The 230,686-nt window shown below is 45.6% G+C and carries 190 protein-coding genes and 4 pseudogenes (2 of these 194 cut by a window edge); 92 read left to right on the forward strand and 102 right to left on the reverse strand.

Features of this window, described 5'->3' with window-relative positions; translation table 11 throughout:
- A protein-coding gene (locus AB6E85_RS00290; protein WP_372140955.1) for a MalY/PatB family protein crosses the window boundary here: on the forward strand, positions 1–335 show its 3' portion. 841 nt of this gene lie to the left of the window's left edge; the window shows 335 of its 1,176 coding nt (coding positions 842–1,176); its start codon lies beyond the left edge, outside the window; its stop codon occupies positions 333–335.
- Between the two features lie 94 nt (positions 336–429).
- Here AB6E85_RS00290 and AB6E85_RS00295 read toward each other — a convergent pair whose 3' ends face one another.
- The 6 genes from AB6E85_RS00295 to AB6E85_RS00320 all read right to left on the reverse strand — a co-directional run bounded on the left by AB6E85_RS00295 (position 430) and on the right by AB6E85_RS00320 (position 7,105).
- Positions 430–978 carry a carboxymuconolactone decarboxylase family protein gene (locus AB6E85_RS00295; RefSeq protein ID WP_017061666.1) on the reverse strand — a complete coding sequence of 183 codons (549 nt, stop codon included), beginning with the start codon at positions 976–978 and terminating at the stop codon, positions 430–432.
- A 237-nt stretch (positions 979–1,215) separates the two neighbouring features.
- Entirely contained in the window at positions 1,216–1,785 is a 570-nt protein-coding gene (locus AB6E85_RS00300; RefSeq protein WP_372140956.1) for a GNAT family N-acetyltransferase, read from the reverse strand.
- Positions 1,786–3,021, reverse strand: coding sequence for a MerR family transcriptional regulator (locus AB6E85_RS00305; RefSeq protein ID WP_372140957.1), 1,236 nt, complete (start codon positions 3,019–3,021; stop codon positions 1,786–1,788).
- Positions 3,022–3,168: 147 nt separating this feature from the next.
- Positions 3,169–4,389 carry an MFS transporter gene (locus tag AB6E85_RS00310; RefSeq protein ID WP_372140958.1) on the reverse strand — a complete coding sequence of 407 codons (1,221 nt, stop codon included), beginning with the start codon at positions 4,387–4,389 and terminating at the stop codon, positions 3,169–3,171.
- Positions 4,386–5,531, reverse strand: a complete 1,146-nt coding sequence (locus tag AB6E85_RS00315) for a D-alanyl-D-alanine carboxypeptidase family protein (protein ID WP_372141233.1) — start codon at positions 5,529–5,531, stop codon at positions 4,386–4,388. The genes AB6E85_RS00310 and AB6E85_RS00315 overlap by 4 nt, the downstream gene beginning before the upstream one ends.
- Before the next feature lie 137 nt (positions 5,532–5,668).
- Positions 5,669–7,105: a Mur ligase family protein gene (locus AB6E85_RS00320; protein WP_372140959.1), complete on the reverse strand. Its 1,437-nt coding sequence runs from the start codon at positions 7,103–7,105 to the stop codon at positions 5,669–5,671.
- A gap of 66 nt (positions 7,106–7,171) precedes the next feature.
- Here AB6E85_RS00320 and AB6E85_RS00325 point away from each other — a divergent pair, with 66 nt between their 5' ends.
- The 7 genes from AB6E85_RS00325 to AB6E85_RS00355 all read left to right on the forward strand — a co-directional run bounded on the left by AB6E85_RS00325 (position 7,172) and on the right by AB6E85_RS00355 (position 15,626).
- Complete coding sequence (locus AB6E85_RS00325) at positions 7,172–8,197, forward strand: LysR substrate-binding domain-containing protein (RefSeq protein WP_372140961.1); 1,026 nt, start codon at positions 7,172–7,174, stop codon at positions 8,195–8,197.
- Positions 8,198–8,539: 342 nt separating this feature from the next.
- Positions 8,540–9,703: an amino acid permease gene (locus tag AB6E85_RS00330; protein ID WP_372141235.1), complete on the forward strand. Its 1,164-nt coding sequence runs from the start codon at positions 8,540–8,542 to the stop codon at positions 9,701–9,703.
- 340 nt (positions 9,704–10,043) lie between these two features.
- Positions 10,044–11,342, forward strand: coding sequence for a nucleoside permease (locus AB6E85_RS00335; protein ID WP_372140962.1), 1,299 nt, complete (start codon positions 10,044–10,046; stop codon positions 11,340–11,342).
- A 74-nt stretch (positions 11,343–11,416) separates the two neighbouring features.
- Positions 11,417–12,439 carry an ADP-ribosylglycohydrolase family protein gene (locus AB6E85_RS00340; RefSeq protein ID WP_052880400.1) on the forward strand — a complete coding sequence of 341 codons (1,023 nt, stop codon included), beginning with the start codon at positions 11,417–11,419 and terminating at the stop codon, positions 12,437–12,439.
- The gene (locus tag AB6E85_RS00345) at positions 12,429–13,382 is read left to right on the forward strand and encodes a PfkB family carbohydrate kinase (protein WP_059018222.1); all 954 of its coding nucleotides are present in this window, start codon (positions 12,429–12,431) and stop codon (positions 13,380–13,382) included. The genes AB6E85_RS00340 and AB6E85_RS00345 overlap by 11 nt, the downstream gene beginning before the upstream one ends.
- Positions 13,383–13,476: 94 nt before the next feature.
- Positions 13,477–14,763, forward strand: a complete 1,287-nt coding sequence (locus tag AB6E85_RS00350; protein ID WP_372140963.1) for an OFA family MFS transporter — start codon at positions 13,477–13,479, stop codon at positions 14,761–14,763.
- A gap of 119 nt (positions 14,764–14,882) precedes the next feature.
- A complete protein-coding gene (locus tag AB6E85_RS00355) occupies positions 14,883–15,626 on the forward strand; it encodes a GntR family transcriptional regulator (protein ID WP_048613788.1) in 744 nt (247 codons plus the stop codon).
- Between the two features lie 100 nt (positions 15,627–15,726).
- Here AB6E85_RS00355 and AB6E85_RS00360 read toward each other — a convergent pair whose 3' ends face one another.
- The gene (locus AB6E85_RS00360; protein ID WP_372140965.1) at positions 15,727–17,697 is read right to left on the reverse strand and encodes a methyl-accepting chemotaxis protein; all 1,971 of its coding nucleotides are present in this window, start codon (positions 17,695–17,697) and stop codon (positions 15,727–15,729) included.
- Between the two features lie 494 nt (positions 17,698–18,191).
- On the opposite strand from AB6E85_RS00360, the gene AB6E85_RS00365 reads away from it, so the two are divergent.
- Together AB6E85_RS00365 and AB6E85_RS00370 are read left to right on the forward strand one after the other, a co-directional pair.
- Positions 18,192–18,365 (forward strand): hypothetical protein, encoded by a 174-nt coding sequence (locus AB6E85_RS00365; protein WP_017061661.1) that lies wholly within the window; start codon positions 18,192–18,194, stop codon positions 18,363–18,365.
- A 139-nt stretch (positions 18,366–18,504) separates the two neighbouring features.
- Positions 18,505–19,089: a TetR/AcrR family transcriptional regulator gene (locus tag AB6E85_RS00370; protein WP_017087226.1), complete on the forward strand. Its 585-nt coding sequence runs from the start codon at positions 18,505–18,507 to the stop codon at positions 19,087–19,089.
- Between the two features lie 122 nt (positions 19,090–19,211).
- On the opposite strand, the gene AB6E85_RS00375 is transcribed toward AB6E85_RS00370, so the two are convergent.
- Entirely contained in the window at positions 19,212–21,077 is a 1,866-nt protein-coding gene (locus tag AB6E85_RS00375; RefSeq protein ID WP_372140967.1) for a fructose-specific PTS transporter subunit EIIC, read from the reverse strand.
- Positions 21,078–21,405: 328 nt separating this feature from the next.
- Between AB6E85_RS00375 and AB6E85_RS00380 the strand changes: the two genes are divergently transcribed.
- Both AB6E85_RS00380 and AB6E85_RS00385 read left to right on the forward strand, forming a co-directional pair.
- Entirely contained in the window at positions 21,406–21,708 is a 303-nt protein-coding gene (locus AB6E85_RS00380) for a PTS fructose transporter subunit IIB (RefSeq protein ID WP_017070485.1), read from the forward strand.
- Positions 21,709–21,715: 7 nt separating this feature from the next.
- Positions 21,716–22,489 carry a PTS sugar transporter subunit IIA gene (locus tag AB6E85_RS00385; protein ID WP_017061657.1) on the forward strand — a complete coding sequence of 258 codons (774 nt, stop codon included), beginning with the start codon at positions 21,716–21,718 and terminating at the stop codon, positions 22,487–22,489.
- 126 nt (positions 22,490–22,615) lie between these two features.
- Here AB6E85_RS00385 and AB6E85_RS00390 read toward each other — a convergent pair whose 3' ends face one another.
- Positions 22,616–24,394, reverse strand: coding sequence for a sodium:solute symporter family transporter (locus AB6E85_RS00390; RefSeq protein WP_061037616.1), 1,779 nt, complete (start codon positions 24,392–24,394; stop codon positions 22,616–22,618).
- A gap of 563 nt (positions 24,395–24,957) precedes the next feature.
- Positions 24,958–25,797, reverse strand: a complete 840-nt coding sequence (locus tag AB6E85_RS00395) for a helix-turn-helix transcriptional regulator (RefSeq protein ID WP_048611710.1) — start codon at positions 25,795–25,797, stop codon at positions 24,958–24,960.
- 378 nt (positions 25,798–26,175) lie between these two features.
- Between AB6E85_RS00395 and AB6E85_RS00400 the strand changes: the two genes are divergently transcribed.
- The 4 genes from AB6E85_RS00400 (at position 26,176) to AB6E85_RS00415 (ending at position 31,541) form a co-directional block, all read left to right on the forward strand.
- Positions 26,176–28,080 carry a fructose-specific PTS transporter subunit EIIC gene (locus tag AB6E85_RS00400; RefSeq protein WP_372140969.1) on the forward strand — a complete coding sequence of 635 codons (1,905 nt, stop codon included), beginning with the start codon at positions 26,176–26,178 and terminating at the stop codon, positions 28,078–28,080.
- 110 nt (positions 28,081–28,190) lie between these two features.
- Complete coding sequence (manA, locus tag AB6E85_RS00405; RefSeq protein WP_372140970.1) at positions 28,191–29,408, forward strand: mannose-6-phosphate isomerase, class I; 1,218 nt, start codon at positions 28,191–28,193, stop codon at positions 29,406–29,408.
- A gap of 266 nt (positions 29,409–29,674) precedes the next feature.
- Positions 29,675–30,115, forward strand: coding sequence for a PTS sugar transporter subunit IIA (locus tag AB6E85_RS00410; RefSeq protein WP_372140972.1), 441 nt, complete (start codon positions 29,675–29,677; stop codon positions 30,113–30,115).
- Positions 30,116–30,128: 13 nt separating this feature from the next.
- Positions 30,129–31,541 carry a fructose-specific PTS transporter subunit EIIC gene (locus tag AB6E85_RS00415; RefSeq protein ID WP_372140974.1) on the forward strand — a complete coding sequence of 471 codons (1,413 nt, stop codon included), beginning with the start codon at positions 30,129–30,131 and terminating at the stop codon, positions 31,539–31,541.
- Positions 31,542–31,789: 248 nt separating this feature from the next.
- On the opposite strand, the gene AB6E85_RS00420 is transcribed toward AB6E85_RS00415, so the two are convergent.
- Positions 31,790–32,566 carry a transporter substrate-binding domain-containing protein gene (locus AB6E85_RS00420; protein WP_372140975.1) on the reverse strand — a complete coding sequence of 259 codons (777 nt, stop codon included), beginning with the start codon at positions 32,564–32,566 and terminating at the stop codon, positions 31,790–31,792.
- A gap of 124 nt (positions 32,567–32,690) precedes the next feature.
- On the opposite strand from AB6E85_RS00420, the gene AB6E85_RS00425 reads away from it, so the two are divergent.
- Positions 32,691–33,431, forward strand: coding sequence for an amino acid ABC transporter permease (locus tag AB6E85_RS00425; protein ID WP_372140976.1), 741 nt, complete (start codon positions 32,691–32,693; stop codon positions 33,429–33,431).
- 145 nt (positions 33,432–33,576) lie between these two features.
- Here AB6E85_RS00425 and AB6E85_RS00430 read toward each other — a convergent pair whose 3' ends face one another.
- The 8 genes from AB6E85_RS00430 to AB6E85_RS00465 all read right to left on the reverse strand — a co-directional run bounded on the left by AB6E85_RS00430 (position 33,577) and on the right by AB6E85_RS00465 (position 43,018).
- Entirely contained in the window at positions 33,577–34,707 is a 1,131-nt protein-coding gene (locus tag AB6E85_RS00430; protein WP_372140977.1) for an ABC transporter ATP-binding protein, read from the reverse strand.
- Between the two features lie 29 nt (positions 34,708–34,736).
- The gene (locus AB6E85_RS00435) at positions 34,737–35,498 is read right to left on the reverse strand and encodes an HAD family hydrolase (protein WP_372141237.1); all 762 of its coding nucleotides are present in this window, start codon (positions 35,496–35,498) and stop codon (positions 34,737–34,739) included.
- Positions 35,488–36,987 (reverse strand): CehA/McbA family metallohydrolase, encoded by a 1,500-nt coding sequence (locus tag AB6E85_RS00440; RefSeq protein WP_372140978.1) that lies wholly within the window; start codon positions 36,985–36,987, stop codon positions 35,488–35,490. The genes AB6E85_RS00435 and AB6E85_RS00440 overlap by 11 nt, the downstream gene beginning before the upstream one ends.
- Positions 36,988–37,090: 103 nt before the next feature.
- Positions 37,091–38,371: an extracellular solute-binding protein gene (locus AB6E85_RS00445; RefSeq protein WP_050653228.1), complete on the reverse strand. Its 1,281-nt coding sequence runs from the start codon at positions 38,369–38,371 to the stop codon at positions 37,091–37,093.
- Positions 38,372–38,377: 6 nt separating this feature from the next.
- Positions 38,378–39,325 (reverse strand): carbohydrate ABC transporter permease, encoded by a 948-nt coding sequence (locus tag AB6E85_RS00450; RefSeq protein WP_372140980.1) that lies wholly within the window; start codon positions 39,323–39,325, stop codon positions 38,378–38,380.
- A gap of 23 nt (positions 39,326–39,348) precedes the next feature.
- Entirely contained in the window at positions 39,349–40,233 is an 885-nt protein-coding gene (locus tag AB6E85_RS00455; RefSeq protein ID WP_017074494.1) for a carbohydrate ABC transporter permease, read from the reverse strand.
- A gap of 102 nt (positions 40,234–40,335) precedes the next feature.
- Complete coding sequence (locus AB6E85_RS00460) at positions 40,336–41,220, reverse strand: LysR substrate-binding domain-containing protein (RefSeq protein ID WP_046224776.1); 885 nt, start codon at positions 41,218–41,220, stop codon at positions 40,336–40,338.
- 172 nt (positions 41,221–41,392) lie between these two features.
- Positions 41,393–43,018: an ABC transporter substrate-binding protein gene (locus AB6E85_RS00465; protein ID WP_372140982.1), complete on the reverse strand. Its 1,626-nt coding sequence runs from the start codon at positions 43,016–43,018 to the stop codon at positions 41,393–41,395.
- Positions 43,019–43,191: 173 nt separating this feature from the next.
- On the opposite strand from AB6E85_RS00465, the gene mpaA reads away from it, so the two are divergent.
- Together mpaA and AB6E85_RS00475 are read left to right on the forward strand one after the other, a co-directional pair.
- Entirely contained in the window at positions 43,192–43,899 is a 708-nt protein-coding gene (gene mpaA, locus AB6E85_RS00470) for a murein tripeptide amidase MpaA (RefSeq protein ID WP_082153989.1), read from the forward strand.
- 91 nt (positions 43,900–43,990) lie between these two features.
- Positions 43,991–44,869, forward strand: a complete 879-nt coding sequence (locus AB6E85_RS00475; RefSeq protein WP_372140983.1) for a DMT family transporter — start codon at positions 43,991–43,993, stop codon at positions 44,867–44,869.
- Positions 44,870–45,021: 152 nt separating this feature from the next.
- Here AB6E85_RS00475 and folM read toward each other — a convergent pair whose 3' ends face one another.
- The 4 genes from folM to folK all read right to left on the reverse strand — a co-directional run bounded on the left by folM (position 45,022) and on the right by folK (position 47,357).
- Complete coding sequence (gene folM / locus AB6E85_RS00480) at positions 45,022–45,738, reverse strand: dihydromonapterin reductase (RefSeq protein ID WP_372140984.1); 717 nt, start codon at positions 45,736–45,738, stop codon at positions 45,022–45,024.
- Positions 45,735–46,373, reverse strand: coding sequence for a GTP cyclohydrolase I FolE (gene folE / locus AB6E85_RS00485; protein ID WP_372140985.1), 639 nt, complete (start codon positions 46,371–46,373; stop codon positions 45,735–45,737). The genes folM and folE overlap by 4 nt, the downstream gene beginning before the upstream one ends.
- Positions 46,374–46,390: 17 nt before the next feature.
- A complete protein-coding gene (folX, locus tag AB6E85_RS00490; protein ID WP_017067658.1) occupies positions 46,391–46,762 on the reverse strand; it encodes a dihydroneopterin triphosphate 2'-epimerase in 372 nt (123 codons plus the stop codon).
- Positions 46,763–46,859: 97 nt separating this feature from the next.
- Positions 46,860–47,357, reverse strand: a complete 498-nt coding sequence (folK, locus tag AB6E85_RS00495) for a 2-amino-4-hydroxy-6-hydroxymethyldihydropteridine diphosphokinase (RefSeq protein ID WP_372140986.1) — start codon at positions 47,355–47,357, stop codon at positions 46,860–46,862.
- 57 nt (positions 47,358–47,414) lie between these two features.
- On the opposite strand from folK, the gene AB6E85_RS00500 reads away from it, so the two are divergent.
- Entirely contained in the window at positions 47,415–47,600 is a 186-nt protein-coding gene (locus tag AB6E85_RS00500; protein WP_372140987.1) for a hypothetical protein, read from the forward strand.
- Positions 47,601–47,675: 75 nt separating this feature from the next.
- Here the strand turns inward: AB6E85_RS00500 and AB6E85_RS00505 are convergent, their stop codons facing one another.
- The 4 genes from AB6E85_RS00505 to AB6E85_RS00520 form a co-directional block, all read right to left on the reverse strand.
- Positions 47,676–48,098 (reverse strand): GFA family protein, encoded by a 423-nt coding sequence (locus tag AB6E85_RS00505; protein ID WP_048610866.1) that lies wholly within the window; start codon positions 48,096–48,098, stop codon positions 47,676–47,678.
- Between the two features lie 634 nt (positions 48,099–48,732).
- Positions 48,733–51,030, reverse strand: a complete 2,298-nt coding sequence (pflB, locus tag AB6E85_RS00510) for a formate C-acetyltransferase (protein ID WP_372140989.1) — start codon at positions 51,028–51,030, stop codon at positions 48,733–48,735.
- Positions 51,031–51,261: 231 nt separating this feature from the next.
- Complete coding sequence (locus AB6E85_RS00515; protein WP_017069768.1) at positions 51,262–51,606, reverse strand: multidrug efflux SMR transporter; 345 nt, start codon at positions 51,604–51,606, stop codon at positions 51,262–51,264.
- A gap of 219 nt (positions 51,607–51,825) precedes the next feature.
- Positions 51,826–53,997, reverse strand: a complete 2,172-nt coding sequence (locus tag AB6E85_RS00520; protein ID WP_050632485.1) for a metallophosphoesterase — start codon at positions 53,995–53,997, stop codon at positions 51,826–51,828.
- 510 nt (positions 53,998–54,507) lie between these two features.
- Here AB6E85_RS00520 and AB6E85_RS00525 point away from each other — a divergent pair.
- Both AB6E85_RS00525 and fghA read left to right on the forward strand, forming a co-directional pair.
- Positions 54,508–55,656 (forward strand): S-(hydroxymethyl)glutathione dehydrogenase/class III alcohol dehydrogenase, encoded by a 1,149-nt coding sequence (locus AB6E85_RS00525; RefSeq protein ID WP_017076927.1) that lies wholly within the window; start codon positions 54,508–54,510, stop codon positions 55,654–55,656.
- A gap of 157 nt (positions 55,657–55,813) precedes the next feature.
- Positions 55,814–56,653: an S-formylglutathione hydrolase gene (gene fghA, locus AB6E85_RS00530; RefSeq protein WP_050632486.1), complete on the forward strand. Its 840-nt coding sequence runs from the start codon at positions 55,814–55,816 to the stop codon at positions 56,651–56,653.
- Positions 56,654–56,730: 77 nt separating this feature from the next.
- Here fghA and AB6E85_RS00535 read toward each other — a convergent pair whose 3' ends face one another.
- Positions 56,731–57,813 carry an aminotransferase class I/II-fold pyridoxal phosphate-dependent enzyme gene (locus AB6E85_RS00535; RefSeq protein WP_372140991.1) on the reverse strand — a complete coding sequence of 361 codons (1,083 nt, stop codon included), beginning with the start codon at positions 57,811–57,813 and terminating at the stop codon, positions 56,731–56,733.
- Between the two features lie 306 nt (positions 57,814–58,119).
- Here AB6E85_RS00535 and AB6E85_RS00540 point away from each other — a divergent pair, with 306 nt between their 5' ends.
- Positions 58,120–58,521, forward strand: coding sequence for a hypothetical protein (locus AB6E85_RS00540; RefSeq protein WP_017061631.1), 402 nt, complete (start codon positions 58,120–58,122; stop codon positions 58,519–58,521).
- A 225-nt stretch (positions 58,522–58,746) separates the two neighbouring features.
- Positions 58,747–59,484 carry an NUDIX domain-containing protein gene (locus AB6E85_RS00545; RefSeq protein WP_050632488.1) on the forward strand — a complete coding sequence of 246 codons (738 nt, stop codon included), beginning with the start codon at positions 58,747–58,749 and terminating at the stop codon, positions 59,482–59,484.
- Positions 59,485–59,608: 124 nt separating this feature from the next.
- Here the strand turns inward: AB6E85_RS00545 and AB6E85_RS00550 are convergent, their stop codons facing one another.
- On the reverse strand, positions 59,609–61,129 hold the full coding sequence (locus AB6E85_RS00550) for an aldehyde dehydrogenase family protein (protein WP_050632489.1): 1,521 nt from the start codon (positions 61,127–61,129) through the stop codon (positions 59,609–59,611).
- A gap of 320 nt (positions 61,130–61,449) precedes the next feature.
- Here AB6E85_RS00550 and AB6E85_RS00555 point away from each other — a divergent pair, with 320 nt between their 5' ends.
- Complete coding sequence (locus AB6E85_RS00555) at positions 61,450–63,237, forward strand: sigma-54-dependent Fis family transcriptional regulator (RefSeq protein WP_372140992.1); 1,788 nt, start codon at positions 61,450–61,452, stop codon at positions 63,235–63,237.
- Between the two features lie 18 nt (positions 63,238–63,255).
- Here the strand turns inward: AB6E85_RS00555 and AB6E85_RS00560 are convergent, their stop codons facing one another.
- On the reverse strand, positions 63,256–64,107 hold the full coding sequence (locus AB6E85_RS00560; RefSeq protein ID WP_372140994.1) for a LysR family transcriptional regulator: 852 nt from the start codon (positions 64,105–64,107) through the stop codon (positions 63,256–63,258).
- Positions 64,108–64,224: 117 nt separating this feature from the next.
- Here AB6E85_RS00560 and AB6E85_RS00565 point away from each other — a divergent pair, with 117 nt between their 5' ends.
- Entirely contained in the window at positions 64,225–64,872 is a 648-nt protein-coding gene (locus AB6E85_RS00565) for a glutathione S-transferase family protein (protein WP_372140995.1), read from the forward strand.
- Between the two features lie 82 nt (positions 64,873–64,954).
- Here AB6E85_RS00565 and AB6E85_RS00570 read toward each other — a convergent pair whose 3' ends face one another.
- The 3 genes from AB6E85_RS00570 to AB6E85_RS00580 form a co-directional block, all read right to left on the reverse strand.
- Complete coding sequence (locus tag AB6E85_RS00570) at positions 64,955–65,893, reverse strand: LysR family transcriptional regulator (RefSeq protein ID WP_052880428.1); 939 nt, start codon at positions 65,891–65,893, stop codon at positions 64,955–64,957.
- Between the two features lie 104 nt (positions 65,894–65,997).
- Positions 65,998–67,488: a DUF1254 domain-containing protein gene (locus AB6E85_RS00575; protein WP_372140996.1), complete on the reverse strand. Its 1,491-nt coding sequence runs from the start codon at positions 67,486–67,488 to the stop codon at positions 65,998–66,000.
- Positions 67,489–67,606: 118 nt separating this feature from the next.
- Positions 67,607–69,085 (reverse strand): DUF1214 domain-containing protein, encoded by a 1,479-nt coding sequence (locus AB6E85_RS00580; RefSeq protein ID WP_372140997.1) that lies wholly within the window; start codon positions 69,083–69,085, stop codon positions 67,607–67,609.
- A gap of 287 nt (positions 69,086–69,372) precedes the next feature.
- Between AB6E85_RS00580 and AB6E85_RS00585 the strand changes: the two genes are divergently transcribed.
- On the forward strand, positions 69,373–70,815 hold the full coding sequence (locus AB6E85_RS00585; protein ID WP_372140998.1) for an N-acylglucosamine 2-epimerase: 1,443 nt from the start codon (positions 69,373–69,375) through the stop codon (positions 70,813–70,815).
- A gap of 69 nt (positions 70,816–70,884) precedes the next feature.
- Here the strand turns inward: AB6E85_RS00585 and AB6E85_RS00590 are convergent, their stop codons facing one another.
- Both AB6E85_RS00590 and AB6E85_RS00595 read right to left on the reverse strand, forming a co-directional pair.
- Positions 70,885–71,292, reverse strand: a complete 408-nt coding sequence (locus AB6E85_RS00590; RefSeq protein ID WP_017061620.1) for a hypothetical protein — start codon at positions 71,290–71,292, stop codon at positions 70,885–70,887.
- A gap of 139 nt (positions 71,293–71,431) precedes the next feature.
- On the reverse strand, positions 71,432–72,763 hold the full coding sequence (locus AB6E85_RS00595) for a ferric reductase-like transmembrane domain-containing protein (protein ID WP_372140999.1): 1,332 nt from the start codon (positions 72,761–72,763) through the stop codon (positions 71,432–71,434).
- 233 nt (positions 72,764–72,996) lie between these two features.
- Here AB6E85_RS00595 and AB6E85_RS00600 point away from each other — a divergent pair, with 233 nt between their 5' ends.
- The 3 genes from AB6E85_RS00600 to AB6E85_RS00610 all read left to right on the forward strand — a co-directional run bounded on the left by AB6E85_RS00600 (position 72,997) and on the right by AB6E85_RS00610 (position 75,005).
- Positions 72,997–73,686, forward strand: coding sequence for a flavin reductase family protein (locus tag AB6E85_RS00600; protein WP_372141001.1), 690 nt, complete (start codon positions 72,997–72,999; stop codon positions 73,684–73,686).
- 120 nt (positions 73,687–73,806) lie between these two features.
- Positions 73,807–74,598, forward strand: a complete 792-nt coding sequence (locus tag AB6E85_RS00605) for a CLCA_X family protein (protein ID WP_122082342.1) — start codon at positions 73,807–73,809, stop codon at positions 74,596–74,598.
- A gap of 83 nt (positions 74,599–74,681) precedes the next feature.
- Positions 74,682–75,005: a DUF4144 domain-containing protein gene (locus tag AB6E85_RS00610; protein WP_048613940.1), complete on the forward strand. Its 324-nt coding sequence runs from the start codon at positions 74,682–74,684 to the stop codon at positions 75,003–75,005.
- Positions 75,006–75,101: 96 nt separating this feature from the next.
- On the opposite strand, the gene AB6E85_RS00615 is transcribed toward AB6E85_RS00610, so the two are convergent.
- Positions 75,102–76,430 (reverse strand): anaerobic C4-dicarboxylate transporter, encoded by a 1,329-nt coding sequence (locus AB6E85_RS00615; protein WP_010432780.1) that lies wholly within the window; start codon positions 76,428–76,430, stop codon positions 75,102–75,104.
- 411 nt (positions 76,431–76,841) lie between these two features.
- Between AB6E85_RS00615 and AB6E85_RS00620 the strand changes: the two genes are divergently transcribed.
- The 10 genes from AB6E85_RS00620 (at position 76,842) to AB6E85_RS00665 (ending at position 88,306) form a co-directional block, all read left to right on the forward strand.
- Positions 76,842–77,501: an HAD family phosphatase gene (locus AB6E85_RS00620; RefSeq protein WP_122082341.1), complete on the forward strand. Its 660-nt coding sequence runs from the start codon at positions 76,842–76,844 to the stop codon at positions 77,499–77,501.
- Positions 77,502–77,665: 164 nt separating this feature from the next.
- A complete protein-coding gene (locus AB6E85_RS00625) occupies positions 77,666–78,292 on the forward strand; it encodes an HD domain-containing protein (RefSeq protein WP_372141002.1) in 627 nt (208 codons plus the stop codon).
- Between the two features lie 42 nt (positions 78,293–78,334).
- A complete protein-coding gene (locus tag AB6E85_RS00630; RefSeq protein ID WP_372141004.1) occupies positions 78,335–78,832 on the forward strand; it encodes a GNAT family N-acetyltransferase in 498 nt (165 codons plus the stop codon).
- 83 nt (positions 78,833–78,915) lie between these two features.
- The gene (locus AB6E85_RS00635; protein ID WP_019821260.1) at positions 78,916–79,602 is read left to right on the forward strand and encodes a DNA-3-methyladenine glycosylase I; all 687 of its coding nucleotides are present in this window, start codon (positions 78,916–78,918) and stop codon (positions 79,600–79,602) included.
- A 194-nt stretch (positions 79,603–79,796) separates the two neighbouring features.
- On the forward strand, positions 79,797–80,531 hold the full coding sequence (locus AB6E85_RS00640; protein WP_048611788.1) for a GntR family transcriptional regulator: 735 nt from the start codon (positions 79,797–79,799) through the stop codon (positions 80,529–80,531).
- Positions 80,532–80,983: 452 nt separating this feature from the next.
- The gene (gene xdhA, locus AB6E85_RS00645) at positions 80,984–82,429 is read left to right on the forward strand and encodes a xanthine dehydrogenase small subunit (protein ID WP_372141006.1); all 1,446 of its coding nucleotides are present in this window, start codon (positions 80,984–80,986) and stop codon (positions 82,427–82,429) included.
- Complete coding sequence (gene xdhB / locus AB6E85_RS00650; protein WP_372141008.1) at positions 82,422–84,812, forward strand: xanthine dehydrogenase molybdopterin binding subunit; 2,391 nt, start codon at positions 82,422–82,424, stop codon at positions 84,810–84,812. The genes xdhA and xdhB overlap by 8 nt, the downstream gene beginning before the upstream one ends.
- Before the next feature lie 49 nt (positions 84,813–84,861).
- Positions 84,862–85,743 carry a xanthine dehydrogenase accessory protein XdhC gene (xdhC, locus tag AB6E85_RS00655; protein ID WP_372141010.1) on the forward strand — a complete coding sequence of 294 codons (882 nt, stop codon included), beginning with the start codon at positions 84,862–84,864 and terminating at the stop codon, positions 85,741–85,743.
- A 59-nt stretch (positions 85,744–85,802) separates the two neighbouring features.
- Positions 85,803–87,137 carry a guanine deaminase gene (guaD, locus tag AB6E85_RS00660; RefSeq protein WP_372141011.1) on the forward strand — a complete coding sequence of 445 codons (1,335 nt, stop codon included), beginning with the start codon at positions 85,803–85,805 and terminating at the stop codon, positions 87,135–87,137.
- Between the two features lie 287 nt (positions 87,138–87,424).
- Entirely contained in the window at positions 87,425–88,306 is an 882-nt protein-coding gene (locus AB6E85_RS00665) for an AEC family transporter (protein ID WP_372141013.1), read from the forward strand.
- Here the strand turns inward: AB6E85_RS00665 and AB6E85_RS00670 are convergent.
- The 9 genes from AB6E85_RS00670 to puuE all read right to left on the reverse strand — a co-directional run bounded on the left by AB6E85_RS00670 (position 88,303) and on the right by puuE (position 95,715).
- The gene (locus AB6E85_RS00670) at positions 88,303–88,827 is read right to left on the reverse strand and encodes a hypothetical protein (RefSeq protein ID WP_048613707.1); all 525 of its coding nucleotides are present in this window, start codon (positions 88,825–88,827) and stop codon (positions 88,303–88,305) included. The two genes, AB6E85_RS00665 and AB6E85_RS00670, sit on opposite strands and share 4 nt — an antisense overlap.
- 267 nt (positions 88,828–89,094) lie before the next feature.
- Positions 89,095–89,568, reverse strand: coding sequence for a GrpB family protein (locus tag AB6E85_RS00675; RefSeq protein WP_372141015.1), 474 nt, complete (start codon positions 89,566–89,568; stop codon positions 89,095–89,097).
- A gap of 16 nt (positions 89,569–89,584) precedes the next feature.
- Entirely contained in the window at positions 89,585–89,824 is a 240-nt protein-coding gene (locus AB6E85_RS00680; RefSeq protein WP_017086627.1) for a hypothetical protein, read from the reverse strand.
- A 243-nt stretch (positions 89,825–90,067) separates the two neighbouring features.
- Positions 90,068–90,934, reverse strand: a complete 867-nt coding sequence (locus AB6E85_RS00685) for an HNH endonuclease (RefSeq protein WP_372141016.1) — start codon at positions 90,932–90,934, stop codon at positions 90,068–90,070.
- A gap of 288 nt (positions 90,935–91,222) precedes the next feature.
- Positions 91,223–92,539, reverse strand: a complete 1,317-nt coding sequence (locus AB6E85_RS00690; protein ID WP_372141018.1) for a urate hydroxylase PuuD — start codon at positions 92,537–92,539, stop codon at positions 91,223–91,225.
- A 14-nt stretch (positions 92,540–92,553) separates the two neighbouring features.
- Positions 92,554–93,114, reverse strand: a complete 561-nt coding sequence (locus AB6E85_RS00695) for an ureidoglycolate lyase (RefSeq protein WP_372141019.1) — start codon at positions 93,112–93,114, stop codon at positions 92,554–92,556.
- A 14-nt stretch (positions 93,115–93,128) separates the two neighbouring features.
- Positions 93,129–94,115, reverse strand: coding sequence for an allantoicase (gene alc / locus AB6E85_RS00700; RefSeq protein WP_017083065.1), 987 nt, complete (start codon positions 94,113–94,115; stop codon positions 93,129–93,131).
- A 123-nt stretch (positions 94,116–94,238) separates the two neighbouring features.
- A complete protein-coding gene (gene uraD, locus AB6E85_RS00705; RefSeq protein WP_048613965.1) occupies positions 94,239–94,754 on the reverse strand; it encodes a 2-oxo-4-hydroxy-4-carboxy-5-ureidoimidazoline decarboxylase in 516 nt (171 codons plus the stop codon).
- A 22-nt stretch (positions 94,755–94,776) separates the two neighbouring features.
- On the reverse strand, positions 94,777–95,715 hold the full coding sequence (puuE, locus tag AB6E85_RS00710) for an allantoinase PuuE (RefSeq protein ID WP_372141020.1): 939 nt from the start codon (positions 95,713–95,715) through the stop codon (positions 94,777–94,779).
- 411 nt (positions 95,716–96,126) lie between these two features.
- Here puuE and uraH point away from each other — a divergent pair, with 411 nt between their 5' ends.
- The 4 genes from uraH to AB6E85_RS00730 all read left to right on the forward strand — a co-directional run bounded on the left by uraH (position 96,127) and on the right by AB6E85_RS00730 (position 101,259).
- On the forward strand, positions 96,127–96,480 hold the full coding sequence (gene uraH / locus AB6E85_RS00715; protein WP_050651281.1) for a hydroxyisourate hydrolase: 354 nt from the start codon (positions 96,127–96,129) through the stop codon (positions 96,478–96,480).
- Positions 96,481–96,726: 246 nt separating this feature from the next.
- On the forward strand, positions 96,727–98,070 hold the full coding sequence (locus AB6E85_RS00720) for an NCS2 family permease (RefSeq protein WP_048611821.1): 1,344 nt from the start codon (positions 96,727–96,729) through the stop codon (positions 98,068–98,070).
- 217 nt (positions 98,071–98,287) lie between these two features.
- Positions 98,288–99,739 (forward strand): nucleobase:cation symporter-2 family protein, encoded by a 1,452-nt coding sequence (locus AB6E85_RS00725; protein ID WP_372141021.1) that lies wholly within the window; start codon positions 98,288–98,290, stop codon positions 99,737–99,739.
- A 158-nt stretch (positions 99,740–99,897) separates the two neighbouring features.
- A complete protein-coding gene (locus AB6E85_RS00730) occupies positions 99,898–101,259 on the forward strand; it encodes an 8-oxoguanine deaminase (protein ID WP_372141023.1) in 1,362 nt (453 codons plus the stop codon).
- A gap of 98 nt (positions 101,260–101,357) precedes the next feature.
- Here the strand turns inward: AB6E85_RS00730 and AB6E85_RS00735 are convergent, their stop codons facing one another.
- The 8 genes from AB6E85_RS00735 to gcl all read right to left on the reverse strand — a co-directional run bounded on the left by AB6E85_RS00735 (position 101,358) and on the right by gcl (position 113,082).
- Complete coding sequence (locus AB6E85_RS00735) at positions 101,358–102,794, reverse strand: amidohydrolase (protein ID WP_372141025.1); 1,437 nt, start codon at positions 102,792–102,794, stop codon at positions 101,358–101,360.
- Between the two features lie 181 nt (positions 102,795–102,975).
- Complete coding sequence (locus tag AB6E85_RS00740; protein WP_372141026.1) at positions 102,976–105,990, reverse strand: efflux RND transporter permease subunit; 3,015 nt, start codon at positions 105,988–105,990, stop codon at positions 102,976–102,978.
- Between the two features lie 2 nt (positions 105,991–105,992).
- Positions 105,993–106,817 (reverse strand): efflux RND transporter periplasmic adaptor subunit, encoded by an 825-nt coding sequence (locus AB6E85_RS00745; RefSeq protein ID WP_372141027.1) that lies wholly within the window; start codon positions 106,815–106,817, stop codon positions 105,993–105,995.
- Positions 106,818–107,167: 350 nt separating this feature from the next.
- Entirely contained in the window at positions 107,168–107,782 is a 615-nt protein-coding gene (locus AB6E85_RS00750; RefSeq protein WP_050647496.1) for a TetR/AcrR family transcriptional regulator, read from the reverse strand.
- Positions 107,783–107,929: 147 nt separating this feature from the next.
- Entirely contained in the window at positions 107,930–109,240 is a 1,311-nt protein-coding gene (locus tag AB6E85_RS00755) for a glycerate kinase (protein ID WP_372141028.1), read from the reverse strand.
- 242 nt (positions 109,241–109,482) lie between these two features.
- A complete protein-coding gene (locus AB6E85_RS00760; RefSeq protein WP_048611851.1) occupies positions 109,483–110,379 on the reverse strand; it encodes a 2-hydroxy-3-oxopropionate reductase in 897 nt (298 codons plus the stop codon).
- A gap of 37 nt (positions 110,380–110,416) precedes the next feature.
- Positions 110,417–111,193, reverse strand: coding sequence for a hydroxypyruvate isomerase (gene hyi / locus AB6E85_RS00765; protein WP_017075254.1), 777 nt, complete (start codon positions 111,191–111,193; stop codon positions 110,417–110,419).
- Between the two features lie 116 nt (positions 111,194–111,309).
- Entirely contained in the window at positions 111,310–113,082 is a 1,773-nt protein-coding gene (gene gcl, locus AB6E85_RS00770; protein WP_102297689.1) for a glyoxylate carboligase, read from the reverse strand.
- Between the two features lie 313 nt (positions 113,083–113,395).
- Here gcl and aceB point away from each other — a divergent pair, with 313 nt between their 5' ends.
- Together aceB and AB6E85_RS00780 are read left to right on the forward strand one after the other, a co-directional pair.
- Entirely contained in the window at positions 113,396–115,021 is a 1,626-nt protein-coding gene (gene aceB / locus AB6E85_RS00775) for a malate synthase A (RefSeq protein ID WP_048613675.1), read from the forward strand.
- Positions 115,022–115,122: 101 nt separating this feature from the next.
- Complete coding sequence (locus tag AB6E85_RS00780) at positions 115,123–115,563, forward strand: heme-binding protein (protein ID WP_008220964.1); 441 nt, start codon at positions 115,123–115,125, stop codon at positions 115,561–115,563.
- A 127-nt stretch (positions 115,564–115,690) separates the two neighbouring features.
- Here the strand turns inward: AB6E85_RS00780 and AB6E85_RS00785 are convergent.
- Positions 115,691–116,128, reverse strand: a pseudogene (locus AB6E85_RS00785) (DoxX family protein).
- A 333-nt stretch (positions 116,129–116,461) separates the two neighbouring features.
- On the reverse strand, positions 116,462–116,944 hold the full coding sequence (locus AB6E85_RS00790; RefSeq protein ID WP_017054932.1) for a MarR family winged helix-turn-helix transcriptional regulator: 483 nt from the start codon (positions 116,942–116,944) through the stop codon (positions 116,462–116,464).
- A 123-nt stretch (positions 116,945–117,067) separates the two neighbouring features.
- Here AB6E85_RS00790 and AB6E85_RS00795 point away from each other — a divergent pair, with 123 nt between their 5' ends.
- The 4 genes from AB6E85_RS00795 to AB6E85_RS00810 all read left to right on the forward strand — a co-directional run bounded on the left by AB6E85_RS00795 (position 117,068) and on the right by AB6E85_RS00810 (position 121,777).
- A complete protein-coding gene (locus AB6E85_RS00795) occupies positions 117,068–117,961 on the forward strand; it encodes a DMT family transporter (protein ID WP_136977858.1) in 894 nt (297 codons plus the stop codon).
- Between the two features lie 331 nt (positions 117,962–118,292).
- Positions 118,293–119,210 carry a DMT family transporter gene (locus AB6E85_RS00800; protein ID WP_372141030.1) on the forward strand — a complete coding sequence of 306 codons (918 nt, stop codon included), beginning with the start codon at positions 118,293–118,295 and terminating at the stop codon, positions 119,208–119,210.
- Positions 119,211–119,486: 276 nt separating this feature from the next.
- Positions 119,487–120,329: a helix-turn-helix domain-containing protein gene (locus AB6E85_RS00805; protein ID WP_050632533.1), complete on the forward strand. Its 843-nt coding sequence runs from the start codon at positions 119,487–119,489 to the stop codon at positions 120,327–120,329.
- Positions 120,330–120,430: 101 nt separating this feature from the next.
- On the forward strand, positions 120,431–121,777 hold the full coding sequence (locus tag AB6E85_RS00810; RefSeq protein WP_050632534.1) for an MATE family efflux transporter: 1,347 nt from the start codon (positions 120,431–120,433) through the stop codon (positions 121,775–121,777).
- Positions 121,778–121,878: 101 nt separating this feature from the next.
- Here AB6E85_RS00810 and AB6E85_RS00815 read toward each other — a convergent pair whose 3' ends face one another.
- From AB6E85_RS00815 to AB6E85_RS00825, 3 genes are read right to left on the reverse strand one after another with little or no spacing between them, the layout of a single operon-like run.
- A complete protein-coding gene (locus tag AB6E85_RS00815; RefSeq protein ID WP_372141032.1) occupies positions 121,879–123,060 on the reverse strand; it encodes an MFS transporter in 1,182 nt (393 codons plus the stop codon).
- Positions 123,050–124,198 (reverse strand): phosphotransferase, encoded by a 1,149-nt coding sequence (locus tag AB6E85_RS00820; RefSeq protein WP_372141033.1) that lies wholly within the window; start codon positions 124,196–124,198, stop codon positions 123,050–123,052. The genes AB6E85_RS00815 and AB6E85_RS00820 overlap by 11 nt, the downstream gene beginning before the upstream one ends.
- Before the next feature lie 11 nt (positions 124,199–124,209).
- A complete protein-coding gene (locus tag AB6E85_RS00825; RefSeq protein ID WP_372141035.1) occupies positions 124,210–124,494 on the reverse strand; it encodes a GNAT family N-acetyltransferase in 285 nt (94 codons plus the stop codon).
- A gap of 274 nt (positions 124,495–124,768) precedes the next feature.
- On the opposite strand from AB6E85_RS00825, the gene AB6E85_RS00830 reads away from it, so the two are divergent.
- Positions 124,769–125,515, forward strand: a complete 747-nt coding sequence (locus tag AB6E85_RS00830; RefSeq protein ID WP_017065025.1) for a flagellar brake protein — start codon at positions 124,769–124,771, stop codon at positions 125,513–125,515.
- A gap of 163 nt (positions 125,516–125,678) precedes the next feature.
- On the opposite strand, the gene AB6E85_RS00835 is transcribed toward AB6E85_RS00830, so the two are convergent.
- Positions 125,679–128,039 carry a Lon protease family protein gene (locus AB6E85_RS00835; RefSeq protein ID WP_017061577.1) on the reverse strand — a complete coding sequence of 787 codons (2,361 nt, stop codon included), beginning with the start codon at positions 128,037–128,039 and terminating at the stop codon, positions 125,679–125,681.
- Between the two features lie 240 nt (positions 128,040–128,279).
- Between AB6E85_RS00835 and AB6E85_RS00840 the strand changes: the two genes are divergently transcribed.
- Complete coding sequence (locus tag AB6E85_RS00840) at positions 128,280–128,774, forward strand: hypothetical protein (protein ID WP_017068585.1); 495 nt, start codon at positions 128,280–128,282, stop codon at positions 128,772–128,774.
- Between the two features lie 12 nt (positions 128,775–128,786).
- Positions 128,787–130,415, forward strand: a complete 1,629-nt coding sequence (locus tag AB6E85_RS00845) for an ABC transporter ATP-binding protein (protein WP_372141036.1) — start codon at positions 128,787–128,789, stop codon at positions 130,413–130,415.
- Positions 130,416–130,611: 196 nt separating this feature from the next.
- Here the strand turns inward: AB6E85_RS00845 and AB6E85_RS00850 are convergent, their stop codons facing one another.
- Together AB6E85_RS00850 and AB6E85_RS00855 are read right to left on the reverse strand one after the other, a co-directional pair.
- The gene (locus AB6E85_RS00850; protein ID WP_372141038.1) at positions 130,612–131,625 is read right to left on the reverse strand and encodes a LacI family DNA-binding transcriptional regulator; all 1,014 of its coding nucleotides are present in this window, start codon (positions 131,623–131,625) and stop codon (positions 130,612–130,614) included.
- 96 nt (positions 131,626–131,721) lie between these two features.
- The gene (locus AB6E85_RS00855) at positions 131,722–134,826 is read right to left on the reverse strand and encodes a GH116 family glycosyl hydrolase (protein WP_372141039.1); all 3,105 of its coding nucleotides are present in this window, start codon (positions 134,824–134,826) and stop codon (positions 131,722–131,724) included.
- A 64-nt stretch (positions 134,827–134,890) separates the two neighbouring features.
- Between AB6E85_RS00855 and AB6E85_RS00860 the strand changes: the two genes are divergently transcribed.
- On the forward strand, positions 134,891–135,838 hold the full coding sequence (locus AB6E85_RS00860; RefSeq protein WP_372141040.1) for an aldose 1-epimerase: 948 nt from the start codon (positions 134,891–134,893) through the stop codon (positions 135,836–135,838).
- A 124-nt stretch (positions 135,839–135,962) separates the two neighbouring features.
- Here the strand turns inward: AB6E85_RS00860 and AB6E85_RS00865 are convergent, their stop codons facing one another.
- The 11 genes and pseudogenes from AB6E85_RS00865 to AB6E85_RS00915 form a co-directional block, all read right to left on the reverse strand.
- A complete protein-coding gene (locus AB6E85_RS00865; RefSeq protein WP_372141041.1) occupies positions 135,963–138,377 on the reverse strand; it encodes a GH36-type glycosyl hydrolase domain-containing protein in 2,415 nt (804 codons plus the stop codon).
- 93 nt (positions 138,378–138,470) lie between these two features.
- Complete coding sequence (locus AB6E85_RS00870) at positions 138,471–139,562, reverse strand: ABC transporter ATP-binding protein (RefSeq protein ID WP_248641911.1); 1,092 nt, start codon at positions 139,560–139,562, stop codon at positions 138,471–138,473.
- A complete protein-coding gene (locus AB6E85_RS00875) occupies positions 139,562–140,911 on the reverse strand; it encodes a GH1 family beta-glucosidase (RefSeq protein WP_372141042.1) in 1,350 nt (449 codons plus the stop codon). The genes AB6E85_RS00870 and AB6E85_RS00875 overlap by 1 nt, the downstream gene beginning before the upstream one ends.
- 17 nt (positions 140,912–140,928) lie before the next feature.
- Positions 140,929–141,777 (reverse strand): carbohydrate ABC transporter permease, encoded by an 849-nt coding sequence (locus tag AB6E85_RS00880; RefSeq protein WP_170930191.1) that lies wholly within the window; start codon positions 141,775–141,777, stop codon positions 140,929–140,931.
- Positions 141,778–141,823: 46 nt separating this feature from the next.
- A complete protein-coding gene (locus AB6E85_RS00885) occupies positions 141,824–142,810 on the reverse strand; it encodes a carbohydrate ABC transporter permease (RefSeq protein ID WP_048614012.1) in 987 nt (328 codons plus the stop codon).
- Positions 142,811–142,877: 67 nt separating this feature from the next.
- On the reverse strand, positions 142,878–144,125 hold the full coding sequence (locus tag AB6E85_RS00890; protein WP_372141043.1) for an ABC transporter substrate-binding protein: 1,248 nt from the start codon (positions 144,123–144,125) through the stop codon (positions 142,878–142,880).
- An 18-nt stretch (positions 144,126–144,143) separates the two neighbouring features.
- Positions 144,144–145,151, reverse strand: coding sequence for a LacI family DNA-binding transcriptional regulator (locus AB6E85_RS00895; protein ID WP_017097774.1), 1,008 nt, complete (start codon positions 145,149–145,151; stop codon positions 144,144–144,146).
- 447 nt (positions 145,152–145,598) lie between these two features.
- Positions 145,599–147,617, reverse strand: a complete 2,019-nt coding sequence (locus AB6E85_RS00900) for a methyl-accepting chemotaxis protein (protein WP_372141044.1) — start codon at positions 147,615–147,617, stop codon at positions 145,599–145,601.
- 181 nt (positions 147,618–147,798) lie between these two features.
- The gene (locus AB6E85_RS00905) at positions 147,799–149,109 is read right to left on the reverse strand and encodes a carbohydrate porin (RefSeq protein ID WP_372141045.1); all 1,311 of its coding nucleotides are present in this window, start codon (positions 149,107–149,109) and stop codon (positions 147,799–147,801) included.
- A gap of 373 nt (positions 149,110–149,482) precedes the next feature.
- Positions 149,483–151,506 (reverse strand): annotated as a pseudogene (locus AB6E85_RS00910) (prolyl oligopeptidase family serine peptidase).
- 11 nt (positions 151,507–151,517) lie between these two features.
- On the reverse strand, positions 151,518–152,435 hold the full coding sequence (locus AB6E85_RS00915; protein WP_048611944.1) for a LysR family transcriptional regulator: 918 nt from the start codon (positions 152,433–152,435) through the stop codon (positions 151,518–151,520).
- A 234-nt stretch (positions 152,436–152,669) separates the two neighbouring features.
- On the opposite strand from AB6E85_RS00915, the gene AB6E85_RS00920 reads away from it, so the two are divergent.
- The 3 genes from AB6E85_RS00920 (at position 152,670) to AB6E85_RS00930 (ending at position 158,795) form a co-directional block, all read left to right on the forward strand.
- Positions 152,670–154,364, forward strand: coding sequence for an L-lactate permease (locus AB6E85_RS00920; RefSeq protein WP_050620157.1), 1,695 nt, complete (start codon positions 152,670–152,672; stop codon positions 154,362–154,364).
- Positions 154,365–154,637: 273 nt separating this feature from the next.
- Entirely contained in the window at positions 154,638–155,777 is a 1,140-nt protein-coding gene (lldD, locus tag AB6E85_RS00925) for an FMN-dependent L-lactate dehydrogenase LldD (RefSeq protein WP_050643634.1), read from the forward strand.
- 162 nt (positions 155,778–155,939) lie between these two features.
- Positions 155,940–158,795 (forward strand): FAD-binding and (Fe-S)-binding domain-containing protein, encoded by a 2,856-nt coding sequence (locus tag AB6E85_RS00930; RefSeq protein WP_372141047.1) that lies wholly within the window; start codon positions 155,940–155,942, stop codon positions 158,793–158,795.
- Between the two features lie 122 nt (positions 158,796–158,917).
- On the opposite strand, the gene AB6E85_RS00935 is transcribed toward AB6E85_RS00930, so the two are convergent.
- The 7 genes from AB6E85_RS00935 to AB6E85_RS00965 all read right to left on the reverse strand — a co-directional run bounded on the left by AB6E85_RS00935 (position 158,918) and on the right by AB6E85_RS00965 (position 166,962).
- Positions 158,918–159,160: a hypothetical protein gene (locus AB6E85_RS00935; protein WP_065676323.1), complete on the reverse strand. Its 243-nt coding sequence runs from the start codon at positions 159,158–159,160 to the stop codon at positions 158,918–158,920.
- A 171-nt stretch (positions 159,161–159,331) separates the two neighbouring features.
- Positions 159,332–161,068 (reverse strand): ABC transporter permease subunit, encoded by a 1,737-nt coding sequence (locus AB6E85_RS00940; protein WP_372141049.1) that lies wholly within the window; start codon positions 161,066–161,068, stop codon positions 159,332–159,334.
- Positions 161,069–161,072: 4 nt separating this feature from the next.
- On the reverse strand, positions 161,073–162,584 hold the full coding sequence (locus tag AB6E85_RS00945) for an ABC transporter substrate-binding protein (RefSeq protein WP_372141050.1): 1,512 nt from the start codon (positions 162,582–162,584) through the stop codon (positions 161,073–161,075).
- Between the two features lie 82 nt (positions 162,585–162,666).
- On the reverse strand, positions 162,667–163,518 hold the full coding sequence (locus AB6E85_RS00950; protein ID WP_372141051.1) for an ABC transporter ATP-binding protein: 852 nt from the start codon (positions 163,516–163,518) through the stop codon (positions 162,667–162,669).
- A complete protein-coding gene (locus AB6E85_RS00955) occupies positions 163,515–164,273 on the reverse strand; it encodes an ATP-binding cassette domain-containing protein (protein ID WP_048613312.1) in 759 nt (252 codons plus the stop codon). Before AB6E85_RS00955 ends, AB6E85_RS00950 begins: the two co-directional genes overlap by 4 nt.
- Positions 164,274–164,508: 235 nt before the next feature.
- Positions 164,509–165,846: an MATE family efflux transporter gene (locus AB6E85_RS00960; RefSeq protein WP_372141053.1), complete on the reverse strand. Its 1,338-nt coding sequence runs from the start codon at positions 165,844–165,846 to the stop codon at positions 164,509–164,511.
- A 246-nt stretch (positions 165,847–166,092) separates the two neighbouring features.
- Positions 166,093–166,962, reverse strand: a complete 870-nt coding sequence (locus AB6E85_RS00965; protein WP_372141054.1) for a GyrI-like domain-containing protein — start codon at positions 166,960–166,962, stop codon at positions 166,093–166,095.
- Positions 166,963–167,077: 115 nt separating this feature from the next.
- Between AB6E85_RS00965 and AB6E85_RS00970 the strand changes: the two genes are divergently transcribed.
- The 5 genes from AB6E85_RS00970 (at position 167,078) to AB6E85_RS00990 (ending at position 170,938) form a co-directional block, all read left to right on the forward strand.
- Positions 167,078–168,226, forward strand: a complete 1,149-nt coding sequence (locus tag AB6E85_RS00970) for a PLP-dependent aminotransferase family protein (RefSeq protein WP_268670438.1) — start codon at positions 167,078–167,080, stop codon at positions 168,224–168,226.
- A 154-nt stretch (positions 168,227–168,380) separates the two neighbouring features.
- Positions 168,381–168,716, forward strand: coding sequence for a 5-carboxymethyl-2-hydroxymuconate Delta-isomerase (locus AB6E85_RS00975; protein ID WP_372141055.1), 336 nt, complete (start codon positions 168,381–168,383; stop codon positions 168,714–168,716).
- A gap of 75 nt (positions 168,717–168,791) precedes the next feature.
- Entirely contained in the window at positions 168,792–169,223 is a 432-nt protein-coding gene (locus tag AB6E85_RS00980; protein WP_372141056.1) for a GNAT family N-acetyltransferase, read from the forward strand.
- Between the two features lie 266 nt (positions 169,224–169,489).
- Positions 169,490–170,479 carry a rhodanese-related sulfurtransferase gene (locus AB6E85_RS00985; protein ID WP_050643627.1) on the forward strand — a complete coding sequence of 330 codons (990 nt, stop codon included), beginning with the start codon at positions 169,490–169,492 and terminating at the stop codon, positions 170,477–170,479.
- A 201-nt stretch (positions 170,480–170,680) separates the two neighbouring features.
- Positions 170,681–170,938 (forward strand): YdcH family protein, encoded by a 258-nt coding sequence (locus AB6E85_RS00990; protein ID WP_009846137.1) that lies wholly within the window; start codon positions 170,681–170,683, stop codon positions 170,936–170,938.
- An 81-nt stretch (positions 170,939–171,019) separates the two neighbouring features.
- Here the strand turns inward: AB6E85_RS00990 and AB6E85_RS00995 are convergent, their stop codons facing one another.
- Together AB6E85_RS00995 and AB6E85_RS01000 are read right to left on the reverse strand one after the other, a co-directional pair.
- The gene (locus AB6E85_RS00995; protein WP_372141057.1) at positions 171,020–172,309 is read right to left on the reverse strand and encodes a sensor histidine kinase; all 1,290 of its coding nucleotides are present in this window, start codon (positions 172,307–172,309) and stop codon (positions 171,020–171,022) included.
- Positions 172,281–172,949, reverse strand: a complete 669-nt coding sequence (locus AB6E85_RS01000) for a response regulator transcription factor (RefSeq protein WP_372141058.1) — start codon at positions 172,947–172,949, stop codon at positions 172,281–172,283. The genes AB6E85_RS00995 and AB6E85_RS01000 overlap by 29 nt, the downstream gene beginning before the upstream one ends.
- Before the next feature lie 84 nt (positions 172,950–173,033).
- Between AB6E85_RS01000 and AB6E85_RS01005 the strand changes: the two genes are divergently transcribed.
- Positions 173,034–174,212, forward strand: coding sequence for a DUF5666 domain-containing protein (locus AB6E85_RS01005; protein WP_372141060.1), 1,179 nt, complete (start codon positions 173,034–173,036; stop codon positions 174,210–174,212).
- 102 nt (positions 174,213–174,314) lie between these two features.
- Positions 174,315–174,848 (forward strand): GNAT family N-acetyltransferase, encoded by a 534-nt coding sequence (locus tag AB6E85_RS01010; RefSeq protein ID WP_372141061.1) that lies wholly within the window; start codon positions 174,315–174,317, stop codon positions 174,846–174,848.
- A gap of 16 nt (positions 174,849–174,864) precedes the next feature.
- On the opposite strand, the gene AB6E85_RS01015 is transcribed toward AB6E85_RS01010, so the two are convergent.
- The 3 genes and pseudogenes from AB6E85_RS01015 to AB6E85_RS01025 all read right to left on the reverse strand — a co-directional run bounded on the left by AB6E85_RS01015 (position 174,865) and on the right by AB6E85_RS01025 (position 180,219).
- Complete coding sequence (locus tag AB6E85_RS01015; protein WP_372141062.1) at positions 174,865–177,780, reverse strand: alkaline phosphatase family protein; 2,916 nt, start codon at positions 177,778–177,780, stop codon at positions 174,865–174,867.
- 140 nt (positions 177,781–177,920) lie between these two features.
- Positions 177,921–178,835, reverse strand: a complete 915-nt coding sequence (locus AB6E85_RS01020; protein ID WP_048614380.1) for a LysR family transcriptional regulator — start codon at positions 178,833–178,835, stop codon at positions 177,921–177,923.
- A 9-nt stretch (positions 178,836–178,844) separates the two neighbouring features.
- Positions 178,845–180,219 (reverse strand): annotated as a pseudogene (locus AB6E85_RS01025) (MATE family efflux transporter).
- A 327-nt stretch (positions 180,220–180,546) separates the two neighbouring features.
- On the opposite strand from AB6E85_RS01025, the gene AB6E85_RS01030 reads away from it, so the two are divergent.
- The 3 genes from AB6E85_RS01030 to AB6E85_RS01040 all read left to right on the forward strand — a co-directional run bounded on the left by AB6E85_RS01030 (position 180,547) and on the right by AB6E85_RS01040 (position 183,505).
- Positions 180,547–181,392: an enoyl-CoA hydratase/isomerase family protein gene (locus tag AB6E85_RS01030; protein ID WP_048609935.1), complete on the forward strand. Its 846-nt coding sequence runs from the start codon at positions 180,547–180,549 to the stop codon at positions 181,390–181,392.
- A 210-nt stretch (positions 181,393–181,602) separates the two neighbouring features.
- Positions 181,603–182,424 (forward strand): SDR family NAD(P)-dependent oxidoreductase, encoded by an 822-nt coding sequence (locus AB6E85_RS01035; protein ID WP_372141063.1) that lies wholly within the window; start codon positions 181,603–181,605, stop codon positions 182,422–182,424.
- 205 nt (positions 182,425–182,629) lie between these two features.
- Positions 182,630–183,505, forward strand: a complete 876-nt coding sequence (locus AB6E85_RS01040) for a radical SAM protein (RefSeq protein ID WP_017087617.1) — start codon at positions 182,630–182,632, stop codon at positions 183,503–183,505.
- Between the two features lie 131 nt (positions 183,506–183,636).
- Here the strand turns inward: AB6E85_RS01040 and AB6E85_RS01045 are convergent, their stop codons facing one another.
- Entirely contained in the window at positions 183,637–184,221 is a 585-nt protein-coding gene (locus tag AB6E85_RS01045) for a TetR/AcrR family transcriptional regulator (RefSeq protein ID WP_017094853.1), read from the reverse strand.
- A gap of 119 nt (positions 184,222–184,340) precedes the next feature.
- Here AB6E85_RS01045 and AB6E85_RS01050 point away from each other — a divergent pair, with 119 nt between their 5' ends.
- Positions 184,341–185,231: a DMT family transporter gene (locus tag AB6E85_RS01050; RefSeq protein WP_372141064.1), complete on the forward strand. Its 891-nt coding sequence runs from the start codon at positions 184,341–184,343 to the stop codon at positions 185,229–185,231.
- Positions 185,232–185,264: 33 nt separating this feature from the next.
- On the forward strand, positions 185,265–185,711 hold the full coding sequence (gene tsaA, locus AB6E85_RS01055) for a tRNA (N6-threonylcarbamoyladenosine(37)-N6)-methyltransferase TrmO (RefSeq protein ID WP_372141066.1): 447 nt from the start codon (positions 185,265–185,267) through the stop codon (positions 185,709–185,711).
- Positions 185,712–185,724: 13 nt separating this feature from the next.
- Here the strand turns inward: tsaA and AB6E85_RS01060 are convergent, their stop codons facing one another.
- The 3 genes from AB6E85_RS01060 to AB6E85_RS01070 all read right to left on the reverse strand — a co-directional run bounded on the left by AB6E85_RS01060 (position 185,725) and on the right by AB6E85_RS01070 (position 187,736).
- Positions 185,725–186,426, reverse strand: coding sequence for a biotin/lipoate A/B protein ligase family protein (locus tag AB6E85_RS01060; RefSeq protein ID WP_372141068.1), 702 nt, complete (start codon positions 186,424–186,426; stop codon positions 185,725–185,727).
- Between the two features lie 72 nt (positions 186,427–186,498).
- Positions 186,499–186,846 (reverse strand): DUF3024 domain-containing protein, encoded by a 348-nt coding sequence (locus AB6E85_RS01065; protein ID WP_108192307.1) that lies wholly within the window; start codon positions 186,844–186,846, stop codon positions 186,499–186,501.
- Between the two features lie 62 nt (positions 186,847–186,908).
- Positions 186,909–187,736: a TIGR02391 family protein gene (locus AB6E85_RS01070; RefSeq protein WP_108192308.1), complete on the reverse strand. Its 828-nt coding sequence runs from the start codon at positions 187,734–187,736 to the stop codon at positions 186,909–186,911.
- A gap of 91 nt (positions 187,737–187,827) precedes the next feature.
- Between AB6E85_RS01070 and AB6E85_RS01075 the strand changes: the two are divergent.
- The 5 genes and pseudogenes from AB6E85_RS01075 to AB6E85_RS01095 form a co-directional block, all read left to right on the forward strand.
- Positions 187,828–188,012, forward strand: a pseudogene (locus AB6E85_RS01075) (IS110 family transposase); the annotation flags it as partial.
- A 142-nt stretch (positions 188,013–188,154) separates the two neighbouring features.
- Positions 188,155–189,054 (forward strand): homocysteine S-methyltransferase family protein, encoded by a 900-nt coding sequence (locus tag AB6E85_RS01080; RefSeq protein ID WP_372141070.1) that lies wholly within the window; start codon positions 188,155–188,157, stop codon positions 189,052–189,054.
- 113 nt (positions 189,055–189,167) lie between these two features.
- Positions 189,168–190,178 carry a Gfo/Idh/MocA family protein gene (locus tag AB6E85_RS01085; RefSeq protein ID WP_372141072.1) on the forward strand — a complete coding sequence of 337 codons (1,011 nt, stop codon included), beginning with the start codon at positions 189,168–189,170 and terminating at the stop codon, positions 190,176–190,178.
- Positions 190,179–190,188: 10 nt separating this feature from the next.
- Entirely contained in the window at positions 190,189–191,709 is a 1,521-nt protein-coding gene (locus AB6E85_RS01090) for an SgrR family transcriptional regulator (protein ID WP_372141074.1), read from the forward strand.
- 153 nt (positions 191,710–191,862) lie between these two features.
- Complete coding sequence (locus tag AB6E85_RS01095) at positions 191,863–192,261, forward strand: DUF1090 domain-containing protein (RefSeq protein ID WP_372141076.1); 399 nt, start codon at positions 191,863–191,865, stop codon at positions 192,259–192,261.
- A gap of 101 nt (positions 192,262–192,362) precedes the next feature.
- Here the strand turns inward: AB6E85_RS01095 and AB6E85_RS01100 are convergent, their stop codons facing one another.
- The 4 genes from AB6E85_RS01100 to AB6E85_RS01115 all read right to left on the reverse strand — a co-directional run bounded on the left by AB6E85_RS01100 (position 192,363) and on the right by AB6E85_RS01115 (position 196,585).
- Positions 192,363–193,457: an HDOD domain-containing protein gene (locus AB6E85_RS01100; protein WP_372141077.1), complete on the reverse strand. Its 1,095-nt coding sequence runs from the start codon at positions 193,455–193,457 to the stop codon at positions 192,363–192,365.
- Positions 193,458–193,691: 234 nt separating this feature from the next.
- Positions 193,692–194,747 carry an alcohol dehydrogenase family protein gene (locus tag AB6E85_RS01105; RefSeq protein WP_372141079.1) on the reverse strand — a complete coding sequence of 352 codons (1,056 nt, stop codon included), beginning with the start codon at positions 194,745–194,747 and terminating at the stop codon, positions 193,692–193,694.
- On the reverse strand, positions 194,744–195,262 hold the full coding sequence (locus AB6E85_RS01110; protein ID WP_017061096.1) for a TetR/AcrR family transcriptional regulator: 519 nt from the start codon (positions 195,260–195,262) through the stop codon (positions 194,744–194,746). The genes AB6E85_RS01105 and AB6E85_RS01110 overlap by 4 nt, the downstream gene beginning before the upstream one ends.
- 201 nt (positions 195,263–195,463) lie before the next feature.
- Entirely contained in the window at positions 195,464–196,585 is a 1,122-nt protein-coding gene (locus AB6E85_RS01115; RefSeq protein ID WP_372141081.1) for a multidrug effflux MFS transporter, read from the reverse strand.
- Positions 196,586–196,682: 97 nt separating this feature from the next.
- Here AB6E85_RS01115 and AB6E85_RS01120 point away from each other — a divergent pair, with 97 nt between their 5' ends.
- On the forward strand, positions 196,683–197,456 hold the full coding sequence (locus AB6E85_RS01120) for a helix-turn-helix domain-containing protein (RefSeq protein ID WP_050632714.1): 774 nt from the start codon (positions 196,683–196,685) through the stop codon (positions 197,454–197,456).
- A gap of 101 nt (positions 197,457–197,557) precedes the next feature.
- Here the strand turns inward: AB6E85_RS01120 and uxuA are convergent, their stop codons facing one another.
- The 3 genes from uxuA to AB6E85_RS01135 all read right to left on the reverse strand — a co-directional run bounded on the left by uxuA (position 197,558) and on the right by AB6E85_RS01135 (position 200,826).
- Positions 197,558–198,745, reverse strand: a complete 1,188-nt coding sequence (gene uxuA, locus AB6E85_RS01125) for a mannonate dehydratase (protein ID WP_017068145.1) — start codon at positions 198,743–198,745, stop codon at positions 197,558–197,560.
- Between the two features lie 207 nt (positions 198,746–198,952).
- Positions 198,953–199,735: an FCD domain-containing protein gene (locus AB6E85_RS01130; protein ID WP_048610343.1), complete on the reverse strand. Its 783-nt coding sequence runs from the start codon at positions 199,733–199,735 to the stop codon at positions 198,953–198,955.
- Between the two features lie 107 nt (positions 199,736–199,842).
- Positions 199,843–200,826, reverse strand: a complete 984-nt coding sequence (locus AB6E85_RS01135) for a TRAP transporter substrate-binding protein (RefSeq protein WP_048610341.1) — start codon at positions 200,824–200,826, stop codon at positions 199,843–199,845.
- Positions 200,827–201,125: 299 nt separating this feature from the next.
- Between AB6E85_RS01135 and AB6E85_RS01140 the strand changes: the two genes are divergently transcribed.
- The 9 genes from AB6E85_RS01140 to AB6E85_RS01180 all read left to right on the forward strand — a co-directional run bounded on the left by AB6E85_RS01140 (position 201,126) and on the right by AB6E85_RS01180 (position 210,977).
- Positions 201,126–201,638, forward strand: a complete 513-nt coding sequence (locus AB6E85_RS01140) for a TRAP transporter small permease (RefSeq protein ID WP_048609952.1) — start codon at positions 201,126–201,128, stop codon at positions 201,636–201,638.
- Positions 201,639–201,653: 15 nt separating this feature from the next.
- On the forward strand, positions 201,654–202,961 hold the full coding sequence (locus AB6E85_RS01145) for a TRAP transporter large permease (RefSeq protein WP_048609953.1): 1,308 nt from the start codon (positions 201,654–201,656) through the stop codon (positions 202,959–202,961).
- Positions 202,962–203,057: 96 nt separating this feature from the next.
- On the forward strand, positions 203,058–204,521 hold the full coding sequence (locus tag AB6E85_RS01150; RefSeq protein ID WP_372141083.1) for a fructuronate reductase: 1,464 nt from the start codon (positions 203,058–203,060) through the stop codon (positions 204,519–204,521).
- Positions 204,522–204,533: 12 nt separating this feature from the next.
- A complete protein-coding gene (uxaC, locus tag AB6E85_RS01155) occupies positions 204,534–205,946 on the forward strand; it encodes a glucuronate isomerase (RefSeq protein WP_116871196.1) in 1,413 nt (470 codons plus the stop codon).
- A 3-nt stretch (positions 205,947–205,949) separates the two neighbouring features.
- Entirely contained in the window at positions 205,950–206,942 is a 993-nt protein-coding gene (locus AB6E85_RS01160) for a sugar kinase (protein ID WP_372141084.1), read from the forward strand.
- A gap of 9 nt (positions 206,943–206,951) precedes the next feature.
- Positions 206,952–207,578, forward strand: coding sequence for a bifunctional 4-hydroxy-2-oxoglutarate aldolase/2-dehydro-3-deoxy-phosphogluconate aldolase (locus AB6E85_RS01165; RefSeq protein ID WP_372141086.1), 627 nt, complete (start codon positions 206,952–206,954; stop codon positions 207,576–207,578).
- A gap of 129 nt (positions 207,579–207,707) precedes the next feature.
- Positions 207,708–208,211, forward strand: a complete 504-nt coding sequence (locus tag AB6E85_RS01170; RefSeq protein WP_372141087.1) for a YgjV family protein — start codon at positions 207,708–207,710, stop codon at positions 208,209–208,211.
- A 272-nt stretch (positions 208,212–208,483) separates the two neighbouring features.
- Positions 208,484–210,532 carry a glycoside hydrolase family 3 N-terminal domain-containing protein gene (locus tag AB6E85_RS01175; protein WP_372141088.1) on the forward strand — a complete coding sequence of 683 codons (2,049 nt, stop codon included), beginning with the start codon at positions 208,484–208,486 and terminating at the stop codon, positions 210,530–210,532.
- Positions 210,533–210,596: 64 nt separating this feature from the next.
- Complete coding sequence (locus tag AB6E85_RS01180; protein WP_061032033.1) at positions 210,597–210,977, forward strand: hypothetical protein; 381 nt, start codon at positions 210,597–210,599, stop codon at positions 210,975–210,977.
- A 101-nt stretch (positions 210,978–211,078) separates the two neighbouring features.
- On the opposite strand, the gene AB6E85_RS01185 is transcribed toward AB6E85_RS01180, so the two are convergent.
- Positions 211,079–212,533 carry a glutathione synthase gene (locus AB6E85_RS01185; RefSeq protein WP_372141090.1) on the reverse strand — a complete coding sequence of 485 codons (1,455 nt, stop codon included), beginning with the start codon at positions 212,531–212,533 and terminating at the stop codon, positions 211,079–211,081.
- A gap of 118 nt (positions 212,534–212,651) precedes the next feature.
- On the reverse strand, positions 212,652–213,599 hold the full coding sequence (locus AB6E85_RS01190) for a LysR family transcriptional regulator (protein WP_017061092.1): 948 nt from the start codon (positions 213,597–213,599) through the stop codon (positions 212,652–212,654).
- A 127-nt stretch (positions 213,600–213,726) separates the two neighbouring features.
- On the opposite strand from AB6E85_RS01190, the gene add reads away from it, so the two are divergent.
- Positions 213,727–214,725: an adenosine deaminase gene (gene add, locus AB6E85_RS01195; RefSeq protein WP_372141091.1), complete on the forward strand. Its 999-nt coding sequence runs from the start codon at positions 213,727–213,729 to the stop codon at positions 214,723–214,725.
- Between the two features lie 118 nt (positions 214,726–214,843).
- Positions 214,844–215,410 carry a sugar O-acetyltransferase gene (locus AB6E85_RS01200; RefSeq protein ID WP_048610319.1) on the forward strand — a complete coding sequence of 189 codons (567 nt, stop codon included), beginning with the start codon at positions 214,844–214,846 and terminating at the stop codon, positions 215,408–215,410.
- Between the two features lie 114 nt (positions 215,411–215,524).
- Here AB6E85_RS01200 and AB6E85_RS01205 read toward each other — a convergent pair whose 3' ends face one another.
- The 3 genes from AB6E85_RS01205 to AB6E85_RS01215 form a co-directional block, all read right to left on the reverse strand.
- A complete protein-coding gene (locus AB6E85_RS01205) occupies positions 215,525–216,358 on the reverse strand; it encodes a hypothetical protein (protein WP_372141092.1) in 834 nt (277 codons plus the stop codon).
- A gap of 37 nt (positions 216,359–216,395) precedes the next feature.
- Positions 216,396–217,019: an HAD family hydrolase gene (locus tag AB6E85_RS01210; RefSeq protein ID WP_372141093.1), complete on the reverse strand. Its 624-nt coding sequence runs from the start codon at positions 217,017–217,019 to the stop codon at positions 216,396–216,398.
- A 214-nt stretch (positions 217,020–217,233) separates the two neighbouring features.
- On the reverse strand, positions 217,234–218,187 hold the full coding sequence (locus AB6E85_RS01215; RefSeq protein WP_372141095.1) for a helix-turn-helix domain-containing protein: 954 nt from the start codon (positions 218,185–218,187) through the stop codon (positions 217,234–217,236).
- A gap of 328 nt (positions 218,188–218,515) precedes the next feature.
- Between AB6E85_RS01215 and AB6E85_RS01220 the strand changes: the two genes are divergently transcribed.
- The 4 genes from AB6E85_RS01220 (at position 218,516) to AB6E85_RS01235 (ending at position 225,069) form a co-directional block, all read left to right on the forward strand.
- Entirely contained in the window at positions 218,516–219,760 is a 1,245-nt protein-coding gene (locus tag AB6E85_RS01220; RefSeq protein WP_248402194.1) for a membrane dipeptidase, read from the forward strand.
- Between the two features lie 630 nt (positions 219,761–220,390).
- Positions 220,391–221,158, forward strand: coding sequence for a transcriptional regulator (locus tag AB6E85_RS01225; protein WP_372141097.1), 768 nt, complete (start codon positions 220,391–220,393; stop codon positions 221,156–221,158).
- Positions 221,159–221,336: 178 nt separating this feature from the next.
- Positions 221,337–224,027: an alpha-glucosidase gene (gene ygjK, locus AB6E85_RS01230; protein ID WP_372141098.1), complete on the forward strand. Its 2,691-nt coding sequence runs from the start codon at positions 221,337–221,339 to the stop codon at positions 224,025–224,027.
- Between the two features lie 334 nt (positions 224,028–224,361).
- Positions 224,362–225,069: a GntR family transcriptional regulator gene (locus tag AB6E85_RS01235; protein WP_017078485.1), complete on the forward strand. Its 708-nt coding sequence runs from the start codon at positions 224,362–224,364 to the stop codon at positions 225,067–225,069.
- A gap of 120 nt (positions 225,070–225,189) precedes the next feature.
- Here the strand turns inward: AB6E85_RS01235 and AB6E85_RS01240 are convergent, their stop codons facing one another.
- Both AB6E85_RS01240 and AB6E85_RS01245 read right to left on the reverse strand, forming a co-directional pair.
- Positions 225,190–226,284, reverse strand: a complete 1,095-nt coding sequence (locus tag AB6E85_RS01240; protein ID WP_059017772.1) for a carbohydrate porin — start codon at positions 226,282–226,284, stop codon at positions 225,190–225,192.
- Positions 226,285–227,036: 752 nt separating this feature from the next.
- Positions 227,037–228,236 (reverse strand): enolase C-terminal domain-like protein, encoded by a 1,200-nt coding sequence (locus AB6E85_RS01245; RefSeq protein WP_017065858.1) that lies wholly within the window; start codon positions 228,234–228,236, stop codon positions 227,037–227,039.
- Positions 228,237–228,496: 260 nt separating this feature from the next.
- Between AB6E85_RS01245 and AB6E85_RS01250 the strand changes: the two genes are divergently transcribed.
- Both AB6E85_RS01250 and AB6E85_RS01255 read left to right on the forward strand, forming a co-directional pair.
- Positions 228,497–229,930, forward strand: a complete 1,434-nt coding sequence (locus tag AB6E85_RS01250) for a PTS transporter subunit EIIC (RefSeq protein WP_017065207.1) — start codon at positions 228,497–228,499, stop codon at positions 229,928–229,930.
- Between the two features lie 113 nt (positions 229,931–230,043).
- Positions 230,044–230,686, forward strand: partial view of a sugar kinase gene (locus AB6E85_RS01255; RefSeq protein ID WP_372141100.1) — the 5' portion only. 326 nt of this gene lie beyond the right edge of the window; only the first 643 of its 969 coding nucleotides appear in the window; its start codon is at positions 230,044–230,046; its stop codon lies beyond the right edge, outside the window.

Below are 230,686 nucleotides of genomic sequence, written 5' to 3' on the forward strand. Positions count from 1 at the left end.
CTGCATATCAAGAGTGTCAAGCTTGGTTAGCGGACTTAAAACAGTATCTGCAAGACAACATAGAAACGCTGAGCGGATTCCTAAAGACAGAGTTGCCTCATATTCGTTTCACTAAACCCGAAGCGACTTACCTTGCATGGCTTGATTGCCGTGCAATGAAACTAAGTGATACTGAGCTTGAGCAAAAACTCATTGCAGCCGGAATTGTACCGAGTATGGGGTGTGCCTTTGGCGAGGAAGGCTCAGGGTTTATTCGATTGAATCTAGGGTGTCCTGCAGAAGTATTAGCAGACGCTTTGGTGCGACTTAAAGTAGCATTTAGTGAAGATAGGTAAGCAATAAGAAAACGTAACCCAATCCAAACAACAAAGCCCCACTCAACTGAGCGGGGCTTTCTTCATTCTTACTCTTTACTTGGCTAAGGGTAAATTAACCTTGCCATGCAAACTGTTCGAAGACTTTGTCTACTGGTGTTTTAGCAACGTGGTTTACGTAGTTGCTGATCACTTTCTGAGACAGGCCAAGAATCACTTCTAACACTTGTTGCTGACCGTAGCCCGCTTCGAAAAATGCTGCCATTTCACTTTCAGGCACATTACCGCGGTTACGTACCATGCTCAGCGTAAAATCATGCAGTGCTTGCAGCTTTTCAGTGGGTAGAGCCGTGCGATTACGCAGTGCTTCGGTGATTGCAGGATCAACCTTCATTGAATGTGCAATGCCAGTGTGTGCAGGAACACAGTAGTGACATTCGTGTTCAACGTTGATGGTTTGCCAAACCACCGTTAGCTCTTCAGCATCGAAAGATGAGTCACTAAACGCCTGATGAAGCTGGGTGTAAGCCTTAAGTGTGTTTGGAGATTCAGCCAACACACCGAACAAGCCCGGCACTCTGCCCATCTGCTTTTTAGCGCCTTCAAGAATAGGTTGGCTTTGTTCAGGCGCGGATTCTACTGAGTGAATTTTGAAGTTGCTCATTGCTCTATCCCTATCAATTTACGGTTCTAAAGTTATTCAATCACGGAGCAATTAATGAATGTTCTCCGTTGGCGTGAAAACAATATAGATCAAACAAGAACGATCGTTCAAGTATTATTTTGAACACTCGTTCAGATTGTGCTTTGAAGCCTGACGGATATCTTTTGTTCATAACGAGAAAGCCCAACAGGCAACACCTGATGGGCTTTCTCTTTTTCTCAATTTTTTTGCAAGCGACTACCAATATTCGGGGTGAGCCAAAGCTTCAACACAGCTCGACTTTCCACTTGTTACTTTGACTTGACCACCAGTCAACGATTGAGCTAACCAACCGTGAGGGAAACTTAATTCAAATGGCGCTGGGATTTGTTCAACAGTGATTTGCTCAAAGCCCACTTTGGAATAATAGTCAGGATCACCGTAAGTCACTGCAAGCTCAACACCTTGTTCAGTCAGAACCTGCAAACCAAAGTTAATCAGTTTCTGGCCAATACCACACTTTTGCACCTGAGTGCTCACCGCGACTGGTGAAAGCAAATATGCCTTGGTTTCATCATCAAATGAAAGCGGCGTAAAGATAATCGCGCCTACAATAGTGCTATCCGCATCCGACTCACTAGAATCGTCTTCAGCAACAAAGCAAAGTAGCTCTGTCGGAGCTGTGGTCGTTAAAAGGTCGTAGGCAAGCTTACCCACGGTTTTACCTTCGTTCTCACCTTCTGAATCCGTAAAGGTCTGAGTGAAAACTTGAGTGATTTTTTCGATTTCGTTTGAATTATATTGCCTAAATTTCATGGTGTTACTCACTTACTTTAATTTCTTGAGCACAAAGAACTGATAATCAAAGTCACGTTGATTAGAAACTTTAGAAGGCTGTTGATCCAAACCGTTCTTTGATGTGCTGCTATCGAAAAATTGTTTAACTTCATTGTCGCAATCTACCAGCGCTTTTGAGTTCGGCATCGTTGCTTTAAGAGCTTCTACTCGCTTTTGAAAGGGCTGGTAATACGCAAGCCAACCAGCATCGCTCATTGCAAAGTGATCCAAAACTTCATAACCCGCAACTTGTGATTGTTTAATTCGCTCGGATACCATCGTCATGTCTGGGTACTCTTTTTGCCAGAACGCTTTGCTCGATTCGTTAGGTTGTTCGGTATTCCACACCAAATCATTGACGACCAATATGCCGTCATCACTGAGTAAATTTCGCCACTGCTTTAGTGCCTTTTCAACACCCATGATGTAAGCGCTGCCTTCTGACCAAATTAGGTCAAACGACTTAGCTTCAAACGGTAGATCCATCATGCTCGCGCACACGGTTTGGACGTTTCTTTCTAAGCCAAGAGCCTGTGCTTGCTGAGTCAGAATATCTAAACTCGGTTGATCATTATCTACCGCCGTTATGTGCACATCCGCTTGATGTTCTACTATGGCTTTCGCTAACACAGAGGTGGCAATACCTTTACCACAACCGATCTCAAGCACACGTTTGGGAGAAACTGGAACTCGAGCCAACGCCGCCAAAGTATCTTCCGCTGTTCCTGGCCCTAAACGCTGTAAACCCTCAAAGATCACTTCAAAATCCGCCATGTACTGGTCATGATCGTTCATGTCTTTTGAAAGCCATTTCAGTCGCAGTGCTTGCTTCTCATCAAAGCCTTGCTTAATTAGCCAATCGAGGTGTGCATCAGGCGCCACTTTGTCCATCGATTCATGCCAACCTTGCAAACCACTCTCCCCTAACAGAGCCGATAAAAGATCTCTCGAACGCTGTTTCTGAGCGATCTCTTCGTCCAATTGTTCGAGTCGGTTTTGTAACAAGGAGCGGTCAACCTTGGCATCTAAACACGCCTGACACTCTTTCAACGTCAGGCCACCCGCTTGTAACTGCTGCAACAATTTCACACGCTGCAAGTCGCGTTCGGAATAACTTCGATAACCATTACTGGTGCGTTGAGCTTCAATCAAACCCAACTTTCCATAATACAAAAGCGTTGAACGGCTCAGACCAACGAGCTCCGCTAATTCAGATATGCGATACATGCACTTCTCCCTCATTTCTATCTATAAGATAAACTATGAAGTTGTAGTCAGGTCAACACTCAATTAAGCATTTTTCTCATCTTGTTTAGCTTCAAACTGGTAACGCTCTTTGGCATGTCTTTTAGCGATAAGCTTTTCCTTTTATGACTAGCAATTATTCTCGCTGAACGTCTCTTTGATTGAGGCATACATTAAGCCGCTAATGACACAAAGAGCTCCCATAATTAAATAGCCGGCACTCATACCAAACAGCTTCACGCTTATCCCCGCGATCAAGTAAGTAAAAAACCACCAGAAATGCGTTAAAGAGAAGTGAGCAGCAAAATACGGGGCGGTATCTTCTCCCTCACACGCTTGGGTGATCAATAGGCCTGCGGAAGTTTGAATACAAGACATTCCAACGCCCATGGCTAAGCACATTACGCCAAAGCCAACCCAACCGGGTGTGAAACTGCCAACGGCAAAAGAGGCGCAAATCGTCAGCAATCCTATCCAATGAAAATGTTGCGGCGAGTGACTCTCTAACCACTTGGGTAAGCGCAGTGCCATAAGCATGGAACCCAAACCAACGACCATCATTGCTAATGCGGTTTGCGTTTCGTCACCGTGCAGCACTTCGTGTACGTAGATAACGGTATTGACCAGTACCATCGCAGAAGCACTGGCCGCGGCAAGGTATGCGAACCACAGAGCTCTCAACTTAGGTTTATTCAAGTAATTACGCAGCGCTTGCACAGCGCTGGTCTTTTTCGTTTTATGCGCTGATTCTGTCACTCGTTTCAAATTCGGTAATGTACACAGTAAGATCAACACACCAGACAGCAGAAAAGTGGCCGCATCGAGCATGAATAACTGTCTAAAACCAATCAGGCTCAACAATAGAGCCGTTAGCATTGGGCTAAAGATCTGCTCAAGATCGTAAGCCATTCGGCTGAACGACAATGCTTTCGCGTACTGCGTTTTATCCACCAAGACCAAAGGTAGCGTTGATTGAAACAAGGGAGTAAAACCCGCAGAACACGCATTGATGAGAAACATCAACACATAGACTTCCCACACTTCGGTGACAAACGGTAAACAGACAAACAACAGCGCCCTAATCAAATCCAGCGCGAACAAAGTCCTTCGTTTCGGTAACTTATGTGCAATTGCACCAAATACTGGCGCGAGTCCTATGTACGCCAACATCTTCAAAGCAAATGCAATACTCAGCACCATCCCTGCTTCATCACCCGACAGCTCATACGCGAGCAAAGCTAAGCAGATGGAGCTCATTCCTGTGCCGACTAACGATATGATTTGAGCAGACAGCAGGCGAATATAATCTCTATTGCGCCACATTGGAGTAATGTCCGTTCTAGTGCTCATTCGCTTACCTCAATCCGACCTACTAAGTCAGAGAATAGACCACGTAACCAAAGTTGAATGCTGTCCCAAAGTCGTACCATCCAAGATCCTTGTTCTACAGATTGCTCTGCCACTAAAGCGAAAGTTGCCACCGTATTACCGTTACTCTTCCAAACAACTCGTCCCACTTCAGCTCCTTGATCAATAGGCGCGAGCAGCGGTTCAGTCATGACCACAGATTTTTGCAGCGAATCGACTAACCCTCTTGGCATGGTGAGGTACGCATCTTCGGCGATCTTGGCACCGACTTGTTCTGTATTCCCCTTCCAAACTCGTACCTGAGACTCTATTCGATCCTCTTGCATCACTTGTTTGGTGTCGTAAAAACGAAACCCATAACTCAATAGATTCTTTGAGGCAGAGGTTCGCGCTTGTGGACTAGTAGTGCCCATAACGACCGATATCAGGCGCATCTTCCCTTCCGTCGCCGAGCTGACTAAGCTGTAACCCGCATTCTCGGTATAGCCCGTTTTTCCGCCATCGACATTAATTGACTTGTCCCAAAGCAGCTTGTTTCGGTTGTATTGAGTGATCTTATTCCAAGTAAACCGACGCTCTTGGTATAAAGCATAAACGTCAGGTACATCCTGAATAATCGACTTCATCAAAATCGCCATATCCAACGGAGAAGTTTGGATTCCTTCGCCATCTAAGCCATGCGCATTCACAAAGTTAGTATCTTGCAGCCCAAGCGACTTCGCCCAACCATTCATTAGGCTAACAAAGGCTTGTTCACTCCCCGCGATGTGCTCTGCCAGTGCGACAGAAGCATCGTTACCCGATTGAATGATCACCCCTTTCATGAGATTTAAAACTGAAATCTCGTCCCCGGGCTGAATAAACATCTTGGATGACTCTGAGAACTTTGCCGACCACGCGTTTTCACTGACCGAGACTTTATCCTGCCATGTCAATCGACCGGCCTTAACCTCTTGCCCAACGACGTAAGCCGTCATTAATTTGGTCAAACTGGCAGGGGCTAAAATGGCACGTGAGTTTTGCTCTGCAATGATGCTACCCGACTGAAAATCCATCAAAACATAACCTTTGGCAGCCAACTCAGGCGGGTTCGGGGTTACCACAGCGAAGCTTGGAGCACTCATTCCCGCTAACAATAAGTAAGTCAACGCTCTCGCCCAGCGAAGCTTTTCTTTCAGAAGCCTTTCTTTTAGTTTCTTTTTAACCTTTGCTGCCGCAGCTAATGACAAGGAGACATTGAGCTTCAATACCGAAATCTTACTCAAAGCACTTCCTCCAAAGTCAGTGCAGCAACATCGCCAATATAGCGTTGGCGGCCAACTTGATTGGTAGTGATGTACTGGTGCGTTTCTGAGCCTTTACCGCACACTAAGATAAGGTCACCACCGCGACTCAGTTGTTTGGCTAATTGAATGGCTTCATAGCGGTCGCTAATCTCATAGCAAAGCGTGGGGCTAACTTGCGAAGTTAACGCACGAAAAATATCCTCTTGCATCTCACCAAGTGGATTATCCGAAGTAAAAATAACAACATCAGAATGGGTAGCGCATAGTTTGCCGATATCAGCAGCATCTCGTATTCGGTCGCCAGTCACACCAACGACAGTAATCACTCGCTTAACCAACTGGGATTGGATGCCTTGATAGAGAGCCGATAGACCATCAAAGTTATGTGCGTAATCAACTAAGGCCAATGCGCCATTATCCAAAGACAGATATTTTGAACGTCCATCCGGCGCAACAACACTATTCAAGGCGTTAGCGATATCAGCTAGCGACCAATTCAGTGCCAACAATGTTGCCGCCATCGCTAAGGTATTTTCAACGTTAAACAGAAAAGGCAGTTGGCTGAAAACGCGCTCTTTGTTGCCTTGATTATTGAGGATGAAAGTGGCGCCAAATGGCTCAACGTTCAAATCTTCGACATAAAGATCCGCCTCTGAATTATTCATTGAGAACGTTAGGACATTCACTCGGCTGCTTGCTCGCTCTATCGCGACATTGGCGTGGGGATCGTCAAGGTTAATCACAGCGGTGCCATTGGGTTGAATGCGATCCAGGATCTGCAGCTTAGCCTGAACATAACCATCCAGTGTTTTATGATAATCAAGGTGGTCGCGGCCAATATTGGTAATCACTCCAACAGACAGCGGGACGAACCCTGCTCTATCTTGCACCAACGCATGGCTGCTCAGTTCCATAACATTATCAGTGACCTGCGCATCCGCCATATCTTTGAATAAGTTCAACAATGTCACGCTGTCTGGCGTGGTATTACTCAATTCTTGCTTGTTACCCGCATATTCAACGCCGAGCGTTCCAATATAAGCGCTCTGTCGATTGGTCTTTAGAACCTGATTCAAACCATGTGCAACGGTCGTTTTTCCGTTTGTGCCCGTAATACCAATATGGCGAATTTTCTTATGCGGATACTGATAAAAAGCCTTGATGAGCAGCAAGCTTTGGTAATAGCTTCCCGTTACGAATACTGGTACCGATGCCGATATAGGTTTTGTTGCAATGATGGCAACCGCACCATTCGTAACTGCACTTTCAATATAACGATGACTATCATGACTCGTCCCTTCACGACAAACGAATACATCCTGACACTGAACGTGTTCACTGTTTGTTGAGAAGCGCCTAATTGACAATGCGCCCAGTTGTTTTAAGAAGCTTTTCAATGTCTCGCTCAACATTCATTTATCCTTTCTGTTAGCTAGGAATTATTAATTGAGTCGAGTATATTTTCCTGTAGCACATCGATGAAATTGAACAAATCAATTCAAGTCATCAGCCATTTTGATAACCTATATTCTTTAGTGTTATCTCTACCAAATGAGAATATTGCTGTGAAAGATCTTAATTGGCGTGGAATCGACCTCAACCTACTGCTCACTTTTGACGCGCTTTTTCGCTTAAAGAGTGTATCGGCAGCTTCAAAGGAGCTGCACTTGGGACAGCCCGCCACCAGTTACAACCTAAAACGACTCCGGGAGTTATTGGGGGATCCTCTCTTCGAAAGGCAAGGCAACAAGATGCAACCGACGATAAGAGCCCATGAGATTGCCCCTAAGGTTCAGACGATTTTGTCGATTTTCACGCAAGATATTTTACCGGCGGAACAATTTGAGCCAGAGAGTTACGCAGGACAGTTCACCATTGGTGTCAGTGATTACGCAGAGCAGATTTTTGGTCCTGAGATTTTTGACACTCTTCAGCAACTTGCCCCGCTCAGCAAAGTCCTGCTCAAGCCGGTCGATAGTGCGAACTGCGTGACATTACTCGAAAACCAAAACACGGACCTCTGTATTGGTGTTTTTCAGGAGTTACCAAGCCATTTGGATACCACCTTTCTTTACCGAGAAAAGCACCTTTGTACCTTTGATAACAAGGTGTTGAAGACCACACTCCCAATACCGCTCGATACCTATTTGAAGACACCCCAAATGATAATTACGGCTAACCAAGAACTGACGAGCCAAGTCGATATCACGCTAGAAAATATCGGTGTAAAACGTAATGTGGTGCTTGGTACAACACGTTTCTTGACCATTCGAAGAATGCTTTCGGGAAGAAATGTATTAGCCGTAATGGCAGAGATGGTAGGCCGTTCTGAATTGATAGATGATGATTTAGTACTATGCGATCCACCCATTGAAATCCCAGATTTTAACGTCGATATGGTGACATTAAAACGCGACGCCAGTCATCCACGTATCCAGTTTCTTACCCAGCTAGTGCAGAACCTAATTCAAGAAAAAGTAAAAGAACTTCGACTCATCAAATGAGTTGAGGTTTACTAGCTAGGGGCAAGCAAGGATTCATGAAACAAGCAAGGTTTGCCCCTACTTCACTTAAGTTAAATCACCACTTAATCGACCGCAGATCCCAAAATTATTGAGTGCCCATCAATTTACAAAAGTTATCAAAACGCTAAAACAAACCAAAAGGTGAATGCTTAACCCAACCAAGCATACCCCTCGCAAATCACTTCTTAACTTTTTTAGAAAAATTCAAAATTTATTAGAAATTAACCCCTAACTTTACTGAGTATTTTGTTAGTCTTGGAAACAATTATTTACAATCCAAACAAAAATTAATTGGATCGCTTGAGGTTGTTTTTCTTGAATATGAAATTATTCGGCAGTTCCCTAATCCTTTCGGGAACGGCATTAGGGGCTGGCATGTTGGCTATCCCAATGGTGTTGGCTCAATTTGGCTTCATGATCAGCTCAGTGCTGATGCTACTTATCTTTATTGGCACCACATACTCTGCACTCCTACTGGCAGAAGCGTGTACTAAAACCAAAGACAACAGTGGCATGAGCAGTGTTGCTTACCTCACTCTGGGCAGCAAAGGTAAACACTTTATCAATGCACTCTTTTACCTGCTGCTAGTATGCATGTTGATCGCTTATATCTTGGGTGTCGGTGACATCATTCATAAGCTACTGCTCGATGTGGGTGTCGATGTATCGGCATCCGTTGCGTATACCATTTTTAGCCTATTAATGGGCGCTATCGTCGTCTCGGGCAAGTCTTATATCGACAAACTGAATCGCGGGCTATTCATCTTGATGGTCGTGATGTTGTTTATCGTTATCGCGTCATTGTTTAGCAACATTCGTCTTGATTACCTAACTCAAACCAGCCAATACACGGCCAACGACGTGGTGCAGTACAGCGCAGTTATCTTTACTAGCTTTGCCTCTATGGTAGTGATCCCATCACTGGTTATCTACAACCGTGAAGCGACTCAAAAGCAGATCCGCAATATGATTCTGCTTGGCTCAGTGATTCCATTAATTTGCTACCTAACTTGGTTACTCGCGATTATCGGCAACCTCGGCACTGACGCGATCAGCCAGTTCCACAATATCTCTGAGTTGATCTCTGCGTTCAGCGGCCAATCTGCTTGGTTGAAAGTGGTGATCGCTCTGTTCTCTGCTTTAGCCTTGGTGACTTCTTTCCTCGGCGTGTCGATGGCGCTTTACGACCAAAACAAAGACGCGGTGACCAACAACAAAGCGTTGGCTTATGCGTTGACCTTCATTTTACCTCTGGTATTAGCAGAGCTGTTCGCTAGCCAGTTTGTAAGCATGTTGGACTACGCAGGTATGGTGCTGGTGTTCCTAGCTATCTGGGGTCCACTCGCAATGGTGGTTAAGGTTCGTAGACCTGACTTCCCTCACCTACAAACCGAAGGCAGCTATACAGCAGCCGGCGGCGACACGGCACTAATGGCAACATTCGGTTTTGGCGCGTTGATTTTCGTGTCTTGGTTTATGGGGTAGATCATCACTCGGTCATAGACCTAAAAAGATACCAAGAAGAGCAGCTTTGGCTGCTCTTTTTTTATGCCTAATATTCTTATCTACAAACTCTGCCTTCATCGCCAAACCCAATTAACTAAGCCTGCAGGCAAAGTAATTAAAACAATCATTTAGATAAACCCTCTCTCAGTATTTCAAACTCCAGCCCTGCTCAAAACAGCATGTTCTATGATCATATAAAATAGATCGATTGCTGATACATCTGATAATTAGATCACAAAACAACCTCAATGGTATTGTATTGGTATTATCATTTGAAATACCATCATTTGCGTACCCTACAGTACTAAAGGACATAATAATGAAATCGAATAACTTCAAACTGTCTTCAATGATGTTCATTGAATGGTTTATCTGGGGAGCATGGTTTGTTCCCCTATGGCAAATACTCAATACCAATGGATTCACACCAACTGAAATCGCATGGTCTTACGCATGTACCGCGATCGCCGCGATCATTTCACCGATCTTAGTTGGATCAATCACCGACCGATTCTTCGCTGCACAGAAAGTACTTTCTGTAATGTTGATAGCAGGTGCAGGTTTGATGTACTTAGCGGCTCAGCAAACCGAGTTCGCCACCTTCTTCCCACTACTTTTGCTTTACTCGTTAACTTACATGCCGACGATTGCACTGACCAACAGCATTGCTTTCTCTAACGTAGAAGACGTAGAACGTGACTTCCCGCGCATTCGTGTAATGGGCACTATCGGTTGGATTGCTTCTGGTATCGCTATCGGCTTCCTACCAGGTTGGTTAGGCTATGGTGATATTTCATCAAGCAATATTCCACTTATTCTTACCGCTTTAGCATCTTTAGCTCTGGGTATCTTCGCGCTAACATTGCCAGATACACCACCGAAAAGTACCGGAAAACTCAGCCTTAAAGTGATGCTTGGCCTAGACGCTATCGTGCTGCTAAAAGACAAAAACTTCCTAGCATTCTTCGTTTGTTCTTTCATGTTCAGCATGCCTCTAGCGTTCTACTACATCTTCGCTAACGGCTACTTAACTGAAGTCGGAATGAGTAATGCGACAGGTTGGATGACGCTGGGTCAGTTCTCTGAAATCTTCTTTATGCTGGCACTACCATTCTTCACAAAACGATTTGGTATTAAGAAGGTATTACTTCTTGGTCTATTTACTGCCGCAGTTCGTTACGGATTCTTCGTTTACGGTAGCGCAGACACTTGGTACCTCTACTCACTGCTGTTCGCAGGCATCCTATTGCACGGTGTGAGCTACGACTTCTACTTCGTTACCGCCTACATCTATGTCGACAAAAAAGCACCGGCTCACATGCGTACCGCTGCGCAAGGCCTTATCACACTGGGTTGCCAAGGTATTGGTAGCTTGCTGGGTTACCGCTTAGGTGGCGTGTTGATGGAGAAGATGTTCGCTTATGACGAACCACAAAACGGACTAACGTTTGACTGGAGTGGTATGTGGGGCTTCGGCGCCATCATGATAGCCATCATCCTCGTTATCTTTATGTATTTCTTCCGTGAGCCAAACGGCGAGATCAAAGAGATCAAAATCGACAACAAATCAGATGGAACCCCATCAGAGCAGACTCAAGTAGAAAAAGCTCAAGCGTAATTTTATACCTGCTCAGTCTCTCTCCTAGTTTCTGACTGAGCAGCTTTTAGATAACCTATTTTTGGTGAAGTAAGATGAACATTTCGAAACAAGACAGAATTTTAGGCACTTTTTATGGTCAAGCACTGGGTGATTCCATGGGAATGCCATCAGAGCTTTGGCCAAGAAGCCGAGTAAAAGCACACTTTGGTTGGATTGACTCTTTCCTGCCGGGGCCAGCTGAAAACAACGCCGCTTGCTATTTCGATGCTTGCCAGTTCACAGATGACACCTCAATGGCGTTGGCTCTTGCAGACGCTATCATTGAATGCGATGGCGAAATCTCACCAGAGATTATTGCTCGTAACGTATTAAGTTGGGCTGAAGGTTTTGATGCATTCAATAAGAACATTTTTGGCCCGAGTTCAAAAGCCGCGATGCGCGCTATCAAGGAAGGGACATCAATTGATGAACTAGAAAACAACGGCGTGACCAATGGTGCGGCAATGCGCGTGTCTCCAATGGGCTGCCTAGTACCAACCACTAGCCTAGACACCTTCATCGACCAAGTCGCATTAGCTTCAAGCCCAACCCATAAATCAGACGTAGCGATTTCTGGTGCTGTAGCTATTGCATGGTCGATATCTAAAGCGATTGAAGGTCACAGTTGGAACGCAATCAAAGATCAACTACCCGCGATTGCGGTTGCAGCTCAAACTAAGAACATCACCACCTTCAGCGCTTCGATGGGGGCTCGCATTGAATTGGCTCTGATGGTTGCTTCAGAAAACAGCGGCGTTGAAGAGCGTATGGAAAAGATCTATAACCTTGTTGGCGCTGGTGTGAGCACAATTGAGTCTGTACCAGCAGCAATCGCCATGGTCGAACTAGCTCAAACCGATCCAAATCGCTGTGCCATTCTATGTGCAAACTTAGGTGGTGATACCGATACGATAGGCGCAATGGCTACAGCAATTTGTGGCGCATTGAATGGTATTCAAGCTATCGATGTCGAACTGAAAAAACAGCTCGATGACGAAAACCAACTCGACTTTACCGGTTACGCTGAAACCTTCGTACGCTTAAGAGAGATTAAGGAGCAAGGGTATGCCTCATAGTGCTTTGGTTACATTGATTCCAACCTTACAGAACCAACGACAGTTGTGCCTGATTGGCGCGGCTGTGGTCGATATCGTGACAGAAACACCTGCTCTCCCGAAACGTGGCACTGATGTCGAGCTCACAGAGAAAGGCATTCACGTTGGTGGTTGCGCTCTCAACATCGCGATTGCTTTAAAAAAGCTCGGCGTTGAATCTATTAATGCTCTACCGATTGGCCAAGGTAAATGGGCGGACATCATCACTGCCGCGATGGCAGAGAAAGGCCTAACTAGTAGCCTGCAAGATCCAAGTGGCGACAATGGTTGGTGCTTAGCGCTCGTTGAACCCGATGGCGAACGTACTTTCCTGTCCGTCAGTGGCGTTGAGAACAACTGGAATCAACAAGCGCTTGAACAACTCAAGCTTCAAGACAATGCGATCATCTACCTCTCTGGATACCAGTTGTCTTCAGCTTGTGGAGAACAAATCGTTACTTGGCTTGAAACACTGCCAAGCGGTATTGAACTATTCATCGATTTCGGTCCTCGTATTGGAGACATTCCAAAGCCATTATTTGATCGCCTAATCAAGCTGAAACCGACCATATCTTTAAATCGCCAAGAAGCCGAAGTGCTCGGCATGCAAGAGATAAACGCGTTTGTAGAACAATGGCATAACCAGTATGGCTGCCCACTGATTCTGCGTATCGACAGTGATGGTGCTCTGTTCGCTACTCAAGATGGCTACGGGAACGTTGCGCCATTTAAAGCGACCGTGGTTGATACTATTGGCGCAGGTGATACCCATGCGGGTGGCGTGTTAGCGGGTTTGGCTTCCGGCTGGGAACTGCCTGACGCGATCTTACTTGGCAATGCGGTTGCGTCTTATGTGGTGAGTCATGTGGGTGGCGACTGCGCGCCAAGCGTTGACGAGATAACTCACTACCTTAACCAATACTAATTCCTGTTAAGTCATGTAGACACAAGGCTCAGTATTACTGGGCCTTTTTGTTATGCCTGTCTTTCTTTTACCTAGCTTTTTTGGCCTTTCTAATATGAATCATTCTTCTGTTATGAACCGTTTTTCTAATGCAAATAACAAAGCCACAAGGATTCTGCTTGCGAGCTGTGGGATCAACCTTTGCATCGGTGTTCTCTATACCTGGAGCGTTTTTAAGAACTCGCTACTAGAACTCGGTTGGAACAACACTCAAGCCTCGATGCCCTACACCATCACTATAATCACCCTATCATTGGCGCTACTCATTGCTGGTCGTATTCAAGATAAAATCGGCCCACAAAAAGTATTAATGGTGGGTTCTTTGATGGCTGGCGCGGGAATGATCTTGGCGAGCCTCTCCCTAACGCCTTGGAACCTTAATGTGAGCTTTGGTCTAGTCACTGGTGCCGGTATTGGATTCGCTTATGCTTGTTTGAATCCAACCGCGATGAAGTGGTTTCACTCTTCTCAAAAAGGCATGGTCAATGGGTTACTCGCCACTGCATTCGGGCTGGCTGCTATTTACTTGGCACCGCTTACTAGCTATCTAATCTCAGAATTCGGTCTAGAGCAAAGCCTTCAAATACTTGGGGCAAGTTTGATTCTTATCGCCTTTCCACTGGCCTGTTCTATCAAAAATCCGCCAAAGGGCTATGAGCCTAAAGTCAGCTCATCACAGCCTGACGCATTAACGCCTGCATCAACGGTCAGCCGAAATTACATGTGGAGAGAGATGCTCGCCACCAAACAGTTCTATTTATTGTGGTTCACCTACGCATTCGGCGCGGCAGCTGGCTTGATGATCATCGCCAACATCACCTCTATCGCGGCAGAGCAAGCCAATATCTTAGAAGGCGCGTATTTAATCGTGACTTTATCGATATTCAATTCAGCAGGCCGATTGGTTTCTGGACTTCTCAGCGACAAGATTGGCGCATTGAAAACGTTAGCGATTGCACTGAGCCTGCAAACCATCAATATGCTGCTGTTCAGCCAGTTTGTCTCTAGCTCAGCACTAATGGTTGGCGCTGCGTTAGCGGGCATTGGGTACGGCACTTTATTAGCGGTATTCCCTTCAATTATGGCGGACTTATACGGCCTGAAAAACTTTGGTGCCAACTACGGTGTGCTTTATACCGCTTGGGGGATTGGCGGCTTTATCGGCCCTATCCTTGCGGCGATATCGGTGGATTGGTACGACAGTTACTCGATCGCCTATTTGATCTGTGCAGTATTGGTGAGCATCGCTACGATACTGACCTTCCGTGTCAAACCCATTTCTACAGAACCGTGCAGCGACAATGGGGAAGCCTCCAATTATCAGTTTGAACGTTCAAGCTAACTCAATGACTCTCTGAGTGGTGGAATCTTTGTTTCGCCCTCAGATTTCACATTTCTCTTAAGTGTGGACTCAGACTTCGGGTATACTTCGGTTAAATATAAAAGCTAAAACAGACCTTTATGAGCGCTTATCAACCACTGCTTACCTTGATTCAAGAGCGAATCGAACAGAAAGATAAATCACCTTTGTATCTGAAGATTGCCGATTCAGTAAAGCTCGCGACCGAGCAACAAATGTTGAAGGGCGGTGACTTTATCCCAACGGAACGTGAATTCAGCGACAAGCTTGGTGTCTCTCGAATTACGGTTCGTAAAGCATTGGATATTCTAGATAAGGAAGGCGTGATAGTGCGCTCTCGTGGCTTGGGTACTATGATCAGCGAGACTGTTGAATACTCAAGTAAAGAAGCGACAGGCTTCTCTCAACAAGTGGTTTTAAAAGGCAAAAAACCCGACACATTGTGGATAAAGAAAGACGTTGTTCCTTGCTCTTCAGAAATCGCCAAGATGCTCAAAATCGCCGAGAACGATCAAGTATTTTTGTTGAAGCGCGTTCGTTACATCGACGAACAAGCTGTCTCTATCGAAGAGTCTTACGTCCCTGCTCATTTGATCCATGACCCAGACGAGATTCAGTTGTCGCTTTACGACTACTTCCGTAGCCAAGATATCTCGCCAACCAAAACACAAAGTCGTGTATCCGCTAAGATGCCAACAGAAGAATTTCTAGAGAAGCTCAACATTGATGAAACAGTACCAGTGCTGCTTATCGAACAAACCGCTTATGATAAAAAAGGCGTTCCGATTGAATACAGCATCAACCGCTGTCGTGGTGATATGTATGTGTTCGTGAGCGAAGATTAAACCTCGCATCCAAAATACAGCAGTTACAAAAAGCCCGTTAGTCCTGCTATTGAGAGTAGAGACTAACGGGCTTTTTACTTCTTGTTGGAGTGCGTGCTAGTTAGCTCTTAAACGTACTCGCAATATCTTTCAATGAAGCTGCTAGCTGAGCTTGTTCTTTGGCTGTTGCAGCTATTTGCGTTGCACCTGTCGTAGATTCTGTCGACTTCTGCTCTACTGCCATCACGTTTTGCGCGATGTCTTGAGTCACTACCGCTTGCTCTTCGGTAGCGGTTGCGATCTGCTCAGTCATGCTAAAGATCTCGCTTACCGATGCTGAGATTCCTTGTAAAGTGTGCTCCACCTCTTTTGAATCCTCAACCGCTTTAGATGACATCTTCTGGCTGTTATCAATCACATTAAACGCGGTTTGCACATCAGACTGTAGCGAGCTGATGAAACCTTCAATTTCAGCTGTCGATTGCTGAGTACGCTGTGCTAGCGTGCGAACTTCATCGGCGACGACGGCGAAACCACGGCCTTGCTCACCCGCACGAGCCGCTTCAATTGCCGCGTTCAACGCAAGTAAGTTGGTTTGTTCTGCTACCGACTTAATCACATCAATCACACTGTTGATGTTGTTGCTGCTTTCGTGTAGGTGCGCGATCTTTTCAGCGAGGTCATTAATTTCAGATGCCAGTTTTTCAATCGAGTGATAAGAATCCTGAACTGTACTCAAACCTTCTTGTGACTGCTCATCGACCATTTTAGCGGAGCTAGCTGTCTGCTGTGTTTTCGCCGCGACTTCGTTCACCGTTGCCGATAGCTCTTCTGTCGCCGTTGCAACCAAGCCAATTTGGTCTTGTTGTTGCACTAGCGTGTTCGAGTTGTAGTGACAAGTTTGCGAGGTTTCTTCTGCGGCTGAAGCCAAAGTCAGACTCGACTGAGATAAGTTGTCGATAACGTTTGAAAACTTCTCTAAGGTTTCGTTCAGTGCCGAAGAGATCAGTCCAAGCTCACTGTTGCCAACGAACTTAGCGCGAACTGTTAAGTCGTTGTCATTACGAACCTTAGACAACATCACTGTAAGATCTTTTACTCTCATCGTCAGGTCGCTGATCGCCTTATAGCTCGCGAACAAGGTTATCAAAGCAAACAGACCAATACTCATCATCATCGCAGACTGCGCCTCTGACATTTTAGTCTCAGTCAGTGCGATAAGTGATTGTGCTAGGTGATTTTCAGTTTTCTTCAGCTGAACAATACGCGCGGTAGATTGCGAGAACCAGTACACAGGATCAACATCAAAACCGCTCATCTTAGATTCAGCCAAACCACGTAGCTTTTCTACTTCTGCCACCGAACGATCATTCAATTGCTGTTCAAAGAAACGAACGTTAGCTGGGTTACTCAATACCTCAAAGTTTGAGAAGTAGGTATTTTGCTCAGTCACCAAAGAGATGAATTTAACCAACATGCCTGGGCCAAATTCATTTTTAGAGAAGGTGTTGTTGAGAACCGCACGCTCGATACCCGCTCGCTCTTTACCTTGTAAAAAGTTGTAGTAAGCGATGGTTTCAGTGGTGATGGCAGCATCAGAGCTAAGCTCAGCAATTAACGCCGATACGCTTAGCAGCTTTGCATTCAGTTGGGTGTAGTAACCCAAAGCCTCAGACAGCGGAATCGATTGAGAATCGACTCGATTTCGAATAGAAGAAAGTTGATTAAGGCTTTGGCTGATCTCTGTATTCAAACGGTTGATCTGTGGCAGTTCGATGTTAGCAGACTGCCAGTAATCGTTCCTTTGATTGCGTCGGTTGTCAGCACTGGTTCTCTGCGAGGCTAATTCACTGACAAACTTGGTTCCTTGAGAACCAATAAAGCCAGCGGTCATACCTCGCTCTTTTTGTAACTCATGCACTAACTCACTGTACACAACCGAAAGGCGTGTCAGTTGGTTTAATGAAGACATTTCAGTCTTGGTTTCCACGCCCTTGGATATCGCAGAAACACTGAGCCAGAGAAACCCTAAGATCGGTAAAATAAGCAAAGCGATGATTTTTTGCTTAAAAGACATATCGGTTAATTTCATTTTTATTTCCTAGCAGCTAACAAATCTTTTCAGTCATCTAACTCGCACACCCTTAATAAGATGCGCCTCAATTGTGACTGTATAATTATTCAACTTGATCAATGTGCATCAATTAACGTACCACACAGATCGCGATGCGATGAAGGTAACATTTAACCTTACAAAATTCATTGATTTACCGATAAAACTGTTAGCTAAGCGACCTAACGATACCAAAAACACGTGCAACAACGTTTTATTGACGTAAGCGACTGAAATATGACACATTTTAATTACCCAAAAGGGGTAGACCTGCACCAATTATGTGCTCAGAGAAAACAATCTATTCAGAACTAACTATTGATTCAACGCTCACCAGCGATTGATTCACAACTAACCAACGCCCTATTCTGCGCTGATTAACTGTCTATTCCTCGTTAACTAAATATGTATAATGCCGAATTATTAAAGTAGAGATTCGCAATAAATATGCGACAATAACTGAGAGATATTTTATGGACTGTCCCGCTTGCGAAGAACACATTGGATGGGAATGGGTAGAAGAAGCAGCAATCGAACCCAATGAAGAATTCGATTGTCCAGAGTGCGAAGCAACATTGATGTACACCATCGATGAAGGCACCTACTACGGCGCTCAGCACAAGACCGTAGAAGTTATTGATGATTAAGATGATTTCCTGATGATCGGGGTGTTTTATTAACTCTTTGATATTCTTAGTCTGCGCAAATCAGCCAAACACACCTTTACTAGAACGGGCGTTCAGCATAAAATATTGAACATATGTTCAGATTAATAAAGTAGATGTTATGGCTAAGACCGCTAAGTTCGATAGACAAGACGTAGTAGATAAAGCAACGAACCTGTATTGGGAAAAGGGCTTTCATGCGACTTCTATGCGCAACCTGCAAGACGTGATTGATATGCGTCCGGGCAGCATCTACGCGACGTTCGGCAGCAAAGAAGGTCTGTTTAAAGAGACGCTTGCTCGCTATACCGAACTTGGCATCCTCAACCTGAACCGCTTCCGCAGTGAAACCGAATCGCCTATCAAAGCGCTGGAAAACTTCGTAAAACGTGCCGTTGTCGAATCGAAACAGAGCGCACCAAACGGCATGTGTATGTTGGCTAAAACGGTCGCAGAGCTAACTGATGAACACGCAGAGTTATTAGCAGAAGCAAAGAAATCACTCAAGATCATGGAAGGTGAGTTCGCTAAGCTGATTGCAGAATCACAAGAGTTGGGTGAGATAAGCAAAGAGCGCGAACCGACTCAACTTGCTCGTCATGTTCAGGTTCAAATCGCAGGCCTACGTACTTATGCTAAAACCTGTGACGACATCGATTTGCTTAACTCAATGGTTGAAGACGTATTTAAGTATCATCCTTTTTAAAAGCTGAACTTGTTTTAGAAGCCATGCAAAAAGACTCCACTTTCGCCTTAACAGGTCTGAGCGGAGTCTTTTTAGTTTTGATCTAGTTAACTTTATAGATGATAAACTTTGCGGTTTAAGGATTACACCTTTCTCATGATCAACGCTTGAGCATTAAGCATCGCCTCTTTGGTGCTGACATCTAACGTTTTCACGTTCGCAAAGCGTTCAACCTCTTTAATCGCCACATCGTGAGCAAAGATCACCAACTTCGCCCTTTCAATATCTTTCTGTGTAATTCGATTGCCTATCCCGTTGGCACCTTGTGTCTCGACTTTAATCCGAACCCCGAGATGATGCGCCGCCTTTTCTAACGATTTCGCAGCCAAGAAAGTATGGGCAACACCAGACGGACAAGAAGTGATCGCCAATACATCCGCTTGCCCCTCTTCCGTTACCGAACCACCGGTAAACTGATTAGAATTCACTTCGCCTTCGACCACGTTCTTCTTCAGAAGAATCACGATAAAAGCTGTCGTTAGAGCCCCCGCGAGTGTGCCGACGATATAGCCAATCTTGCCATCCACCACTGGCAACACTATCCATCCGCCCCATGGTGCATGGTTCACTACATGGAACATAAAGCCAACCACGTTACCGACAATGCCACCAGCAACAACAGCAGGCAGAACGCGAGCAGGGTCAGCGGCAGCAAATGGAATCGCGCCTTCACTGATACCAATCATGCCCATGATGCCCGCCGCTTTACCTGCTTCACGTTCGTCTCTTTTGAATTTCTTTGGCGATAAGAAAGTCGCCAGAGCCATGCCTAGAGGTGGCGTACAAATCGCAATGCCAACGCCACCCATCAACCATGGTTGAGTATTCACCTGAGTTTGGGCAAACAGCGTTGCTACTTTATTGATTGGACCGCCCATATCAAAGGCAGTCATCGCACCTAAAATACTGCCCAACACCACTTTTCCTGAGCCTGCCATGCCCGTGAGCATTTGATTCATCTCTAGCATCACTTGAGCTATCGGTGAGCCAATCACCCACATCACCGCCCCACAAGTCACGAAGGTGCCGACTAGTGGATAGATGAAGATCGAGCTCAGCGAGATCATGCTGTCTGGCAGTTTGATCTTCTTCAGTAGATTAACCACAAAGCCCGCGAAGAAGCCGACCACAATCGCGCCGAGGAAGCCGGTATTGTATTGATTGACCGCGACCCAAGAACCAATCATGCCGGGCGCTAAACCCGGTTTGTCAGCCATTGAATACGCGATGTAACCACCGAGCACCGCAGTAAACAGGGTTAACCCCGCAATGCCCATTTGTGCGATGTCTGCTAACACACCACTTTCAGGTACTGCGCCATGACCAGACATCATCACCGACAAAGACAAAAGCACACCACCTGCAACCACGAAAGGAATCATATGTGAGGTGCCGTATAATAAGTGTTCTTTGAGGCGATTAAGAGATTGTGCCCAAGGGCTTAGTGGCTCGACATACACTTCATGATGGCTAGAGGCGTAGCTATCAAACGATTCAGAATTGGCTTCAAGAAACAACTCTTGAGCTTCCTCGACTGACTCCACTGCCTTTAATTTTGTAACAAAGCCATCTTCGATAAGTCTGGTCGAAATCTGAGCCAGTACCTCGATATGGTGGTCGTCGTTGTTGTCTGGGGAAGCGAGCATAAAGAACACATCCGACAGTTCGCCGCCGTCTGCGCCATAATCGATGCCAGAGCGGCTGATACCTACCGCCACCGCAGGTTTAGCTACGGCAGTGCTTTTCGCGTGTGGAATCGCAATACCATCGTCAAAGCCAGTATTGCCGATGGCTTCACGCTTCCAGATATCGTCAAGGAATTCACGTTTATTGGAGAGCTTACCGGCACGGTCGAGCAGTTCAACAAGCTCTTCAAATACCGCCTGTTTTGAGTCGGCTTGTAAATCTAAGCAGATGATCTCGGGCTCGATAATGTTGGTGATATCCATATGCTGCTCTGCCTCGCCTGATTTCAGACTGAAGTAATTACGTAAGTGATAAGGTTAATAAGATGAAAAGATTAACGGTGTGAAGGCACTCAATATATAGGACGAAAGGTGCATTAACTGGATTATTGTAACCAAGAACTCAGAGTGTGACTTTCACCTTGGAATAAAAAACGCCAATCCATAAAATCCACAGAACCCATAACAATATCGTCCCTCCGCCATGCGAGCTTTCCATAATGGAGTTCCCATGCAAGATAGCTTGTGCAAGGTAGCCTCTGAAAGGTAGCTTATGTAACGTAACAGGGACGAGATTAAGCCGAGAATAATAATGAGAATTGTAGCGGTAACTGCGTGCCCTACAGGCATTGCGCATACTTATATGGCAGCTGATGCTCTAAATAAAACAGCCCCTAAGTTCAACGTTTCAATCAAGGTAGAGACGCAAGGCGCTATGGGTATTGAAAACTTACTGACCGCCCAAGATATTACCCTCGCAGACAAAGTGTTGATCGTCTCTGATATCGACATCGAACAACCAAGCCGATTTGACCCAGCTAAAACCGTATTTGTTCCAATGGAAGAGGTATTATTGAGTGTCGATAAAGTCTTTATTAAGCATTGTCGAACTTAAGCTTTTGATGAACGAATACCAGATCACCTTCTTCGTTAACGATCCCGCCGCGAACTCACATGTCGCGCAGCCGCTGACTCGCTTAGCGAAGAAGTTCAAAAGCAACATCCGCATTATCAACATCACTCAAAATCGAACCGCTGATCTCTCCAAATCCGTTGCGATGCTGCAAGTAGGTTTACTTCGTGGTGATTTGTGCCAGATAACCGCGGTTGGTATTGATGCTGAGCTGGCCTGCTTCGTTCTCAAAGACGTCATTGCCGAGCATTACGACATGGTTGGCTCACAAGTGAACCATGAGTTCTCTAGCGATCTAATTCAGCGAATGCCACAAATATGCCCGCCTTGTGACATAAAATGGCACCACGCTAAGGCGCAGACCCAACTGACCAAATTTGAGTGCTTAAAAGGGCTCGCTCACCTTGTTTATCCAGAAGACCCAGATGAACTAATTCTGGCATTCATTAAGCGAGAAGAACGCTCGTCTACATGTGTGTCACCAGGTATCGCACTGCCGCATGTGATGTTTGAATCTACCCAAGACCTCTCGATTGCGGTTATCGTCAGTGACGACCCGATTGACTGGGCATCACGTATCGGCGAAGTGCATGTAGCCATTGCTCTTGTTCTGCCAACCAAGCCACAGCGTGAGCACATTGTCGCGGCGACCAACCTAACTCGAAACCTGCTTCACGATCAGGTCAATGAGCGTCTGCAAAAGACCCGAAGTAGTGTCGACCTACAAGCCCTGTTGATGTACATATCATCTCGTCTTATCTAAATTCCTGTAGCTCAAACAGACTGTCTAACCTACCCTTTAAGCTCATTTTCTCATACAATAAAAAACGGCTGAGCATTAGAGCTCAGCCGTTTTATTTTTAATTACTTGTTTAATTGGTTAGCTAACTTAAGCTGTTTTTTTCGCTTGTTTCGCATCCTCAACCGAGTCGTCTACAGCTTTCACCAGCAGCAGACCAACTACGAATACGATACCGCCGCACAGTACGAACATCATTCTTCCCCAGAATGGGTTCGGTAGAGCAAACATCGCCATCACTGCCACACCAGACACTGCGATCAGTGAGCCCAGCATGTGACGTTGTTTGTTATCCAGTTTCTTCTGTGCTGTTGATTCCGAAACCAACGGTGTCGCTAGGTTGTTGAAGAAGGTATCAACATCTTTCTGACGAGACGCTTCCAGTGGTTTGTAGAACAGAGTCGATAGAATGAAGAAGCCAGCAGTAAATGTTAAGTGTGCAATCAGACCTACCGCTACTTTCAAGTCAGACCATTCACGGCCTGTTAGAGGCTCTAGGTTGAACCAGTTTTGTAGCATCTCAGCGGTAATCACGAAACCAACGATGTAAGACACAATCGCACCGACCACTAGCGTACCCCAACCAGCCCAGTCCGGAGTCTTCTTAAGGAAGAAGCCACAGAATGCTGGAATGGTCATTGGGAAGCCGATTAATGCGCCCACGTACATCATGGTGTCGAACAGGCTCAAGCCTTTTAGCGAGTTGATAAACAGCGCGATAAGGATGATAGCTAGACCGAAGAAGGTAGACATCAACTTAGACACAATCATCAGCTCTTTCTCTGTCGCGTTTGGACGAAGAATCGGTTGGTAGAAGTTGATGACAAAGATACCAGAGTTACGGTTTAAGCCTGAGTCCATAGAAGACATGGTTGCCGCAAACATCGCTGCGATTAGAAGCCCCACCATACCCGCTGGCATGTATTGCTCTACGAAGTAAAGGTAAGCGAAGTCGCCTGCTTTAGAACCTGCATCTGGGTAATGTGCTGCAAGATCAACGCCTTGTCCTGCTACAAACCAAGGTGGCATGAACCAAATGATTGGACCGATAGTCATCAGAATACACGCTAGCAGAGCGGCTTTCTTCGCGTTCTTTGAGTCTTTTGCCGCTAGGTAACGGTAAGAGTTCAACATGTTGTTGGTGATACTGAACTGCTTGAAGAAGATGAAGAATGCCCAGATTCCGAAGATGCTTACGTAGTTCAGGTTGTTACCAGAAACGAATGATGCGCCTTCTGCTACAGGGAAATCGTTGATGATTTCAGTAACGCCACCACCTTGTACGATAGCCACTGCGGCACACGTTACGGTTACCGCCATGATAATAACCATCTGCATGAAGTCAGACGCGATAACCGCCCAAGAGCCGCCTGTCACCGACATCACCAGTACCACAAGACCAGTCAGAACGATGGTTGTCGTCATGTCGAAGCCAAAGATGCCCGATGCGATGATCGCCAAACCGTTCAGCCAGATACCTGCAGAAACAATACTGTTCGGCATGCCAGACCAAGTAAATACTTGTTCGTTGAAGCTACCAAAACGCATACGAATCGCGTCAATTGGCGTTACCACACGCAGTTGACGGAATTTCGGAGCGAAGTACAGGTAGTTCATCAGGTAACCAAATGCGTTCGCTAAGAAGATAACCGCGACAGCCATACCATCGGCATACGCTTTGCCCGCTGCGCCAGTGAAGGTCCAAGCACTGAACTGAGTCATAAACGCAGTCGCGCCAACCATCCACCAAAGCATGTTACCGCCCCCGCGGAAATAGTCACTGGTTGTACTGGTGAACGTTCTAAACATCCAACCTATTGCGATAAGGAAAAGGAAATAAATTCCTACGATCAGAGTATTGAGTTCCATGTATAAGTCTTCTTTATGATGAATATCTGAAGAGCATATTATCTATAGAATTTTTAATTTGTAGTATTATAAGTCAAGGTTGTGATGGGGCGTATAAACCTGAATATTTGATTTCGAGGTATGAATTACACGTTAGTAAATAAAGAATAAGACGAATCGAAGTAAACATTTAAAATCAATAACTTATAAGCATTTCAATCAGTAAGCTGGACAACAATAACAAGATTTTGTCGTCTCGATAAGTTGTTTTTAATTTACTTAGCATTCATTAAATGCATCGCGTTAATACATCAAATCTCACACGTTTAATTCAATAAATAGGCAACGAAAAATAATAAGCAACTCGCAAAGCGAACCCTTAATGTTATTAATTGGACTTATTTAGTGAAACGGGATAAATAGAGAACGTGCCTAAAGATAGGTTTGGAAATAAGGTGTAGAAATAAACAGCAGAGGAAAACACAAAGCAAATTGATCACCACAACACAGAGCTCACTGTGGTGATCTAGTCATACAAATTTCGGTCGTATAAGCTCTGGTCAGAAAGGTAATTTGAAGGGATATTAAATTGAACCACGATATTCAGTCGGCGTTCTTCCTGTGCGATTCTTAAACACTCGACAGAAGTAGTTCACATCCTTAAAGCCGCAACGCAATGCTACTTCATTGAGCTTGAAGTTGTACTTTTTGAGCATGAACTTAGCGCGGTCGACTCGAACACGGGTGATGTATTCTGCCAGCGTCATGTGACCTTGTTGACGGAACATTCGCGACAAGTGATTGGATGAAATGCTAAAGCGTGAGGCAATGCTGTCTCGGGTGATTTGACGGTGGAAATTCTCTTGAATGTAGATACAGATCCCTTGATACACATCTTGCACGCGGCTGTGAGATTTCTCGACAGGCGCATCTAACATCGTCTTGCTGTATTGAAGCAGAGCTTGCAGCAATAACTCATCCATCGGCTGCTTGTTGCTCTCTCTCGCTAACGAGCTAAGCGCCTCCAAGATGTTATCAATCGCAAAACCTGATCGAGTCTGAATACTGTGCTTTTGGATATCGTAAAAGCTCTCTTCACCTTTGCGCTTGCTCACCAAGCTTAAACCAAGCTGACGACGACCAAACAACATGCTCAACACCGAACAGTCAGTATCCCAGTTCGGTTTGTTCCAACAGTTAGGTGGGATGAAAATCGCGTCTCCGGCTTTGGCAATCACGTTGGTGATCTTGCGATCATGACTCTCCATTTCATTAATATACTCTCCGTCTAACACCAACTCTAAGCGCGGAAAGTTCACCTGATAGCTGCACGCTGAAGGCGTGTGAAAATCTCCAGCAAACCAGATGTTATGAAACGGTTCTCGCTCATTTAACACCGACGAGATTAAGTCATGAAATATCATTATTCGAACTCTTATGGGCAGCAATAAGGCTACGGAAATAGATATACCTGTAACTGAAACATAGCGCTATTGAGCAAAATCACAATTTGAGATCTAGGTTACAAAAATCCAGTCGTAGAAATAAATCTCCAGTGCCGAAACCGATGAAGCACGTTATTCCCCAGATAACAAAACACGCCGAATCCCTTATAAATAAAAGCTTAAAAGCACGACAAACCTTGTCAACACAGACCTAAAAACGCCCGTTCGACCGATCAAAATCACACTCCACTTATAACGCAACAATCATCCAGTAAATGCATTTTTTCTTCACTACAGAAGGCAAGCCGTAGATTCCAGAATACCCCTAACAAAATAAAAACAGATTAGGGGTTCATTATGATCACGACATTGATCAATCAAGATTTGATTAAGCTTTCGCTTAGCGCTAATTCAAAAGAAGACGTATTTAAAGAGCTGATAGACGTGCTTTACGCACAAGGCAGAATCTCAGACAAAGCACAGTTTCTTGCCGATATTAAGGCTCGTGAAGAACAAGGTAATACCGGATTTGAAGAAGGTATTGCTCTACCACACGCGAAAAGCGCTGCGGTGATTAAACCCGCGGTTGTTATCGGTGTCCATCAACAGGGTATCGAGTACGGCGCCGATGACGGCCAGCCATCAAAACTATTCTTCATGATTGCCTCTCCTGATGGCGGCGATAATCACCACATCGAAGTACTGGCAGAACTTTCTTCAAAACTGATTGAAGAAGGCTTTATCGAAAGCTTCATGAATGCTCAATCTCAACAACAAGCATTAGAACTACTGCTTAGCAAACCTGAGCCATCAGAAACGGAAACCAACATTGAGAAACAAGGCTTCATCATTGGCGTGACAGGCTGCCCAGCTGGTGTTGCTCACACGTATTTAGCAGCCGAAGCACTAGAAAAAGGCGCGGCGGCTCTTGGCTACGATATCAAGGTCGAAACCAACGGTTCTATTGGCGTTAAAAACAGCCCGACTCAAGAAGAGATCGAACGTGCAGATGCGATTGTGGTGGCTTGTGACAAACAGGTCGACATGGCTCGCTTTGCCGGAAAACGCGTTATCAGCACCAACGTAAAAGCGCCAATCAAAGACGCTCAAGGCTTAATTCAACAAGCGCTCAGTGCACCTAGCTACCAAGCTGAACAGGCGCCGACCAACCAATCTGTTGCAGAGAAAGCCTCGCAAGCACGTTCAGACCTATACCGTTACTTAATGAATGGCGTATCTCACATGATCCCATTCGTGGTGACAGGCGGTCTTTTGATTGCCCTAGCACTAGCCATTGGCGGTGAGCCGAGTGAATCTGGCATGGCGATTCCTGCTGGCAGCATGTGGAACCAAATCCTCGAAGTGGGTGTGGTTGCCTTCACATTGATGATCCCAATCTTGGCCGGCTACATTGCTTACGCGATTGCTGACCGTCCTGCTCTAACCCCTGGCTTGATTGGCGGTTGGATTGCCAACAACGGTTCTTTCTATGGCGCTGACGCAGGTACTGGCTTCATTGGCGCAATCATCGCTGGTCTATTGGTGGGTTACTTCGTTAAGTGGATTACGTCATTTAACTACCACAAGTTCGTTCAACCGCTTGTGCCGATCATGATCGCTCCGATCACTGGTTCTCTATTCATCGCAGGCCTGTTCATTTTTGTTATCGGCGCACCTATCGCTGGGCTGATGGATGCTCTTACTGCACTGCTAACCAGCATGAGTACAGGCAACGTGGTTCTACTAGGTATCGTATTGGGTGGCATGGCTGGTTTCGATATGGGCGGCCCGTTCAACAAGGTGGCGTTCCTATTCTCAGTCGGCATGATCGCCAGCGGTCAAACTCAGTTCATGGGTGCGATGGCGTGTGCAATTCCTGTCGCTCCACTAGGCATGGCTATCGCGACCAGACTTGGACGTAAGTTCGACCTGTTTGAATCTTCTGAAATCGAAGCAGGCAAAGCAGCAGGTGCGATGGGCTTAGTGGGTATCTCTGAGGGTGCGATTCCTTTCGCAGCTCAAGATCCGATGTCGGTTATCCCAGCCAACGTGCTTGGTTCAATGACAGCTGCGGTAATGGCGTTTTCGTTTGGTATCACCAACAGCGTTGCTCACGGTGGCCCTGTTGTGGCTCTGCTCGGCGCAATGAACTACCCAATGCTGGCACTGCTGTGCATGGCATCTGGTGCGGGCGTGACTGCGGTTACTTGTATCGCGCTTAAAAATCTACGCAAAGCCAAGCTAACGACAGCAGCGGCTTAAGCCATTTCAACTCCAATGGCTTGAGCCCCTCTACCCTACTGTTTTTAGTAGCTAATAGTTTTTTAGGAACGAATAGAGCTCAAGCCATGTTTCCCTTCATGGTGATTTCGATGTCTGATTTTTCTTTAACGAACGACTCTTTCGTACAACGCTTTTTCTACCCTATGACTAACGTGATTCAGAACTACGCATGGGGTAGCCCTTCTTCGTTTAGCCAACTGTTTGGTATTGATAACCAATCAGGTGAGCCACAAGCGGAGATCTGGATGGGCGCTCACCCGAATGGTTGCTCAATGGTGACCGACAACGGGCAGCAGACCACGTTGTCGAACCTCATTTCCAAGAACCTAAACCTATTTCTAAGCGAGAAAGTCGCGAGCCGTTTTGGCGAACTACCGTATCTGTTTAAGGTGTTAGCGGCTGAGAAAGCGCTCTCTGTTCAAGTTCACCCGAACAAGCAGCAAGCGGAATCTGGATATGCTCTAGAAGAACAGCAAGGCATTCCGATGACAGCTGGCAACCGTAACTACAAGGATCCCAACCACAAGCCAGAACTGGTGTATGCCCTAACCGACTACACCGCAATGAATGGCTTTAGGTCGATAAGCGAGATCCTTGAGCACTTCCATTATCTCGACATTCCAGAGCTGCATTCGATGGTCAACGATCTCGCGGGTGATCAAACGCCTAATGGATTAGCCAGCTTTTTCGCGAGCTTATTGTCTTTGCAAGGTGAACAAAAAGGCATGGCGCTGACCATGTTGCTGATGAAGGCCAAGCTTTCTGATGAACCCGTGTTCCAGTTGATTTCAGAGCTGGAACAACAATATCCGGGTGATGTCGGCCTGTTTGCTCCACTGTTGTTAAACGTGATCACGCTAAAGCCGGGACAAGCCATGTATCTGGATGCCGAGACACCGCACGCTTACATTAAAGGTACGGGCTTAGAAGTGATGGCGAATTCAGACAATGTACTCCGCGCAGGGTTGACGCCTAAGTACATGGATATCAATGAATTAGTCTCTTGTACTCAATTCAATGAAAAGCCTGCGGATAGGCTACTGCTCAGCCCTATTGAGCAAGGTGATGTGATGGAATACCAAATTCCAGTCGAGGATTTTAAGTTCTCTATAGTGCAAAACTCACATCAGAGAAAGATCACCACCGAAGGTGCCGAGATCCTGCTGCCACTCGATGAATCCATGGTGCTAACCCATCAATGTGGTGAAACCTGCATAATTGAGAAAGGCCAATCGGTGTTCATTCCCGCTTACGCTGAGAGTTACAAACTGGATTGCGTTGGACGCGTGGCGCGTGCTTACAGCTAGCTCTATCGAGTAAATCTAGGTCTCCCGAGTAGATACAAACACTGATCATGCCCTGCTTTGCGGGGCATTTTTCTTCCTACAGAAAGTTATTTCAACACCGAAGTACACCATCAAATATGACTCATCTCACACTGGATGAATGATGCAAATCACACTTAATTTTGCTTGGTACAAATGTACAGTGAAGGGCTTTTATTTGCTATTTCGCGAATCGGGTTAATCCATTAATTTTAATTCAAGAACTTCAATAGTGAATGAGTTAATAAATGATCACACAGCTAACTAACGTCAACTTAATTAATAACAACCTTCAAGCGAATAATAAAAAAGAACTGTTTGAAGAATTGGCAGGCATGTTATTTGAGAGCAACCGAATCAGTAATAAAGAAGCCTTCTTGGCAGACATCGAAATTCGTGAATCTCAAAGCATTACCTCAATGGACGGCATCGCTTACCCACACTCAAAAAGCAAGGCGGTAACTGAGCCAGCAATCGCTGTCGGTGTTAAGCGTCAAGGTATTGAGTATGGCGATGAAGACGGCATCAATCCAACCGTGTTTTTTATGATTGCCTCACCCGATAACGGTGCTGACCATCATATTTATGTACTACAAGAACTATTTGGAAAATTCAGCGATGAATTTATTCAAGATATCCATAACGCAAAAGACGAACAACAAATCCTTAATATTTTAATTAATTCATAAGGCGTAGAAAATTATGAGCACCCTAACAACTCAAGCTACGAATACCAATAATAAAAATAGTAGTAGCGACTTTAAAAAAATCCTTAGTACCATGAAAGGCCACCTGCTTTTCGGAACCTCACACATGCTACCTTTCATCGTAGCCGGTGGTGTTCTGTTGGCGTTAGCGGTAATGGCATCAGGCAAAGGTGCTGTACCAGCAGACGGCTTGCTGGCAGACATCTCTAATATCGGTATCAAAGGCCTTGTTCTTTTCCCAATCATTCTTGGCGGCTTTATTGGTTACTCCATTGCAGATAAACCAGCACTAGCACCTGCGATGATCTCTTCTGGCATCATGGCTGACATGGGCGGCGGTTTCCTTGGTTGTATCGTGGCAGGCTTTATCGCCGGTGGTGTGGTCTTCCAACTTAAGAAGATCCCACTTTCTGCGAACATGACGGCACTAGGTGCTTACTTCATCTACCCGCTGCTAGGTACGTTAATCTCTGCAGGTATCGTACTGTGGGGTATCGGTGAGCCAATCAAACTGTTCATGTCTTCAATGAACGAGTTCCTAGCTTCAATGGCTGGCGCATCTAAGATGGTTCTGGGCACAATCCTTGGCGGTATGACGGCGTTTGATATGGGCGGCCCTATCAACAAAGTAGCGACCCTATTCGCTCAAACTCAAGTAGACACACAACCTTGGCTAATGGGCGGTGTTGGCATCGCGATTTGTACACCACCTCTAGGTATGGCTCTGGCGACTTTCCTATTCAAAAACAAGTTCTCTAAACAAGAGCAAGAAGCAGGTAAAGCAGCAGCAATCATGGGTTCTATCGGTATCTCTGAAGGTGCTATCCCATTCGCAGCGAATGACCCAATGCGCGTTCTTCCTTCAATCGTTGCCGGTGGTATCGTGGGCTGTGTATTCGGCTTCATGACAGACGTTCTACTGCACGCACCGTGGGGCGGCCTAATCACTGCGCCAGTATCAAGCAACATTCCAATGTACGTCGTCGGTATTGCGCTTGGCTCGCTAACCACAGCCGTTATCGTAGGCTTCTGGAAACCGGTAGCGGTAGAAACAGAAGAAGACATGGTTGAAGCGCCAGTACAAGCTCAAGCGGTGCCTGTAGCAGGTGAAGGCGAGTACGACATCGTCGCAGTAACATGTTGCCCTTCTGGTGTTGCACACACCTTCATGGCAGCGAAAGCACTAGAGAAAGCAGGCTTAGCCGCAGGCCTTAAGATTAAGGTAGAAACTCAAGGTCAAAACGGTATTCAGAACCGCATCACCGACCTAGATGTAGCGAACGCAAGACTGGTTATCTTGGCTCACGATATTCAAGTGAAAGACGCTCACCGCTTTGCTAACGCGAACGTGATTGAGTGTTCAACCAAGGAAGCAATGAAGAAAGCCGCGACGTTAGTGGTCGCGTAACCCAAATTAAAGCAAGCTCCTAACTCAAGAGCCCTTCCCCCTAAGGGCTCTATTTTCTTCTCAAATATCGCTTTGATGTTCTTTTCATCAATCTAGAATCAATTTAATCAGTCAGTATAGTTTCTGTTCAAACTGAATTTTCTCTCTATCTTCACCATAAAAATAATTCCGTGGCCGAAATATCTTAAGTGCTTGTTGATGAAAAAGAGCCGCTAATCGCGGCTCTGGTTGATGAGTGAATCATGGTGTTACATGCTTTTCAGTCCCCACTTCTCAGCTGTTTGCTTAAAGAAACCTTGCGTCTTTTTCAATTCAACCCAGTGGTTAATGTAGTTAATCCAAACCTGATCATCTTGTGGTAGTAGCATCGCAATTGGAGTTGGTTTACGTGGCTCTTTCACCGGAACAATCGCGAGTTGTTTAAACTTCTCTACTAAGGTTGCAGCCTCTACGTTTGAAGTCACGGAGACATCAGCGCGGCGAGCTAAAAGCTCTTGGAAATCCCGTGCCGGCGCTTCAATCACGATGTGTTGTGCCGATGGGAAGAAGTCCTTCACCATTTTTTCTTGTACTGTGCCGAGCGTGGCGGCAACTTTGATTTCTGTTTTGTCAAAGTCACTCCAATCGGAGAACTTCTCTATGTCTTTCTTTTGCACAACAGGGACAAAAGCCAGATAGAAGTAAGGTTGGCTGTACCCAGCGACTTTTGCTCGAGACATGTTGAGCGAAGCGCTGCCAGTCACGTCGTATTTGTTGGCCGTGATGCCATTCACCAAGGTTTTCCAGTCTGTTGCGACGTATTCCACTTTTACGCCTAGGTCTTTAGCCAACTCAGTCGTGACATCGATATCAAAGCCGCGGTAGCTGTTGGTTGCAGGATCCTTCATTGTCATTGGGTTCCAATCCCCCGTTGTACCAACGCGAAGAACTCCCGCATCTAGTATCTCTTGTAAACGACTTTGGGCATGTGCGATTTGTGTAAAAGCAAGCAGGCACATTCCTAATGCGATTAAGCTATTTTTCATTTTTTATTCCTTTAAAGAATGCTGATTTCTAAGTGATGAATGTAGATATTCTTCTTAATTATTAACCATTAAACAGATTTGGTTGTTAACATGGCAATAACAAATGGAGTTTTTGGGAGTAAATGTGAACTATCGTCACTTATCGCTAGTTTCTCTGCTGTTTCTGACAGGATGTTCAGATTATCAATGGGGATGGTATGTACTCGACCCGTCGACGGAGCAGGGGCGAACTAATATTCAGTTTTTGATGGCTGGTTTTAGCGAGACTATTCAGGTTTCGTTGTTGAGTATGGTTTTTGCCATGGCTCTCGGTCTATTGGTCGCCTTTCCTGCGCTTTCAAGCTCAGCAGTACTCAAGGGAATTAATCGACTTTACGTAGAGGTGATTCGTTCTATCCCTGTGCTGGTATTGCTATTGTGGGTGTATTACGGGATGCCGACATTACTCGATGTCTCTTTGAACCACTTCTGGGCAGGGGTAATCGCATTGACCATTGCCGAGAGCGCCTTTATGGCTGAAGTGTTCCGTGGGGGGATTCAAGCGATTAATCGTGGGCAACATGAAGCGGCCGAATCCTTGGGATTGACCTATTGGCAAAAAATGCGATTGGTTATCCTACCGCAGGCATTCCGTCAAATACTGCCGCCCTTGGGCAATCAGTTTATTTATATCCTCAAGATGAGCTCGCTAGTGAGTGTGATTGGTTTGAGTGATTTAACAAGGCGAGCAAATGAGCTGGTGGTGAACGAATATTTACCTTTAGAGATCTATACGTTTCTGGTTTTGGAGTACCTTGTTCTTATTTTGGTGGTATCGCAAGCGGTTCGTTGGCTAGAAAAAAGGATTGCGATTCCGAGCCATTAAATGGTTCTAACCCTCAAGATCGTTCAGCTATCTCCAACAAAAAAGCCTCGAGCACAGGCCCAAGATCCTGTTGATACTCCCCCTAAGAAAAATCCCCACTCATCTGAGCGGGGATTTCTTTATTTCGAATACGCGACACGTCGACTTAATCAGTCAATGCTTCTTCTGTCTCTAGGTCAAACAAATGACATTGTGAGGTATTGAAATGAAGCATTGTCTCTTGCCCACTTTCCGCCATTCGGTCAGCATCAAAAGGCACGCGAGCCACCAGCTTATCTACACCGAGTTTAAAGTAGAGATACAGCTCATTACCCATCGACTCGACCACATCAAGCTTGTGCGTTTGGGTATTCACCTCCGACAACGGCGCATCGTGATTAGCCAGTTGAATGTGCTCTGGACGAACACCAAACCATACCCACTCACCCATATTTTCACGAGCGATAATCTGCTTGTCTTGTGGCAGCGTCCAACGAGTCCCACTTTCAGAGACCACGTTCATCACGCCATCAATCTCATCCAATCTCACCTTGAGAAGATTCATCGCTGGCGAACCAATAAAGCCTGCGACAAACTTGTTTGCTGGGTACTGATAAAGGTTCATTGGCGTATCGACTTGCATAATCTCACCTTGATTCAACACACAGATACGATCACCAAGAGTCATGGCTTCCACCTGATCGTGTGTCACGTAGATCATGGTGGCGTTTTGCCCTTCTTGCTTAAGATTGTTGTGCAGCTGTGCAATACTGACTCGCGTAGAAACTCGCAGCTTCGCATCCAAGTTAGACAAAGGCTCGTCAAACAAGAATACATCTGGCTTACGCACCATTGCACGGCCAAGCGCCACACGCTGCCTTTGACCACCCGACATTTCACCCGGCTTATTATTTAGCAGGTGTTCGATATCCAGAGTCTTGGCTGCATCTTCAATTCGCTCATTGATTTCATGCTTTGGCAGCTTCTGTTGCTTCAGACCAAAAGCCATATTGTCGTATACCGACATGTGCGGATAAAGCGCGTAGTTCTGAAACACCATAGAGATGCCGCGATCTTTAGGTGGCAATTCGTTTACACGCTTATCGCCAATGTAGACATCGCCTTCTGAGATATCTTCAAGGCCTGCGATCATGCGAAGTGTCGTGGATTTTGCGCAGCCAGACGGCCCAACAAACACCATGAACTCACCTTCGCGAATATTCAGATCGACACCGTGCACAGCCTTAAAACCATTTGGGTAGGTTTTTTCTACCCCTCTCAGTGTGACTTCAGCCATAACCTGTCCTTAAATCAATTCGTTAAATACTATCTTTGCAATCTGTCGTGGACGTTTTGGCCACGTTCTTGCAGTTGGTTGAGCTCAAAATGGGCGACTGATGCGATAACCAGATCCGCCACTGGCTCTAACTCGCTGTGTTGTGCAGTCCCCGTCAGAACACCGACATTGCTTGCGCCTGCATTGCGGCCAAATTCCATATCCGAAACCGTGTCACCAAACATAATCACTTCGTGTGGCTCAATACCGCATTGTTCACAGAAGGCATTGAGCAGTGCTGGCGCAGGTTTAGGTTCGATATCACCATCGGAGTAACCGACATAATCGAACATCTCGCTCAAACCCGATTGCTCCAGTGTGTAGATCGTTGAGTCTTTGGTATCCGCAGTCGCGATGCCTAAAATCATGCCTTGCTGCTTAAACAGGCCAAGCTTTTCAGCCACACCCGGCAGGGCTTCAATCCAGCTTGGGTTCTCTTCCACTTCCTCATTGAAAGCGGCTTTGGTCACCTTGGTGAATTCAGCGAGCGAGACATTGGGTTGCAGCATGTTGAACCACGCTGTTGCGGTATCTTCCACTGGGTTTGAGGCTAATAGTCCATAGTTATCAACCACATCACCTTCAACACCGATGGCCAAGAGTAACTCAACAGGTGTGACAGTTTGATTACCTTGGTGTTGGTCACTGTAAGATTTCACACGCTCACAAGCACCACGAGAAACGTTAAGCCACATCTTGTGGAACTCTAACAATGTGCCGTCTTTATCAAATAACATCGCCTTAAACTTCATCACGGCTCATTCGCTCCATTAGTTCTCCCCAAGTACGCACTAGGGGTTGGTTAAATTCTGGTTGTTTGCCGTCGAATACGGCATTGATGCAGCCTTCAAATTCATTATTAATAGATGAAGATTGAGTGCTGTTCGATCCTGTTGAGAATAGAAGGTCTCCACGACGAATATCGACTCGGCACCAACGGTAGCCCTCATCAATATGGATACTTTGCAGCTCATCACTCAAAGCGATTCGATCTACAATCTCGCCGTCAACCACGCACTCCGCGTAGTAAGGGTTTTCTGAATCGGTGACTGCGATACGATAACTAAGCGCCTGCCCTTGAGAATCGTTGCCCGGCAGCAAATCACCTAAGTTGATGTCAAACTTCAAGCCGCAACGTCGCTCTAGGTAAACTTGCCCATTACGCAGACCACACAAGATCCCTTCGCCGCTCAAGCCATGGCTGTAAACGAAGGTCGATGGGTCGCCATAGATTGAAGGCTCATCCGATTTAGGATTACGTTCATGGGGCTCAAGGTGCGAATCACTGCCGCCAATCGCCGTAATGCGCTGCCCACAATTCCACATTTCATTGAGAACCAATAACGCCTCTTCGGTCGCTTTCGGCGAGGTCGACCAAGTTGGGTCACAACACACTTCAAACGTCGAAACTTGGCTGAGATCCACTTGATCGTAATGCCAATGCCACGGCTTCATCATCGGGTGATTAATGCCAAGGGAACTGTGTCCACTTTTAGCTAAACTCAATCCGGCTTCCATGGTCGCTTGGCTGTTGTGTTCAACGTCTCTAAGGTCTAATGACTTAACCGGGCCATGCACATTGAAGTGTCCGAGATCGGTCGTCACTTCTAACGCTGTCAAGAACAAACACTGGTTTGATACAGGTAGCTTAGGCTGACAAATGTTGTGCTCGGTGAAGAAGAAGAAATCGAGCCCTTGTGATTCCACAATATCTTTAGCCGCGGCCAAGGTATTGTGACCATCAGAAAGCTGAGTGTGGGCGTGTAAATCACCACGGTACCAGCGAGAATCAGAGCTCAACATGTGGCTGTAATCAAACTCGATATCGTGATTAGCGGTGACCGTTGGGTTCAGTTCTAGCTCACTCTCAATTCCGTCAGTACCTAGCTCATTAGAATGATTAACTAACGCATCAGAGCACAGCACATCGACTTGATACTGCATCGCACGCTCGGTACGAAACTCACCTTCAAGGTTATAAAGTTCTAAGAACCACTCGCCCGATGAAATCGCACCATCAATCGCGCCTAGGCCAGAGTTTTGCGGTTGAATAGTGAGTGACTTGTGCGCTTTTTCAAACAACACCTTGCCACGAAATGCTTGGTTGGCATCGTAGGCTGCCGCGTACAAGAATCCTTTTTTCACCGTCGTACCAGTAATGGTTACGCAGTGAGAACCTGCTGGCACATCAAAGGGGATACGTACTCTGCCAAACGGCAGCTCACCTTGAAATTGGGTCATTGTCTTCACCAAATTCGTCCTAATTGAAGGACTGGGTCAAAAGAGGCCCACCCGAATAGATGGGCCTTTATGCATGCAAAGATAGTTTTAACCACTTTACAGATTAAGAACGATTCGCTCGGTCTAGTGCACGTTGTGCTTTCTTCGCCGCTTGTTTTAGCGCTTGGTCAGCTGGCACGTTTTGGATTTGAATCTGATCCGCTGCCACTTTCAGAGCGTCCATGATCTTACCGTTAGTAGGGTCTAGGAAGTCTTTGGTCGCCGTGTTCGCTTGCTTCAAAGGAATCAGAGCTTGCGGGTTATCTTTAGTGAACGCTTGGTATTCTGGTACTTCAGAAACGCTGTTACGCACTGGGATGTAACCCGTGAACATTGACCATGCCGCCGTATTCTTCGCATTGGTGTAGAACTCAACGAACTCGAATGCGCCTTTTGCAGCAGCTTCGTCTGTACCTTTTGGCATCACGTAAACCAGTGCACCCGCTTGTGGCGCAGAAGGGTTTGAACCCCAGCCAGGTTGTGTGGTTGCTGAAAGCTTAGTGAAGTCCAAATCACCTTGGTCACCCGATGAACCTGTGTAACCCAACGCGTTGTCTTTCATTACGTCATCGATGGTTTTGTACCAGTATTCCCAACCTTGACCGCCGTAGTGAATACGCATGATTTGATCGTCGTGGATCCACTTACGGAAGCTGTCCCACACTTCAACCCATTCAGCCGAATCGATTAACACTGTTTTGCCATCATCACTGATGATCTTCGCGCCGTTAGAGAAAGCCGCATCAATCATATTGTCTTGGCCCCACATCGGCTCCCAGCCGTAAAAGGTCACGTTGCCTTTGTCATCACGTTGGGTAACTTTCTCCGCGACCTTAGCCACACCTTGCCATGTGTTTAGGTCTTGCTCGGTAAAGCCGTTATCTGCTAATACCTGCTTATTGTAGTAAAACACTTGAGTGGTACCGTAAGCAGGCAGGCCAATGATGGTGCCGTCGTCTGCCGTCACTTGGTCTTTAAACGCGCCAATGAAATCAGAGAAGTTAAACTCTTCATCCATGAACGGCGTTAGGTCACGGCTCAAACCACGTCCGTGCATCGCTTCCGCACGACCTGAATCTAGCAGCACAAGTTCAGGTGCCGTTCTAGACGCCAGACCTGCTTGCAGCTTCTGGTAGGTTTCCGTGTAGTTGCCTTGCAATGCTGGCTTCACCACATACTCATCTTGGCTCGCGTTGAACTCTTCGATGAGCTTAGTCATCATTTGCTGTGGCTTAGTACCACCGGAATACCAAAAGTTAACTTCGGTTGCGGCAAGAACACTGCTAGAGAACATAGACGCGCTTGCTGCGCCAGCACACACTAGTGCGAGAGTTTTTAATTTCATTTCCGTTTACTCTTTTACGCCGTTATCGGCGATACCTGAAAGAATCGTCTTTTGACAAATGACGAATAGAATTAACAAAGGCAATACTGCAATGGTGCTCGCCGCCATAATTTGCGACCAGTTCAATCCATAGTTACCTTCGGCAATAAAGTAGTGACGAATCCCGGTCGCAATCAGGTTAAGATCCTGAGTGGTGATAACCAAGCTTGGCCACATGTAGCTGTTGTAATTGGTAATAAAAGTGATGAGGAACAGTGTTGCGACTGCTGCTCGGCATTGCGGTAAGATGATTGCCCATAAGATTTTGAGCTCACCTGCACCATCAATTCGTGCCGCTTCAATCAGCGACGGATGCACCTTGATAAACACTTGGCGTAGATAAAAAACACCGAAAACCGACGCCGCGTTCGACGCCACCAATCCCATGTGTGAATCCAACAAACCCAGCCTTGCCAAGGTGATGTAAGACGGAATGTACGTCACTGCGCCCGGCAGCATGTAACAGCCCATCACGATAAAATAGAGCACCGTCTTCGAGCGAAACTTCAGCTGTGTTAATGCGTATGCAAACATTGCCGAATTCACAATCACCAACAGTGTCGTGAACAAGGCCACGCTAAAACTGTTGAAGATGTACAAGCCAAACGGCGCACTGTGAAAGGTTTCGACAAAGGTTTCCCAACGGAACTGCTCTGGAATCAAATTCAGCGGGCTTGCAAAAATCTCATCATTGGTTTTCAGCGAACCTGACAGCATCCATAAGAACGGAAACACCATAATGGTTCCGCAGGTTGCCAGGAATAGGTGCTTAGCCAGTGCGATAAACGAACGGCGACCCACTGAGCTTTTCTTTGACACAACCTTTGATTTGGTTGCTTTCGCTTGGGCTGTGACTTTAGATTCAGCCGCTCTTTGATTTAAGACTTGATTGGCATCCAATACTTGCGTGGTCATAATTCTGTCCTTTCAAAAATCGACTAGTAGTACACCCAGCGCTTGCCGATGTAGGTATTAATAAGTGCCAACAATCCAGTAATCAGGAATATCACTAACGATGTTGCGGCTGCAGGTCCCATTTCGTAACGCTCAAAGGCTTGTTGGTAGAATAAGTACAACAAGGTACGAGTCTCTCCGCCGGGACCACCTTGCGTTAAGATCTGGAACTGATCGAACGCCTGCATTGCCGTGATAATGTTGACCACCACCAAGAAGAACGTGGTTGGTGAAATCAGTGGCAGCGTTATCTTCAAAAAACGCGTTAAGCTGCTGCAACCATCAATCAAAGACGCTTCGTACAGAGACTCAGGAATCTTGTTGAGCGCACTGATGTAAAACAGCATCGTCCAACCAATCGCCTGCCAAACCGTCACGATAATCACCGCAATCAAGGCTGTGTTTCCGTTCTCTAACCATGGAATCGCGCTAAACCCAGCCGACTCCAATAAGTGGTTTGCCAAGCCTGATTTAGTTTCAAACACCCAAGACCAAACAATCGACACCGCGACCGTTGGCGTGATCCAAGGCGAGAAGATCACCGCACGATAGAACTGGCTACCCTTGAAGTTTTTGTGCAGCAACATGGCAAACACAAGACCAAGAATGATGGTTGGAATCACCACACCGACCGAGAACCAAAACGTGTTGAGCACCGCTTGGATGAACTCGTAGTCCTCAACCATGTACTCGTAATTTTCTAAACCGATGAACGAATAATCTGGCGAAATGTAATCCCAATCGGTGAAGCTGATATAAATTGAATAACCAAATGGTACGAGCCAAAAAGTAAACAGTGGCACCAACAACGGTGCGGTAAATAACAGTACCTTTAAGCGGTTTTTCATTGGTTGTGAGAAAGCACTCATGGTGACCTCGTCCTTATTTGTATGCGGTTAAACTAAGTGTTTTTTATGACAGGTTAGTAAGAGTGCCCTTCATTTTTTTTATGGCTATCCATAAGAAAATCTTTACTCCAGTTCACCGTCTTCCATCTGGTGATAAAGCCAATCACAGAAGAAATTCACCTTGGCGCTGCGACTGTGTTTAGTAATCAAATAGTGAGCAGATTCAGCTGGCATCGAGGATTCGCTTGCCAATACAAGGTCTTCTTTCTTGAGTAGTTCAGACACCGCGAGCGAACGCACTAGCAACATTCCAATACCATGTTTAACTGCTTCTAAGGCATGCAGAGAGTTACTCACTTCGAGCAGAACCTTAGGTAATGTCATCTCGAATTGGTTGTGGCCAAGCCATTGCAGCCAGTTCTCTCGGTAGCCTTTCACCTGAACCGTCGGCAGAGCAGCAAAGTCATGCTTACTGAGTAATTCTTGATGCTCAGATTTGAATTGAGGGCTGCACACCAACTGCCAGTGTTCTTGAAACAGTCGCTCACAATGGGTGTCTTCGCTTTCAACCTTGCCGTTAGTCAATTCGATATCGACATTCTGACAAGGGTTGGTTGACGGCCAGTCCACCAGCTGAATATCAAGCCTGATAAAAGGGTATTTTTTATAGAAGGATGGCAGGCGAGGTAGCAGCCAGTTATGACAAAAGGTGTGGTTTACGCGCAGGCTCAACACGTCGGTTTCTTTTTCCCCGAACAAGATCTGAGTCTGCAATTTGAGGTGAGCAAGTGAACCTGCCACAATCGGTTGATAATGCTGAGCCGCTGACGTCAGCTTTACGCCTTTAGAGCTGCGTTCAAACAAGGTGGTATCGAGGAAGGTTTCTAAACTTTTGAGCTGTTGGCTAACCGCCGCTTGCGTGACACAAAGCTCTCGGGCAGCCGCGCCAATGGAACCAAGACGAGCAACAGCTTCGAACGCAACAAGGGCGCGTAGAGGGGGTAACATAGCTTCACCTGATTGAAATAAAAGTGAAAAATACTTCAATCAGGTTTCAGTTTTTTGCGGTTACCGTTACAGATTAATGACGAAGGGACGTTGATCAGATATTTATGATCAACGTCCCTTTTCTTCTATTTCATATTATTATGCGAGATGCTAGAACTCGCATCCAGCCTATCTATTCTTGGATGTAGAGGTCTTTAGAATAGATGCGCCCTTCCACGTTGTTCTTCGCAAAGCCGCCAACACTTGGTCGAACTAGGCGAGCCTGCATGTAGTAATAAATGGGTGCGATAGGCATATCTTCAGCCAGTAACTGCTCCGCTTGATCATAGAAACCTTGGCGATCTTGCTCGTTAGTTGCTGACAGTGCGCTGTCCATTGCAGAGTCGTATTTATCGTTGTTGTAACGCGCAAAGTTACCCGAAGACTCAGAACGCAATAAGCTCAAGAAGGTCGATGCTTCATTATAATCACCACACCAAGAAGCGCGCATCACATCGAAATCACCTTGGCGACGAGACACCAAGTAAGACTTCCACTCTTGGTTTTCCAGCTCAACTTGCGCACCTAGGTTGCCTTTGAGCATGGAAGCAATCGCCACTGCAATCGACTTATTCGACTCACTGGTGTTATAGAGCAATTTGAAATCCAATGGGTTAGCTGCATCGTACCCCGCTTCTTTCAACAGCTCTTTTGCCTTTTGGTCACGCTCCTCTTGAGTCCATGTGCTGTATTCAGGCTGAGTCGCATCAAAACCAGCCGTGTACTCATGAGCAAAGGTATAAGCCGGTAGGTTACCCACCTGAGTGACACCATTAGTGATGACATCACGCATCATCGAATAAGACACCGCTTTACGTACTCGCGCGTCATCAAATGGAGGTCGCGTGGTATTGAACGCGTAGTAATAAGTACACAGCAGAGGCACCGCGGTAAACGCATCTTGGTATTTGCTTTTAAGCTGCTGCGCCATGTGTGTCGGCACATCAGACGTAATATCGACCTCGCCCACCGCATAACGGTTAATCGAAGCGTTTTGGTTCTCAAACGGGATGTAAGTCACTTGGGTTAAGTGCGTATCTGAACTGTCCCAGTAGTTAGGATTCTTCTCCAGTTCAATGCGTTCGTTCACCACCCACTCGCCTAAAACAAACGCACCATTGCCAACAAACTGCTTAGGGTCACTCCACGGCTTATCGCTGTTTTCTAGCGTTGCCTTATGAATGGGCATCATGGATGTGTGACCTGTCATCGCAACAAAGTATGGCACTTTGCTATCAAGCTCGAACTTCACCGTGTGCTTGTCGACAGCGGAAATACCGAGCTCTTCAACGGGCTTCTTACCTTCTGCTACATCAGCAATGTTGTTGATCTTGGTGAGCTTGAGATACCACACGTTTGGCGAAGCGAGTTTCGGGTCAACCGCACGTCTTAACGCATACACGAAGTCATCGGCCGTCACCGGATCGCCATTCGACCATTTCGCGTCTTTACGCAGGTGGAATACAAACGTTTGGTTGTCTTCGGTTTCCCAGGACTCCGCAACTCCTGGGGTGATATTGCCATCGCGATCTTGAATCACTAAACCCTCAAAGAGGTCACGTAGAATGTGCATTTCCGGCAGGCCTTCTGCTTTCGCAGGATCAAGCGTCGCCGCTTCTGCATCGTTAGCACGAACTAAATGCTGGTCTTTTGCCAGCGAAACACCAGCAGGTAAGGTTTCAGCAACGGCAGTCACTGATATAAAAGGGGTCAATAAAGATGAAATGAGTAAAGCCGTTGAATGTTTTTTAAAATCCATGTTTGTTTGCTCTCCTAGCCTATCTTTGAAGCAAGTAATAAAATTAACAATGCGACGGTTGACGAGTTTTGACGCTATGGTTTATTTAAAGGGGTTCATCTAATGGACTTAGTTAATGATTAATATAGCCAATAGTGAATACTTGATAGTACTTGATCAATCAGGAGATTAAGGTGAGTTTAATTCCAAGAACGGAAAGAGCTGCGTTTTCAATAAAGCCGCTGTCATATGGAAAATCAGTGTTGGGTGCGCCTTTGCTTTATTTCCCCGCGCAAATAGAAAGCGAATCTCGCGGGCTGATCTTAGCAGGCACACACGGTGATGAAACTGCTTCAATCGCGGGATTGTCTTGCGCCCTGAGAAGCTTGCCAGCCGCCAATTTACGACACGATGTGATTCTGTCGATGAACCCAGATGGCAATCAATTAGGTACTCGCGCCAACGCTAACCAAGTCGATCTGAACCGCGCCTTCCCGACTCAAAATTGGACAGCAAACGGCACCGTCTATCGCTGGAGTTCTCACACCCCAGTAAGAGATGTAAAAGTGAAAACAGGCCAAGCCGATCAACTAGAACTTGAAGTGCAATCGCTCATCAACCTCATTGAACAACGCCAACCTAAATGCGTCATTTCTTTCCACGAGCCGCTCGCCATGGTCGACGATCCCGATCAATCAGAACTCGCCATTTGGCTAGGCAAGCAATTCAACCTGCCGCTCGTTGAAGACGTGGATTACGAAACCCCAGGCTCATTCGGCACATGGTGCCAAGAAAGAAACTTACCGTGTATAACTGTGGAGCTACCACCCGTTTCTGCGGATTTAACTATAGAGCAGTATTTGGATGCATTTGTGGCGGTGTTGCAGCGTGAGGGAAATTAGTCTGGAGTAGGCTACATATACACATGCGAACAGTAATTCATCCTAATTACTAGTACACTGGCTACTTCTATCATTATTCGAACTTAAATAAATGTACACTGGCTACTTAATTTCATTTTTCACTGTTGCTATATGGGCAGGAAGCTACATTGTTAGCAAGATGGCTGTCGGTGTAATAGAACCTGCGACTCTTGCGTTCTACCGATGCGTGTTTGCATTCTTAGTCTTAACACCTATTTGTCTACCTCAAATCAAGCAGAATATTGATGTCATTAAGAAAAACCACCTCACTTTATTGTATTTAGGCTTTTTCGGGATGGGATTAAGTCAATCAATGACTTACTTCTCTGGTCACTATACATCTCCCATCAATATGTCATTAGTAAACTCTCTAATACCTGCTGTAACTTTGGCAATGAGCATTGTCATACTAAAAACCAGGCTCTCTATTGGTCAATATATTGGGGTGTTAGTATCACTACTCGGCGTCATATATGTACTCATTAAGGGGGACATGAAAGTTTTACAGGGCTTAGAGTTTAATTATGGGGATATCCTGATGCTAGTCGGAACATTTTCTTACTCCCTATATAGTATTATTCTCAACAAGAACCCCATAATAATGTCAGGTTGGACACTATTGTATTGCCAACTATTTGTTGCTTCAGTGCTATTATTTCCCCTTATGCTCGTTACTAGTGAATCATATATTCCTTCTACTGAGTCAATCCCACTCATCGTCTATGCCGTATTCTTCCTTTCTATCATTTCAACTTATCTTTGGAAAAAGGCAATCGACATGATTGGCGCGATGAAAACTTCACTATCAATGAATTTCATGCCTATGATTGCCGCCATGTTGAGTTACATAATCTTGGGTGAAGATATTGAGGGCTACCATGTAATTGGCACTGTCATTATAATTTCGGGGCTTGTCGCTATTAATCTAACTCGCTATAAAAAATCATGACAAGTGTCTGGACATTTTTATATTGGGAAACCAGCTTGATTCCGTTCACTCCGAGATGACATAAACTTTCTCCTTATGCAGGGCAGCACTCGTCATCAAGCAGGTTTAAGTCGCTACGTTGACTATGCTGCCTCAAGGTCCCAACACATGGGCTACTTCAAATGTCTGCCGCCATCAAGGTGTAAGGTTCGTCCTGTCATGTAGTGACTGGCCAACACAAACTTGATGCCATCTATTATTTCCTCAAAGCCCGCTTCTGTGGGGATCAGAGCTTTCTGCAGCGCTTTGGTTTTGTATGCCTCATCGTCATGTTCATTGAACTTAATCATGGCTGGAGAGAGGGTATTTACTTTTACCTTGGGAGCCAGCATTGCTGAAAACGATAGCGTAAGGTTGTTGAGTGCAGCTTTACTGGCCGCGTAAGCAATGTGTTTTTTACTGCCTTTTTCCGCAACGTAATCACTGATGTGGATGATGTCCGACGTTTTATCGCCAGACATTAATCGGTCTTTGAGCGTTAAATTAACTAGATATGGCACGGTAGCGTGAACCGTCATCATCTGGTTCATGATTTGTAATGCGTTTTCACTAGGATTTTCTTTGTTCTCCGGTTGCCAGTCGGAAGCATTATGAATGATGGCTCGAAGTGTCTTATATTCTTGACCAACGTAATGAAGAAAGCCCTCTAGGCTGCTTTGCTGATAAAAGTCTACTTGTTGTAAGTCGGCTCCACTGTCGCGCAACAGTTGCAGTTGAGGATAGTCGCTGCGGTAAGTGCCAACTACTTTGTATCCATCCGCTAAAAGTTGCTGCGCCAGTGCGAATCCGAGTCGCTTTCCCACGCCGGTTATTAGTATCGTTTCACTCATCGTAAAAACTCAGCTCTGGTTTGAGGGTTAGTTTTGAAAATACCACCGAGCGCGGTCGTTGAGGTTTCAGAGTTTGCATCCATGACACCTCTGGATTTAACGCAATAGTGAGTGGCTTTAATTGTCACGGCCACATTTTCTGTTTCGACTAGAGTCTGTATCGCGACCAGGATTTGCTGAGTAAGGCGCTCTTGTACCTGAGGACGCTGAGCAAAGAATCGAACAATACGGTTTATTTTAGACAGCCCGAGAATCTTGGATTCAGGGATATAAGCCACTTGTGCTAAACCATCGATGGTGATGAAGTGATGTTCGCACGTAGAAGTTAAATTGATGTCTGATACCTTGACCATTTCATCAACCGACATTTTGTTGTCGATAACACTGATTTTTGGGAAGTTATTGTAGTCGAGCCCTGAAAATATCTCGTGAACGTACATCTTTGCAATGCGATGGGGTGTTTCAGCAAGACTGTCATCGGTTAAATCCAGTCCAAGCGTACTGACAACTTCCGTCAAAAGTCCTTTGATGCGGTTGTACTTCTGGTCGGGATTCATTTCGCTCGATGTCATCGGGGTTTCTAGCCCCTTTTCGAGCAAAGCTTCTCTTACTTTTGCAGCTTCTGTGGTTAGCATGAGTCGCTCCTTAAGAATTAATCTTCGAGTTCTGCTTCATAGCTCAGGGTGAGCGAGACTGAATCGGCGAAACGTAGAGCATGAGGCTTGTCAATTCTCACTTGAGCGTATCGGACCCATGAATGGTCGATACAAATGCCGAGTACGTCGCTGGTTAACTTTTCTAAAAGCAGAAACCGTCCAGATTCAACGTGTTCAATAATTTTTTTGCAGATATTTTTGTAGTTAAGTGCGTTCTCCACATCATCAGAGAGGCAAAGATTGTTTGCGGGGTAATGAATCTCCGCATTTATGACGATGTCTTGTTGCTTGGTTTTCTCTTCTTCGTTAAAGCCGATGAAGGTTCTTAATCTGAGATTTGTGATGGTGATAATCGCATTGTGATTCATAACAGTTTCCGATCCTTAGAAGGTAGAGTGAGTTACGTGCCTGTTAGAAGAAAAGATCAATAAAGCTCAAGCGTTCTGTTCAAAGCCGCTGTAGGGATTAAGTGAAGCTGACCTTGAAAGGTATAAGTTCGGTTTTCTGACTCAGCTGATCGAAGTTGTTCCAGAGGTGCTGAAAAGAGATATCTAGCGTGGGATGACGTTCTTGCGCGGCAACATCAACTAACGGTCGAAGCACAAAAGCGTACTCGGTGATTTCACCTCGAGGCAGCTCTACCCCATCGATAATGCCCACTTCGTTACCGTAAAGAAGGATATCGATATCCATAGTGCGCGAAGCATATTCTTTAGTCTCACGCTTGCGATCATTCTCTAATTCGATTTGATGCAGAACCTTGGCCAGTTCAGCGATAGAAAGGTCACATTCAAACCCAACGACTAGGTTTAGGAAGTTGTCTCCTTCAAAACCAACAGGCTCACAATCGTAGAAATTAGAAACGTGTAGAGGTGCAAAGCGGCTATTCAATGCTTTGAGAGATTCTGTGACGTGATGTTCGCGGTTAATGTTGCTTCCGATGCTGACATAGACGGTGGCCATATTGTTTTCTCCCTTTTAACGACTCTCTTACGTTGTAAGTCGCTAGGAAGATCAGCTATGTATCCATTTGATGTCGGGAGGGTAAAAGAAAATCTCCCGACAACTCATATTGAGATCGGTTCTAAGTCGGAAAGGGGGACTTTTGAACTAGAAAGTACCACAGGTAAAAATTCAGCTTATGAAGGTTCTGGACAGAAACGAGTCTGTACATTTGCTAAATTAGCTATCAAGAAATTATCTTAGGTTATGGAAAATCGCTCAACGAAGTGTCCAATCTGGCAGGTACCGATGATGAAGAGAGGGCTTGTTCAACATCGTTTAGCGTCCGTTTGAGCAGCTTGTTATGTGGTGCAGCTCAGGCACACCATCATGTTGTTTTCCTTTATCCGAGATTTCGTCCCAACTTGCTTTTGATGATACACATAGATGATTACTGATCTCTAACTCTAAGGCACCATCTAAAAGACCTGCGGGAACCCAGAACTCAATATTGCGATACATATTTGGTACTGTAGAGCCGCAAGACGTACAAAAATCAACTCGATAACCTGTTGGCTTCTGGTAAGTTTTAATATCACTAGTACCTGATAGCCAGTTAAAGTTTTCTTTAGGAATAATAAACGCAGTATTTGATGTGGATGATGTAACCTTACGACACATCGAACAATGACATTGATAAAGTTTCGGGGTTACCCCACTAACTTCGAATTTAACTTTTTCACAAAAACAACTACCAATCATTGATGAACCCTCTTAATCACATAATATTCTTAATAACAGGCCTGCTCGTTTTTCAGCTTGCCTAACTTTCATTAAACCTACAATAAATCGCTGAAATATAATGCAAACACATCACATCTCGCACTCTGCCTTTACGTAAAAACGAGCCTGCGTGTTATCATTTTTTAACAATGCTCGTTATCTTAGTGGGAAAGCGCTAATCCTATTCTTAACAATAACTTACTAAATATTCTACTGACAAAACGAGACTGGACTCAAGACAAAACAAGCCATTTTTCATACTCAAACGGGACTCAAGCCAAATAAACTGTATAAATTCACAAGAACTGGAAGCTAGAGTGCCAAGAAAATTTGGCCACATAGTTGGATGTTTTGGCATAAGGAAAAGTAAGTCAAATTCCAAACAGAATGTTGCACAGAAAAGCTAACTTAAAACACAATGGGGCAAAAATAAGTTAGAGGCCCTAGTGACCACCAGACACAATCACCACGAAACTTTCGAGTTTTGCCCCTAAACTAACCAACACAACGCGCTCCCACGACATCATTAGCACCATACTCGACGCACAAAAAAGCGCGAGAGACGGATGTAATTCTCGCGCTTTTTTAGAACCGTATAACTTGAAATTTACGGTTAGATCTTAGCAGTAAACGTACGGCTAATTACATCTTGTTGCTGCTCACGTGTTAACGAGTTGAACCTCACAGCGTAACCCGAGACTCGGATGGTTAACTGTGGGTATTTTTCTGGATGTTCGACGGCATCCAACAACATGTCACGGTTAAGCACGTTAACGTTAAGATGTTGCCCACCCTCAACACGAATCGATCCTGCACTTTCCTCATGGTGGAAGTAACCATCCATTAGTGCTGCTAGGTTCACTTTTTGGCTTAGGTCATCTTTACCTAGTGCATTTGGTACGATTGAGAAGGTGTAAGAAATACCATCTTTAGCGTACTCGAACGGCAGTTTGGCAACTGAAGAAAGTGAAGCTACCGCCCCTTTCTCATCACGACCGTGCATTGGGTTTGCGCCCGGGCCAAATGGCATACCTGCGCGGCGACCATCTGGCGTGTTGCCGGTTTTTTTACCATATACAACGTTTGAAGTAATCGTAAGGATAGATTGAGTTGGAACCGCTTCACGGTAGGTGTTCATTTTCTGAATTTTCTTCATAAAACGTTCAACCAAATCACAAGCAATATCATCGACACGTGAATCGTTGTTGCCGAATTTCGGATATTCGCCTTCAATCTCAAAGTCGACAGCGATGCCATCTTCGTTACGTACTGGTGTAACCTTCGCGTATTTGATAGCCGCTAACGAGTCAGCAACAACCGACAGCCCTGCAATACCACAAGCCATTGTGCGATGAACATCGCGATCCATTAATGCCATTAACGATGCTTCATAGCTGTAACGGTCATGCGAGTAATGGATCACGTTCAGCGCAGTGACGTATTGCGTTGCAAGCCAATCCATCATGTCATCAAAGCGAGGCATTAAGCGGTCAAAATCGAGAACTTCATCTTCGATACGAGCAACTTTAGGGCCAACCTGCATGTTAGATTTTTCATCAACACCACCGTTAATGGTGTAAAGCAACGCTTTGGCAAGGTTTGCACGAGCACCAAAGAACTGCATATGTTGACCAACCACCTGCGGGCTTACACAACACGCAATTGCGTAATCGTCGTTATCAAAATCCGCACGCATTAGATCGTCGTTCTCATACTGAAGTGATGAGGTTTCGATAGACACTTTAGCCGCGTATTGTTTAAACGCGATAGGCAGTTGTTCAGACCATAGAACCGTCATGTTCGGCTCTGGTGCTGGGCCCATCGTGTGCAATGTATGCAAGTAGCGGAAAGTCGTTTTGCTAACAAGAGTACGACCATCAACGCCCATACCAGCCATTGCTTCTGTTGCCCATATTGGGTCGCCAGAGAACAATGAATCGTATTCAGGAGTGCGTAGGAAACGAACCATACGAAGCTTCATAATGAAATGGTCAATCAACTCTTGCGCTTGTTTCTCATCAATCAGACCAAGTTTAAGGTCACGTTCGATGTAAACATCTAGGAAGGTTGATGTGCGGCCTAGCGACATCGCAGCACCATTTTGAGACTTAACCGCAGCTAAGTAGCCAAAATAGGTAAACTGGATTGCCTCTTGCGCAGTACGAGCAGGAGAAGACATATCAATGCCGTACTTCAAACCCATTTCTCGCATTTCATCAAGGGCACGAATTTGATCAGTAAGCTCTTCACGTAAACGCAATGTCTTATCTAAATCACCACCCGTTTCAAGCATCTTCTGAGTTGATTTGAACTGCTCATTTTTGTCTGATTTTAGGAAGTCAATACCGTACAAAGCAAGACGACGGTAGTCGCCAATAATGCGGCCACGACCATAAGCATCTGGCAGACCAGTAATAATACCAGAACGGCGACATGCTTTAATTTCGTCGGTATAAAGATCGAACGCTACTTGGTTATGCGTTTTGCGGTACTCAGTGAAGATCTTTTCGATTTGTGGCTCTAATTCACGACCGTACACTTCGCACGACGTTTTCACCATTCGAATACCACCATTAGCGATGATGCCGCGTTTCAGCGGTTTATCGGTTTGTAGACCCACGATTTTTTCGAGGTTTTTTGCAATGTAACCGGCATCGTGTGAGGTAATAGTGGAAACGATATCAGTATCAAAATCGACAGGGGCATGAGTGCGGCTTTCTTCTTTAATACCTTCTAGCACAGATTCCCATAGCTGTGTCGTCGACTCCGACACGTCAGCAAGAAAAGATTCATCACCTTCATAAGGGGTGTAGTTTCGCTGAATAAAATCACGTGCATTAACGGATGTTTGCCACTCGCCAGCTTGAAATCCCGCCCAAGCTTCCATCATATCGGTTGTCGGAATAGTCATAATGACCTCCTAAGTTATTGATAAAAAGACAATATCGATGATTATTTATAATCATTGGTTTCTGCTGGCTATACTAAACCGACCAATCTATGAGTAAAGTGAGCTGTTTTCATAAAATACATGCACAAAATGCATTTATTATAATTACTATTTTATATTCAATATCTTAAGTTGGAGGTTAACAACTCTAGATTCCAATTAGTTTGTTGTTTCAGAAGTAGGAATAGACTCTTAGTGACTCACCGACGTTGAAAACAGGTTGATGATCACCACGCCAGACAGAATCAAAGCGATGCCAATGATCGCGTAGATGTCTAGCTTTTGCCCGTAGACCAACCAAGACAACGCCGCGACCAACACTATCCCTGCCCCACACCAAATCGCATACGCCACACCCAAAGACATGGTTTGAACCGTGAGAGACAACAGATAAAAAGCAAAGCCATAACCGACCAGTACTGCGGCGGTAGCAGGAAGGGAAGTAAATTGCTGCGTTTTTGGCAATAGAGAAGTCGCGACAACTTCAAGCACGATGGCGAGTGACAGCATCACTGGAGGCGGAAGAGATAAAAGCATGTTTGAGTCCACAACATTAAATACGGCGCTCAGAATATTGTAGTTTTATTTCCAATTCATGCGATTTTCAGTAAGCAATTATTATGACGTACCTTAAAAATTCTTAAGTGTGATTGTTCATTCAATCGAAGAGCAGAAAGACAAAAAGAGCCCTACAACATCATGTGTAGAGCTCTTTTTAATCAACTAATAGGTTAATCCGCTAACAATCTAAGTAGCTTAATTTGCTGATGATGAGCCTCTTAGGATATCGCGCTTCACTTCACCTTTCAGATCGGTCAGGGTTTGCTGATCGATATCAATCAAGAAGTGATCACTTGCTTGGCCTGTTGCGAATTTTTCAAGAATCACGAACAAACTACCAAAACGAGAGCGGAACACTTCACCAACGGTATATTGGCCAAGGTCACCCAGTTCTGAATCCACCGTGCCATCGAACTCTGAAAGTTCACGACTCAGCAACTCATATTGGCGCAATTGTGTTTCACCGATATCACGGAATGCCAGTTCGTCTGCATTACGTAAGCGGTAGAAGTCAGTCGCTAGCAACTCACCACTCCATTCTGCAAAATCTTCAAGCACTAGACCTTCTTGAGAGGCAATAGCGTCAGCTTCAACTTTCGCTGCTTGCCAGTCTTGTTGAAATTGTTCGTAGTCGTCTACTCCATTTGCAATACAGCCCTCGACTGGATAATTCATTTCATCAGCTAACTGGCAAACCGTAAAATTAGTTTCTAGCTGAGACATGATCATCATCTCTTCGCCACTCATTCGCATAATCATTTCACGCATCTCTAACGGCCAGTCATCCGGAAGGAATCGCAGGCGCGTTAGCTCACGGATGTGCCAATCGGTCAGTTCGTAGTAGCTCTCTGACTTCAGAATATCTTCGTTCCAGATTTTCGCTTTTGCTTCTTCGTCATTACCTGCTCTTGCCGTTAGGTACTCATACTCTTCTTCATAGTGGCTAAACAGCTCGTTGTAACGTGCGACTTGATCGATGACCACCGTCTCAACTTCAATCTGGTTGTCAGGACGAATGTTCAACAGTTTGTAGGCCGGAATATAGCCCGCTAGCGATGGTGCTTGGATATTAAATAGAGTGTGCTGTACACCATCAATATTGAAGCTCTTCTTACCCGTATCGTTAAAGTGCATGTGACCGCCAACATGGATATTTAGGCCAGTCGCAGCCAACGCGCGGCTGGTATTGTCATCCGGTTCACGAGCCAGTTGATGGCTTCCTTCGCCAAACAGATCTTCAATCTCTTCAGAAGCGCCGTTGTAGAAGTCGGTCATTGGGAAGTGCGAGAAAGAGACCAGCGTCTTGTTCTGCTCTTTCGCTGCTTTTACAACATCAGAGATCCAATCAATCACGTGTTCTTTGTGAGTCAGCATCATGTTGTAACCAGCGCTGCTTGAACCATCAAACGTGTTTCCATCGACAGAGCTATCAGACGAGTTTTCTTTCGGGCGATAAACGTTCGCGTCGATCGCCAGCAACCAAAGCCCTTTCACTGGCTCTACTAAGTAACTGGTATCCGGCACTTCAGAACAGCTTGAGTAACCACTTTCTTTGTAACTGCCGCCCGTACCTTCATAACAGATCTCGTACATGCGCTTATCAAAAGCCGCTTCTTCTTTAGCTAAATCATAGCTGTAACTAGCTCGAGCTTGGTCGCTGCTGTAAGGCGTTTCAAAGTAGAGGTAATCTTGTTGAGGGTAGAAGCCGTGAGTGCCAAGGATACTCATGATCTCTTCATAGCCCCACTCACGTACTTCTTCAGTACATATGGTTGCTAGGTTGTCGCCTTCACCGGGAATCGTCGTCCACTCATCGTCATAACCAACACACTCTTCTTTACCGCGGCTATAGATACGCTGCTTCTTACCACCCTCGCCTAGGTAATCAGATTTACCTGCAGGGATTGTAAATGGACGTACTGGATCGTGGTTACCTGGCGCTGCAAAAAACTCAAGGCCGTACGTGTCGCGGTAGTGATCAAAAATGCTCACCAAGCCACGCATATGAATCGGCTGACCGTCGTCACTAAAGTCACCTGGCAAGGCTACGTATTTCACGCCACGCTCAACCACATCATCAAGCGCCGCTATCATCGCAAAGTAGTTTTCATTGAATAGACGAGTGGAGTTCATCTGAGACTCCATCGTTCGAATTGTCGCATACTCGCCACTATCCGAATTGTAGAGTCCCGCGAACGAACCGTCTTGAAAATCACCGTAGACATCATGGAAATGGATGTCAGGCATGAACGCCACTTGCACTGCGCTATCTAGATTGCCGCTGTCGTCACTTGGTGAACTTGAATTACAACCAGCTAATGTGGCTGCTATTAAGCCTGACAGTACGGTCAATGTACTCTTTTTCATTTTCTCTTCCCAAAAAGTTAGAACTCAAAATTTGGCGAGGAGACTAGATGAGAAAAATGACACTATTGTTTCTTATATCTTACAAAACGTCGCACAACGAACGCTTATGCGACATTGCTTCAATCGTTAAAATTCAACAAGTTACCATTCATCTCAAAAGCTGATAGTTCAACAATACGAATCGAAGGTTAATATATAAATCGCCATAAAACCTCCACCTAAACATCAGTAAAGGCAATGTATTCAGACCGTTTAGATAAGTCACATGTCCTCAAAACCTGAGTCGCTCTGACTAAGATAGTTGCCAATAAGAAAATTCATTGAACCATATCCATTATTACAAATGTGTAATAATCATTTTCTATTTAAGGGGATTATCAAAACACGTACTCACACCTATACTAGCTCCAACAAAACGAGAGAGCGGAAACAATTAAGCTCGACTACGCTTAACGGGTTGAATTTAATTGCACAGTTATCCGCTGTACTGACATATATAGGAAACATCCAATGACAATCGAAATTAAACCTGGTCAAACGCATATCAAATCAAAAGCAATGGTTGCATGGGCAGCTGGCGAACCACTAAAAATGGAAGAAGTTGATGTACAACTTCCTAAAGCTGGTGAGGTTCTAGTTCGCATCGTTGCTACTGGTGTTTGTCACACTGACGCATTCACATTATCAGGTGACGATCCAGAAGGTATCTTCCCTTCAATTCTTGGTCACGAAGGTGGCGGTATCGTTGAGATGATCGGCGAAGGCGTTACAAGTGTTGAGATTGGCGACCACGTTATCCCACTTTACACTGCTGAATGTGGCGAATGTAAGTTCTGTAAATCGGGTAAAACTAACCTATGCCAAGCGGTTCGCGAAACGCAAGGTAAAGGCCTAATGCCAGACGGTACAAGCCGCTTCTCTATCAATGGCGAAACAATTTTCCATTACATGGGTTGCTCGACTTTCTCTGAGTACACAGTACTTCCAGAAATCTCTCTAGCGAAAGTAAGCAAAGAAGCGCCACTTGAAGAAGTTTGTCTTCTAGGTTGTGGTGTAACAACGGGTATGGGCGCTGTATTAAACACAGCTAAAGTTGAAAAAGGCGACAACGTTGCTGTATTCGGCCTAGGCGGTATCGGTCTTTCTGCAATCATTGGTGCTCGCATGGCTGGTGCTAACCGCATCATCGGTGTTGATATCAACGAGAGCAAATTCGAGCTAGCAAAACAGCTTGGCGCGACTGACTGCATCAACCCAACTAAATTCGACAAGCCAATCCAAGACGTTATCGTTGAGATGACAGACGGTGGTGTTGAGTACTCTTTCGAGTGTATCGGTAACGTAAACGTGATGCGTCAAGCACTTGAGTGCTGCCACAAAGGTTGGGGCGAATCAGTCATCATTGGTGTTGCGGGTGCAGGTCAAGAGATCGCTACTCGTCCATTCCAACTAGTGACTGGTCGTGTATGGCGCGGTTCTGCTTTCGGTGGTGTTAAAGGCCGCTCTGAGCTTCCAGAAATCGTTAACCGTTACATGGCGGGTGAGTTTGGTCTTCAAGAGTTCATTACTCACACTATGGGTCTGCAGGACGTAAACGAAGCATTCGACCTAATGCACAAAGGTGAATCTATCCGTACTGTTCTACATATGGATAAATAATACCCCTTGGTCTCGATACCTCGGTATCGAGACCGCAGTTCTGACTTAAACATCAGAGCGAAACTGTCTTCACCACCTCCTGCCCGGTGGGTGGTGAAACTTTAGATGATATAGACATGTTATTCTCCAAAACCATCAACCTAACGGAGCACAATAGATGACAATCGAAAACATTAGCCAAGCAAAGGTTGCTGGTGGTTGGCACAAACAATACACCCACTTTTCTGCAACGCTTGACTGCAACATGCGTTTTGCGATTTTCTTGCCACCTAACGCAAGCAAAGAAAACCCAGTTCCTGTTTTGTATTGGTTATCAGGCTTAACCTGTACCGATGAAAACTTCATGCAAAAAGCCGGCGCTTTCAAAGCCGCGGCTGAGCAAGGCATTGCGATTGTTGCACCCGATACTAGCCCACGTGGCGAAGGTGTTGCCGACAATGAAAGCTACGATCTCGGCCAAGGTGCAGGCTTCTATGTGAATGCCACTCAAGCACCATGGGACAGCCATTACCACATGTACGATTACGTGGTAACAGAGCTCCCAGCTTTGATTGAATCTTTCTTCCCAGTAACGTCTGTGAAATCGATTTCTGGTCACAGCATGGGCGGACACGGTGCCCTAACGATTGGTATCAAAAACGAAGATAGCTACCGTTCTATCTCGGCATTCAGCCCAATCACCAACCCAATGCAATGCCCTTGGGGACAAAAAGCATTCAACCAATACTTGGGCTTAGATATTGAAGAGTGGAAACATTACGACGCGTCTGAGCTTCTAAAAACCAAAGGCACTAAGCTGCCAATGTTGGTTGACCAAGGCGAAGCCGATAACTTCCTGATTGAACAGCTTAAGCCTGAGCAATTGGTCGAAGCCGCTAAGGTAACCAATGCCGATTTAGATCTACGTATGCAGCCAGGTTACGACCACAGCTACTACTTCATCTCTAGCTTTATTGATGAACACATTGAGTTCCACGCTGCTTACTTGAACAAGTAGCCAGATGAATTTAGCCCGCACCTTGTAAACGCAAGGTGCGGGCTTTTTTATGCCTACTGATTTTATTACTGTTGCTTTTATAGCTGCTGAATACGCTGCTTTAACGCTTCTAAATCTATATCATTGCCAACAATTCGTAATCGGACATACTCTTCAGTCATCGCGTCGCACGTAATTGCAAAATCGACACCTGAACATGTTTTAATGCTGATATTCTCAAATAGCTTTGAAAGGTTAGTTCCTGTCTTTTTCAACAACATAATGGGCGTTGATATTGACGTGCCAAGCACCTCAATATTGTGCTCAGACAACAAGCCGATCATTTGCTGCTTAAAGTATTCAGTTTTGCTGCGGTTCATTTCTAAGAAGTGTTTCGCATTGGGTAGGGTCGCCGATGCGATTTTTATTGAAGGGTAAGTCGGCGTAAACACACTCACCGCAGCTTCGATTGCAGAAGTCAGGTTTTCACTGCTGGCTAAGTAACCGAGTCGAATCCCTGCAAGTCCTAAGCCCTTAGAAAAAGTTCGTAAAACAATTAAGTTGTCCAAGACCAAGGTTTGATCGAGCATAGACTGCTCAGGGGTCAGGTATTCACCATATGCCTCGTCGACAATCAAAATAGTGCCAGAACGCTCACATACTCTCGCTATCTCAACCAGATAAGCTCGATCGTAGATTCGACCCGTTGGGTTGTTCGGATTATCGATATACACCAAGGCAGGATTTTGGCTGCTTATTTTTGAGGCCAACACACCGAACAGATCCGACTCGTTTTGATAATCAAACATGTTGATGGACTGGTACTTCCCGCCCACCAAAGTGAACTCTGATACTGCTTCAACAAACTGAGGGCCAATGCCTATCATGGTGCGATTGTTGTGATCGATAAGTTTATTGAAGATAAGTTCTAGCGCCCCTAGAGAGCCCGTGGTGTATGTAATACGACAATCTTCAATCCCAATAAACTGGCGAGTCAGATAAGTCAGCTCCGAAAGCTCCCTGTGGCAATAGTACTTATCAATCCCATAGATAATAGCTTTGACCACATGCTCAGGGATCTCTGGGGCGCCAAATGGATTAGAGCCGAGTGAGCAATCGATACGAAATGAGTGATCGACATAAGAATGGTATTCGCCACTTAACCGTGGATTTAAATGCATAAGAAAACGCTCAAAAAATATTCATGCGCTATTCTTATCGTACTAAGTTTTATCTATATAGGTCATTTCGCGACAGTTCTTCGTCTTGTTTCGAGAGACTGGTTAAAAACAAAGATTGGTTCAAATAACGAATTCTCTTAAGCCATAATCATGAGTTAAGCACTCGTGTTTCCATTTCGAGTTAACCGAACCGCTTTCTTTGCGCTAGATTAAGCTGAGATAAAATAGGGTAATAACAGAGCTTGCATCTTTACTCTCCCTAGTTACCATAGCCCCATTAACATCCCCCATATTTTGAAGGTTGCTATGAAAGCAATTAAGACTCTTTTCTTCCTGATGGTTTTATTGAGCGGTCTGTTTACCGCTTGGCTGTTTATCCCGATTCCAGCGACCATGGACAAGCAAACGCTCGATGTTCCATTAACGGAACCATTCAAGCTTGTTGCGTATCGCAGCAACCCGAATGATGCGAGCAAGCCGCTGACTTACCACTACTATGTGATTTCAGATGTAGTTGGCGTAGACGACATGGATCCATTCCTGATTACCACGGACCAGTTCGTGAAGCTTGGCGAATTCGACGAGAACACATTCAACCTTACGGTTAACGGCAAGATTGATAGCTACACCAACGATTTGTGGATCAAGAAATCTGATGGCAAGCTTCAACACTGGTACGTGAGTATTAACGCGAACTATATTCGTTAAAATCGAACTGCAATAAACCTCATTTTAAAACTGCGCTTTGGCTTCCAAGCGCAGTTTTTGTTTCTAACAACACCCTCCACTTATCCCGGCCCAGTCGACATGAACTGCATTGCCTACTTTTGATTCACTACTGCCCTTACTTTCAAGGTGTTATAAGCTCTTTAGATACGATAAGCTCAGACTATGCTCGACGCCCAATAAATCAAAAATAATAAAGGATAACCCGTGGAATTTACGCTCGACAAATTTAACGGCATCATCATCGACCCAGCAACAGCCCCTCACGATGTTGACTCATTCAATGCCGAACTCAGCGAGATCACCGAATTTTCAAAGCAGAATAACAAAGGCATTATTTGGATTAGCCTACCTATTTCGCTCTCGCACCTCATTCCGGTAGCGACCGAACTTGGCTTTGTGTTCCACAACTGTCTAGAAGACGAGATTACGCTGATCCACAAATCCGAAATCGTTGAGTTTGTGCCTTTTATTCCGACCCACACCTTGGGTGCTGGTGCGTTAATCACTAACGAACACAATCAAGTTCTGATGATCAAAGAGCACGGCATGACGGGTTACAAATTACCGGGCGGTCATATTGAGTTGGGTGAAGGCATTGAAGAATCGGTGGTTCGGGAAACATTGGAAGAAACCGGTATCGAGGCAACGTTCGTTTCTGTGGTTGGCATGGCGACGAGACACCCGTATCAGTTTGGCAAATCGAACCTCTACTTTATTTGCCACCTTATCGCTCAAACCCAAGAGATTGCGATTCAAGACACCGATGAAATTGCAGAGGCTAAATGGGTTGATGTTGAAGAGTATATTAACAACCCCGACAGCTACCCGTTTAACCGCCAATTGGTCGGCTCTCTGATAGGAAAGCAAGGTTTGGAACTCACTCAGCTAGAAGGCAACTATGGCCCTGTCCACAAGCCAGAGATCTTCTTTTCGAAAAACTAAAGCGATTCAAACATAAAAACGCCAAGCTCATAAGAACTTGGCGTTTTGCTTTTCGTTTATGTTTTTATTTAAGCCAACTAGCTGTTAGTGACTTCCTAATAGACTGTTCTAGAACCTATCTATTTTAGAAAAAGCCTAACGGATTAGTATCGTAGCTGATTAATAGGTTCTTGGTGTTTTGGTAATGATCGAGCATCATCTTATGTGTCTCACGGCCAATGCCCGATTTTTTGTAACCACCAAACGCCGCATGTGCTGGATAAGCGTGGTAACAGTTCACCCAAATACGCCCCGCTTCAATGTTACGACCCATGCGATACGCGAGGTTTGCATCACGCGTCCACACACCTGCACCCAAGCCATATTCAGTGTCATTAGCTATCTCTAGCGCTTCTACTTCGTCTTTAAACGTCGTCACCGCGATTACAGGGCCGAAGATCTCTTCTTGGAATACACGCATTTTGTTGTGCCCTTCCAGCATGGTTGGCTGAATGTAGTAACCATTACCGAGATCATCAGATTGCTGCGCGACTTCACCACCAGTTAGCACTTTAGCGCCTTCTTGGCGACCGATTTCTAGGTAGCTCAGTATCTTATCGAACTGCTCTTTAGAGGCTTGTGCTCCAACCTGAGTATCAGTATCTAGCGGGTTACCTTGTTTAATAGTTTGAGCACGCTCGACCACCTTGGCGATGAACTTATCGTATACCGATTCATGAATCAGCACACGTGATGGACAGGTACACACTTCACCTTGGTTGAAGAACGCAAGCAACATGCCTTCGACACACTTATCAAGGTATTCGTCTTCATGGTTAAAGATATCTGGGAAGTAGATGTTTGGAGACTTACCGCCAAGCTCAACCGTTGATGGAATCAAGCTTTCTGCGGCACATTTCAGGATGTGGTGGCCGACCTCTGTTGAACCAGTAAACGCCAACTTCGCTAAGCGATCGCTGGTTGCTAACGCTTGACCCGCTTCGCTACCAAAACCATTCACGATGTTGACTACGCCTGCTGGCAGAAGATCAGCGATCTTCTCCATCATCACTAAGATCGAAGTCGGTGTTTGCTCGGCTGGCTTCATCACCACACAACAGCCCGCAGCCAGTGCAGGTGCCAATTTCCAAGCCGCCATTAAAATCGGGAAGTTCCAAGGAATGATCTGGCCGACTACACCAATTGGTTCTGGGAAGTGGTAGCTTGCGGTGTTTGAATCGAGCTCTGCTGCACTGCCTTCTTGCGCTCGGATACAACCCGCAAAGTAACGAAAGTGGTCAACGACTAACGGAATGTCTGCTGCTAAAGTTTCACGCACAGGCTTGCCGTTTTCCCACGTCTCCGCGACCGCGATTTCTTCTAAATTCGCTTCAATGCGATCGGCAATTTTAAGTAAGATGTTCGAACGTTCAGTCACGCTGGTCGAAGCCCAACTTGCACGAGCAGCATACGCGGCATCGAGTGCCAAGCTAATGTCTGCCTCTGTTGAACGTGCCACTTGGCAATACACCTGACCATTCACTGGGGAAGTGTTATCAAAATACTCGCCGCTGACAGGCTTCACCCACTCGCCACCGATAAAGTTATCGTATTGCGCTTTAAAGTTCACCACTGCGTTGTCACTACCCGGCTGTGCGTAAATCATAGTTAGATCCTTCTTCGATTTGATATTGAGCTAGAGCTGTCTTATTTTTGTGGCGGCTACCCTTGAGAAAAGAACTCATGGCGAGACGCCCATGTTTATACTTTCTGTTTAAAACACTGATACTTCGTGTTTTCTTCACAACAGTAACAACGCAAATCACACGCCAGAACTTCAAAACTTGTTGTTAATAAATTGTAAAACTATGATTACCAAACGTTTACAACCCAAAGTGAGTTGGCATTGAACGGACGTATGGAAACCACTCCAGTGTTCAACTGTTCCAAATTGGTACACCCTCACTGTTACGACATGGAACAGTCATGCACCTTCAACAAGCAAACACCTCAGATTGGCTTTCGTCCTCTTGGCACCGCAGCACAGAAGCGGGTCTAAAACAGAGACGGCTTCCCGAAGACATTCGCCTGCCTCAATCGATTCTTAAGCAGCGACGTTATCAATCGGCTGACTTGATCCACATCGTCGAACGCAATGCGCTGCCTTTGTTTAATCAGATGTTTGCTCGTACCGACAGTCGTTTGATTCTGACCGATATTGAAGGGGTGATTCTGGCGAGTTGGGGACAGGAGCGGTTTAAGGAGAAGCTGACATCCATTGCACTCAGCTCTGGAGCGTGTTGGCAGGAACAACTGAAAGGCACCAACGCGATTGGCACCGCCATTGTTGAAGCCAAGCCAGTATCCATCATTGGCGAACAACACTTCATCCACCAGCATCGATTTATCAGCTGTTCAGCAAGCCCGGTGTTCGATCACCAAGGCCAAATGGTTGGCGTATTGGACATCACCAGTGAGCAACAGCAACACGACAGTTCGGTGCAGCTACTGGTCCAAAATATGGTTCAGCTTGTTGAGAACCAGCTATTAAGTCATATCCCGCAAGGCACTACTCGCATCGACCTCGCATGTGAGAAGTCGTTATTACACAGTGGTTGGCAAGGGATAGTGATAGCGAACGAAGCTGGCGAGGTAGTCGCGCACAATCAGGTTGCCTCTCAGCTGCTGGATCAAACCTCAATCGTTGGCGAATGCATAGATACCCTGTTCAATCGAACCTCATTAGACACGCCTTTTGTATTTGAGAAACAACGCCTCAAACAAACAACGAACAAGCGCACACGATCCATTTCAGCGTCGTGCGATTTGCACCATGGGGAACAACAGATAGAACACGCTTGGCAGCAAGCCAATAAGGTTATCGATAAAGGGATCAGCTTGTTGATCTTAGGAGAAACAGGAGTTGGTAAGGGCGAGTTTGTTAAGGCGCTGCACAAGCAAAGCCAACGTAAATCGTCGCCGTTGGTGGCGGTAAACTGCGGTGCACTGCCGAAAGACCTTATCGAATCCGAACTGTTTGGCTACGCGCCGGGCGCTTTTACTGGCGCAAGCCACAAAGGATTCCAAGGTAAGATCCGCCAAGCAGACAAGGGCATTCTATTTTTGGATGAAATAGCCGACATGCCGTTAGAGGCTCAGTGTCGATTGCTGCATGTTCTGCAAGACAAATCCGTAGTGCCCGTGGGTTCGAATCAAAGCTACCAAGTCGATTGTCAGATCATCGCTGCCACACATAAAAACCTAGAGCAGTTAGTCGCAACTGGCGAGTTCAGACAAGACTTGTATTATCGCCTAAACGGCTTAGCCTTCACCTTGCCAAGCCTACAACACCGACAAGACAAGCACACCTTAATCGAGCACATTCATCGTAAATACGCCGAAGACAAACAGACAATCTGCCCGCACTTAATGAGCTTGCTGTGCGCTTACGCTTGGCCGGGCAATATTCGCGAATTAGATAACTTACTCAAGGTCGCCGCCCTACTTGCGAGCGATGAAGCACAACTCACACTCGAGCATGTGCCCAGCCACCTTGCTCAACATCTCACATCGTTAGCGCAAGGTAATCAGCATCAACTGACGCCTCCTAATACCACCAAAGGTACAGCTAATAACGATTTAAGAAGTACCGTTGAAGAAACCTTGTTGCAAACGTATCAAGCGAACCAAGGCAACATCAGCAAGACTTCACGAATACTCGGTATCAGCCGCAATACCATTTATCGAAAGCTGAAAAGTTTGGGGATTCTTTAGCAGGAAGATGAACCTAAGCTACTCAGACTCTAACTCCACAAGTTGATTGAGCACTTCTTTGTCCAATACTGGATGATGTTTGCTCGCTAAGATCAACACAATATCGACCGAAGGCAACGGCGGCATATCGTCAAGAATTTTCAAATCTGAAGTGACGCTGAGCTTACCCATCGCGCCAATGGCTAATCCGGCTTTAACGATGGCACGTTGTGCAGAAGCCGTATTGCTACACGCCAATAACTGATAAGGCGTGCCCTGCTTAGTTAAGCCATTCACTGCCGCTGCGTGATACTTACAATCGGTCTGAAACAAAGCTAATGGGACTGATTTAGACTCATCGAACACATAATCAGGGCTGCTTATCCATACTCCGGTATCGTGAGTGAGCCAGTATCCTTCTTCACTATCGGGCGCTCGGGTGACAATTGCAGCATCAAGCCTGCCATCATCCAGCCACTCTCTCAGCGTAATGCTGGGCAGGCTAAATATTTGGATTGAGCACGTAGGCTCGGCTTGCTGTAACAGGCGAATCACTTTCGGCAGAATAGTGTCGTTGTAGTCTTCAGGGCAGCCGAGTCGCAGAGGTTGTTTGTCTTCGTAACGCTTTACTTGCTTAAGCGCGGTATTGTGAAGGGCGACTAACTGTTCGGCATGAGAACGCAGCGCTAAGCCGGCTTCTGTGAGTATTAAGTTACGTCCTTCTTTTTGGAAAAGAGTCACGTTGAGCTCTTCTTCCAACTTACGCATCTGCGCACTGAATGCCGATTGGGTGCGATTTATCTGTTTCGCAGCACGAGTGAAACTACTGGTTTCTACGAACGCGAGAAAGCCTCGCAAAGCATCAATATCCATATTGAAATCACCACCCATCGTTTTTATTAATGTATTGCATCAAAATTATCCGTTAGTGCGCCGCAATACAATCCCCTAAGCTCAAATGCATGTCCCTAGGCTCAAAGCTTACTCACCAAACGAAAGGAAGCAACGATGCAGCTCTATATTGGAAACCAGAACTACTCAACTTGGTCACTGCGCGCATGGCTAATATTCGACAACTACAATCTGAATGCAGAGGTCATCAAGCTCAAACTCTTCACTTCTGATTTTTACGACACTCTGGCAAAAGTGACACCAACGGCCAAGGTTCCAACCTTAGTAGATGGTGACGTTGCAGTGTGGGATTCCCTGGCGATTCTCGAATACGTTAACGACGCCCACTTAGACGGTGCAGCATGGCCAAAATCCACCAAAGAGCGCGCTCGTGCAAGAGCCATTTCCGCCGAGATGCACTCTGGGTTCTTTGCCGTCAGAAATGAAATGCCGATGAACTGCCGCGCCAAAAGAAAGCTCACACTCAGTGAAGACGCACTGAAAGACATCGCACGTATTGATGCAATATGGTCAGCACAAATGGAACAATACCCTGAAGGATGGTTGTTTGGTGAATGGTCGATTGCCGATGCGATGTTTGCACCTGTGGCATTGCGCGTAGAAACCTATGGCATCCAGCTTTCAAAGAAAGCATCGCAGTATCAACAACGTGTACTTAACAGCCCATCAATACAAAAATGGTTGGCAGAGGCAAGCTTAGAAACCGATGTGGTTGAAGAAGACGAGGCGGGTGAGCCAGTATAAGTCGATAGCGATGAGTCTCGATATAGCATCGAGACTCATTAAATATTAAGCGATTAGAGACGTTTCACTAGAGTGCGTTTTTTCAGAGTATGGTCTTCAACAACTCATTAAACCGAGACGCTATCCACTGATGCGAAGCGGATGTAAATGTACGTTGGTGCTGCAATAAATAAAGGTCTACGTGATATTGCTTGCTGTCTACAAAATCATAAATATCGACAAACCGATGATCGAAATCTGGCAAAGCATTTAAAGCGTTCATACCAAAAATCACCGCATCAGAACGAGAAGCGATTTCCATTAATACATGAGTTTGAGTACTTCGAAGCTTTGGGCGTTTATCACTTTCTAGTTCTAATAAGATCTGTTGCAAAGGGGTATTGAATGCTTGCTTGTGGTCTTCTTCAACGTTCATAGCAAGCACTGGGTATTGCATGATCGCATCTAACGTTGATTTCCTTCCAACCAGAGGGTGATCCTTTCTAACAAACAATTTGGGGTAGATGGTCCCTATCTTGGTGGCTTGGTATTTTTGATCTAACGAGCTTGCATAATGAATCGCAAAGTCTAACTTACCCTTGTCGAGCAAGTCATAAGGGTTACTTTTCGCAGCCATCTCTATCAAGTTCACATCCGGGGCTTCTTCAAATAATCCCAAGGCTAGATTAGGAAGAATGGTGCTCCCCAGAAAGGTCGGTAAAGAGATCGAAAACGTATCGTTGCACTCTCGAGGATCAAATTGATTACGCTGAAATAACGCGTTTAGCTGCGGCAGAATGTGTTGCAGTTCTTGGCCTAACTCTAGTGCTTTTGATGTTGGTGTTAGGCCCGTAGATGTTCTGATAAAGAGAGGATCATCAAAGGTTTCTCTCAGCCGTTTTAAGCTGCGACTCATGGCCGACTGTGACACAAATAACGCCTTTGCAGCATTGGTTACGTTGCGTTCTTTAAGCAATGTATCAAAGGCCACCAGCAAATTTAGGTCGACTCGATTCAACTGATATGACATGTCTTTTCGCATAAATCCTCTAGCTATCTTTGAGCAATAACAGTGCTAAGCGCTGAATAACCTTAACATGAAAAGATGCACCCATTTATAGGGTGCATTCAAACTTGCGATACCTTCTATTTCACCTTAACAAAATCACTTGGTTTCCATGAATTATCAAACCACCTCTCTGTCGGCGAATACATGCGGAAGATGATATTAAACCCTTTGCCTTCCGTCGTTTGAACCCAGTTATGTTCCATTCCTTTAGGAGCATTGGGCGAAAAATGGACAGTGATAGAACCATCGCTGTTCTTCTTAATATCTTCACTCAAACCATCAAGGCCAGCAGATTTTTGGTCGGTTTCTAACATAGAGCGAGTCTGGTTATCGTAGATCATAAATGACCAAAACTGCTCTACTGGTGCATTCGGTGGCAAAGTCACCGTGTAGTGCTGACTGCCATCCAACACTTCCTTGTTGGCATCAAGTGTCGCCAACAGATAATCCGATCCTTTTCCTACGGTTTTCGTCACCATATCTGGTGTAATCCCGGTTGCCATGAAGTGGAATGTTGCTCGCATATCGGAGTCAATTACGCCATTTTCATCTTTAAATTCATGGCCTGAGACTAACGGCGTGAACCACTGTCTATCATCGTAGCGAAACATCTCTTCTTTAGGGTGGAAATAGCTTGAGCGTACTTCAGCAGTCGCTATTTTTGCGGCTTCCGACAGTATTTGCTGCATACGCGTGTTTGACACAAACTCTTGCCCTTTTTCTATTCCGATATCTTTAGCCAACGACAACCATTCAGCATCAAAAATAGCAGTAGGTTCATATTGAATGAGTGCATTGACCTCATCGTAGAACGTCTCGTCCATAGCATGGATGGTGTTGTAATCGACGCCAGAAATATTGATGAACTCTGTCTTATCTTCTTTGCCATACGGATACAGCTTGGTTGTGTTTTTTAATGTTGTAATACTCTGTTCCATACTCTCTGGCGAGCTCACCAAACGCAGCAATAGCCAATGCTGATACCCTTCGCTGACAACCTCAATGTACCCTTCTGGAACCTCGCCCTTCCACGAAGAGTGGCGGATAAAATACTTACCTGATTTAGCTGCATTGTCTGGGTGAGTGACACCAATTCGATCAACGTACTTAAATGCAGCATTGTCGAGTAAACCCATAACCGGAGTAGGAACTTCTAGAATCACCGGGCCATTTTTTACATCAATTTCCGAAGTGACATAGGGTGTCGTCGTGTTCGCTGTTAACCAAAGGCTATTGGCATCTAAGTTGTCTTCAGAAATTGCGATGGTTTGATTAGGCTTCATGCCGATACTCTCATGCCCCAACAATAACCCTTGTATTGAAGCAACTGGAATACCGGATAGAAAAACACGAACAGCATTAGATACTTGAACAAAGTCTTGCACCTTGGCGTGCGTTTCTAGTGTCGGTGCACCATCGGTATAATTGAGCTCACCTAGATAGCCAGATTCGACCTTGTTTGGCGTAATGATGCCCTCTGGTACTTGCGCACTAAATTTAGGCTCAGCGAGCGCCACAGATGAACAACCTAAAGTAATCAGCAACGTAGCAATAATCGATTTTTTCATAATATTTTCTCTTGTCTAAAATGATTCTCATCGCCTAACCGGCCCCAATTTGTATGCTTCACTTAGGGGCACGCATTAAGCTATTTGCTTGCAGAGATGGTTGAGTCTCTATTGCTTGCTAGCCACTGATTTTTTCCATGTCTTCTAGCATCCAGTTTTTAAAGAAAGTCTTCGATGTTGGGCGGTAAAGTCGGAACAATAAGAAGTAATCTTCACCACCTGTAGGAACCCAGTTTTCCTCCTGCCCTTTTGGTGCTTCAGGGCCGAAATACAAATCATACGAACCATCTGGATTCTTTTTCATCGTGTCAGCGTTTCGAGACGATAGTCCTACTCGATCGACCCCTTTAACAAAATTCTTGGTTTCCATGTTGTAAACAATCGCTGACCAGAAGTCCTCGACAGGCGTATCGGCTGGTACATTGAGCTTGTACGTCGCTTTGCCATCTAACATCTCACCTTGTGAATCGCGTAAACCCGTTAGATAAAAGGTTGAACCGCCTAATTGCTTCGGCAAGTAAGTCACGTAGAAGTACGACGCCGCTCGCTTATCAACTAACACCTCATCTTCATCCACGAATGGGAAGCCAAGTTGGGCTTGAGGGCCAAAATTCCAGAAAGACCATTGCGACAGAGGTTTGCCGTTTTCATCTCTCCATAGCGCACTCACCGTTTGATCCGGTTCAACGAACTTTGATTGCATGTGCGCATAGGCCATCAGCACACCTTCACTCATCGCTTTTTTCTGCTCAGCTGTTGGGTCGAATTTTTTCCCTTTTTCAATACCAAGGTCTTTTAGTAACGACGCCATTGCTTTGTCTTGCGTTCTGACCGGGTTCTCTTGGATGACGTCATTAATGTCTTGAAAAAACGTCTCGTTGTAATATGGGAGGCTGTCATAAGCGACACCCGTTGCATCCAAGTAATCTGTCTTAGGTGGGTTTTCTGCATCGGCTAAGTTGTAGATTTTGATTTGCTTCGCGTAGTTCCCCGCATCCAAATCTGTCGCCCCATTGGTTAACGACGGTCTGAATGAAAAGCCATACAGGTACGTATCCGTTTCAAATACAAGGTAACCCTTACTTTCGAGATCCTGCTTCGTACCTAATTTATTGTCGTAACCTGGTGGCAGGAATAGATACTTCCCTCCCTTGCCTTCGTCAGCACCTTTGTAGCCAACATCAGCAATCGGAACCTCCCATTGGTTTACGATTGAGCCAAAGTAATTCACTTTGTCTGTTGCTGCAGGCACCTCAATCACCACCGGGCCGTTCTTCGACGTTATCGTTGCCCAAGCGTAAGCGGTGGTATCGTTCGCCGTGAGAAACCCCTTTTCGGAACCAAAAGGTTCGTTCACGTAAACCACATCGTTAAAGTCGCCATCAAGGTCACGACGTGTCGCTTTTAGAAAATCAATTTGAGTCACAGCCGGCATATAATGGATTGCTGTTTGAGTGGCACGCTGCACCATCATTTTGTATTCAAGATTTTCAATCTGTGATGCGCGATTAAGGATGTCATCGGTATCATCGAATGATTGGGAATAAACCGGCATTGTGCTGATAGCAAGTAGCGAAGCTAATAGAAGTTTTTTCATGTTGAGCATATCTCTTCGTAAAGGTGAAACATTCAATTGTTTAAAAAACATCCTTTGTTTGAACCCAGTATACGAACGAGACCAAATCCCATCCAATGACTTATAATCATTATAAATTATTCGAATTGTGGATAATGCTAGTTATAGTTCGACTATTCCGGTACCACTCAATGATCTGTAAACCTTCCTCTACTCCGTAATAATTCGGTCGATTGTGATCACCGAATCACAATGTGCAGGTGTGATTGTTTATATTCAACGAAATTCAAATAGTTAAGATAAACATCATGTTACGAGCAACGATCGCATTACTCAGTGTTACTAGCTTCGCCGTATCTGCCAACGCCCCTCTTCCTTCTGGAGAAGAGTGGCTCAATCATGCTACTGAAGGGCTTGCACCTTACTGGTTGATGTCTAGCGCTCAAGGAGAACCGATAGGCAACTTCCCTACTTTCCGCTGTGATGACGGTACCTTGCTCGATGTTTCCGATGTGTGCCCTGAACTGAACAAAGGCTGGATCATGCCGCACTTTGGCAAAGAGTTTACGCGGATGAAGTCACGTCAAACTTATGCCTATGGCGTGCTCTACCACCTTACTGGCAATAAACAGGCTTTAGCGCTTGCCAAGCAAGGTGCCTACTACATCATTGATCAGCTCGAAGATAAGCAAAACGGCGGCTTTATCGGCTACACAAAAGAGGGCGAAGCAGGTCAGAATTGGCAGCAGCGTACTTCTCAAGATCAAGCGTATGCGTTGGTTGGACTCGCGATGTATTACTACCTGACCCAAGACAAAAAGGTCGAAAAAGCACTCATCGCACAACAAGCTTTTATCTTTGATAAATATCGACTTAGCGACAACAGCGGTCTTGCTTGGGTGCTTGCGGATGGTGAAGATGGCAGTGCAAAACGACGTGAACTGGTCGCGCAGCTTGATCAGATAAACGGCTACCTGTTGCTCGTCGCACCTCTGCTCAAAGAGCCCGTCAAATCAAAATGGCTTGATGACTTAAACTGGCTCACACAAACCATGATTGACCAATACCATTCTGAAGATGAACAACGCTTTTACGGCGCGATTCACGATAAAGCTGCGATGATGCCGAATGCTAATCACAACGATTTAGGGCACACCATCAAAGCGTATTGGATGACTTATCTGACAGGCCAAACATTGAATAACTCTGAATGGTCTCAGTTTGGATACGATGGCATGAAACACACTCTAGCTCAGGCGCAATATCAGAAAGAGTTCTCCAACGTATCCCAATATTATGGCGAGGAACTTCAGAGCGAGTGGAAAGGACAAGAGATAACTGGATGGCAAAGCAGACCAAACACAAATTGGGCTTCATCATGGGAGTGGGCTGAGCTCGATCAGGCATCAATGACGGTTTCGCTAGTCGATGGTTCAATGAAAGAGGTGCTGCAATACACCCTACCGACCTTTCATGATGTATGGGTCGACCACAAATACGGCGGTGTCGGGCTTGATCCAAAACGCACCAAGGCTTTCCATTGGGGCAACGGTTATCACCAGTTTGAGCATGCGCTGATTGGCTATTTATATGCTCGACAAGAGGAAGGTAAACCCGCTGTGCTTCACTACGCAAGGCCAACCAATAGCGAGATGCCAATGGAACCGTATTACTATCAAGGGGATGTGGTTAAGTTAGAGAACCTAGACGACGGAACCCAGAAGGTCAGTTTCAATAACATTCGACCTTAGCGCTGGTATTGGTTCTGATTAAGCGGATTGACAACCAAGCCTGAAATCAGTTTTCAGGCTTTTTAATGGCTACTTTCTCTTCCCTTGCTCCACCAACTTTTCATTCCATGCCGTATTGCCGTCACGCTTAGTCACGTCATACTCTGAACAGAACTGAGAGATAGTCATGTTGTTGTCGCCAGTCGCCAATTTCAACGCCAACTGGACTTGTTGAAGTTTGCTTTGCAGACGCAGAATCTGACCAGCATTTGGGCTTTTTTCTTTGGCATACTTTAAGGCTGCATGCTTACGCTCTGCCGCGCCCGCTCGGCGATCTGCTTCTGATAACAGATACTTGAGTTGAGCAACACTCTTGCCTTTCTTGAAGGCAGGATCAAGCAACTCAACGCATTCATCAAACGATGGATCAATAACGTATGGGTCAACTTTATGAGCTTGTTGGCGCATCCATTCGAGTGCGAGTTTTTCATCTGACATAATTACATCTTTACCAAAGAAACAGCCCTATATGGTATCGCTCAATAGCAAACCGCTGCAATAACAAATTGAGTGACTTTACGCCTTTTTGCACTGTGCCGATTGACTCATTTAACAATCACAGCACCAATAGTTGGCTTTAACGCATCACAAACAGCTCTTCGTGGTAGTGTTGTTCAATATCAAATTGATAGGTGTCTAATTCTTTTTTCAGTGATGTAGAGAACAACTCCGGCCCACAGAAATAAATCTCGTACTCGTTGAGGTCGCCACATTGATTGACAATTCTTCCGGCGTTCAGTCGAGGTGAATGTAAGGTGTCTATCACGGTCAACTTCACACCAACCGCGTGTGCAAGGTGCCACAACTCATCGATTAATTGCTTATCAACACCGCGAGTACAATAAAACAGTTCAATACGAGGATGATCTCGTTCTATTTTGAGCGCTTCAAGTGTTGCAAAAAACGACGCAATCCCAACACCACCAGCAATCCAAATTTGTGGTTTGCTTAGGTCAAAATAAAGTCGACCATAGGGTCCTTCAACCGTCACCGCATCGCCTGCTTTCACTCGCTCATATAGGCCATTGGTAAAATCACCCAACTCTTTGATCAAGAAACTCAGTTCTGGATCATCACTGCCAGAAACAATCGTAAACGGATGCGGGTCTTCATTACCGAAACGCAAGTACGCAAACTGCCCAGCTTTGTGACCTTGCCAAGATGCATCAGGTTTTAAGACTAGCTCCATCACCTCAGCTTGTGGAAAATAACGAGTCGAGGTAATGGCCGCTGAGTGACGATTACGACGCCCAACCAAGCCCAACAAACTGTAAATCGCTGCGATAGACCCAACCAAAGCAAATGCCACAGTTAGATAATAAATAGGCTCTCCCCAATACGCTCGTTTAAGCAGTATTACTGAGTGAAAAGCGATAAACAGGTACGCAACCGACATCAAACGGTGCGACAACTTAAACGGTTTATACTTCACTGCCGCCCATAGTGACGCCACCAGTAAAATGAGTAATAAGTAGAAGCCCCATTCGCCAATACTCTGAGCAATTCCGCGCAATTCACTGACCCATAACTCCCACCCTGTCAAAACAGCTTGCGGCCCTGAACCATCGTGTCGAACAGGCTTATCTAACACGCCAGACACCACCAATGACTTAGGAATTTGGTACCACAACCAGTGTGTCACACCCAGTGCAACACCACCGATACCGAGCCATTTATGGACTCGATATGCTTTATCTATACCTTTCAGCCAATTCTCAACCATAGGCAAACGCATCGCCACGCTCATGGTGATGGACATTAACATCAGAGACAAAATACCTGAGTACTGAATCATGGCTGAGCGCCATTCAAAGACATCGCTTGAAGTGAATAATTGCGGTTCCATCGCAAACCAAAAGGCTGACATTGTGGCAATCATTGCCAAAATGATATTGCGGACTGTTTTCATTTTTTAACACTCATAAAGACGACATCATTACTTTAGCTCCTGTGATGTAAAGGGACGTCAACGCACGTAAATCTATGCAAAGGATCTCGCTCATTGTGCTGTAGCAGAGATAAAAGAGACAAACTGCCCACGGCCAATAAGCGCTCTTTGATCGATAAAAGCGGATTCTTCGTACATATAAGTCCGTTAGTGAGCATGCTCGAAGATAACAATAAATGAGAAGAAGAGAAGATATGAAGGATATGACCCTTTCTAAACAAGATATCCAAACAATGGACCCGCGCCACCGCATTCGTTTAGTTAATTCCTTGTCTGGATTTAAAAGCGCCAACCTAATTGGCACTTGTGATAAACAGGGGTTTGAAAACCTTGCGATAGTAAGCTCTGTCATTCATCTTGGGTCTGATCCTGCGTTGCTTGGTTTTATTGTTCGCCCGGATAAAAGCCGCCGTCATACGCTAGAAAACATTTTAGAAACAAAGTACTTCACCGTTAACAGCATTGGTGCTGACTTTGTTAAAAAGGCTCATCAAACCTCGGCTCGCTACCCTAAACCAGTCTCAGAATTCAACGCGGTCGGTTTAACGGCCTATCATGACGACGAATTCCCCGCTCCCTTCGTCTTGGAGAGCAGTTTAAAGATAGGGTTAGCGTTCAAAGAACAGATCACAATCGAAAGCAATCAAACTCAAATGTTGATCGGTGAAGTTATAACGATTCACGCACCCAAACGCGCCGTGATGCCGGATGGCTACCTTGATTTAGAAGCGTTGGATTTGGTCACGGTATCAGGGCTTGATAGCTACCACGTAACTCAAAGACTGCACCGATTAAGCTATGCAAAACCACAGGAGCCACTCTTTCCACTCACTCGTGAAGGTAACCCAACCTCATGGGAAGCGTTTGAACTCAATCTAGACTAATTTTGTTCGGCAATTTACTATCAAAAGTGCTAACGTCCTTTAATTCCAAGAGATGCATCTCACACAAGTGCATCTCGCTGAGCACCCCATTCATTCTTACGTCTGTTTCCAAGGACCCTTTTGAAGTTAACTCACTTTAAATACAAAACGCGCGAAGGCCCAGACTACCGACACGGCGACCAGGTGTCTTTTATGGACATCAAACAGACCTTCGGTATGGGCAGCATTCGTGTGGGGGCTTGGGTCACGAAAGAAGAAAAAGAGTTGGCCGCAAATCTGATATTCGACTCGCTAGCCGACTTGGCTTACATCTTGGCTTTGCCACCAGAAGCAATTGGCTTACGTGGCACATTAGGCTTAGCGTTCGGCAGTGGTGGCAGAAAGGGTGTACAAGCACACTACGCCCCAAACCAGAGAGAATTAGCCCTCGCCAAGAACGCTGGAGCTGGCGCGCTCGCACACGAGTTCTGGCATGCGTTTGACCACTACATCGCCGAAAAGGCGTTTGAGATTGGTGACACCTCCGGTCCTCGCAAGCAAATCTTGTTCGCCAGTGACTGTTGGCTACACGATAGAAAAGTAAGACCACATCCATTAAACGAGAGTTTGATGTCTTTGTTTGACGCCACTTTGCTTAGCGACAATAACTTGGACAAACACGATTACGTGGCTCGCAGCGTTATTGCCGACAAGGCGATGTCTGCCCGTTACTTCTCACTACCTACAGAGATGATGGCGCGTGCTTTTGAGTCGGTGATTGAATCGTGTTCCGATATCAAGAACGCTTATCTGGTCGATGGCACAACCAAGCCTGATATGTACCCCGTGTATCCAGATATGGCGCATCGCAAAGAGATATACCAAGCACTACAAGGTTACTTCGCACCATTAGGGCGATCTTTGAGTAAATAGCGCTTAGGACAGCACATGACCAAAGCTTCGAAAGCGTTTATAGTCCAGACACACACTTCAATATGCATGATTTAGAGGCAGTAATGATCTGTTGGCCATCCTTAGTAAAACTCGCCGGTGACGATGAGCTTATTTACGTCGCGTCCGAACAAGATTTTCAAGCGGAATGCTCAGATATGATCTTGGGCGAAGATGATTACCTCATCGATTCAGAGGGCGACAGCTACTCGCTTCAATCAAACTCAAATCAATTGTCTCTAGCTAAACGAGCTGAGCAGTATTCAGTTGAAAACGTAACTAAGCTGATTCGAAATCACGAGTTCCAGAAAGCCGAAGTGTGCCTGATGAAGATCCACTTCCTGACTATCGAAGAAGCGATTCAGTCTTTGGCGTTTGAGCCACGTTAATATTGGTTTAGATTCGCATCAAAGCATCCAATCAGAACAAACAAAAACAGCGCCAATTTAGGCGCTGTTTTCGTTTATTATCTCGTTCTCGCTTAATTAAGCGATAAAAATCTGTGCTAGTGCGTAGCCTAAACAACATGCGCCTACTACACCGATTAAGCCAACCGACATAAATGAGTGGTTGAAGTACCACTTACCAATCTTGGTGGTGCCAGACACATCGAAGTTCACCGTTGCGATATCTGATGGGTAGTTCGGGATGAAGAAGTACCCGTAAACCGCTGGCATCAAGCCGATAAGCAGCGCTGGATCCAATCCTAAGCCAAGGCCAACAGGCAACATCATACGTGCAGTCGCGGCTTGAGAGTTCACCACAACTGATACGATGAATAGCGCTAGTGCGAACGTCCATGGGTAGTTGGTCACCATTTCCACAATGCCAGATTTGAACTGAGGCATTGCGTATTGGAAATAAGTATCCGACATCCAAGCAATACCGAAGATAGCAATCGCCGCCACCATACCCGACTTGAATACCACGCCGTTTGGCACATCTCGCGGGTCAGTTTTGGTCGCTAACAAGATGATACCACCGAAGCAGAGCATCATCATTTGGATGATCACCGACATCTTGATTGGCTTGTCGCCGTCTACGATGGTTCTGATCTCAGGCACCATCGCCACGATAACAATCACCACAATCGACAATAGGAAAATCAATACCGCATTACGAGCCGAAGTTGGCAGCACTTCATCCAAAGACGTCGCTGTGGTGCTTTCGATACGCTTTTTCCACTCCGGATCTTTTAGGCGCGCTTGATATTCAGGATCATCGTTCAGCTCTTTGCCGCGTTTCAAGCTGTACAAAGAAAGTAAAAACGTACCAAACAGCGTTGCAGGTACCGTCACCATCAAAATAGAAAGCAGAGTAATAGAGTGTTGAATATCAGAAAGCTGTGCGAGGTAATACACCACAGCCGCTGAAATTGGCGATGCTGTGATAGCAAGTTGAGACGCGACAGACGCAGCTGCCATCGGGCGCTCAGGACGAATACCGTTCTTCAGTGCGACATCACCGATGATCGGCATGATGGAGTAAACCGCGTGACCAGTACCCAATAGGAAAGTCATCGAGTAAGTCACAAACGGAGCTATCAGGGTGACGCGTTTCGGGTTCTTTCTTAGCACCCTTTCCGCCACTTGTAGCATGTATTTTAAGCCACCAGCCGCTTCGAGTATCGAGGCACAAGTAACAACGGCGAGGATGATCAACATTACGGTGACAGGTGGAGACGTTGGTGGCATCTTGAAGACAAACACCTCGATAACCAAACCAATACCAGAAACAACACCTAAGCCAATACCGCCATACCGAGACCCGATATAAAGGACGACTAATAAAAATAGAAACTCAAAATACAACATAAGCAACCCTGCTAAAAATGTGGACTAATGTTATTTTCTCCCTAAGCTCAGCCATTTACTTATTGCTTGGTCACACTATGATTGCAGGCTCCCGTTAATTGTTTTTTATAAGATTATGGTCACGCAAACTGACCTGTAAGTTTATGAAATGTAATAAGAAGACGGACGCACAAGCTAGATTTGTTATGTGGAATAATCATAATTGTTTCTGTTAGATCTGGATGTCCTATAAAATATCAGGCTCATAACTGAACGATATTATTCCAACCATAATCAATCACATTTAAAGTCATTCAGAAGCATATTAACGAGCCGATTGGATACATTCTTACTGAACGTTGACTCGCCTATCACTAGACACTATGTCAAAATACCCGCCCTCACGACGACAACACAGAAAGAACCACGTATATGAATTTTCAAGCTGCTATTTTTGATATGGATGGACTGCTGCTCGACACCGAGCGACTTTGTATGCAGGTTTTTGAAGAAGCATGTCACGCTCAAGGTGTTCCGTTTTTGCAAGATGTCTACCTAGGCATCATTGGTTGTAACGCAAAAACCATTGAACAGATTTTTCGAAATGGTTACGGTGAAGAGTTAGATTACCCAGCGCTGAATAATGAATGGCGCACCCGCTACAGTGCAATTGTTAAAAACCAAGCAATCCCGGTAAAAGATGGCGTGATTGAGCTGCTTGAATGGCTAAAATCAAATGACATTCCAATCGCGGTGGCGACCTCCACTCAGCTTGATATCGCAAAGAAGAAGCTTGAGTTGGCAGGCCTAGATTCGTACTTCACCTCATTAAGCACAGGCTGCGAAGTGACTCACGGTAAGCCTCACCCAGAGATTTACTTGCTGGCGGCTGAACGCTTAGGTGTTGCACCTGAAACCTGCCTAGCGTTTGAGGACTCAAACAACGGTATTCGTGCATCAATGGCAGCAAACATGATCAGCTTCCAAATTCCAGATTTGGTTGAACCTTGCGAAGAAGTAAAAGCGCTTGGTCACACGATCAGCCCGTCACTGCATCATGTATTGGCGCAGCTGCAACAGGCCGCCGCTTAAAAGCCCATCACAGCAATTTAAGACCAATATTAAGCCGACTCACTGAGTCGGTTTTTTTGTGGGTATTCCTTTTATAAAAGATAAAAAATCGCGCTAGAAACTGTTACAGTCGATGTGAAACGATGGAAATCGAGAAGCAATATTGATAATGGAGAAAGAGACGCGTGATTGAAAAACTTGAAAGCCAACTACTTGATTTTGCACAACAAGAAATGACACAAGATGCGGCGCACGACATCAGCCACATCAAGCGCGTAGTCAAAACTGCTAAGGCTTTATGTACTCAAGAACAAGCTAAGCTTGAGGTCGTTCTGCCTGCTGCTTACCTTCATGATTGTTTCACCTTTCCCAAGAACCACCCAGACAGAGCCCAAAGCTCACAAATGGCGGCAGACAAGGCGATCTCTTACCTCAAATCTATCGATTATCCTGCGCCCTATCTTGACGAGATCCATCATGCGATTGTCACTCACAGTTACAGTGCCAACATCACACCAGAAACCTTGGAAGCACAGATTGTTCAAGATGCTGATCGCCTAGACTCTCTCGGTGCGATTGGCATTGCTCGCTGCCTATACGTTGGTCAAAGCTTTAACGCTGAACTCTATAACCACGAAGACCCGTTCGCCAAGCAGCGTGACTTGGATGACAAGAATTACAGTGTCGACCATTTCTACGTGAAACTGTTCAAGCTGGCTGAAACCATGAATACAGAATCCGCCAAATTAGAAGCCAACAAGCGCACCGACTACATGCGCGGTTTTCTGGAACAGTTGGGCGCAGAAGTTTAACGGCTTATAAAAAGAGACAAGCGATAAAGAAGAGAGAAGGATATGGAAATAAACCGCTTTAAAGCATCCGACGCTGAAGAGATCATCACTTGGTTTACATCCTTAGAAGACTACGTTCTATGGGGAGGGAGAACATTTGGTTGGCCGTTAAAAGCCGCCTCTATCATCGAACGTTCTCAAGAGCCCCATGTCGAGCTTTACACATTCTCCACATCTAGCACTAACTCGAATGCTAATGACTTGCTCGGTTTTATGGAGTTTCAACGTATGTCAGACAGTGAACTTCGTTTCTGCCGAGTTGCGATTCACCCAAACCAACGAGGCAAAGGGCTTGGGCAATCAATGATAGAAAGTGCATTAGACGCCGCGAAACAAATCCCTGATGTCACCACCATCAGCTTGGCGGTATTTCAGCAAAATATCGGAGCAAAACGTTGCTACGACAAAGCCGGCTTTCAGGTGGTCGACAAAGAGCCGAGCGTCAAAGAGTTCAATGGCAAAACGTGGCCCTTGTATCAGATGCAATTAAAGCTCTGCTAGTTCGTTTTAATTACTAGATTTGACCCCATATCATTAAGCATTGGCTACATACTCAAGATACACAGATGTAATTTGGAACCTTCATGACCCAAGAAAAATTCGATACTATTTACCAACGTGCAGCTCACCGCAAAGGCGGAGCGGCCGAACTCGAAAAAATTGTTCGTGCGCCCCTTTCACAAGCCGAGCTATCACAAATCACCGACGATCGTTGGCTAGCCGCCTTTACTGAAAAGGTATTCCAATGTGGTATTTCATGGAATGTGGTGAGAAAGAAATGGCCGCAGTTTGAAGAGGTGTTCTTTGAATTCGACATCGAAAAAATGCTAATGCTGCCGAACGAGATGTGGGAACAGAAAGCGCAAGACCCGCGCATTATTCGTCACCTGACTAAGGTGATGACTATCCCTGCCAATGCCACCATGATTCACAACGCCAAGCGTGAAGCCGATTCATTCTCGCAAATGGTTGCCGACTGGCCATCAGAACGCATCACCGAACTTTGGGACTACCTAAAGAAACACGGCAAGCGATTAGGTGGTAACACTGGCGCTTACACCTTACGTCAAATGGGTAAAGATACCTTCATCTTGTCATCGGACGTTGAAGCGCATTTGCGCAGTACCGATGTGGTCGATAGCGGTCGTAACACCAAGCGAGCACAAGTCGCGGCAAGTAAGGCTTTCAACGAATGGCAACAACAATCAGGTCGTAGCCTCAGCGAAATCAGCCAGATCGTGGCATACAGCTGCGGCGATAATCGCGTCTAGTTTTAGGGCCAATGACTTAAAGCTCTAGATTGCACACAGTTCCCTGCAAACTAAATGTTATAAGTCATTAACAAATAAGCGTGCATCGCACTTTCATCCGGTGGCATTGTATAGATAAATGTATACAATATAGAGTAATACTCATGAATTATTCTCGACCAACCCAACTCGACTAAACAAGGGCCCTTATCTCTATGACAGTTCTCAAAAACTCTGTCTCCAAAGGTGTAAAAACGAAAGTAACAGGCCAGACTCAAGACGATGTTGTTTACTGCCATATCTTCGACGCGATACTAGAACAAAGGCTGCCACCAGCCACGAAATTAAGCGAAGAAGCACTAGCAGAAATCTTTGGCGTTAGCCGTACTATTATCCGCCGCGCCTTGCTGCGCCTCTCTTTAGAACAAGTTGTGGTGATCCGTCCTAACCGAGGTGCTGTGATTGCAGCCCCAACAGTAGACGAAGCCAAGCAGATATTTAAAGCACGTGAAGTGATGGAAATTGCTATCACTGAGCTAGCGGTTAAGAACGCAACCAAAGCCCAAATCGACGAGTGTAGAAAACTGGTCGCGAAAGAGAACTGCGCCTTTGACCAAGGTGACTATGGTTCTGGCTTACGTTTATCTGGTGAGTTCCACATCAAACTGGCTGAAATGGCTGAGAACGCGCCACTGCTGGCTTTCCAACGCAGCTTGGTATCGCAAACCTCTCTGCTTATTGCCCAGTACGAAACCGGCAGCCACTCGAACTGCTCTTTGGATGAGCATGAAGGATTGCTGGATGCGATAGAGTCTGGCGATGAAGAGCAAGCCGTTGACCTAATGCGAGAGCATTTAAGCCACATTCGCTCCAAGCTCAACCTAGACAGCAACACAGCTTCGAGCGATCTGCATGTGGTGTTCTCTGATCTGCTCAAGAGCAAATCATAGTTCTGCTAACTAGATAGCCAAATATTTTGTTAACAACTTTTTGTTAACAAAACAGAAGAGAAGTAAGCCTCAGCGTTTACTTCTCTTTTTTATGCGTAAAGCCCTCTTCCATCATTAGAAAGTCACCACGACTTCCCCTGTTCGCCTTGTTATTACTTGCCTAAATGAGGCTATAGAACTGAATAACACCGATGTACTCGCTTCCTTAAAATCCTACAATTTTTGTATACATCATCAAAAACACATTCACACCATTAAACTTACCAAAAGACCGTCAACTCTTTATAAAACAAACAAATAGGCAATAAAATAAATTGTATACAATTCAACACAACACCTCATTGTTGCATTTTTGTAAATAAATAGTTGACCACAGGGTCAGGATGGATAATTATTGACCTAGAAGTCAAAAAGAATACACATGGAAATATGTCGATATACAAGGAGGTCTCTTGATTACTTTTTTGCTCAATCAGGAAATAAGACGTGAAGACAATCTGTCACCTAACATGACAGTGCTCAACTACCTTCGTACCAAGGTTAATAAAACCGGTACAAAAGAAGGTTGTGGGTCCGGTGACTGTGGCGCATGTACGGTAGTTCTGGGTGAAGTGGTCGATGGACAACTGCAATACCGCTCGGTGAACTCTTGCCTTACGTTCGTTTCAGCGTTGCATGGCAAGCAACTGATCACAGTAGAAGATCTGCAAAATCGAGATCGCTCATTGCACCCAGTGCAGAAGGCGGTGGTTGATTTTCACGGTTCACAGTGTGGTTACTGCACGCCGGGCTTCATCATGTCGATGTTTGCACTAGGCAAAAACAAACCCGATGCGAGCAAAGAAGACGTCATGGAATCACTGGCGGGTAACCTATGTCGCTGTACGGGTTACCGACCAATTGTTGATGCTGCGATGTCGCTTTCAACAGACCAACCTTTGATCGACCAATTCGCTGAGCTTGAACGCAACACCATCAAGAAGCTAGAAAGTATTCAAGACACCGAGGCCAACTTACGCCTTGGTCACCTCACCGCTTTTTCCCCGAAAAGCACTGATGAGTTGGCCAAGCTTTTTCAAGCCCACCCGAACGCTAAACTGGTTGCTGGCGGTACGGATTTAGCTCTGGAAGTGACGCAATTCCATCGTGAGATTGAAACACTAATCAGCGTAAACCTTGTTGAAGACATGAAAGTATGTGAAGAGACCGACACCAATTTAATCATTGGCGCTAACCTGCCTATCAGTGATTCTTACTCACTACTGAAAAAACACTACCCAGATTTTGGTGAACTGTTGCATCGCTTTGCTTCACTGCAAGTGCGTAACCAAGGCACCATCGGCGGTAACGTGGCGAATGCCTCGCCTATCGGTGACACCCCTCCTCTGCTGATTGCCCTAAACGCGAAGATCAAACTTCGTTGCGGCGACGAGTCACGCACAATGCCAATTGAAGATTACTTCATCAGCTACAAGGTGACGGCTCAAAAAGAGAGTGAATTCATTGAACAGATCATCATTCCTAAGCCAACTAACGATAGCTTCCGAGCTTACAAACTGTCTAAGCGTTTAGATGATGATATCTCAGCAGTGTGTGGTGCGTTTGATATCCAAATTGAAGATGGCAAGGTTTCTTACGCTCGTATCGCCTTTGGCGGTATGGCTGCAACACCTAAGCGCGCGGCGCGTTGTGAAAATACGTTATTAGGCAAACCGTGGACAGACGCTAATATTAAGTTAGCGATGCAGGAACTGTATAACGACTTTGAGCCGCTATCTGATTTCCGTGCAAGCCAAGAGTACCGTTCATTGTCGGCGGCCAACATGCTGCGTCGTTACTTCATTGAACAACAGAACAAAAACAACCAAATCGAAACAAGGGTAACGTCTTATGTCTAATTCAAACAAGCATGCGATGACCCACGAAGAGATGGTTACCATTGCAAAACAAGATCTAAAAACTGGCGTCGGTAAAAGCGTTAAACACGACAGTGCAGCCAAGCAAGTCACGGGCGAAGCGGTGTACATTGATGACCGCCTAGAGTTCCCAAATCAGCTGCACGTTTACGCACGCCTGAGCACTCAAGCACACGCCAACATCACCAAAATAGATTTATCACCGTGTTACGAATTTGAAGGCGTGGCAATTGCCATTCAAGCCAAAGACGTACCGGGTGAACTGGATATTGGTGCAATTCTTCCGGGTGACCCACTGCTTGCTGATGGCAAGGTGGAATACTACGGTCAACCTGTGATTGCCGTGGCAGCTAACGATTTAGAAACCGCGCGCAAAGCTGCACACGCTGCGATCATTGAATACGAAGAGCTTCCAGCGATTCTTGATGTAAAAGAAGCGCTAGAGAAAGAACACTTCGTCACAGAGAGCCACACTCAACAACGTGGTGACTCGAAAGCCGCACTGGCAAAAGCGAAACACGTGATCTCTGGTGACCTAGAGATCGGCGGCCAAGAGCACTTCTACCTAGAAACTCAAATCAGTAGCGTGATGCCAACCGAAGACGGCGGCATGATCGTGTACACCTCGACTCAAAACCCGACCGAAGTTCAAAAACTGGTTGCGGAAGTGATTGGCGTACCAATGCACAAAGTCGTGATTGATATGCGTCGTATGGGTGGTGGTTTCGGTGGTAAAGAGACTCAAGCAGCCTCTCCAGCGTGTATGGCAGCGGTTATTGCTCATCTTACAGGCCGACCAACCAAAATGCGTCTGCTGCGCAGTGAAGACATGCAGCAAACCGGTAAACGCCACCCGTTCTACAATCAATATACGGTCGGTTTTGACGACAATGGTGTGATTCAAGGTGCCGATATTACCGTTGCAGGTAACTGTGGCTACTCGCCAGACTTATCAAGTTCTATTGTCGACCGCGCAATGTTCCACTCAGACAACGCTTATTATCTAGGCGATGCAACTGTGGTCGGTCATCGATGCAAAACCAATACCGCATCGAACACCGCTTACCGTGGTTTTGGTGGGCCGCAAGGCATGATGACCATTGAGCACATCATGGACGAGATTGCGTGTTACCTGAAAAAAGATCCTTTGGAAGTACGTAAGGCGAACTACTACGGCGAAGAAGGCCGTAACGTGACCCATTACTACCAAACCGTTGAAGACAACTTTTTACCTGAGATAACCGAACAGCTTGAACGCAGCAGTGACTATCACGCACGTCGTAAAGAAATCGCTGAGTTCAACAAGCAGAGCCCTATCTTGAAGAAAGGCCTTGCAATCACACCAGTGAAATTCGGCATCTCGTTTACTGCGACTTTCTTGAACCAAGCAGGTGCGCTCATCCATATCTACACCGATGGCAGTATTCATTTGAATCACGGTGGTACGGAAATGGGGCAAGGCTTGAACATCAAAGTGGCGCAAATCGTTGCACAGGAGTTCCAAGTCGATGTCGAACGTATCCAGATCACCGCTACAAACACAGACAAAGTTCCGAACACATCACCAACCGCAGCCTCATCGGGCGCCGACCTCAACGGTAAGGCCGCGCAAAACGCCGCAATAACCATTAAGCAACGCCTGATCGACTTCGCTTCTTCGCACTTCAAAGTGTGGCCTGAAGAAGTGGTGTTTAAGAACGGCATGGTGCAAATTCGCGACGAGATCATGACCTTCAACTCGTTTGTTGAACTGGCTTGGTTTAATCAAATTTCGCTGTCGAGCACTGGCTTCTACCGCACGCCCAAGATCTATTACGATCACGAGAAAGCACGCGGTCGCCCGTTCTACTACTACGCGTATGGTGCCTCTTGTTCAGAGGTTATCGTCGATACTCTAACCGGCGAAAACAAGATTCTACGTGTCGATATTCTGCATGACGTGGGTGCTTCACTGAACCCAGCGATTGATATCGGCCAAGTCGAAGGTGGCTTTGTGCAAGGTGTCGGTTGGTTAACCACGGAAGAGTTGGTTTGGAACCAGCAAGGCCGCTTAATGACCAATGGCCCGGCAAGCTACAAGATCCCAGCGATTGCCGATATGCCAATTGATTTCAGAACGCACCTTTTGGAAAATCGCAGCAACCCAGAAGACACCGTCTTCAACTCGAAAGCCGTGGGTGAGCCCCCTTTCATGTTGGGTATGTCGGTATGGAGCGCACTGAAAGACGCAATCAGCTATGTCGCCGTCGATGGAGCGATTCCTAAGCTCAACACACCAGCAACGCCAGAGCGTATTTTGATGGCGATTCAGGAAGTCTCTGAAACAGCCCCGACTTCGATCGATGCTCAATCAGAAACGGCTTAATAAGACTGATATAGAGCTTAGGAAGCATAGAAGGGATTTAGGAGGACATATGTTTAAGGATAATTGGATTCACGAATTGGCAAAACTGGAAGAGAACTACGAACCATGTGTCATGGTGACAGTGCTTGAAGACAGAGGCTCAGTGCCACGTGATGCGGGTACCAAGATGCTTGTCACTCGTGACCGAATCATCGCTACTATTGGTGGTGGTCACCTTGAACATGTGGCCACTAAAATGGCGCGCGAAATGCTGATTGCCAGTGAAAAATCACTCAAAGTAGAACGCTTCAATCTAGGTGCTCGTTTAGGTCAATGTTGTGGCGGGATGGCAACATTAAGCTTTGAACCCATTGGTACTCAACAGAACCATCTCGTGCTGTTTGGCGCTGGCCATGTGGCAAAGGCGCTGCTACACATTGTCGCGACCCTACCCTTCCGTGTGACCTGGATTGATGAACGTGAAAAAGTGTTCCCTGACACGCTTCCTCACGGTGTAAAAAAGCTAGTCACAGACGATCCGGTTGGCGAAGTTAAACACATGCCACCGAACAGCTACTACCTAGTAATGACCCACAACCACCAGCTTGATTTCGATTTAACGAAAGCCATTATCGACCGTGAAGACAGCCGTTACTTCGGCATGATCGGCTCGCTGACCAAGCGTAAGAAGTTTGACTTCCGCCTAGAGCAGCGTGGCTATAGCCAAGAGCAAATTGAAACTATGATTTGTCCGATTGGCATTAGCGCTGTGAATGGCAAACATCCCGCTGAAATCGCGGTATCGGTTGCGGGTGAACTGATCGCACACTATCAGGGCCAAGCGCTTGAACAAAAGCGCCCAACCAAACAATATCAAAATCAGGATTTGACCGATCAACACAGTCAATCAAGCGATGTAGGCGAACCTCCTTTGGAAGAGAAGATCGCCTAATACAAGTCGCAAAGCTTCGGTAGCCATAACGTTACTGAAGTCATTAAAAGGAAGTAAACATGACAACGCAACGCAAAGCTTATCGCGCCAGTATTTTACACAGCGTAGCCGACCCAAAAGACGTCGGTATCGATGAGTCTTACGACTATTTTGAAGACGGTGTTTTAGTAGTTGAGAATGGCCACATCGTCGATTTGGGTCATGCCGATGACGTATTGGCGCGTCAACCTAAAACACTCGAAGTAAAAGAATACAAAGACAAACTGATCACCTCTGGTTTTATTGATACGCACATCCACTACCCTCAAACGGGGATGATCGCGTCTTACGGTGAGCAGCTTCTTGATTGGTTAGAGAATTACACCTTCCCAGAAGAAAAACGTTTCAAAAACCCAGTCTACGCACACAAAGTGGCAAAGCTATTTCTAGACGAACTGGCGAGCAACGGTACCACAACAGCTCTTGTATTCGGCACCGTACACAAAGAGTCAGTGAACGTGTTCTTTGAAGAAGCAGAGAAACGTAACCTACGTATGATCGCAGGTAAGGTTTTAATGGATCGCAATGCACCCGATTACCTCACCGACACTCCAGAATCTGGCTATGAAGATTCAAAAGAACTCATCGAGAAATGGCATAACCGCAGCCGTTTGCTTTATGCCGTGACACCTCGTTTCGCGCCAACCAGTACACCAGAACAATTGGCTACCGTTGGTAAATTGCTAGAAGAGTACCCAGATGTGTATATGCACACGCACCTTTCTGAAAACGAGAAAGAGATTGAATGGGTAAAAGAACTGTTCCCAGAGCGCGACAGCTATTTGGATGTGTATGACCACTATGGCCTACTGCACAAACGTTCGGTTTTCGCCCATGGCATTCACTTGTCTGATTGCGAATGTAAGCGCCTAGCCGACACGGAATCTGCCATTGCTTTCTGCCCGACCTCTAACCTGTTCTTAGGCTCAGGTTTATTCCGATTACCAGAAATGGAAGAGCACGGCATTCGTGTTGGTATGGGGACTGATGTCGGCGCAGGCACTAGCTTCTCAATCCTACAAACCATGAGTGAAGCCTATAAGATCATGCAGCTTCAACATAAGAAATTGCACCCAGCTAAGTCGCTATTCTTAGCCACATTAGGTGGTGCACGTTCACTGCATTTAGAAGACAAGATTGGCAACTTGGAAGTAGGAAAAGAAGCCGATTTCGTGGTGTTGGACTTACACGCCACACAATTGATGCGCTTTAGAATGGAACAAGCGACCAAGCTTGAAGAGAAGCTATTTGTATTGATGAGCCTGGGTGACGACAGAACCGTCAGCGAGACTTACATCTACGGCGAGAAAGCCTACGATGTGAATTTCAAAGATTATCAAAAGATCGTTAGCTAGACTGAAAACCGAGTAACAATCGCTAGACAGCGACAGCCGTCGTTAATTAAAAATCCGTCCAGATTTATCTAGCCTTGAAAGACCAGTTGCTGATGCCACTGGTCTTTTTTGTGCTTCATTCAAAGAAATATAAATTAACCGTTCACAAACAACGATCTTCGGTGACGCCAAGTCATTATATTGATAGGTTAATGTTTATACATATCGACTTCATACTTCACTTTAGCGTCTCTCTAAAACATTCGTTTCTCAGCTAAATGGAAGCACTCAATCTAGAAAGGAATTCTATGTTCGAACAGGTCGTCAGCATTCTGTTTCCCGTTTTTGCTTTAGCCAGTGCTGGCTTTGCGGTCGGTCGTTGGCTCAAGCCCGATTTCAAACCGATCAATCGCATCAACATGGATGTTTGTATTCCTGCTTTGGTGTTTGCATCGCTGACCACCATGCCTCTCGACACGGAACAACTGCCACTCATCACCGCCTCTTTGGTTGCGGTGTTGGTGCCTGCTTTATTGATGATACCAATCTGCAAGATCTTTAAGCTCAACTTCAAAGCTTGGGCTCCGCCACACATGTTCCGCAACAGTGGCAACCTCGCGATTCCTCTGTTCACGTATACCTTTGGCGAGAGCGCATTAGCCCCTGCTGTACTGCTGTTTGTGGTATCGGCGTGTGTCCATATTAGTGTGGGGTTAGCGTTACTAAGTGAAGGCAATCCGATCAAGCAGATCCTCAAGATGCCTATATTCTTAGCCGCAGCGTTAGCGATGACGTTCAACCTGTCTGGCATTGCAGTATGGAATCCAATCTACGAAGCCACATCGCTACTCGGCCAAGCAGCCGTGCCCATCATGCTGTTGTCGTTGGGTTCGCAAATGGTCAACTTGAAGCTAAGTGGACTCAAAGTTGGCTTGCTGTGTACGGCTCAATCGCTGTTTACTGGTGCCATCGCCTTTACCATCATCTACCTCTTTATCCCACTGCCTACGCTGCATCTACAGATGATGGTACTGTTCACCATGCTGCCACCCGCCGTGATGAACTACCTGTTTGCAGAACGCTTCAATGTCGAACCGCCCAAGGTCGCATCTATGGTGTTGTTCGGCAACTTCTTGAGCGTGGTGACTTTGCCTATTTTGCTGTCGTTCGCGCTGTCTATGTCGAACTAATTATTTGCGCACTTATCCAGTTTAAGCTCTGCCGTCACTTTAGTAAGGCGCAGAGCTATTGCAAAACAGACTAAGTAAGGACTCACATACCAGAAGAGGCTTTCTAATGGCTGCTTCACCTGCGCTTCTCTGGTTTTTATGTATTGGTTTTTCTGCTTCTCATACTGACTCAGCATACCATCCACCCACACTGCATCGCTTTCAACCAGCGACACGCTCGGCGCAGGAACCGTAAAATCCGATGCGTTGGGTAACAGGGTAAAATCGACATCTTTGAACGTGATCGCCGTATTCAAATACCACAAACACGCTTCGTGGTGCTGAGCATGATTATCTAAAGATGGCTGACCGGTGCAGGTATCACTTCTTAATTTATCCAAAGAAAACTGCTGAACCGATTCTAAAATCGCCACCGCTCTGGTTTGTTCGGTTTCAACCCAATCACCCGCTACTTTCGCACGAATCTCAGACACTGCACCCAGCATCCCGATACCCGCCAAGAACGGCCATAAATAATCCATGAGCTTCCACTTTCGACGGCTCAAATTGAACCCACACCAAATCGGAAGATGAAAAAGGAGCGTTAGCCCAAGCGATAGCAAAACGAAATTCAAGGAGCTAGAGAGCATGAGTTCGCTATCAAAGAAGTTCTTCATAATGAGAGACTTGCCTGTATAACAAAGAGAAATTTGATACTAAATTCGATATTTGAAAGGAGTGTAAGGGGAAAGTAAAAACAGCACTAAAAGTTAGAGTTTGGATAAATAACATCCAATTGAAACTTGTGGTTATTTCAAAGCCAACACATGCTCGATAAAAGCCGACTTCTTTTCACGGTACTCTTCTTGCGACCAACCTTCACAAGCCATTTTGAGGGTATTGTATTGCTGAACTAATGCCGGGTTCGCACGTAGCTTGTCACGAAACAATAGAAAGCATTCGAACTCAGAACCATTGGCGACCACTTGCAACGCCACATCATCCCCTGATGTAGACTCCAACATACACAGTTCGGGTGTTCTTAAGGTATCGAGTTTCTCATTGAAGCCGAGTGTTGTGAGTCGCTCTATAGCATCCTCAAGCTCACTAAGCTCAACACCTACGAAGATATCCAAATCGCCCTTCGACACGGCTGATGGAATAGAAGATGCGCCCACATGCTCAACTCTCGCATTAGGGATTAGCGTTTTGATGTCACGTTCGTATCGGAAAAACATCTCGTTGCAAGCCGCTTGGTATTGTTCCGCGGGGTAAAATTTCATATATCCTTACTCCGAATCACAAACTATTGAACACACCAATTGCTAACAGGAGCAACACGATGCTAATAGCTCCGATATAAGAGATTCTGGTTCGCTCTTTTTCGGTTGGAATCAATGGGGGAAAGCGCCCTAATGTGAATACTTTACAGACTATCCAGCCAGCTCCGTAACCAATGAACTCAATCAATATCGACTGAAACAGATACCTAAAGAATGAGCTCAATGCCCTAAAATACGCGACTATTAAGTCTTCCATTTTTTGTCCTAACTAAAGTCAATTTGGACTAAAAATGCCATGGGTAGAGATTCATATCAAGAACCTTATACAGGACTGCGCATGGAATTAGCTATTTGGTACTTGGTTAGATATTCAGAATTGTACAATTAGGAGAGAGATAAATAGCGCCAATAAATATTGACGCTTAACGTTCAGTTAGAAGTTTGGGAATATTTCGATAGCACATTGAGAGCTTCAATTTCATTTTGTCTAAGTAACAAACTACCGACGACCAAAATTTACTTTCAAGACATTATGATGCTCAGTCTGCTCAAACAGATTTTGACGTTTCCAAACCGGGTTTTGCTTCCAACACAAACCTGTTTTTTGAATTAATATGCCGCCACCACAATATGAAGATAAGCTCCCTGTCATTTGTATACCACCAATCTGTGAACTGTCAGGAGTAAGTTCGATTCTTGTCCCCGCGATCGTCATATTGACTTCTACAGCAGTTATTGGAAAGGTCAAGTCATCGAACACATCATAACCATACTTCTTAATTGCTTGTTCTTTACTTTTAAGCTCTATAAAACGCAAGTATAGATAGTCTCCATTAGGGTAACTAACCTCTAGCTCTTTCCCTTGAGGAGGACTTCTTAAATCAATTGGTGAGCCGATGTTTTCCCAAGAATTATCTTCAATTATAATTCGCTCTTCTGATTCTAAACTCAGCATATTTACATTCAACCGTAAATAACCATGTTCGTCTCGTACTAATGAAACTAGGTCTACATTATCGATAGTAATTATCTTTGGCGTTTCATAATAAAAGTTGCCACCTACAACTGCTAACAAGTCCTTACGTAGCCAGTCCAGACTTCCCTTAACCAAATCTGCATTTACCTTATCCCTTTTTAAAGCATGGAGTTGATCCACCGTATAAGCTCCACCATCTGCTTTCTTATGATGTTGTGCACACAAAGCGATCATACCTTCAGGCTCATTATGAGCTCTCACGCTTACTGGAGGATCAAAGTGATGGTATTCAAGATAAGGGTTTCCACACCCTTTTACTGGACAGCCAAAACCAACTTCTGTGCGAAGCACCTTCTTTACCGCTTTAGGGATAGGCTTTCGTCCCGACATATATCGTAACTCCAACTTTGAATAGTATTTAAGGTAAATCGAACATATAGTTCTGCCCGCATTTAAGCGAATATCACTAATAACATTTCATTCCGATCACTTTAATCCACATATGCACCTAGAGTCACCAACTGAATGATAAATCTGCATTACGTTTGTCCAAAAACAAAAAGCCCCGGTTATAGGAACCGGGGAAACAGGGTGGGATGAGTTTGGCGCGTGCCCGTAAACCAAACTCTCCCCAAGCCTCACCTAAGACTCATGCTCTTAGGTAAAGGATTCACATCATTATTGAAGCGTAGCGCCTTGCTCTACCCAAGTGCCGATCAGTGCGCGTTCTTCGTCAGTCATTTGAGTCATGTTGCCGAGCGGCATCACCTTGGTTGTTACAGTTTGAGCAACAATCCTTGGTACGTTGGCTTTAATTTCTTCTGGGGTATCAAACATCACACCACCTGGCGCAGCAGCAAAAGCGGCATGGCTAGGCGTTGCAGAGTGACACACTGAACAACGCTCTTGAATGACCTTGTTGATAGTTTCAAAGCTGACGCCTGCGCTCGCAGTTTGCATTGCGTGGTCTGCAGGTGCAGCTTGAGAACTAGTCGTTGAAGCGGTGTCGTTTGCAGCAAGTTCTTCTTTCGCTGATTCAGACGCGCTGACTTGCACTTCTTGAACGACTGGTGCTTGCACAACCGGAGTCATCTGTTTTTTCGCGTAAGGTGAAGTAACAAACGCAAGCGTGATCATACCCAATGCTGCAACTGGTATTGTCCATGCAAACTTCTGGCTACCATGACGGGTGTTGAAGTAGTGACGCACCAAGATACTGAAGATCGCTAAACCAGCAAGGATCAACCAGTTGTATTCCGAGCCGTAAGTGCTTGGGAAGTGGTTACTGATCATGATGAACAACACTGGCAATGTCATGTAGTTGTTGTGACGAGAACGCAGTAGGCCTTTCGCTGGCAGTGCCGGATCCGGCTCGCGCTTCTCTTCAATCGCTTTCACCAAGTTGCGCTGTGCTGGCATGATAACGCGGAATACGTTACCCACCATGATGGTACCAATGATAGCGCCAACGTGGATGTAGGCACCACGACCACTGAACACTTGGGTTAGGCCGTACGTCGCAGCGACGAGCAGCACAAACAGCACAACGCCAAGCAACACGGGTGTTTTGCCTAATGGCGAATCACACAGTAAGTCGTAGATAAACCAACCGGCAACGAATGAACCAATACCAATCGCGATTGCCGTTGTTGAATCAAGGCCAGAGCCCGGTGCAATCAGGTAAATCTCAGCGTTGAGGTAGTAAACCACACCCAGTAGACACACACCGGTGATCCACGTGAAGTAGGCTTCCCATTTAAACCAGTGCAGGTGCTCTGGCATCTCTGGTGGCGCAAGTTTGTACTTCTCTAGGTGATAAATACCACCGCCGTGAATTGCCCATAAGTCGCCTGAAAGGCCCGTTTTTGGGTTTACTCGGTTAAGGTTATTCTCTAACCAAACAAAGTAAAATGATGCGCCTATCCACGCAACACCAACAATCATGTGAGCCCAGCGTATTGCTAAGTTCAACCATTCTGTAATATGCGGATCCATAATAAACTCCTGTATCACAACGCTTTAGATAAGCGTTGCTCTTCCTTATTGTCGTCCGTTGGCAAGTCGTCCAAATGCAATGCCACGCGATCGCTGTCGAAATAAACTTCGTCACAGTTGTGCCCTTCGCCGCCTCTATCGACGATCAAGAACTGGTCTTGATCGGTGAGGGCGAGAACTGGGTGATGCCACACCCCTTTGTGGTAGTTCACTCCTTGACGACCGTTGCTCAAGAAAGCTCGGCTATTGGCTAATGTTGGATCGTCACCTTTTGGCGCAACAACAATTAAATAGGGTTGACCAAGTAATGGAATGAATGCCTGAGAGCCAAGTGGATGACGCTCTAACATTTTGATGGTCAGTGGGTAGCTCAACGGTGTGGCTTGGAAGATGCTGATGATCGCTTCTCCGTCTTGGTCTTGCACATCCGTTGTCGCTAGCTTGTGGTAGCGACGTGTTGATCCACTGTTGATCATGAAGAAATCACTATTATCGGACTCGATAACATCGCCAAACTCTGCAAAAGCCTGCTTGGTTAACGGTTCGATGGATAAACGACGTATTCCATTACTCATACTCATTTCCTTACCTATTTCGCTTTCGTACCAAACAGACGCAAACGGCTGATACCACCATCTGGGAATATGTTTGCACGTACGTGGGTAATCGCACCAAGGTCGTTTACCTCAGAAATGAATTCGTGAATCTCGTGCGCTTGCAGCTTTTGTGCAGGCAACAGTTCACGCCAGAATAGGCTTTGTGTTTCTACTTGGTCGTCGGTACCACCTTTCACGTAAGCGGCTTGAATTGAGCAGCTGTCTGGGTAGTTACCTTTGAAATGAGCAGTATCCACTACGATACGTTCGATGTTACCTGGATGACCTAGTGCCACGATAACCCAGTCGTTACCCGGTGTACGACGACGTGCTGTTTCCCAGCCATCACCCATGTTTTCACCGCGGCCAGGGCCTAAGATGTTGGCTTTGTTGCCGTAGTGCTCATCGCTACATGCCAGTGCTCGGCCACCGTGTTCAACCGATGCTAGGTCGACTTGTTGCTGAGAATCTATTGCTTCCCAATCCACACTTGGTCGGCCATAAACACGTAAACGTGCAACACCGCCATCTGGGTAGATGTTCAAACGTAGATGAGTAAATACTTGGTCACTTTCGATTGCTTCAAGATGATGATGATCACCCTGTAATGCCATTGAAGGCAGAATTTCTTGCCACTCTGTTGAGTCAGTTGGCTCACCTTGTGGTGAATAACACGCGTCAATTGATGCCGAAGGTGGGAAGTTACCTGTGAAGAATGAGGTATCAATATCAACGCCAGCAATGGTGCCAGCTAGGCCAAGGCGAACGACACAGTAGTCGTAACCTTCACCACGTTTACGTCTGCTTTCCCAACCGTCCATCCACTTGCCGTTGTCGTCGTATAAGTCGTCTTTCCACTCTGGCGCTGCGTGGCTGAGAAGACGGCTTTTATCCGCGAAAAAATCGTCTGTTGCGAAGGTAGCTTCTGCGCCGAGTTTTTCGTCTGCAAGGTTTATGTATTGTTCAAATGTTTGGGTCATGTCCGTGTAATCCTATCCAATTAATCAAGTAATAATAAAATGAGAACTCAGTGGCTTATTCGCTTATAAAGCGTGCTCTTAGCGCACTAAGACTGGGCTGAGATAGCTGTTAACTCCGTTAACTTACATATCCCAGAGACGAAACATCGCGATCTTGTTGATCTCTTGAATCGCCGTAGCAAACTCAGTTTCACTATCATTTCCTAATCGCATCTCGAACGACTCAAGAATTTGGTAACGATTGGCTCCCTTCACCGCCATGATAAAAGGGAAATTGAAGCGACTTTTGTAGCTGTTGTTGTAAGAAGTGAATTTTTCAAATTCTTCGGCGCTGCATTGGTCGATGCCCGCCCCCGCTTGTTCTTTGGTCGACGACTCGGTGAGTTCGCCGTTTACTGCTGCTCGACCGGCTAAATCCGGGTGAGCGTTGATCAAAGCCAACTGTTTGCCTTGGTCTGCACTTAACAAGGTCGATGCCATTTTCAGATGAAGGTTCTCGATATGGTCATCTTCGGCATTCAAACCTTGGTCATACACCACTTCTGCAACCCATGGGCTGTGCTCGTAAACATCAGCGAAGTGAGCGACAAAGGTATCGCGGTCCATGGTTGTTGGTTGGCATGATCGAAATTCAGTCACGTTAAGCCTCCTTGCTTCACTGCTACTTTTGCTGTTGATGATTAGCGTTATTTGGTTGATATGGATGATGTTGGTGCCAGTGGTTGGCGATATCGATTCGACGACATAGCCACACACTGTCGTGCTCTTTGACGTAATCTAAGAAGCGTCTTAATGCAGCAATACGACCGGGGCGACCAATCAGACGACAATGCAACCCAACCGACATCATTTTCGGTGCGGTTTCGCCTTCCATATAAAGGGTGTCAAACGTGTCTTTCAGATATTGGAAGAACTGCTCACCAGAGTTAAAGCCTTGCGCTGTTGAAAAACGCATGTCGTTCACATCGAGTGTATAAGGGAGCACCAATTGCGGATGACCAGTCTCTGTGTGCCAATAAGGCAGGTCATCATCATAGGCATCGGAGTCGTAAAGAAAGCCGCCTTCTTCTGCTACCAAGCGACGCGTATTCGGCCCAGTTCGACCCGTGTACCAACCTTGTGGGCGCTGACCCGTCACTTGTTGGATGATCTCAATCGCTTTGGTCATGTGGTCGCGCTCTTCAGACTCATCAATGTATTGATAATCTATCCAGCGATAACCGTGGCTACAGATTTCGTGCCCCGCTTCGACCATGGCTTTGGCTACGTCTGGGTGACGCTCAATCGCCATTGCAACCGCAAAGACGGTCAGTGGGATTTCATATTCATCGAACAAGCGAAGAACACGCCATACACCCGCACGGCTACCATATTCATAAATGGATTCCATGCTCATGTGACGTTCGCCTTTGATCGGCTGTGCTGACGGGATCTCTGAAAGAAAGGCTTCAGACTCGTCGTCTCCATGTAACAAACAACGCTCACCGCCCTCTTCATAGTTCAATACAAAAGAAACCGCGACGCGCGCATTACCTGGCCATTGAGGGTTTGGAGGGTTAGCTCCGTAACCGATCAAATTTCTTGAATAATCCTTATTCATCCAAGTACTCCTAACATAAGTGGTTGGCTTAGCCGCTCTTTCGTTGGTTCATCAAAATGAATCAGTGAATGGATTTTCCAAAAACCGAGCAACCTTACCCCTGTACATTTATTGTATACAATTATTTATCTCAATGTAAAGATTTTGTTATTCAAGTTAATTTTTCTTATTCAAACCATTTAAAAACAACACCTTAATAATGCAACCCTCGACCAAAAACCAATAACCCACATCTAAAAAGTCAGAAAAAACGACCAAATAGTTAACACTTTTCCAACAATTCGCTTTACTAATTGTATACAGTTCGTACATAGTTAGTGATAACAAAGTGACCAGTTGCATTCTTTGCAGGGTCGAATTACACAGATAAACCACGGAACAGAGGAGCGCCAAAAGCGCTATTAAAGGACTATGGGAAGACTAACAACACACGTATTAGACACTACTCACGGCTTACCGGGTACAGAGATCAAGGTCGAGCTTTATAAGGTCAACGAAGGCTCAACAGAAAAGCTGGCGACGGTACTCACTAACTCCGATGGCCGAACCGATGCGCCGATTCTGGCAGGGAATGATTTCAGACCGGGGAAATACCAATTGGTGTTTTACGTCGCCGATTACTACAGAAGCAAAGGCGTGGAGCTGGATGGCGTGCCCTTCCTAGATGATGTGGTTATTCGCTTTGGTCTAGATGATCCAGACGCGCACTACCACGTTCCTCTTCTCGTCTCGCCTTACAGTTTCTCAACCTATCGGGGCAGTTAGTCCCGTGACCTAGAACTTCGAACTAGGCTCAACCGACAAATATTAAACAGATTCACGTGTACACCCCAAAAGGTGTGCACCCACTAAACACGCTCATATAAAAATACTAACAACGTTATTAGTTAGAAGTTGATGACTAAACAACAGATAACTAAAGAAATAGCGGCTAGGAAAAAACCTTAAAACTTAATATTGAAATGTCGCTGTATTCAATAAATGGATCACAACATAAAAGGACTTGCTGACATGAGTGAGAGTAAAACAGAAATACTCAACCAAGATGCGAACAACGGAATTTTAGAGAAGTTTTTTAAAATTAAGGCCCACGGAAGTAGCGTAAAAAATGAGTTAGTCGGTGGTGTCACCACCTTCGCAACCATGGCTTACATCATCTTCGTTAACCCACAAATCATGGCCGCTTCAGGCATGGATTCAGGCGCGGTATTCGTCGCGACCTGTATTGGTGCTGCGATCGGTTGTTTGTTAATGGGGCTATTTGCGAACTGGCCTGTCGGACTTGCGCCGGGCATGGGCTTGAACGCCTTCTTCTCGTTCACAGTAGTAAGCGAAATGGGCTACAGCTGGGAAGTGGCACTGGGTGCGGTGTTTATCTCAGGTATCTTGTTCGTCGGGATGAGCTTCTACAAAGTCCGCCAATGGATCATTGAAAGTATCCCAGTGAGTCTGCGTTACTCCATGACAGCCGGTGTTGGCTTGTTTTTGGGTCTGATTGGCTTAAAAACAGCAGGTATCGTCGTCGAAAACCCAGCAACTTTGGTGTCACTAGGCGACTTCACTAAACCAGAAGCGCTACTGGCTGCTATCGCGTTCCTTATCATTGCAGTTCTCAGTGAGCGTAAAGTCTTTGGTGCGGTGCTGATCGGTATTTTGAGTGTAACGCTCGTCGGCATGATGCTTGGCTTAGTGCATTACAACGGCTTCTTCGCGGCGCCACCAAGTTTAGCGCCTACATTCCTAAAAATGGACATTATGGGTGCACTTGATGTTTCGATGATCAGCGTTATCTTGGCTTTCCTTTTTGTAAACATGTTCGATACCGCGGGTACTTTGATGGGCGTGGCTGAGCGTGCAAATCTGACGAACCCAGAAACAGGCAAGATCGAAGGTCTGAGCAAAGCGCTGAAAGCCGACAGTATTTCAAGTGTGGCAGGTGCGTGTGTGGGTTGTCCGCCAGTAACCAGTTACGTAGAAAGTGCAGCGGGCGTTGCAGCAGGCGCACGAACTGGCCTATCTGCGATTGTGGTTGGTGTGTTGTTCTTAGCGGCGATTTTCCTATCTCCACTTGCAGGAATGATCCCAGCTTACGCAACCTCTGGCGCGTTGATTTACGTGGCGTTCGTGATGATGAGCAGCATGCAACACGTTGATTGGAAAGACTTCACCAACGGTGCACCTGCAGCCATTACCGCGTTAATGATGCCACTGACGTTCTCTATCGCGAATGGTATCGCACTGGGTTTCATTACCTACACAGTGCTGAAATTGGCGACAGGTAAAACAAAAGATGTATCAATTTCGATGTACTTCCTAGCGGCTATCTTCATCGCCAAGCTGGTGTTCATCGGCTAATCACCCAACGTAACTATCGCTTGGTCTGTTCGCAGGCCGAGCTATCAAGAAACAGGTTACAACACCATTTTTAAGAAAAAGCTAATTGTACTAATCAGCGGAACGCACAAACATCCGCTCGGTTAGTGCACCTTTTTTATGACCCTACGCAGTTTGTAGAAGTCATTATTTGACCGCCAATCGCCTGTAAACGGAAACGCAGGCAGAGGAATATCAAATGAAACTTCTGTACACCCTAAATGAAAGACCGCCTCATGGGCTAACCCTCCTACTCGCACTGCAACACATGCTCGCCTCAATTGGTGGCATCGTCGCTGTTCCCCTTATTGTCGGCGCTTCTATCGGCCTACCTAACACAGAGATCGTCTCACTGATCAACGCTGCGCTACTGGCGTCAGGTATTGTGACCGTCGCTCAATGTCTTGGTTTCGGCCCTGTCGGTATTCGACTGCCCGTTGTAATGGGTTCAAGCTTTGCCTTTTTGGGTGTGGCCATTTCAATCGGTAACGAAGGTGGCGTCGCCGCTATTATGGGCTCGGCACTTATCGGCTCATTCGTGGTAATTGGTGCCAGCTTCTACATGGACAAGGTTCGGAAACTGTTCCCAACCGTGGTAAGTGGTGTGGTGGTTACCTTAATCGGTTTAACCATTTTACCGGTTGCCATGAATTGGGTCGGAGACTCTCCTGCCAACACAGAACAATTCGCGACCTTACCAAAGCTGTTTCTAGCCCTTGTATCGCTAGGCATCGTGGTCGGCGTATCGGTTTACTGTAAAGGCGCGGTTGCAGCTTCAGCTATCGTGATTGGTTTAGCGGGCGGTTACATTGTGGCGCTATCGCTTGGCATGGTCGACCTTGAGCAAATCAGTTCTGCCGCTTGGGTTGGTGGTCCTGAGCCCTTCAAATATGGCTTTACCTTTTCTGCGAGTGCCATCATCAGCATGAGCCTGGTGTACATCGTGGTTATCGCTGAAGCAACGGGTGATTTCATGGCACTCGGTAACAACTGCCAAACCCAAGTATCCGGTAAAGACTTAAAACGTGGTCTTCTAGGCGATGGCCTTGGCAGTACCTTATCTTCAATTTTAACGGCAATGCCATTGGCGTCATTCAGTCAAAACGTCGGTATTGTGGGAATCACAGGTGTAGCGAGTCGCTATGTAGTGGCTGCAACCGGTGGTTTGTTGATTTTAGGTGGTTTATTCCCGAAACTAGCCGCTATTGCCGTCACGATTCCTAAACCTGTTCTGGGTGGTGTGGGTTTCGTGATGTTCGGTATGATCGCTTACGCGGGTATCCGCATGTTGATCAAGGCCGCAGACACCAAGCGAAATGCCTTGGTAATCTGTGTTGGTTTGGCATCTGGTTTGGCCGTCACTTTCGAACCAAGATTGCTGCAACACTTGCCGCATGACCTTGCGAACTTTCTTCACTCTGGCATCACTACCGGTACTATCATGACGGTGCTATTGAACCTTGTTTTACCAAAGTCTTCACGAGCAGAAGAGCAAGAGGCACTGGCCGAAAGCCAAGCGCAAGTTGAGCTAGAAATGAAAGAGCAAGCTGAAGAAGAACGACACTCAGACGAGCAATTAGAGATTCAACAAGCAAGCACAGAAGCAGACGTTCAAGCGGCATCAGAGAACCCTGAGCCCAAAGCGAACTAACTGGTTCACTGATTAACGTAAAACCGATTTCCGTAGGATCAGGGCTGATTAGAGCATTAAACGTTTTAACGACCCTGATTCGAATTTATCTATCAACAGCAAATACCAATAAAGACCCTCTTCCCTGAAAAGGCTGAGATGGCTAAGGACTACTATGAATGGAAACCATCTGGATTAAGAATCCTCTCGCAATCTACACTGGCTCACTGGCTGATGCAGAAGGCGGTATTGTCATTAAAGGTAATACAATCATTGAGCTGGTTGGTAAACACAAAGAACCAACCTTACCCGCAGATTACAGCGTCGACGCCTCTCGTCATGTTGTGACTCCAGGGCTTATCAATGCGCACCACCACTTCTATCAAACCCTAACGCGTGCCTACCCCGGCGCACTCAATAAAGAACTCTTCCATTGGCTACAAAGCTTATACCCGGTTTGGGCCAACCTCGACTCTGAGATGATGAACCTTGCTACAGAGCTGGCGCTGGTTGAGTTAATGATGTCGGGCTGTACCACCGCCTCTGATCACCATTACTTACTACCGAATGGGCTTGAGCACGCCATCGATTTACAAGTTGAGGTGGCAGAGAAGCTTGGCGTGAGAGCGATATTTACGCGCGGCTCCATGAGCCTAGGGGAAGATGAAGGTGGATTACCTCCACGACACACCATTCAAACCGAACAAACCATCATTGATGACAGCCAACGCTTGATTCGCGATTACCACCAGCGCGATGAAGGAGCGATGATTCAAATCGCACTCGCGCCTTGTTCGCCGTTCTCAGTCACTACCGATCTAATGAAAGAGACCGCCAAGATCAGTGAGCGTGAGAACGTAATGATGCACACGCACCTATGCGAAACCTTGGATGAAGAAGACTTCTGTATTGAGAAGTTTGGCCTGCGCCCTGTCGATTACCTAGAAGATGTCGGCTGGCTGAATGAACGCACTTGGCTTGCACACGGCATTCACTTCAATCCAGAAGAGATCAAGCGCTTGGGTAAAGCAGGCATTGGTATCAGCCACTGCCCTACGTCCAACATGATGTTGGCTTCCGGTATTTGTAAGAACAACGATCTTGAAGCCGCTGGCGTTAAAGTCGGGCTAGGCGTGGATGGTTCAGCCTCGAATGACGGCTCCAACATGATCGCCGAAGTGCGCATGGCGATGTACTTACAGCGCCTGCAATATGGTTCTGCCAATGTTTCACACTTCGACGCACTGCGTTGGGCAACATCAGGCTCAGCCGCCGCAATGGGTAGAACCGACATTGGTACACTAGAAGTCGGAAAACAAGCCGACCTCGCGATGTTCAAGCTCGATGATATTCGCTTCTCTGGTAGCCACGACCCACTGGCCGCATTGCTACTTTGTGGTGCTCAACAAGCGGATAAAGTGATGGTAGCAGGTAGGTGGCGCGTTAACGATGGTGCCGTGATTGGCGTAGACATGGAGCAACTGATGCACCGCCACCACGCCGCGGCGATGAAGCTCGGTAAGCTGGCGATGAATAACTAGAGTTTCTATATTTTGAACTCACTGAAAACAAAAGGCCGACGTGATGTCGGCCTTTCTTGTTTATTCATTCTATTCGATTTTGGAATCCGATTTATGTCTTAATCCATCAAGCTCTTAGACTTAATCGCCTTCTTAGAAAGCTCTTTCGCGAACTCAGTAATGTCTGCTTCGAACTCATCGACGCTTTGGCGGATGTCATCCAGTTGAACGGTTTGCATAACTCGGTTTTCCATTACGACTTGGCCGTTAACGATAGTGGTGTCTATGTTGCTTGGGTTCGCTTGGTAAACCAGTGTCGCGTATGGGTCGTAACTTGGCATCATGTTCGCTGATTGTGTCTCTACAATCACGATATCTGCTTTCTTACCCACTTCAAGAGAACCAATTTGGTCTTCCATGTGTAAGGCTTTTGCGCCGCCTAATGTTGCCATCTCAATGACTTGTTCAGGGATCATGATGGTGCGGTCTGAATGCTTTAAGCGTTGCATGTTTGCTGCGTAGCTTAATGTGCGCATGATATCGACTTGGTTAGAGCTCATCGGGCCGTCGGTTCCTAAGCCAATGCGCATGTCAGCACGATACATATCCCATGCAGGTGCAATGCCTGTCGCACCTTTGGCGTTCGCCATTGGGTTGTATGAGATACCCGCGTCAGCTTGCTTGAGAAGCTTTTGGTCATTTTCTGAAAGGTGGATGCCGTGAGCAATCACTACACGCTCATCCAGTACGCCGATTTCATCCATGTATTCGACTGGCGATGTCGCTTTGGTTTCATCTTTGATGCGCTTCTCTTCATTCGGGAATTCAGCAACGTGAATCAGCACCGGCACATCGTATTGAGCAGACAGTTTATTGATTTCTTGTAGCTTATCTTTGCTCACGGTGTACACCGCATGTGGCGCATACGCAGGCGTGATTAGCTCATCGTTATTGTATTGTTCGATAAAGCCTTTAGCGTATTCAATGCCGCCGTAAGGTTCTTTGGCATCGACCACTGGAAACTTAATCACAGTTTCACCGAGCACGGCACGCAAGCCGACTTCTTTGGTCGCCTTGGCCATTTCGTCCATGTGGTAGTACATATCGGCGTAAGTGGTCACACCGCTTTGTGCCAATTCGATAGAGCCAAGCTTGGTTGCATTGTAAATCAGCTCACGGCTAAGCTTTTCAGCTTCTAGAGGGAAGAAGTAAGCGAACAAGCGGTTCGAGATGCCCTCTTCGCCTAAGCCACGAAACGCAATCATAGGTAAATGGTTGTGCGCGTTGACCATGCCGGGCATGACGATTCCATCTTGAGCATCAATCACTTTTTCAGCGCGGTATTGAGTCATCAAATCCTCGTTACCGACTGCGATAATCTGGTCGTCTTTCACCACTACGACACCGTCTTCAATCACATCCATTTCTGAATTGATCGTTAGAACCTGTCCGTTGGTGATGATCAGATCGGCGTTGTATGTTTGCGTCGCGACCGTCGAACCACAGCCTGCCAGTAGAACTGCGCTGATGGTGCATGCCAAGCTTTTAAGCGTCATTACTAAACCTATATGTTGTGCGTGTAATATTGTTAGCAGGTTAGTCCTTTCTTTTAGAAAAAAGAGCACCGCTAAATTTTTGCGACACTATAACCTTACCTTTAAATAAAATGGCATACCTAATCGAGCCAAATTCAAGATAAATGAGTTATTGCACAACAGGTCACAAAACCGCGCGTCATCACTCACTACTGTTAGCTCGAGAAAAGAACAACGCGTACATTGCAGGAATCACCAAGAGCACAACTGGCAAAGAGAACAACAAACCATAGCCCAGCGTAAGCGACATTGGCCCCATAAACACGTCCGTTCCGCCTAACCCATACGCCAGAGGAAGTAAGCCAGCAACCGTGGTCACTGATGTCATCACAATCGGGCGCAGGCGACTGGCCGCGGCTTGAGTTACGGCGTCTATTGCCTCTAAACCTTCGGTTCTTAGCTCGTTGATTCGGTTAATCAGCACTAGTGAGTTGTTGACCACCACGCCTGTCATGCCGAGAACACCAATCAAACCAAACAAAGACATCGGCTGCATGTGAACCACGAGTGCCATCAAAGACGCCATAATCGCAAACGGGATAACCGCCATAATCAGCAGCGGTTGCAACAATGAGTTAAACATCACCGCCAACACGAAATAGATCGCCACCATCGCCGCAGGGAAGACCACCATAAAGCCACTCATGGTTTCGTTGGTGCTTTCTGCTTCGCCGCCAACGCTGATGGTCACGTTCGATGGGTATTGACCGTTGAGCTCTGTGATTAGCTCATCGGATAATGCGACAGGGCTAATGCTCTCGTCAGATAAAGCCGCTGATACCGTCACTTCACGCTTCCCGTTGTAATGCTTAATCAGACGCGGAATTTCTATCTGTTCAACCGTTGCTAATCGACTCAGTGGTACTTGATGCCCATCTGCGGTGTAGATTTTAGTCGTTTTCAGTTTCTCGATATCGCGAAATTGCTCATCCAGTACCACACGAATATCGACCTCTTGATCGCCAAGCCAAGTGGATGTCACGCTGTTTCCATCAAAGCCGACTCGCAGTGCATTCGATAAGTCACTCACCGTTAAGTTGTATTTCGCCAGCCAGTGATATTGAGGAACGATATTCAGCTGAGGATCTTTCAGTTCCTCACTATGATTGACGCTTGTCACTCCTTGGTAATCTTTTAGCCAAGCCATCACCAAATCCACGGTTTGATTGCGTTCGCTCTCGGTTCCGCCAAGAACTCGAACCTCGACAGGCTCACCGGGAGGCGGACCACCAGCATCAATTGAGAACTTAATAAACATACCTTCAGACACCACTTTCAACTCTTCATTAAGTTCCGCAATAATCTGTTCTGCTGAACGGCTGCGCTGATCAAAGTTCGTTAAATTAATGACGCCTTGCGACACCGGTGATGAGTAAACCAATTCATAGCTAACCAGTTCCGTTTCCGGCAGGGATTCGATCGCTTGCTCTATCGACAGATGGGCTTCTCGCACCTTGCTTAGCGGCGTGCCTGCCTTCACTTCGGTGTACACCTCAATGTATTTACCCGCTTCTGTTGGGAAGATATCTACTTTCAACGAAGACACCAAAAAGCCAGAAACGGCGAAGCCAACCAACGCCAATGCAATCACTGACTTCTTGTAGTTCAGGGCGAAATTGAGCAGCGAACGGTAGTGGTTCGCTATCCATTCAAATCGATCCTTTTCTTGAGGTTTTGGGGTGCTCTCTTTTGCAGAAGCCAAGTGTGCAGGCAGCGTGAGCGTACATTCAATGAATGAGAACACGAGCGCTGCAATTACGGTAATCGGAATCACAGCAACCGCCTTGCCCATAGTGCCCGGAATAAACATCATCGGGATAAACACTAAGGCAGTGGTTACTAGGCTCGCCATCAATGGCTTGATCACCTTTAGCGTCCCCGACACCGCAGCATCGACACCTTTCTTGCCCGCTTCTTTTTCTTGAAAAATACTTTCCGCGATGATCACTGAGTCATCAACGATAATGCCGATCACCAACAACAATGCAGCCAATGTGAGGCTGTCTAAATTCAGCCCCATAATCGGCAAAACCATCATCACACCGAACACACAAAACGGGATAGAAACCGACACCCAAAAGGCGACGCGTCGTTGCAGAATCATGCTCAAGATCAGCAAAACCAACACCAGACCGATTGCACCATTGGCGGCTACAATCGAGAACTTCTCGCCCATATCTTTACCAAGATCGAGGCTGGTCTGGAAGATGAATTGATGACCAATGCGTTCGCTTTCTTTGTCCAACAACGCTTTGATACTTTCGATGGTAGCAGTCACATCGGCGCTGCCACTGTTTGTGATTGAGAAAATCACCGCTTCTTTCCCGCTCAAAACAGGATCTTCAGTTGCTCGCGCAAAGGTATCAATCACCGTTGCCACATCAGACACACGCACGACCTGACCTGAATCCAGCGCTTTGATTACGATGTCAGAAATATCACCGGTCGAGGCCACTTTGGTCATGGTGACGATCTTCTGCTCTTGACTCCACGACTCTACAAAACCACCCGATTGCGACAAATTGTGTTGCTCTATCGCGGTACTGACGTCATTGAAGGCAACTTGGTAACGACGTGCTTTTTCCGGGTCAACTTCAACCCAAAACTCTCGATCGTTAAAGCCAGAAAGCTTGATAGCACCAACGCCACCAAGGTTGTTGATTCTCTTTTCTAGCTGATACGCGTAGTGCTGCAATGAAGCGGGATCGGTGTTGCTGTCTGATAAGCTCACGCCAAAATGGTACACATCCAAAGAAGAGGTTTTCTGCTGAGTCACAACCGGTGGAGCATCTATATCTTTCGGTAGGTTTCCGACTCGATCGACCGCTTGCTGAATATCTCGCAAGATCACCGCTGGGTCTTCACCGGGTAGATATTCGACCTCGATAAAAGAGCGCCCTTCTGATGATTCAGACGAAAAATAGGCAATGCCATCCACTGAGCGAAGCTCTTTCTCTATCGGGTTGGTGATGTTGAGTTCAATGTCTTGAGCCGTTGCACCGGGATAGATGGTTTCGATTTCCGCCGTGTCCATCGCAACATCGGGATACTCTTGTAAATTGAGCTGTATTAACGACATAGCACCCGTTAGCAACACCATTACCGTAATGATTCGAGCTAAAAATTGACGATTCGCGAAGTATGCTAAAAAGTTCATCTCTACTGCCCTTTACCTTGGTTCGAGTCCGATGTTGCTTGAGCTGTTGTGACATTTTTCACCGCAAGATCTGTCGAGGCGTAGACCGACATACCCGGCTTAAATTTATGCCCTTGGTTGGTGATCTCAACCAAGACTGGGTAGGTCAGATTTTGCATCTCGACACCAATACGCTGCACGTTCGCTTCCATCTTGAGTTCTGAGTTGGTTTCAGACCACACCACCACTTCCTGACCTACCGTGAAATGCTTTAAGTCATACTCACTCGCCATGAATGACAAGGTGACTTTATCGATGTTGACTACCTCATAGAGCAAATCACCTTCACTCACCCAAGCGCCTGATTGCGCAGGTTTGTTAGAGATATAGCCCGAGATAAGAGACTCAATTTGCGTATTTTCGAGATCGACTTGAGATTGTTGATAGTCAATTTGAGCAACAGAAACAGCCGCTTTGGCACTAAGAAACTCGGCACGTGCTGTATCTAGCTCTCCTATTGAAAGGCTGTTCTTTTTGATGAGTGCTTGATAGCGATTATAGGTTGCTTTTCGTAATGCAAGATCCGCTTCTGCAAGCGCAAGATTGGCCTTCGCTTTGTTAACACTAAACTTAAAATCATCGGCTTTAATTTGAGCAAGTAGTTGCTGTTGGTTTACAGCATCTCCCACTTCAAGGTTATTCATCTCAACAACGCCAGGCACCTCAGCCACAATACTGTGTTTGTTCAATCCTTGAACATGGCCGATCAACTCTGTTGCTTGAGTTGCTGAAACTTGAGTTGTAAAAACTCCGAGAAGTGCTGCAAGCGCGATAATTTTAGTTTTCATAATTCGACCCTCACCTATTGATGCAATCTATTATTGAACTGACTTTGTCGAATTAAAGTCAAAGTCGATGCTAGATTTATAATGAATTTGATGAAATTTCATTTTTTTGATCAACGCTATCCATTAGAGATAAGTTCGACATGATTTTAGGTTGGCTACATTTTTGATAAGGGCAGGTCTTTGGGTGGGACAGAGGCTTGAACGCAGTCGTATTTTGGTTGTTGAAGACAATATCGAACGACAACGCATTATTGCCGATTTCTAAAGGTCACTCTTCCATAAAACAACGCATACAAAAAAGGACATCGAGTGATGTCCTTATTTTTATGAAATTGAGTTCGACTAGCTAACTAAGCTTTTCCTTTCACACCACAGCCTTTAATCACTAGCTGCGTGATAAATTCAGCGGCATCGGCATAGTCTTTATCATCGAGTTGGTCTTTCTGCATCACACTGCAAATCTGCCAGCCAAAATCGGCGTAGGTTTGGGTGGCTGCCCAGATGGTAAACATCAGGTGGTGTGCAGGAACATCGTCCATTAAGCCTTGTGCTGACCATGTCGAGAACTTATCAAGAATCATCTGGGATTGCTTATACAGCTCGTCACCAATCTCTTTCGGCAACACTTTCGCACCCGACATCACTTCATTGGCAAATACCTTAGAGGCATGTGGATGATCGCGAGAAATGATCAGCTTGGTTTGAATATATTGGGATAGGGCCTCAACAGGATCGCTGAGCTCTTCAATCGGACGAGACGCTTCAAGTAATGGCTGAGTGACGGTTTCAAGCACAGCGTTGTAGAGCTTATCTTTAGAGCTGAAATAATAGAATACGTTAGGCTTGGGAATGTCGGCCGCTTTCGCGATATCCGCCATTTTGGTTGCGGCATAACCATGAGTAGCGAATTGTTCGCACGCCACTTCGATGATTAAATCTTGATTCTTTTGTCTGATCCTAGACATATGACTTCCTTTACAGCTCATTACTTAAACCATAGTAATCAACGTGCTTCATTAGTCCAGAAGATAATTCAAGAACTCAAGGCCACCGCATTGATAACAAAAAATGGTCGCCCCTATGCACTGAGGAGCGACCCTTTTATCCGGTTGCTAAAGAATCAATATTGCACGGAAGTCATTGACGTTAGTCAGGGTAGGCCCTGTCGTCAGCAGAACGCCCGTTTGCTTGAAAAAGTCATAACTATTATTCGCCTCTAGATAATCATCGGCTTTGAGTGTTAAGCGAGTACCTTGTTGCCATGTTTGAGGTGTGATCCACGCGCCCGCATTGTCTTCTACACCATCAATACCATCAGTATCAGCGGCTAAAGCGAATATGTTTTCCTGCCCTTTTAACTCGTTATACAAACTTAAAAGGAATTCACAATTACGCCCACCGCGACCATTGCCTTTCACGGTTACCGTGGTTTCGCCACCGGAAAGTATCACGCAAGGCGTCTCAAATGGGTGCTTATGATTAGCCACTTGCTTAGCCAGTGCAGCGTGAACTTTCGCGACATCTCGCGCTTCTCCCTCTATGCAATCACTCAACACATAAGCAGGAATGCCCAAGCCTTCTGCCTCCGCAGCAGCAGATTCCAATGCTGACATTGGGGTGGCGATAATATGGTGCTCGGCGTTTTTCCAGCACTCATCATCTGGTTTCACGGTTTCTGACTCAGGGTTGTTCAACCATTCAAATGCCGAAGGTGGTGTTTCAATTCGATAGCGTTCCAGTATTGCCATCGCATCAAAGCGTGTGGTGGTGTCTGGTACGGTCGGACCCGATGCAATCACACTGATGTCATCGCCCGGTACATCTGAAATCGCCAAAGAGACCACTCGTGCTGGATAAGCAGCTTTCGCTAATCGCCCACCTTTGATTGACGATAAATGCTTACGAACGCAGTTCATCTCATCAATGGCTGCGCCCGACTTAAGCAGCGCTTTATTGATTTGTTGCTTCTCTGCCAAGCTGATGTCGCCACCGGGTAGACTTAGTAAAGCGGAGCCACCGCCAGACAGTAGGCAAATCACTGTGTCGTCAGCACTCAAGCCACTCACCAATTGCAGCATACGCTGGCTCACTTCTAAGCCCATCGCGTCTGGCACGGGGTGCGCGGCTTCAATCACCTCAATATGTTCGCAATGGGCGGTGTGCTCATACCGAGTCACCACCAAGCCTTCAAGATCACGCAGTGCAAGGTCTTGTTGTTTCTTTGCCTGCCAAACCGCTTCAAGCTCTGCTGCCATTGACGCGGCCGCTTTTCCTGCTCCTATCACCACAGTACGCCCGGCTTGATTAGCAGAACGATAAAAAATGTCTTGAGGGAGAAAAGGTTCGATGTGATTTTTAGGTAGCGCCTGATTAACAGCACTTGAGAAAAGGGTTTGCAGAAATTGCTTAGCATCAATGTCCATCAGCCACTCCTTAGTTGACGGAGAAAAAAAGAACCCCGATACAAGGCCAAAGGGTGCCTGCTAAGATCAAGTTGGAAAGGAACAACTTCAACCTCTGCCTCGTATCAGGAACGCGTATAAAAGGAGACGAAACTACGCGATTTATAAACAAACTCTTGGGCTACGAATCGATAGCAGCCCCAATTAATTAACGGATAATCGGTTGATTGATTAACCACTAAACGGACAACCCGTTAACTAGATTAACGAATCGAGTGGTCAGAGCGTTTCTCTATCGCTTGGATAAGCGCAGAGTGGTCCCAACCTTCACCGCCCATTTCGGCACACTCGCCAAACAACTCCTGAGCATTCGCCGTATTCGGCAGTGCGACCCCTAGCTCTTGCGCGCCCGTTAGCGCTAAGTTGAGGTCTTTTTGGTGAAGTGAGATTCTAAAGCCAGGGTCAAAGGTGCCTTCAACCATGCGCTCGCCGTGTACTTCCAAGATCTTAGAGTTAGCAAAGCCGCCCAATAGAGCCTGACGTACGCGTGCTGGATCGGCACCGGCTTTTGAAGCAAATACCAAGGCTTCAGACACCGCTTCGATATTCAGAGCAACGATGATCTGGTTAGCCACTTTACACGTTTGACCTGCACCGTTATCACCCACCAGCGTGATGTTCTTACCCATGATTTCAAATAGCGGACGGGCTTTATCAAAGGCGTCTTGCTCACCGCCCACCATGATAGTCAGAGCTGCATTGATAGCGCCTACTTCGCCACCTGATACCGGAGCATCAAGGTATGACGCGCCGCCTTCGTTGATTCGCGCTGCAATGGCTTTGGTCGCGATTGGTGAGATAGAACTCATATCGATAACCAGTTTTCCAGCAGCGCCACCTGCGGTGAGGCCTTGTTCGACGCCGTTGTCACCAAACAGGACGTCTTCCACTTGAGGTGTATTCGGCACCATTAGAATAATGACATCCGCCGCCTCTGCCGCTTCCGCGGGTGAATGACAAACTGTTGCGCCAGCGGCAACGAGATCAGCTGGTGCTGCATTAAAATGATCCGAAAGAATCAAATCGTGACCTGCTTTTTGAAGATTACTCGCCATAGGTTTACCCATGATGCCAGTTCCGATAAATGCAATTTTAGACATGTTGCTCTCCTTAATGTTTGAGGGTTACCAGACGCAATTAACGGTACTGGTGCAGCCAACCAAGGCCTTCTGTCGTTGTTGTTTTCGGCTTATATTCGCAGCCAACCCAACCTTGATAGCCAAGTTCATCAAGATAATTGAGCACGAATGGGTAATTGATTTCGCCAGTACCCGGTTCGTGTCGGCCTGGATTATCCGCCAGTTGCACGTGTGCGATTTGGCCAATGTTCTGCTGCATGGTCGGCGTAAGATCGCCTTCCATAATTTGCATGTGATAAATATCGTATTGGATAGAAAGGTTATCGCTCCCAACCTCTTTGATGATCGCTTTGGCTTGCTCCGTGGTGTTCAAGAAGAAGCCCGGAATATCACGGGTATTGATCGCCTCTATCACTAGGCTGATGCCTTCTGCTGCTAGCGCGTTCGCCGCGTAATGCAGGTTAATCACAAACGCCGATTGCGCATCTTGTTGGGTCACACCTTGCGGAACAATCCCGGCCAAGCAATTCACTTGAGTACAACCGAGCGCTTTTGCGTAAGCGATGGCTTTAGGTACACCCGCTTGAAACTCTTCTACTCGTGCTGGGTCGACCGCGATACCACGGTCGCCAGCGTCCCAATCACCCGCAGGCAGGTTAAATAGCACTTGCTCTAGGTTATTAGCGTCGAGCTTTGCTTTGATTGCCTGAGCATCAAAAGCGTAAGGGAAAAGGTATTCCACACCTTGAAAGCCCGCTTCTGCGGCGGCTTCAAAGCGATCCATAAAATCAACTTCCGTGAATAACATTGACAAATTTGCTGCAAATTTTGCCATGACTCTGTCCTTATTCTTTATTTGGTGAAACTATGACTGTTTAGTGAAGCCTCGCTCAATTGGAGGCTTTTCCGTAGAGCTAAACCTCAGCTCTACGGATACACATAACTTAATGATTACTTGTACGCTAACGCCGTTGGGGCATCGCCGCGACTTTCGGCAAGTGGCTCAAACTCGTTGATGGCATTGATCTCAACGCCCATCGCTATGTTGGTTACTCGCTCAAGAATCAGCTCAACAACAACTGGGACTTTATGCTTGTTCATCAGCTCTTTTGCTTGCTCAAACGCAGCGGCAATTTGCTCAGGCTCACGAACTCGAATCGCCTTACAACCTAAACCTTCAACAACCGCGACATGGTCAACCCCGTAGCCTTCAAGCTCTGGCGCATTCTGGTTATCAAACGCCAGTTGTACACAATAGTCGATATCAAATTGGCGCTGTGCTTGGCGAATCAAACCTAAGTACGAGTTGTTCACCAACACATGAATGTATGGCAGGTTGAATTGCGCACCTACTGCCAGTTCTTCGATCATAAATTGGAAATCGTAATCACCAGAGATAGCAACGATATCGCGATCTGGATCGGCCGCTCGTACGCCTAATGCAGCGGGTGTAGTCCAACCTAGTGGACCTGCTTGACCACAGTTGATCCAGTTACGAGGCTTATAAACATGCAGGAACTGAGCGGCGGCGATTTGCGACAAACCAATGGTGCTCACATAACAAGTGTCACGACCAAATGCCTTGTTCATCTCTTCATAAACACGCATCGGTTTCATTGGCGCTTCATCGAAATTGGTTTTACGCAGCATGGTCGACTTGCGTTCCTGACACTCACTTGCCCAAGCATTTCGGTTCGGCAGCTTGCCAGCATCACGCCACTCTTGCGCCACTTCAACCATTAGCTCTAGTGCAGCTTTCGCATCAGAGACTATGCCTAAATCCGGGCAGAACACACGACCGATTTGGGTTGGTTCAATGTCCACATGTACGAACTTACGGCCTTCGGTGTAAACATCCACAGAGCCAGTATGACGGTTTGCCCAACGGTTACCGACACCAAACACAAAATCAGAGTTAAGCATGGTTTCGTTACCGTAACGGTGAGAAGTTTGTAGCCCTACCATGCCCGCCATTAAGTCATGATCATCCGGGATCGATCCCCAACCCATTAAGGTTGGAATCACAGGAACACCAGTGATCTCGGCAAACTGTTGCAACAATTCAGATGCGCCAGCGTTAATCACGCCACCACCGGATACAATCAGCGGTTTTTCCGATTGAGACATCATGGTTAATGCTTTCTCAACCTGCGCGCGTGTCGCTTGTGGCTTATAAGGTTCTAGCGGTTCATAGGTATCGATATCAAATTCAATCTCAGCCAACTGAACATCAATCGGTAGATCAATCAGGATTGGACCCGGACGACCCGAACGCATTAAATGAAAGGCTTTTTGAAATGCGCGTGGCACTTGAGCAGGTTCCAGTACCGTGGTTGCCCACTTAGTCACAGGCTTAGCGATAGATTCAATGTCGACCGCTTGGAAATCTTCTTTGTGAAGACGAGCACGTGGCGCTTGGCCTGTGATGCATAGAATTGGAATCGAATCTGCAGACGCAGAATAAAGACCCGTGATCATGTCCGTTCCCGCAGGGCCAGAGGTACCAATACACACACCAATATTGTCTTGATTAGTGCGCGTGTACCCTTCGGCCATATGCGATGCACCCTCTACGTGGCGAGCTAAGACGTGGTCGATTCCTCCGAGCTTTTTCATAGCCGCATACATAGGATTAATTGCTGCGCCGGGAACACCAAATGCGATGTCTACACCTTCACGTTTAAGCACCTCTACCGCTGCTTCAATCGCTTTCATAATTGCCATTCGAACCTCCAGTTCAGATTGTATACAATTAAACTAACTTTTGTGTACTATGAACCATCCTCGCTATTTATCAACCCCAAAATGAAACAATTTCGTTACATCAAGCTGCCATTTTGAGTAAGCACCCACCTTGAAAAGCTTACAATTCATTGCTTTACATAAAATATCTTTACGTAAAAATAAATCACAAAAAGACCAAATGATAAATAAATGTTAAATACCCTTTGCTTGTTTACAATTTATGCAATATAAATACCCTTAAAAAGAGCATTTTGTATACAAAGTGACATCGTATTGTTCAAAGGAGACAACAATGATGAATGACGTAAAAGAGAGAGAAGAAGTACAGTGTATGCAGGTACTCGGGAATATGGACAACTCCGAGTACAAAGAGATCTTGTCTAAAGATGCATTAAAATTCTTAGAAGCTCTCGTCAATAAGTTTGGAGATCGCCGTCATGCCCTGCTAAGTGACCGCGACGTAAAACAAGCTCAATATGACGAGGGTGAGTTACCCAATTTCAGAAAAGACACCATTTCCATTCGTCAGAATAAAGAGTGGAAAGTGGCAACACCGCCACCAGAGCTACTCGATCGCCGCGTAGAGATCACCGGGCCTATCGAAAGAAAGATGGTGATCAACGCGTTAAACTCAGGCGCGAAAGTCTTCATGTGTTGCTTTGAGGACGCGTCTTCCCCGACTTGGGCCAATATGGTCGAAGGGCAAATCAACCTAAGAGATGCCAACCTTGGTACCATTAGTTACTTCGATGAGAAGAAACAGAAGAGTTACCAATTAAACAACGATCCTGCACTGCTGATTGCCCGCCCACGTGGTATTCATTTACCTGAGCAGTCCATTCAATTCAACAATCAGCCTATCGGCGGTTGCTTGATGGACTTCGCCTTATACTTTTTCCACAACTATCAATCACGTGCACAACAAGGTTTGGGGGTTTACTACTACATTCCAAAACTTGAAAGCATGGAAGAAGCACAATGGTGGGACGATATTTTCAGCTTCACCGAAAATTATTTCCATGTACCAAAAGGCACCATTCGCGCGACAGTATTGATCGAAACGCTACCAGCCGTGTTCCAGATGGAAGAGATCTTGTATGCAATGCGTGATCACATCGTGGCAATGAACTGTGGTCGTTGGGATTACATTTTCAGCTACATCAAAACGCTGAAGAACCATAAAGACCGCATCCTGCCAGATCGTCACGGCATCGGCATGGATCAAGAATTCCTCAACGCCTATAGCCAACTGTTGGTGCGTACTTGTCACGCTCGTGGCGCACTGGCGATGGGTGGTATGTCAGCCTTTATTCCAGCGAAAGACCCGCAAGAGATGGCGCGAGTGACGGCCAAAGTCATTGAAGACAAACAGAGAGAATCTCAAAACGGACACGATGGCACTTGGGTCGCGCACCCTGCACTGGTTGATTTAGCGATGTCGATATTCGATAAGCACCTCGATGGCAAAGTAAACCAAATGGACTTCCAAAGCCCAGACCATGTGATCAATGCAGACTCTCTGCTAAAACCTTGTGAAGGCAGCCGCGACGAAGCAGGCGTTCGTAAGAATATCCGCATCGCGCTGTATTACATCGAAGCTTGGATTCAAGGCTACGGCTGTGTACCTATCTACGGCCTTATGGAAGATGCCGCCACCGCTGAGATCTCGAGAGCCAATATCTGGCAATGGATCCATCACGGGGTAACGCTCGATGATGGCCAAACCTTTACCAAATCACTATTCCACTCTTGGCTTTACCAAGAGCTGGACACCATAAAACATGAAGTCGGAGACTCGCGCTATGCAGCAGGTCGATTTGAAGAGACAGCCGATCTTTTCTATCAACTTTCTACAGCCGACGAGTTCGCTGCCTTCCTAACTTTACCCAGCTATGGGCTATTACAAGAGTCCAGTTAGGACTCTTGTACCGAGCTGAATCAGTCGATGATATTCACAACAAGAGTAATGATTGGCTGACTTAGCTTGGTACATGGCCCCTTGATAAACTAGGAGATAACATGGGAAGTTTGACTCTACAACAAGCGTTAACCATCATCGATGGCACCTTAAAAGCAGGAAACAAGATCCACACAGAACCTTTGACGGTCGCCGTCTTAGACAGTGGTGGCAAGCTGATTTCTTTGCAACGTCAAGACGGCTCTAGCATGATGCGACCAGACATCGCGATCGCTAAAGCGTGGGGAGCACTCGCACTGGGCTGTTCCTCAAGAAAACTCGCCCAAGATGCTGACAACCGACCAGCATTCATCTCCGCCGTAAACGTACTCGCACACGGTAACATGGTGCCAGTGCCAGGGGGGCTACTGATTCGAGACAAAGATAAAACGGTACTTGGTGCGATTGGTGTCAGCGGTGACATCTCAGACATCGACGAAAGCTGCGCCATCAACGGCATTGGTTGTGCAGAACTGTTCAGTGACGAGATGCTCCAAGCTTAACTCGCCAATTCGCTATACTTGAAGTTCTTAAACAAGAACAAAAAAACCGAAGCTATTAGGCTTCGGTTTTTTATTCATAAGTTGCGCCAACAACACTAACGAATAGCATGTGGTTAGACAAAGAACGCTAACGTACAAGAACCATTAAGCGCGTCCATTTAGCGTCTTCCTTCAACTTGTTAGACAGCCAGTAATCAACACTAAACGATCCGGCGCCAAGTACCGCTAACGCCAGATACCCACCAGCAACAGAGACATTTTTGTAGAAGTGAATCATTTGACCCGACGAACTTGGGTCGAAGTGAAACATAACACCGGAAGCCAAAGAGAAAAACGCAATCGAGAACGCTGTAAAGCGAGTCATAAACCCAGCTAGAATCGCAAGCCCACCACCGAGTTCAAGCAAGATAACCAAAGGCAACAAGTAAGCGCTGACGCCTTGAGATGCCATGTATCCCGCCGTTCCTTCATAGCTAAATAGCTTTCCCTAACCGGCTTGAATAAACAAGTAAGCCAATAAAATGCGAGCGAAAAAAGTCAGTGTGTCGTTCAATCTAGTGTTCATAGTTCTAAGCCTTGGTAAGTTTCATTGCCAATAGGTTATTCGACTTAGCATTAAGATGATAACGAGAAAAATAGAACAACTTGTTTGAAATTTTAGTAGACATACTCGCATACAAATTACTGACTAAATCCGAAGATTGAACAACCTCAATGCTGTTACCATTGCCTAAAATTCATTGAAACACTTGCTTTGAAAAAGCTGAGAAGTGCTGGAGAGCCTCGGCTCAACCTAAGCCATCTAAGTGAGTCAGAGAAATAAACCCATTTAACAAACACAAAAAAACCGAAGCTCATCACTTCGGTTTTCAAATCAGTTCGAGTTAACTCACGTCGGTTACTCGTACGCGCTCAACCATGTTTTCAGAAGTTGGTTGGTGTTCTTCTTCTGACTCGCAGACAATGATTTAACCAGTTTTTTCTGCATTTCGACATGTTCAGTCATCATTTGGTCAATCAGAATAAGACCATCTTTAGTTAACTGGACACTCACGCTGCGTCTGTCTTCTTTGCTGTGCTCACGACTGATCAGCCCTTTGGCTTCTAGCTTATCAAGGCGATTGGTCATCGCACCTGATGTCAGCATCATCGACCCGATCAGTTCTGACGGAGTCAGTCGGTAAGGCTTTCCAGAACGTCGTAACGTCGCCAGCACATCAAACTCACCCAGCTTCATGTCGTATTTTTTATGAAGCTCGGCAACTTGCGTCTCCATATACTTGGCAATACGCATAATCCGACCCATCATTGCCATAGGCTCAGTTTCTAGTTCGGGCTTTTCCTTTGCCCATTGCTCTACTACGCGGTCGATAGCATCCATTTGCAATCTCGCTCCGTTGTTAGTCTGATTACTTCAAACTAGTTTAACATAAAGATACTTTACAACCACTAGTTCTCAGTATACAGTTCACACAATAGTTATCTTAACGTAAAGATATTTCAGATGAACATATTATTAGCAATGATCCCCGCGTTCTTTTGGGGAACAACCTATGCAGTGACGCAATTTACGCTACAGGAGTGGCCACCATTATTATTGGGTGCTTTGCGTGCGTTACCTGCTGGTTTGTTATTGCTAGCAGTAAAGCCAACACTACCTAAAAAAGGCGAGTGGCAGATCATTTTCACACTGGGCCTTATCAATATCGCGACCTTCTTTGGCTTGATCTTCGTGATGGCGCTAACGCTACCTTCGGCAATCTCTGGCGTGGGTATGATCTCTGTGCCGGTGTTCGCGATGATCTTCCACTGGGTAGTGAAAAAACAGCGCCCACACCTGATTCAAGCCCTTTCAGGTATTGGCTTGATCACCTTAGCGTGGGTACTCTTTAACCCAAGCCAAATTGCTCTGAACCCAATAGGTTTAGGCGCAATGTTCGCCGCGATCATGTGTATCGTTATCGGCAGCAGCATTACCAAGTCACTGGGTAATCGCATGCACTGGTGGAAGGTATTAACGTGGCAACTGATTCTGGGCGGTACGATTTTGTCTGTCGCGTCTGGCGTTCATGCATTCATCGACCCGCAGCCTTATGTTAATGCTGTGACTCATTTCGATACTCGCAATGCGATGGGCTTGGTTTGGGTTATTGGTCTAAATACTGCACTGGGTTACGGCATGTATGTGTGGTTGCTACAACGTATGTCTGTGGTTGATTTCACCTTCGGTGGCATCGCCAACCCAGTGGCTGGCATCGTGACCGGTATGGTGTTAATGGGTGAATCATTTACTCCAGTCCAATATTCACTAATGACCGGCATGATCGTGATGTCGCTGCTACCGCAACTTATTCTGGCAGTAAGACAGTCCAAACAAGTTAAGCCTGTTACGCAGTAGATACTGCCTCTTAAACGTATTGATCAAAAACGCGCCTCACTGTGGGCGCGTTTTTTGTTGCTATGCTGATAGCAATAACCCAACAGCCATTCTCGTGAGTTGATTACTTCTTGAGCAAAATTAGACCTCACAAAGAATAATGACTTTACTTAAACTATCTAAAGTGCATTTATTTTCTATAAAATAATTACATTAGAGATTTTATTCCTACAAAAAACTCAAATTAGAGATAAAAAGGCAAAACTTTTCTCCGACTACCTTTCTATACTGTGCCACGTCATTAAGGCGCTACAAGCCTATGATTTAAAATAATTATTAATGTGTAGTCACCATGAATTCGAAGTCGCTAACTATCTTGCTTTTTGTCTCTGTTTGCTTAATTTGGGGGACCACTTGGTTCGCTATGGAAGTAGCATTGCATTCTATCCCACCTATTTTTGCTACTGCGTTGCGCTTTTTACTTGCAGCCCCTCTGCTTGCGGTATTGGCGAAAGTCTTCAACCAACCACTGCTGTTCCCTAAAGGTAAGCGCCAATGGTTGCTTATTGTGGCGCTGATGTATTTCGCGATTCCATTTACGTTGATGATCTATGGTGAGCAATACATCTCTTCAGGTTTAGCGTCGATCATCTTCGCCAACATGCCTGTCGCTGTGATGCTGATGTCTGGCTTATTCTTAGGTCTACGACTGGCGAAACATCAAATCTTTGGTTTGGTCACAGCTGTTGTGAGCCTATGTTTAATCCTTGGTAATGAAATGCAGATGGGTGGCGATGACTACCGAATTGGCACGGTTTGCTTAGGCCTTGCTGTTGCGATTCACGCAGTGATGTATGTGCTGGTTCAAAAGCACTGCAAAGGCATTGAAGTACTGACCTACAACGCCGTACCAAGCTTAATTGCAGCTCTATTCTTATTTGCCGTATCAGCTATGGGCGAAAACGTAAATGTTGAATCTTTCACTTGGGATTCAATCTCAGCTGTGGTTTACCTAGGCTTTGTGGCGAGTGTGGGCGGCATTGTGGCTTACTTTAAATTAGGTCAGGTTTCGACCCCTTTCCAAGCGTCTATCTGCTTCCTAATTTTCCCTGTGGTTGCACTACTGATCTCTTGTTACATCAATGGTGAGGTTCTATCTGAACAGTCACTTGTAATGATGATTCCTCTACTTTGCGGCATCTTGCTGACCAAGGCCCCTAAGGGAATCTTCAAGCTACGCTCTTCTTTGAAAACAGTAAGTAACAACTAAGTTAAGCTAAGCTAAGCTAATAATCTGTCGATATAACCCTAGGGCTCGCAATGAGTCTCTAGGGTTTATTTAGTTACGACTCCGACTTAAAATTCTCTCTCACTTCCACCTCATATACTTCAACCAGTTCCAACGCTCCACTAGTTCACTGCTCATATGAAATAGCCAATAACGCAGCAATCGAATGACTTAAAAGTCACTATCGACTACATTAGAAACGCCGAGAACAACGGCTCTAGTCTTAACTGCACAGCCTACCTTCAACCAAGGAATGTCATGAGAACTCCCATCAAACACATGCGCCTGATTAAAGGTCAACCTTGTAGGGTTGAGGAACTGACTAACAGCGACGACGCGTTCTTAGAACCGCACAGACATGAATACTGGGAGTTGGTGTGGTGCGTGGATAGCTTAGGCAGTCAGAGCATTGATTTTGTAGACTATGACAACAAGGTCGGCCGTATTTTTACCATTGCTCCAGGCCAGGTTCACCGATCTGAACTAGTGGGAGAAAGCGCTCGTTTACTGGTGTTTACCCCAGGCTTTGTCAAGACCAACCATCGTAACACACAGCTGGTCGATACCGTTTTTGCCATGCATCAAAGTCGCCCTCCCTACTTAGATTGCAGTGAAGAAGGCAACCGCTACCTGCTGCCTATTTTCACTATGATTAAAGAGGAGTGTGCACGAGAAGAGAGCGACTGGGATTTGGTAGAATCCCTCATGAATAGCTTTTTGCGCTACATATTACGTTTTGCAACCCAATCATCATTGAAAGGCGAAGTGCGCGACAGCCGAGTAAACAAAGTGGTCGATTTGATAGAGCAACACTACACCACCCACAAGAGTTGTGAGTTTTATGCTCAAGCACTATCGATAACTAACAAACGCATCAATGAGATCGTGAAGGCTGAACGTGGTAAGACAGTCACCCAACTGATCCACGATCGAATCATCTTGGAAGCGAATCGAGAGTTGATCTTTTCGACCAAGACAATCAAAACCATCGCCTTTGAACTCGGCTTCGAAGACCCAGCCTATTTCAGCCGTTTTTACCGAGGGCAGATGAAAGAGTCCCCAGCAGAGTTTCGAACTCGATGTGCAGATAGTGCAACATAATAAGCAGATCATCCCTTTTTAGAACCCGGTTAAGTTCGGATAATGCTCCCTCTTTATTTCATCCAATTTGGTTAAATCCAATTTTTTGGGAGCTAACTCCAGTGGCCATCAACCTAAAAACCGATCCAATATCTAAATCCTTTTATCAATACCTTTGGCCAGCGCTAACCGGCATGGTGATCAAGTCTCTTTTCATCATGGGAGATGCATGGTTCGTCGGACGCGGTGTTGGCCCAGATGGGCTTGGTGCTATCGCGCTAACCATTCCTGCTTTCTCTATATTTACCGCTATCGCGATGATGGTGGGTATTGGCGGCGCGGCTCTTATGTCTATTGAAGTCGGCAAAGGAAATTCGGCGTCGGGTCAAACTCTCTTTAGCCAATCGATGCTGAGTACCGCCGTACTTAGCACCATTTCAGTCAGCATCGCTCTGTATTTTCTGGACGACATTATTGCGTTGATGGGCGCTTCTGGCTACATGGCTGAACTGACTCACGATTACCTGTCTGTGATGTTGCCATTCTTTGTGTTGTACTCGTTAGCTTGGGTCATGTCGTGCTTTGTTCGTAACGATACCAACCCAAAACTGGCCACTTACGCGATGTCGATAGGTGCCGTGGTCAACCTAGTGTTGGATTACTTCTTCGTCTTGAAATGGGGTTGGGGAATGAAAGGGGCAGCCTACGGTACAGCCATTGCACAAGGTGTCATCGCTTGTATTTTGTTAAGCCACTTTGTACGTAAACAAGGCACCTTGGAACTGAGCTTAAAAGGGATTGGTTTTAACAAACTGCCAAGCATTCTAAAAATAGGCACGCCGACCTTCTTCATTGAAGTAACCGCAGCGATGACAATTTTATTGTTCAACTACGTGTTGTTGCATCAGTTTGGTGAGAATCACATTATCGCCTATGGCTTAACCGCAAACATCGGGGTATTTGCGTTGTTTGTGATGGTCGGAATCGCTCAAGCCTGCCAGCCAATCATCAGCTTTAATCATGGTGCTAATCAGCCAAACCGCATCGAAGCAATTTTTCGTTTAGGTTTAAAAAGTGCAATAGGTAGTGGCTTGGTGTTTATGATTATTGTGTACCAGTGTGCGCCTCAAATCGCAGCTCTCTATTTAGGTGATTCGAGTGATTTGATTGGGCTAGCTGCAACCGCCTTAACGTTCTTTTTCTTTGCTGTACCACTAATGGGAGTCAACTTGGTGATCGCCAACCTGTTTCAGGCAACGGCGAAGCCTAAGCAAGCAACACTAATCTCTCTTGGTCGTGGTTTTGTCTTCGTCGCATTAGGCATCATCATCTTACCTAAACTATTCCCAGAACAAGGAATTTGGGCAAGTATTCTGTTCGCCGAGACCCTAACCGCAATAGTCAGTCTCAGCATGTTACGCAGTTACAGGAAACGCTTTACAGGCTCTTTAGAAAAACAGGTGGCCTAGGAAGTAATCCGTTTAAAGAGATTGCTTCTTGATCATCAAACGCCACATACAAAAAAGCTCCAATAGCGATATTGGAGCTTTTTATTTGCCTCTATCTAGCGTTAACGCCAGCTAAACATTCGCACTTCATTACCTTCTTCAGGTGTCTTAGGAATGTTTAAAGACAACGCCAAAGAAACCGCCGCCATCGCAGCACCGATGTAGAAAACCGTTGCAGGGGACGATAACCAAATCACACCAAACACGACCGGAATAACAACCGCGGCTATATGGTTGATGGTGAAAGAGACACCAGCGGTTGATGCCATGTCTGCCGGGTCTGCGATTTTCTGGAAGTAAGTTTTGATCGCCAGCGCCAATGCAAAGAACAGGTGATCGATCACGTAAAGTGCCGCCGCCCACTCCGCGCTTTGCACCAAGCCATAACCGACAAACACACCGATCAAACCCACATATTCGAAGATCAACGCCTTGCGCTCACCAACCACACCGATAAATCGACCAATGCGCTTCGCAAACAAGAAGTTAAATAGGTAATTAACCAAGAACAACAATGTGACGTCGGCAGCCGAGTAACCAAACTTCTCTACCATCAAGAAGCCTGCAAACACAGTGAAGATTTGTCTTCTCGCACCGCTCATAAACGTTAGCGCGTAGTAGAGCCAGTAACGCTTCCGCAGTACCAACTTCTTATTCTGTGGCGTCTTGGTTTGAAACTCAGGGAAGCCAAAGGTCATCACCAAAACTAAAACAAAACCAATTCCGCCAGTGATACCATACACCCAAGCAAAGTCGAGTTTGAGTTGCTCTAACATCACCCAAATAGAGCTATAAGTGATTAAAGATGCCAACGCGCCAACGGAGATCATCTTACCTAACATCTCTGGCGCTTCTTCTTTACTCAACCATTGTAGTGACAAAGACTGCTTCAGCGTTTCAAAATAGTGGAAGCCCGTCGACATCAAAATCGTAGTCAGCAACAGACCAGTGAGTGAAGGGAACAGACCCGTAATCGCGGTGCCTACAGTGAGCATCGCTAGCGATATCAACATAAAGCGTTGTTCACGTATGAAGGCCAGCACAAACACTACGGTAAACGCTAAGAAACCAGGTATTTCACGAACACTTTGCAGTAAACCAATATCCGCACCATCAAAGTTCGCTTTTTCAATCACGAAGTTATTAAGCAGTGCCATCCAGCTCGAAAACGCGATAGGGACAACAATCGAAATCAGTAATAAAAAGTTTTGCGGCGTTTTCCAGCTCGCAGTTCTATCGAACATTGACGGACTCCTGTTCGTCTAATTGAGTAAGCACTCGTAAGGTCAACTGCTCAGTATACGGGTTAATCTTCCAATGCTCTGGGCTCCAGCCTTTTACGAAACGTTGGAAGTCGGCCCATGCGACATAGAACATTGGTCGCCAAGCGGATTCGACTTCATAGAACGAAAGCTGTGGCTGATAGTACGCCAATGCCTCTTTCAAGTGTCGGAAGTAAATATCCAGTACCTGTGGCTCAAGTTCAGCGCAGTCTTGCGGCCTCACCGCACTACTCATGAACAAAGCGACATCTTTCATCGCACAACCATGGCCCACATATTGGAAATCGACCGCAGCCGCGCGCTCGCTTTCAGAATCAAAACAAAAATTGGCGAGCTTGGCATCGCCATGGACTAAGGTTTGATATGGACATTCTTTTAATAAACGGTCGATGTGCTTGGCTTGGTTCTTCAATGGTAAATCAGCCAAGGCATTGAGTTCATCAGGGCGTGTATCTAGATGCCAATAAGTACCGACTTGCCACAATGATGACAACTGCTCTTGATTGATATTGATGTGCTTTGCGTGAAAGTTAGCAAGCCATTTAAGGCAAGCATTACGTTGTTTTTGCTCTTCTCTTCTGTAACTAGATGCCTGATAGTCAGAAGCAGCAAGCACATCAAACTGAGAGATCAACGGGAAGCCAATATCCGCTAAGTCTTGCATCACTATCAGCCACTCATTCTCTTCTAGTTCACATTGCAGCCCAACAGGTACAGGGCAGCGCTCGTCCCATTGTTGGGTGAATGACTGATACCAAGCTGTTTCCACTTGGTAAGAGTGTACCTTTCGTTGGTGAGAGAGTTTGGTATTCCAACCCTTTGGGTGTTCAGCTTTATCTGGCAACGCGACATGTTTAACAATCACACTCTTGAGTTCCGCACTGCTTTCTTGAGAAAAGACTAAGCGAACTAACTCGCCATATCCACCCCATAGGCGTTGAATCACTTGGACATCAAACCCTTCATGACAACCCAGCGAGGTCGCTATTTTTTGATAAAGCTCATTTTGATAAAACTCTTGTTGATAAAGCTCTGGCTGATTTTGACTTGAACCCGCTTCAGGTTGAGCTCGATTATTCGACGATATTGATTGAGACATATTACTCGTTGTTATGCTTTATCGGATAGAAGGTGTGACCACTGTGGCTGCCTATTCATGTAGTGAACCACATAGCTACAAACCGGCACAATTTTGAAGTCCGCTTGTTCAATTTCAGGCAATACCGACTCCATCATCACCTTCCCAAAGCCCTTGCCTTGCAGTTCATCAGGAATGCGTGTCGACATGATATGTAGTACATCTCCGTCCTTTTGATACTTAACGACCGCGAACTGGTTGGGTTCTAACTCTACCGTGATCTGGTTCACTTCTTGATCCCATTTTACTGCCTGCATTCTCAACTCCTGCAAATAATTGATACGACAAACAATAAAAGTTTGAAGTATGAGTTCCTTGTAATAGACTAGCGCAAGTGCATATAAATAAAACTAAGTACTTACAATCAAAGAAAATATTATTATAGCGTGTGGTTATAAATAAAATTCAAACCAATTAAAAGCACTCTATAAATTGCGTTAGTACACCTACTAAATCTAGCACGTAATAACCCCTTGTTAGCAAGTTACCAGTATAACTAACAGACGCATGTTGGCGCATGGAGAACATATAATGAACGCACCCCTGAAGAAGCCTTTGGAGCATAATCAGGCACTTCAAGACCCTCGTAATCGCACCGTTTCCACTATCAATAGCACTGATGCACTGGCCATGATTGAGCACGGCAGTGAGCTGACATTAAATGTCTCGACTCCCGTTGGCACGAAGTTTCTCGCCACCACCAAGTTTATCGGTACGCACAGTGATAACTGTATTGTGGTTGAGGTTCCCGAGGTATCCAATGAAGATCTGAACTTTTTCTTTCAAGAAGGTTTTTGGATGACCGCTCGTGCGTATTCTCTACGAGGTGAAGGCGCGCTTATCCACTTTAGAAGCCAAATTCACCATAAAATTGGTGAACCCTTCCCTATTCTAGTGCTGTCTACACCAAGCACGATGCAAGTGACACAGCTACGTAAAGAAACACGCTATGAAGTGAATCTGGCTTCAAGAATCATCTTCAACGACCAGCGAGCAAACTGTGAGATACGAGATTTATCGAAAAGTGGTTGTCGTTTCGTTACCTCACCAACCTCTCGTGCGATTCAGATTGCCGATCGCGTGTCTATTGAGATAACCCCTGAGAACTACAACGGACCACTGATTCCGCCATTGCGAGGCATCGTCTGCAATCTACAGAAATCGACACACTACGCTCGATACGGTGTCGAATTTGATGATATTGGCCGAGCTAACGCCAAACACTTGTTGGCAAAACTGAAGTTCGATGGCACCAAGCTTTGCTTACGAAATGGGTAACGCCTTTTAACACGCGACTTTCACCGAATACAGCAAGCTGACCAACTACAATTAGTTCACTGGCAAACTAAACCTCAACCAACAAAAAAGCCATCGACTCTAGAATCGATGGCTTTTGCGTTTTGGCTGTTTGTTTATTTGTTTAGCTATCTAGATATTCAAACTATTTGCGCAGTGCGTTCAGTTTAGCTTGGGCGATACCAAAGATAGTATCAATTGGATAGCTACCCTCATCACTTGCTTCACCAGCGGCTTTGCCTGTGAACAGCTCAATCGCCTCTGTTACATGGTCAATCGCCCAGATATTAAACTCGCCCTTTTCAACCGCTTTCACGATATCGCTACGCAGCATCAGGTTGTGAACATTTGAACGCGGGATGATCACCCCTTGTTCGTTTGAACGCCCTTTGATTTCACACACATCAAAGAAACCTTCAATTTTCTCGTTCACACCACCAATAGGCTGAGACTCACCAAACTGGTTCATCGAGCCTGTAATCGCGATGTCTTGACGGTTTGGCTGCTTAGAAAACGCTGACACCACCGCACAGAACTCAGCCATACTCGCACTGTCACCATCGACGCCACCATACGATTGTTCGAAGGTGATGTTAGTGGTGAGCGGGACTTTGGCTGTCTTGCCAAATACGGAAGAAAGGTAAGCCGACAAGATCATCACGCCTTTTGAGTGAATGCTGCCACCTAGGTCTACGTTTCTTTCAATATCAATCACTTCACCATCACCGTAAGCGGTGGTTGCCGTGATTCGGTTCGGCGCACCAAACATATGATCCGTCGTGCTGAGTACAGACAGCGCATTCACTTGCCCAACCGCTTGACCATCAACATGGATTAGCGTTGTGCCGTTAGTGAAGGTTTCCATCACGCTGTCTTGCAGTCGTCCGACACGCATCTGTTGGTTAGATAACGCTTGGTCGACGTGCGTTGCACGAATCAGGTTCGATTTTGAGCCTCTCGCCACGTAGTTTGATTCACGAAGCAGATTAGCAATGTGAGCAGAGTGCAGAGACAATTTACCTTGGTCACCCGCCTGACGAGAGCTGTGCTCAATGATGCGAGCGATCGCTTTACGGTCACAATGCAGCATGTTGTTGTCGTGCACGATGCTCGAAATAAAGCGCGCGTAATGCATTTCAGAATCGGGAGTACGCTTCATCTCATCTTCAAAATCGGCCGTTACACGGAACAGTTCACCAAACTCTGCATCGTAGTGTTGCAGCAGTTGGTAAGTTCGGTAATCGCCAAACAGGATGATCTTAACATCCAATGGAATCGGTTCTGGATCAAGCGATACCGCCCCCGTTAAGGTCACCTCTTTTTCTAATGAAGTGAAGCTCAATTGACGTGAACGCAGTGCTCGTTTCAAGCCTTCCCAAACGTACGGCTGCTCAAGTACCTTCACCGCATCCATCAGTAATACGCCACCGTTGGCTCTGTGTAAGCTACCTGCACGAATCAATGAGAAGTCTGTAAAGACAGTGCCCTTGAACGTTGCCGTTTCTACATAGCCAAACAGAGAGTGATAATTTGGATTCTCTTCCACCACGATCGGCAGAGTCTCCTCCTTTTGGCTCACAATCACGTTAACCTTGTAGCGACGCGGCATTTTCTTATCCAAAGAAGCGGTTGCAACTTCTGCTTGCTCAGTGCTCTCTTCTAAGAAGATGTCAGCGTTGTCGACAATGTCTTTACGCAGTGCCGTTAGGTACTTTTTAATGTCTGGATATTGGCTGTAATCCTTCTTCAATTGCTTGATGAAGTGCGTGATCACGTCTCGCGCCGTATCATCATTCAGTTTTTGAATTTTCTCAGTGTACGTTTCTTCAAGTTCCGTCAACTCACGAGAAATGGTTCGCAGACCGACTTCCAATCCATCAATGGTTTTATCGAACTGGTCTTGCTCTTCTGGCGAAAGCAGATCGAAGCTCTCTTCGGTATGAAGATCATCCCCATTCATGGCCACAAACTGGTAATCACCCTGAGTGGTGATCGTCAGGTTAATGCCCTTGTCTTTCGCTTCTTGGCTAATGCTTTCTAACGCGGCTTGTTGCTTAGCTGCTAATTGGTTTTTAAGCCTGTCAGCACGGCTAAAGTACATCTCGTTATCAAACGCTAGAGGCATACCTTTCAGCAGTTTACGCATCAATTTTTCAATATCTTGCTTTAAGCTGCTGCCAACGCCACGCGGCAATTTCAGTACCTTAGGTGTACGAATATCTTCAAAGTTCGCGATATAACACCAATCAAAAAGCTCCTGCACTTCTTGAGGGTGACGGTTCAGATAGCGCAAGATCATGGTGCGTTTACCCAGACCATTTCGCCCTATCGCATAAATGTTGTAACCCTTTTCCTTGATTGACATCGCGAACTCAACGGCTTTTTGTGCCCGTTCCTGCCCGACGATTTCGTCAATTGGAGCCAGTTCTTTGGTCGACTTACATGGTAGCTTATCTAAATCCGCTACCTGATACAGCTGTTCTGTATTGAGTCTTTGCATCGCCATCGCCGCCTCCTTAGTCCTTCATTACTTGGGTGTAGATAAAATCAGTGTAGATGTAATTTCCTACAAATTTAGTGACTTACGCTACACAGCTGTTCAACTGAACAAATAACACACAATTTAAGCCATTTTTAGGAATAGCTCGTCATTTAATTCACCAACTTAACATGTGAATGATTTTAATTTGCAATTGATAATAAATATCATTAACATTTTCTGATATTATAAATTGAGGATGTGGATATGGAAATTGAACGATGCTGGATGCACTACCTAAAAGCTGAACAGTTAATGGAACAAGGTCACTGGCCAGAAGCACAACGCCTTTATGGTGATGTTCTAACCTCACTTCCTCATCACATCCAAGATGCAGCATACCAAAGCGATATCAAGCCTTGCCAATTTGCCTGCTTGCTTGCCGGGTTAAGAGACGCGAGCGTCGCTCAATCAGAGATACTCAACCGATTAGGTCAGCACCAACAAGCCTTCGATACCTTGAATCAATCTTACGCTCTGATGCAATTTATCTCTCTGGAGAACACTGAGCTGATTCAACGTACCTTTGGATTATTGGAAAAGCAGAGCGAAGGTTTGCTCAATCACCTGATCGCTTTTTGCAGCGCTCAGCGCAGTTCGCATTGGATGCTCGAACTAGAACAAATTCAACGTGCTCATCACCATTTTGGGCAACTTAAAACAACGTCAGAAGTTCAATCTTCACCTAATGTCTTAAATTGATAAGGATATATCATGTCGGACCGGGCTCTTCTTAAAGTCAATAACCTCTCCGTTAGCTTCAAAACCAACGATGGAATCGTTGATGCGGTGAAAAAGGTTAACTTTACCCTTAAATCCAGCGAAACCTTGGCCATTGTTGGTGAATCAGGTTCTGGTAAATCTGTCTCTTCCAACGCACTGATGCGTCTACTTCCAGACAACGCCATTATTGATCCGCAGTCTCAAATTGAGTTTGAAGGCGAGTCTGTTCTCGAAAAATCAGAGCGTGAAATGCAGTCAATTCGTGGCGACAGAATCGGCATGATCTTTCAGGAGCCAATGACATCTTTGAATCCATACCTGCGTGTCGGCACTCAAGTGGCAGAAGCCATTATGTGTCACCGAAAGGTATCGAAATCAAAAGCAAAACAGCGTGTACTAGAGCTGTTCAATCTGGTGCATTTACCTATGCCAGAGCTGGCTTACACCAAGTATCCGCATGAGTTTTCAGGTGGTCAGTTACAGCGCATCATGATCGCAATGGCGCTGATCAATGAACCAGATATTCTGATTGCTGACGAGCCTACAACTGCATTAGATGTAACGGTTCAAGCTGAAGTGCTTGCTCTTATCAAAGAGATCCAAGGCAAGATGGGAATGGCAATTTTGTTCATCACTCATGACTTAGGTGTGGTGAAACACTTTGCAGACCGCGTGCTAGTGATGTGTAAAGGTGAGCTCGTAGAAGAAGGGATGACTCAATCTTTGTTCGATAGTCCTAAACATGATTACACAAGAATACTCATTAACTCGATTCCGAAAGGCGCTAAGGTTCCTGTTGAGGCGACAGCCCCAGAGCTATTGTCTGCTGACGACATCCGAGTTCAGTTCTTGGTGAAATCACACTTTATCAAGAGTAAAAGCCAGTACTTCGAAGCCGTAAAAGGCATTTCGTTGAATCTTAAGCAAGGCGAAACGCTAGGCATTGTTGGTGAATCTGGTTCAGGTAAATCAACCCTTGGACGTGCATTAATCGGCTTGCTGCCGAGTACCGGACGTATTGTTTACAAAGGCCAAGACGTTAGCTTATTAAATGATAAAGAGCGTCACAAGCTCAAGAAAGATGTCCAAATGGTGTTCCAAGATCCTTATGGTTCTTTATCACCACGCATGACAGTTGGGGAAATCATCACCGAAGGCTTAACGGTGCATCAACCTCATCTATCCAAGCAAGAACGTTTAGAAAGAGCGCGCAAAGCATTGATTGAAGTTCGCTTAGAGCCGAATTCAATAAACCGTTATCCACATGAGTTCTCTGGCGGGCAAAGACAACGTATCGCGATTGCTCGCGCACTGATTCTAGAGCCCTCTTTCATTTTGCTGGATGAACCGACTTCAGCACTCGATCGCTCAGTACAACTGACCGTGATTGACCTGCTGAAAGACATTCAAGCCAAGCACAATATCGGCTTCCTGTTCATCAGCCACGATCTCTCGGTAGTGAAAGCACTGTCGGATCGCGTACTGGTGATGCAGAAGGGCGAAGTAATGGAAGAAGGGTCTGCAGAAGAGATTTTCAATGCGCCGAAAAACAACTACACCAAGAAATTAATCGCTGCGTCATTCGACTTAGAAGATAAATCGAAAAAAAATGCCGCATAAAGGGAACTAATCAACATTAACAGCGTCTTATAATTACATTCTGAATAATCTCCTAATGGATTGAAATCTAGAATGGATATAGCAAAACTGGTTTGGCCGCCAAAAGAGAAATGTCGCATGGATGCGACATTTTTCGTTTCTGAAGGGAAATAATGTGTCTTTGACTGTAACTCCCTATGATTCAATCATTTCACAACTAACGATACAGAGATTTGGTCGACTCTCTGACGATTAGATCAATGGGTGGCAATCGAGCTTCATGCCGCTCGCCAGATAACAGGTTCAAAATCGACTGAGCACACACTTCACCAATCTCTTCAATCGGCTGTCTCAGCGTCGTCAGGGCTGGCGTGAAATACTTAGAGGTCGGCAAATCATCAAAGCCAATCACAGACACATCTTCTGGCACTTTATAACCGTGGTCAGACAGCGCCTTAATCGCCCCGTAAGCCGTTTGGTCATTAGCAGCAAACAAAGCAGAGAAGTGAACCTTAGATTCAATCAACTCTACCGTTTTCTCGTAGCCTGACTCACTACTGAAATCACCCTGTTTAACGAGTTTTGGCATCACTTTAATACCCGCCTCTTGAAGTGCTTTCTTATAGCCTTCAAAGCGATTTCCCGAATCAGGTTGACTTGAAAGCCCCTTAATATGAGCAATATTCACATGCCCTTGTTGTAATAAGTGAAGCGTCGCCATGTAACCGCCTAGCACATTATCGATATTGATTGAACGAACGTTGTCTTCAGCGAAATCATAACCGACCGCGACAATCGGGATGTCTTGCGCGTACTTGGCAATATCCTCTTTGGTGATGCTGCCTGTTACGATGATCATTCCATCGACATTGCTCTTAGCCAGATACTCTAAGGCGTGTATCTCGAGCTTTTTCTGCCAATGCCCGGTCGCGATCACTAACGAATAGCCTTGAGCGATCAGAGTTTTCTCCATGTCGTTGAGGATACGACTGGTATAAGGGCTGTCAGGGTGTTGCACCAACACACCAATGGTGAGTGAACGTCGGTTGGTGTTTTCTTGCATTTGGAAGTTAGGTTTGTAGCCCGTGTCTTTAATGGCTTGCTCAATGTTTTGGCTTTTATCATCCGACACATAAGTGGTTCGATTAAGGAAGCGAGACACGGTGCTGGGAGAAACGCCAGCCAGTCTTGCTACATCGTATACGGTGGTTTTTTTTGTTTTAGTGCGCATCTCGAATCCCTAATCAAGTGACATTCGGGGAGCTTTAAGCTCCCCATCAGTTTCAACCTGCATACCACTGCTTTAGCTGAAAATCGTGTCATTAAGTTAATACAAGTAGGCAAAGATCATCCCCGGTCTAAAGTAGCGACCAGCCGTATATTTCAAGCCAGTACTCAGTAACCATTTGTGTAAGCCTGCCAGCTTTTCTAACGGAATTTCACCGCTCACCATTTTAACAAAATTATCAGTATCTTTCGTCAATGTTGGATTGATCCGACCGTCAGACAGCACACATTTTTGACATTTAAGTACACTTAGCCAGTTTTTCGCATCATTTTGCGTCAATTTAAATGCTTCTATAAGATCTTTCTCATTGACAGACACAGAGCAATTGAACCCTTCTGGCGCTGCAAATGGAATTTTTGAATAGTCATAGAGCGCGGTATACACGGTATCCATCAATGTTTCTGCTTGCTGGTTTTTACCTGCCAGACTCAACGCCGTTGCGACACTAAACTGCACACCAATCCACACATCTTGAGCCTGAAATGCCTCATGCGGCGAACCATCGGCCAACGTCATATTCGCAACCCCAAGCTTAGGGCTGTTAATCTCAAAGTTGTGCTTATAAACATAGTCTAGTGCGCGTTGGATGTTCTCTTGCGGGAAAATACCGTCCAAGCCGATGAGCTTTAAGTAACTGTCGGCCAACAAGGCATCACCAAAACTGTTGTCAGAATCTGGCACTAAATCTAAGTATTCTTGAGTAAAGGCTTGTGGCGCCGTCTCACTCAGCAAGCGTTTCTTAGAGACTCTTTGAGATACCTTACTGATGCTAATGGAAGTATCCGTTTCATTGAGATAGGTATTGAGCGTGTGCTTGTCAGCAATCGCATCGCCGGTCAATGAAAGTCCTAAAGTTTCCAGAGCTTGATAGCCCGCACCGGTTAGATGCTTAGCCTGAACTGGCGTCACGAAGAAGTGGTAGTAACCCTCTTTGTCATCCCACAAACTTTGCTCAACGGTTGCCAACGCCTTTTTAGAACGCGTTAAGTAACCGTTAGCTCGCTCGCTTTCACCCATCAATTGTGCAAGCTCACTCGCCGCTTGCAGGCCAGCAACCCACAGGCTCGCACAGTAAATAGAGATGCCGTGAGACGCGAGGTTATCGAAGGTATCGTCTGTGCCACGGGTTAGTGGTAAATCGTCACCTTCAGCGATCAAATTCGATAAGAAATCGATGCTTTCAGTTACCGCTTGCCAGCACTCTTTAACCACAGAGATATCTTGGGTGTTTTGGTAATGGCGGTACACCATCAGAATGTATTTCGGCGCTAAGTCCTTCCATTCTTTCACGTTGTGCCAGCTGTAAGCATCGGGCTGGATGTCGAATGGGCTGCCTAAGTCGTGGATTACCGCACCTCGAATGGCACGTACACCTTGGTACTTTTCATCAATTAATTCTGCATTAGGCGTCGCTTCGTATTCCCAGTAGCGGCGCTCGGTAAAGTCTTCCGCCAAAATGGCTTTCGAGAACTCTTTCATCACACAGCCATCAAGCTCAGGCAATAAATAAAGCAACGAGAACGAGCCGTAGAAATACACATCCAGAGAGTTAAAGAATGGGTAGTCGACACACTCTTTAACCAAGAATTTATCTTCTTTATCCCATACCGTTGATTCCGCTAGGAAGGACAATGAGTTCATCGCCATCGTTGCATAGCGAAGTGCCGATTCAGGCTGCGAGATCTTGCTTTGAGCTTGCTCTAGGAAAGCGGTTTGTTGTGCGACGATCTGCTGCTCAATCGCTTCGAGCTTTGGCAACATGTCTTCTAACATAGGTAATGCAGGCTTTACTTGCGGGTAGAATTGCGTGTAAGCCTTATCTGAGTGCCAACCATTAAGCATGACTTTGCTGTGTGCCATCACCTGTGCAAAACGCAGATCAACAGACTCACCCGCTTCTAATTCAACCTGAACCACAACCAATGCGCTCAATGCTTCGCGCCCTGTGTAAATTCCTGTTTGGAATTCCGCGTTGGTACGGCCTGTTTTCAGTGCGAACTCTGTTTGCTGAGCAGTCTTAGAGGTATAAAGCGTTGGTTTGACAGAAATCGAAACCTTACCAGATTCAGTCAAATGGTTATCTGCTTGAACACCAAACACCACTTCGCCTTCAATATCGCTTTGATAAGGCGATTGGCTAGACAGTTGAACACCCGTAAAGCTGCGACTTTCACCCTTTAAGTTAACCACTTCATGCTGCTGAGCAATCGGATTTTGAGACAAGGTACATGCCGAATCCTGAATACCATCACGGCCTTTTTGGTAGGTTGAGCCAATCAAGTTTTGAAGCGGCTGAGCAAGCGTAATCACGCGTGGTTGCGATGAATTATTGGTTAATTCGAAGTGATTCCAGTGCATCGGTAAAGAACATAGGCGTTTGTTCTCTTTAACGATCGGAGAGACTACCTTACGCTTTATATTAATATCTTCGAAGCTACTGTATTTATATTCAGCCAGTGGATATAAAGCTTGGTATTCTATATCCCTACCATTAACACTATCTATATCACTGCCACTGATACTGATACTATCCATATCATTATTATCACCCGCAGTGAGTGATAATAATCTCGTTGTATCATTTATTAATAAACCATTAAAGAAATCTAAGGCTACATATAATTGACAAATAGTTGAACCTGAATCTTCTGCAATCAACAATTGAGTCTTATTTGAAAATTCAACGTTCCATTTTGTAAAGTTAGCTTTATTTTCTTGGTAGAATCGACCATTTTTTAATGCTGCTTGAATGAGACTAATCGCATTCGACATTTCTCTACTTTCAATCTTTTTTCCATCAAACAAAGCAGGGTAGAAGTTCAGGTGAACGCTTAGCTCTTGTTCATTAAGAACTTGCAGCGTGTCGATGGTTGGCACATTCATCACTGACGCATAAAAATCATTAAAATTAATAACTTGCTCTGAACAATCGACAAAGATTCCCGGAATAAAGCTGAAGTTAGGCGTGTTGCCGTTTGGTGTGAGTGTAAATGTGTTACCAATTCCGCCGACTGCCATACCGGTATTTTCTGGTGTAGTCGAAATTGGCGTGTACCAAGGTTGAATAAATTCAACTGCATCACCTTTTTTACACAAGTGTTCTGAATTTCCTGAGTAGCTCGTATATGGAATTTTATTATTCATTTTAAAACCGCCATTGAATATTTTTTTCTTCTTGTTAATATCTTTTAAAAATGGAGACATCAACATGTTTAAAATTATAAATGAAAAATTTGGAAATCTTGACTCTGTCACATTAATAAACCACCAACATGGTATAGCACTTCAAATAATCAATGGATTTGGTGCTGTTATTAATAAATATATCGTAAATAACAGTCCATTCTCTTTTATTTGTGGTTATCAGAATTATGATGAACTGATCAACCAACATCCGTTCTTTTCCCGCAGTGCTAAATTATTCCCTTTTCCAAACCGTTTAAACTTAGGTCGTTACAGTTTCGATAACCAAAACCATCAACTCCCAGCTAATTTTCCTTGGTCTGATCACGCCGTACACGGCCTGCTCTACAACCAACCTTTTTCAATCACAAACAGCGTAGCCACTGAAGAATCCGCCAGTGTGACGTTGCAATATCAAACGTCGTCTTTACATCCTGCTTTCCCGTTTGCTTTCAACCTTGAAGTCACCTTCACTATCGATATCATGGGTAAACTCACTTCCTCAACGACCGTTTCTAATCTTGGTGATTCTGCATTCCCATTCGGTGATGCTTGGCACCCTTATTTCTCACTCGGCACTGAACTAGCACAATGCGGACTCGCTATGTCGCCTTGCTCTGAGGTCATACACGAAAACGACCTACCCAATGGTGAAAAACACGCTTTTGACCGTTTGTCTTTGGACGATTCACTCACCAATCAAAGCTTAAATCACTGCTTTGAATTTGATTCCAAGACAACCAACCAACTTGCGTTTACGCGCTCAGATTCGTCTGCCGCAATTCGCTACCAACAAGATGAAAGCTACCCATTCGTTCAGCTTTACACGCCAACTAGCGAGCAAAGTATTGCAATAGAACCAATGACATGCCCAGCGGATGCATTCAATAACCAGATTGGCTTATTAACGCTTAGCCCGAACCAATCTCAAATCTTTACCTGGCAATGCCAAGCCACCTATCAACCCAACTAAGGCAAGCAAAGTAACCGCTGAGTGCGAAATCAGCCCCCGGAGAACGCATTGCTAACGAAACAACTGCAACGAAAGAACCAAACTAAAGAAGCAATAAAGGGCGCATAAAGCGCCCTTCTCTTTGTTAACCTAAAATCACCTCGATGGTGTGCTCACCAGAGGTAAACACTGGCGCTTTATTACCTGAAATTAGGTCACCGTTGACCTTCATCTCAACCACGCCCTTACACACGTTATTCGGGTTAGTGACATGAATATGATAAGTCGCACCACGGAACTGACGACGGACTTTAAATTCAGGCCAATCCGCCGGAATACATGGGTCCACCAGCAAGCCATCCACTTCAGGGCGAACACCCAGAATCCACTGCGTACCCGCCACGTAAGTCCAAGATGAAGTACCAGAAAGCCACGCATTGCGACCTAGGCCGAACTGTTTATGTTCGTCGCCCAAGATGTTTTGCGGGTAGCAGTATGGCTCCGATTCAAAGGTATCAATATCGTCGTTCTTAGAAGCAGGATTAATCTGACGGTAGTACTCGTAAGCACGTTCGCCGTTACCCATTTTCGCTTCTGCGATCATCACCCATGGGTTTGAATGCAAGAAGATACCGCCGTTCTCTTTCGCACCTGGTGGGTAAGTTGAAACACCGCCTAGCTGAGGATCAAAGCCGTTGTAACCCGGTGTTGAAAGCTTGATGCCATTGGTAGTGTTTAGTTTGTTGTAAACCGAGTCTAGCGCCTGAGTCGCACGTTCTTGAGTCGCGAAACCAGAGATCACAGGCCAGCTTTGACCGTTGGTGTAGATCTGCCCTTGCTCATTTTTATGAGAACCGATCGGCAAGCCCTGCTCATCAAAGTAACGAACAAACCATTCGCCATCCCAGCCGCATTCATTGACTGTGCTCTGCATCTGTTGGTACTGGTCTTTAAACTTAGCCGTCAGTTGCGCTTCACCACGCAGCTCACACAAGTCCAACATGTCGAGCAGTGCTTTGCCGTACATGTTCGCCACCATCATCGATTCTGCACCCGTTGGCAGGTTCACCGTGTCATTCCAGTCAGCGAAACCTAACAGCGGTAGGCCGTGCTCACCAGTATTGGTATAAGTAAATTCAATCGCGCGGCACAGGTGGTTCCAAACCGTTCCCGTTTCAACTGGATTGCCCGCTTTGTCTTTTTGATAGAACGGGATCTCTTTATTCAAGAAGTCTGCATTGCCCGTTTCTTTTACATATTGCGTCACCGCGTAGATGATCCACAGGTGATCATCACCGTAGTAATCAGGGCGATCTTCCTCTTCACGAGAGTCACCCGCGTTCGCTTCCATGGTTGATGGGAAGAACTGGTGCATCGCAGAACCGTTGGTGTTTTGCACAGATAACAGACGCTCAATGAACTCACGCGCTTCTTCTGGCATGTGAGTAATTACGCCTAACGTATCTTGCGAAGAATCACGGAAACCAATGCCACGTGCGCCATAGCCAAGCTGGTACAGAGACAGGTAACGAGACCAGTTTTTGGTGGTGTGACACTGACGTGGGTTATGTACATTAAGCATTGAGTTCATTGCAGGATCTGGCGTTTCAACCTGAACTGCTTGTAGGTAACCATCCCAATGTTCAGCCAGTTCAGCGAAAGCTGAATCAACCACTTGATGGTCACGATATTTAGCCAGCAGAGGCAATGCTGCTTCTAGGCTCTGTTCTTGCGCGATTTGTACAATCGTACGTTCTGTATGCTCTGGAGATAACCAACCTAGGCGCAGGTTAAGTGCACCAATGTTGTCGCCACGTAAACACTCGGTGTTGCCTAATTCATCATTGTTTAGTGCTTCTGGCGCTGCCCATGTACCGTAGCCCAAATTGCCTAAGAACGATTGGCGGTCACCATCAAAAGACGTCGCTGGACGATCCGCTGTCATCAGATTCACCGCGTAATCGCGCTTCATGAAAGCATACTGCTCAAGCACGGTATGACCCGACTCTTGTTGGTGCGCTTTAAGCGTCATAGTTTGTGGAACCCAATCGGCATTCAGTAGTTGCTTAAGTGCATCGAAGTGCGTGAATTCGTATACAGGCACCACATCAACGTGCAGCGCTTTATCTGAAATGTTGGTGACCTTGATGTCTTGCAGCAGTACTTGGTCAGCTTTTGGTACGAAGAAGGTCGCTTCACAACGCACACCAAACGCTTCCGCAATGATGGTGGTGTAAGACAAACCGGTGTGGTTTTCAAACTTATCAAGAGGCTTCAGAGTCGGTGTGTAAAAAGGTGAGAACACCTCTACGTTGCCCGCTTCATCACGTACTTTTAGGTAAAGGGTCGAGCCTTTAAAATCAGAGTTTGGCAGTTGTGCAATGTACTTAGTGATACGGTTGAGTGCAGGATCGCCCTTACACAACAATACGCCGCCGTTGCTATCTACAATGCCACCGAAATCTAATGTGCCCACATAGTTACACCATTTGATCGGTGTACACGGTGTGGTTGCTACGTATTCTTTGTTTTTATCGTCAAAATATCCGAATTTCATCATCACTATCCCTAGCCCCTCCCAAATCAGGAGGAGCCAAAACAATTTGTCGTAAGTTGGTTGGAGTCAGCTCAATGGCTGATTTAAATTGACTGGCTAGCTCGCTAGCGAGTTCTCACTCAGTGCGTCAAACAGGTGGAAAGCATCCAAATCCAAGTAAAGAGTCAGCTCTTTCACATCTACCTCAGCAGCTTGGGTTTCAACCATCAACGGCTGACCGCCAATTTCTGTTTTCAGAAGAATGCTCGCGCCGAGTAGTTCCTTGTCTTTGATTTTCACAGGGAATGGCAGTACGCGATCGTGGTCGACTTGCTCAGCACGTAGGTGGATATCTGTTGGACGAACACCAAAATGCAGAGCTAGGTTCTTAGATGCCAGAGACTTAAAGCGTTCAGGCAGTGGGATATGAACATCGCCAAGTTCAACAAAGTATTCGCCTTCTTTTTCAATCAGCTTGGCTTCCAACATGTTCATTGAAGGGTTACCAATGAATTGCGCGACAAACTTGTTAGCAGGGCGTTGGAACACTTCCGTTGGCGTACCAACTTGAGCCACATAACCGTCTTTCAGGATCACGATGCGATCCGCCAATGTCATCGCTTCGATCTGATCGTGTGTTACGTAGATCGTGGTGGTTTTTAGTTCACGATGTAGGTGTTTGATCTCTTCACGCATCACGCCACGCAGTTTGGCATCGAGGTTAGATAGCGGCTCATCAAACAAGAACACTTTAGGTGTACGAACCATCGCACGACCCATTGCTACACGCTGACGCTGACCACCAGAAAGCTCTTTCGGCTTACGGCTCAGTAATGGATCAAGCTCTAGCATTTTCGCCGCTTTTAAAACTTCTACGTCGATTTCAGCTTTCGGCATGCCTTTCAGTTTCAGGGCAAACGCGATGTTCTCGTACACCGTCATGTGTGGGTACAGTGCGTAGCTTTGGAATACCATCGCTAAGTCACGGTCTTTCGCGTCGACTTTATTCATTAGCTTGCCGCCAACCACGATGTCACCAGAACTGATGCTTTCAAGGCCAGCCAGCATGCGTAGCGTTGTCGATTTACCACAGCCAGATGGGCCAAGGAAAACCACGAATTCACCGTCTTCAACCGTAAAATCAAACTCTTTTACAACTTCAACGTCACCGAATGATTTTTTGATGTTCTTAAATTCTACTTTAGCCATTATCTGTTCTCCTCAGCGCGCTCTAGCAGCATATTTCGGTACGCAATTGCGCTCTGTTTCAATGTTCTTTCTTGGGTGGTGTAGTCAACATGGACGATGCCAAAACGCTGGCAGTAGCCAAATGCCCACTCAAAGTTATCCATTAGGCTCCAAGCGAAGTAACCATCGACTTTCACGCCAGCTTCAACGGCGTTGTGAACCGCTTCGATGTGGCCTTGGAAATAACGAACTCGTTGGTCGTCCATCACTTGTCCATTAACACGCTCATCGTTACCTGCTGCACCATTCTCTGTGATGTAGATAGGCGGCATGTTTTCGTAACGCGCATCCAGTCTTACCAATAAATCGGTTAGACCCTGTGGGTTGATTTCCCAACCAATGTAAGTGTGTTCAGCATCGGTTTGTTTCACCGATTCAATATCGCCATTCTCGTTAAAGCGAGCGACATTACGTGTGTAGTAGTTGATACCTATGTAATCGACAGGTGCGCTGATAATGTCTAAATCACCTTCAAGGATCATTGGCATGTTCATCGCTTGACGTTCAACCACCAGCTGTGGGTACTCACCTTTTAATACTGGGTCGATGAACCAGTGGTAGTTCTCCGCTTCGCAGTAATCGGCCGCACCTTGATCTTGTGGCGTCAGCGGGTAAGCCGGCGTCGCGTTGAATACCACGCCATGCTTAGCGTGAGGTGCATTGTTACGAAGGATCGGCATTGCCAAACCGTGAGCCAACATTAGGTGGTGAGATGCTAAGTAGCCCTCTTTCTCACCCTTGATGCCTGGCGCATGTTCGCCCCAACGGTAGCCTAGGAATGCAGACACAAACGGTTCATTGAGTGTGGTGTATACGTCGATGGTATCGCCAAAGTATTTACTCACCACTTCTGCGTATTCAGCGAATTTGTAAGACGTTTCACGGTTTAGCCAACCGCCCTTGTCTTCAAGGTATTGTGGTAGATCCCAGTGGTACAAAGTCACATACACTTTCATGCCACGAGCATGACACTCATCGATGATCTGACCGTAGAACTCAAGGCCTTGCTGATTCACCACACCGTCTTGCGGCAAGATACGCGGCCATGCAATAGAGAGACGGTAAGCATCCACGCCTAAGCCTTGAATCATCTCGATATCTTGTTTCCATAGGTGGTAGTGATCACACGCCACATCACCATTATCACCGTTATCGACCTTGCCCGGCTTCTTACAGAAAGTGTCCCAGATAGACGGTGTACGACCGCCCTCTTCAACGCCGCCTTCAATTTGGTATGAAGATGTCGCGACACCGAATACAAATTCCTTACTGCGTAACTTTGAATCACTTGGAAGTTGAAATTTATTCATTGTTATAACCCTTAAACCTAACCTTTAACTGCGCCGGACGTTAAACCACTGATCATCTGTTTCGATGCGAACAGGTATGTAATCACGAGTGGTAAAATAGAAATTGTGGTACCTAGCATTACCGCGCCCCATGGCGTATTCGGAATGCCTTGAACACTTCGTAGTGCTTGTGTGATGACGTAATTGTCAGGGTTGTTTAGCACCACGAGAGGCTGCATAAACATGTTCCAGAAGAAGACGAACTGAACAATCGCAAGCGTTGCTAATGCTGGTTTCATCAGTGGCAGTACCACGCTCCAGTACGTTCTGAACTCGCCTGCGCCATCTAGCTTCGCCGCTTCTAATAGCTCTTTAGGAATCGATGCAATCACGTGCTGACGCATCAAAAAGATACCAAATGGTGTGGTGGTGAACGGTAGCCATACCGCCATGTGGTTATCCAGCAAGCCTAAGAATTTCACGATCATGAAGTAAGGGATCAAGCTAAGCACCGGCGGAATCGCCATCGAGCCAACCAGCATGCCGAACAACACGTTCTTACCGCGGAACTTAAACACAGCAAATGCGTAACCACCCATGCTACAGAACAGCAGCGAGATGGTGGTGCCTAAGAAAGCCACGTAAATCGAGTTAAACATCGCTTTCCAAAACGGCATGATTTCAAGCAGTTTTGCATAGTTGATTGCCAAGCTATCGCCAATGGCAAAGCTGATGCCCGAACCAAAGATTTCCGAACGATCACGTGTTGAAAGCAGAGCTGACCACACAAACGGAAACACCGTAATGATTGCAGAAACAACCAGTAATATGCCGAGCATGACCATCAAGATCTTAGTCATGATGTACATGGTGCGTTCGCTTGGCATTAGGCCACTTAGTGGTGAAGTATTTGTCTTAATTGATGTCGACATCTTAATGTTCCCCTAAGCCTTTCTTACCGAAGAATAAAAATTGAACCAAGGTACACGTTGCGATGAGTGCAAACAGAAGCCATGAAATCGCTGAGGCCGTGCCCATTTCTAGCCATTCCCAACCCACTTTGTAGAGGTACATAGAGATAGTTAAACCAGATTGGCCTGTACCACCTGTGCCACGCGTTAGTACGAACGGTTCTTCAAACATTTGCAGGTTACCGATGATGGTCATCGTAATTGCAAAGAAGATAAATGGACGAATCATTGGTAGTGAGATGTTCCAGAAGCGGCGGAAGGCATTGGCACCATCCATACGAGCAGCTTCTAAAATGTCTTTAGGAATCGTCATTAAACCCGTGGTGTAAAGGACGATGTTAAAACCGGTGTATTTCCAGAAAACCATGATCGCGATAGACGGCTTCACCATAGTGGCATCGTCTAACCAGCGGATGGGTTGAAAATCATTAACCCAAGCAAATGCCCAACCAAACAGCGTGCTATCAGCCAGAGCCATCAGCGTTTGGTTAATAATTCCTGAGTTAGGAGAGTACATGTTGAAGAAAATCAGTGACGCTGCGACCGTTGATGTGATGAACGGTAAAAAGTACGCCGATGTTAGCCAGTGACGCATACGGTCACCCATCGAAACCAACATGTAAGCCACTGGAATAGCAACTAAATGCTGAGCCACACCTGACGTGATTGCTAGCCACAATGTGTTCTTTAATGAGCGCCATAACCATGGGTCAGTTAAAGCAATGTGATAGTTCTCAAAACCCACAAACTCCATCGCATCCATGCCCTTCACAGGGTTCCATTCATGGAACGAAAGATAAACAGAGAACAACAGCGGGAAGATCCCAAATACAGAAAAAATGATCAGAAACGGTAGAAGAAATCCATACGGTGTAAGCGCTTTCAAATTCAGACGAGAAAAAAAGCTTTGCTCCGAAGGTTCTATCGTTGTGCTCGCTGTATGATTCATAGTAACGACCTCTTAAAAAAGGAAGCGCGCTATCCGCGCCTCCTCACTTACTCAAAGTAATAACAAATTAAAGATTACGCGTGCGACGCTTGATTAGACGCTCAGCCTCTTTAAGCGCTGTCTCGATGTCTTTACCTTCATCAAGTACTTCCATCAATGCGTTCTCTAAGATGATAGAACGTGCAACGTGGTCGCCTTGTGCTGGAGATACTGGTTTGATGTTTTGCGCAACTTCAGCAAAAATAAGACGGGCTTTTTGTCCGCCTAGGAACTCCATCTCTTCTTGGAAAAGCTCATCGTCATACGTTGTTGTATTCGCTGGGAAAGCAGCAATCGTTTCGAAGTGCTTAAGCTGTACTTCACGGTCAGTCGTCATGTATTCAATAAGCGCCCAAGCTTGATCTGGGTTGTCTGATTGAGTTGGAATTGAAAGGAATGAACCACCCCAGCTGCCGTAGATACCATCAGGTAGGTTTTCTACTGCCCACTTACCTTTAGTTTCCGGTGCAATCCAGTTGTTTAGGTGACCAAGAAGCCAAGCGCCAGAAAGTTGAGTTGCAAATGTGCCGTTGCGAAAGCCTTCGTACCATTCGTTAGACCAAGCTAGGATACGGCCGTCTAAACCTTTGTCGCGAATCTCTTTTGCTACTTCAAAAGCGTGAACAAAACGCTCTGATGTCACAACAGGGTTGCCATCTTTATCGAAGTACAGACCTTCACCTTCAGGAACCGTCGTGAAGATAATTGCTTGTGCTACGTCGGCTGCTGAAGCAATAAGTTGTACGTTTTGCTCTTTCAGTTTTTCACCAGCAGCAATGTATGAATCCCAATCTTTGATTGCTTCTTCTACATCAATGCCCGCTTTTTCGAATACGTCGGTACGGTAGTACATAACACCTGGACCTAGGTCGACAGGAATGCCGTACATATCGCCATCAGCGCCTTTGCCTTGTGCCCATGCGTAAGGTGCGAATCGTTCTTCGTATTTATCTGCACCGTAGTTTTCAGACAGGTTAACTAGACCACCAGAGCCAACGAATGGACCAATTTTCTCAACGTCGACAACAATCACATCACCTGCACCAGAACCCGTTGCAAGGTTCGTTGTCAGTTTCGTGTGGTGGTCACCATGGTTGTTCATAAGGTAATCAACTTTAATCCCTGTCTTCTTTTCGAAATCAGGCAGTAACACCTTCAAGCTGCTATCGAAATCAGGGAAGCCGTCGAAACGAATCTCTTTGTCAGCGGCATTCACAGCTGTTGTACCTAATCCTAAAGCAACCGCGCATGAAAGCGCCAAGGTCTTAAATTTCATGTTCTATCCTTAATATTTTTATAGGGTAACTGGTAAATCCGATACCGAGTTTCTAGTGACCAACGTCGGCAGCAATTTAAAGTTCACGTCATGTTTGATTTTTTTTAGCTTCTGTAGAGTGAGCTGTACTGCTTCAACGCTCATCTCTTCAATAGGGAAATTAATGGTGGTCAAACTAGGGGTCAGATAACGCGCGAAGATGGTGTTATCGAAGCCCACCAGTGATACATCTTTCGGAACTGACAGTCCCTCTTGATGAAGCACCTCAAAGGCGCCGAATGCCATGTGATCATTCGAAGCAAATACTGCTGTGAAATGACACTTACGATTCATCAGCTTTTTCATAGCGCTGATACCCGTCTCTTCAGTAAAACCCGCTTCCGAGACTAAGGCTTCATCGTATGGCACACCCGCTTCTTCCAAGGCCTTTCGATACCCTTGCAAACGCCCCCTAGCATCTGCTTTATCTAAAGGCCCGGTAATACACGCGATATCTGTATGTCCCTTTTGCAAAAGATATTGAGTAGCGAGTAGCCCCCCGACTTCGTTATCAATATCAATACAACTCATCGCCATTTCTGGGATGAAGCGGTTAATCAAAACCACAGGGGTCCCCTGTTCTTCCAATTCAATTAAATAATCATCACTGAGCAGTTGAGTATGAAGAATCAAAGCATCAACACGACGCCCCAGCAGAAATTCCACCGACTCGCGCTGCCCTTGTTCAGTGTTCGAACCCGCTGTAACCACAGCGTGGTAACCAAAGCGGCGTAGGTTTTCCTCTATGCAATGCAAGATGCCTGAATAGAAAGAACCGCCTAGTTCTGGAACAACTACACCAACACTTCCGGTACGACTTGAAGCCAAAGCTTGAGCGATAGAGTTCGGGCGATAACCCAATTCTTTGATCGCTTTTTCAACCTTTAACTTCTTGTCATGACTCACTCTGCTAGTGCCATTAATAACCCTAGACACTGTCGCCTGAGACACACCTGCATGTTCTGATACGTGTTTAATTGTTGCCACTCGAACCTCGATACTTCATTAGCTTGTAACCGCTTACAAAACGATTATTAAAGAAAGGCGTCTTGGTTGAAGTGAGTGTCATCACACTAAAGTTGGAGGTAAAAAGGCCAGTTGTGGAAATCATGAAAGCGCTTACAGATTAACTTCACGCCATGAAACTGTTTCATGAGATTATTGTTCATATTATCAAGATAGCGCTCGGTTACTTGTTCGTCAGATCAAACAAGCCCGCCTAAATCCATTTTTTGAAAACGTCATTTAATGATGAATCCGCAGCTGACGGCAATATACACGGGGAAAGTGACCTTGTTATTTCAATGGCCTTTCGAAATTGTATGAGAACATTTCACGGTAATTTTTAGCTCAAAGCCTTTTCATCATAAAAACCAGATACGAAAACGCCCAGCGGAAGGCTGGGCGTGAAATCATGGAAGAAATTAACTGGCTCTAATCTTTGTGATTAGATGATTCCGCTAACTTAAACTCTTGAGTTAATGAAAATTGCTGTTGCGACATAGTTTCAAGCTGTTGACCGTGGGAAAAAAGCACTTGGGAACGTTGTGAGTTATCTTCAGCCAAGATGTGTATCTGGCTGATATTTTGAGTGACTTGAGAGGCAACGACTTGATGCTCTGTCGTCGCGGTCGCGATTTGATGACTCCTTTGCTCAACCTCATTAAGCAGATCAGACACCGTCGATATCGAGTGATTCACTTCGCCGGTTTGTTCTACGCATTGAACCATACCCACCACACATTGATTGATCTGTTCAACCGCCAGTTTAGAGCTAGTTTGCAACTGCTCGATCTTGTTGTGTATCTCTTGCGTTGACGCATTGGTTTTGGCCGCTAACACGCGAACTTCATCCGCAACCACAGAGAAACCACGCCCTTGTTCTCCAGCTCGCGCCGCTTCTATTGCCGCATTCAACGCCAGTAGATTGGTTTGCTCAGAGATCCCAGATATCACATCCAGAATGGACCCAATACTGGCGCTTTCACTTTCAAGCTGACCAATGGTCGCCGTTGATTCCGCCAGCTTATTTTCTAAGCTGCCCATCAATTCGACGCTTTTATCCATCGTCTTCTGGCCATCACTGGAACTCGACACCGCTTCGGTCACAAGCGTTAGCGTTTGATTCGCGGCTTGAGTTATTTCTGTCACCGAGCACTCGATCTGCTCCATAGCTGTTGCCACCATCACCGTTTGATTGGTTTGGTCTTGCATCGCCTCACTCAAAGAGCGGCTAGTGCTTTGGTTCTCTAAAGACGCCTCTTTTAAGCGTGTAGACGACTGACGCATGTTATCAATCATTTGAGTCAGGTGGCTGATCACTAAGTTGACCTTGTCGCTAACTGAACCGAACTCATTATTGGCTTGATATTGCACCATCGTGCTCAAGTCTTTATTGGCAACTTGGTCGAGTGCACTTTGCAGCAGCTTGCTTGGTTTACGGATCCCTTTGGCAATATTCAACCCAATCAACAGTGCAATAAGTACGGAAGAAAGTGCAATAACGCTCTGCATCACAAGGGCTTGCTGTGAAGAGTCCATCGACTCATGATACAAGCGCGTCGCAGTATCTTCAGCGTACGTAGACAGCTCATCAAAGTGACTTAGCTGAACATCAATCAACTGTTCAATTTCCTGCTTTTGGAGGGAGATAGACTCATCGAGTTTAACGGTTTCTTTATGGGTAGATACTGAACCATTGGCTGAAAACGCATGTGAAGCGAGTAGTGATAAAGACTGTTTACTGCGGCGCAGCAAAGATGAATCTAGGTTGTCTAAATCTGCTACCGCTTGTTCGAATCGCTCTTTGCGACTTTGCAGGCGGCGCTCAACACCGCGTACTTCCGATGACGTTTGCAGTGAAAACGCTTCGTTAGCTTCCGATGCGATCAAACTCAATTGCACCAACAGAGCTTCGACTGCCTTTTGTGTCTGCTCCGAATCTGCACTCGCGAGTTGATTCACCAAGGTATTGTTAAGCTGCCCCACCACAGATTGAAATTGCGCCTGCTCCATCGAACCGAGATCTTTGCTATCCAAATACTCAACGTAAAGCTCCAATACCCGCTCTATCTTATCGATCGTCGACACGCCAGTTTGAGTGATGTTGTTGAGCATGACTTCCATTTGCGAACCAGCCTCACCCTTGCCTTCGAACCAGCTCAATTGCTGCTGATATTGCTTGATGTTGTTTAAGAAAGTTTGCTTCAGTGGCTCCAGTTCATCAACATAATTAGCGGACAAGTAGGGTGTGGTGCTGCGATTAATGTCCAAGAATCGAATCGTCAGCGTAGATGATTGAAGCATTAATGGGGTGGCTTGCTGGGTGATGTTTTCGATTCGAGTCGTTATGTCTTTATTGCTACTGATACTTAACCATGCAGAGCCCAGCATGATCACAATCAGTACAAAGAAACCTAAATATACTCGAGACACGATGGAAGAAAGTCTCATGGTGAATCCTTGATCTAGTGGCGAAAAAAAGGGCACAAAGAATGTGCCCAAGAATGGAGTTAATTGAAACGTGCCCTAATTAATCTGCCTTTAGGGCTAAAATGGACAGTCTTTACTACTTTCAAACACAGGCTCTTTGAAAATATGCCTAATTCAAAGAGCCGCTGTTGCTAGCTTATGATTACCACCAAGCTTCAAACATTGCGCCGAACGACAATGTATCAACGTTGGTTGTCTTCACTGTATTGCCTTTCGTTTCTACATCCCCCACGGTTGTGTAGAAGCGAAGCATTGGACGACTCCAAGGTAAGCCACCTAGAGAAACGTTTTGAGACAGAGTTACTTTCCACGCGTTCTCTTCACCGTCATCATCGTAATCAACCATGCCGTAGCCAGCTTCTAACCATGTAGAGTGAACATCATCCCATTGGTATTGGGGACGAACGATACCTGCGTATTCACTTTTATCTAAATTTCTACCGGTGTCTGCATCTTTGTAGTCATCACCTGAAATGTCTTTGTAAGAAACAAGGTAATCTATGATGAACTGCTCACTGACAGCATAATTACCTTCAACACTCGCGTAAAAGACAGTCTTGTCGCCAGCGAGGTCAAACACAGAGTCATCCGCACCGTCACCATACTTAACAATCAACTTGTTAGACTCACCCAGCCCTAAAGTTGCACCTACTAGGTATGCCGTTTCATCGCTGACTTTTGGCTCACCCGCTACGTCTGAATCTGCTTCATCTGAAGCAAAACCATAGTTCGCATATAAATCCAGTTGACCGATACCCGCGTTAATTGAATGAAGCTTAGAGGTAATCGCGTATTTACCATTATCGTTAACTAGACCGCCTTTCACTTGGCCAACAAAGCCCATGTCTAGCTTGGCACCGCCGAAATCTAGGTTGTTAAAACCAGCGCCTTGACCATCATGTGTCATCCAGAAGTAATCGTTCAAACCTTGTTGCGGACGTTGATGGAAGTCACGACCAGCCCACATGTACAGCTCAGGCTGGCTTTCAAATACATTGGTTACACCTGCGTACATTTTTTTCATGCTCAGGCCGCCGTCATCAGCCCAAGCGTCTGCTTCCCAGTGGTCAGCCATGAATACGATGTCCCAGATAGCTCCGTTGTCAGCTTGGAAAAGCTTAGCTAACTGAACCTCACCACCGTTGGCTTCGTTACCCAAGCGACCAACAGAGCGACCAGTTGAACCGATGTCTACGTAACGCTCATCACCGCTCTTGTAGTGAGCGCCGTAACGAGCATAACCAGAGAAGACGATGCCTTCTGGCACCTTAGTTTCTGCAGTTAGGACAGCGGGCTGTTGATCGTTAACATAATCAATATCCACAACCTTAGATTCTAACTCTTGGATTCGTTTTTCTAATGCTTCTATATCCGTGTCAGCAGCAAAAGAAGAGAGTGAAGCAAGCGACGCCGCCACTGCGACTGTTATTGGCAAAAGCTTAAATTTTTGCATTGTAATTCCCTATTATTTTTTTGAGTTTTCATCGAACAGGGAAATATTAAGCAATGAAAGCGTTGAAAAGTTGGTCGCTGTTCACACTGATAAATCAGCTTAAATGTCATGAAACCTTTAGAAAATTCACGGAGAAAACTACTGCATTCAGATCAATGAGTTATGAACAAACATCCGTGAAATGTCAGCTTGAAATCGCTTTCATTTCATCAGTAATGGTGGCGGCTATCACGGAAAACAGTGTGTGAAAGTGAGGGGAATATGGTGCAGCTTTGATTGGTTTTCATATATATGAAAAGCCTCAAAATCTAAGGCAGATTTTGAGGCTTTTTGGTCTGAGTAAAATACCCCGTTATCTAGAATCAAGCATTCGCTAAAGTGAATCTAGAGACGCAATCCCCATATTGAACAGAGTAAATGCATAGATATCGGCGGTGAGATCGATCGCTTTACTCAGCGGCATTCCAGCGCCATGGCCCGCATTAACATCAATACGAATCATCACGGGCGCGCCACCTTCATGCTTATCTTGCAGCTCTGCAATGAACTTATAAGAGTGAGCAGGCACCACGCGGTCATCGTGATCAGCGGTCGTAACAAGAGTCGCCGGATAATCAACTCCACGCACCACATTGTGAACGGGAGAATAGCCAAGTAAGTATTCGAACATCTCTTTGTTTTGTGCTGATGTGCCGTAGTCGTACGCCCAGCCTTCACCAGACGTGAATGTGTGGTAACGCAACATGTCCAATACCCCAACCGCAGGCAGAGCCACTTGGAACAGCTCAGGCCTTTGTGTCATGCAAGCGCCTACTAGCAAACCACCATTAGACCCGCCGCGGATCGCTAACGTATCACTGCTGGTGTAGTTTTCTTCGATTAAGAATTCCGCAGCAGCAATGAAGTCGTCAAATACGTTTTGCTTTTGTTGTTGCGTACCCGCTTTGTGCCATGCCTTACCGTATTCACCGCCGCCACGCAGGTTTGGCACCGCATATACACCACCCAGTTCTAGCCAACTGCCGACCGTACCTGAGAAAGAAGGCGTCAGACTGACATTAAAGCCGCCATAAGCGTACAAAATGGTTGGGTTACTACCGTCTAGTTTTAATCCTTTCTTATAAGAGATAAGCATCGGAACCTGTGTACCATCTTTTGAGGTATAGAAGACCTGTTTAGACTCAAATTGATCCGACTCAAACGGAGACTCAGATCGCTGATAGATTTCTGAACTACCAGTTTCGACATCGAATGAGAAAATCGTTGGCGGCGTGACATAGTTGGTAAAGGTGTAATAAAGCTGGGTTTGCTCTTTTTTACCACCTAAGCCACTGGCCGTTCCCATCCCTGGCATGTGAAGTTCTCGAACTAAGTTACCTTGGTAATCAAGCTGATCGATTTTAGACACCACATCCACCATGTAGTGCGCAAACAAGTAACCACCACCAGTGCTGATGTCCAGTGGCTGTGGCTTCTCAGGGATGATATCAAGCCACTTTCCATCGCGAGTATCAAAGCTCACCACCTTGCCATTGGGTGCTTCTAAGTTGGTGTATAAGATGAAGACTTGGTCTTGGTTATCGATGAGGTAAGTGTCGCTATCAACATGGTCAATCAGCGTGTTCAACGATTGCGCCTCTGAATCTAAATCGATATAGAACAGTCTGTTACCTGATGTCGATTCTTTCCCAAGAATAATTAGGTAACGATCGTCTTCCGTGGTGTAGCCCGACACATAACGGTGTTGTTCAGCGTTGCTCTCACCAAAGATTACCTTGTCACTAGCTTGCTCTGTACCCAACTCATGGAAGTACAGCTTGTGTTGCTCAGTACGAGCAGAGAGTTCACTGCCGTCTGGCTTGTCATAGCTAGAGTAATAAAAGCCGCGATTACCCAACCAAGAAATACCAGTAAATTTAGCGTCAGTGATTTCGGCTTCAAGCTGCTGTTTAGTCTCGGTATCAATAACGAAGATCTTGCGCCAGTCGCTACCACCTTCAGAAATGCTGTACGCCACTAAGCTGTAGTCTTTAGAAAACGACACCGAGCCTAGAGATGTGGTGCCGTCTTCCGAGAAGGTATTCGGGTCTAAGAAGACTTCAACCTGCTGCCCCTCTTTCTGACGATAGAGAATACTGTGATTCTGCAGGCCATCGTTCTTATAGAAATAGGTGTAATCACCTCGCACAAACGGCTGCGAGCTCTTTTTGTAGTCTTGCGCTTTCGCCAATCGCTCTCGCAGTTCAGCGCGATACGGAATTTGAGCAAGGTAATCAAACGTGACCTCATTTTGACTCGCTACCCACTGCGCGGTCTCGGGTCTTCGATTATCTGGCCAAAATAGTCATCGCTGACGATCTGTTTGTTGGTGACTGGATACTCTTTTAGATAGCTCATCGTGATCCTTATTAAAAATAATGTGAAATCGTCAGGTAACGGGTTCTGATGTGTTCAATCAATAACTTAATCTTGTTCGGTGGCTGGCGCGTAAAGGGGTACACCGCATAAATACCCAGCTTTTTACCGACTAAATCAGGGAAGATGTCCACCAGCTGGCCGTTGCGAATATCGTGATACACCAGACAACGTGGCACGTACGCCACACCATGGCCGCCCAACGCAGCTTTACGAAGTGCCGTGGCGTTATCGGTAGAAAATGAACCTGAGACACGCACTATGTATTTGTCGTTGTCAGTACATCCGTCTTTACTATGCAGGAACTGCCATTCACTGGCACCCGTTGTTTGATACGCGTATTGCAGACAGTTATGCTGCACTAAGTCTTTAGGCAGCATCGGCTTACCGTTCTTAGCGATATAAGACGGCGAAGCGCACACCACCCATTGTGAATCCAATATATGACGAGCAATGAGGCTTGAATCTTCCAAGTAGCCAGTTCGAATCACCAAGTCGAGACCATCCTCAACCAAGTCGACAAAGCGATTGTTCAGAGACATATCGACCGTTAAACCTGGGTGCATATTACAAAACTCAGCCACCGCGTCTGCGAGAATCAAATCTCCGGAGATAGTAGGCACTGACATTTTGATATGACCACTGACATTTTCACCAAAGCCTGAAACTGCGTCCATAGCCTCTTGAGCTGCCTGCTTCACATTTTTGGCCCCGTGTAACATTGCCTTACCCGCCTCAGTCAGGGTCAATTTACGCGTGGTTCGATATAATAATTGCACGCCGATCTCTTCCTCTAAACGCGCAATTCTTTTACTAACTACCGAATTTGTAAGGTTATTTTGCTCTGCCACTTTACTGAAACTGCCCAGTTCTACCACCTGTGAAAACAGGATCAAATCGTCTGCTCGCATCTGATTATGCCAATTTTGGAATTAATTATTTTCATTATTTCCCTATATCAATAAAAAATAAAGGGGTAAATTCACGCCAAATTAACAAAACAATTACAAAAACAGTCATTCCAATTACAAGAGTCGCCCAAAGAAGGTTCCCGTTTAGAGGCCAAAGCGATTCAAATAATGACAAACCATAACGTGATCTTTACTTCAAACATGAACGTTTGAAAACAGTACGAGGAAGTACCCATGAGTGAAACTCTACTAGCCCTATTGGCATTTTCACCAATAGTTGTTGCAGCGATTCTGCTGGTTGGTCTTAACTGGCCAGCAAAAAAAGCGATGCCTGTGGCATTTGCCTTAACCGTTGCTATCGCCCTACTTGCTTGGGACATGTCTGGCACTCGCGTGCTGGCTTCTGTATTCCAAGGCTTCGGCATTACCGTGTCGGTTCTCTGGATTGTGTTCGGCGCCATCTTCTTATTAAACACTTTGAAACACACCGGAGCCATCACCACTATCCGTAATGGATTCACTGATATATCCGCTGACCGTCGTGTTCAGGCAATCATCATTGCTTGGTGTTTCGGTTCATTCATTGAGGGCGCATCTGGCTTCGGCACACCTGCTGCCATCGCTGCACCACTACTGGTTGCTATCGGCTTCCCTGCGCTTGCTGCGGTACTGATGGGCATGATGATCCAATCTACGCCAGTATCATTCGGCGCGGTTGGTACACCTATCATCGTTGGTGTGAACAAAGGTTTGGACACGCACAACATCGGTGAAAGCCTGATTGCTCATGGCTCAACATGGGATGCTTACCTACAACAAATCACGTCAAGCGTTGCGCTGATTCACGCTTCTGTTGGTGTAATGATGCCTGTATTGATGGCGATGATGCTGACTCGCTTCTTCGGTAAAAACAAAAGCTGGACTGAAGGCCTAGATATCCTGCCATTCGCACTTTTCGCAGGTGCTGCTTTCACTATTCCTTACGCACTAACAGGTGTTTTCCTAGGCGCTGAATTCCCATCACTGATTGGTGGTTTGGTTGGCCTAGCAATTGTGGTTACTGCAGCAAAACGTGGCTTCCTCGTACCAAAATCAAAATGGGATTTTGAAAGCGAAGACAAGTGGCCAGCAGAATGGCTAGGTTCTCTGAAAATCGACCTTGATGACAACAATCAAAACCATAAGAAAATGAGCATGGCGATGGCATGGGCACCTTACGTGCTGCTTGCTGTCACTCTAGTTGCTAGCCGTGTAAGCCCTGAGTTCAAAGGCCTGCTTAAGAGCGTGAGCCTTTCGTTCAGCAACATCCTAGGCGAGACAGGCGTAAGCACAGCGATTCAACCTCTATATCTACCGGGCGGCATCTTAGTCTTCGTCGCGCTGGTTGCGGTTCTAATGCAATCTCGCAGCGCAGCTCCACTGGCTAAAGCCTTTGGTGAATCAAGTAAAACACTGATTGGCGCAGGCTTTGTGTTGGTGTTCACCATCCCGATGGTACGTATCTTCATTAACTCTGGTGTGAACGGCGCTGATTTGGCAAGTATGCCGGTAACGACTGCGAACTTTGCAGCTGACCTAGTTGGCGGCGCATTCCCAGCACTGAGTGCAACGGTTGGCGCGTTAGGTGCCTTCATTGCAGGTTCGAACACAGTTTCAAACATGATGTTCAGCCAATTCCAGTTTGAAGTGGCACAAACTCTGACTATCTCTAGTGCGGTGGTTGTCGCTCTGCAAGCGGTTGGTGCAGCAGCAGGTAACATGATTGCGATTCACAACGTAGTAGCGGCATCGGCAACGGTAGGTTTACTAGGACGTGAAGGTGCAACGCTACGTAAGACAATCATCCCAACGTTCTACTACTTGGTGATGACAGGGATCATCGGCCTAGTGGTTATCTACGGCTTCAAAATGACAGACGCACTTATGTAAACCATAAGTCGTAACAAAAGCACTTGGCGTTAATACTCAATTCCCCGACTGCAACACCGTCTAATAAGACAGTTGATGAGTTTCGGAATGGATACTAAAACACATCAACACCCTCGGGTATTAACGCCATTTTATTGCTTCACTGGTTATTTGCTTCAAAGATTACTTGTTTCACCGTTTAAGAAAGAATAAACACTTACTTTTCAAGAATTAAAGCAGCCCAAACCAAGCTCTCATAGAAGGGCAACATCCCAAGAATTTAGGACTGAAATTATGATCATATCCGCATCGACTGATTACCGCGCCGCAGCAAAATCGAAATTGCCACCGTTTCTTTTCCACTACATTGACGGCGGTTCTTACGGAGAACATACCCTACGCCGCAACACGGCCGATCTGGCAGAGATCGCGCTCAAGCAGCGTGTACTTAATGACATGTCGGACCTAAATTTGGAAACCGAGTTGTTTGGCGAAAAACTCGCAATGCCAATCGCGCTGGCTCCAGTTGGCCTAACAGGCATGTACGCACGACGTGGTGAAGTACAAGCAGCAAAGGCCGCCGACAACAAAGGCATCCCTTTTACCATGTCGACTGTATCGGTATGCCCGATTGAAGAAGTCGCACCTAAGATTGAACGCCCAATGTGGTTTCAACTTTACGTATTAAAAGATCGCGGCTTCATGAAGAACGTTCTTGAGCGCGCCAAAGCAGCTGGCGTCACAACGCTGGTCTTCACCGTGGATATGCCAGTACCCGGCGCTCGCTACCGTGACATGCACTCAGGAATGAGTGGCCCGAATGCAGCAATGCGTCGTGTATTCCAATCGATGCGTCATCCTAGCTGGGCCGTTGATGTTGGTTTACTCGGCAAGCCTCACGATCTTGGCAACATCTCTACTTACCGCGGTTCTCCAACCAAACTGGAAGACTACATCGGTTGGTTGGGTGATAACTTCGACCCATCAATTTCATGGAAAGACCTAGAGTGGATCCGTGACTTCTGGAATGGCCCAATGGTCATCAAAGGCATTCTTGATGAAGAAGATGCAAAAGACGCCGTGAGATTTGGTGCAGACGGTATCGTAGTTTCAAACCACGGCGGTCGTCAGCTTGATGGCGTTCTATCAAGTGCTAAAGCACTGCCTGCAATTGCAGACGCAGTAAAAGGCGACACAAAGATTCTGGTCGACTCTGGCATTCGTACTGGCTTAGATGTGGTTCGTATGATGGCGATGGGCGCAGACTGCACCTTGCTTGGTCGCTCTTTCGTCTACGCGTTAGCAGCACAAGGACAAGCAGGCGTTGAGAACCTACTCGACCTGTATGACAAAGAGATGCGCGTTGCGATGACTCTAACTGGCGCTAAGACAATCAAAGACTTAACTCGTGAATCTCTGGTAGGGCTAGATTAATCGGCCACGACTCAGGCTCAGATTCGAACTAATGCTTTGGTCTACTTAGACTGAAGTTCAATCGGTGTCACAGCAATTCCACTGCCGTTGTGACACCGTTTAAGCACTGGAAAATAAAATAAAAACAAATCAGTGCCAAATAAGAAGCACAAGGAAGCAAAGATGGAGACAACCACATCCCATGAGCGAGTAATAGACGCACAAGCTTATCAGCAGCTTGAAGCGATACTGGCTCAAAAAATAGAAACACAACGCATTGTCACTCAAGAGGCAAAGCGATTGGCTTACGGCACCGATGCGAGTTTCTATCGCTTGGTGCCGAAAATGGTTCTAAGGCTTAAAAACTTAGACGAAGTGATATTCACCATTCAAAGTTGTCGCGAACTCGGTATTCATTTTACCTTTCGCGCCGCGGGCACCAGCCTGTCAGGGCAAGCGGTTTCAGACTCGGTACTCATCACACTGACCGACGACTGGCGCGGCCACGAAATCGTCGACAACGGCAATCAGATCATCCTTCAACCGGGTGTGATTGGTGCAGATGCCAACAAATACCTTGCCCCTTTCCAACGTAAAATCGGCCCAGATCCAGCCTCTATCAATACCTGTAAAATCGGTGGTATTGCAGCGAACAACGCCAGTGGCATGTGTTGTGGTACTGCGCAAAACTCGTACCGCACCGTTGAGAGCATGAAAATCGTATTGAGTGATGGCTCCCTGCTTGATACGGCTGATAACGCAAGTGTTGAGGCATTCAAGCAATCACACAAAGAACTGTTTGAAGGCATTGTTGAATTACATCAACAGACAGCGTCAAACCAAGAACTTGCAGACAGAATCCGCCACAAATACCGCCTCAAAAACACTACGGGCTACGCTCTGAATGCATTGGTCGATTACCACGACCCAATCGAAATCATTAAACACCTGATGATCGGTTCAGAGGGCACGCTAGGCTTCATCGCCGAAATCACCTACAACACAGTGATTGAACACCCGAACAAAGCTTCTGCACTGCTTGTGTTTGCCGACATAGAACAAGCAAGTAAAGCCGTTACTACGCTATCTAAAACTCCGGTTGCTGCTGTTGAGTTAATGGATGGCAGGGCGCTACGTTCTGTCGCGGATAAACCGGGTATGCCTGCGTTTATGCCAAACCTAGATTTAGAAGCGGCGGCTATTTTGGTTGAATCACACGCCAGCTCCCAGCAGGACTTAGATTTACAATGTAAATCAATTTTGGACGCATTGACTGAATACACGATTGTTGAGTCGGTGCCTTTCACTTCCGCTCCAAAGGCAGTCGCAACCCTATGGGGCATTCGAAAAGGCATGTTCCCTGCGGTTGGAGCCGTTCGTGAAGTCGGCACAACCGTTATCATTGAAGACGTGGCTTTCCCTGTCGAAAACCTTGCTAATGGTATTCGAGAGCTGCAAGAGCTGTTCGACAAATACGACTACAGCGAAGCGATCATTTTCGGTCACGCCCTCGAAGGCAACCTGCACTTTGTATTTACTCAAGGCTTCGACAGCCAAACAGAAATCGACCGCTACGGCGGTTTCATGGACGATGTTGCCGAGCTGGTTGCGGTGAAATACCAAGGTTCTCTGAAAGCAGAGCATGGTACTGGTCGTAACATGGCGCCTTATGTGGAATTGGAATGGGGCAAAGACGGCTATGCCTTGATGCAACAGATCAAAGCGCTGTTTGATCCAGAAAGACTGCTCAACCCCGGCGTTATTATCAACGACAATCCGAATTCACACATAACAAACCTAAAGCCAATGCCTGCTGCTGACGACCTTGTCGACCGCTGTATTGAATGTGGCTTCTGTGAGCCTGTTTGTCCGTCTCGTACCTTAACTCTATCGCCACGCCAACGTATCGTGCTGTACCGCGAGTTACAACGCCGCCGAGCTGCGGGTGAAGAAATAGAAGCAAGCGAGCTAGAGAAAACCTTCGAATACCAAGGTATCGATACCTGCGCCGCAACTGGTCTGTGTGCCGAGCGTTGCCCAGTAGGAATCAACACCGGCGATTTGATCAAGAAGCTTCGTATTGCCAAATACGAGAAATTTACGCCCATCGCTAAGTGGACAGCGGATCATTTCTCGACCACCACAAAACTTACCAAGGCTGGCCTCAAAACCAACCAAGTGGCGAGCAAAGTATTAGGCGCAAATACTGTCGGCAAGCTAACCAACGGCCTGCGCTCTATCACCAAAGGTGCGACACCCGTTTGGATGCCTGAGATGCCGCAATCCAACAGTCACTCGCTAGTCTCATCACCAGTGACGGCGGGAAACTCAAGCAATCATAAGAAGGTGGTTTATCTGCCTTCGTGTGCCAGTCGAACCATGGGGCAACAGAACGATGCGGGCGACCAACGTCCTCTAACTGAAGTGACCATGTCTTTGCTTAACAAAGCCGGATTTGAGGTGATTCTTCCGAAGAAGCTAGACGACCAATGTTGTGGTATGCCTTACGACAGCAAAGGTATGACCGATTTAGCCCAATCTAAAGCACAACAACTCGAAGAAGTGTTATGGCAAGCGAGTCGTCAAGGTGAATACCCAGTCTTAATGGATACCAGCCCATGTGCTAAACGCAGTATTGAACAGTTCACCAAACCGTTAGAGGTACTAGAGCCGACAGGGTTTGTGAACCAATACTTGCTTGAGCACCTGACACTTGAGCCGCTGCAAGAAACCGTGATGCTGCATGTGACTTGTAGCTCTCGTCGAATGGGTTTAGAAGGCGCGATGTTGAGCCTTGCTAAAGCCTGTACCGAAGAAGTCATCGTTCCTGAACATATTCAATGCTGTGGTTGGGCGGGTGATAAAGGTTTTACCACGCCAGAGCTGAATGAAGCCGCAGTACACCCACTCAAGGAGCAAGTGCCGAGCAACTGTACTCGTGGATTCAGTAACAGTCGAACCTGTGAGATAGGTTTGTCACATCACAGTGGCATTCCGTATCAGTCAATCTTGTACTTGGTGGACGAAGTCGCGCAATAGCATCGTTCATAGCGCAAAGGTATTAACTTAAACCTAAAACGAAAAATGGCAGCCCAATCAGGCTGCCATTTCTTTATTCGATTTAAAACGCATTACCGAGCTAGATATTGCTGAGCTAACGGTTACTGAGCAAAACGCATCAACTCTTCTGGTGAGTAGTGTTCTGCTTCTGCGCCTTTGGCGATTAAGTCGATCACTTGGAATTCGCTCATGTCACAAAACTCTTTAGTTAAATAATCACGAAACGCTTTCTCATTCGGCCATTTACCTCGCACGATATAGCCCTCTTCTTTGTCAAAGTCTTCCGTTTCAAAAAAGGAAAAGTCGGTCATACCAATATTGTGGCAATACAAAACGAGATACATGTTGAATCCTTAACGCTGAACATTTAACTAAGCTAAAAACCGATCGACAACCGATCCGAAAGCCAATTAAAAAAACAGGCTCAAGGTTACAATATAAAAAGCAAATCGAACACTCAATCGAATAGCACATCGAATAGCACATCGAAAACTTAAGCAGCCTGCACTTTTTCGTTAATCATCAAACATCATATTAATTGCAGCACCTAACAGGATCAGACCAACAATTGGGCCCATGACTGCTAATGGCGCGCGTTCAATGTAGGGCAAGTTTTCTGCAATCATCAAACCCCATTCCGGTGCAGGAGGCTTAGCTCCCAAGCCGATGAAGCTAAGCGAGGTCAGGCTCAATGTGATTACTGGCAGCCTCAACATCGCGTGCCTTAGCAAAGGTGGCAATACATAAGGAAGCAAGTAGAAACGGAAGATTCGAAGCTTGCTAGTTCCCCACAATGGCGCGAGGTGCGTATATGGTTGAGCCTTGGCTTCTACGATTAAACTTGAGCAGTGGGCGGCTAACGGCGCCCACGACACCAATACAATCGCGATTAATGCGCTGTTCGGATTCATGCCCGTTAAGCCCGCAACCAACAGACCTGCAATGATGTAAGGAATGCCCTTAGTGATCTCGATAAGGCCTTGGCTAAAGCGGGTATTGAAGCCCATGACGATGCCCGTCACCAAGCTCAAAAACGTTGCCAAGATACCCGCTTGGAAGGTCGAGACCATACCCGAGCCGATTCTCGCCAGTAAGTCTCGGCCAATGCCATCCGCACCCAAAGGCGCTTGCCAACTAGGTGATGCCAAACGTGCGAATTGGCTAGTGTATGGGTCTCGGAATGCAGCCCATACAACGATAGCAATTAGGAAAGAGAAGATCGCAAAAGCAGTGACACGCTTTGCGCGGTTCTGGGTAAAACGAAACGAAGAGTGGCTACTGATGAGCTTGCCGCTTTTCAGGCTGTGGCCAAGAATCAATTGCTGAACAAACAAGCTCATGCTGCTCACGGCAATTGAAAATAGCAGCAACACCAATAAGCCGCCTTGCAGCGTTGGTAAGTCTTGCGCCTTAGCTGCACCAAGAATCATGCGCCCGATACCAGGGATCGAGAAGATAAGCTCAACCGCGACTGCGCCACCAGTTAAGCCAATCACGATCATCGCGATTTGCGGGATCAGACTGCTCAGCGCTCTTTTCAGCGCAAAGCGAATAATTTGATTGGAATGAACGTTGGCACTGAGCCAAGTGATCACCCAAGGTTCATTGAGAACGCGTTGTAAACTGTCTCTGAGTAGGCGACTAAACAAGCCACTTGCAGGCAGTGCGAGCGCTAAACTCGGTAGCCAGATATCTTGCCAGCCTTGCCAACCATACGGTGGTAGCCAACCTAACCAGATTGAGAATACCAGTATTAATACCGAGGCGACCACATACTCTGGCAACGATATTAATACGGTGCTTAAACTGCTGTAACTCTGCCCCAGTTTGCCCTTCTTCCAACTGCGTAAGGTAGCAAGTAAGCCTGCACCGCACAGTACGAAAGTCATCACCAATGCGCTAGACATCAAAAACAGAGATGTAGACGCTGTTTTTTGAATGCCTAATGCTACCGAGGAACCATCAATCCATGATTCACCTAGATCACCTGAAAAAGCACTTCCTACCCAGTCGATCAGGCGCTCAATGGCTGAACGGTCAAGATGAAGATCAGCACGTACCGCCGCTAAAGCTTCAGGCGTAAGCAGGTGTTGTTGCCCCGCCCTAGCCCGCAGAATAGATTGGCTTGGGTCGATGCCTGCAATGTCAGGCATCAAACCAACAAGAATCACCACCACAATCAGTGAGGCGATTCTTGATAGCCAAGGCGTCAAGATAAATAGAGTTCGACGCAGAGTCTCAGCAGATAACATTTATTTAGTTAGCCTGTTTCACTTGTTTGATCTGTGTAGTTTGGTCAACTAAACGACGCTCACTTGGGTCACGAACCACATTGTTTACGCGCTCGCTTTCACCTTGAATCACACGTTCGTGAAGCAGTGGAATCGCAGCAAAGTCATTCAAGATTTTTTGCTCAGCTTCAATGATCGCTTGCTGACGTAGTGCACCTAGTGGTTGTAGGTCAGCGTGAGTCAGCGCTTGGTCTACTTCTTGAGCACAGAACTGGCCAAGGTTGAAAGAACCCTTACAGCCAAAGTCACTCATCATGTAAGCCACTGGGTCACCCGAATCTAGAACCGTTGCACGAGAAAGGATAAACGCGTCGAACTTACCAGATAGCGCATCGTTCTCGATCTGAGCGTATTCACGAATATCCAGCTCAACCTTGAAACCAGCCGCTTCAAGTTGTTGTTTCAGTAGCGCTGCCACTTCTGGAAGCTCTGCGCGGTCGGTAAAGGTACCGATAACAATGCTTTCACCGTTCGCTTTTAGCGTTTTGTCGACTGCCGGACCTTCAGGTCGAATTGGCTCAGCCCAAGCAAGTGCAGGACCTAATAGACCTTGTGCGATATCCGCGTGTTTTTCATAAACAGTGTTCACGATCTGCTCACGGTCTACTGCAGCTGCCGCAACCTTACGCAAATTGATATCACTGAACACGCCTGACTTGTTGTTCAGGTACAGCGTATTAGTACGAGGCATTGCCACTTCGTAAAGTAGGTTCGGATCAATAGTCGCGATTTGTGAAACGGGTACCGCTTCAACGACGTCAGCCGTGCCGGTTCTTAGAGCCGCAGCGCGCGCAAAACCGTTCGGAACGTATTCTGCAATCACAGATTCAACCTGTGCTTTTTGACCCCAGTAGCCATCAAAACGTTTCAGTTTCGCGCTGGTTGTACCGTTGATTTCAGTCAGCTCAAACGGGCCAGTACCTGCACCAATTGGGCTAACACGGCCATCTTCTTGATAAGCACTTGCTGCAAGAATCGCTAATTGAGGGCTTGATAAACGGCTTGGTAGAAGAGGGTCATCAAAGCTGGTTTTGATCTCTACGCGGTAGTTGTCCATCGCTTTCACTTCTAGCTCTACACCATCTAGGATGCGTGGCTTAGGTGCTGCTTCAAGCGCTTTTTGTAGAGAGTTCACTACAGAGTTTGCCGTTAATGTCGAACCATCATGGAATTTAACGCCTTGGCGAATCGTGAACTGCCAAGTCAGAGGATCAAGATGTTTCCAATCCGTTGCCAGCATTGGTTGAGCTTCAGAAGTTGGGCTCAAGTTCACTAGCGTTTCAGCCGTGCTCCAACGAGATAGTTTAAAAGCATCATCAGAAAGTGGCGATAAGCCGGTTCTTGGCGGTTGCATCATCGCAACTCGGATTTCAGATTTTACTGCGGCATCGCTCGACTCTGGCTGAGAGTCAAAACAGCCCGTCAAAGGCAGAGCCAGCGCTAGAGCGCAGGCTAGTTTGATTGAATTAAAACGCATAGTTATTTTTCTCTGTAAGCTGTGCTTCGTTAATAAGCTGTATTTTTTAATAAGATGTATTTCGTTAATAAATAAGGTTGTTTTAACAAGTAGATTTCGAAAGAGGCTGAGACTCGATCAGCATCTGAGTTGCAGGGTGAGCAGGTGTACCCATCACTTGATCGGTCGGTCCGTGCTCGACCATTTCACCATGGTCGAGAACCAGTATTTCTTCACAAAGAGCTTTTGCCGCACCGAGATCATGCGTAACCAAAATAAGGCGCATATCACGCTTCTTTTTCAATGAATTAACCAAGTCCAACAACCTTTGGCGATTCACAGGGTCAAGGCTGGCAGTAGGTTCATCGGCCACCAGCACAGCGGGTCTAACGACAAGAGCCCGAGCAATAGCCACACGTTGAGCTTGACCTGTAGAAAGCTGATTAGGTTTCAGTAAGAGCAAACTGGCAGGCAATCCAACGTCTGAAAGCGCCTCTTCAATGATGGCTTCATGATTACCCGAAACATCTAAGTTGCTTAGCGGTTCGGCTAAGATCTGTCGAACGGTATAGTAAGGGTTGAGGCTAGTGTGGGGCTCTTGAGGCACCAATTGAATCAAGCGACACACAGTTGCTTGCGCTTTGCTATCGCGAATTGGGAGCGAATAACCGAACAAGTTTATTTGACCAACGGTTGGCGCTTTAAGGCCAAATAGCAGTTCAATCAACGTTGATTTACCGGCACCAGAACGCCCAACAATTGCTAGGCTTTTGTCTTCAACATTAAGGTCTATGTTCTGTAGCGCTTTGAACGCTTTACCACCCAACCAACTTGGTACGGAGTAGTAGTGAACACTCACATTATCGAACTTAATCTCTGTCGATGTTTGTGTTTCTGAATCAGTCACTGGCATTAATGGCGAGGCTTCTGAGTTTAGTGGTAAGGTCGAGCTCATTCGATTAAGTCTCTCAATGAACAGCAGAAAGCGTGAGAGCTCGACTCAAGTGCATGTTTCGGTGCACCGTAAGCCACCACACCGCCATCATCGATGACTAACAGCTTGTCACACGCCAACGCGCTATGCAGGTCATGGGTGATGAGTAAACCACCAATTTGACGCTGTTTAACATTGTGTCGAATCAGCTTAAGTATCTCTTGCTCTGTCACCGGATCTAACGCACTGGTTGGTTCATCGGCGATGATAATATCGGAGTTGCTCAGCAAGCCAATCGCAATACACACACGTTGGCGTTGCCCACCCGAAATTTGGCTCGGGTACAACGGCAAGATGGTTTCTGGATTAGGAAAACCAAGTTGAATCAGCAACTCGGTAATTTTGATTTTGTCTTTTGATTTAAGCTTGGTGCGAGTTCCCGTCAAGGCAAGGCAGAGTTGGCCTTCTATTGAAACTAGAGGATTTAACGCTTGAAGCGCATCTTGGAAGATAACTGCGGGGCGCTGTGCTGCAGTTCTTTGCAACATAGGTAAACCACACACCGCTTCACCAGATAGAGAAATATGACCTTCAACTTCAACCGTCTCTGGCAGAAACCCCGCAATAGCGCGAGAAAGCATCGACTTACCAATGCCTGAAGGACCCATGATCGCCAACAGCTCACCTCGATAAACATCGAAGTGGATATCTTGGAAAAGGGTTCTCGAAGAGGTTTTGATCGTTAGGTGGTCAACAGACAAAAGTGGGGCGTTCACGCAGATACTCATATATAGATGTTATAACATAACAACTCTATCATTTAGCCGACATGATGAAAAGAGAACATTGAACTGTATCGCATTTTATTTGCTGTTTGATTGACCAATTTTTATTAGGGCGTGTTGACCTTTCAAGCTGAATTTTTACTTATACAAAAAAGCGCTCTCTAAATTTATCGTGTAAAAATAGTAAAGCGCTTTCATAATGTATTACAGGTGATGATTAGGTTACTTAGTTAATGGCACCCTGAGCGGCATCTTCGACTGGGTAACATTTCTGCTTAACTTGTGCGATAAACGGATACAGGAACGCAATACGTCCAAGATAAAACAAGGTGAACGCCAACCACAGACCATGATTACCCCAAATATCGATGGTAAATGCCTGTACCGCTAAGAATACCAACAAAGTCGCGATGCTTGAGTCTCTAACCGGACGCGTGGTTCCTGTTCCAGTAAAGATACCGTAAACCGTTAAGCCAAAGCCAGCCACTAACGGGAACACGATTAACCACGGAGCCATCTCTTGATATAGAGCGACTAGCGCTGGAATATCAGTAAACAAGAAAACAATGCTGTCTTTAAATACCAAGGTCAACAGCGTCAGCGCGGCAATGAAACCTGCCGTCCATTGGAAGTTAAGCCTTAATACTCGATCCAACATTGAAGGATTCTTCTGTCCTACTGCTTTACCAGCAAACACACTCGATGCGTTGGCAATACCGTCAAACATATAGCTGACTATGAAGGTCACCTGCATCAAGATCGCGTTAGCCGCTAGAACATCCGTACCCAGTTTAGAGCCAGTACGCGCCATCATGTTGAAGAACACCAAGATACAAATGGTGCGAAGCAATAAATCAGTATTCGATGAGATGATTGTCGATAGGTCTTTCTTGGTCATCTTCGAGCCTTGCAGGAACTCAGAGACCGAGATATTACTGGTCTTCATCACCAAGGTCACACCAATCGCAAAGGTGGTGACTTGTGCAATCAAACTTGCGTAAGCCACACCTGCAACACCCAAATCGAAATAAAGTACAAACACCGCATCCAAGACAATGTTCAACACATTGCCAAACACTTGTGTGTAAAGAACTTCTTTGGCTTTTGCCTGCCCCATCAACCAACCAATGATGGTGTAGTTGAGCAACACAAAAGGCGCACCATAAATCAAAATACTGAAGTAGATATGCGCGTGCTCGGCCACATTGGCTTCAGGCTCTATCACCCACATTGCACCTTGCCAGATGAGTGGGTGTATCAAGATAAAGATCAAACCCACCAAACCAGACAGCACGAACGGACGCATCAAACTACCCGCCAAATCAGAGCGGTTTCCCTTGCCCAGTGCCATCGCACTTTGCCCCGTGGTACTGACACGAAAAAAGCCAAACAACCAATACATGGTGTTCATAATGATGGTGCCGATCGCCACGCCACCAATCAGTTCAGCAATACCAAGTTGGCCGATAACAGCGGTATCCACCGCACCTAGTAGAGGCTGTGTCACCGTTGAAATGATGAAAGGGAAGGCAATTTTCAGATAATCTTTGTGGGTAATGGTCATATATTCTAGCGAGTGATATTAAGAACTATTTGCAATTAGAGCGGGATGCTATCGTTTAATCCGTACGTTGTCATCATTTACTTAGAGTCGTTTATCAACAAGCTTCTCTCCCATCGCACCATCAACATAAGACCCCTTTCTGTCATTGAGCGAGCAAATTAGCCACAACAAATGAGTAAAATCACGCTCGACAAAACACAACAAAACCAATTACAGAGCCAACTCAATGGTTAACCTAGTAAAGGCTCAGTAAAAACTCACGGGAAGGTAGAAATCGAGTTCGAATATTTCATCACTATTAAGAAAGTGATTCTGATGATAATGCACATAAGCCGGCGTAGAACGCTGCTTGAAGCCAGACGTAGGTAACCATTTTTCTAATACCATACTGATCTGTGGTAGCAGTTCTCCATAGCGGCCATTCAGTCGAAACACGGCATGCAAGCCTCCTGGGATCACCATCTGGTTCACAACACTACGATACTTAATCGGTTCATCAATCGCGATACACGCGACATAACGACACTGATCCATCTCAACCCAAGCAGGGTTTGAGTGATGCAAACCAAATTGGCTCGAAAAGTCGCGCTGTTCTGAGTTCGCCCACGCTTTCAATATCAGCCACGCGTTGCGAATGGAACGGTTATAGCCAGTGTGTCGAACATAAGCCGCCATGCGCTCCGGTGTTTCAACGATCTTCGGTTCGGGTAACACTCGCTGCGCCACGTTCAAATAGCCCGCCGCGACTTCGGGATCTTTCAAATAGGGCTTTTCTGCTACTTGTAAATCATGCTTACGCCACTCTCCGGGCGACATATTAAAGGTCGCTTTAAATGCTCGACTAAACGAAGACACAGAACTAAAGCCACATTTATGGGCGATCTCAACCACAGACGAGCTGGTATCAAACATCAATTGGTTGGCTGCATACTCCATTCGAGTTCGTCGGATGTATTGATGCAACGACTCCCCGACCACACTTTTGAAGGTGCGATGAAAGTGCTGTTCTGAATAGGCTGCTATCTCAGATAACTCTTTGGCAGACAAAGGCTGACTGATGTCTTGGTGAATATGGAACAGGACATCATTGATTCTCGATATGTGTTGACGTGACATCGTTCAAATAGCATAAATGGACATGTTTAAGAGCATAAACGGACACGCTAATTTTTACAATTGCCGTGTAATATCAAGCGATAGAATAAAAACGATAAACGACGAGACACAACACATGGAAATCGCACAGTCATTACAACAGATTCAATCTTCATACATTCGAGAGATCCTCGCAGCCGCAAGTGATCCAAATGTCATTTCATTGGCCGGTGGTTTACCGGACGAGAAAACATTCCCTATCGATTTAATGAAGCCAACGCTAGAAAATCTAGCGAACATGCCTGAAGTTTTCCAATACGGCTCTACTGCCGGTTACGGCCCGTTGCTTGACCACCTAACACAAAGCTACCAATTGCCAGAGTCACACACGGCAATGATTTGTACTGGCTCTCAGCAAGGTTTGGATTTGATTGCACGTGCGTATGTCGATCCAGGTGATGTGGTTGTGATGGAAGCGCCAAGCTACTTAGGTGCGATGCAGGTGTTTGGCCTAGTTCAAGCAAACATTGCGACCGTGTCTCAAACTGAATTTGGCCCGAACCTAGATGAACTGGAAACGTGCTTTGCACAGCAATCACCGAAGATGTTCTATGCCGTGCCTGATTTCCACAACCCAACCGGCGTGTGCTGGGCAACAGAAACTCGTCAAAAAGTGGCTGAGCTGTGTATCAAATACAACGTGGCATTCATTGAAGATGCACCATACCGTGAGCTACGTTTCACAGGTACAGAACTGCCGTTGGTTTCTTCGTTCTGCCCTGATAACTCTATCGTTCTTCGTTCATTCTCTAAGATTGCATCGCCAGGTCTACGTATTGGCGCGGTAACAGGCAAACGCAGCTACCTTGAGCCACTGATCAAAGTGAAGCAAGGCGCGGATTTACACTCAAGTGTACCAATGCAAGCACTGCTTGTTGGTCTTCTAAAACATGAAGACTTCAACGTACACATGGAAAACATTCGCACCCTGTACAAGTCTCGTTATGAGGTGCTGTTCTCAGAGCTAGAGAAACAACTGCCTGCTGACTGTGTACTGAAAGCCGTAGATGGCGGGATGTTCATTTGGGTTGAGATCCCAGAGTGCGACACCTTCGAATTGGCTAAAACTCTACTATCGAATGGTGTAGCGGTTGTACCAAGCCCAGTATTTTATCCAAAGGCCGATGAAGCCAAAGCCGCACTGCGCTTAAACTTCACTAATGCCAATCCAGAAGAATTGACGGAAGCGGTAAAACGCTTAACAGAAGTACTTAACCAAGCGTAATCGCTGACAGTACTGGCCGCTTTGGTGATTGCCTGATCGGCTTATTACCGAGAAAGCCGTCACGAGTCAGCATTAAAGGCCAATGTCATTCTCAACAAGAGAGTCACATTGGCCTTAATTTTAGGTCTCCATAAAGCACAGAAAGGACGTCAGTTTGCCGCATTGTATTATCGAACACTCATCCACTATTGATAGTCAGCAACTCAACCAAAAAGTGTTTCTCGGCGCGATGGAGTCTCAGTTGTTCTCACCAACAGGAGAAGACATCAAAGTACGCAGCCTTGCCTATCAGCATTACCAAACCGGTGAAGTAAAAGAAGACTTCGTGCATGTCTCTGTGCGTATTTTGTCTGGGCGTAACGAAAGCGTTAAAGCGATACTCTCCAAGTCCATATTGGATCAATTACTGACTCTTTCACTATCTAATGCTTCGCTGACCGTTGAGATCATTGATATTGAGACAAGCAGCTATTCAAAAGCCTTAGTTTAAAGGCAAATCACAAGCGTACATCCCCGCAACAATAGGGGATTCTAAAAACATTAGTTAACAGCATGGAGCAATGAAATGGAATTGGTGATTGGTAACAGCCCAGAATTGATAACGCAAGCACAAGCCATTCGTCATCAAGTATTCGTTGTTGAACAAGGTATTCCCCATGTGTTGGATCTTGATGGGCTCGATCCTGTCTCACATCATGCACTGATCACCGATGAAGATAATTTAGTCGCGACGGCACGCTTTCACATTGATGAATCAGGACACTCAACCATGGCACGTGTTGCTGTTCTTCAGCCTTATCGAGGATCAGGTATCGCGTCTAAAATTGTACGTGCACTTCTAAAACACGCCCCTGAACATGGTGCTAAAGTCATTGAAATCCACGCCCATCAATACCTAAAAGGTTACTATGAAAAGTTCGGCTTTGAGTTCATTCGTGAAGTGGAAATCGTCGGAGAACACCAACTCATTGAGATGAGATACTACATAAGTTCATAGCCGAAGATTCAATAGACAACAAAGCACCGCTCCTTATTTGAGTTAAAACTGCTTTTCAAATAACGGCCTTTTCACCACACCTAAAGACACACAAAAAATGATGTTATATAGCCCTACGTTTGGTTGGTTTTTGTCCCGCACCGCCTTGGTTATACTGCGCCTGATTTTAATAAGCCAACAAGACAGGACTAAGTTGAAATACTCAGTTTTGATCACAACAGGCAACCGCTCTGGATTTACGTTCCAGCTCGCAGAAAGGAAAAACCATGTCTCAATATGTTGTATGTGCTCTGTATAAATTCGTAGCACTTGATGATTACCAAGAAATTCGCCAGCCACTAACCGACGTGTTAGAAGCCAACCAAATCCGCGGTACTTTGTTACTTGCGAGTGAAGGTATCAACGGCACCGTTGCAGGTAAGCGCGAATCGATCGACGCCCTTCTTCAATGGTTCAAACAAGATTCTCGCTTGGCGGATGTTGTTTACAAAGAATCGTTCAACGAAGAACAACCATTCAACCGCACCAAGGTTAAGCTTAAGAAAGAGATCGTAACCATGGGCGTTGAGGGCATCGACCCACGCCACGTTGTCGGCACTTACGTGAAACCAAACGAATGGAACGCATTGATCTCTGATCCTGATGTGATTCTGGTTGATACTCGTAACGACTACGAAGTGGACATCGGCACCTTCAAAAATGCCGTAAATCCAAACACAGAAACCTTCCGTGAATTCCCTCAGTACGTTGAAGACAACCTTGATCCTAAAAAGCACAAGAAAGTCGCGATGTTCTGTACTGGCGGTATTCGTTGCGAAAAATCAACAGCCTACATGAAAGAGCAAGGCTTTGATGAGGTTTACCACCTTGAAGGCGGCATTCTTAAGTACCTAGAAGAAGTACCTGAAGAAGAGAGCATGTGGGAAGGCGACTGCTACGTATTTGATGGTCGTGTTGCAGTAAACCACCAGCTAGAAAAGAGCGGTTACGATGTGTGTAACGCGTGTCGTTTGCCAATCACTGACGAAGACAAAGCCTCTGAACACTTCGAGAAAGGCGTAAGCTGCCCTAAGTGTATTGATAAGCACAGCGAAGAGCAGAAAGCCCGTTTCCGTGAACGCGAAAAGCAAGTTCAACTGTCGAATGCTCGTGGTGAAACCCACGTAGGCGGCGAAGCTGCTCACCTTATCGAGCAACGCAAAAAAGAGAAGCTTGCACACAAAGAGCAGCAACGCTCTGGCAAGAAAGCAAAGTAAACTTTCTGCTTTAAACTCTTATAGTTCTAAACATATAACTATAAATAGTTAGCTATATACATACAAAAGGGCGCAAGTTCGAGGATAATCCCACGAGTTTGCGCCCTTTTTTGATCGCTTTACGGCTTTGTGTTTTGAACCACATTTCTTTCGAAAAATTACTTCTATACTGTTAATAATTCGACTAGAGAGGAAGTGCCAATGCTCAATGAAAACCATGCCTTTATCTTAGATTTCCCAGATCTTAAATTAGACATTGTTCAGCTCAACCACGACGACGAAAAATTCAAAGCAGACATGCAGAAATACCACCAACTCGACTACGACATCCGTCAGCTAGAAATCTCTGGCAGCCCTATCGATGACGACAGCATGCACAACCTCAAAGTAGAACGCATGGAGCTAAAAGACTCGCTACACAAACAGCTCACACGCCATCACGCGCTTAAGATCGTATAACGACTCATATGCTAGTGTGGCTAACTTAGCCACACTACTCTCCTTCCCAAAGAGTTCTTTGTTTGATATCGGAACTACCTGCTACCCAACTTGATTATTCGCTGAAAAGTCTAAGTAAGTACTGAATTGAAGCCCATCATCTTGAGTTTCAAAACTCCAACCCATTCGCTCACAAATTCGTTGCACAATCACTAAACCACAACCATAGCCTGCATTGTAAGTATCATTGCCATCATGACGATTAGTGATCACTAATTGAGAACCTGTCACCACAATTCCAACATCGCCAACACTGTAGCTAAACGCATTTTTAATTAAGTTATTCAATACAATAGTAATAAAACTCTCTGGTGCATATACCGTGGCAGTCTCTTTTACATCCAGGTCATAACTCGCATCCTGCTTGGCAAACAAAGGCGCCATTTCAAGCAACTGATTCTGAACTTCTAATTCCAAGTCATAGTGACCAAAATAGTGATCATCGATACTCTCTTTACCAAGCAGCAAAAACATTTCTGTCAGCACTCGCATCTGTTCACTCGCTTCTTGCAAGCGATTAATCGCTTTTAACGCAACAGGAGGTTGATTGGGTACTTTAGTTAGCAGATCAGCCGACCCTTTAATCACCATAATCGGGGTTCTTAGCTCGTGAGATGCAAATCGATTGAATTCCTCTTCCCGCTGAAAAAAACCTGAAATGTGATTCTTTGAATCTAAAAGTGTTTGCTCAATATGTCGTGTTTCAGCGTAAGACGTCTCAACTTCAAAACTTGGCTGCTCAGGGTGCATTTGCCCTATTTTCTTTTCTATTTGGTTGAGTGGCCTCGACAGCGAGCGTACAACATAGATCCCGTACAGAACCATGAAGATGGACGTTAAGCCACCTAGTATGAGGGTGTAGTTGTGGAGGCTCCATTCATACTCATCTAGGTAGTCGTCGGCGTCGTCTTGAAACAAGATATACATCAACCCTTTTCCTGACGGGTGTTCGAATACGTAAAAATGTTTATCTTCCGTACCCAACAGATGTTCATAGAAACCGGGCTCTTTGTATCGAGCTAACCAACTGGGCAGTTCTCTTTCACTCCAATAGGTTGAAAACTCATTTTCATTCGGCAACAACGTATTTTCGCCAAGCAACTGATATTCAGACGTATAACGATTAGCTTCAGTGTCTAGCCAGTGGTGTAAACTGATTACTTCCATCTGGTTTTCAGCTAAATAGATAACGGTCCAAAACATACTAAACATCACAATGGTCATAATTCCGAAGCTTCTACGAATTTTTTTGTAGATGCTAGGATAAACTTTGTGAGGTGAATGATTCTCGCTTTCTAAACCTTTATGCTTTGAGTCGGTAGCCTTGTCCATGAATAGTCTCTAATCGTGAATGTTCAAACCCTTTATCCAGCGTGTTACGCAAGCCATAAATATGACTTCGTAACGCATCACTACTTGGTGTCTCATCGCCCCAAACAGAATCAATCACTTCAGTTCTTGAAACAATCGCTGGCGCATGGCGCATAAGGACTTTTAGTATTTTAAGCTGAATCCGACTTAACTTAATAAGCCGACCTTCTCGGTATACCTCGTCGGTCTGCGAGTTGAGAGTAATATCAGCAAAACTCTGCTTTCCAATATCTTGCCGTGGTCCTCGGCTTGCCAGTGCGTTGAGCCTTAAACTGAGCTCTTGCATGGCGAAAGGCTTAACCAAATAATCATCTCCACCCGCTTGAAAGGCAGCGATTTTATCTTCCAACCTATCTTTAGCGGTTAAAAAAAGAATTGGCGTAGGACATTGCACTTCTTCTCGTAACTTTTTGACAGCAGAAATGCCGTCCAATTTAGGCATCATGATGTCCATAATAATCACGTCATAATAATTCTCAGACGCTAACTTCAATGCCGCTTCACCATGATAAGCACAATCAATCACCATCCCTTCTAACTCTAGATAATCGGCAATGGTTTCTGCAACATTATGGCTGTCATCAACGATCAAAACTTTCATCGATTTATTTCACCTTTCTTCACGAGTGCTTCACGTTTGAGTTTATAAGATACACCCTCAATAAACTAAATAAAGAGTATATAGATGAAAAAGTTAGCGCTGATTTCAGTTGTCGGTTTAATTCTAACTGGCTGTGGCGGTAGTGACAGCAATAGCAATGGAAGCAACGATAACAACACGCAAGTCCCATCAGCAATTCAAGGTACCATTGACTCTGTTTCTGGCAACACCATCGTTGTGAATGGTTATAGCTATCAAGTAGACAATGCGAACTATGAAGGCGAAGATGTGGCAATTGCAGACCTAGAAAAGAACATGATGGTCTCTATTTCATCTAATGCTCGTAGCGCTTCAGCTCACACTAGCGGAGCTCAAGTTAGTCTTGAACCGACCATCGTTGGTCTTATTTCAGACGCCAACCATAATAATGGCACATTTAAAGTCAATGGCATCGCATTGACCTTTACAGATCTATCACGTGAAATTGAAAATGGCGATTGGGTTATGGTCTCTTCTTTACCAACCGCAAATGCTGGCTACAAAGTACTTTCTGTTGTTAAGTTTGAACACTCGAACTTAACAGATTCGGTTGAAGTTGAGGGTTTGATCAGCGATTTAGATAGCAATGCGAAAACATTCAAACTCGGTGCAAGTCTAAATGTCGACTATTCAAATGCTCAAATCGATAACGACGACAGCACCTCTGACTTATCTAATGGTCTTTGGGTTGAAGTGACAGGCTCAATGGTAGGCTCTGCATTGAAAGCAGATGAAGTGGAAGTCGAAGATTTTGACGAAATCGATAATGACACTGAAATCGAAGGCATTATTACTTGGGTAGCTAACGACAAATCATCATTCGATTTAAGCTACAAAGGTCGCTTTCTTGTCAATGACAATACTCGTTACGAAGACGGCAACAAGTCAAACTTGACCGTAGGTGCAGAAGTCGAAGTAACAACGAAACAAGCTAACGGCGAAAATGTTGCTACCGAAATCGAATTTGAACACGACGATGATTCACAAGATTGGAATGACAACGACATCGATTTTGAAGGTGTGGTTCAGAGTATCGACGAGCAAGCATTAAACTTTGTTATTAAGACAACCTCAGGCAGTCAAACCGTATACGTTAACCAAAACACTCGCTATGAAGATGGTCTAAGTTTCCATACTTTACATGGTCAACGTATTGAGGCTGAAGCTTACAAGGTTAACAACCAGTACATCGCGAGTGAAATCGAAGCAGAAGACAACGACTAACGCATAGAACATCCTTGTTATTAAGTTCAGAAGCCACGCTCTACGCGTGGCTTTTTTACATCAAAACAACCCGCACCTTAAGTGCAGCCTACCTCTTCAATTATGTTACTGTTTGCTTATTCAAAGGCGTTTGATAAGGAAGCGAGTAAAGTGGCAATAACAGAAGAAAATATACAGTTCCAACGTGTTTCAAATTCTGAATTCGATGAACTATTTGCGTGTGTTAAACAAGGTATTTTCATACACGTAGATAGCGTTTTCGGCTGGGACGACGACTTTCAACTTCAACGACTTTTAAACGATTACCATCCCTCTTGGTTTCATTGGGTATACCGAGGAAAAGAGAGGATTGGACTCGTCTGCTTTAAGCCTTATGACAACGCATACCATATTCATCTGCTGATCATTTTCCCTCAATACCGAGGTCTTTCGCTGGGCAAGCAAGTCATGGCTCTCATACATAAGAGAACCATGGAAGAGCAACGAAGCCAAGTAACTCTATCGAGTTTTAAAAGTAATGCTCGTGCTATTAACTTTTATCAATCGCTTGGCTATCAAGTTGTTGATGAAGAAGATGATGATTTTGTGGGGATGGCTCTCAACCTAGCTAACAGAGATAATCTATTTAGATGCTAGGTAGAGAGCATTAACTTTAGCGCGCGGTAGAAATATCTAATTTCTCAATCAACGACGGAAAACCCCAACCGTTCTCGCCTTCGACTACAGGTTCTCCGGTCAAATACTCAAACAACGTTGGCGCTAAAGAGCCGTTAGCTTCGATTTTCAGTTGCTGAGAGTTATCGCCAATTGGCGCTCCCCAGAATCCTATGAAGGCATCTTTTTCTAAGTAATCCTCACCAGCGTGACGCCCTGGTACCTTGGTGTTGTACCCAATACCGGCTTTAGGAAATAAGTTAACCGTGCCAGCCCTATCTTCAAGGTAGATATTGACCAGTTGGTTCACAGAATCTGGACGAGGCGTTGGTTGCGTTAGTGCAGTCCACTCAGCACTGCTACACCACGTTGTCACATCCACCTTGACCGCTCGGTTAATACACTTTTCTACCAATCGAGAATACCGCGCAAAATCAACTTCGCTTGGCGATGCGAGATATGGATTGAGTCTTTGGGTACCAAGTAAAATCGGCGCTCGGTTGCCCTTCAGCGACTCATAAAAAAGCTTGTCACCTTCACGTGTGATCAATTCATCGACCCGCTCTAGATCACGGTTACCAATCACACGAACAGTGCAGCGTTGTTGATCACATGTGCTTTCTCTCAAGACCATATAATCAAGACTTTCAGGCAAGCGTTGCGCTATCTGATTAATAATATCGATACCCTGACCAGCTGGCGCAGCAATCGGAGTCCACTGCGTGAGTTCTTGGTAAATCGGCTGAACCTGCCACCCTTGAGCCGAATTAAAGAAGTCCATCATAAAGTTACCACCAGCAGTAGAGGCGACCACCACATCCAATTTCTTCGAACTTGGATAGCTTAGAGCATTGGTGATTTTAGGCCCTTCCCCCTCATCTGAAGATATTTTCTTAACCACAATTGGATACTCTAGCTCTGCTTGTAAGCCTTCAAATACCTGCTTTTCGGGATTGAGCGCGTAGAACACCGGCGTTAAACCATGATCCCCAGCCATGCCCCATAGCGTTTTATCGTAAACGCCTGCACTGCGGTAGGTCGCTTCAATCTGGCGAATCCAATAGTCCAGTCGGTTGAGCTCTCCAGTCGGCATCAGAATTTCGTCACTAAAAGGACCGGTAAAGTGTGCGAAGTGATCCGGCCATGGGTTATAAACCAAGGTGTAGTCTGGCATTCCTTTTCCATCTAATTTGGCAAACTGAGTGATCGACTGTTTAACCTGAGTTCTCTTTGAAAACTTAGTGAAAAAATCAAAGCTAGATATAGACTGGTACGCTTCAATATCTTCTATCAAGGCTTGACGCTTTTCTTGCAAAACCACTTCAACTTCTGAACGTTCTTGAAGCTCTTTCACACAACGTTTCTCACCATAATCACGCAGTGACTCACCCAAGCCTAGGTTCACTAACCCATCATAAGTGGTATGAGCATTCCAATCGTATTGGGCGTTGCAGTTCAGCGTTTTAAGGTAATCAAGGCGATCAAACATGGTCTGCACCTTGTTGTTCGCCATCAACACATCCAACTGCAGGGCATCATTGCCGAAGAAGTAATAAGCTCGGTCGATCTCTCGGTCAACAAAGTGGAAATTAGGGATACCCGTACCACCATTACCAGAAACTTTTGCGCCCGTTTTAATGATCGGTAGGTTGCGTACACTGATTGTTGGAGTCGAAGAGATACCCACTCGGCTTATATTGTCTCGATGCTCTTGATAGAGATTTTTGAAGAAAGGAAGGTAATTCGAATCACGGTAGGTTTGTTCAGACAGAACTTCCATGAACCTTACCTGCTGTTGATGTTCTGGCTCAATCACCGTTTCTAGCTGAGGTTTATATTGCGCTCGGTTTTTATGATTCTGATAAGCAACGGAAATGAAAGGTGAATCTTCATCGACCAACCCCTCAATCAATCCTTGTTGTAAACCATCGACGGTCACTTGGACCGCAAAACGTTTGTTCTGTTGGGATTCTAAGAACTGAATGAGCGCATCAGGCTGGTCACTGAACGCTTGCTGCATCCAATCATCGAGCGCTTCTGCACGTTCTTCTTTAAACACAAATTGGCGGTAGGCTTTCAGCAAGTTTAAGCGCACAAAATCAATAAGCGTGATAGTAAGAGCTTGTGCTTTATTATTCGGCTTATCAGCATTTTCTGGTTTACCATCTTCTGCAATCGCCAACATTGCAGACTTCATGTCGCCGTCATCCATTCCCAATGCTGCTTTACCGATCAAATCAACGATGATCGGCTGAATCTGAGCGATGATAGCCAGATCTTCAGGGCTATTGGTTAAGTATGTGTAATTCGCAGGAAGAGTGTCCATATCCTGCCAAACACCAATTTCGAATAACGCATCGTAGATAACCACCATGTTGGCAATGAACTGTTCATCGATACGAATACCTTCATGATGTCCCGTCGCTTCAGTCGAGGTATCTGGCTCGTGATGCTCTGAGGTTGGCTTATCTCCGACATGATAGAGGCTATGTCCAAAGCCCTTTAGCGCCTGCTTATCATAAACCGTCGACAAGTAAGATTTGAACACATCTTCACTGCCCAAACCCGAATAGCGATCGTAATAACTATAGAGAAAATAACCCAAAGGAATTGAGTACGTCGGGTTAGATAACTGAGCAACGACTCTGGCTTTTGTTTTGACATCTAAAGGAAGAGCGAGAATATACGCATCTAATGTAACGCCACCAATCGTGAAAAGAGCCGCATCACGAGTGAGTTTGGCAGAATAACTTAGGCTTGAAAGCACCTGATTTTTCAACACTTCACTGGAGCTAAACACGCCACCAATGACGGGCGTTGTTGATATATCAGCCGCACTCGGAGCTGACGCAACCGCCAACGATAAGACACTGAATAAACTGGCGTAACTGCGAACGTGAGAATAAGAGCTCATCAAATTTCCTTTAGATCAACACACTTCTATAAATTTAGCTTATTGTTTCAGCCTGTATTTATTAGTCAACCTATGAAAATGTTTGTTTTGATATTTACGTTGATCATTAAAATTGGTAATCAATAAGTGCTTCTGAATCGCTACTGAGCTTGACCATTTACTTCGCAATCCCAATAAGAAGGTGAACCATAATATTGAACAAAGTAATCGATAAATACGCGTACCTTAGGCGCAAGCAACTGAGCACTCGGGTACACCGCCCAGATAGCCGCCTCATCTTTTAAAGGGTAATCCGGCAACACCTCAACCAGCGAACCTTCCGCGAGCTGCTTGTATGCTATCCAAGTCGCACACATGGCAATGCCCAAGCCATCGACACATACATCCCTTACCGCTTCACCATGATCGACGCGGATAGCACCTTTCTTCTTGATGGTGACATCGCCTTCTGGTGTGTCGAACGTCCACCCTTCCAAGCCGGTTTGATTGATGCATTGATGTTGCTTTAGGTCTTCTGGTGTTTTCGGATAGCCATGAGCTGCCAGATATTCTGGTGATGCACACAAAATACGCTTATCAGTAGAGAGCTTGCGAGCGATCAGGCTTGAGTTTTGTAGCTCCGCATTACGGATCGCCACATCGAAACCGCCATCAACCAGATCGACGATTGAGTCACTGAGTGAAATGTCCACCGACAGATCTGGATACTTAGCCAAAAACCCTTTCAAAGCAGGCATAACATGCATGCGACCAAACGAAGAAGGTGCTGATATTCGCAACACCCCTTTTGGTAATTCATTACCGGTTCCGACAGAGGCCACACCCGCTTCGACACTCAAAAGGATTTGCTTGGCGTGAGGAAGAAATGCCATGCCCTCTTCAGTCAGAGAGACCTTCCGTGTGGTGCGATGCACAAGACGGGCACCTAGGCTCTCTTCGAGCTTTCCGATATGAATACTGGCTACCGGAGGTGACAACCCAAGCTCTTGTCCTGCTTGACTGATATTGTGCGTAGACGCGAGTCGCACAAACAATTTCAGATGTTCAATATTCATCAATAATGGCTAGCCTGCGCTGAGTAAACGCTGCTTATTGGCCGCAGCGGAACGGGGGAATAATGTGAGTTTTAATATAGGCATTAAGCTTAAACCATGCAAAAGCGCCCGCTAAAACATTGGCGACGGTCGCAGCAATAACCGCATTGATCATGTCTCCAGTTATCGAGCCGAGCCATAAAGCAGGAATGTAGAAAACAAACAAGCGTAAGAAAGAGACATTCAAAGCTTTGCGAGGCACACCCAAGGCATTAAAGACCGAAGCAACCAACATGCAAAGCCCAAGCGGGCCATAGCTGAACGGTATAAATAACAAGGTCACTTCAAACCAGCTGCGTATGCTTTGTTCTTCCGAGATAACAGGAATAATCCAGCCACTAAACAGCGCCAACAATGTTGCCATCACGGTGTGGAAAACCAATAAGAACTTCGCTGTTGTATTCAATAGCTCAGGGATTTTGCATCGCTGCTGCGCCCCTAGGTAACGACCAATCATAGGCGGGATAGACATGGTCAGAGCAAGAGAAAACACCAGCATAAAACTTTCAACACGGGCGAGTAAGCTCCAAAAAGCCATCTCATCGGTTCCGATTCTCGCAATCAAAAGCATTGAGAAGAATGCGCTGACCGCAGGTAATATCTGATTCGCAGTGGTTGGCATTACCGTCTTGAATAGCTCAAAACTGTAGCCTTTGATTTGGTTACTGCACGCGCCATTGAAGCCAAACCAACCCTTGCCGCGAGACTTGATTAGCATGTAGATTGCGCCGAATGCATAGCCAATACTCGATGCGATCGCCGCCCCTGCAATGCCCATATCCAATCCAAAGATCAGAATAGGGTCGAGAATTAGGTTAATCACGCTGGCAGCCAAGAACATGCTGCCGGTTGTTTTAGTATCGCCATTGGCACGATAAACGCAGGTGGCCAAATAAAGCACCGCCACCATCAATGCACTGAACAGCCACAACGGCCAGTACACATTAAAAATCGACAGCATGGATTGGTATTGAGCGTCAGAGACATCATTCACAAACGACGCAAAAACAGTATCGCTAAAAACAATCAGCCCTATGCAGATCAAAGCAATCACCAAGACTCCAAATCCGACCGACAATGTAGCAATTGAGGTGGATTTACGTTGTTCTTTTGCCCCTACCGCTTGAGAAATAATGGACGTTGCCGCCACACCGATGCCAACTTGAACCCCGGTAAACGCCGCTTGAAATGGCAAGGTGATGCCGTGAACCGCCAACTCATTCACCCCTAGCTGACCAATAAAGATCGAATCGACCAATTGCACCATCATGATCGCAAACACGCCCAACGTCAGTGGCAGTGTTTTCTCAATAATGGTTTTCAAAGTCGCGGATCTCATCTGCATAAGTCGGTTCACTCTTGTCTGTACCTTGGGGCTAATTACCTAGTTGAGCAGTATACGAAGCTAAATGAAAAGGATAAGAGCGCCAGACAAGGAATGAGTTTTTAGATTTCGTTGACAATCGAATTAGCAAGACACCTTCAACGTTAAAATATCCATATAAGACACTGAATAGATTGAAATTATAAAACCCGCCAACACTCTTAATAATTCGTTAATAGTGTTTCGTTTAATGGTTAATTGTTGGTTCGAACATTCCTCGCTAGCCTGAATTTAGGTCGCATTCACACTGAATAGGCTGAAATGAAATCTCTCAGAAGGAATATGGAAATGGCATATCAAGGTTATACAACGTTTAAAGCTCAAGCCGAGGATGGGATTCTTACCGTCACTTTTGACTTCGGTACTGTGAATGTTCAAGGGCAAGAGATGCTTGCCGACCTCAATGGTTTAGCGATGAGACTAGAGCGCGATCGTGACATCAAGGTCGTGGTATTTCAGTCAGCAAACCCTGAAGTTTGGGTCTGTCACTACGACACCAATTTATTGAAAGACATGTCGACAGAAGCCGTTTCTCGTGAAGAAGCGAAGTTACTCGACCTGCAAGTGGTGCTGGAAAGAATCAGCAAACTGCCACAAGCCACCATTGCCAAGCTTGAAGGCTTCGCTCGAGGTGGAGGCCACGAATTTGCACTGGCGTGTGACATGCGATTCGCGGCTCGTGGTAAATACAAATTCATGCAAATGGAAGTGGGTATGGGCATTCTTCCTTGCGGTGGCGGCGCATCACGCATGGCACGCCAAGTCGGCTTAGGTCGCGCACTTGAAATCGTCCTAAGTGCACGAGACTTTGATGCTGACGAAGCCGAAGCATACGGCACCATCAACAAGGCACTAGAGCCGGATGAAATTGGCGAATATGTTGATACTCTTGCCAAACGAATCGCTCAATTCCCTGCCGAATCGATCAATGCGTGTAAGCAAGCGGTGTACGAGTCTATTGATAAACCGATCGACGAAGCACTCAAAGCGGAAGCTTATTGGTTGTATCAAGCTACGAGCAAAACCCCTGCGGTTAAGCGCTTCCAAATTGCCGATGAGCAAGGCCTAGAGCACGATATGGAAAACCAACGTAACTGGGAAACTCTGGTTATGAACGTTCAAGACATCAAATAACTCGGTCACTTCTCTTAATTTGGGTCAGCCACAAACTGACCCATTGTCTTACTTAATGGTTAAACGCCAACGGTTAACCACCAAGTGTTAAAATGGTCATTATTTACCCCATAGACTCACATTTGAGTCTTCAGCTTGTGAGCCAAATGCAACTATGTGTCATTAATCTTTGTTATAACGTTGTTCAAACTATTTTTTGAAGGACGGAATATGCAAAAAATAATTCTGATCACAGGGGCCACGGATGGCATTGGTTTAGAGACTGCAAAAGCACTAACGCAGCAAGGGCACCATGTTCTGATTCATGGTCGCAACCCAGTTAAGGTCAATAAAGTCGTGGCCGCTCTGTCTCGCCTGTCTAAGAATGCAATCATCGAAAGCTACATCGCAGACCTATCGACGCTCTCTGAAGTTGAGGCGCTCGCAACCCAAATCCAAAGCGATCACAAACGACTCGATATACTCATTAACAACGCAGGTGTGTATAAAGTTTCGGACATCACCACTCCAGACAATCTTGATGTGCGTTTTGTCGTAAACACCATTGCGCCGTATCTACTGACACAAAAGCTGCTTCCTCTTTTTGATGCGACAGGTCGTATCGTCAACCTATCTTCAGCAGCCCAAGCACCCGTCGATTTAGATGCATTGATTAGCCCGAATGCGGGAGAGCTTGATGGTCCGGTTTACGCGCAAAGTAAGCTCGCACTAACGATGTGGTCCATCGAATTAGCCAATACTCTTTTAGACAAAGGCACTGCAATTATCCCTGTAAACCCAGCCTCTTTCCTTGGCAGTAAATTGGTGAAAGATGCTTATGGCGTTGATGGTAACGACCTTGCGATTGGAGCCGATATTCTTTGTCGTGCTGCGCTCAGTGATGAGTTTGCCAACGCTTCCGGTAAGTATTTTGATAATGATTCTGGGTTGTTCAAAGACCCGCACGCCGACGCATTAGACAACACCAAGAACCACAAGCTGGTGACCGTGCTTGATCAATTGCTCGAAGAAAAGCTGTGCGTTGCGCACTGAGCATTCATTAGTAAAAAACGACCACTAACACTCCCCACACACAATCCAAGCCGCAGTTCTATCCCTACAGACAAAGAACTGCGCACTCTTTCGATTATTAAAATTTCTTTAATACTGATTCCCCGCTTTGCCCAATTATCACCCAAGATGCAGATTGCTAAACTTGCCCCGTCGAAACAACACAGGCTACGGCCGAGGAGCATTTATGCGTTTTGAAGGTAAAGTTTATCGTCCTTGGATGGAAGCAGAGAGCGTACTAATCCAGACAACATTGGGGTGCAGTAATAACCAATGTACCTTCTGCACGATGTTTGATGATAAGCGTTTCAAAGTAAGAGATATCAAAGACATCTTTGAAGATATTGACGCGGCGAGAAAGATCTACCCGCATGTTGAATCTATCTTTTTGGTCGATGGTAACGTGATGGCGATTAGAACCGAGATGCTGATTTCGATTCTGGATTACATCAAGATCACCTTCCCTGAAATCAAGAACATTTCTCTGTATTCAGGGTTCAATGACTTCCGTCGTAAGAGCTTGTCTGAATTAAAAGAGATTAAGTCGGCAGGTTTAAGCATGGCCTATTCAGGCTTGGAGTCAGGTGACCCAATTGTGCTTGAACGCATTCAAAAGCGCATGACGCGTGAGCATGCAATTGAAGGTATGAACCTAGCCCGTGAAGCAGACATCAAGGTACTGGCTTCGTTCATCTTTGGCCTTGGCGGCAAAGAACGTTCTGTAGAGCATGCGATTAATACCACCAGCTTGCTGAACATCATGCAGCCAGATGCAATTGCACCAATGGCTTTAGCCGTTCAACCGGGATCGGTATTGGAAAAAGAAGTAAATCGTGGCGAGTTTGTTTTACCAACGCCATTGCAGATTCTGGAAGAAGAAAAATACTTGCTCGAAAACCTAGAAGATTTCGATTGCTACTACTGGGGCGACCACGGCAATAACATCTCACCAATGCGTGGCATGTTGCCTCAGGCTCGTAAGCCGTTTCTTGATAAGATCAATCAAGACATCGCTCACAACCCAATCACTAAGCAAAACGTCATTAAGACCTTTGCTTGGTAAGCACTCGATTTAGCTCGTAACCAATAAACGTAAACAGACCAAACGACAGGCGTTGCAGCTCCATATTATGGAATAATCAAAGTCCAGCAGCGCCTAACGTATATCTTATTTTTTCAGGTTTACAGCCCTACCTAAGCCAAAGCCGCTAACAACAAGTCAGTACTCGCTTCCACGTGAGCAACAATCTCTTGTTCTGTGGGTGCAGGCATTCCCATCAACACACCCTCTCTGACACTCATCACCATACCAAGCCAAAGCTTAATTTTGGTTTGTGGTTCTTCAATATCGAATCGTTCATTGAAAAACTGAGCAAGCACTCGATCGGTATCATCTGGGCCAACGTCCATAAAACGGCTGACCAATTCTGGAGACTTGCTGCCTTCTGCTATCAACAGCTTAAAGGTCGCAATATGTTCGCTCGAAAGGTGAAACAAAACGAAGTCTTTTGCGAAGCCCAATAGTGCTTGTCGAGTATCGGCGTGTTGCAAATGCACCACCAACTTATCGTCTGTCTGGCTACCCATTTGTCTTAACGTCGCTTCAAACAACACATCTTTAGAAGAGAAGTAACGATAAAGCGTTTGCTTCGTCATTTTCGCTTCACTAGCGACTCGGTCCATGCTGGTTTGCACGTAGCCTTCCGCGAGGAATATCTCCTTCGCCGCTTTTAAAATCGCGAGTCGTTTCTTCTCTTTGTTCTGCTCAATCTTGCTCATTACTTCATCCACCCCAAAATAGAGATCATACTTTAAAGTATGATTTGTATTGACTCAACCAATTCTTAAAATCATACTCGGTAGTATGATTTGTAAGTAGCAGATAATTGGATAGAGAAATGACGACAATGAACCTCCCTAAAACTGAAGCAAGAAACACACGAACCCTCGGCTTTACCCTCGCGATCGCAGGTGCCGTGTTAATGAGTATTGACCCCATATTTATTCGTTATGCCGGTGTCAGCGGATTCGATACCGCCTTCTTGTTCGGCTTATTCAGCGCAATCTCGATGCCGATTTTGCTTAAGTTCAACGACAAACGTGGAATCCGAAAAGCTGTGATTCAGAGCGGTTGGCCATTATTGGCTGCGGGTATTCTTATGCTCGGCAGCGCATCAGGCTTGGTATTCAGCATCAAGATGACTTCGATTGCCAATACCTTTGTGATCCTCAGTGCAGCCCCTGCTGTCGCGGCGATTTTTAGCTGGTTGATCCTAAAAGAAGCCACCAGCCGTTCAACTCTGGTTGCCATTGTCGCGGTGATGATTGGTATTACGATTGTCGTTTCGGGTTCGTTTTCTTCAGGGAACTGGATGGGCGATGCGTTGGCTGTGTTCGCGGTGATCTGCCTTTCAATGATGTTTACCTTGCTGCGTAAATATCAAGACGTCAGCCGATTGGCGAGTGTTGGCCTAGGTGGTTTTTTGCTCGCGGTTGTGATGTTTTTCTTCGCAACGCCGTCAAGCTACAGCGTTGAAACGTGGTTAATCATGGGCATGATGGGCTTGTTTACGGCTCCTGTTGGGCGAGTGTTATCTATGGTCGCAACGCGCCACATTACCGCGCCAGAAGTATCAATGACTCTGATGTTAGAAACCGTGTTAGCGCCAGTTTGGGGGTTTATCTTCTTCACTGAGATCCCACCAATGACCAGTATTGTCGGCGGTGTGGTGATCTTGATTACGATCTTCATCTACACCTTAGTGACCATGAAAAGCGATGACAAATAAATAGATTAATAAAGAGACTAATAGGAGCTGAATATGGCTGCAGAACTGAAATTTATTGGCCGAATTACCACGCCTTATCACTCGGTTTCGGAGTGTCCGAATAACATCCAACCGGACAACGGCCCGATCTGTGAAATCATCTTAGATGACGTTTATCAGCAAGGTTTGCTAGGACTAAACAGTGGCGACCACATCTTGATCTTGTATTGGTTAGAAGGCGCAAAACGAGATGAATTGATACAAAGCAGGGATGAAGAAACACCGACCAGAGGCACCTTCGCACTGCGCTCACCGCACCGACCAAACCCAATCGGTGCCGCCGTGCTACCGATTGAAAAAATCGAGAATGGCACCGTAACCGTGAGAGGCTTAGATTGCTTGAACAACACACCACTGTTGGATATCAAGCCGGCGATCTATAGAGAGAAAGGAATAAGCGAGAAGTTGGCCTTCCTAAACCAAAAGCGAGCTGTGCGTTAGCGAAAGGAAGGCATTACGCATGCTTGATGAAAGCTTGGCTTAACCTCTGAAAGAGTGAATCTACGTTGGGAAGGCTCGTCAAATGCGCGGACAAGGGAGTATGAACCTGCGCATCGACCACGGTTGGGTTATCGCAAATTTGATTATAAAAATTCACTGGCGCAACGATGTTCTCTAAGTCGGCATCTAACAAGATACAAGCTTGCGAAAGTACAATTTGGCCGCCCCCCTGTTTAAGCAATACACGCTGCGCAGTACCCACTATTTTTTGTTTATTGATATTGAGGTTGTAGTCACCATCACAATAAGAGCTGGGGGTGGCGTGTACATCCACATCGATGCCCAATTCTTTGAAAAACAGGGTTAAAACGTCGCATAAATGTCGATACGCTTTTTGGATATTGTAGGCTTCATCGCGAGGCCAATGGTAAATGTGCGATAGGTTAATGATCCCCGGTAGTTGAGGTACGGGAGCGCCACCTGTTTTTCGCGAGGTGAGTAGCCAGCCTTGCGCCTCAAGTTGCTTTCTAGACTCTACCGTCACTGGCCACTTTTTACCTGCGGGCAAAACGAGTGTCGGCGTTTTTGCTTGCCACAGCATTAAGGCTTGTCCAATCTCACCCGCCTGAATTTGCTGCAATAATTCAGCTTCTTTTTCAAACGCACGATCAACATCAATGTGCGGGTAACGTACGAGTTTATTCGTTAGCTTCAATGCACTTTCCTCTACAGATTGTGGTGACCTACCATTTCACTTTCTGAAATGGTTGATGGACGATAGGGCTAGTTATCCCCAAAAACTGCCGTACACATCCGCATTTAGAACCTCAAAAAACGCCTCAAGGCTCTTCACCTCTGCTGTCGGTTCGTAAATGTGCCAATTTAAATCAGATTTCATCCAATAGATTGCCCACTCATTACGTGATTTGTAGTACTTCACTTTGGCTATAGGACTTTCCATTTTTTCACTTGGGTCGTTCCATTTCGGGCGAACTTCGAATATTTCTATTGCTTGCCCATTCACTCGATATCCTAAATCTAACTGGTCCCTAATTTCTACAGGTGGTCGACGAGAGTCCAGATAGATCTCAACTGCTTTTTCATATCGTTTTTGTTCGATTTCAGAGAATGCCATATCAGTTACCTAAGCTATTAATCAACTTCAGTTTACGACGTAAAAGTAGTCGTACGTATTTGTTATATTTTTGATTCGTACATCATTTTAGCCTGGACAGCTTTGTCTAATCGGCGATGGACCAAAGAGACCATAGAAAGGATATCTAATGCATCAATTTCCTCTATAGTCCAAGTGATTTTTGGTGCATGGGCTGTAGTATTACGAAATGTACCAAATAGCCCTTTTAGTAAATTCATAAAGCCTTTTTGTTCACTTTTCTCGCTTTCACTAACTAAAGAGTTTAATGCTAAATGCGGTACTTGCTTAAAAGAAAAAGCCTCATCAACCAACGCTGAACCATCAGAAGTTAAACCTGTTTTATTTCTGATTTTATCAGCTACACTTTTAGTCGCCTCGAATACAGCATGAAAGTAATTATCTACAACTAATTCTTCTTTACAGTATTTCAGAACATCGGGATGGACATTACGAGAAACTAAATGATCCTTTAATTTATAAGCCCTTGCGGCAGCTTCACTGATCGTATTCGATTTAGTTACTGTGCCTAACTTTCCATTTTCGCCAATATTGAAACCAGCAAAACTGAGAATCTGGTTTAATTGGAACCGAGTATCATTAAACCATTCTAAATTATTGTAATGACGAGCCGGATTAATCGCATTTTGGATAAAAGCCAAAACATTGTTAGCGCACCCGTCAATCATTTGTTTATTTGCTAATGCTGAGTTCAACCTTTTCCATTTGGTATTAGCTGAATCAATATCTTCAATACCAGATTCGTAAAGTAACTTTCCTATTTCTGTTCCAGTAAAACCACTAGAAGTATCACCAAGTAATCGGCAAATAGATTCCACCACACTAAAATCTAAACTTTCTACTCTTGCCATAAATAACCTTAAAAAATATAACGAATGACACGGATTCCCCCTACCGAGGCTCTGCCACACTGATGTGGTACTTAAATGCATCGGAGGCACCATGTCTGATTATTCTTATTTCTGCGGTATCGACCTAGCTAAAAACCACTTCAGTGTTCATGCTGTAGACCAAAATGGTAAGGTCATCAGTCAGTAACCCGCCCTAAACTACTGACTACAATAGCAAATATGCCACTCGTGCGTATAGATATTGATGCGTGTGGTGGTGCACATTATTGGCAAAGGGCGAACTAAATTATGCAGTGACTATCTCCAAAACAGTCCGACACCTTTTCTCGATAACACAGAGGCTTGATGGCTTCTGTCTAACAAGGTTGTCTGATATGGTGGCGGCAGAACTTCAGCAATTGTTTAGATAGTATTGAATATGAAAACACTAACCATACTTGATGGCGGCATGGGCCGAGAACTCAAAGAAATTGGCGCGCCATTTTCTCAGCCGCTTTGGAGTGCTCAAGCGCTGATTGAAGCACCCGATTTTGTTAGCCAAGCGCATCAAAACTTTGTCGATGCAGGTGCTGAAATCCTGATCACCAACAGCTACGCCTGTGTGCCTTTTCACTTGGGTGAAGAGCTGTTCAAGCAACAAGGCTTTGAACTAGCCGCACTGTCTGGTGAGCTGGCTAAAGCAGTTGCAGACAATGCTTCTCACACAGTGAAAGTGGCAGGCGCGATTCCACCGCCATTTGGCAGCTACCGACCAGACTTGTTTAAGGTCGAAGAAGCCGCGCCAATCATTCAAACGCTTTACGATGCCCAGGATCCAAACATCGACCTTTGGATAGCGGAAACGATTTGTAGCCTGCAAGAATTCGAATCCATTCATGCGGTTCTTAAGCAGTCCGATAAGCCGTGTTACTACGCATTCAGTTTGGAAGACACCAAGGGCGATTCTGCCAATATTCGTTCAGGCGAGAGCGTAACAGACGCGATCAAACTTGCCTGCCAATCAAACGCAACAGGCATTATGTTTAACTGCTCAGTGCCTGAAGTGATGGATCAAGCCATTATCGATGCTAAGAAAGTGATCGATGAGCTAGGCCGTGATTTAGAAATTGGTGTCTACGCCAACAATTTTGCGCCTATCAGCAACGAACATGAAGCGAATGATATGTTTCAGGAGATGCGTGAGCTGGATGGTCAAGGTTACTTAACTTACGCTAAACGTTGGCACGCACTGGGCGCGAATATCGTCGGTGGCTGTTGTGGCATCGGGCCAAAACACATTCAAGCTCTAGCCGATTGGAAACGCTCCCTACAGAGCTAATCCTGAGCTTCAACTAGAATAAAATAAATAGAGAACAGGTTGAGAAATCTGTTCTCTATTTGTATGTGACGTCTCTGAGTACACTGAGACAAAACAACGATTTGGAGCAACTGATGAGCGACACGCAACGCAAAATTAAATGGGGCATCGCAGGGCTAGGCAATATCGCCAATCGATTCGCGACTGCAGTCACAGAGCACTGTCTGCATGGTGAACTGTACGCCGTTGCCGCAAGAGATCACTCCCGCGCAGCCTCATTCGCCAACAAGTTTGGTTGCGACAAGGCTTATGGCTCTTATGAAGAGATGGCGAATGACCCAGCAGTAGAAGCGGTTTACATCGCCACCGTTCACCCATACCACCAGCCACTCGCAGAACTGTTTCTAAAGAACAATAAGCATGTATTGGTCGAGAAGCCGGCTTTTACCAACCTTGCTGACTGGCTTGAGATGAAAGCCCTTGCGAAACAAAATGGCGTGATGCTGTTGGAAGCGATGAAAACCGTGGTGTTTCCCGCGTATCGTGAGCTCCAATCATTCTTGGTCTATAACAACATTCAGATAGATTCAATCGAAGCCAGCTTTGGTAACCATCACGACTATGAGTCCGATTTGTTTATCTTCAATCCGGATTTGTCAGGCGGAGCAACACTCGATGTTGGGGTCTATGGGCTTTGGTTCTTCTACGATCTGTGTCGAACACTGGGTGTGACCCCTTCAAAACCTCAGGTAGAGATGTCGTGTCTTTATGAGGGGGCGAATGTTGATACCGACGCGTGCTTTACCTTCTCTGGCGATATAAACGGTAAGATATCGGCATCAACAGTGCAAAACCTTCCCCGATCAGCGCACTTGAGTGGGCCTGATACTAAGATCACCATTCACGGAAAATGGTGGAATCCGGCCTTTATTGAGATTGAACATCAAGGCAACAAGTCGACCATCAACAAACGAGTGACGGGCAATGGGTTCGAATTTGAAATCGACCATTTTTCAGGTTTGGTGCTTCAAGGCAAAACTGAGTCGAATATCCTAAGCTCAGAGATAACCTCTCGAGTTCTCGATACAATGGAAAAAGCACTGATTGACTCTGGCTATCCACATTTAACTCAACCTCGTCGTTAGGAAAAGCAAATTGGGCAACCTTAAGCGCAAGCTTGAATTGTATGAAAAGATATTTCAGGCTTTTGGGCCTGGAGTATCACATTGTCAGGTCAACCAACTGGCCACCCTGCTGCACGTAAGTGAACGTCATGTTCAGACCTTACTCAAAGCGATGACAGCGCAAGGTTGGATTGAGTGGCAAGCCAGTTCAGGCCGAAGTAAGAAAGCACAGCTGACGTGTCTGGTTGAGCCCATTGAGGCGTGTTACCGATACGCACAAACCCAAGCTGACGCAGGCAACATAGAACAGGTGTTTAGCACTTTGAGCTTCAATGGCCGCAATGCTGGCGCTGAGTTGCAAGCCTTTCTAAGCAATACCAATCCATCGGCGCAGAATATCGCGTATATCCCCTTTCACCGAGAACTCGAGGCTCTTCACCCTCAACGAGTACTTAGACGCACCGAACGTTTCTTAGTGATGCAAGTTTGCCAACGCCTAACCTCCGTTCAACACGGTCAACTCAGCGGCGATCTGGCTTATCATTGGCAGGCTAATCAAGATGCAACACAGTGGCACTTTCAGATTCGTAATGGTGTTCACTTTCATAACGGTCGAACACTCGAACCTCAAGACATAGCGCGCAACCTTAATTCGCTCTGCCAAAGCAAAATATGGCGTCGTTGTTATCAGCATATTGATGAGGTCTCTATCGCGGCAGGCAATGTGGTTGTCGTGAAACTGAATCAACCTGATTGGCATTTACCACGCCTACTTGCCAGAGCTGAAGCCTCCGTATTTGATCACTCATCACCGACTGATAGGCTGATTGGTTCTGGCGCGTTCTCATTAGACATTTTCTCAAGCAATATGTTGAGATTAAGCCGCAATAGCGCGTATTCACACAGCACGCCGATTCTTAATCGAGTCGAGTTGTGGGTCTACCCGGAATGGGCACAGAGCAAAGCCTGCGCTCAAAATCAGGTGTGCGTGAAACTGCCCGAGAAAACGATCACTGTGCGTTGCGATAACCATGCTTCCCAACCGGAATTCGGCTCAACCTTCTTTAAGATTCAAAACCCAGCGTTGTCGAAAACAGAGCGCGAATTCACCGTTGAAGACACCTCTGAATGCCAAGCCCTTTTCGAGCAGTTGTCCGTGTCTGGCGACCACAAAACCAGCGTGGAATATGGTCACTACCAAACTAACTACCTAACTACCAAAGACGTCGCGTTGTGTAGCATTATTGATGAGAACGACACCTTCACTTCGTGGTTAAGCTTTTTCACTCGCTTCCCGTTTGAGGACTTAACTTTGCCTGCTGAGATGCTAGAGAAAATCGAACAAGGCTTAGCCTCAATAACAAGCCAGCCAAACTTTGAGTTAGCGATGAATACACTGTTGGAACTCAAGCATTGGTTGAATGACTCTGGGGTTGTGGTTGAGCTCAAGCAAGAGGCGTTCAACTTAGAGGTTTCTGAAAAGATACACGGCGCGCAAGTGAATGGTTTCGGTTGGTGTGAGCTCGACAAGCTGTGGATTAACCATTTGTAAATCTAGCCATGTTCAAAAATAAGTCATTAGGCACAGCGGCTTATCTTTAACACTCCCCTGCCAATAGCAAAGAAATGGAGTGCTAATGTACTCTCGAAGTGAGACTCAACAAATATAAGCACAAACTAAATAGACCCAATAAGAAGGTAAACCATGACTCGACACCTAAAAGGCTCATTACTGTTTCTTTGCGCATTCTCTTTTAACAGCATGGCGAGCACCCAATGCGACGCACTAACTGGTTGTGAAAAGAAATTCTGTGAGATCGAATATCAGATAAAGAAAGCGGAACAGTACGACAATCAGTACAAAGTAGAGCGATTAACCACGGCCTTGAAAGCGGCGAAAGAAAACTGCACCAATGAGGGTTTGAAGGATGATCTGCGTGAGAAGATTGAATCCAATGAACAAGATTTAACTGAATACCAAGCTGACCTAGAAGAAGCAAAAAGAGACGATAGAGCGGATAAAATCCGAAAGTATGAGGGTAAGATCGAAAAAGAACTGCGTAAAATCGATAAATTAAAGCAAGAACTGGCTAAGATCCCTTAATCGATAATTGAAACAAAAATGGTCTTACTGCTTCGTAAGACCATTTAGAAAATACCGTTTTATGACGACTTCAGAATCAACCTAGCCAGCGCCAGGCGTTATTATCCTACTAGCGCCAATTCAGACTCTTTATAAATCCGGTTAGCCACTTTGTATGCCGCCGGAGACATCAGTGTCTCTTTGCATCTGCGCTTAAACTGCTCGACTTCAATCGTTTGTTCTTCCAGTAAATAGCACAGCTCACTCAAATAGTTAGCTTCAAACACAGCTTGACCAAGTGGTGTGCATTCGTATCGGCTCGACTCTTGGTAGCCAATTGCGGTCAACACAGACTCTGGCAGCTCCCAGAACTTAGCAATGGTGTAAGTCAGGCGAATAGAGTAGCTGTTCATCAGGCGCTTCAATGCTAACGAGTTAGGTGGAACAGAAGGATCAACATGCTTGAAGGCTTCTACCATCATCTGGAAAATGATCATCTTGCCTAAGTTTCGAATTAACCCAACAAAGTATGCCGCTGCTTGATCTTCTTGAGATGAAGAGTCTTTCATCAACTCCTTAGAAAACGACGCGGTTTGAACACTGTGATTCCAAATTTTCTCACCGAAGTGACGCCAGTAAATATTGTTCCCCGGCGTGAAGTTCTTCATATAGCTATTCACTACTCCTTCAACAAGCCCTTGAGAACCCATATTTAGGAATGCTGTTTTTAGGTCGGTAACCTGTTTTTCATTGCGTTTGTAAAAGGCGCTATTTGCCAACTTAATCACATCGGCAGCCATACTCGGCTCGCGCTCAATTACTTTCAGCAATGCATCTACATCAAATTCGTCACTCTGTAATTCGGCCATTAACGTGGTCACAGAGGCTGGCATCACTGGCAGTTCATTAAGCAAAGCTTTTGGAGAGCGAATCAAGCGCTCGATTTGGCAGGCGACAAAATCGCTAAACGGGTCTGACTCTGTTCTCAGACGTGACTCGCCAAACAGATAATCAAGAAACTCACCATCGTGAAGGCTAAGCGTCTTATCGACGATTAATGATGATGGTTGAGCTGACGAAGGCGGAACAAAGATTGAAGACCGAACAGAATCAGTAGCAACGGTTTGTTGTTGCTCTTTTTGGACAGGCTCTGCAGAGGGTTTGTTTTTTGAATCAACAAAAGGCGAGAATAGTGCCTGCAATACCCTTTTAAACATCAATACGGCTCCTAGATGAATACAACATAGATAGGGATATATAACGGCGATGATTATCGCACAGTTAATTAATAAACCACACAGTGACAAATGAATCATTAACTTTTCAACTGTATAGGATCTGTTACTCAACAGCCTGCGAGACTAGACCTCCTGTATTCGCCAGAAACAAAAAAGCGAGCACATGACACTGGCTCGCTCTTACATAGATTAGATGCGTGACACTGTCTAAAGTTAGCTCTGAGCGACTTCCAACACGATCTTACCAACGTGTTTTTTCTTTAAGAATTCATCTTGCGCTTTATGAATATCGGCCAGCGGGTAAGACTCTGCGACGATGGCGCCAACCTGCTGCTTCTCAATACGGTCGACTAGATTCTGGAATACCTGTGGTTCTAAAACCGTGCAACCAAAAAAGCTGAGATCCTTGAGATACAAAGTTCGGACATCAAGCTCAACCATAGCGCCACCAATCGCGCCTGATACGGCATAACGACCGTGTGGTTTTAGCACTTCAAGGAATTCCGGCCATTTGTCACCAGCGACTAAATCGATAACCACATTCACACTGCTTTCGCCTAGCGCTTTAACCAAATCAGCATCACGGGCAATCACTTCATCAGCGCCAAGTTCAAGTAACTGTTGGTTCTTGCTTGGGCTAGTGATGGCAATAACATACGCGCCGCGAGCTTTTGCTAGCTGAATAGCCGCAGAGCCCACACCGCCTGATGCGCCAGAGATAAGCACGCGATCAGCTTCAGCCACGTTGGCGCGAGTCAGCATGTTTTCTGCGGTCGAGTAAGAGCATGGGAAAGACGCCAGCTCAACATCCGACATTGTGCTGTTCACCGCGTAAGCGTGCTTAGCTGCTACTTTGGTGTATTCAGCAAAACCGCCATCGCACTCAGAGCCGAAATACCATGGCTGTGGCAGATCTCTTCCGTAAACTTCAGTCAAACAAGGCTCAATCAGAACACGCTCGCCAATACGTTCAGCCGAAACTTCGTTACCAACGGCTACGATGAAACCGCACACATCGGCACCTTGGATGCGAGGGAATTTCAACGCTTCGCCAGACCAACTGGCATCGTCTGAGTCATCACTTTTAGAATACCAACCGATTCGTGTGTTGATGTCGGTATTGTTCACGCCTGCGGCCATCACCTTGATCAGCACTTCATTAGGTTCAATTTGAGGAACAGCGATATCTTCACGGTAACCAAGCATTTCTGCTCCGCCGTGTCCTAGCATCTCTACGCCTTTCATTGTTTTTGGCACTTCAAAATTCATACTGTTTCCTTGAGTAATTTTGTCACCATATTCTGTGCCGATGCCACAGCTTCTTCGCCCAATACTGGCCACGCACTTGATACGCCTTCATGAAGTAAAAACAGCGGTGTCGCGAGATCCTCTCGCAGGCTCTGCTTGCCTATTAGCAAACGAACTTGTTCTTTATGCTGTGTAACCGCTTGGCTGATAAGCTCATTATCGGGAAACGCGGCCATCGCATTCATCGACATACACCCATGCGGCGCATACTCTTCTAACCATTGTTGAAGCTTGTTGAAGATATGAGTAACCGATGCGAGCCCCTTTTCAGGCGACGTTTCCAACAAGAAATCTAAGTAGCGTTGGTGTCGATATTCCAAGGCACCAACGATCATCGCTTCTTTTGAAGGGAAGTGTTTATACAAGGTTCTTAGGCTTACATCGCACGCCGTTTTCAGCTGTGCAACGCTCGGCTCAGCAAAACCTTGCTGGCTAAATGCCACCTCTAAGCTTGCTGCAATCTGTTCTCTCAACATAGTGCTCTCTTAATACCGAATACCAATCGTAGTAAATAACTGTGATTGGCATAACAATGGGTAGAATGATTGTTCTACTTACAGGGTAGAACGATCACTCTACCCCTGTCAATATCCAAATTTACAAACCAAGAAATGATAAACTCCGATCCAAACAGGACACGGAATTTATCAATACAGATTAGAGACTTAGCGTTTAAGCTAGAGTCGACTGCGTATCGTCACCAACACAGATAAAGCGCCGCAAAGTACCAACACCACCCCTAAATCTTGAATCATTCCCGCTAAAGCGAGCCCTGAACCGATCAAGGTGTAATACATCAAACCAAACAGTGCGCCTGCACTTCCCGCTTGAGATTGGTAGCTAACTAATGCGCGACTCAACACATTGGGAATCGCAATACCAAATGCCATGACCACCAGCATCATCGGAAGTAAAAACCATATTGAGTGTTGTGAAAAATAGACACCCACCGCACCTAATGTTTGAAGCCCTGCTGCGATACCAATCAAAGACATTGAAGACACCTGTCGCTTCAACAATGCCTTGTTGACCAAGCTTCCCAACAGAGTCCCGAACCCAAGCACAATGCCGCTGTAGCCAAACTGCTCGACGCTGAATCCAAGTTGAATGAAGGCAAATGAACCCAATTGATAATAGGAAAACAGCGCAATATTGAACGACGCAACCAGCAACGCAGACATCCATATATCGCTATCTTTGATCATGTGAATACTGAGTGACTTTAACTGCAATGGCTGCCTAGATTGTTGCGTTTCAGGCAATGACCATAGGCTATGTGCCAACAACGTTAACACCATAATAAACAGGGCAATAAACACATATTGATGCCCGCCCGCTTGGCTTAATTGACCGCCAAGAAGCAGCCCAATGATTGGGCTAATCGACAGCCCCATTCCCATGTAACCAAACACTTTAGCCAGTTCAGTACCGCTGAAAGCATCTCGCAGCATGGTTTGTGTCACCACCGAGCCCACCGCAAGCCCGAAAGCGCCCATGGCTCTGGCTATCATCAACCAAACAAAGCTATTGGTTTGCATAGCAATAAGTGCTGAACACGCGAATAAACCCAAGCCCAATAACATGGTTGGCCGGCGTCCCCATTTGTCTGCCAATATGCCCCATACCACCACACCGAGCGCAAACGCTGAGAAGTAGATCGAGAGGGTTTGCGCCGCTTGTGCGTAACTCACATCAAAGGATTTCGATATTGAATCCAGAGTCGGGCTATAAATGGTTTCTGCGATTTGAGGGAACATCAGCAATAGCACCATTTGCCATAAAGAAGGTTTTGTTTTCATCATTTTTCCAAGACCAGTGAACTTGACGAGGAGTCTAGGGGAAACTAACCTTGGCTCGTTAACAACATTAAAACCAAAAACAACAAGATTGGGACAAATGGCATTAATCAGCGAAACGATCGAGTTTGATGCAGACAGCTTACCTGCGCCCGTAATAGGGATTGCGGCAGAGCTAGGTCAGCATGACTCAGGAATACATCACCACGTAAAAGGACAGCTGCTGTATGCTCCGCAGGGTTGCATCACCTTGACCTTAGAAAACGCCATTTGCATTTTGCCGCCGACTAAAGCCGTGTGGATCCCGCCCTATACCAAGCATCGAGCGCAGATGACCAATGTGGTTGCTTATCGGTCGCTCTATTTTGATAGCAGTATCTACACCTGCCCAGAAGCGATTGAAATTGTGGAAGTGAATGAGCTTTTAAAAGCCCTAATCAATAAGATGGCTTTCTGGGATTGGGACATTGCCCGCGAGCAAACCACCAATACTGCCAACCTATTCTGGGAAGAGTTTTACAGCGCTAACCAACACTCGTTTATCTTGCCGCTACCGACAGATCGCCGCTTTAAAAGCTTTTGCAAACGAGTCCGAACCGCTTCCTTTCTTGCCCCAGCCCTCTCGACATTAGCGAACTCAGTTGGTGCAAGCACTAAGACGATTACTCGATTATTCAAAGCCGAAACAGGCATGACTTACCAAGAGTGGCGACAACAATGGCGTTTGTTTAAAGCAATTGAACTGCTCTCAGAAAACCGACAAGTCGGTGATGTGGCTCATCTGCTAGAGTTCTCATCCAACAGTGCGTTTATCGCTTTTTTCAAACAGCAAACCGGACAAACTCCGTTGGCGTTTACCAAGTTAGCAGCGTGATTGTTGTTATCCAAACTCTGAAGTTTTACTGAGCTCAGATACAAAAAAAACCAGAACATGAGTTCTGGTTTTTAGGCGTATTTTAAAGCTAGATGCCGGCGTTACTTAGTGTAGAAAGCGCGTTTCAATGCCATCTCTAAACCACGAACTTCAGCTAAGCCTTTCAATCGACCAATCGCCGAATAACCTGGGTTAGTGGTTTTCTTAAGGTCATCCAGCATTTGATGGCCGTGATCCGGACGCATTGGAATTAAGCGGTGATCGCCCACTTCTGCACGACGATTTTCTTCATCCAAAATAGCCATGACAACGTTGTACATGTCCACATCACCATCTAGGTGAGCTGCTTCGTGGAATGTCATTGGGTTACTCTCTTCACGCTTAGTTGAACGCAGGTGCGTAAAGTAAATTCGGTCACCGTGCTTTTTGATCATATTAACCAGATCATTGTCGCCACGAACACCGTATGAACCCGTACACATCGTCAAGCCATTCATCTTGCTTGGCACATGTTCGGTCAACCAATCAATGTCTTCGATCGTTGAGACGATGCGAGGCAAGCCTAGAATTGGACGCGGTGGATCGTCTGGGTGAACCGCCATCTTCAAACCATTCGCATCACAGATAGGCATCAGCTCAGCAAGGAAGTAAGACATGTGCTCACGTAGCTTGTCTTTGTCGATTCCCGCATAGCGATCTAGCTGTGCTTGAAACGCTTCTAGTGTGTAACCTTCTTCAGCGCCTGGCAGGCCAGCGATGATGTTATTAGTGAGTTGCTGAATTTGCTCTGGCGTCATGTTGTTGAAGTAATCCAACGCTTGCGCTTGCTCTGATTCTGAATAGTCCGATTCTGCACCCGGACGCTTCAAGATATGCAGCTCAAATGCCGCAAACGCGATTTGGTCAAAGCGCAGTGCGCGCGAGCCATCAGGCATTTCAAATTCTAAATCGGTACGCGTCCAGTCCAACACGGGCATGAAGTTATAACAAACCGTATCGATGCCACACTCAGCAAGGTTAGACAGAGTTTGCTTATAGTTATCAATCCACTGCTGGTAGTTACCAGTCTGAGTTTTGATCTCTTCGTGCACAGGCACGCTTTCTACGACCGACCACGTTAAACCTTTCTCTTCGATAATGGCTTTACGCTTAAGGATTTCTTCTTTTGTCCAAACTTCACCATTTGGAATATGGTGCAGTGCATTCACAATACCAGTTGCGCCCGCTTGACGAATATCGTCTAGCGAAACTTGATCATTAGGGCCGTACCAACGCCACGTTTGTTCCATGAGACTTACCTTTCTTTAAGACGCACTTAGCCGGCTCGAATTAATCAAGCTAAATGCAATAACGACTTCTTAATGGCAGCAATGACAATTACTGCCCGAGATAGCACCGGTCTACGCCGGTCTAAAGACGATTACCTATCTACAACCTAGTGAATGAATCAGCTTTCAAGAGGAAGCTTGTCGCTGAATTCAACATTAGCTTCAGAACTAGCTTTCTGAGCTAAGCAGCACCACTGGATTGGAGCTAAATAAGTAACCATCAAAGTTTGGGTCATCAATGTCTGACAGCGCTAACAAACGCTGTTTAACATTCTCAAGGTGTTGCCACATTGCGTTCTTAGCAGCGACAGGGTCTTTGCGCTGTAAGGCGGCGAGGATACGAGCGTGATCATCTAACCATTCTTCACGGTAATCTTGACCACTGATGTGAGAGTGGAGTTTATTCCACATTGGACTCTTTTCGCGTCGCTCCCAGGATTGTTTCAACATATCTACCAGCACAGAGTTTTGAGTTGCCTCTGCAATACACATGTGAAATCTTTCATCTCCGCTGCAATCGGTGGTGCCACTTGCAAGCTCTTCGCGCTCGAGTTCGAGTGCAGAGCGCATCTTAATGATGTCGCCCGGAGTGACCTGAGTTGCCGCAAACTCCGCGATATTACTTTCTAGTAATTGGCGGGCCTGCAGCATCTCGAATGGACCAGCGTCATCGCTGACCACATTCTCACGAGAATGAGTTGGAATGTTCAGGACGTAAACACCCGACCCTTTTTTCACCTCAACTAAGTTTTCAAGCTCCAGCATGATGATTGCTTCACGCACCACAGTGCGGCTTACATCTAGACGATCAGCAATATCGCGTTCTGGAGGTAACCTATCTCCGACCTTATACAGGCCTTCAATCAGTTCTTTTCTTAGTACTAACCCTATCTCCTGATAAGGTCTTTTCGGCTCGAAAGGCATCATGATGATATTGTCACTTCTTTCCATTGTATTTCTCTCGCCATCATAATGACCAAATATAATTGGTCAACCTCTATATCTTAAAATGCAGTAACACCTTGTTTTTGTATTACTCTTTTTTCTATATTTGCTCGTTATTCAACAGCCTGAATACGGTCAATCAATGCGCTCAATTCTGGGTCCGCTTTATCTAGCGCGTCGTACATAGGTTGAACCGCTAGTGCGAACGCAGCTTTGTCTGGTTCCACAAAAGTAACGCCCATTTTCTCGGCTTTAGCACGCTCTTTTGCTTCCGATTCAGCCCACAATTTTTTCATCAATTCAGATGAATCACTTGCCGCCTTCATTAACGCATCTTGTTGTTCTGTAGTCAGTTTATCGTATGCTTTGGTTGAGATAACCAACACATCCGGAACCATCGTGTGCTCATCTAAGCTGAAGTATTTAGACACTTCACTGTGACGGCTCAAGCTGAAAGAAGGAATGTTATTTTCAGCCGCATCTACGACACCTTGCTGCAGTGCTGTGTACAACTCACCGTAAGCTAGTGGCGTTGGGTTACCGCCTAACGCTTTCACCATCGCAATTGCTGATGGGCTTGGTTGAACACGAACTTTCAAACCTTTCAGATCTTCTGGTGTGTTAATTGGCTTGTTGGTATAGAAGCTACGCGCACCAGCGTCGTAGTAAGTCACACCAATAAAGCCGCTATCACGAGAAGAGTTAAGAATGTCACGGCCTACTTCACCATCAGTCACACTGTAGTAGTGCGCTTGATCGCGGAATAAGTAAGGCATGTTGAATGATGAATAAGCAGGAGAAAAAGCTTCTAGCTCAGCAGCATTACTTTTCACCATATCTAAAGCGCCGTTCTGCATCAGCTCCATAGATTCACGCTGTGTACCCAATTGAGCATCAGGGTAAATACGAATACGCACCTCACCATCAGTCAATTCACGTACTTCTTTCGCCATAAACGTCATCGCTTCATGTACTGCATGGTCACGAGGGTGGTTATGGCTCAGTTTCAATGTTGTCGCTGCATAAGCAGAAGCTGTTGCTCCAAAAGTGAAAGCAGCACCGACAACCGCACTAATCAAAGTTTTACGCGTCATCATCATTCTTATTCTCCGTGGATTGGTTATCCAAAATGTAGGGTGTTTTTTGTTATGGGCTCATATTGGCGCTCAAAAAAGGAACCGTCAAAGCTGAATTTAAAATTGATTGACCAATATCACAATAAAAACCCATAAATTGGTCAACCAAAATCATTTGTGAAGTTGCTCACGCCAACCAAAAAATGAATAGCTTATGATTCAGCCAGATTTTTGAACATCCCATCCCTACATAGAAACAATTTCTTACATTGGTAAACCAATTGTTATGAGATACGCAATTTTGTTGAAAGGAAATAAACATGAATAAATTGGTCAGTTACATAAATAGAGGGTTGGCCGCCTTTACAGTGTCTCTATCGTCTTTCTTAGTGCTGTGTGTGATATGGCAGGTTTTATCCCGCTATGTTATTGGCAAACCAAGTACTGTTACCGACGAGCTCGCGCGTTATCTCTTTATGTGGGTAGCCTTAATTGGTGCTGCTTACACTACGGGTCTGAAACGCCACCTTGCCATCGATCTGCTTACGATGAAGCTGACTGGCAAACGCAAATTAATCAACGAAATCGTTATCCAAATAGCCATCGCTTCTTTCTCTTATATCGTTCTGGTACACGGTGGAAGCCAACTTGCTGCTAAAACGCTTGCGATGGGACAGCTGACTCCCGCTCTAGGTTTAGAAATGGGCTACATCTACTTCTGCCTACCGATTAGTGGCGCTTTGATGATTTTTTACTCCGTCGTATTTACCTACGAACGCGTTAAACAATTAATGTCAGGTGACGATTTGATCACCGACTCACAACTTGATTGATAGAAGGATTTCACAATGGAATGGCAAGTAATACTGACCTTATTCGGTAGTTTCGCTGTACTGCTTACAATCGGTGTACCGGTCTCTTTTGCGATTGGTTTATCGTCACTAGCAACCATCTTAATGAGCTTACCGCTTGAACCTGCAATCGCTGTAGTTGCTCAACGTATGGCCGCTGGCCTTGATAACTTTGCACTATTGGCAATCCCGTTCTTCATTTTGGCGGGCAACATCATGAACCAAGGCGGCATCGCGCTGCGTTTGATCAACTTCGCGAAAGTGTTAGGTGGTCGTCTACCGGGTTCATTGGCACACGTAAACGTGATGGCAAACATGATGTTTGGTTCTATCTCAGGCTCAGCGGTTGCATCGGCGGCTGCAGTGGGTGGCACCATGTCTCCTCTGCAAAAGAAAGACGGCTACGACGAAAACTTCTCTGCTGCGGTAAACATTACTTCGTGTCCTACTGGTCTATTGATTCCACCAAGTAACACGCTGATCGTTTTCTCATTGGTTTCTGGTGGTACTTCAATTGCGGCGCTGTTCTTAGCAGGCTACATCCCAGGTATCTTGATGGGATTAAGTATCATGATTGTTGCGGGTATCATTGCGAAACGTCGCGGTTACCCAGTGGCAGCGCGTCCTTCATTATCAATGGTTTGGGATACCTTCCTAAAAGCGGCACCTTCTTTAGCACTGATCGGCATCATCATGGGCGGCATCATTGGCGGTATCTTTACAGCAACTGAGGCTTCCGCAATTGCTGTGGTATACACGTTTGTTTTAGCTGTGCTTGTCTACCGTGAAGTGAAATGGGGTGATATTCCAAAGATCATCCTTGAGTCTGCAGTAACAACATCTATCGTTCTATTACTGGTTGGCGCATCAATGGGCATGTCTTGGGCAATGGCGAACGCCGATGTGCCTTACATGATTGCTGATGCATTACTGGCGGTTTCTGATAACCCGTTAATGATTCTATTGATCATCAACATCATTCTGCTGATTGTGGGTATCTTCATGGATATGACACCAGCGGTACTGATATTCACACCAATCTTCTTGCCAATCGCGCTAGACCTAGGCATCGACCCTGTGCACTTCGGCATCATGATGACCTTCAACCTTGCTATTGGTATCTGTACGCCGCCAGTGGGTAGTGCTCTGTTCATTGGTTGTTCGGTTGCCAACATTGCCATCGACAAAGTCATCAAACCTTTGCTGCCATTCTACGCAGCACTGATTGCAGCCCTAATGGCCGTTACTTTTATCCCTGAGCTGAGCTTGTTCCTACCTGAATTGGTACTGGGCTACGGTTCGTAATTTGGTCACAGATAGATTCTAAGACTGCTAAACACTCAAACGCTTTATCAAATAATAAAATCCCGCTAGTTCGCTGGCGGGAAAAGGAACTGAATAATGAAGACTGTTGCTAACTCTACGCTGCCAAACACTGTATTACGACCTGACTACGACCGTTCAGCACTCCAAAGCCGTATCGTGCACCTTGGCTTCGGTGCATTTCACCGAGCACACCAAGCGCTGTTCACCAATGAAATGCTCAGCAAGAGCAACACTGATTGGGGCATTTGTGAAATAAACCTATTCGGCGGCGAAGACTTGATTGAATCACTTCGCGCGCAAGACCACCTTTACACCGTTGCTGAAAAAGGCGCTGAGTCCACAGACGTGAAAGTAATCGGTTCAGTGACCGAATCTCTTCATCCAAGCTTAGACGGCATCGAAACCGTATTAGAAAAAATGGCTGAGCCTCAAGTGGCTATCGTTTCTATGACCATCACAGAGAAAGGCTACTGCGCTGATCCAGCGACAGGAAAGCTCGACAAAAATAACCCATTAGTCATCGCTGACCTAGCTAACCCAAGCGAACCTAAATCAGCATTAGGTTACATTGTCCAAGCCCTCAAAATTCGACGAGAACGTGGCTTAACACCATTCACGGTCATGTCTTGCGATAACGTGCAAGAAAACGGTCATGTAGCAAAAGCAGCGATCATTGAGTTTGCTCAACTGCTTGACCCAGAATTACGTGATTGGATTGAAACCAATGTCACTTTCCCATGCACCATGGTTGACCGCATCGTACCTGCAGCAACAGAAGAAACACTAACAGAAATTGCAGAACTGCTAGGTTGTGAAGACCCATGTGGCATCGCCTGTGAACCCTTCCGCCAATGGGTAATTGAAGATAATTTTGTTGCGGGTCGTCCAGACTGGAATGTTGCTGGTGCAGAGTTCGTAGAAGATGTAGTGCCTTACGAAGAAATGAAACTGCGCATGCTCAATGGCAGTCACTCTTTCCTTGCTTACCTTGGATATCTTGGTGGCTACGACCATATTTCCGACACCATGACAGATGCAGGCTACCGAAAAGCCGCTTTTGACATGATGATGAAATCACAAGCACCTTCGCTAACGATGCCTGAAGGGACTGATTTGGAAGGTTACGCGACCTTGCTGATCAACCGCTTCACCAACCCAAGCTTGAAACATAAAACCTGGCAAATCGCGATGGATGGCAGCCAGAAGATCCCTCAACGTATGGGTGGCAGCTTACGATTCCATTTAGAGCAAGGCTCAGATTTCTCGTGGCTTGCAACCGCCATCGCTGGCTGGATGCGTTATGTATCTGGCATTGATGAGCAAGGCAATGAGATCGATGTGCGCGACCCAATGGTAGATACACTTCGCCAGATCTGCGACCAGCATGGGCTCAATGTTTCCGTAGTTCCGGCATTGCTTGCTGTTGAAGCGATTTTCCCTGCCGAGCTAGGCCAAAACCCGCAAGTCATAGATACGGTAAGTTCAGCGTACCAATCATTAATTGAACACGGTGCCGTTGCTACCGTGGCTGCGTTATAAGGAGTACAAACAATGAAGAATTTCTTATGTGAAGACTTTTTACTGTCGAATGAGACTGCACGCCGTTTGTACCATGAACACGCAAGCCACCAGCCGATTTATGACTATCACTGCCACCTAAACCCGGCAGAAGTGGCTCAAGATCGTCAGTTCGAAAACATGTCTAAGATTTGGCTTGAAGGTGACCACTACAAATGGCGTGGCATGCGTTCAGCAGGGATTGATGAGCGTCTGATTACTGGAGGCGCAAGCGATTATGATAAGTTCATGGCATGGGCTAGAACCGTCCCTCAAACCTTGGGCAACCCTCTTTACCACTGGACTCATTTAGAACTACGCCGCCCATTTGGTATTACTGGCACTCTCTTTGGTCCAGAAACCGCAGACCAAATTTGGCACGAAGGCAACGAGCTATTAGCGACACCAGAATTTAGTGCTCGCGGCATCATGAAGCAAATGAATGTGGTGATGGCAGGTACGACAGACGATCCAATTGATTCTCTTGAACACCATAAAACGATCGCTCAAGACAATTCATTTGATGTGAAGGTTCTACCAAGTTGGCGCCCAGATAAAGCGTTCAAAATTGAACTTGATGGCTTTGCTGATTACCTACAAAAATTAGGCATGGTTGCTGACGTTGAGATCACTCACTTCCATCATCTATTGAGTGCTTTAGACAGCCGCCTAACGCATTTCAACGACCATGGTTGCCGTGCAGCAGACCACGGTATTGAAGTGGTTCGCTACGCACCTATTCCATCAGAATCGGATTTGGATGCCCTGTTAACTCGACGCCTCAATGGCGAAACACTCACCGATCTAGAATGTGCGCAGTTTTCAACAGCGGTTCAAGTGTGGTTAGGCAAGCGCTACGCCGCAATGGGTTGGGTAATGCAGCTTCACATTGGTGCTCAGCGCAATAACAACACGCGTATGTTCCAACTGTTAGGCGCAGATGCAGGATTTGATTCGATTAGCGATAAGACGTTTGCCTTCGAATTGGCTCACCTGTTAGACGAGATGGATCAAAGTAACGAGTTACCTCGCACCATCCTTTACTGCTTAAACCCTCGCGATAACGAGATGATGGCAACTATGATTGGTAACTTCCAAGGTGGCGGCATCGCGGGCAAAGTTCAGTTTGGTTCTGGTTGGTGGTTCAACGATCAGAAAGACGGCATGCAACGCCAAATGGAACAATTATCTCAACTTGGTCTGCTTAGCCAGTTTGTCGGCATGCTGACTGACTCTCGCAGCTTCTTGTCGTACACACGCCACGAATACTTCCGCCGAATTCTGTGTGACATGCTTGGTCGTTGGGCTGAAAACGGCGAAGTGCCAAACGACATGTCACTGCTTGGCCCTATGGTCGAAGACATCTGCTTTGGTAACGCAAAACGCTACTTCGAAGAGAGGGCGTAACCGATGAAACATATCGCCATTATTGGTGAGTGCATGATCGAGCTTAACGGCAAACCGTTTGGCTCAATGCATCAAACGTTTGGCGGAGACACACTCAATGCTGCGGTCTATTTAAGCCGAGGCTGCGAGGCCAACCTCAATCAAGATGACATCAAAGTGTCCTACGTCACGGCTTTGGGCGCAGACCCGATTAGCAAGGGAATGTTAGAACGCTGGCAACAAGAAGGGGTGTCGACTGACCTTGTTCTGCAAGACAGCCAACGTACTCCGGGCCTATACCTAATTCAGCTTGATGACGCAGGTGAACGCACCTTTCTGTATTGGAGAAATCAATCGGCTGCGCGCTACCTGCTGCAGCACCCAGATTTCAATCAGATAAAACAGGCACTGCGCAATGTCGACATGGTCTTCCTCAGCGGTATCACATTAGCGATTCTGCCTGAACAAGATCGTATCGAGCTATTAAACATCTTGGTTGAGTTAAAGACACAAGGTGTTGAGATTGCCTTCGACAGTAACTTCCGCCCTGCACTTTGGCCACAGGACGAAAACCAAACCGTCAAAAACAGCTACCAAGCCATGTATACATTGACGGATTTAGCGTTAGTAACATTCGATGATGAGCAGTTAATTTGGGGAGATGCTTCACCTGAACAAACTATCGAACGTCTAACGACGCTGGGTGTTAAGCGATGCATCGTCAAACTGGGTGCAGATGGCTGTCTTATTCAAGATGCCACCATTCAGGGTGACATAAATCCAGATTCTGGTACCGCTTCGGCTCCACGGGCGGTGCCGACCCTACCTGTTGAACATGTCGTTGATACGACCTCGGCAGGAGACTCATTCAATGGTGGATTTTTATCTGCTTACCTTGCGGGCGAAGACTTAATAACGTCGTGCCAGCGGGGCAATGCTATGGCAGGCGTCGTTATCCAACATCGTGGTGCCATTATTGCAAAAGAACTAACTCAAGCGGCCATCACAGCCATTTAAGGAATACCAATGTCTAACATCAAACAACAACTGAAAACACTGAAAGTTATCCCTGTGATCGCTATCGACAACGCTGAAGACATCATCCCTCTGGGTAAAGTGTTAGCTGAAAATGGTTTACCTGCAGCAGAAATTACATTCCGTTCGGAAGCTGCAGTTGAAGCTATTCGTCTACTTCGTGAATCACAACCAGATATGTTGATCGGCGCGGGCACTGTGCTCAATCGTGAGCAAGCTATCGCCGCTAAAGAAGCAGGCGCAACGTTCGTCGTGTCTCCTGGATTTAACCCAAACACGGTAAGAGCCTGCCAAGAGATTGGTATTGATATCATTCCTGGGGTCAACAACCCGAGTACAGTAGAAGCCGCTCTAGAAATGGGTTTAACCACATTGAAGTTCTTCCCAGCTGAAGCATCAGGTGGCATCAACATGGTTAAGTCACTTCTTGCGCCTTACTCGGATATTGAGATCATGCCGACAGGTGGCATTAACCCAAACAACATTAAAGACTACCTAGCGATACCTCGAGTGCTCGCATGTGGTGGTACTTGGATGGTAGATAAGAAGCTGATTGAAGAAGGTAATTGGGAAGAGCTGGCTCATTTAACTCGTGAAGCCGTTAAGTTAGTCAATTAAACCTAATGCAATAGCACCTTTAGCGTTATATCTAGCCCTCCTTTTGGAGGGTTATTTTATGGTTGAGCATTATTCTCTCAAAGTTAATAGTTGATCGCGTTCTATAGCATCTAAAAATAAAGGCTAAATATGGAAAACTGGATAACACAAGGAGTTGGCGGCCTGGCTTTTTGTATCGGTGTAATGGCCTTTTGGCAAAAAGATGATATGCATTTTCGCTACCAGATGATGATCTTTTGTTTTGTCATGAGTATCCATTTCATATTAATGGGTGCCATAGTGGCGGCTATAGGCGTAATTATTAATGCAATTCGCAGTTACGTATCGATAAAAACTCAATCGCGCAAAGTGATGTGGTTCTTTATTGGCTTGATGTGGTGTATGACTTTACCCAACATGAATCATTTCTTTGAATTTATTACGGTTGTTGGTTCATCCGTTGCGACATGGGCACTCTTTTCAAGACAAGGCATCGCCTTGAGGTCCTTGATCTTATTCAATTCCTTCTGTTGGGCTAGCCATAACATTTGGATTGGTTCGATTGGCGGATCCTTTGTCGAAATCACTTTTATAGTCACCAACATGGTCACTATCTATCGTTTACATCAGCGCAGATTGTTAACTATAAAATAGGCAATATATTTTTTATTCTAGATTTAAAATATGGAAGTAATACACCACTAATTAAACGAAAGATTAATTAGATATCAAATAAATAATTCTAATTAAGTTAACGTTATTTAGAAGTCGTCAATATATTTCCAATACTAAATTGAATTAAATCACCAATTAAATTTATATGGTGATCCAAATCTTTAGTTTGATTTATTTTGGTTAACCAATAATCCGTAAATTATTAAAATTGGTCATGTACTTATTATTATACCAACAATAGGACCGTGACCATGAAGCGTCTTACCCTGACACCTATAGCAATCGCGTTACTTCTTGCAGGATGCAACTCATCTGATAGCGACAATAACTTCCAACAACCCCAAGTTCACTCTCGTGTTCATGATGTATTAAACGTTGAGGGCTACCAATTCCGAGATTCTAACGGCAATGGAACACTGGAACCCTTTGAAGACTGGCGATTATCTCCAGAAGAGCGAGCAGCAGACTTGGTTAGCCGAATGACGCTAGACGAGAAAGCCGGCATGATGCTCATTGACACCTTAAACTCAGCCGAGGGTGGGCTTGTTAGCAGTGCCGGGCAAGACATGATTGCCGATGCCCAAATGACTCGCTTTATCTTCCGTAACACCGTTATCGAAACACCAATGAATACACCTGACTGTGATTCTGGCCGTTCAGGCTGTCAGATAACCCCAACAGAAGCTGCCCAGTTCATGAATAGTGTTCAAGAACTGCGTGAACAAACTCGAATGGGTATCCCCGCTCTATTCAAGTCCAATGCTCGTAACCACATTGATCCATCGGCAAAAGCAGGGATCAACGTTTCTTCTGGTGCCTTTTCTGCTTGGCCTAAAGAGGCCGGTTTAGCAGCCACTCGCGACATGGATTTAATCACTGAATTTGCTGGCATCATGAATGAAGAATGGTCTTCAATTGGCCTGCGCAGTATGTACGGATACATGATGGATTTGGCGACAGAACCTCGCTGGTATCGTGTGCACGAAACCTTTACCGAAGATGCAGATTTAGCGTCTGACATTATGCGTTCACTGATCAAAGGCTTGCAAGATGGCGGTGAGGTCAATAAAGACAGTATCGCGCTAACCATCAAACACTTCCCTGGCGGCGGTCCACAAGAAAACGGCGGTGACCCACACTATGACTTTGGTAAGAACCAAGTCTATCCAAAGAACAATTTTGATTACCACCTAAAACCGTTTATTGCCGCGATTGAGGCTGGCGCTTCTTCAATCATGCCTTACTACGGCATCCCTGTAGATCAAAAGTGGATGCCAAACGATGTTGGTATGTCTTTTTCAAAAGGTATTGTCACCGATCTGCTCAGAGACGAATTGGGCTACACAGGTAACGTGAACTCAGATACCGGCATTATTGGTGAGCGAGCATGGGGTGTAGAACACAAAACGATTGATAAGCAAGTTGCAATGGCGGTCGAGGCTGGAGTCGATGTTCTTTCCGGTTTCCATGATAAAGAAGTCATCGTGAAACTGGTCGAAAAGGATCTGATCACCGAAGAGCGTGTCGACCTATCAGTAACACGCTTACTTGAAGAACAATTCAAGCTTGGCCTTTTCGAAAACACTTACGTTGACGAGAAAAAAGCCCAAGAGATTTTAGGCAATGAGAAGTACCAAGAACGCGCTGATTACGCACAGAAAAAATCTGTCGTCTTACTTCAAAATACCAATAAGACTTTACCTTTAGCTGAATCAACCGCACAAGCTCCTGTTGCTCTGTATGTCATGGGAATGGACGAAAACATTGCTGAAGACGACAAGTACAACTTTGCCGTGACGTCAGGCGATTACGAAGCGGGAGAAACACGCCCACCAGTACCAGCCGATACGGACTATGCGGTTATTCGTGTTCGCGTATCTAACGAAGGTTCAGATCCTGACCTTATCTTTGGTGGTGCGAACCCGGATGAACTCGATATTCTTGCATTCAGTGAAATGGCTACAGCTGCATCTTGGCATATTGAACCAAGCCTAAGCGACATCAAAGCCGTTATGAACGAAGTGGGTGCTGACAAAACGGTCTTGTCCATCAACTTTAGACAGCCCTTCGTGCTAGACGATCAAAGTAATCTTAAGCAAGCCGGTGCCGTGATCGCCACATTTGGTGTCTCGGACAGCAACCTAATGGAAGTGCTTTCAGGCAACTTTGCTCCTCAAGGAAAACTGCCATTTGCTTTAGCAAACAGTGCCCAAGCCATTCAAAACCAAGACTCAGATTACCCTGGGTATGATCAAGCCGACACCCTTTACCCGTTCGGACATGGTTTAAGTTACGAATAATATTTGAGCTAATTCAGGCAGTGTTGAGCACTGCCTTTCCTTCTTAGATACCAAGGACAAAGTCATGGAACATATCTTACAACTGAGTTGGGATGACAACGCTATTCCACATAAAATCTGGATAGAACAATACTACGATGGGTGTCGTATCTGCTTGAAAGTCGTCAAAGACGTTGAGCCAGAAATGCTCTCATTGATTGTTCCAAATATTGATGTACAAACCACTCATAAGGCGTGGCAAGGCAAAGCGACGAACATTACGCCTGCCTATGATGACGGCGTGTTGTTCACTCAAACTCGCTCGCTATTCAATTTGCCTCACGGCTGTGTGATCTGGGCGGTAACACATATCCAGATGCAAAACGGCTTAAAAATGTCGGCAGACAAATTGTGTTTCGTACCAAAATACAGCAATCAAGATTCTTGTTTTAAGGTTCCGGCATAACGCGACTAAGCACTCGTTCAAACCACAAAATCGAGACTAACAAAAAGGCCAACGTTCACACGCTGGCCTTTGTTTTATCTGCTATCGGTCGGAATCAGGAACTAATCAATCAACACCAAAGAATCGAGAATCCCTTTTCCACTGTGGATCCCACCTTCATTTTCGCTAGCGGGTTTGCTGCGGATCAAATAGCCCGCGTAGCCGTCTAGCTCTGTTACTGGTTCACCTTTGAAATAAGCGGTAAACAAACCCACTTCGCTGACTAAGTCTGTCACGAGCGTTTGTTGTGTGTCACGCACTGCAATGGTCGGCACTTCACGCTCATGCGGGTACAAGCGCTGCATCAATGCCCACGCGTCGTACTCTCCTGGTTTAAGCTGGCTCAGTTGTTCGCTGATATCGTCACCAAATACACAATGGCCACCGCCCTCGCCTTGGTTTTTCAACACCCATTCTTGCTTATCAGCTTGTGTGTCAAACCACTCAATCGATTCACTGGTGATAGGCTTCATATCAGCCAGAACACTCTTGACCAGTTCGGCTTCTTCTAGCGTTAAACCCCAACGTGCGTATTCTGATGCAGGCATCATGGTCAGCAGCATTTGCATGGTTTTACTGGTCGCTAATTGCTGGCTGATGGTCGCGTTCATTGCGACATGGTGTTGCTCCATAAACAAGCGAGTCTGACTTAGCGTGTGGCAACAAACCGATTCATTGAGTTCTGGAGCCCAATAATCTGAATACTGATAGCCAGCTCTTAGATACACCACATCGACCGCGCCAACATCTTGCAGCAACAAACGTTGGTTATCTCCTGTTGAAAGCTGACAGCTCAACTGTTCAAAAGTACGACGCACCGTGCGAATGCCTTGCTTTTGCAGTTCAACTTCAAGCAAATGTTGGTCATATACGTTGTCTTCGTTCTTCTGTACCACCATCAAGAAAACTGGTTTATCTTGCTCATTAAAATCGGTTTTAACTTGCCTTGCAGCATTAGCGATACCATAAGCCAACTGCGTTAAGCCTTGGTTTTCAGCCGGTGTTGCTGACAATTCTTCCAACCAATTGTTATAAACGTTTGGCCACTGATTTTGCATGAACGCATGAAATTCCGTTGCGCGTTGACCAAAAGGCGCCATTCCTGCAGCAATGCCATTAAACTCAATCACTTTTGCACCGTGTTGGCGGTCATCCATGAAATCAGTACGCATCAACAACAAAGGTTGTCGCGCTGGATTCAAGCGCTCATCCGCACTGCCATGGGCTTGTTGATGCAACGCCATCAGGCGACCAAAAAACGGATCGGCTTTCGCCATATCGTTCAATGATGACTGTAAAAAGTCATGGTCTTCCGAGACATTGTTGATGAGCTTGGTGATAAGCGGTGTCACCTTCAACAGGTGTTCAAAAACCTCACGCTCAATACTCATTGGAGCAAGGCTAAAAGGGCAATGTCTCGCGGTATTGTCAGACTGACGGAAAGCGACACCGTGCATAATTGCCCACTCACAAGCATCTTCAATAACTTGTTGCGAAATCGATGGCATTGGATTCATTTAGATATCTCATTCTTGGCGGGCATTTGGCACCCGTAATAAGACGATGCTCATTCTAAAAAGACGAAATAAATTTAAAATAACTTATTTCGCCGTTTTGATCATCGTAGCTCGCGGTTTACAGCTGAGGTTCTTGGGTCTTATTGACTATGAGGTCGCGAAGCCATTTGTGGCTTGGTTCAGAGTCAAAGTAACGATGCCAAAGCAAAAACAAACCACCGGGAACCAACTCAATGGGAATTGGCTTCATCACCAGTTCGCCACTCTCAATATAGTCACGAACCGAGTTGTACGGATAACACATCAGCAAATCGCTTTGTTTGCACAGCTTTACTGCGCTGGTGATGTCCGACACGTTGGCGGCTTTGTTAATTTGAAGCTGTTTGGCTTGCAATATTTCCAGTAGCAACCAGTCGCCAACGCCACCGGTCACTAGCTGAATATGACGGTATTTAAGGAAGGCTTGCAGGTTCCACTCCTCTTGAAGTACTGGGTGATCATTGCGCATCAAACAAACAGAATAATCTTGCAGCAATTCTACGTGGTTTAGCTCAGCTGGGATATTTTGAATGTGAGTACTCGCCCTTTCATCAAGCTCAAAAATCCCTATTCCAAAATCGACCTCACGCTTTAGTAGGCGCTTAAAGGTTTCGCTACTCCAAGTGGTGCTGTTTACCGTAATGTTCGGCGCATCTGCCAGCGCGTTAGGCATAAATTTAGGGTAAATCGCGGTATAAGCGGTTTCGACTAGATCGATATTAAAAGTACGTTCGCTGTCTTTCGGCTCAAAAATGTCCGGCACGGTTAGCTGTTCAACTTGCAGCAGGATCTGATGAATCTTAGGCGCTAAAGAGGTGGCTTTCGGGGTTGGAAACAGGCCTTTTGATTCACGTTCAAACAGCGGGTCATCAAATAAAGAACGCAGCTTGGTGAGTTGCTTACTCACCGCGGACTGACTAAGGAACAATCGCTCTGCCGTTTTGCTCACGCTGCGCTCTTCAAGCAACACATGTAAACACAGCAGTAAATTCATATCACATTTGAGTAAGCTTTTAACATCTACCATGATATTCCTTAGATTCAGATTAATGATGACTTTATGTCACTTTAAATCATATCACAAACTTGTTAATTTAAGCCCATGTAACCTATGAGTTAATAACTCAAAAAAATAATAGACCTAAGGAATACTCATGAACTTTCTAGCACTCCCTAAGATTGATCTGCACTGCCACCTAGACGGAAGCGTTCGTCCAGACACCATTATTGATCTGGCGAAACAGTACGGAATCGAACTTCCAGAAGATCGTGAAGCGGTAGTAAAGTCTCTAACAGTGCCTGAAGATTGCAAAAACCTTGATGAGTACCTAGCTTGCTTTAGCCTGCCACTGCAAGTGATGCAAACGGAAGAAGCGATTGAGCGTATTTCTTTTGAGCTTTACGAAGACGCAGCACTAGAGAACGTTAAATACCTAGAAGTTCGTTTTGCGCCGATTCTTCACGTAAACAAGGGCTTGTCTCTTGATGCGATCATCGCAAGTGCGGTTAAAGGCATGAAGCGTGCAGAAGAGAAGTACGACATCAAGGGCAACTACATCATGTCTGTACTTCGTATGTTCCCGAAAGATTCTATCAAAGACGTGATCGACGCTGGCCAACCTTACCTAGGTAAAGGCGTGGTTGCGTTTGATATTGCTGGCGGTGAAAAGCCGGGCTTCTGCGCTGAATTCCCTGAGTACACGCAATACGCGATCGAAAAAGGCTACCGTGTGACGGTTCACGCAGGTGAGCAATGGCATGGTCAGAACGTTTACGATGCAGTTACTCTGCTAGATGCTGAACGTATCGGCCACGGTGTTCACATCCAAGGTAACGAAGACGCATACAACATCGTTAAAGAGAAGCAAGTTGCACTTGAAACTTGCCCAACAAGTAACGTGCAAACTAAGTGTATTCACAAATTCAGCGACCACCCAATTGCTGAATTCAAGAAAGACGGCATCGTTGTAACGATCAACACAGATAACCGCACTGTGTCGAACACAACCATGACTAACGAAGTGAAGCGTGTATGTGAAACGTTCGGTCTAACACAAGAAGACTACGCAGAGATCTACAAATACTCTGTAGAGAGCGCTTTTGCTTCAGACGAAGTAAAACAGCACCTAATGGGTTTCGTTGAGCAAATCTAATTTGAGCAATCTTGATTGCTAAGTAGAAAAACAGGAAGAGAAAGGCTTAGGCTTTTCTCTTTTTTTATGTCCAATTATCAGTATTCTAATATCGATGTTGACGAATGGGATGCAAACAATGAAAACAGAACTCGAGAAAATGCTGTCCGGCGAGATTTTTGATGGCGCAGACCATGAAATAGACCACATGCGTACTCACGCCAGCAAGGCGCTGTCAGACTTCAATCAATGTTCAGACGATACTCAGCAACCAAGCCTGCAAGCTAATCTGTTTGGTAAAGTAGGAAGCAGCGTTGTCCGTCCTCCTTTTCATTGCGAGTTTGGCAAAACCATCGAGATCGGTAACGACACCTTTATCAACATGAACGTGGTGATGCTTGATGGCGCGAATATCAAAATTGGCAACAATGTATTGATAGGGCCAAGTGCCCAGTTTTACACAGCCTCCCACTCACTGGATTATCTCAGCCGCCGTAAGTGGGAGACTTTCTGCCTACCTATCACAGTCGAAGACGATGTGTGGATTGGTGGAAACTCAGTCATCAACCAAGGCGTGACGATTGGCGCTCGCTCGGTTATCGCAGCCAACTCAGTAGTCAACAGTGATGTACCACCGGATTGCCTGTACGGCGGCACACCAGCCAAGCTGATTCGACACTTGAATACCGAACAAACCCGCGACTGAACAAGAAAGCGCGTATCCAAATCTAAAAAGAGCCATGTTTCAATAACATGGCTCTTAATCTAATAAGCAGCATTGCTCTATCATACAGTTAACTTTCTACACAGTTTATCTCATTCACTGCTCTGAGGCCTGTAATGGGCTTCGCTCTAAAGCCTTCTCATACTCGGTTTGTGGTGAGCTAAGATAGGTGTTTTTCACGAAATCCTTCCACCCTGAAAATAGCGACTCTATCGGCTCATTCGTTATTACAGATACATCGCCGTTACTCTTTATGAGCTTGATAAAAGCCTCTTCTCCCCAAGAACGCTCGATAAATTCACCGATGGTATAACCGACTTCGTAGATTGTTGCACCACCATTAGGGTTTATGTATAACTCTTGAACAAGCCCATCAAAACGGGCTTTGATTGCATTCCGGTTATTCATGTGGAACCAGTAATCTTCAGACTTATAGATAGCCACGGCTTCCCACAACCAACGAGGGTTGTTCACGAAATTGGGGTTAACTTGAAGTGTCAGTAAATGCACAAATTCATGCAGTGCCGTTCGTTGGATTTCGCCACCAAAATAAAGCAGCCTGATTTCATTACTTTGAGGCTCGATGTAGCCTGTAGAAAACGCATATCGCTGTCCAATGCTACGCTCTTGCTCATCTAAGTACGCCTTTTGGCTTTGCCATACTCTCACCGTTATGACCGGTATTGAGTCCAGGCCGAAGCTCTTCATCAAAGGCGCCTGTTTAAGCAATAGCTCGTTATAAATACTGGGAATTATCGCAGGTGAAGTTCCATCATAAAGGACAAACTTGAACTGTCCTTTATCTGATTCATAGCAACTATCACATGCTTGCTCACCGCGAATTTGAAGCACGAAAGCCACCACTAAAACCAGCGCCGACATAGTCAAAAATAAGAATGTAACGATAGACTTAGGTGGGTATCTTTTCATTTTCTACATCCTCAAATTTAACTCATTCGCCAAGGTGTCAATCTATTAAATTAACGCCAAGCGCCTGCAAGCTGTTTTCACACTGAGCGGCATCGGTAAACTGAATACCAGCCATGCCTACAGCCTTTGCCCCTTCAACGTTATAGGGCATATCATCGATGAAGACGGTTTCTGAAGCTTCAAGCCCATTATTAGATAACAGCGCTTGGTAGATTTCAGGTTGTGGCTTAAGCATGCCCAATTCAGCAGATACTGCCGCACCATCAAACAACGCCCAAAACTGATAGGTATTTTTTAAATATTCAACAATCTCGACCACATTGTCAGTAAGCGCGTACACACCATAACCCGATCGCTTTACTCGCTCGATAAGTTCAACAGAACCGTGCAGTAAGATTTGCGTTTGCTTAACGTAATAAAACAGGCGATCGCACTCTAACGGGGATAAGTCGAGCTCTTGTTGATAACGAAGCTTGGCCTCACTTTCGGTCAAGAACCCTTTGTTCAAATCCATCCAAATCGTACTTTGAAAAATAGAACGAGCTCGAGACTCCAATTCTTCAGTATCACCCAAAGTAAGCCGGGCAATTTCCAGAGGTGCCCAACGCACAATGACATTGCCTACATCAAACACCACATTTTTGATTTCATTAGAACTCATACACACTCCCATTATCACCATGTCATTGATGAAAAATCGACACAAAGCGCCGCACATCAAGATTCATAGCGAACGTTTATAAATTAAAAGCCTTGGGTAGAATATACAATCAATAGAGTACAAAAAAGGCCATCATTACGACGGCCTTCTCAATATCAATAAACTAAGAAATAACTAACACAAATCAGCTTCTGAAGAGAATATGGTTGGTGCTTTAGAAGCGCAATACGCCTATACCTTTATTGTTCTTTTTCCATTGAAGTGGAGTTATTCCATTCGCTCGTTTAAACGCTCTTATAAATTGTGAGGCATCTGCGTATCCCAAGTGAAGTGCAATATCTGAGATCGAATAATCTTGCTCTGTCATAACGCGCTTGGAGAATTCAAAAGACAGGGTCTCTTTAATAGTTCGAAAGGTCGTCCCCTCTTCACTAAGCGCCCTCTGAATTGTGCGCTTACCCATTCGGTTTATCTGACCAAACATCACCAAATCTACATCTACTCGACCGATATAAGGAAGTAATGCTTGTGTCACCTTGAAGGTTGAAGTCGTCGTGGTTGCCAGCGCTTTAATTGAACAATCTCGATCAATGGGATTATACGAAATGCACGTCTCAGTTTGACCTAAATACTGTGGCGTTTCCGTTTGTATTCTCAACTCACTTAACGCACTAGCCGACACCGAAACTAAGTCGTAGCGAATTGGCTTATCAATATCAATCTGCTGAGTTTTAAAATAAGCGTGGCTATAAACGATCAAAAATAGCTCGGCTTCAATACCATTGAGCGAGCGATTAGATACTAGAAATGAAAGCTTTAATGACTGTGAAGACGATTCGACTGACCATTGTTCAAACGGAAAAAGGGAGAGAAAACCTTGAGCTGAATAGTTAGAAAAATCGAGTTCGATAGCGGCACGTTGAGCACTGCCTAATAACACAGAAACAAACACCTCGGATGGTAATACCTTCCTCATGCCCTCTAAGAACTGCGTAAACACATTGAACGAGACATATTGAGCAGGTGAAGTATCCATTGAGAATGGCATGCTCACTTGAACAGCGAGCGCTTCTATCGCAGCGTGATATGGAGCTAATGACTTATCTTCTCGCACGCACTGCTGAAAATGACTCACAACACTCTTCGCAATCAATGGTAATTCAAGCATCAGTTCACGATTCCTTTGTATTGTCCAAAACAAGCTAAACCCACAACTCAACCCAATATCTGCATCAATTTCTTCATCAATACCAGTCTAAGTTCAGTGGCACAAAATGCACATTTTACTTTTCTAGCTTAGCTACTATTACCTCAAGTTAACAAGAGGCGCTTTAAGTTTTTAGCATTAAGGCGAAATCACAATTCAGGACGTAACGCTTTGATTACAAAGTATGACAGGGTTATCAATTTTAAATAACTCAACGATACCGTCAGGGTCTACTATTAAATCTAGGCATAAATATAAATGGACTTAAGCCAGTAATTGAGAGGTTTTCATGTTTAAAAAGATAACGTTAGTAGCAGCAAGCATTGCAATGAGTGTTGGTGTTGCACAGGCGAGTGTTGAGAGTAAGACCTGGCCTGCATCAGATAAGGCTAAAACATTTGTTCAAGACACCATTGTCATTGGTATGCTCGCGAGCCCTTATGGTGCTGGTTGGCAGGACGAGCAACAACTGTTGGATTACTTCCAAGATGCTCGTGATGCAGGTATCACAGGGCATGAATACACCATTACTGCTGCTGATCACAACTTTGATGACTTCTTGTTTCACCATCATAAACACCGCTCTGCGATGGCAAAACAACCTGACAATTTCATCATCGCGCATTCCAATAATGACATTGAGAAAGCGCACACCGAAGGCAAAACCGCCGTACTTTGGAACAGCCAAACTGCAACGATTTTGGAAGAAGATGTGACCAAAATGGCGATTCTAAAAGACATGGGCTTAAAAAGCATGATCTTGGCGTATAACGACATTTTCAGAACAGGTTCAGGTCAGTTAGCTGCATTTAACGGTAGAGATATAGGCTTAACACCTTGGGGAGAGTCTGTTATTGATTCGATGGTCGAGTATCAGGTCATTCTCGACCTAAGCCACACAGGCTCAAAGACAGCAAATGACGCGATGGATTACATGGAAGAGAAGTATCCTGGAACCCCATTTGTCTACACGCACTCAGTGCCTGCTGGGCTTTATAAGAGTGAGCCAGATGCAACGCCACAAGGTTGCTACCGTGCTATTCCTGACGATGAAGCGATACGCGCGGCTAAATCAGGTGGCTACGTTGCTCCAACCTTCACCGAATGGATGATGGACGGCGTTTGGCCTGAAGATATTTCTCCAGTGCAAGCTGCAGATATGATCGACTACTACGTAAAATTGGTAGGCGTTGACCACGTAGGTATCGCAACTGATGATATGTTCTCTACCGCAATGGTTGTGGATTTCGCAACCAAGAACGCGAAAATGTACGACGATGGCGGCTACATGATTGAGGCGTTCAACAAAGGCGCTACCGGTAATGGTGAACTGTCGAAGATCCTAGCGGCGATTACTGATGAACTTTGGAAACGCGGTTACAGCAACGATGATCTTGCTAAGATCTACGGTGGTAACAAGATGCGAGTGTACGCTCAAGTATCTGAGGGTGCTGACCCTGACGAGTTCCAAAAAGAGTATACAAAGCGTCTAAAAGTGCTCACCAAATTAAGAAATGAAAACTTAGCTATGTAGCTCGCAACCAACAAACCTCAAACACTCGAAGCACGTCCTATTGGGCGTGCTTTTTTTACTAGCTAATTGTATGTAATATCGCCCTTCCCCCTACCTAGCTAAGAAAGAGAATGGTGAGGCACCAAATAGTTTTCAGGTCTAAAAATAAATAGAATAAATACATAAAAATTTAGAACATAATTATATAATATGATTACGCTTCAATAATTCCACTCTCTATTTAACTAACCTCTTCACTCCTTATAACAAGGTTTTCACTGGTCATCAACTCAATGAAATACCAGTCACTCGCGAATATTTTGTGATATCAAGCTAGACTAAATTCCTAAGTACAGCTTTTTGATACTTCCCACCTAATAAATTAACCTCTCTAAAGAAAACTTTTACTAAAAACCACCGTTAACTTAATTTTATGCATCAAAACAATTATACTCATCGCATACTGACAAAGAGATAAAAACTAATAATATTGAGTAAAACTTGTACAGATAGCAACAAGTAAAAATCTCAAGCTTGGTAGTTATTTAACTCATAATAAATGTTGGAAATGTTTGGAACCAGAGTCACAAGAGTAGGACCTCTTGACTTTATTATCAGGGATGCTGAAGAAAATAAAACAGGCATTGTTAGATGAATAATTCTGCAACGTATTTACTTGCTGCTTTACGAGAAAAAATCAAAGAGAAAGGGATTTGTTATTCCGACCTCTCTGCTGGGATGGCAATTCCTCTCTCAACCATTAAAAGGCAACTGCACAATACGTCTTTAGGGCTGGATAAAATACTTTCGTATGCCACTCATTTAGATACTGACTTGGTCGAACTATCTATGCGAGGTAAACAGCTACAGCAAGATAACGAACAATTTATCACCGATATCAACAGTGAAATATTTAACCAATATCCATATTTGTTTGACTTTTTGTATCTATTACGACGAAAAGAGTGGTCACCACAAGATATTGCCAATAAATACCAATTGAGCCATACGTCAGTCGCCATATATTTTCGCGCATTAGAAATGATGGATTACGTTGAATTAAAAGGTGATGACCAATACCGATTTAAAGATCAAGGTCGTTTTATTTTTGAAGAAGGTTCTAAGCTTGACACTTTATTCGCTAAACGTTTTCGAAATGAAGTTTTCAGCCATGATGTACGTCCCCCTATCTGTATGGGAAGCATTGCTATTACTGAAGAACAAGAAGAGAAACTGGCGAATGAAGTATACAACAAGCTGATTGAGTTTGATGTACAAAACAAGAACGGTGAAGGCAGCGAACGGATCAGAAATGTGTTGATGACCTATACACCAGGTAATCAGATATTTCTTTCTGATACGATTCCAAATATTAACGGTGAATTATTAAAAGCTATATCGATGGCAAAAGAACAATAATTAATTACTTGTTATTTGAACAAGTTGAATAAAAAACAATCGACGTAAATAAGCGTTCTTTTCTCATACCAATAAATGAAATAAATAAGGCTGAATCTTCATCACGAAACTCGGCAGGGCATGTCTCGACCTTTTTTCGCCTGATCAGGTTCAAAAACCTATAAATGAAGGATATAACATGCAGTTTAAAACGTCTTTATGTGCGGTTGCTGTCGGCGTTGCTCTAACGCTAAGCGGATGCAACAGTAACGATAATAGTTCGAATGTGGATGCTCCACTTAAAGCGGCCGAATTCCACAACACCATCGATCGTGCTGGGGTACCAGTGGCATTGCGTGATTTACACGGTGGTCACCTGCGCTACATTCCGATGTTCGATAACGGCTCATGGCACGGTCACACATTAGACACCAAAGGTGGTGAAATAACTTTAGGTGGTACAGCACTGCTGACCGAAGAATACGTGTCATTCATGGCAGCACGTTTTGACCGCTTGTCTCTGACTGTTGATGGTCAGGTTATGCCGTTAGAACTGACAAACGCATACTCACAACCAGGTGCGTTGATTCAAGCGTATACAGGCGATAACGGTATCGAAGCCGAGCTAGAAATGCGTTTTGTGACTAATCGTACTTCTCTTGTAAAAACCACCATCAAAAATCCAAATAAGCTTGATATTCAAGGTGAATGGGATGGTGAGTTGATGCAAAACTATCGTGCTGATGATGGCACGGCATACAAGAATGAAGACAGCACAGTTCGTAGTGTTGAAGAAGCTTACCCCACTTACTCCCGTGAAATTACAGCGACAGACAGTGGTGTAGAAGTCTCTTTTGGCGCAGTTCGTGATTCATGGTCATTGTTGACATCTGGCGATTCAAAGTTCGAAGTGACACGTTCTATCAAACCAGAAACTTCTACCATCAATGACGACAAGAAAGGTTTCGTGCAAACGGCCTCTCTAGGCGATGGCGAAGAGATCACGTTATACACGGCTTACACTCACGTTCAAAACACCAAAGAGCAAGCGTCTGAGTTTGGAAAACTAAATAAGGTGATGGCCGATCCAAAAGGTTACATGCACGATTCAGCCATGCGTTGGGAAGAATATCTAGAAAACGGTCTCACCAACGATGCGGCTTCAAAAGAACATGAGTTTGTTGCAGTAAAAGCAATGGAAACATTAAACGCGAACTGGCGTGGTGCTGCGGGTGCAATTGATCACGACACCGTTACACCTTCCGTTACGGCCCCTTACTTCTCGGGCAATATGACATGGCCGTGGGATACGTGGAAGCAAGCTTATGCGATGTCTCACTTCAACCCAGATGTAGCGATGGAAAACATTCGTACTGTATTCCAATACCAAGTGCAATCTGATGATCCAGTCCGCCCTTGGGATGAAGGTTACCTGCTTGATGTTGTGACGTACAACCTACCAGCAGAACGCTGGGAAGGCATGTCAGCGGAATACAAAAAAGTGTTCCCTCAAGCGACCGATGGCCTGAACTGGAATGAACGAAATACCAAACCATCACTGGCAGCATGGGCGGTATGGGAAGTGTATACCGCTCTGAAAGACGAACATAATCGTCCAGAAGAAGCACAAAGATGGCTGGAAGAAATGTATCCGAAGCTAGTTGCGTTCCACGATTGGTGGTTACGTGCTCGTGATACGAACAAGAACGGCATTCCAGAATACGGCGCAGCGAAAGATCCAATCCACACGGTTTTCACAGGTGACGTGAATGACGGTTCTTGGGGATCAGATGCGTCTGTTGACGATATGAAGTTCCAATACAAAGACGAAGCTAATGGCGACCAGTGGATCAAAGAAACGAGTATCGAGAAGTACAATGAATTACTGACTACTGGTGATTACACAGCAATGAGTATCCCAGCGAAAGTAGCGGCGGGTTGGGAGTCGGGTCGTGATAACGCAGGCGTGTTCGGCTTTATCGACACTATCGATAACCTACAAGGATTATCTGAACAACCGACTCAAGAAAAAGCGGAAGTGATAGACCAAATGGGCCGCTACGCTCGTGACACTAATGGTTTCGACAATACGTATGACATGGCTATGGGTACAGACGGTTCAGTAGTGACCTACCTTGATGATTCAGTTGAGAACATGGACAAACTGGCTATGGCGAAGAAAGACTGGGAGGTGAAGTTCAACGAAAACACGGATGATTCAAACAGCTTATCTGGTTACTCATTGATGCAAGAGTCGGTAGACCAAGCGTCTTACTGGTACTCAGACAACCTATACCTATCTCAAATCGCCGACGTACTGGGTAAAGCAGACAAAGCCGCTGAGTTTGCAGAAAAAGCGGCCGATACCAAAGAATACATCAACCGTTGTATGTACGATGAGTCAACGGGCTTCTACTACGATATTGAAGTGGTACCAAATGGACTCCCTAACCAATGTGCAGGTCCGGTACTGGTGAAGCGCGGTATGGGACCTGAAGGTTGGTCACCACTATTCAACAACGCAGCGACTCAAGAACACGCGGATAAAGTCGTAGAGAACATGCTAAATACCAGCAAGTTTAACTCACCTAAGATTCCGCTAGGTACGGCATCAATGGACAACCCAGCTTACGGCCCAGACATATACTGGCGTGGTCGCGTATGGCTGGATCAGTTCTACTTTGGTGTACGCGGTATGGACAACTATGGATACGGTGTGGAAGCGCGTCAAATGGTCGACAAGCTATTCCAAAATGCGCAAGGCTTAACAGAAGCTACCCCGATTCAGGAAAACTACAACCCAGAAACGGGTGAGGTTCAGGGCGCGAATAACTTCTCTTGGAGTGCAGCGCACCTTTACATGTTGTACAACGGTTTTGTGGGCAAATAGCAGCCACACTCATTAGATATTAGGCGTTGCAGATGCCCCCCTATCATCTGCAACCACTTAAACATCTTCAAGTCAGGTTCAAAAGTCACAGTAAATGCTGTGGCTTTTTTATTATCTACTTACAGGTAACCTCGCCCTCTCCCTTATCTAACCAAGAAAGAGAATGAAGTCACACACCCAGAAGTAACCCTTGAATTCGCCCTCCAAAACACCCTATTTCTCATCATCTAATTGGCCTTCTATGTTAGAATTATCGGCTAGTTCGGAATGCGCTGAGTATCTGATTTAGTTAACTATAATTTAATCACCATGAGTGCTTTTTTAAGTTTTTAGAATGAAAAAATATGAATTAGTTGTTCAAGATATTGTGAGCAAAATTTGCCAAAACAGTATCAGCCATAAGCTTCCTGCAGAACGAGAACTGTCTGAAATATATGGATTATCTCGTTTCACGATTCGTAAAGCACTAGCCAAGCTAGAGGCTATTGGCATGGTGAAATCTAAGGTGGGTTCTGGTTACTTCGTCAACACTTCTCTCATTGGTACACCACTGGTGTACAACTCCATCACTGAAAACAGTTTTGAAGAGATCTCTTATAAAAAGCTCCAGTTGAATAAAGCGCTACCCGATAACCACGAACAGCAGATTTTTTCTTTAGACGACAATGACTACATCTGGAAAATTAGACGGCTTCGATTGATTAACAACAAAGTAGTTCAGATTGAAGAAGCCAAGATCCCTGTCAGTGTCTTCCCAGAAATGAATGCCGAGATCATTGAAAGCTCAATCCAGAAACATGCATTGGCGAAAGGTCTTCAGATCGATAGCTACTTAACAACGTATCAAGCGATCAATGTTTCTAAAGAAGATGCGGAGTTGCTCGGCTGCAAAAAAAATGCGGCGGCGATGAATATCACCAACCGAGGCTTCTTAGCATCAGGTGAGCTGTTCATCGTCAGCGATATCATCGACATCAACTACCAATGCACCTACCACACGCCTTTTAACAGTGAGAGCATGAGCTTCCGAGACAAAAAGTAACGGTTTGATTTGTATTGAGCCACTTTGTCGTCCCTCGTTTAATTTCTCTAGCTTACGTATCTCCCTAAAAACAACAACCCGCACAGTGGCGGGTTGTCAGTAGAATTGAATCAACTGATATTAGAATTCGTAGTACAAACGTACGCGAGCACCAAAATCATCGTCTTCAGAGAACGCAGATGTATTGGTCGTTTCGTTGTCGACCGTTGTGTAGTAAGTACCAAGAAGCACAGAGAAGTCTTGTACTTCAAGTACATTCTGGAACTCGTAAGATGCATAACCCGTGTTAACCGTCACATCACCTTTTGCCCATGTGGAATCATATTCGTTCGCACCATAGATGTAACCGATACCGAAGTTGTTATAAAGCGCGTTCAAACCTGCGGTTGCATTGGTCTCATCTACTGCATCTAAGTAAGCAAAGTTAGCGTTAACGCTCCAAGAATCATTAGACCAATTACCTGTTAGGCCGTAACCAGTTCGGTCAGAGATATCTTTACCCGAGGTGTCGACAACGGCATCGCTGACTAAGTTAGTTTCCATTGAGGCTGCAACAGTAAAGTCACCCATTTTATATGACACAACCGGGCGAACAAGGAAGGCATCTTTGGCGTTGTCGTGGTCTACGTCCACACCATGGTAGCTATCAGAGAACAAGTCAGAGCGGTCACCGATCATCGTACCAACCTCGACATACAGATCCCCAAAACTTTGGCTATACATCAACTGACCATCAGAACCACGACCGCGAGCTTCTTTCATCTGATACACATAAGCGCTGCCACCCGTATAAAGTTCATTTGAGGTATCACCTGAATACTCTAGGAAAACATCGAGGCCGACAGGAAACATATCGTAGGCTTCAAAACGACCCGCTTTGATCGCCCACCCGTCTTTTTTGCCGAACTCAAAGTAGGCATCATCGAGTGCGACATTGCCTGTGCTTTCAAATAGAGGCTGCGCTTTAACCCCAACATAATGACCATTACTGGTGTACTTTTCGCCAGCGAACTCAATCAGAACTCGACCATCTTGGTTGAACTCTGCGTCACCGTTATCATTCGATTCTCTATCTTGGTAGTTGAAGTTCAGCTCCACGTTACCACCGACAGAGAAGTTACCTTCTTCTGTATCAACAATGGCAATGCCTGCATGAGCTCCCATTGCAGAAGAAACTAAAACAGTAGCTAAAGACAGCTTGAATGTGCTTTTCATATAAACCCTAATATTATTTTATTGTTATTAGTTGCATAGCAACTTTTTGAACTTCAAGTTGAAATATATGGACAGTATTCGACTCGATTTCTAGGGCGTATATTTACTAATTAACTCCTCACTCACAATATTATCCATCTGGAATTGTAGACCTAAATCACTGTTTTATATTTATAAAAACATCCTTTAAATTCAATACTTTAAACATAAATCGTAAAATTAAAAACTAAAATAATCTCTATTGCACAATACAGGTTAAATAACAGTCAAAACTTGGGTGGTTTTATAGCAATACGCTAAACCACTTAATTTAGATATATTAAACTATTTTAATAACCATCATATTTTTTATTGGGATTTAAATTAACCAAAGGTTAATGAAGCAGTATTTAAAATATTAATAGTGATAATTAATGTACATCATTACTTTTTGATGAGCCATTTAAATAAATTAGCCCATATCAAAAAGATAAAAATTAAAAGTGGGTAAATTAATTTTCGAAATTATAGTGGGACGTTTTCATTAAAGTCTGTCTGTTATTGCCGAACTATTTAAAGTCAGTTAATTGAAGGTATGTGAGAGGTAATACTAATAGTTTGGATATGAAAATTCTGATTACTTGCTGATTGATTAGCTAGTTAAGTAACAGCAAAAAATTGAGAACGAAGACTGACAAAGAAGCTAAAACGAACGGTAATTTTCAGACAAAAAAATGGCCGCTATCTGCGGCCATTTTGGTTAACTCAATGAGTTATGGAGTGTGAATCGCGCCATCAGGAAGGCGACTTTGAGTCCACTCGTGGGGGCGATACATAACAGGGAACTCGGCTGCAACCTCTTGGTCGATTTCAACACCAATACCTGCGATTTCAGAAGCGTATAAGTAGCCATTAATTGGCTCTGCAGCGTTCGGGAATACCTTGTGCGTATTCTCGTTGTACTCAACATGTTCTTGAATGGCGGCATTGTGTAAATGCACATTCAAATGCGTGTTTACCGCTGCGCCAATTGGCGTCATATCTGGTGGGCAATGCCATGCAATACGAACACCAAAGTTCTGACATAGATGGCCGAGTTTCAAAGCAGGAGTAATGCCACCAATCTGTGAAACATGGCAACGAATGAAATCAATACGACGATTAGCAATCAATGATTTCCACTCTTCAGGGTTATTAAATAACTCCCCTAAACCTAATGAAACTGAGCTTTGGCTACGAATATTATCCAACCATTCCGTTTGATTTGGCGGCAGAATATCTTCAATGAAGTAAGGCTTATATTGCTCGACTTCTTTGGCAAATTGTATCGCTTGGTTCGGGAATAGGCGCTCATGAACATCATGAAGAATATGGAATTGGTTACCATATTTCTCTCTCAACGACTTAAACATCGTTAGAGTATTGTCCATGTACTGATCTTGGTCGTAGTACGAACCTTCAGTCGGGTTTTGAGTGGTATGCAAATCGGTTGGAACGCCGCCATAGAAACCAAGCTGACAACGAATGTGCTTGTAGCCTTTGTCTAGGAAAGATTCCACCAGCTCATAAATGCCTTCCATCGTGTCGCTAGTCGCGTGTGTGTATACAGGAATAGCATCACGAGACTTACCACCAAATAATTGGTGTAACGGCATGCCCGCCAATTTAGCTTTAATATCCCACAGTGCCATATCAACACCGGAAATTGCATTATTGATAACAGGGCCATTTCGCCAATAAGCGTTGACCATCATCATTTGCCATAAGTCTTCAATATTATTGGCGTTTTTACCAATAAGAATAGGTTTTAAATATTCATCGACCATTGTTTTTACAGCAAGCGGTCTTTGTTGGAATGTCGCACAGCCAAACCCAGTCACGCCTTCATTCGTTTCAACCACCACGGTAATGAGATTGTGTCTGTCTGGTTTAGTAATAATACAATGGATATCAGATATAATAGTTTCTTTCACAATTAAATAACCTAAACTTAAGTCAACTCCTATTATCAAACCGCTTTAAAAACCACATTTCAAGCGCTAATTTTTCGTAAAAATAATTGGTACGTTAAGTGATTTTTTTTGATAAACAAAACATACCAATTGGCCAAAAACGGTGAAAAAATAATTTTTCGGATTTTAAGTGTGATTGAGATCTCTTTTTACTCCGTTGGATTTAAATTGGTTGTCGTTATGATTACTCGAGTTAAATATATTCCAATAACAGGTGTAGTATGCAAATGGTAGAAAAGAGTGATGCCGTTATTAATAACTCGAAGTCATCATCGAAGAAGAAAAATTTCAAAGAAAATATACAGTTATTAATCACTGCACTTGGTGGTGAAGACAATATCGTGAGTATCACGCACTGTATGACAAGGCTGAGATTCAAATTAGCCGACGAGTCGCTGGTAGACGAAGAAGCAATCAAGCAGATCGCAGATGTGAAAGGTGTGGTACTTCAACAGGGCCAAACTCAAGTCATCATCGGTGTTGAGGTAGAAAAGTGGTTCAACGCGCTATCAAACACTCAACAAGCTGACGCAACTCCGGCTGATGAGCTAGAGAAAGGTAAGCTGTTCCAAGGCGTGATGCGCATTGTCGCAGGCATCTTTGGTCCGGTTGTACCCGCAATCGCTGGCGCGGGTATGTTGATGGGCCTGTTGTCTGGTCTTATTGCAACCAATGTTATCTCTGAAACCTCAGACACAGTTTACTTCTTCCGTTCTATCTCTGTTGCTGTGTTCTTCTTCTTACCTATGCTGGTTTCTTTCTCTGCAGCTAAGGTATTCAAAGTAAACGAATACATTGCCCTTGCTGTCTCTTCTGCAATGCTAGCGCCTCTGCTCGTTGATAAAGCAACAATGCTAAAAGACGCAGGTGCTGCTCCGGAGCTGACGGTTCTTGGCGTGGTTCCTATTGAACTTCTTAACTACGGCGGCGCTATCGTACCAGCGATTCTAGCAATCTGGTTATTGTCGAAAGTGACTCCGTTAGTTGACCGTCTAGTTCCTTCTTCTGCGAAGCCTGTATTTACGCCACTGCTTGCCTTTACGGTAACTTCGACCATCACGCTATCATTTGTTGGCCCTGCTGGTATCTGGCTAAGTAACGGCGCGGGTTGGGTAATGAGCTCACTACTGGAAATCTCTCCGACGTTAACCGGCTTTGTGTTTGGTCTAACTCGCCCGATCACCATCGTATTTGGTATCCACCACAGCATGACACCGATCAGCCTGAACAACTTTGCACTGTATGGTAAGGATCTACTTATGCCAATCATGTGTTTGGGTAACATGGCAATTGCTGGCGCGACAATGGCTATCTGGCACAAGCAACGTAAAACGGTATCTAAAGAGCAATCTTCAATTACGATGGGTTCAAGTGTTACCGCTATCTTAGGCATCACGGAGCCGGCTCTATTTGGTGTCCTCACTAAATACACCAAAGCGATGATGACCGCGAGTTTGGCTGCAGGTGTGTTCGGTGCTATCTCGGTAACAATCGATACGCACTTAACAAGCTACATTCTTTCTTCTGTATTCAGCTTGCCAGCTTACCTTGCAGGCGGTACGCAAAACTTCATTCAAGCACTGATGGGCGTGGTGGGTGTATTTGCACTGTCTTTCGTCCTAACGATGTTGTTCGTAAAACTAGACAACAAGTAATCGGCTAGTCTCACTCCCGTAAGATTAGAATCGAAAAAGCATGACCATATCTCGTTATGGTCATGCTTTCTTCAATACGAACAAATCCAACCTTTCCTTTCTAAGGCTATATTATGACCCACATCGCAATCATCGGTGAGTGCATGATTGAACTGAATGGGGCTCCATTTGGCAACATGCATCAAAGCTATGGTGGAGACACATTAAACGCGGCAATCTATTTGAACCGCAGCGCTGCGGTTAGCAATCCCATGAGCTGCAATAACACTGCGAATCCAGCGATACGAACTAGCTATGTCTCAGCGCTAGGCTCAGACGCTATCAGCCAAGAGATGCTTAACCGATGGCAAGATGAAGGACTATCAACCGAGTTCGTGCTTATTGATGAACAACGTTCACCCGGCCTCTATCTTATTCAACTCGACGATGTTGGTGAGCGCACCTTCCTATACTGGCGTAACGATTCGGCGGCTCGCTACATGGTACAGCACCCCGATTTCGATAAGATCGCCAACCAACTTCGTGATGTTGATATGGTGTTTCTAAGTGGTATTTCCCTCGCGATACTGCCACACAGCGACCAACTAAGGTTGCTCACGATCATCGAAGGCCTGCGTGAACGTGGCGTTACCATCGCCTTTGATAGTAACTATCGACCAAAGTTATGGAGCTCAGAGGCCGCAACTAAAGAATGCTATCTATTGGGTTATAAAACGACCGATATAGCCCTAGTCACGTTCGATGATGAACAACTGT

The sequence above is a fragment of the Vibrio sp. 10N.247.311.51 genome (assembly GCF_041467855.1).
In the GTDB taxonomy this organism is placed as follows: Bacteria; Pseudomonadota; Gammaproteobacteria; order Enterobacterales; family Vibrionaceae; genus Vibrio; species Vibrio coralliirubri.

Bases quoted from the DNA above. Each gene is read 5' to 3' on its own strand.
- AB6E85_RS00295 (WP_017061666.1), bottom strand. From the start codon at position 978: ATGAGCAACTTCAAAATTCACTCAGTAGAATCCGCGCCTGAACAAAGC.
- AB6E85_RS00305 (WP_372140957.1), bottom strand. From the start codon at position 3,021: ATGTATCGCATATCTGAATTAGCGGAGCTCGTTGGTCTGAGCCGTTCA.
- AB6E85_RS00310 (WP_372140958.1), bottom strand. From the start codon at position 4,389: ATGAGCACTAGAACGGACATTACTCCAATGTGGCGCAATAGAGATTAT.
- AB6E85_RS00315 (WP_372141233.1), bottom strand. From the start codon at position 5,531: ATGAGTGCTCCAAGCTTCGCTGTGGTAACCCCGAACCCGCCTGAGTTG.
- AB6E85_RS00320 (WP_372140959.1), bottom strand. From the start codon at position 7,105: ATGTTGAGCGAGACATTGAAAAGCTTCTTAAAACAACTGGGCGCATTG.
- AB6E85_RS00325 (WP_372140961.1), top strand. From the start codon at position 7,172: ATGAAATTGAACAAATCAATTCAAGTCATCAGCCATTTTGATAACCTA.
- AB6E85_RS00330 (WP_372141235.1), top strand. From the start codon at position 8,540: ATGAAATTATTCGGCAGTTCCCTAATCCTTTCGGGAACGGCATTAGGG.
- AB6E85_RS00335 (WP_372140962.1), top strand. From the start codon at position 10,044: ATGAAATCGAATAACTTCAAACTGTCTTCAATGATGTTCATTGAATGG.
- AB6E85_RS00340 (WP_052880400.1), top strand. From the start codon at position 11,417: ATGAACATTTCGAAACAAGACAGAATTTTAGGCACTTTTTATGGTCAA.
- AB6E85_RS00345 (WP_059018222.1), top strand. From the start codon at position 12,429: ATGCCTCATAGTGCTTTGGTTACATTGATTCCAACCTTACAGAACCAA.
- AB6E85_RS00350 (WP_372140963.1), top strand. From the start codon at position 13,477: ATGAATCATTCTTCTGTTATGAACCGTTTTTCTAATGCAAATAACAAA.
- AB6E85_RS00355 (WP_048613788.1), top strand. From the start codon at position 14,883: ATGAGCGCTTATCAACCACTGCTTACCTTGATTCAAGAGCGAATCGAA.
- AB6E85_RS00360 (WP_372140965.1), bottom strand. From the start codon at position 17,697: ATGAAATTAACCGATATGTCTTTTAAGCAAAAAATCATCGCTTTGCTT.
- AB6E85_RS00365 (WP_017061661.1), top strand. From the start codon at position 18,192: ATGGACTGTCCCGCTTGCGAAGAACACATTGGATGGGAATGGGTAGAA.
- AB6E85_RS00370 (WP_017087226.1), top strand. From the start codon at position 18,505: ATGGCTAAGACCGCTAAGTTCGATAGACAAGACGTAGTAGATAAAGCA.
- AB6E85_RS00375 (WP_372140967.1), bottom strand. From the start codon at position 21,077: ATGGATATCACCAACATTATCGAGCCCGAGATCATCTGCTTAGATTTA.
- AB6E85_RS00380 (WP_017070485.1), top strand. From the start codon at position 21,406: ATGAGAATTGTAGCGGTAACTGCGTGCCCTACAGGCATTGCGCATACT.
- AB6E85_RS00385 (WP_017061657.1), top strand. From the start codon at position 21,716: ATGAACGAATACCAGATCACCTTCTTCGTTAACGATCCCGCCGCGAAC.
- AB6E85_RS00390 (WP_061037616.1), bottom strand. From the start codon at position 24,394: ATGGAACTCAATACTCTGATCGTAGGAATTTATTTCCTTTTCCTTATC.
- AB6E85_RS00395 (WP_048611710.1), bottom strand. From the start codon at position 25,797: ATGATATTTCATGACTTAATCTCGTCGGTGTTAAATGAGCGAGAACCG.
- AB6E85_RS00400 (WP_372140969.1), top strand. From the start codon at position 26,176: ATGATCACGACATTGATCAATCAAGATTTGATTAAGCTTTCGCTTAGC.
- manA (WP_372140970.1), top strand. From the start codon at position 28,191: ATGTCTGATTTTTCTTTAACGAACGACTCTTTCGTACAACGCTTTTTC.
- AB6E85_RS00410 (WP_372140972.1), top strand. From the start codon at position 29,675: ATGATCACACAGCTAACTAACGTCAACTTAATTAATAACAACCTTCAA.
- AB6E85_RS00415 (WP_372140974.1), top strand. From the start codon at position 30,129: ATGAGCACCCTAACAACTCAAGCTACGAATACCAATAATAAAAATAGT.
- AB6E85_RS00420 (WP_372140975.1), bottom strand. From the start codon at position 32,566: ATGAAAAATAGCTTAATCGCATTAGGAATGTGCCTGCTTGCTTTTACA.
- AB6E85_RS00430 (WP_372140977.1), bottom strand. From the start codon at position 34,707: ATGGCTGAAGTCACACTGAGAGGGGTAGAAAAAACCTACCCAAATGGT.
- AB6E85_RS00435 (WP_372141237.1), bottom strand. From the start codon at position 35,498: ATGAAGTTTAAGGCGATGTTATTTGATAAAGACGGCACATTGTTAGAG.
- AB6E85_RS00440 (WP_372140978.1), bottom strand. From the start codon at position 36,987: ATGACCCAATTTCAAGGTGAGCTGCCGTTTGGCAGAGTACGTATCCCC.
- AB6E85_RS00445 (WP_050653228.1), bottom strand. From the start codon at position 38,371: ATGAAATTAAAAACTCTCGCACTAGTGTGTGCTGGCGCAGCAAGCGCG.
- AB6E85_RS00450 (WP_372140980.1), bottom strand. From the start codon at position 39,325: ATGACCACGCAAGTATTGGATGCCAATCAAGTCTTAAATCAAAGAGCG.
- AB6E85_RS00455 (WP_017074494.1), bottom strand. From the start codon at position 40,233: ATGAGTGCTTTCTCACAACCAATGAAAAACCGCTTAAAGGTACTGTTA.
- AB6E85_RS00460 (WP_046224776.1), bottom strand. From the start codon at position 41,220: ATGTTACCCCCTCTACGCGCCCTTGTTGCGTTCGAAGCTGTTGCTCGT.
- AB6E85_RS00465 (WP_372140982.1), bottom strand. From the start codon at position 43,018: ATGGATTTTAAAAAACATTCAACGGCTTTACTCATTTCATCTTTATTG.
- AB6E85_RS00475 (WP_372140983.1), top strand. From the start codon at position 43,991: ATGTACACTGGCTACTTAATTTCATTTTTCACTGTTGCTATATGGGCA.
- folM (WP_372140984.1), bottom strand. From the start codon at position 45,738: ATGAGTGAAACGATACTAATAACCGGCGTGGGAAAGCGACTCGGATTC.
- folE (WP_372140985.1), bottom strand. From the start codon at position 46,373: ATGCTAACCACAGAAGCTGCAAAAGTAAGAGAAGCTTTGCTCGAAAAG.
- folX (WP_017067658.1), bottom strand. From the start codon at position 46,762: ATGAATCACAATGCGATTATCACCATCACAAATCTCAGATTAAGAACC.
- folK (WP_372140986.1), bottom strand. From the start codon at position 47,357: ATGGCCACCGTCTATGTCAGCATCGGAAGCAACATTAACCGCGAACAT.
- AB6E85_RS00500 (WP_372140987.1), top strand. From the start codon at position 47,415: ATGTATCCATTTGATGTCGGGAGGGTAAAAGAAAATCTCCCGACAACT.
- AB6E85_RS00505 (WP_048610866.1), bottom strand. From the start codon at position 48,098: ATGATTGGTAGTTGTTTTTGTGAAAAAGTTAAATTCGAAGTTAGTGGG.
- pflB (WP_372140989.1), bottom strand. From the start codon at position 51,030: ATGACTATTCCGACAACCGATATGATGGAAGCTTGGGCGGGATTTCAA.
- AB6E85_RS00515 (WP_017069768.1), bottom strand. From the start codon at position 51,606: ATGCTTTTATCTCTTCCGCCTCCAGTGATGCTGTCACTCGCCATCGTG.
- AB6E85_RS00520 (WP_050632485.1), bottom strand. From the start codon at position 53,997: ATGAAAAAGAGTACATTGACCGTACTGTCAGGCTTAATAGCAGCCACA.
- AB6E85_RS00525 (WP_017076927.1), top strand. From the start codon at position 54,508: ATGACAATCGAAATTAAACCTGGTCAAACGCATATCAAATCAAAAGCA.
- fghA (WP_050632486.1), top strand. From the start codon at position 55,814: ATGACAATCGAAAACATTAGCCAAGCAAAGGTTGCTGGTGGTTGGCAC.
- AB6E85_RS00535 (WP_372140991.1), bottom strand. From the start codon at position 57,813: ATGCATTTAAATCCACGGTTAAGTGGCGAATACCATTCTTATGTCGAT.
- AB6E85_RS00540 (WP_017061631.1), top strand. From the start codon at position 58,120: ATGAAAGCAATTAAGACTCTTTTCTTCCTGATGGTTTTATTGAGCGGT.
- AB6E85_RS00550 (WP_050632489.1), bottom strand. From the start codon at position 61,129: ATGATTTACGCACAGCCGGGTAGTGACAACGCAGTGGTGAACTTTAAA.
- AB6E85_RS00555 (WP_372140992.1), top strand. From the start codon at position 61,450: ATGCACCTTCAACAAGCAAACACCTCAGATTGGCTTTCGTCCTCTTGG.
- AB6E85_RS00560 (WP_372140994.1), bottom strand. From the start codon at position 64,107: ATGGGTGGTGATTTCAATATGGATATTGATGCTTTGCGAGGCTTTCTC.
- AB6E85_RS00565 (WP_372140995.1), top strand. From the start codon at position 64,225: ATGCAGCTCTATATTGGAAACCAGAACTACTCAACTTGGTCACTGCGC.
- AB6E85_RS00570 (WP_052880428.1), bottom strand. From the start codon at position 65,893: ATGCGAAAAGACATGTCATATCAGTTGAATCGAGTCGACCTAAATTTG.
- AB6E85_RS00575 (WP_372140996.1), bottom strand. From the start codon at position 67,488: ATGAAAAAATCGATTATTGCTACGTTGCTGATTACTTTAGGTTGTTCA.
- AB6E85_RS00580 (WP_372140997.1), bottom strand. From the start codon at position 69,085: ATGAAAAAACTTCTATTAGCTTCGCTACTTGCTATCAGCACAATGCCG.
- AB6E85_RS00585 (WP_372140998.1), top strand. From the start codon at position 69,373: ATGTTACGAGCAACGATCGCATTACTCAGTGTTACTAGCTTCGCCGTA.
- AB6E85_RS00590 (WP_017061620.1), bottom strand. From the start codon at position 71,292: ATGTCAGATGAAAAACTCGCACTCGAATGGATGCGCCAACAAGCTCAT.
- AB6E85_RS00595 (WP_372140999.1), bottom strand. From the start codon at position 72,763: ATGAAAACAGTCCGCAATATCATTTTGGCAATGATTGCCACAATGTCA.
- AB6E85_RS00600 (WP_372141001.1), top strand. From the start codon at position 72,997: ATGAAGGATATGACCCTTTCTAAACAAGATATCCAAACAATGGACCCG.
- AB6E85_RS00610 (WP_048613940.1), top strand. From the start codon at position 74,682: ATGATCTGTTGGCCATCCTTAGTAAAACTCGCCGGTGACGATGAGCTT.
- AB6E85_RS00615 (WP_010432780.1), bottom strand. From the start codon at position 76,430: ATGTTGTATTTTGAGTTTCTATTTTTATTAGTCGTCCTTTATATCGGG.
- AB6E85_RS00620 (WP_122082341.1), top strand. From the start codon at position 76,842: ATGAATTTTCAAGCTGCTATTTTTGATATGGATGGACTGCTGCTCGAC.
- AB6E85_RS00630 (WP_372141004.1), top strand. From the start codon at position 78,335: ATGGAAATAAACCGCTTTAAAGCATCCGACGCTGAAGAGATCATCACT.
- AB6E85_RS00635 (WP_019821260.1), top strand. From the start codon at position 78,916: ATGACCCAAGAAAAATTCGATACTATTTACCAACGTGCAGCTCACCGC.
- AB6E85_RS00640 (WP_048611788.1), top strand. From the start codon at position 79,797: ATGACAGTTCTCAAAAACTCTGTCTCCAAAGGTGTAAAAACGAAAGTA.
- xdhB (WP_372141008.1), top strand. From the start codon at position 82,422: ATGTCTAATTCAAACAAGCATGCGATGACCCACGAAGAGATGGTTACC.
- xdhC (WP_372141010.1), top strand. From the start codon at position 84,862: ATGTTTAAGGATAATTGGATTCACGAATTGGCAAAACTGGAAGAGAAC.
- guaD (WP_372141011.1), top strand. From the start codon at position 85,803: ATGACAACGCAACGCAAAGCTTATCGCGCCAGTATTTTACACAGCGTA.
- AB6E85_RS00665 (WP_372141013.1), top strand. From the start codon at position 87,425: ATGTTCGAACAGGTCGTCAGCATTCTGTTTCCCGTTTTTGCTTTAGCC.
- AB6E85_RS00670 (WP_048613707.1), bottom strand. From the start codon at position 88,827: ATGGATTATTTATGGCCGTTCTTGGCGGGTATCGGGATGCTGGGTGCA.
- AB6E85_RS00675 (WP_372141015.1), bottom strand. From the start codon at position 89,568: ATGAAATTTTACCCCGCGGAACAATACCAAGCGGCTTGCAACGAGATG.
- AB6E85_RS00680 (WP_017086627.1), bottom strand. From the start codon at position 89,824: ATGGAAGACTTAATAGTCGCGTATTTTAGGGCATTGAGCTCATTCTTT.
- AB6E85_RS00685 (WP_372141016.1), bottom strand. From the start codon at position 90,934: ATGTCGGGACGAAAGCCTATCCCTAAAGCGGTAAAGAAGGTGCTTCGC.
- AB6E85_RS00690 (WP_372141018.1), bottom strand. From the start codon at position 92,539: ATGGATCCGCATATTACAGAATGGTTGAACTTAGCAATACGCTGGGCT.
- AB6E85_RS00695 (WP_372141019.1), bottom strand. From the start codon at position 93,114: ATGAGTAATGGAATACGTCGTTTATCCATCGAACCGTTAACCAAGCAG.
- alc (WP_017083065.1), bottom strand. From the start codon at position 94,115: ATGACCCAAACATTTGAACAATACATAAACCTTGCAGACGAAAAACTC.
- puuE (WP_372141020.1), bottom strand. From the start codon at position 95,715: ATGAATAAGGATTATTCAAGAAATTTGATCGGTTACGGAGCTAACCCT.
- uraH (WP_050651281.1), top strand. From the start codon at position 96,127: ATGGGAAGACTAACAACACACGTATTAGACACTACTCACGGCTTACCG.
- AB6E85_RS00720 (WP_048611821.1), top strand. From the start codon at position 96,727: ATGAGTGAGAGTAAAACAGAAATACTCAACCAAGATGCGAACAACGGA.
- AB6E85_RS00725 (WP_372141021.1), top strand. From the start codon at position 98,288: ATGAAACTTCTGTACACCCTAAATGAAAGACCGCCTCATGGGCTAACC.
- AB6E85_RS00730 (WP_372141023.1), top strand. From the start codon at position 99,898: ATGGAAACCATCTGGATTAAGAATCCTCTCGCAATCTACACTGGCTCA.
- AB6E85_RS00735 (WP_372141025.1), bottom strand. From the start codon at position 102,794: ATGACGCTTAAAAGCTTGGCATGCACCATCAGCGCAGTTCTACTGGCA.
- AB6E85_RS00740 (WP_372141026.1), bottom strand. From the start codon at position 105,990: ATGAACTTTTTAGCATACTTCGCGAATCGTCAATTTTTAGCTCGAATC.
- AB6E85_RS00745 (WP_372141027.1), bottom strand. From the start codon at position 106,817: ATGAAAACTAAAATTATCGCGCTTGCAGCACTTCTCGGAGTTTTTACA.
- AB6E85_RS00750 (WP_050647496.1), bottom strand. From the start codon at position 107,782: ATGTCTAGGATCAGACAAAAGAATCAAGATTTAATCATCGAAGTGGCG.
- AB6E85_RS00755 (WP_372141028.1), bottom strand. From the start codon at position 109,240: ATGGACATTGATGCTAAGCAATTTCTGCAAACCCTTTTCTCAAGTGCT.
- AB6E85_RS00760 (WP_048611851.1), bottom strand. From the start codon at position 110,379: ATGTCTAAAATTGCATTTATCGGAACTGGCATCATGGGTAAACCTATG.
- hyi (WP_017075254.1), bottom strand. From the start codon at position 111,193: ATGGCAAAATTTGCAGCAAATTTGTCAATGTTATTCACGGAAGTTGAT.
- gcl (WP_102297689.1), bottom strand. From the start codon at position 113,082: ATGGCAATTATGAAAGCGATTGAAGCAGCGGTAGAGGTGCTTAAACGT.
- aceB (WP_048613675.1), top strand. From the start codon at position 113,396: ATGATGAATGACGTAAAAGAGAGAGAAGAAGTACAGTGTATGCAGGTA.
- AB6E85_RS00780 (WP_008220964.1), top strand. From the start codon at position 115,123: ATGGGAAGTTTGACTCTACAACAAGCGTTAACCATCATCGATGGCACC.
- AB6E85_RS00790 (WP_017054932.1), bottom strand. From the start codon at position 116,944: ATGGATGCTATCGACCGCGTAGTAGAGCAATGGGCAAAGGAAAAGCCC.
- AB6E85_RS00795 (WP_136977858.1), top strand. From the start codon at position 117,068: ATGAACATATTATTAGCAATGATCCCCGCGTTCTTTTGGGGAACAACC.
- AB6E85_RS00800 (WP_372141030.1), top strand. From the start codon at position 118,293: ATGAATTCGAAGTCGCTAACTATCTTGCTTTTTGTCTCTGTTTGCTTA.
- AB6E85_RS00805 (WP_050632533.1), top strand. From the start codon at position 119,487: ATGAGAACTCCCATCAAACACATGCGCCTGATTAAAGGTCAACCTTGT.
- AB6E85_RS00815 (WP_372141032.1), bottom strand. From the start codon at position 123,060: ATGTTCGATAGAACTGCGAGCTGGAAAACGCCGCAAAACTTTTTATTA.
- AB6E85_RS00820 (WP_372141033.1), bottom strand. From the start codon at position 124,198: ATGTCTCAATCAATATCGTCGAATAATCGAGCTCAACCTGAAGCGGGT.
- AB6E85_RS00825 (WP_372141035.1), bottom strand. From the start codon at position 124,494: ATGCAGGCAGTAAAATGGGATCAAGAAGTGAACCAGATCACGGTAGAG.
- AB6E85_RS00830 (WP_017065025.1), top strand. From the start codon at position 124,769: ATGAACGCACCCCTGAAGAAGCCTTTGGAGCATAATCAGGCACTTCAA.
- AB6E85_RS00835 (WP_017061577.1), bottom strand. From the start codon at position 128,039: ATGGCGATGCAAAGACTCAATACAGAACAGCTGTATCAGGTAGCGGAT.
- AB6E85_RS00840 (WP_017068585.1), top strand. From the start codon at position 128,280: ATGGAAATTGAACGATGCTGGATGCACTACCTAAAAGCTGAACAGTTA.
- AB6E85_RS00845 (WP_372141036.1), top strand. From the start codon at position 128,787: ATGTCGGACCGGGCTCTTCTTAAAGTCAATAACCTCTCCGTTAGCTTC.
- AB6E85_RS00850 (WP_372141038.1), bottom strand. From the start codon at position 131,625: ATGCGCACTAAAACAAAAAAAACCACCGTATACGATGTAGCAAGACTG.
- AB6E85_RS00855 (WP_372141039.1), bottom strand. From the start codon at position 134,826: ATGAATAATAAAATTCCATATACGAGCTACTCAGGAAATTCAGAACAC.
- AB6E85_RS00860 (WP_372141040.1), top strand. From the start codon at position 134,891: ATGTTTAAAATTATAAATGAAAAATTTGGAAATCTTGACTCTGTCACA.
- AB6E85_RS00865 (WP_372141041.1), bottom strand. From the start codon at position 138,377: ATGATGAAATTCGGATATTTTGACGATAAAAACAAAGAATACGTAGCA.
- AB6E85_RS00870 (WP_248641911.1), bottom strand. From the start codon at position 139,562: ATGGCTAAAGTAGAATTTAAGAACATCAAAAAATCATTCGGTGACGTT.
- AB6E85_RS00875 (WP_372141042.1), bottom strand. From the start codon at position 140,911: ATGAATAAATTTCAACTTCCAAGTGATTCAAAGTTACGCAGTAAGGAA.
- AB6E85_RS00880 (WP_170930191.1), bottom strand. From the start codon at position 141,777: ATGCCAAGCGAACGCACCATGTACATCATGACTAAGATCTTGATGGTC.
- AB6E85_RS00885 (WP_048614012.1), bottom strand. From the start codon at position 142,810: ATGAATCATACAGCGAGCACAACGATAGAACCTTCGGAGCAAAGCTTT.
- AB6E85_RS00890 (WP_372141043.1), bottom strand. From the start codon at position 144,125: ATGAAATTTAAGACCTTGGCGCTTTCATGCGCGGTTGCTTTAGGATTA.
- AB6E85_RS00900 (WP_372141044.1), bottom strand. From the start codon at position 147,617: ATGAGACTTTCTTCCATCGTGTCTCGAGTATATTTAGGTTTCTTTGTA.
- AB6E85_RS00905 (WP_372141045.1), bottom strand. From the start codon at position 149,109: ATGCAAAAATTTAAGCTTTTGCCAATAACAGTCGCAGTGGCGGCGTCG.
- AB6E85_RS00915 (WP_048611944.1), bottom strand. From the start codon at position 152,435: ATGCGAGCAGACGATTTGATCCTGTTTTCACAGGTGGTAGAACTGGGC.
- AB6E85_RS00920 (WP_050620157.1), top strand. From the start codon at position 152,670: ATGAGTGAAACTCTACTAGCCCTATTGGCATTTTCACCAATAGTTGTT.
- lldD (WP_050643634.1), top strand. From the start codon at position 154,638: ATGATCATATCCGCATCGACTGATTACCGCGCCGCAGCAAAATCGAAA.
- AB6E85_RS00930 (WP_372141047.1), top strand. From the start codon at position 155,940: ATGGAGACAACCACATCCCATGAGCGAGTAATAGACGCACAAGCTTAT.
- AB6E85_RS00935 (WP_065676323.1), bottom strand. From the start codon at position 159,160: ATGTATCTCGTTTTGTATTGCCACAATATTGGTATGACCGACTTTTCC.
- AB6E85_RS00940 (WP_372141049.1), bottom strand. From the start codon at position 161,068: ATGTTATCTGCTGAGACTCTGCGTCGAACTCTATTTATCTTGACGCCT.
- AB6E85_RS00945 (WP_372141050.1), bottom strand. From the start codon at position 162,584: ATGCGTTTTAATTCAATCAAACTAGCCTGCGCTCTAGCGCTGGCTCTG.
- AB6E85_RS00950 (WP_372141051.1), bottom strand. From the start codon at position 163,518: ATGAGCTCGACCTTACCACTAAACTCAGAAGCCTCGCCATTAATGCCA.
- AB6E85_RS00960 (WP_372141053.1), bottom strand. From the start codon at position 165,846: ATGACCATTACCCACAAAGATTATCTGAAAATTGCCTTCCCTTTCATC.
- AB6E85_RS00965 (WP_372141054.1), bottom strand. From the start codon at position 166,962: ATGTCACGTCAACACATATCGAGAATCAATGATGTCCTGTTCCATATT.
- AB6E85_RS00970 (WP_268670438.1), top strand. From the start codon at position 167,078: ATGGAAATCGCACAGTCATTACAACAGATTCAATCTTCATACATTCGA.
- AB6E85_RS00980 (WP_372141056.1), top strand. From the start codon at position 168,792: ATGGAATTGGTGATTGGTAACAGCCCAGAATTGATAACGCAAGCACAA.
- AB6E85_RS00985 (WP_050643627.1), top strand. From the start codon at position 169,490: ATGTCTCAATATGTTGTATGTGCTCTGTATAAATTCGTAGCACTTGAT.
- AB6E85_RS00990 (WP_009846137.1), top strand. From the start codon at position 170,681: ATGCTCAATGAAAACCATGCCTTTATCTTAGATTTCCCAGATCTTAAA.
- AB6E85_RS00995 (WP_372141057.1), bottom strand. From the start codon at position 172,309: ATGGACAAGGCTACCGACTCAAAGCATAAAGGTTTAGAAAGCGAGAAT.
- AB6E85_RS01000 (WP_372141058.1), bottom strand. From the start codon at position 172,949: ATGAAAGTTTTGATCGTTGATGACAGCCATAATGTTGCAGAAACCATT.
- AB6E85_RS01005 (WP_372141060.1), top strand. From the start codon at position 173,034: ATGAAAAAGTTAGCGCTGATTTCAGTTGTCGGTTTAATTCTAACTGGC.
- AB6E85_RS01010 (WP_372141061.1), top strand. From the start codon at position 174,315: ATGTTACTGTTTGCTTATTCAAAGGCGTTTGATAAGGAAGCGAGTAAA.
- AB6E85_RS01015 (WP_372141062.1), bottom strand. From the start codon at position 177,780: ATGAGCTCTTATTCTCACGTTCGCAGTTACGCCAGTTTATTCAGTGTC.
- AB6E85_RS01020 (WP_048614380.1), bottom strand. From the start codon at position 178,835: ATGAATATTGAACATCTGAAATTGTTTGTGCGACTCGCGTCTACGCAC.
- AB6E85_RS01030 (WP_048609935.1), top strand. From the start codon at position 180,547: ATGGCATATCAAGGTTATACAACGTTTAAAGCTCAAGCCGAGGATGGG.
- AB6E85_RS01035 (WP_372141063.1), top strand. From the start codon at position 181,603: ATGCAAAAAATAATTCTGATCACAGGGGCCACGGATGGCATTGGTTTA.
- AB6E85_RS01040 (WP_017087617.1), top strand. From the start codon at position 182,630: ATGCGTTTTGAAGGTAAAGTTTATCGTCCTTGGATGGAAGCAGAGAGC.
- AB6E85_RS01045 (WP_017094853.1), bottom strand. From the start codon at position 184,221: ATGAGCAAGATTGAGCAGAACAAAGAGAAGAAACGACTCGCGATTTTA.
- AB6E85_RS01050 (WP_372141064.1), top strand. From the start codon at position 184,341: ATGACGACAATGAACCTCCCTAAAACTGAAGCAAGAAACACACGAACC.
- tsaA (WP_372141066.1), top strand. From the start codon at position 185,265: ATGGCTGCAGAACTGAAATTTATTGGCCGAATTACCACGCCTTATCAC.
- AB6E85_RS01065 (WP_108192307.1), bottom strand. From the start codon at position 186,846: ATGGCATTCTCTGAAATCGAACAAAAACGATATGAAAAAGCAGTTGAG.
- AB6E85_RS01070 (WP_108192308.1), bottom strand. From the start codon at position 187,736: ATGGCAAGAGTAGAAAGTTTAGATTTTAGTGTGGTGGAATCTATTTGC.
- AB6E85_RS01080 (WP_372141070.1), top strand. From the start codon at position 188,155: ATGAAAACACTAACCATACTTGATGGCGGCATGGGCCGAGAACTCAAA.
- AB6E85_RS01085 (WP_372141072.1), top strand. From the start codon at position 189,168: ATGAGCGACACGCAACGCAAAATTAAATGGGGCATCGCAGGGCTAGGC.
- AB6E85_RS01095 (WP_372141076.1), top strand. From the start codon at position 191,863: ATGACTCGACACCTAAAAGGCTCATTACTGTTTCTTTGCGCATTCTCT.
- AB6E85_RS01100 (WP_372141077.1), bottom strand. From the start codon at position 193,457: ATGTTTAAAAGGGTATTGCAGGCACTATTCTCGCCTTTTGTTGATTCA.
- AB6E85_RS01105 (WP_372141079.1), bottom strand. From the start codon at position 194,747: ATGAATTTTGAAGTGCCAAAAACAATGAAAGGCGTAGAGATGCTAGGA.
- AB6E85_RS01110 (WP_017061096.1), bottom strand. From the start codon at position 195,262: ATGTTGAGAGAACAGATTGCAGCAAGCTTAGAGGTGGCATTTAGCCAG.
- AB6E85_RS01115 (WP_372141081.1), bottom strand. From the start codon at position 196,585: ATGAAAACAAAACCTTCTTTATGGCAAATGGTGCTATTGCTGATGTTC.
- AB6E85_RS01120 (WP_050632714.1), top strand. From the start codon at position 196,683: ATGGCATTAATCAGCGAAACGATCGAGTTTGATGCAGACAGCTTACCT.
- uxuA (WP_017068145.1), bottom strand. From the start codon at position 198,745: ATGGAACAAACGTGGCGTTGGTACGGCCCTAATGATCAAGTTTCGCTA.
- AB6E85_RS01130 (WP_048610343.1), bottom strand. From the start codon at position 199,735: ATGGAAAGAAGTGACAATATCATCATGATGCCTTTCGAGCCGAAAAGA.
- AB6E85_RS01135 (WP_048610341.1), bottom strand. From the start codon at position 200,826: ATGATGACGCGTAAAACTTTGATTAGTGCGGTTGTCGGTGCTGCTTTC.
- AB6E85_RS01140 (WP_048609952.1), top strand. From the start codon at position 201,126: ATGAATAAATTGGTCAGTTACATAAATAGAGGGTTGGCCGCCTTTACA.
- AB6E85_RS01145 (WP_048609953.1), top strand. From the start codon at position 201,654: ATGGAATGGCAAGTAATACTGACCTTATTCGGTAGTTTCGCTGTACTG.
- AB6E85_RS01150 (WP_372141083.1), top strand. From the start codon at position 203,058: ATGAAGACTGTTGCTAACTCTACGCTGCCAAACACTGTATTACGACCT.
- uxaC (WP_116871196.1), top strand. From the start codon at position 204,534: ATGAAGAATTTCTTATGTGAAGACTTTTTACTGTCGAATGAGACTGCA.
- AB6E85_RS01160 (WP_372141084.1), top strand. From the start codon at position 205,950: ATGAAACATATCGCCATTATTGGTGAGTGCATGATCGAGCTTAACGGC.
- AB6E85_RS01165 (WP_372141086.1), top strand. From the start codon at position 206,952: ATGTCTAACATCAAACAACAACTGAAAACACTGAAAGTTATCCCTGTG.
- AB6E85_RS01170 (WP_372141087.1), top strand. From the start codon at position 207,708: ATGGAAAACTGGATAACACAAGGAGTTGGCGGCCTGGCTTTTTGTATC.
- AB6E85_RS01175 (WP_372141088.1), top strand. From the start codon at position 208,484: ATGAAGCGTCTTACCCTGACACCTATAGCAATCGCGTTACTTCTTGCA.
- AB6E85_RS01180 (WP_061032033.1), top strand. From the start codon at position 210,597: ATGGAACATATCTTACAACTGAGTTGGGATGACAACGCTATTCCACAT.
- AB6E85_RS01185 (WP_372141090.1), bottom strand. From the start codon at position 212,533: ATGAATCCAATGCCATCGATTTCGCAACAAGTTATTGAAGATGCTTGT.
- AB6E85_RS01190 (WP_017061092.1), bottom strand. From the start codon at position 213,599: ATGGTAGATGTTAAAAGCTTACTCAAATGTGATATGAATTTACTGCTG.
- add (WP_372141091.1), top strand. From the start codon at position 213,727: ATGAACTTTCTAGCACTCCCTAAGATTGATCTGCACTGCCACCTAGAC.
- AB6E85_RS01200 (WP_048610319.1), top strand. From the start codon at position 214,844: ATGAAAACAGAACTCGAGAAAATGCTGTCCGGCGAGATTTTTGATGGC.
- AB6E85_RS01205 (WP_372141092.1), bottom strand. From the start codon at position 216,358: ATGAAAAGATACCCACCTAAGTCTATCGTTACATTCTTATTTTTGACT.
- AB6E85_RS01210 (WP_372141093.1), bottom strand. From the start codon at position 217,019: ATGAGTTCTAATGAAATCAAAAATGTGGTGTTTGATGTAGGCAATGTC.
- AB6E85_RS01215 (WP_372141095.1), bottom strand. From the start codon at position 218,187: ATGCTTGAATTACCATTGATTGCGAAGAGTGTTGTGAGTCATTTTCAG.
- AB6E85_RS01220 (WP_248402194.1), top strand. From the start codon at position 218,516: ATGTTTAAAAAGATAACGTTAGTAGCAGCAAGCATTGCAATGAGTGTT.
- AB6E85_RS01225 (WP_372141097.1), top strand. From the start codon at position 220,391: ATGAATAATTCTGCAACGTATTTACTTGCTGCTTTACGAGAAAAAATC.
- ygjK (WP_372141098.1), top strand. From the start codon at position 221,337: ATGCAGTTTAAAACGTCTTTATGTGCGGTTGCTGTCGGCGTTGCTCTA.
- AB6E85_RS01235 (WP_017078485.1), top strand. From the start codon at position 224,362: ATGAAAAAATATGAATTAGTTGTTCAAGATATTGTGAGCAAAATTTGC.
- AB6E85_RS01240 (WP_059017772.1), bottom strand. From the start codon at position 226,284: ATGAAAAGCACATTCAAGCTGTCTTTAGCTACTGTTTTAGTTTCTTCT.
- AB6E85_RS01250 (WP_017065207.1), top strand. From the start codon at position 228,497: ATGCAAATGGTAGAAAAGAGTGATGCCGTTATTAATAACTCGAAGTCA.